This window comes from Nonomuraea sp. NPDC049750 (assembly GCF_040659625.1).
Classification (GTDB): Bacteria; Actinomycetota; Actinomycetes; order Streptosporangiales; family Streptosporangiaceae; genus Nonomuraea.
Map to the genome: position 1 here is coordinate 113,789 of NZ_JBFANB010000006.1, position 226,583 is coordinate 340,371.

The 226,583-nt window shown below is 70.5% G+C and carries 210 protein-coding genes and 3 pseudogenes (2 of these 213 running past the window's edge); 116 read left to right on the plus strand and 97 right to left on the minus strand.

Annotation, left to right across the window (positions count from 1 at the left end):
* From AB0J16_RS18565 to AB0J16_RS18585, 5 genes are all read left to right on the plus strand, one after another.
* Window positions 1-1,860, plus strand: the 3' portion of a protein-coding gene (locus tag AB0J16_RS18565) for a Tat pathway signal sequence domain protein (protein ID WP_358540579.1). Its footprint begins 804 nt before the window's first position; 1,860 of the gene's 2,664 nt are visible here — the last part of the coding sequence; the start codon falls outside the window, past its left edge; its stop codon occupies window positions 1,858-1,860.
* Between the two features lie 117 nt (window positions 1,861-1,977).
* Window positions 1,978-3,576, plus strand: coding sequence for an ABC-F family ATP-binding cassette domain-containing protein (locus tag AB0J16_RS18570; protein WP_358540582.1), 1,599 nt, complete (start codon window positions 1,978-1,980; stop codon window positions 3,574-3,576).
* Window positions 3,577-3,689: 113 nt separating this feature from the next.
* On the plus strand, window positions 3,690-3,905 hold the full coding sequence (locus tag AB0J16_RS18575) for a helix-turn-helix domain-containing protein (protein ID WP_020547488.1): 216 nt from the start codon (window positions 3,690-3,692) through the stop codon (window positions 3,903-3,905).
* Between the two features lie 121 nt (window positions 3,906-4,026).
* The gene (locus AB0J16_RS18580) at window positions 4,027-4,854 is read left to right on the plus strand and encodes an enoyl-CoA hydratase/isomerase family protein (RefSeq protein WP_358540585.1); all 828 of its coding nucleotides are present in this window, start codon (window positions 4,027-4,029) and stop codon (window positions 4,852-4,854) included.
* A gap of 169 nt (window positions 4,855-5,023) precedes the next feature.
* Window positions 5,024-6,910, plus strand: a complete 1,887-nt coding sequence (locus AB0J16_RS18585) for an ABC transporter ATP-binding protein (protein ID WP_358540588.1) — start codon at window positions 5,024-5,026, stop codon at window positions 6,908-6,910.
* Here AB0J16_RS18585 and AB0J16_RS18590 read toward each other — a convergent pair.
* Window positions 6,882-7,766 carry a sulfotransferase gene (locus tag AB0J16_RS18590; protein WP_358540591.1) on the minus strand — a complete coding sequence of 295 codons (885 nt, stop codon included), beginning with the start codon at window positions 7,764-7,766 and terminating at the stop codon, window positions 6,882-6,884. The genes AB0J16_RS18585 and AB0J16_RS18590 overlap by 29 nt on opposite strands.
* Before the next feature lie 76 nt (window positions 7,767-7,842).
* Here AB0J16_RS18590 and AB0J16_RS18595 point away from each other — a divergent pair, with 76 nt between their 5' ends.
* Window positions 7,843-8,736 carry an LD-carboxypeptidase gene (locus AB0J16_RS18595; protein ID WP_358540593.1) on the plus strand — a complete coding sequence of 298 codons (894 nt, stop codon included), beginning with the start codon at window positions 7,843-7,845 and terminating at the stop codon, window positions 8,734-8,736.
* A gap of 43 nt (window positions 8,737-8,779) precedes the next feature.
* Complete coding sequence (locus AB0J16_RS18600; protein WP_357958521.1) at window positions 8,780-9,649, plus strand: hypothetical protein; 870 nt, start codon at window positions 8,780-8,782, stop codon at window positions 9,647-9,649.
* Here AB0J16_RS18600 and AB0J16_RS18605 read toward each other — a convergent pair.
* Both AB0J16_RS18605 and AB0J16_RS18610 read right to left on the minus strand, forming a co-directional pair.
* A complete protein-coding gene (locus AB0J16_RS18605) occupies window positions 9,646-11,409 on the minus strand; it encodes a glycoside hydrolase family 15 protein (protein ID WP_358540596.1) in 1,764 nt (587 codons plus the stop codon). The two genes, AB0J16_RS18600 and AB0J16_RS18605, sit on opposite strands and share 4 nt — an antisense overlap.
* A gap of 114 nt (window positions 11,410-11,523) precedes the next feature.
* Window positions 11,524-12,126, minus strand: a complete 603-nt coding sequence (locus AB0J16_RS18610) for a hypothetical protein (protein ID WP_358540598.1) — start codon at window positions 12,124-12,126, stop codon at window positions 11,524-11,526.
* Between the two features lie 64 nt (window positions 12,127-12,190).
* Here AB0J16_RS18610 and AB0J16_RS18615 point away from each other — a divergent pair, with 64 nt between their 5' ends.
* Complete coding sequence (locus AB0J16_RS18615) at window positions 12,191-13,624, plus strand: PLP-dependent aminotransferase family protein (RefSeq protein ID WP_358540601.1); 1,434 nt, start codon at window positions 12,191-12,193, stop codon at window positions 13,622-13,624.
* Window positions 13,625-13,634: 10 nt separating this feature from the next.
* On the opposite strand, the gene AB0J16_RS18620 is transcribed toward AB0J16_RS18615, so the two are convergent.
* Entirely contained in the window at window positions 13,635-14,249 is a 615-nt protein-coding gene (locus tag AB0J16_RS18620; protein WP_358540604.1) for a trimeric intracellular cation channel family protein, read from the minus strand.
* Window positions 14,250-14,260: 11 nt separating this feature from the next.
* The gene (locus tag AB0J16_RS18625; protein ID WP_358540607.1) at window positions 14,261-15,739 is read right to left on the minus strand and encodes an oligopeptide:H+ symporter; all 1,479 of its coding nucleotides are present in this window, start codon (window positions 15,737-15,739) and stop codon (window positions 14,261-14,263) included.
* 129 nt (window positions 15,740-15,868) lie between these two features.
* Here AB0J16_RS18625 and AB0J16_RS18630 point away from each other — a divergent pair, with 129 nt between their 5' ends.
* The 3 genes from AB0J16_RS18630 (at window position 15,869) to AB0J16_RS18640 (ending at window position 19,417) form a co-directional block, all read left to right on the plus strand.
* Window positions 15,869-17,704, plus strand: a complete 1,836-nt coding sequence (locus AB0J16_RS18630) for an AMP-dependent synthetase/ligase (RefSeq protein WP_358540609.1) — start codon at window positions 15,869-15,871, stop codon at window positions 17,702-17,704.
* A 66-nt stretch (window positions 17,705-17,770) separates the two neighbouring features.
* Complete coding sequence (locus AB0J16_RS18635; RefSeq protein WP_358540612.1) at window positions 17,771-18,790, plus strand: hypothetical protein; 1,020 nt, start codon at window positions 17,771-17,773, stop codon at window positions 18,788-18,790.
* Between the two features lie 147 nt (window positions 18,791-18,937).
* Window positions 18,938-19,417 carry a hypothetical protein gene (locus AB0J16_RS18640; RefSeq protein WP_358540614.1) on the plus strand — a complete coding sequence of 160 codons (480 nt, stop codon included), beginning with the start codon at window positions 18,938-18,940 and terminating at the stop codon, window positions 19,415-19,417.
* A gap of 55 nt (window positions 19,418-19,472) precedes the next feature.
* Here the strand turns inward: AB0J16_RS18640 and AB0J16_RS18645 are convergent, their stop codons facing one another.
* Window positions 19,473-19,724, minus strand: coding sequence for an Atu4866 domain-containing protein (locus tag AB0J16_RS18645; RefSeq protein WP_358540617.1), 252 nt, complete (start codon window positions 19,722-19,724; stop codon window positions 19,473-19,475).
* 138 nt (window positions 19,725-19,862) lie between these two features.
* Here AB0J16_RS18645 and AB0J16_RS18650 point away from each other — a divergent pair, with 138 nt between their 5' ends.
* The 3 genes from AB0J16_RS18650 (at window position 19,863) to AB0J16_RS18660 (ending at window position 22,627) form a co-directional block, all read left to right on the plus strand.
* Window positions 19,863-20,630 carry a phosphotransferase gene (locus AB0J16_RS18650; RefSeq protein WP_358540619.1) on the plus strand — a complete coding sequence of 256 codons (768 nt, stop codon included), beginning with the start codon at window positions 19,863-19,865 and terminating at the stop codon, window positions 20,628-20,630.
* Between the two features lie 108 nt (window positions 20,631-20,738).
* Window positions 20,739-21,728, plus strand: coding sequence for a GTP 3',8-cyclase MoaA (gene moaA, locus AB0J16_RS18655; protein ID WP_358540622.1), 990 nt, complete (start codon window positions 20,739-20,741; stop codon window positions 21,726-21,728).
* A gap of 92 nt (window positions 21,729-21,820) precedes the next feature.
* The gene (locus tag AB0J16_RS18660) at window positions 21,821-22,627 is read left to right on the plus strand and encodes an NTP transferase domain-containing protein (protein WP_358540625.1); all 807 of its coding nucleotides are present in this window, start codon (window positions 21,821-21,823) and stop codon (window positions 22,625-22,627) included.
* A 314-nt stretch (window positions 22,628-22,941) separates the two neighbouring features.
* On the opposite strand, the gene AB0J16_RS18665 is transcribed toward AB0J16_RS18660, so the two are convergent.
* Window positions 22,942-23,256, minus strand: coding sequence for a DUF3099 domain-containing protein (locus tag AB0J16_RS18665; protein WP_358540627.1), 315 nt, complete (start codon window positions 23,254-23,256; stop codon window positions 22,942-22,944).
* Between the two features lie 97 nt (window positions 23,257-23,353).
* Here AB0J16_RS18665 and AB0J16_RS18670 point away from each other — a divergent pair, with 97 nt between their 5' ends.
* The gene (locus tag AB0J16_RS18670; protein ID WP_225291326.1) at window positions 23,354-23,566 is read left to right on the plus strand and encodes a dodecin; all 213 of its coding nucleotides are present in this window, start codon (window positions 23,354-23,356) and stop codon (window positions 23,564-23,566) included.
* Between the two features lie 86 nt (window positions 23,567-23,652).
* Here AB0J16_RS18670 and AB0J16_RS18675 read toward each other — a convergent pair whose 3' ends face one another.
* Window positions 23,653-25,008 carry a metallopeptidase TldD-related protein gene (locus tag AB0J16_RS18675; RefSeq protein ID WP_358541393.1) on the minus strand — a complete coding sequence of 452 codons (1,356 nt, stop codon included), beginning with the start codon at window positions 25,006-25,008 and terminating at the stop codon, window positions 23,653-23,655.
* 59 nt (window positions 25,009-25,067) lie between these two features.
* On the minus strand, window positions 25,068-26,561 hold the full coding sequence (locus AB0J16_RS18680; RefSeq protein ID WP_358540630.1) for a TldD/PmbA family protein: 1,494 nt from the start codon (window positions 26,559-26,561) through the stop codon (window positions 25,068-25,070).
* A gap of 77 nt (window positions 26,562-26,638) precedes the next feature.
* Between AB0J16_RS18680 and fabG the strand changes: the two genes are divergently transcribed.
* The 3 genes from fabG to AB0J16_RS18695 all read left to right on the plus strand — a co-directional run bounded on the left by fabG (window position 26,639) and on the right by AB0J16_RS18695 (window position 31,224).
* Entirely contained in the window at window positions 26,639-27,334 is a 696-nt protein-coding gene (gene fabG / locus AB0J16_RS18685) for a 3-oxoacyl-ACP reductase FabG (RefSeq protein ID WP_358540633.1), read from the plus strand.
* A 1-nt stretch (window position 27,335) separates the two neighbouring features.
* Window positions 27,336-28,100, plus strand: a complete 765-nt coding sequence (fabI, locus tag AB0J16_RS18690; protein WP_358540636.1) for an enoyl-ACP reductase FabI — start codon at window positions 27,336-27,338, stop codon at window positions 28,098-28,100.
* A gap of 169 nt (window positions 28,101-28,269) precedes the next feature.
* Window positions 28,270-31,224 (plus strand): tetratricopeptide repeat protein, encoded by a 2,955-nt coding sequence (locus tag AB0J16_RS18695; protein WP_358540639.1) that lies wholly within the window; start codon window positions 28,270-28,272, stop codon window positions 31,222-31,224.
* Between the two features lie 30 nt (window positions 31,225-31,254).
* On the opposite strand, the gene AB0J16_RS18700 is transcribed toward AB0J16_RS18695, so the two are convergent.
* The 3 genes and pseudogenes from AB0J16_RS18700 to AB0J16_RS18710 form a co-directional block, all read right to left on the minus strand.
* Window positions 31,255-32,430 carry a pyridoxal phosphate-dependent aminotransferase gene (locus AB0J16_RS18700; RefSeq protein WP_358540641.1) on the minus strand — a complete coding sequence of 392 codons (1,176 nt, stop codon included), beginning with the start codon at window positions 32,428-32,430 and terminating at the stop codon, window positions 31,255-31,257.
* A 95-nt stretch (window positions 32,431-32,525) separates the two neighbouring features.
* On the minus strand, window positions 32,526-32,858 hold the full coding sequence (locus AB0J16_RS18705) for an Lrp/AsnC ligand binding domain-containing protein (protein ID WP_358541396.1): 333 nt from the start codon (window positions 32,856-32,858) through the stop codon (window positions 32,526-32,528).
* Window positions 32,859-32,882: 24 nt separating this feature from the next.
* A pseudogene (locus tag AB0J16_RS18710) lies at window positions 32,883-33,065 on the minus strand (hypothetical protein); the annotation flags it as partial.
* Between AB0J16_RS18710 and AB0J16_RS18715 the strand changes: the two are divergent.
* Window positions 33,015-33,326, plus strand: coding sequence for a PaaI family thioesterase (locus tag AB0J16_RS18715; protein ID WP_358541399.1), 312 nt, complete (start codon window positions 33,015-33,017; stop codon window positions 33,324-33,326). The pseudogene AB0J16_RS18710 and the gene AB0J16_RS18715 sit on opposite strands and share 51 nt — an antisense overlap.
* Window positions 33,327-33,419: 93 nt before the next feature.
* On the opposite strand, the gene AB0J16_RS18720 is transcribed toward AB0J16_RS18715, so the two are convergent.
* Both AB0J16_RS18720 and AB0J16_RS18725 read right to left on the minus strand, forming a co-directional pair.
* Window positions 33,420-34,268 carry a hypothetical protein gene (locus tag AB0J16_RS18720; RefSeq protein WP_358540643.1) on the minus strand — a complete coding sequence of 283 codons (849 nt, stop codon included), beginning with the start codon at window positions 34,266-34,268 and terminating at the stop codon, window positions 33,420-33,422.
* Window positions 34,269-34,395: 127 nt separating this feature from the next.
* A complete protein-coding gene (locus AB0J16_RS18725) occupies window positions 34,396-35,343 on the minus strand; it encodes an aldo/keto reductase (RefSeq protein ID WP_358540646.1) in 948 nt (315 codons plus the stop codon).
* 64 nt (window positions 35,344-35,407) lie between these two features.
* On the opposite strand from AB0J16_RS18725, the gene AB0J16_RS18730 reads away from it, so the two are divergent.
* The 5 genes from AB0J16_RS18730 to mshC all read left to right on the plus strand — a co-directional run bounded on the left by AB0J16_RS18730 (window position 35,408) and on the right by mshC (window position 39,366).
* Window positions 35,408-36,094, plus strand: a complete 687-nt coding sequence (locus AB0J16_RS18730; RefSeq protein ID WP_358204684.1) for an MSMEG_4193 family putative phosphomutase — start codon at window positions 35,408-35,410, stop codon at window positions 36,092-36,094.
* Between the two features lie 9 nt (window positions 36,095-36,103).
* A complete protein-coding gene (locus tag AB0J16_RS18735) occupies window positions 36,104-36,652 on the plus strand; it encodes a DUF3090 domain-containing protein (protein WP_219528509.1) in 549 nt (182 codons plus the stop codon).
* Window positions 36,649-37,416, plus strand: a complete 768-nt coding sequence (locus tag AB0J16_RS18740) for an SCO1664 family protein (RefSeq protein ID WP_358540648.1) — start codon at window positions 36,649-36,651, stop codon at window positions 37,414-37,416. The genes AB0J16_RS18735 and AB0J16_RS18740 overlap by 4 nt, the downstream gene beginning before the upstream one ends.
* A gap of 64 nt (window positions 37,417-37,480) precedes the next feature.
* Window positions 37,481-38,146, plus strand: a complete 666-nt coding sequence (locus AB0J16_RS18745) for an NRDE family protein (RefSeq protein WP_358540650.1) — start codon at window positions 37,481-37,483, stop codon at window positions 38,144-38,146.
* Window positions 38,143-39,366, plus strand: coding sequence for a cysteine--1-D-myo-inosityl 2-amino-2-deoxy-alpha-D-glucopyranoside ligase (gene mshC / locus AB0J16_RS18750; RefSeq protein ID WP_358540652.1), 1,224 nt, complete (start codon window positions 38,143-38,145; stop codon window positions 39,364-39,366). Before AB0J16_RS18745 ends, mshC begins: the two co-directional genes overlap by 4 nt.
* Before the next feature lie 105 nt (window positions 39,367-39,471).
* Here the strand turns inward: mshC and AB0J16_RS18755 are convergent, their stop codons facing one another.
* Window positions 39,472-40,671: a glycosyltransferase gene (locus tag AB0J16_RS18755; RefSeq protein WP_358540655.1), complete on the minus strand. Its 1,200-nt coding sequence runs from the start codon at window positions 40,669-40,671 to the stop codon at window positions 39,472-39,474.
* A gap of 12 nt (window positions 40,672-40,683) precedes the next feature.
* Window positions 40,684-41,022 carry a glycosyltransferase family 9 protein gene (locus AB0J16_RS18760; RefSeq protein ID WP_358540658.1) on the minus strand — a complete coding sequence of 113 codons (339 nt, stop codon included), beginning with the start codon at window positions 41,020-41,022 and terminating at the stop codon, window positions 40,684-40,686.
* A gap of 538 nt (window positions 41,023-41,560) precedes the next feature.
* Between AB0J16_RS18760 and AB0J16_RS18765 the strand changes: the two genes are divergently transcribed.
* Window positions 41,561-42,166, plus strand: a complete 606-nt coding sequence (locus AB0J16_RS18765; RefSeq protein WP_358540661.1) for an HAD-IIIA family hydrolase — start codon at window positions 41,561-41,563, stop codon at window positions 42,164-42,166.
* 189 nt (window positions 42,167-42,355) lie between these two features.
* Window positions 42,356-42,634 (plus strand): WhiB family transcriptional regulator, encoded by a 279-nt coding sequence (locus AB0J16_RS18770; RefSeq protein WP_358541402.1) that lies wholly within the window; start codon window positions 42,356-42,358, stop codon window positions 42,632-42,634.
* On the opposite strand, the gene AB0J16_RS18775 is transcribed toward AB0J16_RS18770, so the two are convergent.
* Window positions 42,573-43,055 carry a peptide deformylase gene (locus tag AB0J16_RS18775; protein WP_358540664.1) on the minus strand — a complete coding sequence of 161 codons (483 nt, stop codon included), beginning with the start codon at window positions 43,053-43,055 and terminating at the stop codon, window positions 42,573-42,575. The genes AB0J16_RS18770 and AB0J16_RS18775 overlap by 62 nt on opposite strands.
* A gap of 253 nt (window positions 43,056-43,308) precedes the next feature.
* Between AB0J16_RS18775 and AB0J16_RS18780 the strand changes: the two genes are divergently transcribed.
* Together AB0J16_RS18780 and AB0J16_RS18785 are read left to right on the plus strand one after the other, a co-directional pair.
* A complete protein-coding gene (locus AB0J16_RS18780) occupies window positions 43,309-44,481 on the plus strand; it encodes a uroporphyrinogen-III synthase (protein WP_358540667.1) in 1,173 nt (390 codons plus the stop codon).
* A gap of 116 nt (window positions 44,482-44,597) precedes the next feature.
* Window positions 44,598-45,389, plus strand: coding sequence for a CbiX/SirB N-terminal domain-containing protein (locus AB0J16_RS18785; protein WP_358540670.1), 792 nt, complete (start codon window positions 44,598-44,600; stop codon window positions 45,387-45,389).
* A 545-nt stretch (window positions 45,390-45,934) separates the two neighbouring features.
* Here the strand turns inward: AB0J16_RS18785 and AB0J16_RS18790 are convergent.
* The 3 genes from AB0J16_RS18790 to AB0J16_RS18800 all read right to left on the minus strand — a co-directional run bounded on the left by AB0J16_RS18790 (window position 45,935) and on the right by AB0J16_RS18800 (window position 48,182).
* Window positions 45,935-46,426 carry a hypothetical protein gene (locus AB0J16_RS18790; protein ID WP_358540673.1) on the minus strand — a complete coding sequence of 164 codons (492 nt, stop codon included), beginning with the start codon at window positions 46,424-46,426 and terminating at the stop codon, window positions 45,935-45,937.
* A gap of 239 nt (window positions 46,427-46,665) precedes the next feature.
* Complete coding sequence (locus tag AB0J16_RS18795; protein WP_358540675.1) at window positions 46,666-47,520, minus strand: PAC2 family protein; 855 nt, start codon at window positions 47,518-47,520, stop codon at window positions 46,666-46,668.
* A gap of 200 nt (window positions 47,521-47,720) precedes the next feature.
* The gene (locus tag AB0J16_RS18800; RefSeq protein ID WP_358540678.1) at window positions 47,721-48,182 is read right to left on the minus strand and encodes a universal stress protein; all 462 of its coding nucleotides are present in this window, start codon (window positions 48,180-48,182) and stop codon (window positions 47,721-47,723) included.
* A 92-nt stretch (window positions 48,183-48,274) separates the two neighbouring features.
* On the opposite strand from AB0J16_RS18800, the gene metH reads away from it, so the two are divergent.
* The 8 genes from metH to AB0J16_RS18840 all read left to right on the plus strand — a co-directional run bounded on the left by metH (window position 48,275) and on the right by AB0J16_RS18840 (window position 59,703).
* Entirely contained in the window at window positions 48,275-51,739 is a 3,465-nt protein-coding gene (metH, locus tag AB0J16_RS18805; protein ID WP_358540681.1) for a methionine synthase, read from the plus strand.
* A 194-nt stretch (window positions 51,740-51,933) separates the two neighbouring features.
* On the plus strand, window positions 51,934-52,575 hold the full coding sequence (locus tag AB0J16_RS18810; protein WP_358540684.1) for an HAD family phosphatase: 642 nt from the start codon (window positions 51,934-51,936) through the stop codon (window positions 52,573-52,575).
* Between the two features lie 375 nt (window positions 52,576-52,950).
* Window positions 52,951-53,472: a cellulose synthase gene (locus AB0J16_RS18815; RefSeq protein ID WP_358540687.1), complete on the plus strand. Its 522-nt coding sequence runs from the start codon at window positions 52,951-52,953 to the stop codon at window positions 53,470-53,472.
* Between the two features lie 251 nt (window positions 53,473-53,723).
* Window positions 53,724-54,722, plus strand: coding sequence for an ABC transporter permease (locus tag AB0J16_RS18820; protein ID WP_358540690.1), 999 nt, complete (start codon window positions 53,724-53,726; stop codon window positions 54,720-54,722).
* A gap of 72 nt (window positions 54,723-54,794) precedes the next feature.
* Window positions 54,795-56,543, plus strand: a complete 1,749-nt coding sequence (locus AB0J16_RS18825; protein WP_358540692.1) for an ABC transporter substrate-binding protein — start codon at window positions 54,795-54,797, stop codon at window positions 56,541-56,543.
* A 93-nt stretch (window positions 56,544-56,636) separates the two neighbouring features.
* Window positions 56,637-57,650, plus strand: a complete 1,014-nt coding sequence (locus tag AB0J16_RS18830) for an ABC transporter permease (RefSeq protein WP_358540695.1) — start codon at window positions 56,637-56,639, stop codon at window positions 57,648-57,650.
* Window positions 57,647-58,681: an ABC transporter ATP-binding protein gene (locus AB0J16_RS18835; protein WP_358540699.1), complete on the plus strand. Its 1,035-nt coding sequence runs from the start codon at window positions 57,647-57,649 to the stop codon at window positions 58,679-58,681. The genes AB0J16_RS18830 and AB0J16_RS18835 overlap by 4 nt, the downstream gene beginning before the upstream one ends.
* A complete protein-coding gene (locus AB0J16_RS18840) occupies window positions 58,678-59,703 on the plus strand; it encodes a dipeptide ABC transporter ATP-binding protein (RefSeq protein WP_358540702.1) in 1,026 nt (341 codons plus the stop codon). The genes AB0J16_RS18835 and AB0J16_RS18840 overlap by 4 nt, the downstream gene beginning before the upstream one ends.
* Before the next feature lie 85 nt (window positions 59,704-59,788).
* Here AB0J16_RS18840 and AB0J16_RS18845 read toward each other — a convergent pair whose 3' ends face one another.
* From AB0J16_RS18845 to AB0J16_RS18855, 3 genes are all read right to left on the minus strand, one after another.
* Window positions 59,789-60,472 carry a response regulator transcription factor gene (locus tag AB0J16_RS18845; RefSeq protein WP_225291287.1) on the minus strand — a complete coding sequence of 228 codons (684 nt, stop codon included), beginning with the start codon at window positions 60,470-60,472 and terminating at the stop codon, window positions 59,789-59,791.
* The gene (locus AB0J16_RS18850; RefSeq protein WP_358540705.1) at window positions 60,469-61,647 is read right to left on the minus strand and encodes a sensor histidine kinase; all 1,179 of its coding nucleotides are present in this window, start codon (window positions 61,645-61,647) and stop codon (window positions 60,469-60,471) included. The genes AB0J16_RS18845 and AB0J16_RS18850 overlap by 4 nt, the downstream gene beginning before the upstream one ends.
* A gap of 192 nt (window positions 61,648-61,839) precedes the next feature.
* Window positions 61,840-62,700 (minus strand): RecB family exonuclease, encoded by an 861-nt coding sequence (locus tag AB0J16_RS18855; protein WP_358540708.1) that lies wholly within the window; start codon window positions 62,698-62,700, stop codon window positions 61,840-61,842.
* 114 nt (window positions 62,701-62,814) lie between these two features.
* On the opposite strand from AB0J16_RS18855, the gene AB0J16_RS18860 reads away from it, so the two are divergent.
* Together AB0J16_RS18860 and AB0J16_RS18865 are read left to right on the plus strand one after the other, a co-directional pair.
* On the plus strand, window positions 62,815-63,951 hold the full coding sequence (locus AB0J16_RS18860; RefSeq protein ID WP_358540711.1) for a site-2 protease family protein: 1,137 nt from the start codon (window positions 62,815-62,817) through the stop codon (window positions 63,949-63,951).
* Window positions 63,952-64,281: 330 nt separating this feature from the next.
* Window positions 64,282-65,790, plus strand: a complete 1,509-nt coding sequence (locus tag AB0J16_RS18865; protein ID WP_358540714.1) for an FHA domain-containing protein — start codon at window positions 64,282-64,284, stop codon at window positions 65,788-65,790.
* A gap of 651 nt (window positions 65,791-66,441) precedes the next feature.
* Here the strand turns inward: AB0J16_RS18865 and AB0J16_RS18870 are convergent.
* Window positions 66,442-66,951: a gluconokinase gene (locus AB0J16_RS18870; protein WP_358540717.1), complete on the minus strand. Its 510-nt coding sequence runs from the start codon at window positions 66,949-66,951 to the stop codon at window positions 66,442-66,444.
* A 111-nt stretch (window positions 66,952-67,062) separates the two neighbouring features.
* On the opposite strand from AB0J16_RS18870, the gene AB0J16_RS18875 reads away from it, so the two are divergent.
* Together AB0J16_RS18875 and AB0J16_RS18880 are read left to right on the plus strand one after the other, a co-directional pair.
* Window positions 67,063-67,770, plus strand: a complete 708-nt coding sequence (locus AB0J16_RS18875) for an FCD domain-containing protein (RefSeq protein WP_358540720.1) — start codon at window positions 67,063-67,065, stop codon at window positions 67,768-67,770.
* A 147-nt stretch (window positions 67,771-67,917) separates the two neighbouring features.
* The gene (locus tag AB0J16_RS18880; RefSeq protein WP_358540723.1) at window positions 67,918-68,070 is read left to right on the plus strand and encodes a hypothetical protein; all 153 of its coding nucleotides are present in this window, start codon (window positions 67,918-67,920) and stop codon (window positions 68,068-68,070) included.
* Window positions 68,071-68,292: 222 nt separating this feature from the next.
* Here AB0J16_RS18880 and AB0J16_RS18885 read toward each other — a convergent pair whose 3' ends face one another.
* On the minus strand, window positions 68,293-68,790 hold the full coding sequence (locus tag AB0J16_RS18885; protein WP_358540726.1) for a hypothetical protein: 498 nt from the start codon (window positions 68,788-68,790) through the stop codon (window positions 68,293-68,295).
* 130 nt (window positions 68,791-68,920) lie between these two features.
* Window positions 68,921-69,976, minus strand: a complete 1,056-nt coding sequence (locus tag AB0J16_RS18890; protein ID WP_358540729.1) for a GNAT family N-acetyltransferase — start codon at window positions 69,974-69,976, stop codon at window positions 68,921-68,923.
* A 91-nt stretch (window positions 69,977-70,067) separates the two neighbouring features.
* Between AB0J16_RS18890 and AB0J16_RS18895 the strand changes: the two genes are divergently transcribed.
* The 4 genes from AB0J16_RS18895 (at window position 70,068) to dop (ending at window position 75,750) form a co-directional block, all read left to right on the plus strand.
* Window positions 70,068-70,919 carry a tRNA (adenine-N1)-methyltransferase gene (locus tag AB0J16_RS18895; RefSeq protein ID WP_225291278.1) on the plus strand — a complete coding sequence of 284 codons (852 nt, stop codon included), beginning with the start codon at window positions 70,068-70,070 and terminating at the stop codon, window positions 70,917-70,919.
* Window positions 70,920-71,123: 204 nt separating this feature from the next.
* Window positions 71,124-72,887, plus strand: a complete 1,764-nt coding sequence (gene arc / locus AB0J16_RS18900; RefSeq protein ID WP_225291277.1) for a proteasome ATPase — start codon at window positions 71,124-71,126, stop codon at window positions 72,885-72,887.
* A gap of 137 nt (window positions 72,888-73,024) precedes the next feature.
* Window positions 73,025-74,149, plus strand: coding sequence for an acyltransferase (locus AB0J16_RS18905; RefSeq protein WP_358540732.1), 1,125 nt, complete (start codon window positions 73,025-73,027; stop codon window positions 74,147-74,149).
* An 86-nt stretch (window positions 74,150-74,235) separates the two neighbouring features.
* Complete coding sequence (gene dop, locus AB0J16_RS18910; RefSeq protein WP_358540734.1) at window positions 74,236-75,750, plus strand: depupylase/deamidase Dop; 1,515 nt, start codon at window positions 74,236-74,238, stop codon at window positions 75,748-75,750.
* Between the two features lie 190 nt (window positions 75,751-75,940).
* On the opposite strand, the gene AB0J16_RS18915 is transcribed toward dop, so the two are convergent.
* On the minus strand, window positions 75,941-76,345 hold the full coding sequence (locus AB0J16_RS18915; protein ID WP_358540736.1) for a hypothetical protein: 405 nt from the start codon (window positions 76,343-76,345) through the stop codon (window positions 75,941-75,943).
* 150 nt (window positions 76,346-76,495) lie between these two features.
* Between AB0J16_RS18915 and AB0J16_RS18920 the strand changes: the two genes are divergently transcribed.
* Together AB0J16_RS18920 and AB0J16_RS18925 are read left to right on the plus strand one after the other, a co-directional pair.
* Entirely contained in the window at window positions 76,496-76,705 is a 210-nt protein-coding gene (locus AB0J16_RS18920) for a ubiquitin-like protein Pup (RefSeq protein ID WP_225291274.1), read from the plus strand.
* A gap of 207 nt (window positions 76,706-76,912) precedes the next feature.
* Window positions 76,913-77,731: an endonuclease domain-containing protein gene (locus tag AB0J16_RS18925; protein WP_358540738.1), complete on the plus strand. Its 819-nt coding sequence runs from the start codon at window positions 76,913-76,915 to the stop codon at window positions 77,729-77,731.
* Here AB0J16_RS18925 and AB0J16_RS18930 read toward each other — a convergent pair.
* The 5 genes from AB0J16_RS18930 to AB0J16_RS18950 form a co-directional block, all read right to left on the minus strand.
* Window positions 77,707-78,765, minus strand: coding sequence for a DNA polymerase IV (locus AB0J16_RS18930; RefSeq protein WP_358540740.1), 1,059 nt, complete (start codon window positions 78,763-78,765; stop codon window positions 77,707-77,709). The genes AB0J16_RS18925 and AB0J16_RS18930 overlap by 25 nt on opposite strands.
* A gap of 128 nt (window positions 78,766-78,893) precedes the next feature.
* On the minus strand, window positions 78,894-79,769 hold the full coding sequence (locus AB0J16_RS18935; protein WP_358540742.1) for an ABC transporter ATP-binding protein: 876 nt from the start codon (window positions 79,767-79,769) through the stop codon (window positions 78,894-78,896).
* Complete coding sequence (locus tag AB0J16_RS18940; RefSeq protein WP_358540744.1) at window positions 79,766-80,584, minus strand: carbohydrate ABC transporter permease; 819 nt, start codon at window positions 80,582-80,584, stop codon at window positions 79,766-79,768. Before AB0J16_RS18940 ends, AB0J16_RS18935 begins: the two co-directional genes overlap by 4 nt.
* The gene (locus AB0J16_RS18945; RefSeq protein WP_358540746.1) at window positions 80,581-81,477 is read right to left on the minus strand and encodes a sugar ABC transporter permease; all 897 of its coding nucleotides are present in this window, start codon (window positions 81,475-81,477) and stop codon (window positions 80,581-80,583) included. Before AB0J16_RS18945 ends, AB0J16_RS18940 begins: the two co-directional genes overlap by 4 nt.
* A gap of 122 nt (window positions 81,478-81,599) precedes the next feature.
* Entirely contained in the window at window positions 81,600-82,964 is a 1,365-nt protein-coding gene (locus AB0J16_RS18950; protein ID WP_358540748.1) for an extracellular solute-binding protein, read from the minus strand.
* A 205-nt stretch (window positions 82,965-83,169) separates the two neighbouring features.
* On the opposite strand from AB0J16_RS18950, the gene prcB reads away from it, so the two are divergent.
* From prcB to AB0J16_RS18980, 6 genes are all read left to right on the plus strand, one after another.
* On the plus strand, window positions 83,170-83,985 hold the full coding sequence (gene prcB, locus AB0J16_RS18955; protein ID WP_358541405.1) for a proteasome subunit beta: 816 nt from the start codon (window positions 83,170-83,172) through the stop codon (window positions 83,983-83,985).
* Between the two features lie 20 nt (window positions 83,986-84,005).
* Window positions 84,006-84,821, plus strand: coding sequence for a proteasome subunit alpha (gene prcA, locus AB0J16_RS18960; RefSeq protein WP_358541408.1), 816 nt, complete (start codon window positions 84,006-84,008; stop codon window positions 84,819-84,821).
* A 265-nt stretch (window positions 84,822-85,086) separates the two neighbouring features.
* Window positions 85,087-85,602 carry a hypothetical protein gene (locus tag AB0J16_RS18965; RefSeq protein ID WP_358540750.1) on the plus strand — a complete coding sequence of 172 codons (516 nt, stop codon included), beginning with the start codon at window positions 85,087-85,089 and terminating at the stop codon, window positions 85,600-85,602.
* Window positions 85,603-85,743: 141 nt separating this feature from the next.
* Window positions 85,744-87,102 (plus strand): Pup--protein ligase, encoded by a 1,359-nt coding sequence (pafA, locus tag AB0J16_RS18970; RefSeq protein WP_357649547.1) that lies wholly within the window; start codon window positions 85,744-85,746, stop codon window positions 87,100-87,102.
* Between the two features lie 74 nt (window positions 87,103-87,176).
* Window positions 87,177-88,115, plus strand: coding sequence for an FKBP-type peptidyl-prolyl cis-trans isomerase (locus AB0J16_RS18975; protein WP_358540752.1), 939 nt, complete (start codon window positions 87,177-87,179; stop codon window positions 88,113-88,115).
* A gap of 80 nt (window positions 88,116-88,195) precedes the next feature.
* Window positions 88,196-89,092 (plus strand): FKBP-type peptidyl-prolyl cis-trans isomerase, encoded by an 897-nt coding sequence (locus tag AB0J16_RS18980; RefSeq protein WP_358540754.1) that lies wholly within the window; start codon window positions 88,196-88,198, stop codon window positions 89,090-89,092.
* 105 nt (window positions 89,093-89,197) lie between these two features.
* Here the strand turns inward: AB0J16_RS18980 and AB0J16_RS18985 are convergent, their stop codons facing one another.
* Window positions 89,198-89,980, minus strand: a complete 783-nt coding sequence (locus AB0J16_RS18985) for a GNAT family N-acetyltransferase (RefSeq protein WP_358540757.1) — start codon at window positions 89,978-89,980, stop codon at window positions 89,198-89,200.
* Between the two features lie 107 nt (window positions 89,981-90,087).
* On the opposite strand from AB0J16_RS18985, the gene AB0J16_RS18990 reads away from it, so the two are divergent.
* The gene (locus tag AB0J16_RS18990) at window positions 90,088-90,729 is read left to right on the plus strand and encodes a helix-turn-helix domain-containing protein (protein WP_358540759.1); all 642 of its coding nucleotides are present in this window, start codon (window positions 90,088-90,090) and stop codon (window positions 90,727-90,729) included.
* Between the two features lie 33 nt (window positions 90,730-90,762).
* Window positions 90,763-91,242 (plus strand): DUF3291 domain-containing protein, encoded by a 480-nt coding sequence (locus AB0J16_RS18995; protein ID WP_358540761.1) that lies wholly within the window; start codon window positions 90,763-90,765, stop codon window positions 91,240-91,242.
* Here AB0J16_RS18995 and AB0J16_RS19000 read toward each other — a convergent pair.
* Window positions 91,188-92,285 carry a DUF3866 family protein gene (locus tag AB0J16_RS19000; protein WP_358540763.1) on the minus strand — a complete coding sequence of 366 codons (1,098 nt, stop codon included), beginning with the start codon at window positions 92,283-92,285 and terminating at the stop codon, window positions 91,188-91,190. The genes AB0J16_RS18995 and AB0J16_RS19000 overlap by 55 nt on opposite strands.
* A 39-nt stretch (window positions 92,286-92,324) precedes the next feature.
* On the opposite strand from AB0J16_RS19000, the gene AB0J16_RS19005 reads away from it, so the two are divergent.
* The 6 genes from AB0J16_RS19005 to AB0J16_RS19030 are packed head-to-tail and all read left to right on the plus strand — an operon-like array spanning window position 92,325 to window position 96,575.
* A complete protein-coding gene (locus AB0J16_RS19005) occupies window positions 92,325-93,275 on the plus strand; it encodes a WYL domain-containing protein (RefSeq protein WP_358540766.1) in 951 nt (316 codons plus the stop codon).
* Window positions 93,272-94,237: a WYL domain-containing protein gene (locus AB0J16_RS19010; protein ID WP_358540768.1), complete on the plus strand. Its 966-nt coding sequence runs from the start codon at window positions 93,272-93,274 to the stop codon at window positions 94,235-94,237. The genes AB0J16_RS19005 and AB0J16_RS19010 overlap by 4 nt, the downstream gene beginning before the upstream one ends.
* Window positions 94,234-94,434, plus strand: a complete 201-nt coding sequence (locus AB0J16_RS19015) for a hypothetical protein (RefSeq protein WP_358540770.1) — start codon at window positions 94,234-94,236, stop codon at window positions 94,432-94,434. The genes AB0J16_RS19010 and AB0J16_RS19015 overlap by 4 nt, the downstream gene beginning before the upstream one ends.
* 28 nt (window positions 94,435-94,462) lie before the next feature.
* Complete coding sequence (gene tatA / locus AB0J16_RS19020; protein ID WP_358540772.1) at window positions 94,463-94,783, plus strand: Sec-independent protein translocase subunit TatA; 321 nt, start codon at window positions 94,463-94,465, stop codon at window positions 94,781-94,783.
* Between the two features lie 33 nt (window positions 94,784-94,816).
* Window positions 94,817-95,671 carry a twin-arginine translocase subunit TatC gene (gene tatC, locus AB0J16_RS19025; protein ID WP_358540774.1) on the plus strand — a complete coding sequence of 285 codons (855 nt, stop codon included), beginning with the start codon at window positions 94,817-94,819 and terminating at the stop codon, window positions 95,669-95,671.
* Between the two features lie 16 nt (window positions 95,672-95,687).
* Window positions 95,688-96,575, plus strand: coding sequence for a YegS/Rv2252/BmrU family lipid kinase (locus AB0J16_RS19030; protein WP_358540776.1), 888 nt, complete (start codon window positions 95,688-95,690; stop codon window positions 96,573-96,575).
* A 37-nt stretch (window positions 96,576-96,612) separates the two neighbouring features.
* Here AB0J16_RS19030 and AB0J16_RS19035 read toward each other — a convergent pair whose 3' ends face one another.
* On the minus strand, window positions 96,613-98,091 hold the full coding sequence (locus tag AB0J16_RS19035; RefSeq protein WP_358540778.1) for an MDR family MFS transporter: 1,479 nt from the start codon (window positions 98,089-98,091) through the stop codon (window positions 96,613-96,615).
* Window positions 98,092-98,145: 54 nt separating this feature from the next.
* Here AB0J16_RS19035 and AB0J16_RS19040 point away from each other — a divergent pair, with 54 nt between their 5' ends.
* The 3 genes from AB0J16_RS19040 (at window position 98,146) to AB0J16_RS19050 (ending at window position 102,003) form a co-directional block, all read left to right on the plus strand.
* Complete coding sequence (locus tag AB0J16_RS19040) at window positions 98,146-98,775, plus strand: TetR/AcrR family transcriptional regulator (protein WP_358540780.1); 630 nt, start codon at window positions 98,146-98,148, stop codon at window positions 98,773-98,775.
* A 41-nt stretch (window positions 98,776-98,816) separates the two neighbouring features.
* Window positions 98,817-101,540, plus strand: coding sequence for a DEAD/DEAH box helicase (locus AB0J16_RS19045; protein ID WP_358540782.1), 2,724 nt, complete (start codon window positions 98,817-98,819; stop codon window positions 101,538-101,540).
* Window positions 101,541-101,835: 295 nt separating this feature from the next.
* Window positions 101,836-102,003: a hypothetical protein gene (locus AB0J16_RS19050; RefSeq protein ID WP_358540784.1), complete on the plus strand. Its 168-nt coding sequence runs from the start codon at window positions 101,836-101,838 to the stop codon at window positions 102,001-102,003.
* 47 nt (window positions 102,004-102,050) lie between these two features.
* Here AB0J16_RS19050 and AB0J16_RS19055 read toward each other — a convergent pair whose 3' ends face one another.
* The 3 genes from AB0J16_RS19055 to AB0J16_RS19065 form a co-directional block, all read right to left on the minus strand.
* The gene (locus AB0J16_RS19055; RefSeq protein WP_358540786.1) at window positions 102,051-103,469 is read right to left on the minus strand and encodes an RNB domain-containing ribonuclease; all 1,419 of its coding nucleotides are present in this window, start codon (window positions 103,467-103,469) and stop codon (window positions 102,051-102,053) included.
* A 79-nt stretch (window positions 103,470-103,548) separates the two neighbouring features.
* Window positions 103,549-104,445 (minus strand): 5'-3' exonuclease, encoded by an 897-nt coding sequence (locus tag AB0J16_RS19060; RefSeq protein ID WP_358541411.1) that lies wholly within the window; start codon window positions 104,443-104,445, stop codon window positions 103,549-103,551.
* 68 nt (window positions 104,446-104,513) lie between these two features.
* Entirely contained in the window at window positions 104,514-105,761 is a 1,248-nt protein-coding gene (locus AB0J16_RS19065) for a SpoIIE family protein phosphatase (RefSeq protein ID WP_358540789.1), read from the minus strand.
* 144 nt (window positions 105,762-105,905) lie between these two features.
* Between AB0J16_RS19065 and AB0J16_RS19070 the strand changes: the two genes are divergently transcribed.
* Window positions 105,906-107,015, plus strand: coding sequence for a Xaa-Pro peptidase family protein (locus tag AB0J16_RS19070; protein WP_358540791.1), 1,110 nt, complete (start codon window positions 105,906-105,908; stop codon window positions 107,013-107,015).
* 47 nt (window positions 107,016-107,062) lie between these two features.
* Here the strand turns inward: AB0J16_RS19070 and AB0J16_RS19075 are convergent, their stop codons facing one another.
* The 3 genes from AB0J16_RS19075 to AB0J16_RS19085 form a co-directional block, all read right to left on the minus strand.
* Window positions 107,063-107,866, minus strand: coding sequence for an alpha/beta hydrolase (locus tag AB0J16_RS19075; RefSeq protein ID WP_358540793.1), 804 nt, complete (start codon window positions 107,864-107,866; stop codon window positions 107,063-107,065).
* A gap of 11 nt (window positions 107,867-107,877) precedes the next feature.
* Window positions 107,878-108,270 (minus strand): VOC family protein, encoded by a 393-nt coding sequence (locus AB0J16_RS19080; protein ID WP_358540795.1) that lies wholly within the window; start codon window positions 108,268-108,270, stop codon window positions 107,878-107,880.
* A gap of 112 nt (window positions 108,271-108,382) precedes the next feature.
* Window positions 108,383-109,351 (minus strand): helix-turn-helix domain-containing protein, encoded by a 969-nt coding sequence (locus AB0J16_RS19085; RefSeq protein WP_358540797.1) that lies wholly within the window; start codon window positions 109,349-109,351, stop codon window positions 108,383-108,385.
* Window positions 109,352-109,615: 264 nt separating this feature from the next.
* Here AB0J16_RS19085 and AB0J16_RS19090 point away from each other — a divergent pair, with 264 nt between their 5' ends.
* Window positions 109,616-112,666, plus strand: a complete 3,051-nt coding sequence (locus AB0J16_RS19090) for an AAA family ATPase (protein ID WP_358540799.1) — start codon at window positions 109,616-109,618, stop codon at window positions 112,664-112,666.
* A gap of 217 nt (window positions 112,667-112,883) precedes the next feature.
* Here the strand turns inward: AB0J16_RS19090 and AB0J16_RS19095 are convergent, their stop codons facing one another.
* The 3 genes from AB0J16_RS19095 to AB0J16_RS19105 form a co-directional block, all read right to left on the minus strand.
* Window positions 112,884-113,387 (minus strand): hypothetical protein, encoded by a 504-nt coding sequence (locus AB0J16_RS19095; protein ID WP_358540801.1) that lies wholly within the window; start codon window positions 113,385-113,387, stop codon window positions 112,884-112,886.
* Between the two features lie 5 nt (window positions 113,388-113,392).
* The gene (locus AB0J16_RS19100; protein ID WP_358540804.1) at window positions 113,393-113,974 is read right to left on the minus strand and encodes a sigma-70 family RNA polymerase sigma factor; all 582 of its coding nucleotides are present in this window, start codon (window positions 113,972-113,974) and stop codon (window positions 113,393-113,395) included.
* Between the two features lie 75 nt (window positions 113,975-114,049).
* Window positions 114,050-115,408: a S8/S53 family peptidase gene (locus AB0J16_RS19105; RefSeq protein WP_358540806.1), complete on the minus strand. Its 1,359-nt coding sequence runs from the start codon at window positions 115,406-115,408 to the stop codon at window positions 114,050-114,052.
* A gap of 115 nt (window positions 115,409-115,523) precedes the next feature.
* Between AB0J16_RS19105 and AB0J16_RS19110 the strand changes: the two genes are divergently transcribed.
* The 7 genes from AB0J16_RS19110 (at window position 115,524) to AB0J16_RS19140 (ending at window position 125,347) form a co-directional block, all read left to right on the plus strand.
* Window positions 115,524-118,700 carry a CHAT domain-containing tetratricopeptide repeat protein gene (locus AB0J16_RS19110; RefSeq protein ID WP_358540808.1) on the plus strand — a complete coding sequence of 1,059 codons (3,177 nt, stop codon included), beginning with the start codon at window positions 115,524-115,526 and terminating at the stop codon, window positions 118,698-118,700.
* A gap of 283 nt (window positions 118,701-118,983) precedes the next feature.
* Window positions 118,984-119,820 (plus strand): terpene synthase family protein, encoded by an 837-nt coding sequence (locus tag AB0J16_RS19115; protein ID WP_358540810.1) that lies wholly within the window; start codon window positions 118,984-118,986, stop codon window positions 119,818-119,820.
* 284 nt (window positions 119,821-120,104) lie between these two features.
* Window positions 120,105-120,698: an ATP/GTP-binding protein gene (locus tag AB0J16_RS19120; protein ID WP_358540813.1), complete on the plus strand. Its 594-nt coding sequence runs from the start codon at window positions 120,105-120,107 to the stop codon at window positions 120,696-120,698.
* Window positions 120,699-120,721: 23 nt separating this feature from the next.
* Window positions 120,722-121,204, plus strand: a complete 483-nt coding sequence (locus AB0J16_RS19125; RefSeq protein WP_358540815.1) for an Lrp/AsnC family transcriptional regulator — start codon at window positions 120,722-120,724, stop codon at window positions 121,202-121,204.
* Between the two features lie 140 nt (window positions 121,205-121,344).
* On the plus strand, window positions 121,345-122,229 hold the full coding sequence (locus tag AB0J16_RS19130; RefSeq protein WP_358540817.1) for an IclR family transcriptional regulator: 885 nt from the start codon (window positions 121,345-121,347) through the stop codon (window positions 122,227-122,229).
* Between the two features lie 80 nt (window positions 122,230-122,309).
* The gene (gene glpK, locus AB0J16_RS19135; protein WP_358540820.1) at window positions 122,310-123,785 is read left to right on the plus strand and encodes a glycerol kinase GlpK; all 1,476 of its coding nucleotides are present in this window, start codon (window positions 122,310-122,312) and stop codon (window positions 123,783-123,785) included.
* Complete coding sequence (locus AB0J16_RS19140) at window positions 123,782-125,347, plus strand: glycerol-3-phosphate dehydrogenase/oxidase (RefSeq protein WP_357649596.1); 1,566 nt, start codon at window positions 123,782-123,784, stop codon at window positions 125,345-125,347. The genes glpK and AB0J16_RS19140 overlap by 4 nt, the downstream gene beginning before the upstream one ends.
* 100 nt (window positions 125,348-125,447) lie before the next feature.
* Here AB0J16_RS19140 and AB0J16_RS19145 read toward each other — a convergent pair whose 3' ends face one another.
* The 6 genes from AB0J16_RS19145 to AB0J16_RS19170 form a co-directional block, all read right to left on the minus strand.
* Complete coding sequence (locus AB0J16_RS19145) at window positions 125,448-126,530, minus strand: BadF/BadG/BcrA/BcrD ATPase family protein (protein WP_358540822.1); 1,083 nt, start codon at window positions 126,528-126,530, stop codon at window positions 125,448-125,450.
* Complete coding sequence (locus AB0J16_RS19150) at window positions 126,530-127,801, minus strand: 6-phospho-beta-glucosidase (protein WP_358540824.1); 1,272 nt, start codon at window positions 127,799-127,801, stop codon at window positions 126,530-126,532. Before AB0J16_RS19150 ends, AB0J16_RS19145 begins: the two co-directional genes overlap by 1 nt.
* Complete coding sequence (locus AB0J16_RS19155) at window positions 127,798-128,688, minus strand: carbohydrate ABC transporter permease (protein ID WP_358540826.1); 891 nt, start codon at window positions 128,686-128,688, stop codon at window positions 127,798-127,800. The genes AB0J16_RS19150 and AB0J16_RS19155 overlap by 4 nt, the downstream gene beginning before the upstream one ends.
* Window positions 128,685-129,611, minus strand: coding sequence for a sugar ABC transporter permease (locus AB0J16_RS19160; RefSeq protein ID WP_358540829.1), 927 nt, complete (start codon window positions 129,609-129,611; stop codon window positions 128,685-128,687). Before AB0J16_RS19160 ends, AB0J16_RS19155 begins: the two co-directional genes overlap by 4 nt.
* A gap of 1 nt (window position 129,612) precedes the next feature.
* Complete coding sequence (locus tag AB0J16_RS19165) at window positions 129,613-130,950, minus strand: ABC transporter substrate-binding protein (protein WP_358540831.1); 1,338 nt, start codon at window positions 130,948-130,950, stop codon at window positions 129,613-129,615.
* A gap of 74 nt (window positions 130,951-131,024) precedes the next feature.
* Window positions 131,025-132,230 carry an ROK family transcriptional regulator gene (locus AB0J16_RS19170; protein ID WP_358540834.1) on the minus strand — a complete coding sequence of 402 codons (1,206 nt, stop codon included), beginning with the start codon at window positions 132,228-132,230 and terminating at the stop codon, window positions 131,025-131,027.
* Window positions 132,231-132,524: 294 nt separating this feature from the next.
* Here AB0J16_RS19170 and AB0J16_RS19175 point away from each other — a divergent pair, with 294 nt between their 5' ends.
* From AB0J16_RS19175 to AB0J16_RS19190, 4 genes are all read left to right on the plus strand, one after another.
* The gene (locus AB0J16_RS19175) at window positions 132,525-134,756 is read left to right on the plus strand and encodes an ATP-binding domain-containing protein (protein WP_358540837.1); all 2,232 of its coding nucleotides are present in this window, start codon (window positions 132,525-132,527) and stop codon (window positions 134,754-134,756) included.
* Window positions 134,757-135,390: 634 nt separating this feature from the next.
* Window positions 135,391-137,055 (plus strand): apolipoprotein N-acyltransferase, encoded by a 1,665-nt coding sequence (gene lnt, locus AB0J16_RS19180; RefSeq protein WP_358540840.1) that lies wholly within the window; start codon window positions 135,391-135,393, stop codon window positions 137,053-137,055.
* Between the two features lie 6 nt (window positions 137,056-137,061).
* Window positions 137,062-137,805, plus strand: a complete 744-nt coding sequence (locus AB0J16_RS19185; protein WP_358540843.1) for a polyprenol monophosphomannose synthase — start codon at window positions 137,062-137,064, stop codon at window positions 137,803-137,805.
* Window positions 137,806-137,965: 160 nt separating this feature from the next.
* Window positions 137,966-138,463, plus strand: a complete 498-nt coding sequence (locus tag AB0J16_RS19190) for an FxsA family protein (RefSeq protein ID WP_358540845.1) — start codon at window positions 137,966-137,968, stop codon at window positions 138,461-138,463.
* A gap of 146 nt (window positions 138,464-138,609) precedes the next feature.
* On the opposite strand, the gene AB0J16_RS19195 is transcribed toward AB0J16_RS19190, so the two are convergent.
* The 3 genes from AB0J16_RS19195 to xylB all read right to left on the minus strand — a co-directional run bounded on the left by AB0J16_RS19195 (window position 138,610) and on the right by xylB (window position 141,876).
* On the minus strand, window positions 138,610-138,954 hold the full coding sequence (locus tag AB0J16_RS19195; protein ID WP_103962598.1) for an RNA polymerase-binding protein RbpA: 345 nt from the start codon (window positions 138,952-138,954) through the stop codon (window positions 138,610-138,612).
* A 361-nt stretch (window positions 138,955-139,315) separates the two neighbouring features.
* Window positions 139,316-140,473, minus strand: a complete 1,158-nt coding sequence (xylA, locus tag AB0J16_RS19200) for a xylose isomerase (protein WP_358540847.1) — start codon at window positions 140,471-140,473, stop codon at window positions 139,316-139,318.
* The gene (gene xylB, locus AB0J16_RS19205; RefSeq protein WP_358540850.1) at window positions 140,470-141,876 is read right to left on the minus strand and encodes a xylulokinase; all 1,407 of its coding nucleotides are present in this window, start codon (window positions 141,874-141,876) and stop codon (window positions 140,470-140,472) included. The genes xylA and xylB overlap by 4 nt, the downstream gene beginning before the upstream one ends.
* 83 nt (window positions 141,877-141,959) lie before the next feature.
* On the opposite strand from xylB, the gene AB0J16_RS19210 reads away from it, so the two are divergent.
* The gene (locus AB0J16_RS19210; RefSeq protein ID WP_358540852.1) at window positions 141,960-143,186 is read left to right on the plus strand and encodes an ROK family transcriptional regulator; all 1,227 of its coding nucleotides are present in this window, start codon (window positions 141,960-141,962) and stop codon (window positions 143,184-143,186) included.
* Window positions 143,187-143,241: 55 nt separating this feature from the next.
* On the opposite strand, the gene AB0J16_RS19215 is transcribed toward AB0J16_RS19210, so the two are convergent.
* The gene (locus AB0J16_RS19215) at window positions 143,242-143,886 is read right to left on the minus strand and encodes a hypothetical protein (protein WP_358540855.1); all 645 of its coding nucleotides are present in this window, start codon (window positions 143,884-143,886) and stop codon (window positions 143,242-143,244) included.
* Between the two features lie 67 nt (window positions 143,887-143,953).
* Window positions 143,954-144,466: a nuclear transport factor 2 family protein gene (locus tag AB0J16_RS19220; RefSeq protein ID WP_358540858.1), complete on the minus strand. Its 513-nt coding sequence runs from the start codon at window positions 144,464-144,466 to the stop codon at window positions 143,954-143,956.
* A 33-nt stretch (window positions 144,467-144,499) separates the two neighbouring features.
* Here AB0J16_RS19220 and AB0J16_RS19225 point away from each other — a divergent pair, with 33 nt between their 5' ends.
* On the plus strand, window positions 144,500-145,048 hold the full coding sequence (locus tag AB0J16_RS19225) for a helix-turn-helix domain-containing protein (RefSeq protein WP_358540861.1): 549 nt from the start codon (window positions 144,500-144,502) through the stop codon (window positions 145,046-145,048).
* Window positions 145,049-145,078: 30 nt separating this feature from the next.
* Here AB0J16_RS19225 and AB0J16_RS19230 read toward each other — a convergent pair whose 3' ends face one another.
* The 7 genes from AB0J16_RS19230 to AB0J16_RS19260 form a co-directional block, all read right to left on the minus strand.
* Window positions 145,079-146,521: an MFS transporter gene (locus AB0J16_RS19230; RefSeq protein WP_358540863.1), complete on the minus strand. Its 1,443-nt coding sequence runs from the start codon at window positions 146,519-146,521 to the stop codon at window positions 145,079-145,081.
* A 14-nt stretch (window positions 146,522-146,535) separates the two neighbouring features.
* Complete coding sequence (locus AB0J16_RS19235; RefSeq protein ID WP_358541414.1) at window positions 146,536-147,333, minus strand: glycerophosphodiester phosphodiesterase family protein; 798 nt, start codon at window positions 147,331-147,333, stop codon at window positions 146,536-146,538.
* Between the two features lie 39 nt (window positions 147,334-147,372).
* The gene (locus AB0J16_RS19240) at window positions 147,373-147,912 is read right to left on the minus strand and encodes a TrmH family RNA methyltransferase (protein WP_358186117.1); all 540 of its coding nucleotides are present in this window, start codon (window positions 147,910-147,912) and stop codon (window positions 147,373-147,375) included.
* Entirely contained in the window at window positions 147,909-148,499 is a 591-nt protein-coding gene (locus tag AB0J16_RS19245) for a methyltransferase (RefSeq protein WP_358540866.1), read from the minus strand. Before AB0J16_RS19245 ends, AB0J16_RS19240 begins: the two co-directional genes overlap by 4 nt.
* Before the next feature lie 11 nt (window positions 148,500-148,510).
* Window positions 148,511-149,458, minus strand: coding sequence for a VWA domain-containing protein (locus AB0J16_RS19250; protein WP_358540869.1), 948 nt, complete (start codon window positions 149,456-149,458; stop codon window positions 148,511-148,513).
* A 69-nt stretch (window positions 149,459-149,527) separates the two neighbouring features.
* On the minus strand, window positions 149,528-150,463 hold the full coding sequence (locus AB0J16_RS19255) for a DUF58 domain-containing protein (RefSeq protein ID WP_357951815.1): 936 nt from the start codon (window positions 150,461-150,463) through the stop codon (window positions 149,528-149,530).
* A gap of 43 nt (window positions 150,464-150,506) precedes the next feature.
* Complete coding sequence (locus tag AB0J16_RS19260) at window positions 150,507-151,508, minus strand: MoxR family ATPase (protein ID WP_358540871.1); 1,002 nt, start codon at window positions 151,506-151,508, stop codon at window positions 150,507-150,509.
* 54 nt (window positions 151,509-151,562) lie between these two features.
* Here AB0J16_RS19260 and AB0J16_RS19265 point away from each other — a divergent pair, with 54 nt between their 5' ends.
* The 3 genes from AB0J16_RS19265 (at window position 151,563) to AB0J16_RS19275 (ending at window position 154,348) form a co-directional block, all read left to right on the plus strand.
* Window positions 151,563-152,330 carry a hypothetical protein gene (locus AB0J16_RS19265; protein WP_358540874.1) on the plus strand — a complete coding sequence of 256 codons (768 nt, stop codon included), beginning with the start codon at window positions 151,563-151,565 and terminating at the stop codon, window positions 152,328-152,330.
* 263 nt (window positions 152,331-152,593) lie between these two features.
* Complete coding sequence (locus tag AB0J16_RS19270) at window positions 152,594-153,823, plus strand: transposase (RefSeq protein WP_358540877.1); 1,230 nt, start codon at window positions 152,594-152,596, stop codon at window positions 153,821-153,823.
* A 63-nt stretch (window positions 153,824-153,886) separates the two neighbouring features.
* Window positions 153,887-154,348, plus strand: a complete 462-nt coding sequence (locus tag AB0J16_RS19275; RefSeq protein WP_358541417.1) for a DUF2268 domain-containing putative Zn-dependent protease — start codon at window positions 153,887-153,889, stop codon at window positions 154,346-154,348.
* A gap of 19 nt (window positions 154,349-154,367) precedes the next feature.
* Here AB0J16_RS19275 and AB0J16_RS19280 read toward each other — a convergent pair whose 3' ends face one another.
* The gene (locus tag AB0J16_RS19280) at window positions 154,368-155,018 is read right to left on the minus strand and encodes a response regulator transcription factor (protein WP_358541420.1); all 651 of its coding nucleotides are present in this window, start codon (window positions 155,016-155,018) and stop codon (window positions 154,368-154,370) included.
* Between the two features lie 70 nt (window positions 155,019-155,088).
* Window positions 155,089-156,405, minus strand: a complete 1,317-nt coding sequence (locus AB0J16_RS19285; protein ID WP_358540879.1) for a histidine kinase — start codon at window positions 156,403-156,405, stop codon at window positions 155,089-155,091.
* A 137-nt stretch (window positions 156,406-156,542) separates the two neighbouring features.
* Here AB0J16_RS19285 and AB0J16_RS19290 point away from each other — a divergent pair, with 137 nt between their 5' ends.
* The 3 genes from AB0J16_RS19290 (at window position 156,543) to AB0J16_RS19300 (ending at window position 158,932) form a co-directional block, all read left to right on the plus strand.
* Window positions 156,543-157,106 (plus strand): ATP-dependent Clp protease proteolytic subunit, encoded by a 564-nt coding sequence (locus tag AB0J16_RS19290; protein ID WP_358540882.1) that lies wholly within the window; start codon window positions 156,543-156,545, stop codon window positions 157,104-157,106.
* Between the two features lies 1 nt (window position 157,107).
* Window positions 157,108-157,725, plus strand: coding sequence for an ATP-dependent Clp protease proteolytic subunit (locus AB0J16_RS19295; RefSeq protein WP_358540885.1), 618 nt, complete (start codon window positions 157,108-157,110; stop codon window positions 157,723-157,725).
* Window positions 157,726-158,170: 445 nt separating this feature from the next.
* The gene (locus AB0J16_RS19300; protein ID WP_358540888.1) at window positions 158,171-158,932 is read left to right on the plus strand and encodes a TSUP family transporter; all 762 of its coding nucleotides are present in this window, start codon (window positions 158,171-158,173) and stop codon (window positions 158,930-158,932) included.
* 262 nt (window positions 158,933-159,194) lie between these two features.
* Here AB0J16_RS19300 and AB0J16_RS19305 read toward each other — a convergent pair whose 3' ends face one another.
* Entirely contained in the window at window positions 159,195-160,343 is a 1,149-nt protein-coding gene (locus AB0J16_RS19305) for an MFS transporter (protein WP_358540890.1), read from the minus strand.
* Between the two features lie 85 nt (window positions 160,344-160,428).
* On the minus strand, window positions 160,429-161,235 hold the full coding sequence (locus AB0J16_RS19310; RefSeq protein ID WP_358540893.1) for a DeoR/GlpR family DNA-binding transcription regulator: 807 nt from the start codon (window positions 161,233-161,235) through the stop codon (window positions 160,429-160,431).
* On the opposite strand from AB0J16_RS19310, the gene AB0J16_RS19315 reads away from it, so the two are divergent.
* Genes AB0J16_RS19315 through AB0J16_RS19325 form a run of 3 tightly spaced genes read left to right on the plus strand, consistent with a single transcriptional unit; the run spans window position 161,234 to window position 163,101 of the window.
* Window positions 161,234-162,205 carry a YafY family protein gene (locus AB0J16_RS19315; RefSeq protein WP_358540895.1) on the plus strand — a complete coding sequence of 324 codons (972 nt, stop codon included), beginning with the start codon at window positions 161,234-161,236 and terminating at the stop codon, window positions 162,203-162,205. The genes AB0J16_RS19310 and AB0J16_RS19315 overlap by 2 nt on opposite strands.
* A gap of 29 nt (window positions 162,206-162,234) precedes the next feature.
* Window positions 162,235-162,849 carry a LysE family translocator gene (locus AB0J16_RS19320; RefSeq protein WP_358540898.1) on the plus strand — a complete coding sequence of 205 codons (615 nt, stop codon included), beginning with the start codon at window positions 162,235-162,237 and terminating at the stop codon, window positions 162,847-162,849.
* Between the two features lie 39 nt (window positions 162,850-162,888).
* Complete coding sequence (locus AB0J16_RS19325) at window positions 162,889-163,101, plus strand: hypothetical protein (RefSeq protein WP_358540901.1); 213 nt, start codon at window positions 162,889-162,891, stop codon at window positions 163,099-163,101.
* 11 nt (window positions 163,102-163,112) lie between these two features.
* On the opposite strand, the gene AB0J16_RS19330 is transcribed toward AB0J16_RS19325, so the two are convergent.
* Window positions 163,113-163,571 carry a MarR family transcriptional regulator gene (locus AB0J16_RS19330; protein WP_358540905.1) on the minus strand — a complete coding sequence of 153 codons (459 nt, stop codon included), beginning with the start codon at window positions 163,569-163,571 and terminating at the stop codon, window positions 163,113-163,115.
* 136 nt (window positions 163,572-163,707) lie between these two features.
* Window positions 163,708-164,580, minus strand: a complete 873-nt coding sequence (locus AB0J16_RS19335; RefSeq protein WP_358540908.1) for a hypothetical protein — start codon at window positions 164,578-164,580, stop codon at window positions 163,708-163,710.
* Window positions 164,581-164,676: 96 nt separating this feature from the next.
* On the opposite strand from AB0J16_RS19335, the gene AB0J16_RS19340 reads away from it, so the two are divergent.
* Entirely contained in the window at window positions 164,677-165,201 is a 525-nt protein-coding gene (locus tag AB0J16_RS19340; RefSeq protein WP_358540911.1) for a CGNR zinc finger domain-containing protein, read from the plus strand.
* A 19-nt stretch (window positions 165,202-165,220) separates the two neighbouring features.
* Here the strand turns inward: AB0J16_RS19340 and AB0J16_RS19345 are convergent, their stop codons facing one another.
* Complete coding sequence (locus AB0J16_RS19345) at window positions 165,221-165,799, minus strand: TetR/AcrR family transcriptional regulator (protein ID WP_358540917.1); 579 nt, start codon at window positions 165,797-165,799, stop codon at window positions 165,221-165,223.
* 1,096 nt (window positions 165,800-166,895) lie between these two features.
* Between AB0J16_RS19345 and AB0J16_RS19350 the strand changes: the two genes are divergently transcribed.
* Entirely contained in the window at window positions 166,896-167,315 is a 420-nt protein-coding gene (locus AB0J16_RS19350; protein WP_358540920.1) for a transposase, read from the plus strand.
* Here AB0J16_RS19350 and AB0J16_RS19355 read toward each other — a convergent pair.
* Window positions 167,248-167,517 carry a hypothetical protein gene (locus tag AB0J16_RS19355; RefSeq protein WP_358541427.1) on the minus strand — a complete coding sequence of 90 codons (270 nt, stop codon included), beginning with the start codon at window positions 167,515-167,517 and terminating at the stop codon, window positions 167,248-167,250. The two genes, AB0J16_RS19350 and AB0J16_RS19355, sit on opposite strands and share 68 nt — an antisense overlap.
* Window positions 167,518-167,723: 206 nt before the next feature.
* Here AB0J16_RS19355 and AB0J16_RS19360 point away from each other — a divergent pair, with 206 nt between their 5' ends.
* Genes AB0J16_RS19360 through AB0J16_RS19370 form a run of 3 tightly spaced genes read left to right on the plus strand, consistent with a single transcriptional unit; the run spans window position 167,724 to window position 170,396 of the window.
* Window positions 167,724-168,302: a helix-turn-helix domain-containing protein gene (locus tag AB0J16_RS19360; RefSeq protein WP_358540922.1), complete on the plus strand. Its 579-nt coding sequence runs from the start codon at window positions 167,724-167,726 to the stop codon at window positions 168,300-168,302.
* On the plus strand, window positions 168,299-169,726 hold the full coding sequence (locus tag AB0J16_RS19365; protein ID WP_358540924.1) for an MFS transporter: 1,428 nt from the start codon (window positions 168,299-168,301) through the stop codon (window positions 169,724-169,726). Before AB0J16_RS19360 ends, AB0J16_RS19365 begins: the two co-directional genes overlap by 4 nt.
* A 55-nt stretch (window positions 169,727-169,781) precedes the next feature.
* On the plus strand, window positions 169,782-170,396 hold the full coding sequence (locus AB0J16_RS19370) for a YigZ family protein (protein WP_358540926.1): 615 nt from the start codon (window positions 169,782-169,784) through the stop codon (window positions 170,394-170,396).
* Window positions 170,397-170,425: 29 nt separating this feature from the next.
* On the opposite strand, the gene AB0J16_RS19375 is transcribed toward AB0J16_RS19370, so the two are convergent.
* On the minus strand, window positions 170,426-171,670 hold the full coding sequence (locus AB0J16_RS19375; RefSeq protein WP_358540929.1) for an isochorismate synthase: 1,245 nt from the start codon (window positions 171,668-171,670) through the stop codon (window positions 170,426-170,428).
* A 217-nt stretch (window positions 171,671-171,887) separates the two neighbouring features.
* Between AB0J16_RS19375 and AB0J16_RS19380 the strand changes: the two genes are divergently transcribed.
* A complete protein-coding gene (locus AB0J16_RS19380; protein ID WP_358540932.1) occupies window positions 171,888-172,724 on the plus strand; it encodes a GDSL-type esterase/lipase family protein in 837 nt (278 codons plus the stop codon).
* A 43-nt stretch (window positions 172,725-172,767) separates the two neighbouring features.
* Here the strand turns inward: AB0J16_RS19380 and AB0J16_RS19385 are convergent, their stop codons facing one another.
* Window positions 172,768-173,481, minus strand: a complete 714-nt coding sequence (locus AB0J16_RS19385; RefSeq protein WP_358540935.1) for an HNH endonuclease family protein — start codon at window positions 173,479-173,481, stop codon at window positions 172,768-172,770.
* Between the two features lie 203 nt (window positions 173,482-173,684).
* On the opposite strand from AB0J16_RS19385, the gene AB0J16_RS19390 reads away from it, so the two are divergent.
* A complete protein-coding gene (locus AB0J16_RS19390) occupies window positions 173,685-174,590 on the plus strand; it encodes a trypsin-like peptidase domain-containing protein (RefSeq protein ID WP_358540938.1) in 906 nt (301 codons plus the stop codon).
* 24 nt (window positions 174,591-174,614) lie between these two features.
* Here the strand turns inward: AB0J16_RS19390 and AB0J16_RS19395 are convergent, their stop codons facing one another.
* The 5 genes from AB0J16_RS19395 to AB0J16_RS19415 all read right to left on the minus strand — a co-directional run bounded on the left by AB0J16_RS19395 (window position 174,615) and on the right by AB0J16_RS19415 (window position 182,923).
* Window positions 174,615-176,003, minus strand: coding sequence for a glycosyltransferase family 4 protein (locus tag AB0J16_RS19395; RefSeq protein WP_358540941.1), 1,389 nt, complete (start codon window positions 176,001-176,003; stop codon window positions 174,615-174,617).
* A gap of 156 nt (window positions 176,004-176,159) precedes the next feature.
* A complete protein-coding gene (locus AB0J16_RS19400; protein ID WP_358540944.1) occupies window positions 176,160-179,270 on the minus strand; it encodes a S41 family peptidase in 3,111 nt (1,036 codons plus the stop codon).
* Between the two features lie 60 nt (window positions 179,271-179,330).
* On the minus strand, window positions 179,331-179,459 hold the full coding sequence (locus AB0J16_RS19405; RefSeq protein ID WP_358540947.1) for a hypothetical protein: 129 nt from the start codon (window positions 179,457-179,459) through the stop codon (window positions 179,331-179,333).
* A gap of 113 nt (window positions 179,460-179,572) precedes the next feature.
* Window positions 179,573-181,531 carry a translation factor GTPase family protein gene (locus AB0J16_RS19410; protein WP_358540949.1) on the minus strand — a complete coding sequence of 653 codons (1,959 nt, stop codon included), beginning with the start codon at window positions 181,529-181,531 and terminating at the stop codon, window positions 179,573-179,575.
* A 315-nt stretch (window positions 181,532-181,846) separates the two neighbouring features.
* Window positions 181,847-182,923 (minus strand): Rv2578c family radical SAM protein, encoded by a 1,077-nt coding sequence (locus tag AB0J16_RS19415; protein WP_358540951.1) that lies wholly within the window; start codon window positions 182,921-182,923, stop codon window positions 181,847-181,849.
* A gap of 133 nt (window positions 182,924-183,056) precedes the next feature.
* On the opposite strand from AB0J16_RS19415, the gene AB0J16_RS19420 reads away from it, so the two are divergent.
* Together AB0J16_RS19420 and AB0J16_RS19425 are read left to right on the plus strand one after the other, a co-directional pair.
* Entirely contained in the window at window positions 183,057-183,338 is a 282-nt protein-coding gene (locus AB0J16_RS19420) for a DUF3040 domain-containing protein (protein WP_358540954.1), read from the plus strand.
* A gap of 269 nt (window positions 183,339-183,607) precedes the next feature.
* On the plus strand, window positions 183,608-184,303 hold the full coding sequence (locus AB0J16_RS19425) for a PadR family transcriptional regulator (RefSeq protein ID WP_358540957.1): 696 nt from the start codon (window positions 183,608-183,610) through the stop codon (window positions 184,301-184,303).
* Between the two features lie 111 nt (window positions 184,304-184,414).
* On the opposite strand, the gene AB0J16_RS19430 is transcribed toward AB0J16_RS19425, so the two are convergent.
* From AB0J16_RS19430 to AB0J16_RS19445, 4 genes are all read right to left on the minus strand, one after another.
* Complete coding sequence (locus tag AB0J16_RS19430; RefSeq protein ID WP_358540959.1) at window positions 184,415-185,992, minus strand: penicillin-binding transpeptidase domain-containing protein; 1,578 nt, start codon at window positions 185,990-185,992, stop codon at window positions 184,415-184,417.
* Between the two features lie 73 nt (window positions 185,993-186,065).
* Window positions 186,066-186,725, minus strand: a complete 660-nt coding sequence (locus AB0J16_RS19435; RefSeq protein WP_357951870.1) for a lysophospholipid acyltransferase family protein — start codon at window positions 186,723-186,725, stop codon at window positions 186,066-186,068.
* A gap of 248 nt (window positions 186,726-186,973) precedes the next feature.
* Complete coding sequence (locus AB0J16_RS19440; RefSeq protein WP_358540962.1) at window positions 186,974-187,570, minus strand: CoA pyrophosphatase; 597 nt, start codon at window positions 187,568-187,570, stop codon at window positions 186,974-186,976.
* Window positions 187,571-187,680: 110 nt separating this feature from the next.
* Complete coding sequence (locus AB0J16_RS19445; RefSeq protein ID WP_358540964.1) at window positions 187,681-188,424, minus strand: siderophore-interacting protein; 744 nt, start codon at window positions 188,422-188,424, stop codon at window positions 187,681-187,683.
* Between the two features lie 143 nt (window positions 188,425-188,567).
* Between AB0J16_RS19445 and AB0J16_RS19450 the strand changes: the two genes are divergently transcribed.
* Window positions 188,568-189,812 carry a transposase gene (locus tag AB0J16_RS19450; protein WP_358540967.1) on the plus strand — a complete coding sequence of 415 codons (1,245 nt, stop codon included), beginning with the start codon at window positions 188,568-188,570 and terminating at the stop codon, window positions 189,810-189,812.
* 119 nt (window positions 189,813-189,931) lie between these two features.
* On the opposite strand, the gene AB0J16_RS19455 is transcribed toward AB0J16_RS19450, so the two are convergent.
* From AB0J16_RS19455 to AB0J16_RS19465, 3 genes are all read right to left on the minus strand, one after another.
* A complete protein-coding gene (locus tag AB0J16_RS19455; RefSeq protein WP_358540970.1) occupies window positions 189,932-190,456 on the minus strand; it encodes a PadR family transcriptional regulator in 525 nt (174 codons plus the stop codon).
* 123 nt (window positions 190,457-190,579) lie between these two features.
* The gene (locus AB0J16_RS19460) at window positions 190,580-193,036 is read right to left on the minus strand and encodes a polysaccharide lyase family 8 super-sandwich domain-containing protein (protein ID WP_358540973.1); all 2,457 of its coding nucleotides are present in this window, start codon (window positions 193,034-193,036) and stop codon (window positions 190,580-190,582) included.
* An 8-nt stretch (window positions 193,037-193,044) separates the two neighbouring features.
* Window positions 193,045-193,656, minus strand: coding sequence for a TetR family transcriptional regulator (locus AB0J16_RS19465; protein WP_358540975.1), 612 nt, complete (start codon window positions 193,654-193,656; stop codon window positions 193,045-193,047).
* A 63-nt stretch (window positions 193,657-193,719) separates the two neighbouring features.
* Here AB0J16_RS19465 and AB0J16_RS19470 point away from each other — a divergent pair, with 63 nt between their 5' ends.
* Together AB0J16_RS19470 and AB0J16_RS19475 are read left to right on the plus strand one after the other, a co-directional pair.
* Complete coding sequence (locus tag AB0J16_RS19470; RefSeq protein ID WP_358540977.1) at window positions 193,720-195,696, plus strand: AAA family ATPase; 1,977 nt, start codon at window positions 193,720-193,722, stop codon at window positions 195,694-195,696.
* Between the two features lie 114 nt (window positions 195,697-195,810).
* The gene (locus tag AB0J16_RS19475) at window positions 195,811-196,161 is read left to right on the plus strand and encodes a hypothetical protein (protein WP_358540980.1); all 351 of its coding nucleotides are present in this window, start codon (window positions 195,811-195,813) and stop codon (window positions 196,159-196,161) included.
* A 61-nt stretch (window positions 196,162-196,222) separates the two neighbouring features.
* Here the strand turns inward: AB0J16_RS19475 and AB0J16_RS19480 are convergent, their stop codons facing one another.
* Together AB0J16_RS19480 and AB0J16_RS19485 are read right to left on the minus strand one after the other, a co-directional pair.
* Window positions 196,223-197,194, minus strand: coding sequence for a tyrosine-type recombinase/integrase (locus AB0J16_RS19480; protein WP_357951882.1), 972 nt, complete (start codon window positions 197,192-197,194; stop codon window positions 196,223-196,225).
* 44 nt (window positions 197,195-197,238) lie between these two features.
* Window positions 197,239-198,453 carry a cysteine desulfurase-like protein gene (locus AB0J16_RS19485; RefSeq protein ID WP_358540983.1) on the minus strand — a complete coding sequence of 405 codons (1,215 nt, stop codon included), beginning with the start codon at window positions 198,451-198,453 and terminating at the stop codon, window positions 197,239-197,241.
* 9 nt (window positions 198,454-198,462) lie between these two features.
* Between AB0J16_RS19485 and AB0J16_RS19490 the strand changes: the two genes are divergently transcribed.
* The 3 genes and pseudogenes from AB0J16_RS19490 to AB0J16_RS19500 form a co-directional block, all read left to right on the plus strand.
* Complete coding sequence (locus tag AB0J16_RS19490; protein WP_358540986.1) at window positions 198,463-199,515, plus strand: winged helix DNA-binding domain-containing protein; 1,053 nt, start codon at window positions 198,463-198,465, stop codon at window positions 199,513-199,515.
* A gap of 31 nt (window positions 199,516-199,546) precedes the next feature.
* On the plus strand, window positions 199,547-200,971 hold the full coding sequence (locus AB0J16_RS19495; protein ID WP_358540988.1) for a wax ester/triacylglycerol synthase family O-acyltransferase: 1,425 nt from the start codon (window positions 199,547-199,549) through the stop codon (window positions 200,969-200,971).
* Between the two features lie 461 nt (window positions 200,972-201,432).
* A pseudogene (locus AB0J16_RS19500) lies at window positions 201,433-202,341 on the plus strand (RNA polymerase sigma factor); the annotation flags it as partial.
* A gap of 48 nt (window positions 202,342-202,389) precedes the next feature.
* Here the strand turns inward: AB0J16_RS19500 and AB0J16_RS19505 are convergent.
* Complete coding sequence (locus AB0J16_RS19505; protein ID WP_358540990.1) at window positions 202,390-202,932, minus strand: class I SAM-dependent methyltransferase; 543 nt, start codon at window positions 202,930-202,932, stop codon at window positions 202,390-202,392.
* A 238-nt stretch (window positions 202,933-203,170) separates the two neighbouring features.
* Between AB0J16_RS19505 and AB0J16_RS19510 the strand changes: the two genes are divergently transcribed.
* From AB0J16_RS19510 to AB0J16_RS19520, 3 genes and pseudogenes are all read left to right on the plus strand, one after another.
* Window positions 203,171-203,425, plus strand: coding sequence for an acyl carrier protein (locus AB0J16_RS19510; RefSeq protein WP_358443030.1), 255 nt, complete (start codon window positions 203,171-203,173; stop codon window positions 203,423-203,425).
* A complete protein-coding gene (locus AB0J16_RS19515; protein ID WP_358540993.1) occupies window positions 203,422-204,789 on the plus strand; it encodes an aminotransferase class III-fold pyridoxal phosphate-dependent enzyme in 1,368 nt (455 codons plus the stop codon). The genes AB0J16_RS19510 and AB0J16_RS19515 overlap by 4 nt, the downstream gene beginning before the upstream one ends.
* A gap of 62 nt (window positions 204,790-204,851) precedes the next feature.
* Window positions 204,852-205,052 (plus strand): annotated as a pseudogene (locus AB0J16_RS19520) (hotdog domain-containing protein); the annotation flags it as partial.
* Here AB0J16_RS19520 and AB0J16_RS19525 read toward each other — a convergent pair.
* Both AB0J16_RS19525 and AB0J16_RS19530 read right to left on the minus strand, forming a co-directional pair.
* Window positions 204,972-206,315, minus strand: coding sequence for a condensation domain-containing protein (locus tag AB0J16_RS19525; RefSeq protein ID WP_358540995.1), 1,344 nt, complete (start codon window positions 206,313-206,315; stop codon window positions 204,972-204,974). The pseudogene AB0J16_RS19520 and the gene AB0J16_RS19525 overlap by 81 nt on opposite strands.
* A gap of 82 nt (window positions 206,316-206,397) precedes the next feature.
* Complete coding sequence (locus AB0J16_RS19530) at window positions 206,398-207,000, minus strand: TetR/AcrR family transcriptional regulator (RefSeq protein WP_358540998.1); 603 nt, start codon at window positions 206,998-207,000, stop codon at window positions 206,398-206,400.
* Between the two features lie 79 nt (window positions 207,001-207,079).
* Here AB0J16_RS19530 and add point away from each other — a divergent pair, with 79 nt between their 5' ends.
* On the plus strand, window positions 207,080-208,081 hold the full coding sequence (add, locus tag AB0J16_RS19535) for an adenosine deaminase (protein WP_358541001.1): 1,002 nt from the start codon (window positions 207,080-207,082) through the stop codon (window positions 208,079-208,081).
* Window positions 208,082-208,154: 73 nt separating this feature from the next.
* On the opposite strand, the gene AB0J16_RS19540 is transcribed toward add, so the two are convergent.
* Window positions 208,155-208,763, minus strand: coding sequence for a PepSY domain-containing protein (locus AB0J16_RS19540; protein WP_358541004.1), 609 nt, complete (start codon window positions 208,761-208,763; stop codon window positions 208,155-208,157).
* A 104-nt stretch (window positions 208,764-208,867) separates the two neighbouring features.
* On the opposite strand from AB0J16_RS19540, the gene AB0J16_RS19545 reads away from it, so the two are divergent.
* A complete protein-coding gene (locus AB0J16_RS19545) occupies window positions 208,868-209,575 on the plus strand; it encodes a hypothetical protein (RefSeq protein WP_358541007.1) in 708 nt (235 codons plus the stop codon).
* 96 nt (window positions 209,576-209,671) lie between these two features.
* Window positions 209,672-210,130 carry a DUF5335 family protein gene (locus AB0J16_RS19550; protein WP_358541009.1) on the plus strand — a complete coding sequence of 153 codons (459 nt, stop codon included), beginning with the start codon at window positions 209,672-209,674 and terminating at the stop codon, window positions 210,128-210,130.
* A 9-nt stretch (window positions 210,131-210,139) separates the two neighbouring features.
* Here AB0J16_RS19550 and AB0J16_RS19555 read toward each other — a convergent pair whose 3' ends face one another.
* The 4 genes from AB0J16_RS19555 to AB0J16_RS19570 all read right to left on the minus strand — a co-directional run bounded on the left by AB0J16_RS19555 (window position 210,140) and on the right by AB0J16_RS19570 (window position 215,048).
* On the minus strand, window positions 210,140-212,083 hold the full coding sequence (locus AB0J16_RS19555; RefSeq protein WP_358541012.1) for an alpha/beta fold hydrolase: 1,944 nt from the start codon (window positions 212,081-212,083) through the stop codon (window positions 210,140-210,142).
* Between the two features lie 71 nt (window positions 212,084-212,154).
* Window positions 212,155-212,730 (minus strand): TetR/AcrR family transcriptional regulator, encoded by a 576-nt coding sequence (locus AB0J16_RS19560; protein WP_358541015.1) that lies wholly within the window; start codon window positions 212,728-212,730, stop codon window positions 212,155-212,157.
* Window positions 212,731-212,766: 36 nt separating this feature from the next.
* Window positions 212,767-213,843 (minus strand): alcohol dehydrogenase catalytic domain-containing protein, encoded by a 1,077-nt coding sequence (locus AB0J16_RS19565; RefSeq protein WP_358541018.1) that lies wholly within the window; start codon window positions 213,841-213,843, stop codon window positions 212,767-212,769.
* The gene (locus AB0J16_RS19570; protein WP_358541021.1) at window positions 213,840-215,048 is read right to left on the minus strand and encodes a mandelate racemase/muconate lactonizing enzyme family protein; all 1,209 of its coding nucleotides are present in this window, start codon (window positions 215,046-215,048) and stop codon (window positions 213,840-213,842) included. Before AB0J16_RS19570 ends, AB0J16_RS19565 begins: the two co-directional genes overlap by 4 nt.
* Before the next feature lie 132 nt (window positions 215,049-215,180).
* Between AB0J16_RS19570 and AB0J16_RS19575 the strand changes: the two genes are divergently transcribed.
* The 6 genes from AB0J16_RS19575 (at window position 215,181) to AB0J16_RS19600 (ending at window position 221,326) form a co-directional block, all read left to right on the plus strand.
* Window positions 215,181-216,293: a cellulase-like family protein gene (locus AB0J16_RS19575; RefSeq protein WP_358541023.1), complete on the plus strand. Its 1,113-nt coding sequence runs from the start codon at window positions 215,181-215,183 to the stop codon at window positions 216,291-216,293.
* Window positions 216,294-216,386: 93 nt separating this feature from the next.
* Window positions 216,387-217,691, plus strand: coding sequence for an extracellular solute-binding protein (locus tag AB0J16_RS19580; protein WP_358541026.1), 1,305 nt, complete (start codon window positions 216,387-216,389; stop codon window positions 217,689-217,691).
* Entirely contained in the window at window positions 217,688-218,587 is a 900-nt protein-coding gene (locus AB0J16_RS19585) for a sugar ABC transporter permease (RefSeq protein ID WP_358541029.1), read from the plus strand. The genes AB0J16_RS19580 and AB0J16_RS19585 overlap by 4 nt, the downstream gene beginning before the upstream one ends.
* Window positions 218,588-218,595: 8 nt before the next feature.
* Window positions 218,596-219,405 (plus strand): carbohydrate ABC transporter permease, encoded by an 810-nt coding sequence (locus AB0J16_RS19590; RefSeq protein WP_358541031.1) that lies wholly within the window; start codon window positions 218,596-218,598, stop codon window positions 219,403-219,405.
* Window positions 219,402-220,538: an ABC transporter ATP-binding protein gene (locus tag AB0J16_RS19595; RefSeq protein WP_358541034.1), complete on the plus strand. Its 1,137-nt coding sequence runs from the start codon at window positions 219,402-219,404 to the stop codon at window positions 220,536-220,538. The genes AB0J16_RS19590 and AB0J16_RS19595 overlap by 4 nt, the downstream gene beginning before the upstream one ends.
* Window positions 220,535-221,326: a FadR/GntR family transcriptional regulator gene (locus AB0J16_RS19600; RefSeq protein WP_358541037.1), complete on the plus strand. Its 792-nt coding sequence runs from the start codon at window positions 220,535-220,537 to the stop codon at window positions 221,324-221,326. The genes AB0J16_RS19595 and AB0J16_RS19600 overlap by 4 nt, the downstream gene beginning before the upstream one ends.
* A 59-nt stretch (window positions 221,327-221,385) precedes the next feature.
* Here AB0J16_RS19600 and AB0J16_RS19605 read toward each other — a convergent pair whose 3' ends face one another.
* From AB0J16_RS19605 to AB0J16_RS19615, 3 genes are all read right to left on the minus strand, one after another.
* Window positions 221,386-222,528 (minus strand): winged helix DNA-binding domain-containing protein, encoded by a 1,143-nt coding sequence (locus tag AB0J16_RS19605; protein ID WP_358541039.1) that lies wholly within the window; start codon window positions 222,526-222,528, stop codon window positions 221,386-221,388.
* A 151-nt stretch (window positions 222,529-222,679) separates the two neighbouring features.
* The gene (locus AB0J16_RS19610; RefSeq protein WP_358541041.1) at window positions 222,680-223,234 is read right to left on the minus strand and encodes a hypothetical protein; all 555 of its coding nucleotides are present in this window, start codon (window positions 223,232-223,234) and stop codon (window positions 222,680-222,682) included.
* On the minus strand, window positions 223,195-223,569 hold the full coding sequence (locus AB0J16_RS19615; protein ID WP_358541044.1) for an MFS transporter: 375 nt from the start codon (window positions 223,567-223,569) through the stop codon (window positions 223,195-223,197). The genes AB0J16_RS19610 and AB0J16_RS19615 overlap by 40 nt, the downstream gene beginning before the upstream one ends.
* Before the next feature lie 302 nt (window positions 223,570-223,871).
* Between AB0J16_RS19615 and wecB the strand changes: the two genes are divergently transcribed.
* Both wecB and AB0J16_RS19625 read left to right on the plus strand, forming a co-directional pair.
* Window positions 223,872-225,134 (plus strand): UDP-N-acetylglucosamine 2-epimerase (non-hydrolyzing), encoded by a 1,263-nt coding sequence (gene wecB, locus AB0J16_RS19620; RefSeq protein ID WP_358541047.1) that lies wholly within the window; start codon window positions 223,872-223,874, stop codon window positions 225,132-225,134.
* Window positions 225,131-226,583, plus strand: partial view of a DUF2334 domain-containing protein gene (locus AB0J16_RS19625; RefSeq protein ID WP_358541050.1) — the 5' portion only. Its footprint extends 380 nt past the window's final position; the window shows 1,453 of its 1,833 coding nt (coding positions 1-1,453); it begins with the start codon at window positions 225,131-225,133; the stop codon falls past the right edge of the window. The genes wecB and AB0J16_RS19625 overlap by 4 nt, the downstream gene beginning before the upstream one ends.

A 226,583-nucleotide genomic window follows, 5' to 3' on the forward strand; every position in this document is an offset into this window, starting at 1 on the left:
CTCACCGAGGCGGTACGCGGCCTGACCGGGCTGCGCCGCGACCCGGGGGAAGCTGTACGGCGGGCCCAGGTCGAGGGCAGGCCGTGCGGCCCGATCGGCAACCCCGAGGTGGCGAACCGCCTGCACCTCATCCCCGCCTGGAACGACTACACCCTCGACCAAGCCTCGGCCGACGGCTTCACCCTGCGCAAACGCACCGCCGACGGCCACGCCTGGGTGACCGTTCCGTCGGGCACCCGCTCGGCCGGGTACGGCTACCTCGGCGGCGCGAGCGGCGGCCTCGGCTTCGGCCTGCGTGACTTCTGGCGGCTGCACCCGACCCGGCTCGACGTCAGAGGCGCCGCCACGGACCTGGCCACCGCGACAGTCTGGCTCTGGTCGCCCTCCGCTCCCGCCATGGACCTGCGCTTCTACCACGACGGCATGGGCCAGGACACCTTCGCCGAGCAGCTGGAGGGCCTGGAGATCACCTACGAGGACTACGAGCCGGGCTTCGGCCACGCCCAGGGCATCGCGCGTACCCATGAGCTCACGCTGCGCGTCCACGACGCCACGCCGTCATCAGAGGGCCTGGCCGGGCACGCGGACGCGATGAACGAGCCCGCGCTGCTGGCCGCCGCCCCGCAACGCGTCCGCGAGGCGGGCGTGTTCGGTGACTGGGCGCTGCCCGACCGCGCCACGCCCGCCCATGCCGCGATCGAGGACCGGCTGGACCTGCTGTTCGACTTCTACCGCCGCGAGCGGGAGCAGCGCAGGTGGTACGGGTTCTGGGACTACGGCGACGTCATGCACACCTATGACGCCGACCGGCACACCTGGCGCTACGACGTCGGCGGCTACGCCTGGGACAACTCCGAGCTCTCGCCCGACCTGTGGCTCTGGTACCAGTATCTGCGTACAGGACGGGCCGACGTCTTCCGCTTCGCCGAGGCCATGACCCGCCACACCGGCGAGGTCGACGTCTATCACCTCGGCCGCTGGAAGGGCCTGGGCACCAGGCACAACGTGCAGCACTGGGGATGCAGCGCCAAGCAGCTGCGCATCTCCAACGCCGCCTACCGGCGCGTGTTCTACTACCTGACCGCCGACGAGCGCACCGGCGACCTGCTCGACGAGCTGGCCGGGCCGGAGAAGACGTTCCTCGTGATCGACCCCACGCGCAAGGTGCGCGAGGACGTCTACACCCCCGACCCGGCCGCCCTGGCGGTCGGGCTCGGCACCGACTGGGGCGCGCTCGCGGCGGCCTGGCTCACCCGGTGGGAGCGGTACGGCGACGAGCACGCCAAGGACAGACTGCTGGGCACGATGGCCGGCATCGGGGCGCTGCCGCGCGGCTTCCTGACCGGCGAGGCCCGCCTCGACCTGGCCACGGGCCGCTTCGACACCTCGCGGGACCAGATCTCCGTCTCCCACCTGTCGTCGGTCTTCGGGCTGCCCGAGATGTGCTCCGAGCTCATCGCGCTCGACCTGGACGTCCCCGGGTTCGAGCAGGCGTGGCTGGACTACTGCCGGCTCTACCTGGCCTCGGCCGAGCGGCAGGCCGCCGAGGTGGGTCACCCGCTGAGCGGCATCTCGCTGGTGCAGGCGCACAGCCGCCTGGCCGCGTACGCCGCGGCCCGCTCGGGCGACGCCGAGCTGGCGGACCTGGCCTGGCGCAAGTTCTTCCTCGACGAGGGCGACCAGCTCAATCGCAACCCTCTGCAGCGCGAGCCGGACTGGCGCCTGAGTCGGGTCGAGGGGCCGAACGTCCTGGCGTACGTGCTGGAGGCGCCCTTCATCTCCACCAACGACGCCGCCCAGTACGGCCTGGCCGCGATCCAGAACCTCGCGCTGATCGGAGAGCACCTGCCGGCCGATTAAGCAGAGGTGGGGCTCCCGGCGAGGGCCCTACACTGATCTGTATGCACACTCCCGATTGACCGGCGTCCCCCCACGCCCACCTCTTCTTACCCCTAGCTCGGGAGTGTTCCGTCAATCATGATCATCGCCAGTGACATCGAGCTGCGCGCGGGCGCGCGGCTACTCATAGAGAACGCCTCGTTCCGGGTCAATCCCGGCGACAAGATCGGGCTCGTCGGCCGCAACGGCGCGGGCAAGACCACGCTGACCAAGGTGCTGGCCGGCGAGGGCATGCCCGCCGCCGGCAGCGTCACCACCAGCGGCGCCGTGGGCTACCTGCCGCAGGACCCGCGTACCGGTGACCTGCAGGTCCTTGCCCGCGACCGCATCCTGTCGGCCAGAGGGCTCGACGAGGTGCTGCGCAAGCTGCGCGAGGCCGAGCTCGGCATGTCCTCCGCCGACGTGCGCACCCGCGACAAGGCCGTCAAGCAGTACGGCCGGCTCGAGGACCAGATGCACGTGCTCGGCGGCTACGCGGCCGAGTCCGAGGCCGCCTCCATCGCCTCCAGTCTGGGCCTGCCCGACCGGGTCCTCGGGCAGCCACTGGAAACGCTTTCCGGCGGCCAGCGAAGGCGCGTGGAATTGGCACGCATTCTTTTCAGCGGAGCGGAAACTCTCCTTCTCGACGAGCCGACAAACCACCTAGATGCGGACTCAATCGGGTGGCTTCGTGATTTTTTGCGATCGCATCAGGGCGGCTTGGTGATCATCAGTCACGACGTGGGCCTTCTTGAAGCGACGGTCAACAAGGTGCTGCACCTCGACGCCAACCGCAGTGTGATCGACCACTACAACGTCGGCTGGAAGGCCTATCTGGCGCAGCGCGAGACCGACGAGAAGCGCAGGAAGCGCGAGCGGGCCAACGCCGAGAAGCAGGCGGGCGCGCTGCTGTCGCAGGCCGACAAGATGCGGGCCAAGGCCACCAAGGCCAAGGCCGCTCAAGACATGATGCGCCGCGCGCACCGGCTGCTGGCCGGCACGGAGGAGGAGCGCCAGAGCGACAAGGTCGCCAAGCTGCGCTTTCCCGACCCCCTGCCCTGCGGGCGCACCCCGCTCACCGGCGCGGGCCTGTCCAAGTCCTACGGCTCGCTGGAGGTCTTCACCGACGTCGACGTGGCCATCGACCGAGGTCACCGGGTCGTGATCCTCGGCCTCAACGGCGCGGGCAAGACCACCCTGCTGAGGCTGCTGGGCGGGGTCGAAAAGCCCGACAGCGGCGAGATCAGGCCCGGCCACGGCCTCAAGATCGGCTATTACGCCCAGGAACACGAGACGCTCGACGGCGAGCGCACCCTGCTGGAGAACATGCGCTCGGCCGGCGACAAGTTCACCGACACCGAGTTGCGCAAGGTCCTCGGCTCCTTCCTGTTCTCCGGCGACGACTCCGACAAGCCGGCGGGCGTGCTGTCCGGCGGCGAGAAGACCCGGCTGGCGCTGGCCATGCTGGTGCTGTCTAGTGCGAACGTACTTCTGCTCGATGAGCCCACGAACAACCTAGATCCGGTCAGCCGCGAGCAAGTTCTGAACGCTCTGAGGTCATATTCAGGAGCGATCGTGCTCGTTACCCATGACGAGGGTGCCGTTGACGCCTTGTCACCGGATAGGGTGATCTTGCTACCAGACGGAACTGAAGACGCGTGGAGCGAGGAATTTTCCGATCTTGTGGCACTTGCCTGATCTTAATTTGGGTGGGTACGGATCTTTTCCCGTGGAGTAGGTAGCCGATCCCGCTGAAATGACTGATCATGGCGGAGTAACGCTGCGGAAGTCCGGCACTACAGGAGGTACTCGTGGCCGAGACACTGAAGAAGGGCACCCGGGTAACCGGGGCCGATCGTGAAAAACTGGCCGGCGATCTCAAGAAGCGCTACGCCGCGGGCGAGAGCATCCGCGCCCTGGCCGCTTCGACCGGTCGGTCTTACGGGTTCATCCACCGCATCCTGAGCGAGTCCGGTGTGACTCTGCGCGGGCGCGGAGGGGCGACCCGAGGCAAGTCCAAGCGCTGACGGCCGCCTCGGAACGTGCGACCGCAGCCGCTCGTCCCAAGTCAGCCGCCGTCGCGCCCGAGTCCCAGAATGACATTCTGTAGGCTCGGGCGCGACGGCTAAGGCAATGAGGGAGCGGGCGATGGCGGAAGCGCAGGCGCCACAGCGTGGGGGGTACACGGAGGACGTCTCTGCCGAAAGGCTGGCGGAGATCGGACTTCGCTTCGAGGTGGACGGTGAGATCGCGACGATCGCGCTGGATCGGCCCAGTAAGCGAAACGCACAGACGTTCGCGACCTGGGCGGCACTGGCTGACATCGGGGGCAACCTGCCTGAGCAGGTGCGCATCGTCGTCGTGAAAGGCGAGGGACCGTCCTTCTCGGCAGGCATCGACCTGCGAATGTTCACGCCTGAGGGAGTGCCCGGACAGGGCTCGTTCAGCTCGGCGGCACAACTCGACACCACAGCGTTCGAGCAGCAGATCAGGAAGGCCCAACAAGGGTTCCTGTGGTTCCGCCGACCGGAGATCGTCTCGATAGCGGCCGTGCAGGGGCACGCGATCGGCGCGGGGTTCCAGCTCGCGCTCGCCTGTGACCTGCGCATCGTGGCCGACGACGTCAAATTCTGCATGAAGGAGCCCGCACTGGGGCTGGTGCCCGATCTGACCGGCACCAAGCCACTGGTCGAGCTGGTGGGGCTGGCCAAGGCGATCGACATCTGCCTGACTTCTAGGACGATCGGGGCGGAGGAGGCCCTGCGGATCGGCCTCGCCGAACGCGTGGTCGCGGCGGATGACCTGGCGCGAGCCGTACAAGACAAGATCGCGGAGCTGCTGTCGACCAACCGGGACGCGGCGGCGGCGACCAAGCGACTCCTCCAGGGAGCGCGGGCGCGCACCCTGGAGGAGCAGAGCGTGGCGGAGGGTGTCGAGCAGGCACGCCGCCTCAAGGCGCTCTTCGGCGGAGCCTGAGCGGCGCGTCGAGCCGACCCGGGAGCCGCCGGGAATCGCGCTGAGCTGACCCGGGAGCCGCTGGGGTGCCCGCGTTGGGCCGGCCCGGCTGCGCCCGCGTTTCGCGCTGAGCTGACCCGGGAATCCCACGGGGCTCCCGGGTGCTGAGCCGGGGGAGGAGGACCCCCGAATGGCGATGATGGGAGGGGGCTTCGGCCCCCAGGTATGGGCGTCCCTGCGGCGCGACGGCTCCGTGACCAAGCAGCGGCTCACTCCGGGCACGGTCCGGCGCATCGCGCGCTACGCCAAGCCCTATACCGGGCAGATGACCGCGTTCCTACTGCTGGTGATGGCGGGCGCGGTGATCGTGATCGCCAACCCGCTGCTGATGAAGGCGATCATCGACGACGGCATCCTGCCCAGGCGCAGCGGCGTCGTGGTCGGCCTGGCCCTGGCGATCGGCGCGCTCGCGCTGGTCGACGCGGCTCTCACGCTCGTGCAGCGCTGGTTCTCCGCGCGCATCGGCGAAGGGCTGATCTACGACCTGCGCACCGAGGTGTTCGACCACGTGCAGCGCATGCCGGTGGCGTTCTTCATGCGCGCGCAGACCGGCGCGCTGGTCAGCCGGCTCAACAGCGACGTGATCGGCGCCCAGCGCGCCGTGACCAGCACACTGTCCTCGGTCGTCAGCAACGTGATCAGCCTGGTCCTGGTGTTGGGCGCGATGCTGGCGCTGTCGTGGCAGGTGACGGTGGTCGCGATGGTGCTGCTGCCGATCTTCATTGTGCCGGCCAAGTGGGTCGGGCGGCGCATGTCCGCGCTGACCCGCGAGCAGATGCAGCTCGACGCCGAGATGAGCTCGGTCACGACCGAGCGGTTCAACGTGGCGGGCGCGATGGTGGCCAAGCTCTACGGCCGCCCCGAGGACGACACCGCCGTCTACAGCTCCCGCGCCGCCAGGGTGCGCGACGTGGGCGTGACGGTCGGCATGTACGGCACCGTCTTCCGGGTCGCGCTCGGCCTGGTCGCGGCGCTGGCCACCGCGCTGGTGTACGGCATCGGCGGCGTGCTGGCCGTCGGCGGCGCCTTCGAGCTGGGCACGCTGGTGGCCCTGGCCGCCCTGCTGATGCGGCTGTACGGGCCGCTCACCTCGCTGTCGAACGTCCAGGTGGACGTGATGACGGCGCTCGTCAGCTTCGACCGGGTCTTCGAGATCCTCGACCTCAAGCCCATGGTGTCGGAGAAGCCGGGCGCGCGGCCGCTGCCGGACGGGCCGGTGACGATCGAGTTCGACGGCGTCGAGTTCCGCTACCCGGCGGCCGAGGAGGTGTCGCTGGCCTCCCTGGAGTCGGTGGCCAGGCAGGACACGGGCCCCTCCCAGCAGGTGCTGCGCGGCGTGTCGTTCACGGCCGGGCCCGGCCGGCTCGTCGCCCTGGTCGGTCCCTCGGGGGCGGGCAAGACCACGATCACCTCGCTGGTCTCCCGGCTCTACGACGTCAACGAGGGCGGGGTGCGGATCAACGGGCTCGACGTGCGCGAGGCCACGCTCGCCTCGCTGCGCGACACCGTGGGCGTGGTCATGCAGGACGCTCATCTCTTCCATGACACGATCGGGGCCAACCTCCGTTACGCCAGGCCAGGGGCGAGCGATGAGGAGATCTGGGACGCTCTCAGGGCCGCGCAGATAGGTGACCTCATCGAGGCGCTCCCCGACGGGCTGGACACGGTCGTGGGCGACCGCGGCTACCGGCTGTCCGGCGGCGAGAAGCAGCGGCTGGCGCTGGCCAGGCTGCTGCTGAAGGCGCCGCGCGTGGTGGTGCTCGACGAGGCCACCGCGCACCTCGACTCGGAGTCGGAGGCGGCCGTGCAGCAGGCGCTGAAGACCGCGCTGGCCGGTCGCACCTCGCTGGTGATCGCGCACCGGCTCTCGACGATCAGGGAGGCCGACGAGATCCTCGTCGTGCAGGACGGCCGCATCGCCGAGCGGGGCCGCCACGAGGAGCTGCTGGCGCGCGGCGGGCTCTACGCCGAGCTCTACCGCACCCAGTTCAGCGCTTCAGATAGCCCAGTCGGGTGAGCTCCTGCCTGGTGACCTTCTCCACCAGGGTGAGGTCGCCGGGCCGCAGGCGAGTGCGCCAGGAGCCGACCTCGGAGACGCGCGGGGCGTACAAACCGATCTTGGAGACGCGCGTCTCCAGGAACTCGGTGAGCGCCGCCACCGGCTCCGCGGGCCGCTGCACGAGATCCTCGTAGCGCAGCGTGAGGAGCTGGCCGGGCGGCAGCTCCTTGCGCAGCGTGGCGCTGAGCCGTACGGCGCTGCGCCAGCGCAGGGCGCTCTTGCCCGCGGCAGGCATGCCCTTCCAGCGGTCGCGGTGCTCGTCGCGGTTGACGCCGAGGAACGGGTTGGGGAACTCGGTCTCCTCCGACAGCATCACCGGCTTGAACCAGGCCAGGCAGTCGGGGTCGTCGAGCATGTCGGCGACCACGTCGCGGCCGTCGCGGATGAGCTGCACGAACCGGGCGTCGGGGAAGGCCCGGAGCAGTACCGGCGCGCTGTAGAGCAGGTCGGGGCTGCCGTCGCCGAACCTGGTCACCTCGCTCGTGGCCACGCACGGGCCCAAGCTCATCACGCCGCCCGCCTCCCGGCACGCCGCGGCGCACTGGCCGCACGAGCGGGGCAGCACCTGCCACGACTCGGCCAGCGCGTCGCGCAGCACCCGCACGGCACCCGACGTCTGGCCGATCGACGGCTTGCGGGCGAAGGCGTACACCACGTGGGAGACGGACGAGCGGCCCATCGTGACGTGGAAGCCGGGGGACCGTTTCAGGGCGCGGGCGAGCAGGTCCGCGCCGGAGTGCGGAGCACCGAGCAGGAAGACCGGCCTGCGGACCTTGATGCCGTTGACCACGAGGATGTGGGGCGGAAGTCGCATACGAGAGGTAAGTGTGACACCGTTTGGCGAGTGAAAAAGCCAACGTCGGCGTCGCCGCCCGTCCGGGAGTTGATCAATGCGGCAGGGTGACACCGTCGCCGTCGTCTCGCCCTCGGGGCCACCGAACGCCATCCTGCTCAGGCGGGGGGTCGAGCGCCTGGAGGGGCTCGGGCTGAAGGTCGTGGTCGGCGAGCACGTTCTCGGCAGCCAGGAGCTTCCCTACCTCGCCGGAGCCGACGCGGCCCGCGCCGCCGACCTGCAGGCCGCCTGGTGCGACCCGGCCGTCTCCGTGGTGTTCTGCGCCAGGGGCGGTTACGGCGCGGCCAGGCTGCTCGGCCTGCTCGACTGGGGCCTCATGCGCGCGGCGGGGCCCAAGACGCTGATCGGGTCGAGTGACATCACGGCGCTGCACCACGCGTTCGCGGCGGAGCTGGGCGTGCCCACGCTGCACGGCCCGATGCCGGCCTGCGACCTGATCGCCAACGAGAAGCGGGCCGAGCCGCGCACCTGGGAGCACCTGCGGGCCGCCCTGGCCCGCCAGGCGCCGCCCGTCGTCGGCGACCAGGTGCTGGCTCCCGGCCGGGCCGAGGGCATACTCGCGGGCGGTAACCTGTCGCTGCTCGCCTCCATGTGCGGCACCCGCTACCACCCGTCGTTCGCCGGGAAGATCGCGCTGCTGGAGGACATCGGCGAGGAGCCCTACCGCATCGACCGGATGCTCACCCAGCTCTTGCAGGCGGGTGCCTTCGACGGTGTGCGCGGGATCGCCCTGGGTTCGTGGGTGGACTGCGGGGATCCCTATCCCGTGCTTAAAGACCGGCTGCTGCCGCTCGGAGTGCCTGTCCTGGCGGGCTTGCCGGTGGGTCACGGCACACCACAGATGAGTGTGTGGCTTGGGGCTCTTGGGGCTATCGATACCGAATCGTGCTCGCTGGCTGGTCTGTTCCGCGACGAGGAGCAGGCAAGGTAGGAATACACGCATACCGACAAAACGGACAGAGGGGACACGGCGCGTGAACTTGTTCAGGCGTGACCGGGAGCCCTCGCGACGCTCGATCGAGGACACCGATCTCGACTCCCTGCTCGGGCTCGTCGCCGATTCCCTCGGCTTCACCTGCGTCTTCGCCGCCGACGGCGCCTCGCTGACGCTGAGCGGCGGGAGGGAGATCCTGGTCAGGCTCACCGGGCTGCGCCGCGAGGCGGGCCGCAGGCCCAGGGACGACTGGCCGATGCTGGTCTCCGAGCACCTCGCCAACGCGGTCGCGGCGGCCGACGAGCGGCTCGACGTGTGCGATCTCGACCAGGTCAAGCCGCTGCTGCGGACCCGTGTCGAGGCGGTCGACGAGGTCGCCGACCTGACCAGGGTCGTCGGCCGCCACCTCAACGGCGACCTGGTCGAGCTGCTCACGGTGGGCTCCAGGCCGGTACGCCCCGAGGAGGCCGGCTGCTGGCCCGTCCCGTCGGGCAGGGCGCTGGAGCTGGCCGTCACGAACGTCGGCCGGGACGAGCGGCTGGAGATCGAGTCCATCGAGTTGTCGGGCACGCCGGTGTGGCGCCTGACCAGCCGTACTCCGGCCGCGGCCACCCATCTGCGCTGGCTCGGCGACTATCTGCCGTTGCCCGCCGACGGGGTGCTGGTGGTGCTGCCGGATCCGTACACGCTGATCGTGCACCCGGTCGACGGGATCGGCGTGGTGCGGGCCCTGGAGCGGCTGCGCGTGCACGCCGTACGCACCGACGGGCTCAGCCCGCAGGTCTACTGGTGGCACGAGGGGCGGCTGACCCTCATCAGGGCGGACATCGTCCTGCAAGATGGCCTGGCCCGCCTCGTGGTGGCGCCGCCGCCGGAGTTCGCCAAGGTGCTGGCCCGGCTCGCCGCCTAACCCAGCCGGGAGAGCGCGCGGGCGGCGTGCACCAGGGGGACGTGGCTGAACGCTTGGGGGAAGTTTCCCACCATACGGTCGTATCGCGGGTCGTACTCTTCGGCGAGCAGCCCCACGTCGTTGCGCAGCGCGAGCAGCCGCTCGAACAGCTGCGTCGCCTCCTCCTTGCGTCCCTGCATGGCCATCACCTCGACCAGCCAGAAGCTGCACGCCAGGAACGCGCCCTCGCCGCCGGTCAGGCCGTCGACGTCGTTGTCCTCGGCCACCGGGTAGCGCAGCACGAAACCGTCGGACATCAGCTCCTTCTCGATGGCCGCCACCGTGCCGGCCACGCGCGGGTCGTCGGCCGGCAGGAAGCCCACCATGGGCATGAGCAGCAGCGAGGCGTCGAGGGCCGTCGAGCCGTAGTACTGGGTGAAGGTGTTGCGCGTGGGGTCGTAGGCCCGGTCGCAGATCTCGGCGTGGACGACGTCGCGCAGCTCCCGCCACCGGTCGACGGGGCCGGTCCTGCCGAACTTCTCCACGTACTTCACGGCCCGGTCGAGCGCCACCCAGCACATCATCTTGGAGTGGGTGAAGTGCCTGCGCGGGCCGCGTACCTCCCACAGCCCCTCGTCGGGCTCGTCCCAGTGCTCGGCCACGTAGTCGAGCAGCTGGCGCTGGATCGCCCAGGCGCGGTCGTCGGCGGCCAGGCCGGAGGTCCTGGAGAAGAACAGGCAGCTCATCACCTCGCCGTAGACGTCCAGCTGGAGCTGCATGACGGCGTCGTTGCCGATCCTGACCGGGCGGGAGCCCTCGTAGCCGTCGAGCCAGGCGAGCTGCATCTCCGGCAGCCGCCGCTCGCCCGCGACGCCGTACATGATCTGCAGGTCCTGCGGGCGGCCCGCGATGGCGCGCAGCAGCCAGGCCCGCCAGGCGGCGGCCTCGTCCAGATAGCCGGAGTTGATCAGGGCGTCGAGCGTCATCGTCGCGTCGCGCAGCCAGCAGTAGCGGTAGTCCCAGTTGCGCACTCCGCCCAGGTCTTCGGGGATGGAGGTGGTGGGCGCGGCCACGATGGCGCCGGTGGGGTCGTAGATGAGGCCCTTGAGGGTGATCAGCGAGCGGACGACGGCCTCGCGGTAGGGGCCTTCATAGGTGCATTTGGCCACCCACTCCTTCCACAGCGCCTCGGTCTCGGTGAGCTGGGTCTCGGCGTGGATCTGCGAGGGCATCGGCTGATGTGAGGGGTGCCAGGTGAACACGAACGGCAGCCGCTCGCCCTCCTTGATGGTGAAGGTGGCGCGGTGCGCGTAGTCGCCGCCCTTGAGCGGGACGGGGGAGTGCAGCCAGATGGAGTCGGGGCCGCCGACCGCCTGCAGGTGGCCGTTGGTACGGCGAACCCACGGCACGATCCTGCCGTAGTCGAAGCGGACCCTGAGCTGCGTGGACATCTCGACCGTGCCCGAGACGCCCTCGACGATGCGGACCACGTCGGGGTTGCGGTCACGTGGCGGCATGAAGTCGATGACGCGGACCGTGCCCGAAGGGGTGTCCCACTCGCTCTCCAGGATGAGCGTGTCGGGCCGGTAGCGCCGCCGCGTGGCGGGCCGCCTGCCGGTGGGGCCGAGCCACCAGTGGCCGTTGCGCTCGCTGCCGAGCATGGCCGCGAAACAGGAGGGGGAGTCGAATCTGGGCAGGCAGAGCCAGTCGATGGAGCCGTCTCTGCCGACCAGGGCCGCCGACTGCATGTCCCCGATGAGCGCATAGTCCTCGATCCGCATGTATTGACGCTACCGGCGGAAGGGCGATCTCGCGGCCGCTCCGCGCACGTCGCGTCGTGAGCGGGCACGGCCGCGAGATCACGTCATGGGGAACCGGCGGGCGAGCGGCTGGGATCACGCCATGGGGAACCAGCGGGTGAGCAGCTGGGTCAGCGGTCCGATGGCCAGCGCGAAGATCAGGGTCCCGACGCCGACCGTGCCGCCGAGCAGCCAGCCCGCCGCCAGCACCATGATCTCGATGAGGAAGCGGGCGAGCCGGAGCGACAGGCCCAGCCGGGTCAGGCCGGTCATGATGCCGTCACGCGGTCCCGCGCCCATCCCCGCGCCGATGTACAGGACAGTGGCCAGGGCGATCGACAGCACGCCGAGCACCAGGTAGAGCCAGCTCGCCGCCCAGTGCGTGGCGGTGGGCAGCACCGAGAAGGCGGCGTCGGCGAACAGGCCGACGAACAGGACATTGCTGATCGTGCCGAGGCCGGGCTTCTCCTTCAGCGGGATCCACAGCAGCATCACCAGCACGCCGACCGCGAGGATGATCGTCCCGACCGACAGGCCCGTCCGCATGGCCAGGCCCTGGTGGAGGGTGTTCCACGGGGCGTTGCCCAGCCCGGACACGAGCTGGAAGGCGATGCCCAGCCCGTACAGCGCCAGACCGCCGTAGAGACGCAGGAGGCGGACAGGGAGGGTGTTCGGGCGTGGGACGGTCGCTTCGCTCATAGTGGTCCCAGAGTGGCAGGGACCCGGCTTGCCAAAACAGGGCCAATCACGGAAAGTGGCCTTTATGAGGCATTTGTCGGCGACTCAGGTGGCCAGGCTGGTGGACGTCCCGGAGGGCGCCCGGCCCTATTACCGCGCGCTCGCCGACTCCGTGCGCGCGCTCATCATGGACGGGCAACTGCCGGTGCGGGTGCGCATGCCCGCCGAACGCGACCTGGCCAAGACCCTGGAGGTCAGCCGCACCACTGTAACGGCGGCCTACGACCTGCTACGCGAGCGGGGCTACCTGGACAGCAGGCAGGGCTCGGGCAGCTGGACCGCGCTGCCGGACCCGGCCATGTCGGCGGACAACCCATGGCTGTCCGTCGACGGCGACGGGCTCATCCCGCTGCACTGCGCCGCCCCGCCCGCGCCGTCGGCGCTGGCCGAGGCCATGACCGAGGCCGTGGCGGACCTGCCCAGGTACGGCATGGGCCACGGCTACGACCCGATGGGCCTGCCCGCGCTCAGGGAGCGGATCGCCGCCCACTACACCGGCCGCGGACTGGCCACCAGGCCGGAGCAGATCCTCGTCACCACCGGCTCCCAGCACGCGATCCAGCTCGTGCTGGGCCTGCTGGTCGGCGCGGGCGACCCGGTGCTCGTCGAGTCGCCCACCTACCCGCACGCCATCGACGTGGCTCGCCAGCGCGGCGCCAGGATCGTGCCCGTCGGCATCTCGCACGAGGGCTGGCAGGCCGACCTGGTCTCCTGCGCCATGCGCCAGTCCGCGGCCCGGCTGGCCTATCTGATGCCCGACTTCCAGAACCCGACCGGCGCGCTCATGGACGACGCCACCAGGGCCGCGATCGCCGGGGCCGCCAGGCGTACCGACACCGTGCTCGTGGTCGACGAGACCTGGTCGGAGCTGGCCCTGGACGAGGTGCCGCGCACGGCGCCCATGGCCGCCTTCGACACCGACAGCCGGATGATCAGCATCGGCTCGGCCTCCAAGCTGTGGTGGGGCGGGCTGCGCATCGGCTGGGTGCGCACCACGGCCGCGCTGGCCCGCCGCCTGGCCGTCCACCGCGGGGCCGTGGACATCGCCAGCCCGGTGCTGGAGCAGCTCGTGGTGGCGCGGCTGTTCGACCGGATCGAGCAGACCAGGGCCGAGCGCCGCCGCACGCTGCGGGCCTCCCGCGACGCGCTCGTCGCCGGGCTCCGTGAACGGCTGCCCGGGTGGAGCTTCACCGTGCCGAAAGGCGGCGGCACGTTGTGGGTACGGCTGGACGGGGGCTCCTCGGTCGCCCTGGCCGACGCGGCGGCCCATCATGGGGTACGGCTCGCTCCGGGGCCCTGGTTCGGGCTGGAAGGCACGCTGGAGGGCTACCTGCGCCTGCCGTACACGCACTCGCCCCAGGTGCTCGCCGAGGCCGTCAGCCGGATCGCGGCGGCCCACGAACGCGGAGCCGCCGGGACCAGGCCGCGGCTGCCCGACTCGCTCATGCCGATGGTCTGAGGCGCCTGGCCTATTCGGGGGGTTTGACACCCCTGGCCAGCGGGGCGCGCCAGTTGTAGCGCATCGCGGCGATGCGCAGGCCGAAGGCCAGCACGGCGGCGGCCAGCGTGGCGGGCCAGCCGTGCAGATCGTGGGTGTAGAGCGCGGCCATCACCGCCGAGCCGAGCGTCGCGGGCACCGCGTAGAGCTGGCGGTCGTACAGCAGCGTCGGGATCTCACCGGCCAGCACGTCGCGCAGCATGCCGCCGCCGACCGCCGTCGTGACGCCGAGCAGGGCCGCGTGCAGGGGGCCGAGCCCGTAGTCGAGCGCCTTCTCGGTGCCCACCGCGCAGAACAGCCCGAGGCCCGCCGCGTCGAGCACCAGGATGGCGGGCATCACCTTGGCCACGTGCGGATGCCAGAAGAACACGATGGCCGTGGCCGCGAGCGGCACGAGCACGTACCCGGAGCTCTGGAAGGCGGTGGGCCGGACGTTGAGGATCAGGTCGCGCACGACACCGCCGCCCAGCGCGGTCATCTCGGCGATCACCGCCATGCCCACCACGTCGAGCCGTTTGCGTACGCCCATCAGCGCGCCCGACAGGGCGAAGACGAAGATGCCTACGAGATCGAGAATTTCCGACACGAGAGAGATTTCTACCGGAGCGGCTTGGTGTGGTGCTCCGCCATCAGTACCCGCAGCCGCCGGGTGAACACCAGCAGCACCACTCCCGCCACGACCGCCGTCGAGGCCAGGAGCAGATAGTAGGCGGGCTCGGACAGCACGTTGCCGAGCCGCCCGGTCTGCCCGCCGACCGCGTCGCCCACCGACACCGCGATGAACCAGATGCCGAGCATCTGGCCCTTGAACGCCCGCGGCGCCAGCTTGCTGGTGACCGAGAGCCCGACCGGGCTCAGCGACAGCTCGCCGAACACCTGGATCAGATAGACCAGCACCAGCCACCAGACCGAGATCTTGCCCGTCTCGGCCAGTTTGGCGGCCAGCGCCATGACCACGAAGCTGAGGCCCGCCATGAACAGCGCGAACGCGAACTTCTGCGGCGTGCTCACCCGGGTCCCCAGCTTGGTCCACAGCGCCGCGAACACCGGCACCAGGAGCAGGATGAACAGCGAGTTGAACGACTGCGTCGTCGCCGCCTCGATGGGGATGCCGAACAACGACAGAACGGTGTTGTGCTGGGCGAAGAACAGCAGTTTGCTCGGCGCCAGGTCGAAGATCATCCAGAAGATCGCGGCCGCCACGAAGAGCCAGATGTAGGCCTTCATCCGCAGCCGTTCGTCCTCGGTCAGGTCGTGGCTGCCGAGCATGATGTAGCCGAAGTAGAGCACCGGCACCGCCAGCACCACGACCGTCACCACGACCGTGAGCCTGGACAGCGTGAACGTCCCCGTCGCCACCCAGATCGCCATGGCCACCACGGTCACGGCCACCGCGAACGAGACGAGCTTGACCGCGTTGGCCCGTTCGGACGGCGTCAGCGGCAGGCCCGGCTCGTCGCCGACGCCCCTGAGGCTCTTCCTGCCCAGCGTGTACTGCAGCAGGCCGAGCGCCATGCCGACCGCCGCCGCGCTGAAGCCCAGATGCCAGCGGCCACCCTTGGCCAGCTCGCCCACCACGATCGGCGCGAGGAAGGCGCCGATGTTGATGCCCAGGTAGAACAGCGAGAACCCGGCGTCCCTGCGCCCGTCGTCCTCGTCGCGGTAGAGCCGGCCGACCATGACCGAGATGTTCGGCTTGAGCAGGCCGGTGCCCGCGATGATCAGCAGCAGCCCGAGCCAGACGAAGAACGACCCGCCGACCGGGAGGGCCATGCTGATGTGGCCGCACATGATGATGAAGCCGCCCAGGAAGACCGATCTGCGCGGGCCCAGCACCCGGTCGGCGATCCAGCCGCCGGGCAGCGCCACCAGGTAGATCAGCGCGCCGTAGACGCCGACCACCGCCTGCGCGGTCTGCTCGGTCATGCCGAGGCCGTGCTGGGCGGGCGAGGCCGCCATGAAGGTGGCCAGGATGGCGCGCAGGCCGTACCAGCTGAACCGCTCCCACATCTCGGTGCCGAACAGCGTCGCAAGGCCCCACGGATGCCCGAAGAACGTCCTTTCGCCCTTGGTCATGCGACCTCCCGCTTTTGTGCGCGATCCATCACTCTACGTGACGACGATGGCGAGGTCTTGCCGCTACCCCGGCGGTGTGGTGCGATGCATCCCAGCTGAGCAAGTGATTACTGACTGGAGGCGGGTGCCATGGCAGATGTCCTCGAAGTCCGGGCGGAGATCAACCGTTTAATCGCCGGCCGTACCGTATGCGGGCAGCTCAGCGAGCTGGCCGAGCGTTACCCTGACGCGCCCGCCTACTCCGACCCCGTCGACGGCGGCTGGAACACGCTGAGTTACGGCCAGGCCAGGCAGCGGGTGCTCGAGATAGCGGCCGGATACGCCGCGCTCGGTCTCGAACCCGGCGAATCCGTCGCGCTGATGATGGTCAACAGGAGTGAGCACGTGCTCGCCGACCTCGGCGCGGTGCACGCGGGCGGCGTCGGCTGCACCGTCTACTCGACGTTCGCGCCCGACCAGATCGCGTTCGTCGCCGCCGACGTGAGCGCCCGGATCGCGGTGCTCGGCGGCCCCGCCGAGCTGGCCCGCTGGCAGCCGGTGCTCGACCGGCTGACGGGACTCCGCAAGATCATCATGCTGGAGGGCGCGCCCGACGACGACCGGTTCCTGTCCTGGACGGACTTCCTGGAGCTGGGCCGCGCCGCGCTGGCCGCGCGCCCGGAAGAGATCGAGGCCCGCTGGCGCGCCGTGACGGCGGACGACGTGGTCACGGTCCTGTACACCTCGGGCACCACCGGCCGGCCCAAGGGCGTCCCCCTCACCCACGCGAACGTCTTCTACGAGGTCGAGTCGACCGACCGCATCACCTCCCTGCCCATCCAGGGCACGCAGATCTCCTACCTCACCTACGCGCACATCGCCGAGCGGGTGCTCAGCCTCTACCTGCCCCTGGTGAAGGTCTCCCACGTGCACTTCTGCACCGACCTGGCCAACCTCGGAGCCACGCTCGGGCAGGTCAAGCCGATGATGTTCTTCGGCGTGCCGCGCGTGTGGGAGAAGATGATGGCCCGCCTGCTGGCGGTCCTCGCCACCCAGACCGACGAGCAGCAGGACGCCGTACGACGGGCCATGGCCGCCGGCGTCGCCTACGTCGAGGCAGGCCAGTACGGCGGCACGCTCACCCCCGAGATCGCCGCCGCCTACGAGCAGGCCGACTCCTCACTGCTGTCCATCATCCGCGGCATGATCGGCTTCGACCGTGCCGAGTGGACCGCCACGGGCGCCGCGCCGCTCCCCGCCGAGGTGCAGCGCTTCTACGCCGGTCTCGGGCTCAAGGTCATCGACGTGTACGGCATGACCGAGACGACCGGTGCATTCACCGGCAACAGCCCCTCCTGCTACCGCCTGGGCACCGTCGGCCGGGCGGAGCCGGGCGTCGAGGTCCGCATCGCCGAGGACGGCGAGATCCTCACCCGAAGCCCCCTCAACACCCGCGGCTACCACAACCGTCCCGAGGACACCGCCCAGCTGATCGACGAGGACGGCTGGCTGCACACCGGCGACATCGGCTCGGTCGACGGCGACGGCTTCTACCGGGTCGTCGACCGCAAGAAGGAGCTGATCATCACCGCCGGCGGCGAGAACATCTCCCCGGCCGAGATCGAGAACCACCTCAAGGAGCACCCCCTCATCGGCCAGGCCCTCGCCTACGGCGACAACCGGGCCTACCCGGTGGCCGTGCTGACGCTCGACGCCGAGGTGGCGCCCGGCTGGGCCCAGTCGCGCGGCATCACCTTCGGCTCGCTCGCCGAACTGGCCGAGCACTCCGCCGTGCTCAAGGAGGTGGAGGCCGCCGTCGTGGCGGCCAACGCCAAGCTGGCCAGGGTGCAGCAGGTCAAGCGGTGGGCGCTGCTCGGCACCGAGTGGACGGCCGAGACCGAGGAGCTGACGCCCAGCCTGAAGCTCAAGAGACGGGTCATCCACGCCAAGTACGCCGACGTCATCGAGGGCCTGTACTCCGGCTGATCCTTTGCCGTTCGGGGCGCGCGTCGTGGTCCTGGTCATTACCGGGTGCTTCCTAGCGTCTCGATCATGACCAGAAGTCTTCTTCTCGTCTCGCTCGCGGCGGGGGCCCTGGCGGTGCCCATACCGGCGTCCTCCGCAGCGACCGAGCTCGCCATTCGTGAGATCAACATCAGGCCCGCCAGCCCCGTCGTCGGAGCCGGGAACACCGTCCGCCTGGTGATCGACGTGGTCGCCAAGGGGGTGAAGGGCAGGGACGGGGTGAGCATCAAGGTGGAGCCCGGCTCCACACCCGGCGCCACGGGCCAGACGCCCATCACCGGCGGATCGCCCGTCGGCGCCGTACCGCCGCTCCCCGGTACGCCTCCCGCCTCCGCCACGGGCACCGGGGTGCTCGCGCCCGGTCGCCGAAGCGCCTTGCGCGTCACCGCTCCGGGCGGAGAGGCCGTCGTGGATCCCGCCCAGACCGTGGACGCCGGGACGCGGCCGGTCGGGGAGGGGTGGCCGGCCTGGTTCGGCCCGGACATCTGGGCGTCGGCCAGGCGGCCGCAGCCGCGGCCCATCACCGTGGAGCCCGCGCTGCCGTTCATGCCGGAGTGGCGGACGGTGCCGGTCGGGATGCGAATGCTGGACGGCTGGCAGACCTGGCGGTTCCTGCCCGACAAGGTCCTCACCCGCTTCTACCCGTCGGGCACCTGGACGATCACCGCCACCGCGACGGGCGAGGACGGGCAGAGCGTGACGCGCGACCAGACGTTCCAGCTCAAGCGGGAGACCAAGATGTCGTCCGTACGGGCGGAGAAGGTGAACGGAGCCGACTCCGTACGGCTGCGCGGCTCCCTGACCAGGGTGGACCCGCGCGGCTACGAGGACTACGCACCGTTCGCCGACCAGCAGGTGGAGATCCTGTGGCGCGCGGAGGCCGAGGACACGTGGGAGCGGGTGGCGATCGCGACCACCGGCGAGACGGGCGACTTCGGCAGGACGGTACGGGGCCGCAACGGCGGCTACTGGCGAGCCCGCTACCTGGGAACCGACCATTATGCCTCAAAGGTCTCGAAAATCCACGAAAGCAGGATAAACACCTAAAAACGGTGTCATAAAGCCCGCCGGGTGAATTGTCGTTGCACGATGGTTATCGGGGCTTTCGCAACTTTTCCTTTCCCAACCGCGTCAATGGTGTTGACGTGCCCTGTCCTTGGGGCGCGTTCTCCACACGGGGAAGGAAGTTCATTCATGATGCGACGTCTCGCCGCCGGACTGGCCGCGGCTGCTCTGGGCGCCACGGTCGTGGCGACCGCCGCCACTCCGGCGCTGGCGGAACCCGAGCCCGACGGTGGTCACACCGCCCTGCAGTTCGACGCCAACCCCGAACCGGCCTGGCGCGGCAAGCCCCTCAACCTCGAGGGGAAGCTGTCGGTTCAGTGCGAAGAGGACTACATCAGCGGCTTCGTGTCCGTCCACCACGCCGACTACTGCAAGGAGTCGGAGTCCTGGCACCGCCTCGGCTGGAAGCGGATCTCGATCCTCTTCAAGGCCGACGGCAGCGGCCGGTGGGAGTACGTGGAGTCGGTCCGGACCAACCGTGACGGCTACTTCTCCACCCGCGTCCCGGCCTACACCTCGGGCACCTGGAAGGCGGTCTTCGAGGGCGCCGAATGGCTCGACGGCTCGCAGGCCACCGACTGGGTGAAGGTCGTCGGCCGCCGCCACTGACATGCGGCTCGAGAAATGCCCGGTCCCCATTGCGGGGGCCGGGCATTTCTGGTTTTCAGGCTTTACCTGGCTCCTCCCGGTAGAGCACCAGGTGCTCGTGGTAGAGGACGCCGTCACAGATGTCGCCCGTCGCGGTGAACCCGGTGTCGTCCACATAGTCCAGATGGGCGCCCGTCACGGTGTAGCGGCCGGTGTAGGCACTGCGCCGGTCGCCGCGGGCCTCGTCGTAGCGCCCGTCCGGCAGAAGCTCCTGCCGGATGTGGCCGTCGGCCGTCACCCACATGCCGACCACGTTCACGTCGGACATCGGATCCCCCCTCGTCGGTTCTCTGTTCCTTCGTCAGTCTCCCGCCCGCCTCTGTCCGCTGACAGGCAGCGCTGTTCCCAGGTGCGCGCCACCCAGGCAGGCGCATGGCTCAACCGGTGATGGCGTAGAGTTCCGCGGATGATCGAAGAGCCGTTGGCGGGCGGCGGGGTCAACGAGGTCGTCCGGGTCGGGAACACCGTCCGGCGGCCGACCGGTCCCTGGACGCCGGCCGTACACCGTCTGCTGGATCACCTCGCCGCGGCCGGGTTCGACGGGGCGCCCCGCGCGTACGGGCTGGACGAGGCCGGCCGGGAGATCCTCGACTTCGTCCCGGGCGACGTGGCGCACTACCCGGTGCCCGCCTACGCCTGGAGCGACGCCGCGCTGGAGGCGCTGGCCGTACTCATGCGGGCCTATCACGACGCCACCACCGATTTCGCGGCACTGGACGCCGAGTGGTACTTCCCGGCGCGCGAGCCGGCCGAGGTCGTCTGCCACAGCGACATCGCGCCCTACAACTGCGTCTACCGCGACGGCCTGCCGGTGGCCCTCATCGACTTCGACACCGCCCATCCCGGGCCGCGCCTGTGGGACGTCGCCTACGCCGCCTACCGGTTCGTCCCGCTGACGGCCGTCGGCAACGGCGAGGCCGTGACGCCGGTGACCGAGCAGGCCAGGCGGCTCCGGCTGCTCGCCGAAGCCTATGGTCTTTCCGGCGCCGAGCGTACGGCGCTGCCCGAGGTGGCGGCCGAACGGCTGCGGGCGATGGTGGATCACATGCGGCGGCAGGCGGCGGCCGGGAACGAGGCGTTCGCCGCCCACCTGGCAGGCGGGCACGCCGACCTGTACCTGACGGACATCGAACACATCACCCGCCACGCCACGGAGTTCCGGAACGCCCAGTGAGGAATCACCTGATCGCGAACCGCGTTGTCGTCCGGTGAGTTGTCGGGTTTGGGAGCGGCTGGAAGACCAGCATAGGCTGGGCTCTGGCGACGGATTGGAGGTGACGCCATGTTGCGAGACTCGTTCGGACGGGTGGCGACGGATCTGCGGGTGTCCCTCACGGACAAGTGCAACCTGCGCTGCACCTACTGCATGCCGCCCGAAGGGCTCGACTGGCTGCCCAACGCCCAGCTCCTCACGGCTGAGGAGATCGTCAGGCTGGTCACGATCGGCGTCGAGCGGCTGGGGATCACCGAGGTCCGCTACACCGGCGGCGAGCCGCTGCTGCGCCGCGAGCTGCCCGACATCGTCGGCCGCACCGTGGCGCTCGACCCCAGGCCGCAGGTGTCGCTGACGACCAACGGCATCGGCCTGGCCCGGCTGGCCGGGGTGCTCGTCGAAGCGGGCCTCGACCGGGTGAACGTCTCCCTCGACACCCTCGATCGCGACACCTTCAAGCGGCTCGCGCACCGCGACAGGTTCGACGACGTCATCGCCGGGCTCAGCGCCGCCCACGAGGCGGGCCTGCGCCCCGTCAAGGTCAACACGGTCCTGATGCGCGACATCAACGACCACGAGGCCGTGCCGCTGCTGCGCTACTGCCTGGAGCAGGGTTACGAACTGCGCTTCATCGAGCAGATGCCGCTCGACGCCCAGCACGGCTGGAGCCGCGAGAACATGGTGACCGCCGACGAGATCCTCGCGATGCTGTCGGACTCGTTCGACCTCACGGCCGACGATCTGGAGGATCGCGGCAGCGCCCCCGCCGAGCGCTTCCTGGTGGACGGCGGCCCCGCCCGGGTGGGCGTGATCGGGTCGGTGACGCGCCCGTTCTGCGGCGCCTGCGACCGCGTACGGCTGACCGCCGACGGCCAGATCCGCAACTGCCTGTTCGCCACCGAGGAGTCCGACCTGAAGACGCCCCTGCGGGCCGGCGCCTCCGACGAGGAACTCGCCGCTCGCTGGATCGCCGCCGTCTCGCGCAAGCGCGCCGGGCACGGCATCGACGACCCGTCCTTCCTCCAGCCGTCCCGCCCGATGTCGGCGATCGGCGGCTAGCCCGCTCAGTCGTACATTTGCCCGTATTCGTACGCGGTGCGGGCGCCGCCCCGCCGATCGAGAGCCGTGGCTGGGGTGCGTACCGTGGGGGCGTGACGATCGGCGGAGAGTACGACGCGGTCATCCTGGCCGGGGGACAGGCGCGGCGGCTGGGCGGCGTGGACAAGCCCGGCCTGAGTGTCGGGGCGCGGGCGATGATCGAGGGCGTCGTCCTGGCGGCCTCCGGAGCCCGCAGGGTGATCGTGGTCGGCCCCGAACGCCCGCTGCCAGGGGTGTTCTTCGCGCGGGAGGATCCGCCGGGCGGCGGGCCGGTTCCGGCGCTCCGGGCCGGGCTGCGCGAGGTCACGGCGCCACGGGTGGTGCTGCTCGCCGGAGATCTCCCGTACCTCAGAGCCGGACACGTCGCCGAACTGCTCCACGCCTCGGATACGGGTGGTGGCGGGGTGGTGGCGGTGGACGATAGTGGGCGGGAGCAGTGGTTGCTGAGCCTGTGGCCTGCCGAAACGCTGCGCCGAGCGCTGGACGGCTACACCGGGCGCTCACTGAAAGGGCTGCTCGGCCCGCTCGTCCACGCGCGCGTCGCGCTGTCCGGCCGGCCGTGGTTCGACTGCGACACAATGGACGATCTAGAGGAGGCTCGCATGAACGTGCTGAACGAGTGGACCGCCCTGGCCTGCCGGGAGCTGGGCATCGACCCGGCCCGTGTCGACCGGGACCTGATCCTGGACCTGACCAAGGAGGTGGCGCACGGCGTCGCCAGGCCCGCCGCGCCGCTGACCGCCTATCTGCTGGGGCTCGCCGAGGGCGCCGGCACCGCGCCCGAGGACGCCGTCGCCCGGATTACCGCGCTCGCCAAGAACTGGAGCGCGGCCACGACCGAGACGCTGACCGAGAGTTGACACGCCAACGAACTGTTGGTGTCAAGCCATGCTCAAAGTTGCCAAATTTCTGCGCATAATGAGCTGCAGAGAGCGTAAACGATTTGGGGAAAGCGGCCCTACCCAACAGGGTCCCGGGGCGTTGGACTGATCGTCCGAGTGAGAGTTTCCCCAGGAAAAGGGCGACGCCGGGTGGTTACGGGGGCAAACCACCCGGCGTCGCTTCATCGGCGTTCCGACGGGGGCCCGGAACGCCGGCACCAGCACTCCGACGGGGGACCGGAGCGCTTGCCTAAAGCGTACACCTACAACCCATGGGATGCGTCAAGACTTAGTCACGACCCGATCTCGCGTCGATGCCTTGGTATCTCGCTTTGGTTAGCTTCCGGTGTGTGAAAGGTAGGGGGAGGGGCATCCCTGCCCCTCTCATTGGCCCCGATTACGGCTATGTATGGCAAAAAGACGGCCGCGGCGATGAACAGCAGCCGGTACGGCACGGGCACCGGGACGACCACGGCCAGGATCAGGCACAGCGTGCGGATCCCCATCTTGATGAGGTAGCTGATCTCGCGCCGGTGGATGTCCGAGCTCAGCGACGGTTGCGCGTCGGTGACCTGGTGGACGTCCTGCTTCTTGCGCCACCCCTTCATGACATCCACGGTAGACCCCGGGTGCGCCGCACGCGACAGCGACCAGGGGCGGCGGCAGCGGTCATGCGATCATGGCCTTGGAGTAAGGAGTGTGGAGATGACGGATCGTACGTACCGGGTGACCGAGATCGTCGGCACGTCGGGTGAGAGCATCGACCAGGCCATCCGCAACGGGATCAGACGCGCGTCGGAGACGCTGCGGCACCTCGACTGGTTCGAGGTGACGGAGGTGCGCGGGCACATCGACGCGGGCGAGGTGGCGCACTTCCAGGTCGGCATGAAGGTGGGCTTCCGCCTCGAGGACGCCTGACGGCCCCGAGCAGAGCGCTGAAACGGCCATGAGCGCGCCCAGGTGAGTCCCGGACGCGCTCATGAGCCAGTGCTACGGCGAAAGGGTCAGCTCGCCTGGCTGACCGTGGACATGTTGAAGTCCGGCACCCTGATGGCGGGCATCACGGTACGGCTGAAGTAGTCGCCCCACTCGCGCGGCAGCGTCTGCTCGCTGGAACCCACCTCCGAGACCCGCCCCAGCAGGTCGACCGGACTCTCGTTGAAGCGGAAGTTGTTCACCTCGCCCACGACCTCGCCGTGCTCGACCAGGTAGACCCCGTCACGGGTGAGCCCGGTCACCAGCAGCGTCTGCGGATCGACCTCGCGGATGTACCACAGGCACGTTAGCAGCAGGCCGCGCTCGGTGTCGGCGATCATCTCCGTCAGCGAGCGCCCGTCGCCGGGGGCCCGCACGATCAGGTTGTCGATCGAGGGCGTGACCGGCAGCCCGCTGAGCTCGGCCGAGTACTGCGTCTGCCGCAGTGCCGTGAGCTGCCCGTCCCGCACCCACTCGGTCGCCGACAGCGGCAGGCCGTTGTCGAAGATCGAGCTCTCGCGGCTGGAGGCGTGGGCGACCACGAACGGCGCGCACTCGATGCCCGGGGCGGCCGGATCGCTGACGAGCGTCACCGGCAGCGTGGCCAGTTGCTCGCCGACCCGGGTGCCGCCGCCCGGCTTGGCGAACACCGAGCGGCCGTCCAGCGCGTCCCTGGCGCCCGCGGACCAGTAGGCGTAGATCATCAGGTCGGCCACCGCGCTCGGCGGCAGCAGAGCCTCGTAGCGCCCCGCGGGCAGGTCCACCCGGGTCTTGGCCCACTCCAGCCGCTGGGCCAGCGACGCGTCGAGCGCCGCCACGTCCACGTCGGAGAAGTCGCGGGTGCCCACGCCCGTCCAGGCTGAGCGCTTCAGATCGGCCGACTTGGCGTTGAGCTCCAGCCGGCCGGACGGCTGGTCGTGGCGCAGCCGCAGCCCGCTGGAGGTGCCGAGGAACGTCGAGGTCAGCGAGTGCTCCGCGAAGCCGTACAGCCTCCTGCCGCCCGCCTCCGCGGCGGCGAACGCCTCGCCGAGCGCGGGCGCGAACCGTTCGAACACCCCGATGTCGGTCGGGGTCACCGGCTCGGCCCACGAGGCGCTCGCCGGCCGGCCCTCGACCAGTGGCCGCGCGTCCTCGGCCGGCTGCGCCTCGCGCGCCGCCCGGTCGGCCGCGGCCACCACGTCGGCGAGCTGATCCGGTCGTACGGCGGCGCGGGAGACCACGCCCACACCCTGGCCGGCGATCGAGATCACGGTCAGCCGGGCGGAGCGGGCCACGCCGTTGGTCGTGAGCGTGTTGCCCGCGAACCGCAGGTTGGCCGTGGACCCCTCGTCCACGAGCACGACGCAGCCATCGGTGGTGGACAGCTCCAGAGCCTTCTCCACCATGTCCTGCGGAGAGATCTGAACAGGCAGACCGGTATGGCCCGCCGCTGATCGCTGCTCGCTCACTTTCCACCCTCCTGCACGGTGTTGAGGATCCGTACGCCCCTGAACAGGCCGGACGGGCAGCCGTGGCTGACCGGCGCGACCTGGCCCGGCTGGCCCTTGCCGCAGTTGAAGGCGCCGCCCAGCACGTACGTCTGCGGCCCGCCGACGGCCTCCATCGACTGCCAGAAGTCCGTCGTGGTCGCCTGGTAGGCGAAGTCGCGCACCTGCCCGGCCAACCGGCCGTGCGAGATCCGGTAGGCCCGCTGCCCGGTGAACTGGAAGTTGTAGCGCTGCATGTCGATCGACCAGCTCTTGTCGCCGACGATGTAGAGGCCCCGCTCGACCCGCGAGATGAGCTCCTCGGTCGACGGCCCGCCGGGCGCGGCGGCCAGCGAGACGTTGGCCATCCGCTGGATGGGCATGTGCCCCGGCGAGTCGGCGAACGCGCACCCGTTGGACCGCCCGAACCCCTTCATCAGCGCCATCCGCCGGTCGAGCTGGTAACCGACCAGGACGCCGTCCCTGACGATGTCGAAGCTCTGCCCCTGCACGCCCTCGTCGTCGAAGCCGATCGTGGCCAGGCCGTGCGTGACGGTCCTGTCGCCGGTCACGTTCATCACCGGGGAGCCGTAGACGAGCTCGTTGAGCTGGTCGAAGGTGGCGAAGCTGGTGCCCGCGTAGGCGGCCTCGTAGCCGAGTGCCCGGTCGAGCTCGGTGGCGTGCCCGATCGACTCGTGGATGGTCAGCCACAGATTGGACGGGTCGATCACCAGGTCGTGGTCGCCCGCCTCCACCGAGGGCGCGGCCAGCTTCTCGGCCAGCAGCCCGGGCAGCTGGGCCAGCTCATCGGCCCAGTTCCAGCCGGTGCCCGTCAGGTATTCGTAGCCGCGGCCGACCGGAGGCGCGATCGTCGACATGTCGTCGAATCCGCCGTTGGCCGCCTTCATCGCGTTGAGCTTGGGATGCACGCGTACGCGCTGCTGCGTGGTGACCGTGCCCGCCGTGTCGGCGTAGAACTTCTGCTCCTTGACCTGCAGCAGCCGGGCCGAGACGTGGTCGGCGCCCTTGAGCAGCCCGGCCGACCAGTCGGCCAGCAGCGCCACCTTCTCCGCCGACGGCACCTCGAACGGGTCGACGTCGTAGGCGGAGACCCACACCACCTCGGAGTGGACCGGCTCGGGGGCCAGCTCGATGGGCTCCCGGTTGATCGGGGCGCTCACCTCGGCCACCCGGATGGCCTGCTCGGCCACCTTCGCGGCCGCCTCGGGCGTGAGATGGATGCCTGCGGCGAAACCCCAGGTGCCGCCCTTGACGACGCGGACCGCGTAGCCGAGGTCGTCGGCGTCCATGGCTCCTTCGAGCCGGGCGTCGTAGAGGCTGAGCGACTCGGCTCTCACGCGTTCCAACCGGAAGTCGGCATGCTCGGCGCCCAGGTCACGAGCGCGTTGCAGGGCGGCGTCCGCCAGCTGCCGCATCGGCAGCTCCAGGAAATCGGAATCGATCTGGCGCATGTCCACGATCCTAACCCTGCGATCTTGTATCCCCCGGACAAGTGGATACCCGCCGGTAGGAGATAGCGTCAGGTGTCATGGCACGCTCTGTACTCGTCACCGGAGGCAATCGCGGCATCGGCCTCGCGATCGCCCGTGAACTAGCCGCGACCGGCGACGCCGTCGCGGTCACCTATCGATCGGGAGAGCCGCCGGAGGGGCTGTTCGGCGTCAAGTGCGACGTGACCAGCATGTCCGACGTCGAAGCCGCCTTCGACAAGGTCGAGGCCGAGCAGGGCCCGGTCGAGGTGCTGGTCGCCAACGCCGGCGTCACCAAGGACACGCTGCTGGCGATGATGAAGGAAGAGACCTTCACCGACGTCATCGACGCCAACCTGACCGGCGCCTACCGCGTGGCCAAGCGGGCCATCAGGCCCATGATGAAGCTCAAGCGCGGCCGCGTCATCCTCGTCTCCTCCGTCGTCGCCCTGTCCGGCTCGGCGGGCCAGACCAACTACGCCGCCTCCAAGGCGGGCCTCATCGGCTTCGGCCGGTCCATGGCGCGCGAGTACGGCTCGCGCGGCATCACCGTCAACGTGGTCTCGCCCGGCTTCGTCGCCACCGACATGACGGCCGACCTCGACGTCGAGGCCATCACCAAGAACATCCCGCTCGGGCGCCAGGCGTCGCCGAGCGAGGTCGCGCGCGTCGTCCGCTTCCTGGCCAGTGACGACGCCTCTTACATCACCGGGGCCGTGATCCCGGTCGACGGCGGACTCGGAATGGGGCACTGACGTGGGAATTCTCCAAGGCAAGCGGATCCTGGTGACCGGCGTGCTCACCGACGCGTCGATCGCGTTCTCGGTGGCCAAGCTGGCCCAGGAGGAGGGCGCCACTGTGGTGCTCACCGGGTTCGGCCGGTTGAGCCTGGTCGAGCGCATCGCCAAGCGGCTGCCCGAGACGCCGCCGGTGATCGAGCTCGACGTCCAGAGCACCGAGCACCTCGACACGCTGGCCGACCGGGTCGGCGAGCACGTCGACGGTCTCGACGGCGTCGTCCACTCCATCGGCTTCGCCCCGCAGAGCGCGCTGGGCGGCAACTTCCTCAACACCACCTGGGAGGACGTCGCCACGGCCCTGCACATCTCGACCTACTCCTACAAGTCGCTGGCCGTGGCCTGCCTGCCGCTGATGAAGGAGGGCGGCGCGGTCGTCGGCCTCGACTTCGACGCGAGCAAGGCGTGGCCGGTCTACGACTGGATGGGCGTCGCCAAGGCGGGCCTGGAGTCGTGCAACCGCTATCTCGCCCGCGACCTGGCCAAGCAGAACATCCGCGTCAACCTCGTCGCCGCCGGGCCGCTGCGCACGATGGCGGCCAAGTCGATCCCGGGCTTCAAGGAGTTCGAGGACAGCTGGCCGGAGCGCGCCCCGCTGGGCTGGGACCTGTCCGACACGGTCCCCGCCGCCAAGGCGTGCGTGGCGCTGATGTCCGACTGGTTCCCCGCCACCACGGGCGAGATCGTCCACGTGGACGGCGGCGCCCACGCGATCGGCGCCTGACCTGTCCTGATGGCCTGAACGGGCTCATACGTGTTGGGCGGCGCCGCACAAGCGTCGCCCTCTTGTCGTGATCCGTACCCATGACCGATCGCCGGGACCTGGTAACCGGATGCCATCAATTACCGGTTCTCCCGCTGATTCGGCGTGCTCTGGCGGCGATGCTGGTGTGATGGGGCGCTGGCTCAAGAACCCGGCACGGCTGAAGACGCTCAGCAGGCTGAAGAATCCGTGGGTGCTGGTCGCGATGGCCAGTATCGGTGCCGGGGTACCGTCCGTGGTGGTGCCGGGGGAGTGGCCGGTGTGGGGCCGGGCGCTGATCGCGGTCGTGGTGGCCGGGTTGTCCGGCGCCAGCGGCACGTACTTCGGTGTGGCGTTGACCCGAGCCGAGAACGCCGCCGCGGCAATCGAGGCGCTGCACTCGGCTCTGGACCCGCTGATCCACCACCCGCAGGGCCTGGCCGGCGGAGAGCGCAGCGTGTTCGAGCTGCTGCTGCCACAGTCGTGCCCCACCCCCTTCTGGGGGCGGCGTGGCGAGCGGGACTGGTTGTGGGCCTGGTGCCAGGAGGAGGCGGCGCCGGGCCTGCTGGTGGTGGACGGGCCGGGCGGGTGCGGCAAGACCCGGCTGGCGTTACGGGCCGCCCAGGAGGCCGCCGCGGACGGGTGGGTGGCCGGCTGGCTGCGCGAGGGCAAGGCCGCCGACCTGGTCGACGCGGCCGCGGCGGTGGCCGACTCCCGGGTACTGGTCCTGGTCGACAACGCCGACACTCGAACCGACCTGGCGAGCCTGCTGGGCGCACTGGCGCGCTACGAGGGGCGGGCCCGGCTGCGAGTGGTGTTGATCACCCGGCACGGCGTCGAACTCGGCCAGGCACTGCAATCTCACCTCCCCGAACAACACGCCCTGCTGGTGAAGAGCGCCCCGGTGATTTCGCTGCTGCCGCTGGGGGAGACCTCTGACCTGATCCGCTGGTACGGCGAGGCCGTCCGCGCGTTCGCGGCCACGCGGGCGACCCAGGTGCCCCCGGTCTCGGACACGATCGCGCCGGTCCGGGAGGGCCAGACCATGGTCGAGGTGCTGACCCAGGCGATGGTGACGGTGTTACGCCAAGCCGCGCCGACCGGCTCACCCGCGCCCCTGGACGAGGTCGCCGGGGTGCTGTTCGAGCACGAGGCACGCTGGTGGCGCGGCACCGCCGCATTGGACCGGTGGGCGGTCGGCCCGGTCACCGACGTGCTGCTGGCCCGGATCATCGCGGCCCTGGCCCTGTTCGCCCCCGCCGACGAGCCGGAGGCCATCGGAGTGCTGAGGCGCGTCCCTGAATTGGCCGACGCCTCCGCCGAACGGGTCACCAACCTGGCCCGCTGGGCTCACTCCCTCTACCCGCCCGCCGCGGGGGCGGGAGTACGTCTCGGCCCGAACCTGCTGGCCGACTGGTTCATCACCACCAGCCTGACCCGTACGGAGGGCGACCGCCATTTCGCCCGCCACCTGCTGAACGACCCGACCGAGGAGCAGGCCGCCCGGATCCTGACCCTGCTGGCCCGCGCGGGCGAACATCACCCACCCGCCCGGTCGCTGTTCGAGCAACTGCTGGGCGGCGACCCGGTACGGCTGGCCCGCCACGCCATCTACGCCGCCCTCACCACCGCCACGAACCGTCGCGAGCTGGACCACACCACCGCCACCGCTCTCGCCGCCGCCGACCTCGACCCCGACACCACCACCCGGCTCCTGGAGCTCACCCCCGCCTATGCCTTGCCCCGCTGCGCCCTCACGCTGACCCGCCACCGCCTGCATGGCGCCCGCGCCACCGGCACCCCACCCGAACTCGCCGACGCCCTGACCGACCTCGCGGCCGCGCTGGAGCGGGTGGGTGAGCACCGGGAGCAGGTGCTGGTGACCCGGGAAGCGGTCGGCCTGCGACGTGGGCTGGCGGATGGCACCCCCGCCCGCCGATTCGACCTCGCCGAGGCCCTTGGCAACCTGTCGGTCGCGCTGAACGGGGCAGGTGAGCATCGCGAGCAGCTGCTGGCGGCGCAGGAAGCGATCGATCTGTGCCGTGAGCTGGTGGACGGCGACCCGGCGTATCGGCACGCCCTCGGCCGAGCCCTGGGCAACCTGTCGGTCGCGCTGCACCACGCGGGTGACCCTCGCGAGCAGCTACAGGTGGCACGGGAAGAGGTCGACCTGCGGCGCGGGCCGGCGGACGACAACCTCACCTACCGACCCGGTTTCGGCCGATCACTGATCCGGCTCGCGGTCGCGCTGCACTGGGCGGGTGAGCATCGCGAGCAGGTGCTGGTGGCTCGGGAGGCGGTCGGCGTGTGCCGTGAGCTGGCGGACGGCGATCCCGTCCACCTGCCCACCCTCGCCCACGCCCTGACCCATCTCGCGGCCGCGCTGAGCCGGGTGGGTGAGCACGGTGAGCAGCTGCTGGTGGCTCGGGAAGCGGTCGACGTATGCCGTGAGCTGGCGGACGGCAACCCCGCTCACCGATTCGACCTAGCCGAGGCCCTGATCGAATTCACGGCCGCGCTGTACCGGGTGGGTGAGCACGGTGAGCAGCTGCTGGTGGCACGGGAGACGGTCCGCCTGTGCCGTGAACTGGTGGACGGCAACTCCGCTCATCGGTCCGTTCTCCGCCGAGCCCTGGGCAACCTGTCGGTCGCGCTGCACCAGGTGGGCGAACATCGGGAGCAGGTGCTGGTGGCTCGGGAGGCGGTCGGCCTGTGCCGTCAGCTGCTGGACGGCAACCCCCTTCATCGATTCGACCTCGCAGAGTCCCTGGGCAACCTGTCGCCCGCGCTGGACCGGGTGGGCGAGCATCGGGAGCAGGTGCTGGTGGCTCGGGACGCGGTCGGCCTGTGCCGTGAGCTGGCGGACGGCAACCCCGCCCACCGTCGTGTCCTCGGTCAAGCCCTGGGCAACCTGTCGGCCGCGCTGGACCGGGTGGGTGAGCATGACGAGCAACTGCGGGTGGTACAGGAAACGGTCGACCTGTACCGGGAACTCGCCGCCCACGACCCCGAACTGTTCCACCAGGCGTACGTCGACAACCGCGCCACCCTACGGCGGCTACGGCCTCAACAAGGCGACCAAGACGACATCACCTTCAACCTGTGAGGCGTTGCTCGCCGGTCGGGGCCGCGCGGCTCACTGAAGGGTGGACACGAACTTCCCGAGCCGCGTGAGCCCTTCGCGAAGATCGTCCGCCGGCGCCGCGTACGAGAGCCGGACGTGTGTCTCCGCCGTGTGCACGCCGAAGTCCCTCCCCGGAGTGAGGGCGACGTGCGCCTCCCGCAGCGCGCGCTCGCAGAACTGCCAGGAGGTGAGCCCGGTGTGGCCGACGCCGAAGTACACGTAGAACGCGCCGTCGGGCGGGACGGGAACCGGCAGCCCGATCCGCGCCAGCCCGTCGAGGACGAGCGCGCGCCGCTCGGCGAACTCGAAGCGGCGTGCCTCACAGACCGCCAGGGACTCGGGGGTGAAGCAGGCCAGAGCGGCGTGCTGGGCGGGCGCGGAGGCGCACAGGAAGTAGTTCTGGGCCAGGCGTTCCATCGCCGGCACGAGGATCTCCGGGACGACGCACCAGCCGAGTCGCCAGCCGGTCATGCCGAAGTACTTCGAGAAGCTGTTGATGACGATGGCGCCGGGATCGAACGACAGCACGCTCCGCGGTGGCCGGCCCCGCTCGTCGTGGTCGCTCAGGTTGAGGTAGATCTCGTCGACCAGGCGCCACGCGTCACGCTCGCGGGCGAGTTCGCAGATCGCGGCCAGTTCGCCGGCTGGAGCCGAGGTGCCCGTCGGGTTCGACGGGGTGGCGATCATGATCCCTCGGGTCCGGTCCGTCCAGTTCTCCTTCACCGATGCCGCGTCCAGTTGGAAGCGGGTCTCGGCGGTGGCGGGGATGAGCGTGACACGGGCGCCGAAGCTTTCGACGATCTGCCGGTTGCAGGGGTACGACGGGTCCGCGATCAGCACCTCGTCGCCCGTGTCGACGAGTGCCGCCGTGGCCAGCACCAAGGCGGCCGAGGCTCCCGCGGTCACGACGACCCGGGAAGGGTCGACCTCGACGCCGTGCTCGTTCCGGTAGAACCGGGCGATCGCCTGCCTCAGCTCGGGCAGCCCGAGTGCCGCCGTGTAGGGCATCGGCCTGCCGTCCATGGCCTCACGCATCGCGTCGAGTACGGCCGGGGGCGCGCCGAAGTCCGGTTCGCCGATGCTGAGCTTGATGACGTGATGCCCCTGGGACTCCAGCGCGGCGGCGTGCTTGCCGAACTCCATCGCGAAGAACGGCGCGACAGCCTGTGCGCGTCGCGAGATTCTCACCCCACGATCTACAGCGCCGGTCACGCGGTTTCGCCCTTTACTGCACTCAGAGTCATGAAAGAGAAGCTTATGCGTAGTTTGCCCGGCCGGGCGGCTCACAGAGGCAGGGGCCGGTTCTCCACGACGCTCTTCATGACGAGGGTGGAGCTGAGGCGCTGGACGCCGGGGAGGGTGGCCAGCCGGTCGTCGTAGAGCCGCTGGAAGGCGGGCAGGTCGTGGGTGATGACCCGCAGCAGATAGTTGGGGTCGCCGAAGAGCCGTTGCGCCTGCAGGACGTGCGGGACGGCGGCGACGGCCGCTTCGAAGGCGTCGACGGTGTCGCGGTCCGCGGCGCGCATGGTGACGAAGACGAGGGCCTCGAACGTCAAGCCCAGGGCGTGGGCGTCGAGATGGGCCCGGTAGCCGCTGATCGCTCCGCTGTGCTCCAAGGCGCGCAGGCGACGGTGGCAGGGCGAGACGCTGAGGCGGACGCGCTCGGCGAGCTCGGTGATGGTGAGCCGAGGCCCGCATCCGGGCCAGCTTCGAACTCCAGGGGCTGATGCGCCGGTGCCCGACTGTCGCGGATCAGTCCGAGACAGGTTCGGATCGTTCTCCCCAGCAGGCCGGAGATCACCCAGCAGCACGGGTACATCCACGCGGGCGCCACCAGTGCCATCGCCGACAGCGCGGGCGGCTACGCGGCGCTCACCCTCTTCCCGGAGACGGCGGACGTGCTGACCGTGGAGTACAAGATCAACCTTCTCGCGCCCGCCACGGGTGATCACCTCGAGGCCGAAGGGACGGTCGTCAAGGCGGGGCGGACGCTCACGGTGTGCCGGCTTGAGGTCTTCGGCGTCACCGGAGCCCAGCGGGAGCTCATCGCGACCGGCCAGCAGACGCTGATCTGCCCGCGCTGACGATCCGCCCAAGCCGGCCGAGGACCCGCCCAAGTAGGCCGAGGATCCGCCCAAGCTGTACGCGCGGACGCGGCGGACCTGTTGACCAGAGCGCTAAGCCAGGCGGTGGCGGCGGCCGTTGTTCGCTCTGGCCGGTTCGAAGGGGATCGAGTCCGGCTGCTCCGTGCGCTGGCGGCGCTGCTGGACGATGCGGGTCGCCAGGATCGCCGAGGTCAGCAGGGCGATCGTCAAGGAGGTGCCCAGGACGTCCGAGGTGGGCTTCGACGGGCGGATGATCGGCTGGTCGCGCAGGGGAGCCGTGAGGTCCTGGGCGAAGGGGTTGGGCCACAGGAGGTCGATACGCGGCTCGTCGGTGTCAGCCGTCTGGATCTTGATCGGGTTCGCGGTCGTGTCCGGCTCGCGGGGATCGGTCTCGGGCGGTGTCGGGCCGTCCGTCGGAAGAGTGGTCGTCGTCGAGTCCTTCTTCTCCCGCTTGTTCGGCTTCGCCGTGGGAGTGGGCTTGGCGGAGTCCTGGGGGGACGGGGTCTCCAGGACGTGTTCGGGGTCCTTGTGCTGCTGGGCGTCCTTATGCTCGCAGGCCAGCACCGGGAGGCAGACCTCGCTGAGAGTGTTGGGCAGCAGGTCCTGGTCCGACGGAGTCGGCTGGGGCTGCCCCGACCTGGTGGGGATCGTTGTCGGGACCGCGTCGCCCACCGTGCCGAGGAGGTCGTCGGCGGTGCCGCCGACCTTCTTCGTCACGGGTTTGAGCGTGTCGCCCGTGAGGCTGTCGACCGTGCCGGTGACCGCCTCCACGACGTCGCACAGGCCGTTCGTCACCCCGGACAGCAGCCCGTCGCCGCGTTTGCAGTCGACCGCCTCGGCCAGCGCGGGCGAGGAGACGACCGGGATCGCGGCCAGCGCCAGCGCGAGAGCTCCAGCCGAGATCGCGGTCCTGCTGCCCATCCGTCCCCTCCTGCGTCGCTTACGGGGGAAATCTTTATGGACATCGGCGGTGTGTCGCAGGCGTTTTCCGGCTAAAGTTGCGATTCGGTATCGACGCGTGACACGCGAGCATGACTCTCGTTCGCTCTCAGTCGAGCGACGACACGTCATCCAGGGCCTCACGTATCTCTCGCGGCAACACCACGTCCTCGGCGGTCAATGCGCCGGCGAGCTGAGCGTGCGTACGGGCACCGACGATAGCGGAGGACACGCCCGGCTGGTCGCGAACCCATGAGAGCGCCACCGCCAACGGCGAGACCCCGAGCCCGTCGGCCGCGGTCATCACGGATTCGACCACACGACGGCTGCGTTCGTCGAGATAAGGGCGGACAAAATCGGCGAAATGTGGCGTAGCGGCCCGCGAATCGGCCGGGATGCCCGTTCGGTACTTCCCCGTCAGAACCCCCCTGCCGAGCGGCGACCAGGCCATCACGCCCGCGCCCACGTGCTCGGCGGCGGGCAGCAGCTCGCGCTCGGGCTCGCGGGCCAGCAGGGAGTATTCGGCCTGGGCGGAGGTGATCGGGATGCGGCCCGGGATCGCCCGCTGCATGACCGCGGCGGCGGCCAGCTGCCAGCCGGCGTAGTCGCAGACGCCCGCGTAGACGGCCCGGCCCGAGGAGACGATCGCGTCGAGCGCCGCCATCGTCTCCTCCAGCGGCACCTCGGTGTCGTAGGTGTGCAGCTGCCAGAGGTCGATGTAGTCGAGTCCCAGGCGGTTGAGTGAGTCGTCGACCGCGGCGATCAGATGGCGCCTGGAGGCGTCACGCGGCCGGCGGCCCGACGGCGTCACCACCGCCTTGGTCGAGATCACCAGCTCCGAGCGCGGCACCGAGTCGCGCAGCAGCCGGCCGAGCAGCCGCTCGGCGTCGCCGCCGGTGTAGACGTCGGCCGTGTCGACCAGGGTGCCGCCCGCGCTCATGAAGGTGCGCAGCTGCGCCGCCGCGTCGTCGGCGCTGGTGTCACGCCCCCAGGTCATCGTGCCGAGCCCCAGGCGGGACACCGACAGGCCGCTCCGGCCGACATAGCGCTGCTCCATGATCCCGCCAGGTTACCGCCCGGGTGCGTCAAACGCCGTGATCCACGCCTGCGACACTTGGTCGGTGACCACCCTCCTTCTCGCCCGCCACGGGCTCACCGCACTCACCGGGCCGGTGCTGGCCGGCCGCACTCCCGGAGTGCACCTGAGCGAGGCGGGCCGGGCGCAGGCCGCGGCGCTGGCCGGGCGCATCGCGGGCGTCCGGCTCGACGCCATCGTCTCCAGCCCGCTCGAACGCTGCCAGGAGACGGCCCAGGCCGTCGCCGAGGGGCGCGGCATGGCCGTACAGACCGATGAGCGGTTCGTGGAGTGCGGTTACGGAGCGTGGACCGGGCGGCCGCTCAAGGAGCTGGCGAAGGAGCCGTTGTGGCAGGTGGTGCAGGCCCACCCCAGTGCGGTGACATTTCCGGAAGGGGAAGCCTTGACGGAAATGCAACACCGGGCCGTGGCCGCCGTACGGGAGTGGAATCAACGCCTGGGGGAGAAGGGAGTCTACCTGGCGTGCAGTCACGGAGACGTGATCAAGGCCATCGTCGCCGACGCGCTGGGGCTCCACCTGGATCACTTTCAGCGGATAACTGCAGATCCCGGAGCTCTCACCGTCATTCGCTATGCCCCCTTGCGCCCCTTTGTTCTCAGGCTTAACGATATGGGGGAATTGCAGCTTCCCGAGGATTCGGAGGAGAAAGACGGGGGAGAAAAACTCTCCGGGAGCGATGCCGCCGTCGGCGGTGGACCCGGAACCACGTAAGGTCAGGCTATGCCGGTCTTCGACTACGACCCACCAGAGAGGTTCGTGGCCGGTGCCTTGGGGCAACCGGGCGCGCGAGCCTTCTTTCTGCAGGCCAGAGCCGAGGGCAGACTGACCACGGTAGCGCTGGAGAAGCTGCAGGTGGCGGCGCTCGCGGGCAGGCTGGACGAGCTGCTCGACGAGGTGCTGCGCCGCAGCGGGGGCACCGCGCACGTGCCCGCCATGGCGCCCGCCGACCTGACGGACGACAAGCCCCTAGAGGTGCCTGTCACGGAGGACTTCAGGGTCGGCACCATGGCACTGGCCTGGGATCCCGATACTTCACAGGTGGTGATCGAAGCGCAGGAGATCATCGACGAGGAAGCCGTCGAAGCACCCGAGCCCGCCATGCTGCGGGTGCGGATCAGCGCCGGGGTCGCCCGTGCGTTCACCCAGCGGGCGCTCCAGCTCGTCGCTGCGGGCCGACCGGCCTGTCCCCTTTGCGGGCAGCCACTCGACCCCGAGGGACACGTCTGCGTCCGCCTCAACGGCTATCGCGGGGGTGAGGCGACATCATGAGCGCTCCGGAGAGCGAACCGGCTACCAGGCCGCCGTCGCACCCGTCGCCCATGGAGGACGAGGGGGCGCTCAAGCTGCTCCGCGACGGCCGCCTGGAAGTGGCGGGCCGCCTCGTCGAGGCGACCAACATGACGCTCTACTGCTCGATCACGCTCGGTGAGCGCACCGCCGCCTGCGTCTACAAGCCCGTACGCGGCGAGCGCCCGCTCTGGGACTTCCCCGACGGCACGCTGGCCGCCCGCGAGGTCGCGGCGTTCGAGGTCTCCCAGGCGACCGGCTGGCAGATCGTGCCGCCGACCGTCCTGCGGGAGGGCCCGTTCGGTCCCGGCATGTGCCAGCTGTGGATCGACACCGAGCGTGAGGTCGACCTCATGCGCCTCGTACGCAGCCGCAACCCGGTGGTGCGCCGGATGGCGGTGTTCGACGCGGTGGTCAACAACGCCGACCGCAAGGGCGGCCACCTGCTGCCACTGCCCACCGGCCACGTCTACGGGGTCGACCACGGCGTCTGCTTCTCCGCCGAGGACAAACTCCGTACCGTGCTCTGGCAGTGGCGGGGCAAGCCGCTGGCCCGCGACGCCGTGACCACGCTGACCAAGCTGGAGCGCGACATCGAGTCGGGTCAGCTCGGCCGCAGGCTGCGCGAGTTGCTCACGCTCGCCGAGGTCGAGGCGACCTGGAACCGGATCAGGAAGCTGCTCGAAACCGGCCTGCACCCCTACCCCTCCCGCGACTGGCCGGCCATCCCGTGGCCGCCCATGTAGACCGACGCGTCAACTGGCCATCCCCTGGCCGCTCATGGAAAAACCGTTTACTACGCTTTGCCCTATGTGCACGGTGATCGTGAAGACGGGTCAGCCGCTGACGCTGATGGGCGTGCGAGACGAGTTCGCCGACCGGCCCTGGGAAGGGCCGGGAGAGCACTGGCCCGAACACCCCGGCGTGGTGGGCGGGCGCGACCTCAAGGCGGGCGGCACCTGGCTGGCCGTCGACCCGGCCCGGCGCCGCGCCGCCGCCCTCCTCAACGGGCACGGCCGGCCCGCGGCCGAGGCCACCAAGATCTCCCGCGGCGACCTGCCGCTCCGCGCCCTCGCGGCCAATGACCTGCCCGATGTCGACCTGACCTACTACGACCCCTTTCACCTGCTGCTCGCCGACCTGACGCGGGTGCGGCTGTTCAGCTGGGACGGGGAACGGCTCAGCGCCTCCGAGGTGCCCGACGGCACCAGCATGATCGTCAACACCGGTCTCAACCCGGAACACGAACGGGTGGCCGCCTTCCGGCCGCGCTTCGAGAGCACCGCCGACTGGCGAGAGCTCATCGCCGCCGCCCCCTCGTCCGACCCGGCGGCTCTGATCATCCGGCACGAGCTGCCCGACGGCCGCGTCTTCGCCTCGCTGTCGGTGACCCTGCTCACACTGGCGGCGGAGGGCGTGACGTACGAGTTCACGGACCTGACCGCTGATTCTGGACGGATAGGCTCAAAGGCATGAGATCGTGGTCTGCCCCCGCCATTCCCGCGCTTCCCGGTGAGAGCGTCCCACTGCGGCTCTACGACACGGCGGCCGGGCAGGTCCGGCGGAGCGACCCGGGTCCGACCGCCCGCATGTACGTCTGCGGCATCACCCCCTACGACGCCACCCACCTGGGCCACGCCAACACCTACCTGGCCTTCGACATGGTCGGCAGGGTGTGGCGCGACATGGGCCACGAGGTCCACTACACCCAGAACGCCACCGACGTCGACGACCCGCTCCTGGAGCGGGCCGAGCAGACCGGTGTCAGCTGGCAGGACCTGGCCGAGCGGGAGATCGAGCTGTTCCGCACCGACATGGAGGCGCTGCGCATCGTGCCGCCGCGCGAGTACGTCGGCGTGACCGAGGTCGTCGGCCGGGTGGCCGAGCTCATCGCCAAGCTGGCGGCCAAGGGCGTCACCTACGACCTCGACGGCGACGTCTACTTCAGCGTGGCGGACGCGCCCAAGTTCGGGCAGGTGTCCGGCTACAGCGAGGAGCTCATGGTCGAGCTGTTCGGCGAGCGCGGCGGCGACCCCGACCGGCCCGGCAAGCGCCACCCGCTCGACTGGCTGTTGTGGCGGGCCGAGCGGCCCGGCGAGCCGTCGTGGGAGACGACGCTCGGCCGCGGCCGGCCCGGCTGGCATATCGAGTGCACCGCGATCGCCCTCGACAACCTGGGCGCCGGCTACGACGTCGCGGGCGGCGGCAGCGACCTGATCTTCCCCCACCACGAGTGCGGCGCCTCCGAGGGACACGCGGCCACCGGGGAGTGGCCGTTCGCCAAGTTCTACACGCACGCCGGGATGGTGGCGCTCGACGGCGAGAAGATGTCGAAGTCCAAGGGCAACCTGGTCTTCGTCTCCAAGCTGCGGGGTCGGCACGACCCGATGGCGATCCGGCTCGTGCTGCTCGCCCACCACTACCGCGAGGACTGGGAGTACGTCCCGGCCCAGCTCGCCGCGGCCGAGGCCCGCCTCGCCAAGTGGCGCTCGGCGGCCGGGCTCGCCACCGCGCCCGATGCGGGCCGGTTGCTGGCCGAGGTACGCGAACGGCTCGCCGACGACCTCGACACCCCGGGCGCGCTGGCCGCCGTCGACGCCTGGGTCGAGCGGGCCCTGTCCGAGGGCGGCTCGGACCCGGCGGCGGCGGCCCTGGTCCGCGACCTGACCGACGCCCTGCTGGGCGTCGCACTCTAGACGATCTCTACTGGGCGACGACCTCTGCTGGGCGTCGCACGCTAGACGGACGACAGACGGACCCCGCGGGGCGTCGCATTTCAGACGCCCCGCAGGCTGCGCACCCTAGACGGACGACGCGGCGAGGCGGCCTACCTTGCCGTCGATCACCTGCGTGTACACGGCCTCGGTCTGCTGCGCGACGCGGGCCCAGCCGTACCTCTCCTGGGCGCGGCGGGCCCCGGCCGCGCCCAGTGCCCGGCGTCGGTCCTCGTCGGCGAGCACCTCGCGCAGGGCCCTGGCCAGCGCGCGCGGGCGGCGGGGCGGCACCAGCACGCCGCAGCCCGCGACCGTGTCGAGGTGGCCGCCGACGGCGGAGGCGACGACCGGCGCGCCGCACGCCATCGCCTCGACCGCCACCATGCCGAACGGCTCGTACCAGGGCACGCAGACCACCACGTCCGCCGAGCGCATGAGCGCCGGGACCCGCTCGCGGGGCACGCTGCCGATCACGTGCACCCGGTCCCCGACCCCGAACCCGGCCGCCAGTTCACGCAGCCGCGCAGCCTCCTCGCCGTCCCGCTGCCCGCCGGCGATCACCAGGTCGGCCCCGGGGAGCCCGCGCATGGCCTGGATCACGGTGTCGACGCCCTTGCGCGGCACCTGGCGGCCGATGCTGAGCACCATCGGGCGCCGGGCGCCGACGGCCACGCGCGGCGCGACCGGGCCACGGGGGCAGAACTCGGTCAGGTCGACGCCGCACGGCACGACCGCGATGCGCCGCTCGGGCACACCCATCGAGAGCAGCTCGCTCACCTCGTCGCCGCAGGTGGCCAGCACTCTGTCGGCGCGGGCGCCGATCTCACGCTCCGTCGCGAGGCGGTGCGCCGGACTGGTGTCCGCGGGGCCCTGCCAGCGCCGCTTGACCGTGCCCAGCGCGTGGAAGGTCTGCACCACCGGTACGTCCTCGGTCGCCTGCAGGGCCGCCTGGCCGCTCATCCAGAAGTGCGCGTGCGCGATGTCGGGCCGGCGCACCGACCAGCGGTCGGCGAGACGATCGGTGAACTCCGGCATGTACAGCGGGAGCTCGTCCTTCGGGATCGGAACCGGGGGCCCGGCCGTGACGTACTCGACCGTGACGCCGGGCGCCAGGGGCACCGAGTCCGGCTGGACCGGATCGGAGCGGCGGGTGTGGACGACGACCGTGTGCCCGCGCTCTCCCAGCGCGACGGCCAGCGCGGCGACGTAGACGTTCTGGCCACCTGAGTCGACGCTGCCGATCGCGGCCAGGGGGTCCGCGTGTTCAGAGATCAGATCGACATTCACTGGTCAGCTCCCTCACTGCCTTGACCACCACTGCTTGACCACCACTGCTTGACCACCTGCTCGCTTGTCACCTGTGACAGAGCTGAGTCCCCTGGTGTCCCGGCCAGAGCTCGCTGGACACCGAGGGCACTCCGTAGGGGCACACCGGGCGGACAGGACGAGCGGGGTGAACAGGCTCACGGCAGGCGTACCGACCACGGCTGCCGGGTGCGCGGGCCGGGTGTTTCCCGCCACGAGCACGCCGGCCCGCTCGATGAGGGCTGCCAGCTGTGAAAGCGTCGTTCTTCCGCCGAGGCCGACCGCGACATTGTGGGCGACACAGGCGGTGAGCTCGTGCTCCTTGCCTGTCACGACGACCCGGTGCCCGTCTTCGGCCAGCTCCCGGACCGCTTGCCGAGCCGTTCGGCAGGCCAGGTCCTGGCGGGTGCTGACGTCCCCGTGTGCACCACTACATACGCGCCTTCGCCGGCGCCTGTGCCGGTATCTATAAGGTGCCCGATAACGTGCCCGATATCCGGGAGGGGGCGCCGGACAGCGAGTTTTCCCTGATCATCGGGCGATAATTCGTACCCGGCCGCTCGCGCGGGCGCGAACATCCGCCCGCACCGCCCCACGTACCGCCCCAGAGCCGGCACCTCGACCGGCGAGGGATCGTCCGCCATCGGCCCTCATCTCGTTCCTACACCTGGACATAGAGAGGACGGCTACCGAGAGAAGCGGCCCTCAAACCTGATTCAGCCCTCTGTACTGCGGAAACAGGTTGAATGTCTGGTGGTTTGTCACGCTATGTAGTTGTTTGTGGAGGGGGTCCTCGGGTAGCTGAGGGACAGCGCGACGGAGCTTTTGCGACGGAGCTTTGCGACGGAGAGCTGTGCTACGGAGGTGAAGGGTGTTCGAACCACGACGTCCCGGAGCCGTGCTCTTCGACCGGGACGGGACCCTGATCAAGGACGTCCCCTACAACGGCGACCCCGCCAGGGTCGAGCCGATGCCGGGCGCGCTGGAGGCGCTGGCGCGGCTGCGCCGGGCCGACGTGCCGGTGGCGGTCGTCACCAACCAGTCGGGCGTGGCCAAGGGGTTGCTCACGCCGGACGAGATGGATCAGGTGAACGCCAGGGTCGAGGAGCTCCTCGGCCCGTTCGACGCGTGGGCCATCTGCGTACACGACGACTCCGACGGCTGCACCTGCCGCAAGCCCGCGCCGGGCCTGGTGATCAGGGCGGCGGCCGTCCTCGACGTCAGCCCGCGCGACTGCGTCGTGGTGGGTGACATCGGCAGGGTCATGGAGGCGGCCAGGGCGGCGGGGGCCAGGGGCATCCTGGTGCCGACCGGCGAGACCCGCAGGGAGGAGATCCAGCAGGCCGCCGAGGTGGCCGAGGACCTGTCCGACGTGGCGGACCGGGTGCTGAGCGCTGTCGCCCAGGCCGGCCAGGCGGCTCGCGTGAGCACGAGTGCGGCGGTCTGGTCACCGCTGGTGGGCTGGAGCCGTTGGTGAGGATCCCGCACCGGTACGTGCACGGCCCCTTCACATGCGCACGGCCCCTTCACATGCGCACGGCCCCTTCATATGTGACGAGCACGACTATGTGCTTCCGCTCGTTCCCGGCCCAGGTTCCTGGTCGGCTTGGATCGCTTTCTTGAGGATGTATGACCGAGAAAGTGATGGGTAGGGCCATTTGGCATGATGCCAATAGATTGGTCGCACAAGGCCGCCTGCCTGGTCGAAGACCCGGAATTGTTCTTCCCGATCTCGCCCGAGGGGCTGGGTCACGCGGAAGCCGAACGCGCGAAAGTCATCTGCCGCGACTGCCCGGTACGTGAGCCCTGTCTCGACTACGCGCTCAGCACCGGACAGGCCTACGGCGTCTGGGGCGGCACCGACCCGTCGCAACGACGGGAGATCATCCTGGCATCACCTCGGCGAGAAAGCGTTGGCGCTCGCCGTCCTCGAGGTGGTCGCTGAACAGCACGCCGTCGAGGTGGTCGACCTCGTGCTGCAGCACTCTGGCCAGCACACCCAGCGCCCGCACGGTCACACCCTTGCCGAAGGCGTCGCGGCCCCGAGCCGTCACCATGTACGAACGTTCCAGTGGCCACCACAGGCCCGGCGCCGACAGGCACGCCTCGTCGGCCGTGACACGCCGCTCCGACAGCTCCAGTCGCGGATTGACCAGGCATCCCGACTTGCCGTCGTAGGAGTAGACGACCACGCGTAGCGGCACCCCGATCTGGGGCGCGGCCAGCCCGGCGCGGCCGGCTCCCGCGCGCATCGTCGCGGTCAGGGACTTCACCAGCCCCCGGAGTTCGCGGTCGAAGTCGTGAACCGGCGCCGCCACCGAGCGGAGCACCGGATCGCTGAACATGCGAATAGGGCGGACTGTCACCGCAACTCCCCGATAGGCCGCGTGGTCTGGGGTGGTGCTTCCCACGCGCCTTCGGGATCAACCGCCAGGGTTCTGGGTTGTAGCACCGCGGTAACGCTCTTGGGTTGTAGCACAGCGGTAACAAAGGAGACCCAGCGGCGAAACCGCCCGAAAGCACTATCTAATCTGTGATCTCACTTCCGGCTCATGGACCTGTGATGCTTGGCCGGGCGCTCGGGGCCCGGCCAAGCCCATCACCACGGGGGGTGTTCGCGTGAACGCGCTTCCCCTCGACGACCCGGCGCGTGAGCTGGAGACGGCGCCGGACGCGCTGTCCGGCTTCACTGTCGGTGTGACCGCCACCCGGCGGCGCGAAGAGTTCGGCGCGCTGCTCGAACGGCGCGGCGCACGGGTGGTCAGCGCGCCCGCCATCAGGCTGGTGCCGCTCTCCGAGGACTCCGACCTGCTGGCCGCCACCCGGCTCAGCCTGGCCGGCCCGGTGGACGACGTGGTGATCACCACCGGCGTCGGCTTCCGCGGCTGGATGGCGGCGGCCGAAGGCTGGGGCCTTTCGGCCGACCTGGCCGACCACCTGACCAGGGCCCGCCTGCTCACCCGCGGCCCCAAAGCCAGGGGAGCGGTGCGCGCCGCCGGGCTGAACGACCACTGGACCCCCGCCACCGAGTCCTGCGAGGAGGTCAAGCAGTACCTCCTGGCCCAGGATCTGCACGGCCGCCGCATCGCGGTGCAGCAGCACGGCGAGCCGCTGACGGAGTTCGTCGAGGCGCTGCGGGAGGCCGGGGCCGAGGTGATCGAGATCCCGGTCTACCGGTGGCTGCCGTACCGCGATCCCTCGCCGCTGCGCCGCCTCATCACCCAGACGCTCTCCGGCGCCGTGGACGCCGTGGCCTTCACCAGCGCGCCCGCCGTACACGCCATGCTGGGCGCTGCCCGCGCCGAGGGGCTGGAGGAGCAGTTGCTGGCGGCGTTCGGCGACCGCGTCGTGGCGGCCTGCGTCGGGCCGGTCACCGCCGGGCCGCTGGTCAAGCGCGGCGTACCTACCCTGCAGCCCGAAAGATCCCGCCTCGGCGCCCTGGCCAGGGCACTGGCCAGGCACCTGCCCGAACACGGCGTCACCCGGCTGGTGGCGGGCGGGCACCGGCTGGAGATCCGCGGGCACGCGGTGGTCGTCGACGGTGAGCTCAGGCCGCTGCCGCCCGCGCCGATGGCCGTGCTCAAGCGCCTGGCCGACAAGCCCGGCAATGTGGTCTCCCGCACCGACCTGCGTACCGTGCTGCCTGGCAGCCTGTCGCGCGACTCGGCGGAGCACGCGGTCGAGATGGCGATCACGCGGCTGCGGCGCGCCCTGGGGCCCGCCGGGATCGTCGAGACGGTGGTCAAACGGGGCTACCGGCTCGCCTGCAGCCACGAGACGGCGCCCCTGTGACGTCGTCCGCGCCCCAGGGGGCCACTCCCGTTTCTGGCGCGCCGATTCCGGGCGCGGCCGCACAGGTCGGTTCGAGCGCGTCGGTGTCGGCTGCGTCTGTGCGGGCCGGTTCGGCCGTGCCCACGTTGGTTCTGGCCGCGCACGGGACGCGGAGCGCGGCGGGGGAGCGGTCGCTGGCCGCCCTGGCGGCGGCGGTCAGACGGGCGCGGCCCCGGCAGCGCGTCGAGCTGAGCTACCTGGAGATCAGCTCGCCCCTGCTGGCCGACGTGCTGCCCACCGTCCCCGGGCCCGTGGTCGTGGTGCCGCTGCTGCTCGCCGGCGGCTACCACGTGCACATCGACCTGCCGAACGTCGTCGCCGAGCACCGCCCCGACGCGCTCGTCGCGCCGCCGCTCGGCCCGCACCGGCTGCTCACCGCCGCGCTCGCCCGCAAGCTGGCCCGCGCGGGACTGGGGCCCGCCGACACGGTCATCCTGGGTGCGGCGGGCTCCTCGGATCCGGCCGGGCTCGCCGACGTCCGTGCCGCCGCCCACCTGCTGGCGGTACGGCTGGGCCGCCCGGTCACGGCCGCGTTCACCTCGGCGGGCAGCCCTTCGCTCGGCGAGGCCGTGGAACGTCTCAGGTCGGGTCCGTTGTCAGGCGAGGGTGCGGATCGTCTCAGGTCGGGTCCGTTGTCAGGCGAGGCTGTGGAACGTCTCGGATCGGGCCCGGCGTCGCGCCTGGCGGTCGCCTCGTACCTGCTGGCGCCCGGCTTCTTTCACGACCGCCTGGCGGAGGCGGGCGCGGACCTGGTCAGCGAGCCTCTGGGAGCCGACCCGGCCGTGGTGGAGTTGATCTGGCACCGCTTCGACCAGACGAGGACCCGGACGGCCGTACCGAACACCTGGAGCGCCGTACAGACCGCTTAGCTCGGCTCCAACCGCCGCCGACGGCGTCCCTGGCCACGACACTTCAGGGCCGCACACTCAGGGCCGCAGCACTCACGGCCGCGACGCCCGCAGTCCCGGCGCTCGCGATCCCGAGGGACGCGATTTGGACGGACGCGATTCGGACGCTCGCGATTCGGACGCTCGCGATCCCGAGGGACGCGATTTGGACGGACGCGATTCGGACGCTCGCGATCCCGAGGGACGCGATTTGGACGGACGCGATTCGGACGCTCGCGATCCCGAGGGACGCGATCCCGACGGACGCGATCCGGCGCCCCCGATCCCGACGGACGCGATCCGGCGCCCCCGATTCCGGCGCCCGCGATCCCCGACGCCCGCACCTCCGGCGCCTGATATCCCGATGGACATCGCGGTCGACGGAGGTCGTGGTCGACGGACGCCGCGGTCGAGGGACGCCGCAGTCGGCGGGCGTCGTCGCTGGCGGAGGCTGTGGTCGGTGGTCGGTGGTCGGTGGTCGGTGGTCGGTGGTCGGTGGTGAGGGTGGGCGGTGCAGTTGGGGAGTGTCAGGCGGGGGCGGGTTCGAGGCGGAGTTCGCGGACGATCTCCTGGGCGCCGGCGTCCCGGGACGGTCCCGCGTCGGCGCCCACGAACATCTCGATGTAGGCGTGGTGGAAGCACCCCGCCAGCAGCAGCCGGGCGGTGCCCTCCGGGTCGACGCCGGCGGCCACCCGGCCCAGACGCTGCTCGCCCTCCAGATAGGCGGCCAGCGGGAGGATCTCCGTCATCGGCCCGAGCCCGTGATCGCGTACGGCCTGCCGGAAGCGGACGGTGACGGACGGCGAGGTGACCGCGGGCAGCGCCACGGCCTGCACATCCGTGTAGTAGTCGATGCCCGCCCGCACGATGGGCAGCAGGTTGTCGGTGACGCTGCCCCTGCCGACGCGGTGGGACAGTCCGTGCAGGATGCTGAGCCAGAGCGGGAGCCGGTCCTGCAGCAGGGCGAGGAAATGGTCCACGGAGCCGCCGGGGCGATCATCCCTGAGAGAGAGCGCCATCTCCAGGATGCGTCGCCGGGTGTCCTGACTCCTCTGGTGCGGGTCTACGTGGGAAGTCGCCATGGTTGGCCTAACGTGCGCAGTCACATGGATAGGTTCACGTGGGTAGGTGCAACGTGGCATTCGCGGCCGGGGTCCTGGTGACGAGCCGGTCCTGGGGATCCAACTTGGTGCAAAGTTGTATGGCTACCGATTATTACCTGAAACTTCCAGAAAGTTCGGTAAACAAAGGCTGCGAGTCAGCTGTCAGTGTCGCGGTCCCGGCGCCGCAGGTAGCGCTCGAACTCGGCGGCGATCGCGTCGCCGCTGGCCTCGGGCAGCTCAGCGGCGTCCTTGCGCTCCTCGAGCTCCTTGACGTATTCGGCCACCTCACTGTCCTGGGAGGCGAGCTCGTCCACGCCGTTCTCCCAGGCGCGGGCCTCCTCGTCGAGATCGCCGAGCGGCATCGGGATCTCCAGCAGGTCTTCGAGGCGGCGCAGCAGCGCCAGCGTGGCCTTGGGGTTGGGCGGCTGGGCCACGTAGTGCGGCACCGACGCCCACAGCGAGACGGCGTCGAGGCCGGCGTCGCCGAACGACTGCTGGAGGACGCCCACGATGCCCGTGGGGCCCTCGTAGCGGCTCAGCTCCAGGTTGGTCGAGCGGGCCAGGTTTTCGTCCGTGGCGCCGCCCAGGATCGGCACGGGGCGGGTGTGCGGTGAGTCGTTGAGCAGCGCGCCGAGCATCACGGCCAGCTCGACGCCGAGCTCGCGGCAGACCTCGACGATGTCGGCGCAGAACGACCGCCACCGCATGTTGGGCTCGATGCCGCGCAGCAGCACCACGTCACGCTCGACGCCCGGCGGCCGGGCGCGCAGCAGCCGCGTCGTCGGCCAGATGATGGAGCGGGTCAGGCCGTCGCCCATCTCCACGACGGGCCGGGTGACCTGGAAGTCGTAGTAGTCGTCGGGATCCAGCTCGACCAGCGGCTCCGCCTTCCAGGCGGACTCGAGGTGGGCGATCACACCACTGGATGCCTCGCCGGCGTCGTTCCACCCTTCGAACGCGGCTATGAGCACCGGGTCGACGAGCTCGGGGAGCCTTTCGAACTCGATCACGTGTCGCCTCCTCTCTCCGCTGTCCAGCTAAGCCTATGCGGTGAGGAGGCGGTCATGTCACGGAGTAACGATGATCAGTCATCGTCGCGGAGCGACCGGTCAGACGCCGCCACGTGGCGCCGGCCCGGGCGCCCTCAGGTCAGGCGCTCGCACTCGGCGCGGGGTGAGAGTAAGGCGCGGCCGCCGGCACGGAGTGATGGTCAGGCGCGGCCGCCGGAGGTGCTGTGGACGATCAGCACGTCGCAGGAGGCGCGGTGGGCCACGTGCGAGGGCACCGAGCCGAGCAGCCGCCCCGCCAGGCTGTTGAGCCCGCGGTTGCCGACGACCAGCAGATCCGCCTGGTGCGCGGCGGCCAGCGTGATGAGTACGTCGACCGCGTCGCCCTCCTCCGCCGCCAGGACGACCTCGGTCGCGCCGGCGGCGACGGCGTGCTCGCGGGCGGCTCTCAGGGCGTCGTCTGCGGGGGTGGAGCCGCTCACCTTGTAGGCCAGGTCGCCGAGCCGGTCCGCGGCGGCGGCCCGCTCGCTCGCCCGCATGGGCAGGTACGCGCACGCCAGGACGAGCGTGGCGCCGGTCGCGCCGGCCAGGGACGCCGCCGCGGAGACGGCGCGGAAGGAGGAGGCGGAGCCGTCGGTGCCGGCCAGCACGGTGCGGTAGGCCATCGGGAACCCCTATTAGACATTTGGTCAAATTGTCTTCTTGGCAGAATAGCCGTCCGCTCAAGCCTTTCTGCACAGCCGATAAGCTCTAGCCCATGAGCAGCTCCCCGTCCTTCCGTGAAGTGTTGTCCCAGCGAGTGATCGTCGCCGACGGGGCGATGGGGACGATGTTGCAGGCCCAGGACCCCACCCTCGACGACTTCGAGGGTCACGAGGGCTGCAACGAGGTGCTGAACGTCACCCGTCCCGACATCGTGAGCGGCGTCCACGACGCCTACTTCGCCGTGGGCGTCGACTGCGTGGAGACCAACACCTTCGGCGCCAACCTGGCGGCCCTGGGCGAGTACGACATCCCCGAGCGGGTCTTCGAATACTCCGAGGCGGGCGCCAGGATCGCGCGCGAGCGGGCCGACCACTGGTCCACGCCCGAGCAGCCGCGCTTCGTGCTCGGCTCGATGGGCCCCGGCACCAAGCTGCCGACCCTGGGGCACCTGCCCTACCAGAAGCTGCGCGAGTCCTATCGCGACAACGCGGCGGGCCTGATCGCGGGCGGCGCCGACGCGTTGATCATCGAGACCTGCCAGGACCTGCTCCAGGTCAAGGCCGCCGTCATCGGCGCCAAGCGGGCCGCCGAGGAGTCCGGGCGCGACGTGCCGATCATCGCCCAGGTGACGATCGAGACCAACGGCGCCATGCTGCTGGGCTCCGAGATCGGCGCCGCGCTGACCGCGATCGAGCCGCTGGGCGTCGACCTGATCGGCCTCAACTGCGCCACCGGCCCGGCCGAGATGAGCGAGCACCTGCGCTACCTGGCCAGGCACTCCCGGCTGAAGCTCTCGTGCATGCCCAACGCCGGTCTGCCGGTGCTGACCTCCGACGGCGCCTATTATCCGCTCGGCGCCGACGAGCTCGCCGACGCGCACGAGACCTTCACCCGCGACTACGGCCTGTCGCTGGTCGGCGGCTGCTGCGGCACCACCCCCGAGCACCTGCGCAAGGTCGTCGACCGCGTGCGCGGCAGGCAGACGGCCGCGCGCCGCCCGCACCCCGAGCCGGGCGCCTCCTCGCTCTACCAGACCGTGCCGTTCCGCCAGGACACCTCCTACCTGGCCATCGGCGAGCGGTGCAACACCAACGGCTCCAAGGCCTTCCGCGAGGCCATGCTCGAAGGCCGCTGGGACGACTGCGTGGAGATGGCCCGCGAGCAGGCCCGCGGCGGCGCCCACCTGCTCGACCTGTGCGTCGACTACGTGGGCCGCGACGGCGTGGCCGACATGAAGGAGCTGGCCTTCCGGCTGGCCACCGCCTCCACGCTGCCGATCATGCTCGACTCGACCGAGTCGGAGGTGCTGCGGGCCGGGCTGGAGATGCTCGGCGGGCGTGCGGTGGTCAACTCGGTCAACTACGAGGACGGCCGCGGCCCCGACTCACGCTTCCACAAGACGATGACGGCCGTACGCGAGCACGGCGCCGCCGTCGTGGTCATGTGCATCGACGAGAACGGCCAGGCCCGCACGGCCGCCGAGAAGGTACGCATCGCGAGCGAGACCATCGACGACCTGGTCGCCAACTGGGGCATGCAGGTGTCCGACATCATCGTCGACTGCCTCACCTTCACCATCGCCACCGGCATGGAGGAGAGCCGCCGCGACGGCCTGGAGACCATCGAGGGCATCCGCGAGCTCAAGCGCCGCTACCCCGACGTGCAGACCACGCTGGGCCTGTCCAACATCTCCTTCGGCATCAACCCGGCCTCGCGCATGGTGCTCAACTCGGTGTTCCTCAACGAGTGCGTCAACGCCGGGCTCGACTCGGCCATCGTCCACGCCTCCAAGATCCTGCCGATGTCGCGCATCCCCGACGATCAGCGCCAGGTCGCGCTCGACATGGTCTATGACCGCCGCCGCGAGGGCTACGACCCGCTGCAGCGCTTCATCGACATGTTCGAGGGCGTCGACGCCTCGGCCATGCGGGAGGGCAGGGCCGAGGAGCTGGCCGCGCTGCCGCTGTGGGAGCGGCTCAAGCGGCGCATCATCGACGGCGAGAAGAAGGGGCTGGAGGCCGACCTCGACGCCGCCCTGGAGCAGCGGCCCGCCCTGGAGATCATCAACAACGTGCTGCTCGACGGCATGAAGACGGTCGGCGAGCTGTTCGGCTCCGGGCAGATGCAGCTGCCGTTCGTGCTGCAGTCGGCCGAGGTGATGAAGACCGCCGTCGCCTACCTCGAACCGCACATGGACCGCGTCGAGGGCGAGACGAAGGGCCGCATCGTGCTGGCCACGGTCAAGGGCGACGTGCACGACATCGGCAAGAACCTGGTCGACATCATCCTGTCCAACAACGGCTACCAGGTGGTCAACCTCGGCATCAAGCAGCCGGTCTCCGCGATCCTGGAGGCGGCCGACGAGCAGAAGGCCGACGTCATCGGCATGTCCGGACTTCTGGTGAAGTCGACGGTCATCATGAAGGAGAACCTGGAGGAGATGAACTCCAGGGGCATCTCCGACCGCTACCCGGTGCTGCTCGGCGGCGCCGCCCTCACCCGCGCCTACGTCGAGCAGGACCTGGCCGAGCTGTTCGCCGGCGAGGTCCGCTACGCCCGCGACGCCTTCGAGGGGCTGCGGCTCATGGACTCCTTCATGGCCGTCAAGCGCGGCGTCGCCGGCGCCACGCTGCCGCCGCTGCGCGAGCGCCGGGTCAAGACCGGCGCCGTCCTGACCCGCACGCCGGAGGAGGAGCTGCCCGCCCGCTCCGACGTGGCCGCCGACAACCGGGTGCCGGTGCCGCCCTTCCAGGGCGACCGCATCGTCAAGGGCATCTCGCTGAGCGACTACTCCGCCTTCCTCGACGAGCGGGCGCTCTTCCTCGGGCAGTGGGGCCTCAAGCCCACGCGCGGCGGCGACGGCCCCGGCTACGACGAACTCGTCGAGACCGAGGGACGGCCGCGGCTGCGCATGTGGCTCGACCGCATCCAGACCGAGGGGCTGCTGGAGGCGGCCGTCGTCTACGGCTACTTCCCGTGCGTCAGCGAGGGCGACTCGCTGATCATCCTCGACGAGGCCGGAAACGAGCGCACCCGCTTCGCCTTCCCGCGCCAGCGCCGTGACCGGCACCTGTGCCTGTCCGACTTCTTCCGCTCGCGCGAGTCGGGCGAGGTGGACGTGGTCGGCTTCCAGGTCGCCACGATGGGCGGCAAGATCTCCGAGGCGACGGCCGAGCTGTTCGCCAAGGACGCCTACCGTGACTACCTGGAGCTGCACGGGCTGTCGGTGCAGCTCACCGAGGCGCTGGCCGAATACTGGCACGCCCGGGTCCGCGCCGAGTGGGGGATCGGCGGCGAGGAGTCGCTGGACGACATGCTCAAGGTGAACATCCAGGGCTGCCGCTACTCCTTCGGCTACCCGGCCTGCCCCAACCTCGAGGACCAGGTGCAGCTGTTCCAGCTCCTGGACCCGGAGCGGATCGGGGTCACGCTGTCGGAGGAGTTCCAGCTCCACCCGGAGCAGGCCACGTCCGCCCTGGTCGCCCACCACCCTGAGGCGAAATACTTCAACGTCTGAATACTTTCAACGTCTGACCCGGCCCGAGCGCCGCTCATCCGGGCGGCCTCCGGGCGTTGTGGGGCGCTCGTCCGGCCTCGCTCTCGGTCACCCCCCGTGGGTGAGGCCCCGGCGCTCGCGATCTTCTCGTCGGCGGTGAGAATGGCGGGACGGGGTGCCGTCGCGGCGCCGTACACGAACCGATCGGGGGATGCATGGAAGCCGTCTTCTTCGACATGGACGGGTTGCTGGTCGACAGCGAGAAGGTGTGGCTGGAGATCGAGACCGAGGTGATGGCGCGACTCGGCGGCGAGTGGACGCTCGACCACCAGGCGCACCTCGTCGGCGGCTCCATGGAACGCACCGTCGCCTACATGCTCGCCGTCTCCGGCTCGTCGGTCTCCCCGGAGGACCTGCGCGAGTGGATGATCGACGGCATGGTGGCCCGCCTGGCGGACGGCGTGGCGCTCATGCCCGGAGCCTCCGAACTGCTCGACGCCGTACGCGAGGAGGGCATCCCGGTCGCGCTGGTGACCTCGTCGCTCAGGGAGATCGCCGACGCGGTGCTCAAGGGCGTCGGCCGTGACCGCTTCGACGCCATCGTGACGGCCGACGACGTGACTCGCACCAAGCCCGACCCCGAGCCCTACCTGACGGCGGCCGACCTGCTGGGCGTCGACCCGGTGCGCTGTGTCGTCCTGGAGGACTCGCCCAACGGCGTGGCCGCCGCCACAGCCGCGGGCTGCGCGGTCGTAGGGGTCCCCAGCCTCCTGCCCATCGACCCGGCTCCCGGCCGCCTCGTGGTCGCGTCTCTGACGGACGTCACGATCCCCACCCTCCGCGCGTTGATCCCCTGACCCAGCCGATTCCCCTGAACGGGCCGATTCCCCTGAACGGGCCGATTTCCCTGAACGGGGCGGCTCTCCGAGCGGGCCGATTCCCTGGTCGCGCCTCCGGCTGACGATCCGTCGAAACCGAGGAGCGCGCGTAACGGCGGCCGGCCACCATCCGGTCAGAGACCGTATTCCTGGAAGCCCTCCGCCCCGTGCGGCGGGTGGCGGGTTCCCCATGCTTGCCGTACAAAAAAGTAAAGCTTTCACCCCGGCAAGAGGGCGAACCCCAACCGCACGCAAGCCGATCCCCTAAGGGAGGGCCGGTACCTGGGGAGGAGGGACGGCGGGAGGGAGCGTGCCAGGATGGGGAGCACAGCCACATAACAGAGGGGCGGCGGAATGACTTTCGAGCAGATCTACTGGTTGCCGCTGTGCGCCGGGGTGACCATCGCGGGGCTGGTGCTCAGTTTCCTGGCCTTCCGGCGCAGAGGCGCGGCGGCCGGCATGAGGATGGCCGCGTGGGCGCTGCTCCCGCTGGCCGCCTACCTGACCAACGCGTTGCAGTCGTTGTGGACCATCGGCGCCACCATCGTGAGTTTCGTGACGAGCCTGATCTTCAACCCCCTTGTCTGGGCGGGTGTCGCCGTGACCGGGCTGTCCGTGGTGCTGTTCGTGGCCTCGGGGTTCATGCGCGGCCGGAAGCTGAAACTGGCGCGCGACGGCAAGCCGGGCAAGGCCGCGGAGGCCCCGGCGGCGCCGCAGCAACGCGCTGTCGGCCAGAGGGCGGGGCAGCCGGCCGGACAGGCAGCGGGACCGGCGGGCCAGCCTGCAGGAAAGCCTGCCGCGGCGCCGGCGAAGAAGAACAACGACGATGACTTCTCCGACATCGAGGATATTCTCAAGCGCAGGGGCATCAGCTGATCCGAGGTGTGTCACAGTTCCGAGACGCAACCGGGACGGGGCGTAGACAAACTTCCCAAGATCGATACGAATGAGTTTCGCGTCAATCACAGTTGAGCCACATCCCGCCCTGAGGGGCTGGTCACACCAGCTCAGGCCATAGATTCTGCCTCCTGAGGACGCGACTAGCGACTTCACCAGCGCGGCGCATAACCTGATCGGGACCGCCGCCCATTCGGACGACGTCGTCTGGCATCCAGGGGGCTATTGGCATGACCGCACCGCTCGATGTTCCGGGCTCGGCTATCGAAGCCGGACCGGAAACCGTTCTGGAGGGCGCGGACTCCTCAGTCATCCGAGGGCGTTCCCTTGGCCAGATCGCATGGATGCGGCTGAAGCGCGACAAGATCGCGATGATCGGCGGCATCGTCATCGTCGTGCTGATCCTCGTCGCCATCTTCGCGCCGCTGCTGGTGTCGTGGCTCGGTCACCCGCCGGCGGAATGGCACCGGGAGAAGATCGACCCGGCCATCCAGGCGCCGATCGGCACGTTCGGCGGCATGAGCTGGGACTTCCTGTTCGGGGTCGAGCCCACCACGGGCCGTGACCTGTTCAGCCGGGTCCTCTACGGCGCGCGCGTCTCGCTGCTCATCGCCTTCTTCGCGACGCTGCTCTGCGTCTTGCTCGGCACCGTGTTCGGGATGATCGCCGGTTTCTTCGGCGGCTGGATCGACACGGTCATCAGCCGGCTCATGGACATCTTCCTCGCCTTCCCGCTGCTGGTGTTCGCGCTGGCGCTCGGCGGGGTGATCCCCGACAAGGCGTTCGGGATGTCCGGTGACACGCTGAGGATCAGCCTGCTCGTGTTCATCATCGGCTTCTTCAACTGGCCCTATATCGGGCGTATTATCCGAGGTCAGACGCTGTCTCTGCGTGAACGGGAGTTCGTCGACGCCTCCAGGAGCCTGGGCGCGCGCAACCACATCATCCTGTTCAAGGAGATCCTGCCGAACCTGCTGGCCCCGATCCTGGTCTACTCGACGCTGCTGATCCCGTCGAACATCCTGTTCGAGGCCGCGCTCTCCTTCCTCGGCGTGGGCGTACGGCCGCCGACCCCGACGTGGGGAGGCATGTTGGCTGACGCGGTCCACAACTACGAAGTGGCGCCCAACTACATGGTCTTCCCCGGTCTCGCGATCTTCGTCACCGTGCTGGCGTTCAACCTGCTCGGCGACGGCCTGAGGGACGCCTTCGATCCCAAGGCTCGATGACCTCGTGAGTTATCCCGCAAATTTTGGACTCCTAGTTACAAGGGGTGTGTCAGGTCGATGAAGATAAAATCCATGGCGTCGGCGGTCGCGATCACCGCCGCTCTCGCCCTGGCCGTCTCCGCGTGTGGTGGCGGCGGCTCTGCCAAGAAGACCGGCGGTGCCACCGCTGAGGCGCCCGCCAGCCAGTACAACGCCGGAGTGACGCAGGTCGTCAACCCGTCCGACAAGACGGGCGGCACGCTCCACATGGGCATGCCGGGCGACTTCGACTCGGTTGACCCCGGCGACCAGTACTACGGCTACGCCTGGAACTTCTCCCGCCTTTACACGCGCGCGCTGACCATGTTCAAGCCGGTGCCGGGCAAGGAGGGCCTCGAGCTCGTCGGTGACCTGGCCGAGGGCCTCGGCAAGGCCAGCGACGGCGGCAAGACCTGGACGTACACGCTGCGCAAGGGCATCAAGTTCGAGGACGGCACCCCGATCACGTCCAAGGACGTGAAGTACGCGGTGGCCCGCTCGCTGGACAAGGAGATCCTGCCCAGCGGCCCGACCTACTTCAACGACTGGCTCGACAACGGCGACTACACCGGCCCGTACAAGATGAAGGACAAGCTCGACTCCTGGAAGGGCATCGACACGCCCGATGACCAGACGGTCGTCTTCCATCTGAAGAAGGCCTACGGCGGCTTCGACTACTTCGCCATGCTCCCGTCGACGGCCCCGGTGCCGGCGGCCAAGGACACCGGCACCAAGTACAAGGAGCACCCGGTCGCGACCGGCCCGTACATGTTCAAGGCCCACGAGCTCGGCAAGCGCATCGAGCTGGTCAAGAACCCCAACTGGGACGCGGCGACCGACCCCAACCGCAAGCAGCTCAACGACTCGATCGAGGTGCTGCTCGGCCAGAACGAGGACGACCTCGACCAGCGCCTGCTCTCGGGCAAGATCGACGTCAAGATCAACAGCACCGGCGTGGGGGCCAACGCCCGCAAGACCGTCCTGACCGACGACAAGGTCAAGCAGTACGCCGACTCCGCGCCGCTCGACCGTACCTGGTTCACCAACCTCAACGCCGACGTGCCGCCGCTGGACAACATCCACTGCCGCAAGGCCGTGCTGTACGCCGCTGACCGCTCCGCGATCCAGGGCGCCTACGGTGGTCCCGATGCCGGTGGCGAGGTCGCCCTCAGCCTCATGCCGTCGAAAATGACCGGTTACGAGAAGAACGACCTCTACGGCGTCGAGGCCAACCCCGGCGGCGACGTGAACAAGGCGAAGGAAGAGCTGAAGGCCTGCGGCCAGCCCAACGGCTTCAGCACCACCATCTCCTTCCGCGTCGAGCGCGCGGCGGAGAAGCAGACCGCCGAGTCGCTGCAGCAGTCGCTCGGCCGCGTGGGCATCAAGCTGGAGGTCAAGGGCTTCCCGCAGGGTGACTACTTCAAGCTGTACGCCGGCAAGCCCGACTTCGCCAAGAAGAACGGCCTGGGCCTCATGGTCTACGGCTGGGGCGCCGACTACCCCGAGGGCTTCGGCTTCTTCCAGCAGATCGTCGACAGCCGCGTCATCCGCGCCGCCGGTAACACCAACCTCGGCGTGAAGGACCCGGAGATCGACAAGCTGATCGACCAGGCCGCGGCGGAGCAGGACGCCACCAAGCGCAACGCGGTCTGGGCCTCGGTCGACAAGAAGGTCATGGACGACGCGTTCATCCTGCCCTACGTCTGGGCGCACGGCCTGTTCTACCGGCCGCCGACGCTGAAGAACGCGTTCGTCAGCCAGAACTTCGGGATGTACGAGTTCCTGACGCTGAGCACCCAGTAACCCGGTCCGGGAAAACCTCCGGAACGTTCGTCGAAAGCAGGTGAAGGCTTCGGCGGCCGGGCCCACAAGGCCCGGCCGCCATAGCCGAGATCAGTGGCCACATACATCATCAGACGGTTGATAGCGGCCGTCATGCTGCTCTTCGTGGTGAGCATCGCGACGTTCGCCATCTTCTTTCTCGTCCCGCGGCTCGCCGGGATGTCCGCTGACGACCTCGCTTCCCGCTACGTGGGCAAGGCCGCCAACGACCAGATGATCCACGAGGCCGCCGTCAGGCTGGGCTTCAACGACCCGCTGGTCGTGCAGTACGGGCGGTTCGTGAAGGGCATCTTCGTCGGCGTCGACCGCAACTACGGTCCCGGCGTCGAGCACTGCCCCGCCCCGTGCTTCGGCTACTCCTACGTCACCCAGAACCCGGTGATGCCCGACCTGCTCGACCGGCTGCCGATCACCCTGTCACTGGCGCTCGGCGCCGCCGTGGTGTGGGTGGTGTTCGGCGTCTCGACCGGCGTGCTGTCGGCGCTGCGGCGCGGCAGCTTCTTCGACCGCCTCTCGATGGGTGTGGCCCTGGCGGGCGTGTCGCTGCCCATCTTCTTCACCGGCATCGTGTCGCTGGCCATCTTCCGCGACCAGCTCGGCCTGGTCGGCGACGTCGCCGACTGGGTGCCGTTCTCGGAAGACCCGCTCACCTGGGCGAACAACCTCATCCTGCCCTGGGTGACGCTGGCCTTCCTGTACGCGGCCGGTTACGCCCGGCTCACCAGAGCGGGCATGCTGGAGACCATGTCGGAGGACTACATCCGCACGGCGCGGGCCAAGGGCCTGCCCGAACGCATGGTGGTGGTCAAACACGGCCTGCGTGCCACGCTCACGCCCGTGATGACCATGTTCGGCCTCGACCTGGGCCTGCTGCTCGGCGGCGCGGTGCTGACCGAGAGCACGTTCTCGCTGCCCGGCATCGGCAAGTACGCGGTCGACGCCATCAACAACAACGACCTCCCCCAGGTGATGGGCGTCACGCTGACCGCGGCGGTCTTCATCATCCTGGCCAACCTGATCGTCGACCTGCTCTACGCGGTGGTTGACCCGAGAGTGAGGCTGACGTGAGCGAGAGCCCCTTTCTCGACGTCAAGGACCTGAAGATCCACTTCTCGACCGACGACGGTGTGGTCAAGTCCGTCGACGGGCTGTCCTTCAGCCTCGAACGCGGCAAGACCCTGGGCATCGTCGGCGAGTCCGGATCGGGCAAGTCGGTCACCAGCCTCGGCATCCTCGGCCTGCACCGCGGCAAGAACGCCCACGTCTCCGGCGAGATCTGGCTCGATGGCGAAGACCTCGTCACCGCCTCGCAGGAGCACGTACGCCGGCTGCGCGGCCGCAAGATGGCGATGATCTTCCAGGACCCGCTGTCGTCGATGCACCCCTTCTACTCGGTGGGCGACCAGATCATTGAGGCGTACCGCATCCACCACAAGGTCTCCAAGAGCGTGGCCCGCAAGCACGCCATCGACATGCTGGGCCGGGTCGGCATCCCCGAGCCCAAGCGCCGGGTCGACTCCTACCCGCACGAGTTCTCCGGCGGCATGCGCCAGCGGGCCATGATCGCGATGGCGCTGTCGTGCGACCCCGAGCTGCTCATCGCCGACGAGCCGACCACCGCGCTCGACGTGACCGTGCAGGCGCAGATCCTCGACCTGATGCGTGACCTGCAGCGTGAGTTCAACTCGGCGCTGATCATCATCACCCACGACCTGGGCGTGGTGGCCGAGCTGTCCAACGACATCCTGGTCATGTACGCGGGCAAGTGCATCGAGTACGGCTCGGCCGAGGACATCTTCTACCGGCCCGAGCACCCCTACACGTGGGGACTGCTGGGCTCGATGCCCCGGCTCGACCGGGAGCCCACCGAACGGCTCCTGCCCGTCAAGGGCACCCCGCCGTCGCTGATCAACGTGCCGTCGGGCTGCGCCTTCCACCCCCGCTGCCCCTACTCCGACCAGACCGACGGTCAGTCCAAGGCCGAGATCCCCGCCTTGATCAACACCGACCCCGGCCACCTGGTGCGCTGCCACCTGAGCAGGACGCAGCGGCGGACGCTGTGGGAGAACGAAGTCAAGCCAGTGCTGGAGACGCAGTGACCACCTCGAACGAGCCGCTTCTTTCCGTCCAGGGCCTGGAGAAGCACTTCCCGGTGACCAAGGGCCTGCTCAAGCGGCAGGTCGGGGCCGTCAAGGCGGTCGACGGGATCAGCTTCGAGGTGTTCAAGGGTGAGACGCTCGGCCTGGTGGGGGAGTCGGGCTGCGGCAAGTCCACCACCGGCCGGCTGGTGACCAGGCTGCTGGAGCCGACCGGGGGCAAGGTCGTCTTCGAGGGCCGCGACATCACCCACATGAGTCAGGGCAAGCTCCGGCCGCTCCGCCGCGACATGCAGATGATCTTCCAGGACCCGTTCTCGTCGCTCAACCCCCGCCACACGGTCGGCACCATCGTCGGCGCCCCGTTCCGCATCCAGGGCGTGCAGACCGAGCACGGGATCAAGAAGGCCGTCCAGGACATCCTCCAGCTGGTCGGGCTCAACCCGGAGCACTACAACCGCTACCCCCACGAGTTCTCGGGCGGCCAGCGCCAGCGCATCGGCATCGCCCGCACGCTCGCGCTGAAGCCCAAGCTGATCATCGCCGATGAGCCGGTCTCGGCGCTGGACGTCTCGATCCAGGCCCAGGTGGTCAACCTCCTGGAGGACCTGCAGAACGAGCTGGACCTCACCTACGTGGTCATCGCCCACGACCTGTCGGTGGTCCGCCACATCAGCGACCGGGTCGCGGTGATGTACCTCGGCAAGATCGTGGAGATCGCCGACCGCAAGAGCTTGTACAGCGTCCCCATGCACCCTTACACCAACGCGCTGCTGTCGGCGGTCCCGATCCCGGATCCCAAGGCCCGCGCGGACGGCGACCGCATCAGGCTGACGGGCGACGTCCCGAGCCCGCTCAACCCGCCGCCCGCCTGCCGCTTCCACACCCGGTGCTGGAAGGCCCAGGACATCTGCAAGACGGTGGAGCCGCCCCTGGAGGAGCTGGCCAGCGGCCACCGCGTGGCCTGCCACTTCCCGGAGAACGCCCCCGCCCAGGCGCCGGAGACGGCCGCCACGACCTCCTGACGCCGGTCGGCGGATGGGGGCTCCCCACCGCCGACCGTTCAGATCGTCCTCGCCGCCACGGTTGTTCTCGCCGCCACGCTGAAGATCAGGAAGCGGCGCCCGGCGTCGCGAGGCCGGTCTCATAGGCGAGGACGACCGCCTGAACGCGGTCGCGCAGGCCCAGCTTGGTGAGCACGTTGCCGACGTGCGTCTTGACCGTCGTCTCGCTGACCACCAGCTTCCGGGCGATCTCCGCGTTGGACATCCCCTTGGCGATCAGCCGCAGCACCTCCAGCTCCCGCTCGGTCAGCCGGTCGAGCCGCGCCGGGGTCGCCTGCTCATACGCCGACGGCAGCCGCTTGGAGAAGCGGTCCAGCAGCCGGCGGGTCACGCTCGGCGCCACGATCGCGTCGCCCGCCGCCACCACCCGGATCGCCTGCACCAGCTCGTCCGGCGGCACGTCCTTCAGCAGGAACCCGGAGGCGCCCGCCCGCAGCGCCTCCACGATGTACTCGTCCAGGTCGAACGTCGTCAGCACCAGCACCTTCGGCACGTGCGCCGTCGGCGCCGCCTCCCGCACGATCCTGCGCGTCGCCTCGATGCCGTCGACCCCGGGCATCCGGATGTCCATCAGCACGACGTCGGGCAGCAACGCCCGCGTCTGCTCCTGCGCGTCCTTGCCGTCACCGGCCTGCCCCACCACCGTGATGTCGGGCTCGGCCTCGAGTATCAGCCGGAAACCGGTGCGCAGCAGCGGCTGGTCGTCCACCAGCAGCACCCTGATCGTCATGGTGAGTCCTTCAACGGGAACCTCGCGCGCACCTCGAAACCGCCCCCCGGTCGCGGACCGATGCTGAGGATTCCACCATAGAGGGCAACTCGCTCGCGAATGCCCACCAAACCATGCCCTGGCGGCCCGGAGAGGCTCGCCGGCCCCCGCCCGTCGTCCTCCACCCGCACGTCCAGCTCACGCGGACCATGGCGTACGGTCACCACCGCCTTGGCGCCCGCCCCCGCGTGCCGCAGGCTGTTGGTCAGACCCTCCTGGATCAGCCGGTAGGCGGCCAGATCGACCCCGGCGGGGATCGGCCGGGCATCGCCCTCGACCGACAGCCGCGTGGCCAGCCCCGCCTCCCGCATCTGCTCCACCAGCGCCGGCAGATCGTCCATCCCCGGCTGCGGCCCCAGCTCGGCCCGGGCGTCGGTACGCAGCACGCCCACGATGTTGCGCATCTCGCTCATCGCCATCCGGCCCGTGTGCTCGATGGCCGACAGCGCCTCACGCGCCATGTCGGGATCGGCGGCCAGCACCCGGCGCGCGGCCGCCGCCTGCACCGTCATCACGCTCACGTGATGGGCCACGACGTCGTGCAGCTCGCGGGCTATCCTCGAGCGCTCCTCGGCCCGCGCGGCCCGCGTATCGGCCGCGTAGGCGCGCTCCAGCCGGGCCGCGCGGTCCTTCAGCTCCTCCAGGTACGCGCGGCGCAGCCGCAGGCTCCGCCCGGCCCCCCAGACCGCGAGAAGCACGATGAACGCCACCAGATGCTCACTCCAGTTGCCGCCGGTGACCGGGCTCAGCGCCCCGGCGAACGCGTAGGCCAGGAACGACAGCAGCAGCGCGCACAGCGCCACGGCCAGCCCCCGGAGAGAGGCCACCGAGTAGAGCAGCACCAGCACCGGCGCCGCCGCCGCGCCGGAGCCGTAACCCAGCCCGGTCAGCAGCGTCTCGGGCAGCAGCCCCGCGCACAGCGTCGCCAGCGGCCAGCGCCTGCGCACGGCGACCGGCGCGCACGCCAGCAGCACCAGCACGGCGCCGAACGAGTCGGCGCTGCGCATCTCGTCGACCGCCTGGCCGCCGCCCGGCTCCAGCAACGCCGAATCGGCGGACAGGAAGAGCCAGACCGAGACCGCGGCCAGCGCCACGGCGAACAGGGAGTCGTGGAACCTGGCCCGATCGATGCGCACCGCTTCACTGTAGGTCCAGGTGAAAGCCCGGAACCTCCTCCCTTGGGAGGAGAGCCGGACTCCTACAGGCTGTCCATGGCCGCCCGCCGGCCGCTCCGGACCGCGCCGCGTGTGGCCGTCCGGCGGTCGCTCCGGAGCGGGTGGCCTACGGCTCGTCCGTGGCCGCCGACCGGTTGCTCCGGAGCGGGCGGCCTACAGCTCGTCCGTGGCCGCCCGGCGGTTGCTCCGTACGGTGTCGCCCGGCTGCCGGTCGGGCACCGGCGGCGGAGTGCCGCCGAACTCCGGGCAGATCGCCTGATGGTCGCACCAGTCGCACAGGCGGCTGCGCCGCGCCCGCCACTCGCCCGTCTCCAGCGACCGCTCGATCGCCGTCCACAGCGCCCGCACCTTGCGCTCGGTGGCCAGCAGATCGGCCTCATCCGGCGCGTAACGCAGCACCTCGCCGCCGCCGCCCAGGTAGACCAGCTGCAGCAGCCTGGGCACCTGGCCGCGCAGCCGCCACAGCACCAGCGCGTAGAACTTCATCTGGAACAGCGCCTTGGCCTCGAAGTCGGGGCCCGGCGCGCTGCCGGTCTTGTAGTCGACGACCCGCACCTCCCCGGTCGGCGCCACGTCGAGCCGGTCGACGTAGCCGCGCAGCATGAGGCCGCCGTCGAGGACCGCCTCCACATAGAGCTCCCGCTCGGCGGGCTCCAACCGCGTCGGGTCCTCCAGCGTGAAATAGCGCTCCAGCATCGCCCGCGCCTGCGCCAGCCACGTCGCCTGCTCCTCGTCATCGGCGAACATCTCGGCGTAGTGCGGATCATCGGACAGCAGCCGCTCCCACTGCGGCCCCAGCAGCTCCAGCGCCGCCTCCACCGAACGACGCGGCGCGGGCAGGTCGTACAGGCGCTCCAGGACCGCGTGGATCACCGTGCCGCGCACGGCGGCCGCCGAGGGCTTCTCCGGCAACTGGTCGATCACGCGGAAGCGATAGAGCAACGGACAGGTCATGAAGTCGCCCGCCCGGGAGGGGGAGAGGGCTCCGATGATCACCGGTTCGGTCAACGTCATGCACCGCACTCTAGGTCAAGAGCCCGACAGAATAGGGCCCGCGAAGCCGGGAGCACCTCGTCCGGCGCGTAGCATCAAGGCAGCGGAAGCACGTAATGAACGGCAAGGAGCGCGGTGAGCGAGCAGAGCCCGCAGCAGGAATTTTCCGGTCTTCGGATGGGAAAGCCGTTCGGCATCCCGGTCTACGTGTCGTGGACATGGTTCATCGTCGCGGCCTTCATCACCTGGATGTTCGGTGACCAGGTGCGGGCCATGCTGCCCGAACTCGACGCCACAGCCGCCTACGCCGTCGCCTTCGTCTTCGCCGTCCTCCTCTATGTCTCGGTCCTGCTGCACGAGCTGGCCCACAGCGTGCTGGCCAAGTTCTACGGCCTGCCGGTCCGCCGGATCACCCTCTACCTGCTCGGCGGCGTGTCGGAGATCGAGAAGGAGCCGCCGACGCCCGGCAAGGAGTTCATGGTCGCCGCCGCCGGCCCGGCCCTGTCGCTCGGCCTGGCCGGGATCGGCCTGGCCGCCGACGTCTTCCTGATCAACGGCGGTGGCATCCCTGAGGTACTGATCTGGCAGCTCTGGCTGGCCAACCTCATCGTCGGCGTGTTCAACCTGCTGCCCGGCCTGCCGCTCGACGGCGGCCGGATGCTGCGCGCCGGCGTCTGGAAGCTGACCAGCAACGCCGGCTCCGGCACCATCGCCGCCGCCTGGGGCGGCAGGGTGCTGGCCGTGCTGCTGGTGGTCCTGCCGATCGCCGCGCCGCTGATGAGCGGGCAGGAAGTGGACCTTCGCGACGTGCTGTGGCCGCTGGTGCTGGCCTCCTTCATCTGGCTCGGCGCCACCCAGTCGCTGCGCGTGGCCCGCATCCGCGCCAGGATCCCGCAGGTCAACGCCCGTACCCTGGCCCGCAGGGCGATCCCCGTCGTCGCCGAGACCCCGCTGTCGGAGGCGCTGCGCCAGGCCACCGAGAAGCGGGCGGGCGCCCTCGTCGTCGTCGATCATGAGGGCCGCCCCGTCGCGATCGTGCACGAGGCGTCCGTACAGGCCACTCCCGAGCACCGCCGCCCCTGGGTGAACGCCGGCTCCATGGCCAAGTCGCTGGAGCCGTCCATGGTGCTGGCCGCCGACCTGACGGGGGAGGCGCTCATCGACGCCATGCGCGAGGCCCCGGCCGGCGAATACCTGCTCGTGGAGCGCGGCGGCGAGATCTACGGAGTGCTCGCCACGGCCGACGTCAACCGCGTCTTCAGCGGCGTCTGATATGTCCCACTCGTATAACCGGCAGCCCCCGGCTAGTGTCGTGTCCAGTGATCAGGTGATTCCGGATCGCACCCGGCGGTTCGAGGATGAGACGGCTGGCCGATAGTGTTCTGTTCGGCCAGGTTTATTGCGGTCCACCGGTCCACCGGTTCACCGAATCGAGACGGGGGCGGCCGCGACGCCGCCTCGCCGTATGGGTATGCGTATGGCTGGTGGCCGGCACGGCAGTGCGGGTGCCGTGATCACGCCGGCTTCCGGGGAGGAGAATTGAGTGACCGAGCGCAGCGAGGGCACCGATGAGCGCAGCGCGGTCGTCATGAAGGAGGAGTCATGACGGGCCAGGGCTTCGGGGCGGTACGTCCGCTTCCCGGAGATGGGCTGGTCGCCTATCTGGGCGGGCTGTTGCTGGTGTGCGACGCGGCCGAGGCCGCGGCCGATGAACTGCTCAAGGCACTACGCGAGACGGCCGCCGCCGGGGGCGACGGCAGAGCGCTCGCCAGGCGCGCCGCCCAGGTGCTCGCGGCCAACATGACCGGCGACCCCGCCACCTGCGCGGTCGCGGGGCCGGTCGACGGCGGCGTGGCCGTCCTGGTCAGCGGCTCCGCGTCGGCCACGGTCACCACGGCCTCCGGCGAGACCCGGCTGGCCGGCAGCGACTCGCTGACCTGGGCCGACCGGCTCATCAACGGGCCGGTCCAACGCGTCTCGCTGAGCCTGCCCGGCGGGGGCGAGCCGCATCCCGCGGTCAGCTTCGACGGCGGCGTGGTGCACGGCGGCGGTCTGATGGGCGACTTCGGTGACGTCGCCGAGCGGCCCGCTGCGCAGTCCAGGCCGTTGACCAGCGAGCTGCCCAACACCGCCCTGCACTTCGAGCCCGACCTGGTCGTGCCGCCTCCGGTGCAGATGGCCCCCTATCCGCTGTCGGGCAACGACCAGCCCGCCACCCCTTCGGCCGCCGGCCCCTCGGGCCCGCAGCCGTTCTCGGGTCCTCAGCCTTTGTCAGGCCCGCAGCCGTTGTCGGGTCCCCAGTCCGCCTCAGGGCCGCAGCCGCCGCCTCCCGCGCTGGAGCAGCAGCCGCCGTTCCTGTCAGCGGTCCCGGACCCGCCGCCCCCGGCCGAGCAGCCGAGCGGGTTCCCCACCTACGACGAGCCCGCACCCGCGCACTCCGGCAACGGCACGATGCCCGAGTACGAGCAGCCCTCTTCCCCCTACGACCAGCCGCGTGAGCAGTACGACCAGCCACGCGAACATTTCGAGCAGCCCGCCTCCCCCTACGACCAGCCGCGGGAGCACTTCGAACAGCCCCGCGAGTTGTTCGAGCAGCCGCCGCCTCCGCCTCCGCCCGCCCAGGAGGAGCACGGCGACCGGCAGCTCGTCTACGGCGTCGACTGCAAGAACGACCACTTCAACGACCCACGCGTGCCCTACTGCGCGGTCTGCGGCATCGCGCTCGTCCAGCGCACCCTCGTGCCGTACAAGGGGCCGCGGCCCCCGCTGGGCGTCCTCATCCTCGACGACGGCACCGCGCTGCCGCTGGAGAGCGACTACCTGCTGGGACGCGACCCCGAGCGCGCGCCGGAGGTGGCGGGTGGCACGGCCAGGCCCGCCAAGGTGACCAGCCCCGACGGGTCGGTCTCCCGCAGGCATCTGCGGGTGGCGCTCGACGGCTGGGACGTCAACCTGGTCGACCTGGGGTCGGTCAACGGCACCCAGATCCAGCCGCCCGGCGACCCCAACTTCTACGACATCCCACCCAACGAGCCCGTCACCATCGTCCCGGGCACCACGGTCCGCGTCGGCGTCTCCCGCACGATGCGCTTCGAAGCCCACCGGGGATGAGCCCTTCGTCCTGAACCTTCCCGAATCTTACTGAACGCCCGTGCTCCTGGTGGGAGTGCGGGCGTTCCGCTTCGGCCCGTGTTCCGCTTGGGGGTGCGGGGGTCCTGCTGTGACCCGCCACCGTGCACCGCCCGCCACCGTGCACCGCCCGCCGACGCGCCAGCCGCCGCCGTGCATCATCCGCCACCGGCCGCCGACGGAGCGGCCGCCGTGCGCCAATGGGCCCCGTGCGCCAGGCCCCGCGTGCGCCAGGCCCCCCGTGCGCCATCCGCTGGTCGCCCAGGGCTGAGGGCCTTCAGGAACGCCAGGGCTGAAGGCCTTCAGGAGGGCCTTCAGGAACGACGTCGGTCCTCTCGCCTTGGGGCTTCTCGCTCCTGAGCCCTCGCGTCTCTGGGCTTCTCGTCCCTGGGCCCTCGTGTCCTCAGCCCTATCCGCTTCGGCCGTGCCGTCTCGCTTTCGGTCGCGGATCTGGCGCATTTCCGGGCGGCCGACGCCGGTCGGCCAGGAGCGCGCTGGACGTCGCGCAGGGTGCGGTCAGGAGGTCGTCCGGGCGAGGCACGCGCTCAGGAGGTCGTACGGCTGAGGTGCGCGTTCAGGAGGTCGTACGGCTGAGGCACGCGCTCGGGAGGCCGTCCGGCCGAGAGTGGGCGGTCACGAGGTCGTACGGGCGAGATAGGCGTTCACGACGTCGTCGACCGGCAGCGACAGGTCGAGTGCGACGCCGCGTTCGTCGGGGCCGAGGGGTTCGAGGGCCGCGAACTGCGAGGCCACCAGTGACTCGGGCATGAAGTGCCCGGGCCGGTGCGCCACCCGTTTCCTGATCATGTCGACGTCGCCGTCCAGGTGCAGGAAGCTCACCTCGGGGGCGGCCTCCCGCAGCAGGTCGCGGTAGCGGCGCTTCAGCGCCGAGCACGCCATCACGGCCCCGGTGCCGGCGTGCTCGGCGAGCCAGGCGCCCACCGCGCGCAGCCACGGCAGCCGGTCGGTGTCGTCGAGCGGCATTCCGGCGGACATCTTGGCGACGTTCGCGGGGCTGTGGAAGTCGTCGGCGTCGGCGAACGGCACCCCGAGGCGTTCGGCGAGCGCGGCGCCGACGGTGGACTTGCCGCATCCCGTCACCCCCATCACGACGATGAGCTGCGGGCGGGGTGAGTCGTCCATGCGGGGCAACCTCTCGGGCTCGGATGCGCGTCAGACTAGACAGCTTGCGTCATATCAATCAAGCTGAGAAGTCGAATAAATCATACTTTTGAATCGAAGTATGTGAGGCATGTGAGCAGGGGCGTCACAGACGAGAGTCTGCACGGCAGCGTGCTCGACGAGCTGGGCGCCCTCGTGGTCGCGGGCGGCTACGCCGCCGGCCAGGTGCTCAGGATCGAGCAGCTGGAGGCCAGGTTCGGGGTGTCCCGTACGGTGGTGCGCGAGGCCGTACGAGTCCTGGAGTCCATGGGCCTGGTCAGCAGCCGCCGGCGCGTCGGCATCACGGTCTCGCCCCGGACCTCCTGGAACCTGTTCGACCCCCGCGTCATCCGCTGGCGGCTGGACAGCGGCGAACGCGCCTCGCTGCTCCGCTCCCTCGGCGAGCTCCGCCGCGGCGTCGAACCCGTCGCCGCCGCGCTCGCCGCCACCCACGCCACTCCCGAGCAGTGCGGCCGGTTGACGGAGGCGGTCATGCGGATGGCCGTCCACGGCAGGTCCGGCGACCTGGAGTCCTACCTGGCCGCCGACATCCTGTTCCACCGGACCCTGCTGGAAGCCTCGGGCAACGAGATGCTCGGCGCGCTCACCACGGTGGTCACGGAGGTGCTGGCGGCTCGTACGCACCACCACCTGATGCCGGCCTTCCCGGAGCCGGCGGTGATCCGCCGGCACGCGGAGGTGGCCCAGGCGATCCAGGCCGGAGACTCCCCGGAGGCGCAACGCGCGATGGGCGACATCGTCGACGAGGCGACAAGCGCCATGCTCGGGCAAGACGTCTGACGCGCGGAGCGACATCTCACACGCATCGGTCCCGAGCGACAGCTGACGCGAGGTTGGCGGAGCGGTTCCGCTGATGCGTGATCGTGCAGGCGATGCGCCATTGGTGCTGGCCCACTCGTCGTTCCCTAGGGCGGCAAGATGCGAAATATGCCGACGATTACCGCGGTGCCCGGCGGTCCCAGCGGGGTGTACGAACTAGGCGGTCCGCAAAGCCGCTTCCGTGGCGAGCGGGCCGGCTATTCGCCAGGCCACGCGCCGATCCTGGCCGCCGAGCCGCCGATGGCCGGGAAGAGCCCCTGAGCAGCGGGGCCGTGCGAGCCGCGACCCCGCCGCGGGCGTCCGGAAGGCCGCCTTCACCCATTCTGTGGAAATACTGCAATTTCCAAGTTTGGGTATAGAAAAGCGGTGAAGAATCTCCTGGAACCGCAGCACGGAAACGGCCGCCGCACCTATCGGACCCACCCGTAGGTCATCCGTATTCTCGCGATCCGGCCCGTACCGAATCCGGCCCGGCGACGCCCGTCACCCGCAGGGGAACGCCTGCACGCCGCGTAACAGCCGGGTGGCCGCCTCCAGCGCGCTGGCGGCCTCCAGGGCCCGGCCCGCGGCGGTGGCGAAGCGGCTCAGCAGGTGCTCCTCCGGCTCCCCGAACCGGCGCCCCGCCACCCACAGGAACACGTGCTCCCTGGTGGCGAGCGGCACCGGCATGGCCAGGAACCCGGGCTCGCCCATCGACGCGTCCGGCACGATCAGCAGCCGGACGGATCGCGTGGCGAGCGTCTTGAGCACCCCGGACTCCTCCAGCCACGGGCGTACCCGCAGCGGATCGACCGGGGGCGCGTGCACATTGACGGACTGGGCGACCTCCCGTAGCGCGTCCACCCGTACGAAACCCGCGTAGGCCGTTCCGGTGACCGCCGCGGCGGTCCCGCTCAGCCTGTCGATCAATCGCGCGGGGTCCAGGCAGGAGAACGAGGCGATGAGTTCGCGCATGGCGACGTCGACACGGTTGTAAGTCATCGCTGTATCCCTCGGAGGAGGGGAAGTGAGATCGCGCAGTATGATCACGCGTATCTCAGGGGCGGTGACCCCGAGTCTCGCCGTCGCCGTGTCACTTGACCAGCCCCCAACTGGAAATCGGGATTTCCGGTCAGCGGGGGCGCAGGCGGAGCCACTCCAGCTCGTCCGACCGGGTCCCGTCCTCCCTGGGGAACAGCTCGCGTTGCGTCGACTCCTGGACGAAGCCAGACCGCTCCAGCACCCGCTGCGAAGCCTTGTTGCCCACCTCGGTCCCGGCCACGATCCGGTGCAGCTGGGTGTTGGCGAAGGCCCAGTCCACCAGCAGCCGCACGGCCCGCGTCATGAACCCTCTGCCCCGGAACTCCGACCGCAGCGAATATCCGATCATGCCCTGCCCGATCATCGGCGCCACCTGCACCAGTTGCACGTGCCCCGCGAACCTCCCGGAGACGGCATCCTTGATCGCCAGCTCGATCCGCTGCCCGGACACCCACCAGTAGCCGGTGTAGCGGCAGCGCCGCTCGTTGTCCTCCAGCGTGGCACGCGGCCCGACCGCGTAGGCGGCCACACTCGGCTCCCGCATCATCGCGTGGAACTCGGGGGCGTCGGCCACCTCCATCGGTGTCAGTCGTACCACCCCATCGCTCAGCTCGCCGCCGTCGAAGAACGGCAGGTAGGACTCGGCTGCCAGGCCGGAGTCGCGCCGGATCCGGGCGAACGTGATGATGTCGGTGCGGCGCCCGTCACGCCCGACCTTGGCGTCGCGTCTGCGCCCCTCTTCCTGGAAACCGGCCTTGTAGGCGACTCGCAGGCTGGCGATGTTCTCCACGGCGGCGTGCAACTCCACGCGCTCGACACCATGGTCGAACAGCCACTCGGTCACCGCCCGCGTCGCCCGGCTCACCACGCCCTTGCCACGCGCCCACGGCGCGGCCAGGTAGCCGATCGCCGCCACGCCCCACGGATCGGGCGGCTGGACACCGATGGCACCGACGTAGTGGCCGTTCTCGGTGATCGTGAACTCGGCGCCGCCGTCCGCCCACTTCGCCTCCGCCGCCCGCAGGTAGGCGCGCGCGTCCTGCAACGTGTACGGCGACGGCAGGGTGTACAGAAACCGGGCCGTCACCGGGTCGTCACACGCGCGTACGATCGCCTCGGCGTCCGAATCGGAGGGACGTCGCAACACCAGGGGACCGGTAGAGATCACTTCACGGGGGAACATCCCTCATAGATATCGCGCGTCAAGGCGTGCTCGAAAGCCCTATAACCTTGCCGACATGGGTTTCCGCAGGCATGGGCCGTTCCAGGCGGGGGATCAGGTGCAGCTCACCGACCCCAAGAACAAGCGCCACACGATCACGCTCAAAGAGGACGGCGTCTTCCACACGCACAAGGGCGCCATCCCCCACAGCGACCTGATCGGGCAACCCGAAGGCTCCGTGGTGCGCTCCTCCGGCGGCACCCAATACCTCGCCTTCCGCCACCTGCTGCAGGACTACACTCTGGCCATGCCGCGCGGCGCCGCGGTGATCTACCCCAAGGACGCCGCGCAGATCGTCGGCATGGCCGACGTCTTCCCCGGCGCCCGGGTGATCGAGGCGGGAGTCGGCTCCGGCGCGCTGACCTGTTTCCTGCTGCGCGCAGTGGGCCCCGAGGGTCACGTCACCTCCTACGAGCGGCGCGAGGAGTTCGCCGACGTCGCGCGCAAGAACGTGGAGAAGTTCTACGGCGGTCCCATGGACGACACCTGGCGGCTCGTCGTCGGCGACCTGGTCGCCTCGATCGACGAGGTGGACGTCGACCGCGTCATCCTCGACATGCTCGCCCCCTGGGAGTGCGTCGACGCCGCCGCCAAGGCCCTCACACCGGGCGGCGTCATCTGCTGCTACGTGGCCACGACGACCCAGATGTCCAAGACCGTCGAGGCCATTCGCGATCACGGGAGTTTCACCGAGCCTCATGCGTGGGAGACCCTGGTTCGCGACTGGCATGTCGAAGGGCTCGCGGTGAGACCGGATCATCGGATGATCGGCCACACCGGATTCCTCGTCAGCGCCCGTCGCATGGCGGACGGTGTGGCACCGCCACCACGCCGCCGACGACCGAAGGGGACCACTGAGGAACTATGACAATTTGGCCACGAGGGTGCGTTGGTGCGTGACACGGGAACAGATCGCCGTGTTCCTATGCTGCCAGTATTAAACGCACTATTAGGGATTATTCGCCGAACACTGAATGTCACACGACGAACACTGCCCGGCCAGGTTACGGAGGGGCCCGAGATAGGTAAGGTCCTTAGTAGTCGCCCTCGACTGGGAAGGAGGTGACGGGGCGTGGCAGCTCGCGATGATGCTGAGGCTCGAGCCGCGCAGCGCGAACGGGAGGTCGCTGATCTTTCAACACAGGTCTCCTTCCTCCAAGAGGAGATCACCGCGCTGAGGCGGAAGCTGGCCGAGTCACCCCGTCAGGCCAGAGTCCTTGAAGAGCGTCTCCACGAGGCGCAGGCGAACCTCGCGGCCGTCACCGGCCAGAACGAGCGCCTGGTCGCCACACTCAAGGAGGCCAGGGATCAGATCGTTGCCCTCAAGGAAGAAGTCGACCGGCTGGCACAGCCGCCATCCGGGTTCGGCACCTTCCTGGAGGCCAGAGAAGACGGCACGATCGAGGTGTTCACCGGCGGCCGCAAGCTGCGGGTGAACGTCAGCCCCGCCGTCGACGTCGACTCGCTCCGGCGTGGCCAGGAGGTCATGCTGAACGAGGCGCTCAACGTGGTCGAAGCCCTCGGCTACGAAGAGGTCGGCGAGATCGTGATGCTCAAAGAGCTCCTCGACCAGGGGCAGCGCGCACTGGTCATCTCGCACGCGGACGAGGAGCGCGTGGTGCGGCTCGCCGAGTCACTGGTCGGGCAGCCGATCAGGGCGGGCGACTCACTGTTGCTCGAACCCCGCTCGGGCTACGTCTACGAGCGGATTCCCAAGTCCGAAGTCGAAGAACTCGTGCTCGAAGAGGTCCCCGACATCTCCTACGAGGAGATCGGTGGCCTGATGAGGCAGATCGAGCAGATCAGGGACGCCATCGAGCTGCCCTACCTGCACGCCGACCTGTTCCGCGAGCACAAGCTGCGCCCGCCCAAGGGCGTTCTGCTCTACGGCCCGCCCGGCTGCGGCAAGACGCTCATCGCCAAGGCCGTCGCCAACTCCCTGGCCAAGCAGGTCGCGGAGCGCACCGGCCAGGAAGGCAAGAGCTTCTTCCTCAACATCAAGGGCCCCGAACTACTCAACAAGTACGTCGGCGAGACCGAGCGGCATATCCGCCTGGTCTTCCAGCGGGCTCGAGAGAAGGCCTCAGAGGGCACCCCGGTGATCGTGTTCTTCGACGAGATGGACTCGATCTTCCGCACCCGAGGCTCCGGCGTCTCCTCGGACGTCGAGAACACCATCGTTCCCCAGCTCCTTTCGGAGATCGACGGTGTCGAGGGCCTGGAAAACGTCATCGTCATCGGCGCCTCCAACCGCGAGGACATGATCGACCCGGCGATCCTGCGGCCCGGCCGCCTGGACGTCAAGATCAAGATCGAGCGGCCCGACGCCGAAGCGGCGAAGGACATCTTCTCCAAGTACCTCATCTCCGAACTGCCGCTGCACCCCGACGACCTCGCGGAGCACAGCGGTTCCCGCGAGGGCACCATTCACGGCATGATCCAGAGCGTCGTGGAGCGCATGTACACCGAGAGCGAAGAGAACCGCTTCCTCGAGGTGACCTACGCCAACGGCGACAAGGAAGTCCTCTACTTCAAGGACTTCAACTCCGGCGCGATGATCCAGAACATCGTCGACCGGGGCAAGAAGATGGCCATCAAGCAGTTCCTCGAGAGCGGCCAGAAGGGCCTGCGGGTCCAGCACCTGCTCACGGCCTGCGTGGACGAGTTCTCCGAGAACGAGGACCTGCCCAACACCACCAACCCGGACGACTGGGCCCGCATCTCCGGCAAGAAGGGCGAGCGGATCGTCTACATCCGTACGCTCGTGTCGGGCAAGCAGGGCGCGGAGGCGGGTCGCTCCATCGACACCGTCGCCAACACCGGCCAATACCTGTAAGAGGCTGCTGAGAAGGGCCGCGCGGATCCCCGCGCGGCCCCTTCTCATGCCGCCCCATCTTCTCCGCGTCGCCGAGGGACCCATGTGAAAATTGGGACCAACGGAACCAAAGTGATCGTTGTGCCGTCCAACAGGGCGTGCAACCACCCAACCGGCCGAGGCGCTCTCCCGGAGAAGGCCGGCTGGCCGAACTCGATCTGCTCAGGTTCGTCGCCGCCCTCGCGGTGCTGGCCTTCCACTACCTGATCGCGTTCGCCTCCGTCTGGGGAGACAGGCCCGCCGAGCTCTTCCCCGCCGTCGCCCCGTTCGCCGGGCTCGGCATCCTGGGCGTGGAGTTATTCTTCGTCATCAGCGGCTTCGTCATCCTCATGAGCGCGTGGGGGAGGGGGCTCGGAGCGTTCGCCCGGAGCAGGTTCGTCCGCCTCTACCCGGCCTACTGGCTCAGCCTCGCCGCCGTCGCCGCTCTCTACGGCCTCACCGGCACCAAGGTGCTCGACCCCAAGCTTTCGCCTGGGGAGTATCTGGTGAACGCCAGTATGTTCCAGCGGCTGTTCAAGGTCCTGGACGCCAGCGGCGTCTACTGGTCGCTCTGGGCCGAACTCCGCTTCTATCTCCTCATGGCCATCCTCGTGATCATCGGTGTCACCTACGGCCGCGTCCTGATCTTCGCCGGTGTCTGGCTGGCCGCCGCGCTCGGCGCAGAACTGCTCGGCAACGAGGTACTCAACGAGATCATCATGCCCCGCTACGCGCCCTACTTCGCCGCCGGCATGGCCCTCTATCTCATCCACAAGCACCGCAACGCCGTGCTGCCCTGGCTCTACGTCGCCTGCGGCTACGTCCTGGCGGTGCACTCCGCGCTCGAACGCGTCCACGGCCGGATCAAGGTCGCCGGATTCAAGAGCATGCCCGTCAGCGACCTCAGCGTGATCATCACCATCACGGTCATCTTCGCCGCGATGTCGTTCGTCGCCCTCGGCGTGTTCCGGCTGCGGCCGTCCAGAACGCTCACTGCGCTCGGCGCGACGACCTACCCGCTCTACCTCTTCCACTCGGTCGTCGCCGTGGCTCTGATCCCCATCCTGGCCACCAGAATGGCCCCCTGGGCCACCGCCCTCACCACCACGCTCGCGGCCGTGCTCCTGTCCTACCTTGTCTACTCCCTCGCCGAACGCCCCATCCAGCGTCTGCTTAAGCCCCGGGCACGTCCACAAACCCCCCCAGTTCCCGCCGTAAAGGTGGAAAAGACTGCGGTGCCATAACTCTGTGACCCTGGGGCACTGTGAAGGGCATAGGCTCGGGCATATAAACGGCGGATAGGCAGATCCGGACGAACAGAGGGTGTTGCATGACGGTGCGTCGGGTGATGGGCATCGAGACCGAGTACGGCATCTCCGTACCAGGTCAGCCAGGCGCCAACGCGATGGTCACCTCCTCGCAGGTGGTGAACGCCTACCTGGCGGCCTCCGCCGCCAGGGCGCGCAGGGCGAGGTGGGACTTCGAAGAGGAGAACCCGCTGCGCGACGCTCGCGGCTTCGACCTGGCCAGAGAGGTAGCCGACCCCAGCCAGCTCACCGACGAGGACCTCGGCCTCGCCAACGTCATTCTCACCAATGGCGCCAGGCTCTACGTCGACCACGCCCACCCCGAATACTCCACTCCCGAGTGCACCAACCCGCGCGCCGCCGTCATCTGGGACAAGGCCGGCGAACGCGTCATGTACGACGCCGCCCAGCGGGCCTCCGCGATCCCGTCCAACGCCCCGATCCAGCTCTACAAGAACAACACCGACGCCAAGGGCGCCAGCTACGGCTGCCACGAGAACTACCTCATGCGGCGCGCCACCCCCTTCGCCGACATCGTCCGCCACCTCACCCCGTTCTTCGTCTCCCGCCAGGTCGTCGTGGGCGCGGGCAAGGTCGGCATCGGACAGGACTCGCGCGGCGAGGGCTTCCAGATCAGCCAGCGGGCCGACTTCTTCGAGGTCGAGGTGGGCCTGGAGACCACGCTCAAGCGGCCGATCATCAACACCAGGGACGAGCCGCACGCCGATCCGGAGAAGTACCGGCGGCTGCACGTGATCATCGGCGACGCCAACATGTCGGAAATTTCGACATACCTGAAGTTGGGCTCCACGGCCCTCGTCCTAGCCATGATCGAAGACGGCTTCCTCAGCCGCGACCTCGCCGTCGAGAACCCCGTACAAGCCCTGCGCGCGGTCTCCCACGACCCCACCTGCCGCTACGAGATCCCCCTGCGCGACGGCCGCAAGCTCACCGCCATCCAACTTCAGATGGAATATCTCGAGCAGGCCCGCAAGTACGTCGAGGAACGCGGCACCGCCCAGGAAGAGATGAACAAGGACGTCCTCGACCGCTGGGAATCCGTCCTCACCCGCCTGGCCGAAGACCCCATGCAGCTCTCCCGCGAACTCGACTGGGTCGCCAAACTCGAACTACTCGAGGGTTACCGCACCCGCGACTCGCTCACCTGGTCCCACCCCCGGCTGCAACTCGTCGACCTGCAATACTCCGACATCCGCCCCGACCGCGGCCTCTACAACCGCCTCGTCGCCCGCGGACGCATGCAGCGCCTGGTCACCGAGGACGACGTCCAGCGCGCCGTCGAGAACCCACCCACCGACACCCGCGCCTACTTCCGCGGCCGCTGCCTACGCCAATACAGCGAGTCCGTCGCGGCCGCCTCATGGGACTCGGTCATCTTCGACATCCCGGGCCGCGAATCCCTCCAGCGCGTGCCTACCCTCGAACCACTGCGCGGCACGAAGGCCCACGTGGGCGAACTCTTCGACCGCTGCCGCACCGCCGCCGACCTGGTCGCGGCCCTCACCGGCGGAGACTAGCCGCCATACGCCTCTATCGGGGGCTGCCGCTTTACAAGCCGATTTTTTACGGCAGAGCACGGTAAGGCGCCAACGCGCGCACGTGGCCGGGCCCCGTCCAGGGGAACGCTTCTCCGGCGATACGTGGCCGGGCGCCATCACGTCGCGCTCCCGGCCATGGGCGTTCCCTCCCGCGCTCGGAGGCGTCCCGTCAGAGCAGGCCGATGCCCAGCGTCAGCGTGCCCACCGCCAGCGCCGCGCCGCCCACCACCGTCAGCCCGATGAGCTTGCTCGGCTTGGTGTCACTGGGACGGACCACCGACAGGAAGAAGCCGAGCGGCATGAGGATCGGGGCGGTCACGATGAGGATGCGGACCAGGCTCTTCAGGCCGTCCGAAAGATCCGCCTGATCCACGTAGAGCATCGCCACGAGGCCGAACAGCACCAGCACGCCCGCGTGAGCGTGGCCCGCCCGCCAGAGGCTGCGGCGCACCGGGTTGTCGTTGTAGCCGGGCACGTTCCGCATGAGGAACGTCAGCAGCGAGACGCCGCCGAACGCCACCGCCGGGACTGTGATGAGAAGCACACCTGCCGTGCTCAGAGACGAGGGGGACATCGAAACCTCCTGTGGGACAGGGGCCTCATTATTGGATAGGGGAACTATCTAGTCAAGTCGGCAAGATCGCGGGGCCTTGGGCGCGAAATGTCGCCCGGTTCGGGGAAGATATGCCTAGAGAGCAGTCCCCCAAGCGGAGGTAGGTAGGACATGGCAAGCAAGGACACGGGTGGCCAGAAGCAGGCCGGTCGGCGCGAGAGCGAGGTCGAGGAGACCGAGGCTTCGGCGGCGCCGGATGTGCAGGAGCGTCAGGAGAAGCTCACTGACGATGTCGACGCGATTCTGGACGAAATCGACGAAGTTCTCGAAGAGAACGCAGAGGAGTTCGTGCGCAGCTACGTCCAAAAGGGCGGAGAGTAGGGCAAAACGGACATCGAAATCGGGGGGAATGGGGTGGAAACGCCTGAGGGAGTGAAGTGGTGTCCGGACTGTAAGGAGGTGAAGGGGGTCTCTGAGTTTGGGCTGAACAAGCGGATGAGCGATGGGCTTGCGCGCTACTGCAAGAGTTGCTTCCGGGTGCGGTCCACTCAGAGTTATCGCAAGCGTCGTGGCGAGCAGGGTAAGACTGTGCGCGAGGTGGTCGACGTGCCTCCAGAGCACAGATACTGTCCTCGCTGTCAGGAAGTGAAGACTGTTGCGGAGTTCGGGCGCAACCGTGCGGAGAAGTCTGGGCTTACTCGCTACTGCAAACCGTGCCACAGCGCGGCCATGCGGGAAAACAAGATCAAGAATCACGGGAGCGAGCGGAATTACCTGCTCAAACACCGCTACGGCATAACCGAGGACGACTTCGAGCGGATGCTTGCCCAGCAGAATGGGCTATGTGCCATCTGTCAGGTGGTCCCCGGCACGTTCGTCGACCACTGTCACCAGAGTGGCCTGGTGCGGGGTGTTCTCTGTTTCAACTGCAACAACGGGCTGGGGCACTTCGGTGACAAGACCGTGTTGCTCGAACTCGCCGCCCTCTATCTGGACGGGGAGATTCTCTGGCCCGAGTTCGTGGTCCCGCCGCAGCGGCGTCCGGAGTCGGTGGCGCCGACGAGGACTTACCACCTGACCCAGCGTTACGGCATGCGGCATGAGGATGTCGAGCGCATGGTGGTCGATCAGTACGGGTTGTGCGTGGTCTGCTGGGACCGTTCGCCCGAGCATGTCGATCACTGTCACCGTACGGGTGATGTGCGCTACGCGCTCTGCTTGCCGTGCAACACAGGTATCGGCCAGTTCAGGGACGATCCGGGTGTGGCGTGGCGGGCGTTGGCCTACATCGAGGCGACGGTCGAGTGGCAGGACATCGAGGATGTGTCTGAGGAGGAGATCCAGGAGTTCATCCGCGTCGACGAGGCGATGCGGTCCGAGTTCTATGAGCGAGCGGTTCGGGTCTGATCCGGTGGGGCGTATTCGACGGCCACGCCGAGGAGGCGGACCGGCCGGTTGAGGTCGAAGCGGTCGAGCACGGTGAGGGCGGCGCGGGACAGCTCGGCCGCGTCCGTGGTGGGTGAGGGGAGCTTCGACTGGCGGGTGCGGGTGAGGAAGGGCGCGAATCGCACCTTTACCGAGACGCGGACGATCACTCGTCCCGCGGCGGTCGCGTCTGAGGCGACCTGTCGGGCCAGTGTGGCTATGTGGGTGGATATTTCGGTTCTGTCGGTGAGGTCGTGCGGGAAGGTGATCTCGCGGCTGTGGCCTCGGGCGACCCAGGGAGTGGTGACGACCTCGGCTTCGCCCTTGCCGAGGGCGAGATAGCGGTACCAGGGGCCGTTGGTGGGGCCGAAGCGGCGGGCCAGGTCGGCGGGGTCGGCGGCGGCGAGTTGGGCGACCGTGTCGAGTCCCAGGTCGGCCAGCTTTTTGGCGATCTTGGCGCCGATGCCCCAGAGCGCGTCGGTGGGCCGGTCGTTCATGACCTCGGCCCAGTTGTCGCCGGTGAGACGGTAGATCCCAGCGGGTTTGGCGAACGCGGAGGCGAGTTTGGCCTGATGCTTGTTGTCGCCGATGCCGACGGAGCAGGACAGGGCGGTTTCGGCCAGGACGGCCTGCTGGAGGGCGGTGGCCAGCGCCTCGGGGTCGTCGGTCCGGGCTCCGATGAAAGCCTCGTCCCAGCCCCAGATCTCCAGCAGAACGGGAAACCCGCGCAGCGTGGCCATGACGCGCTCGGACGCGGCCTCGTAGGCGGGCGGGTCGCTGGGCAGGAAGACGGCGTCGGGGCAGCGTTTGAGCGCGGTGCGGAGCGGCATGCCGGAGTGGACGCCGTGTTCGCGGGCTTCGTAGGTGGCGGTGGCGGCGACGGTGCGCGGCTGGGTGGGGTCGCCGGAGCCGCCGACCACGACGGGTCTGCCGCGGAGGTCGGGGTGACGCAGGATCTCGACGGCGGCGATGAACTGGTCGAGGTCGACGTGCAGGACCCAGTCCCTGGTGGACATGTCTCTCAGAGTAGGACGTGCAGCACTCAGTCCCTGGTGGACGCGTCTCTCAGACGGGGCCCCGTGCCTGGTCGACGCGTCTCTCGGAGTTAGGACGTGCGGGACTCAGACCCCGGTGGACGCCTCTCTCAGAGTAGGCGGCCGTCGCGGTAGAGGAGGGAGCGGCGAGGGAGTGCCCAGGCGGGGGTGCCGATGGGAGGTTCGTCACCTTCGGGGACGACGGCCTGGATGAGGGTGTCGTCCGTCTCGAAGGTGACCAGGGTGCTGGTGCCGAGGTTCTCCAGGACGGAGACGGTGCCGGGGAAGGCGTCGGGGCGGGCTTGGAGCAGGAGTTCCAGATATTCGGGCCGCGCTCCATACACGAGATCTCCGTCGGCGATGCCCGCAGGGGCGGGGAGGGTGGCGCCGGCGACGTGGAGGGTGCCGGAGGTGATCTGGCCGGGCAGCAGGTTCATGGGGGTGGAGCCGATGAAGGCGGCCACGAAGGGGGTGGCGGGGCGCTGGAACACCTCGGCGGGGGTGCCGACCTGGATCATCCGGCCGTGGGACATGACGGCGATGCGGTCGGCCAGGGCGAGGGCCTCGGCCTGGTCGTGGGTGACGAAGACGGTGGTGACGGCGAGTTCGCGTTGCAGGCGCTTGAGGAAGGTGCGGGCTTCGAGGCGGAGCCGGGCGTCGAGGTTGGACAGTGGCTCGTCGAAGAGGAACGCGGTGGGGCGGCAGGCGATGGCGCGGGCGAGCGCGACGCGTTGCTGCTGGCCGCCGGACAGCTGGGCGGGGCGGCGGTGCAGGAGGTCGGGCAGGCTGAGGCGCCGGGCGACCTCGGCGGCTCTGGCGGCGCGTTCCGGGCGGGGGACCTTCTTGATGCGCAGGAGGGTGGTCTTGCCGCAGCCCGACGGGCCGAGCAGGGCGAAGAACTCGCCGTCGGCGATGGTGAGGTCGAGGCCGTCGAGGGCGCGTACTCCGCCGGGGAACACCTTGGTGAGGCCGTGCAGTGAGATCACCGTTTGATCCCTCCGTGGAAGCGGAAGCCGTACCGCTGGGAGACGAACAGGTACATCGCCACCACCGGGAGCGAGTAGAGCAGCGAGAAGGTGGAGATGAGCTCGAGTCTGGGTGAGCCGCCCTCGGTGTAGAGGGTGTAGAGGATGACCGAGCCGGGGGCCTTGTCGGGGTCGCGCAGCAGGATGAACTGGAACAGGAATCCGCCCCACACGCTGGCCAGCGCCCAGACGGCGATGGTGGCCAGGCCGGGCCGTACGAGGGGGATCACGATGTGCCGCAGGATCTGCAGGGATGAGGCGCCGAAGACGCGTGCCGACTCCTCGTAGGTGGTCGGCGTCTCGTCCATGAAGTCCTTGAGGATGAAGATGGCGGCGGGCAGCAGGCCGCCGGAGACGACGAGGATGACGCCGAGGTGGGTGTCGATGAGGTCGAGCCTGGTGGCGAGTTCGAAGATGGGCACCATGGCGGCGGTGCCGGTGACGACGGACGACAACAGCAGGAGCAGATAGAGCAGCACGTCGCGGCCGGGGACGCGGACCCTGGACAGGGCGTAGGCGGCGAGTGCGGCCAGGACGACGACGAGCGCGGCGGCGCCGCCGCCCTGGATGAGGGAGTTGCGGATGGAGCCGAGCGCGTAGGGGTTGTCCAGGATGGCGGCGAAGTTGCGCAGGGTGAAGTCCGGGATGGAGGTGGTGATCGCCGGGCTGGCGTCGAAGGGGGCGCTGGCCAGCCAGAGCATGGGCAGCGCGAAGAAGGCCAGGACGACGGCGATGAACACGGTGGCGGCGAGCCGTCCGATGGTGTGGCGGATCATGCCGGTGGCCTTCCCGCCGCGCGGCGCCGGCCGCGCAGCAGCCGCAGGTACGCCAGGGCGAAGAGGAGGTTGATGAGCAGGATGAGGAAGGACACGGCGGCGCCCACGCCGAGTTCGCCGCCTTTGAGGGCGATGTTGTAGACGTAGACGGGCAGGATCTCCGAGCGTCCTTCCGGCCCGCCGCCGGTCAGGACGAACGGGGTGAAGTCGTTGAAGGTCCAGAGGCTGATCAGCAGCAGGTTCGTCAGCACGTGCCGGCGGATGAGCGGGAAGACCACGTCGCGCAGTTGCTGCGGCACGGAGGCGCCGGCCAGGCGGGCGGTCTCCAGCTGCGAGGGTGGCACGTTCTCCAGCGCGGCGGCGTACAGCATCATCGAGAAGGCGGTGCCGCGCCAGACGTTGAAGACGATGATGGACGGCAGCGGGTAGTCCAGCAGCCAGCCCAGGCCGGGCGTGCGCAGGAGCGCGTTGAGTGTGCCGTCGTCGCGGTCCAGCAGGGCGAACCAGAGGAAGCCGACGACCGTGCTGGGCAGGATCCACGACAGCAGCACGACGCCTTCGACGGCCCGTCGTAGCGGCCCGCGGCGGGTGCGCAGCAGCCAGGCGAGGGTGAAGCCGAGCCCGGCCTGGCCGAGGACGGCCGAGCCGCCGACGTAGACGACGGTGAGCCACAGCGAGCTGAGGAAGCGCGGGTCGGTCAGCGTGGTGGTGTAGTTGTCCAGGCCGACGACCTGGGGGTCGGCGGCGGCCAGGCCGGTGAGGCGATAGTCGGTGAGCCCGAGGTAGATCGTCCAGAGGGCGGGGAATACGAGGAAGACGCCGATGAGGACGAGAGCGGGCAGGACGAACCCGGCCGCTCCGGCCTTTCCCAGCCCCGCCGCGTCAGTATTCATGGCGATCCTTCGGATCGCGGTTCGGTCGCTGGGATCCTGTGCCTTCCCTCGTCTCTCCGGTCGCTTCGCTCCCTGCGTTCCTCGGTCCAGGCGCAGGCGCTCCCTCACGGTTCATGGCGCCCTCACCCGGCGACGTGGTCGGCGCCGCCTACCAGTCCTTCCAGCTTGGCCTGGTAGGTGGCCGCCGCCTCGTCGGCGGTCTTGCCGCTGACGATCGCCGCGGTGGCCTCCTGGAGGGCGACGGAGACCTGGGGGTAGACGGCGAGGCCGGGGCGGTAGGCGGTGATGGGCAGCACCTTGTCGGCGATGTACTTCAGCATCGGGTCGGCAGTGAGGACCTCGCTGTTGACGTCGCCGCGGGAGCTGATCCGGGCCTGTCCGGCCAGCTGCGACTTGGTGGCCGCCGCGGAGTGCATGAAGGCGAGCAGTTCCCAGGCCAGCTTGGGGTTCTTGGAGAAGGGGTTCAGCACGCGTACGGCGCCGCCCGACATGCTGGCGAAGTCCTGGCCGCGGATGGCGCCGCCGGGGTTCTTGGCGGGGATCTCGGCGTAGCCGACGGCCGAGTCGCGGTCGGCCATGGGGGCCACCCCGGCCTTCGGCTCGATGACGGAGCGCCAGAAGTAGTCGCTCTCGACCAGGATGCCGATCTTGCCGGCGGCGAACTGGGCGAAGGACTTGTCGCGGCCCTTGGCCTCCTGCTGCAGCTTGGGGTCGCTGAGCCCGGAGGCGTAGAGCCGCTGGTAGAAGCCGAGGACGTCCTTCATGGCCCGGCTGGCGCCGGTCCACTTGCCGTCGGCGTAGATCTCGGACCCGGCGGCGGCGAGGAGGGGGAGCACGCCCTGCATGGTGGTGGCCTCGCCCATCGCGGTGCCGGCGTTGATCTGGATGGGGGTGGGCACGCCCGCGGCCTTCAGCCTGCCGCCGGTCGTCAGGATGTCCTCCCAGTTCGCCGGCTGCCATGGGTCGGGCAGTCCGGCCTTCTTGAACAGGGTCTTGTTGTAGAACAGGACGCGGCCGTCGGTGCCCTGGGGCAGGCCGTACTTCTTGCCGTCGAAGACGCCGAGCCCCTGTACGGCCTGCGGGATCTGTGACCAGCCCTCCCAGGAGTCGACGGCGGGCCCGCCCACCTCGGTGAGCGGCTTGATGTAGCCGGCCTGGGCGAACTCGCCGACCCAGATGCCGTCGAGGTCGATGACGTCGGCTCCGGCCTTGGACTTGAGGTCGAGCGCGATCTTGGTCTTGTACTGCTCGTCGTCGACGCCGCTGGGCTGGAAGAGCACCTTGACGTTGTGGTGGGTCTGCTCGAATCCGGGGATCACCCATCGCTTGATCCAGTCGGCGGACTCGGAGTTCTTGCCGCCGGAGATGGAGTTGGCGGTGATGACGAGGGTGATGCCCTCCCCTGCGGCGGGCGCGCCGGTCCCGCAGGAGCTGAGGGCCACGATGGCGAGAGCCGCGATCACCGCAGGTCGGCTGGGGAGTAGCATGTCGGCCTCCTGTTCAGGACGTGCAGACATACCGACAATCGCATGGCCTCTACTGGGCGTAAAGAAACGATCTGGTGACCGGTTCGCCGTGGGCTGATCGTGGGAAGTGCAGACAGCGACGCAACATGAGTAGGGTCCCCTCTAGGGACAGTGACGTTTGGGAGGGAGTCGCGTGGCATCGCACAGGGATCTGCCCGTCGGCTTGATGGACCAGCTTTTCCACAACACCGGAAGTTCCTCGTTCACCGAGTTCGTCGGTTCGCGCGCGCCAGGGCTGCTTCCGGTGCGTGGTGAGATTCTGGCCACGCCGATCGGCGACCAGGTTCCGCACGCGACCACGATCGTCGCCGCCACGTTCGCGGGTGGCGTGGTCATGGCGGGCGACCGGCGGGCGACGTCGGGCAACATCATTTCTCAGCGTGACGTGGAGAAGGTGTTCAGGACCGACGATTATTCGTGCATGGGCATCGCCGGCACGGCCAGCACGGGCATCGAGATGGCCAGGCTCTACCGGGTCGAGCTGGAGCACTACGAGAAGCTGGAGGGCCGCACGCTATCGGTCAACGGCAAGGCCAACCGGCTGGCCGCGATGATTCGCGGCAATCTCGGTATGGCGATGCAGGGGCTGGTGGTGGTGCCGTTGTTCGCCGCCTATGACGCGGAGCGGGACGGCGGGCGGATCTTCAGCTACGACGTGGCGGGCGGCCCCTACGAGCGTGACCGGTTCGACGCGATCGGTTCCGGTTCGATCTTCGCGCGGGGGGCGTTGAAGAAGCTCTACCGCGATGGGATGTCGGCGGACGACACGGTGATGGCGTTGATCCAGGCGCTGTACGACGCGGCGGACGACGATTCGGCCACCGGCGGGCCCGATGTGACGCGGAAGATCTGGCCGATCGTCTCGGTGATCGACGCCGACGGCTTCCGCCGGTTGTCGGACGACGAGGTGGCCGGCTACGTCGAGCAGATGCTCGAACTGCGCCTCATCTCCCCTGACGGCCCCATCGCCCCGCTGCGCTAGAAAGGACCCCTTCCGTGTCCATGCCTTTTGGATATGCGTCCCCTGAGCAGATCATGCGGGACAAGGCCGACTACGCGCGCAAAGGCATCGCGCGGGGCCGCAGCGTCGTCGTGCTGCAGTACGAGGACGGCATCCTGTTCGTCGCGCCCAACCCGTCGCGGGCGCTGCACAAGGTCAGTGAGATCTACGACCGCATCGGGTTCGCGGCGGTGGGTCGTTACAACGAGTTCGAGGAGCTCCGGCTGGGCGGCATCCGCTACGCCGACATCAACGGCTACACCTATGACCGCTCCGATGTGACGGGTCGTGGGCTGGCCAACCTCTACGCGTCCAACCTGGGCCGCATCTTCACCGAGTCGATCAAGTCGCTCGAGGTGGAGGTCGTGGTGGCCGAGGTGGGTGACGCGCCGGAGGGTGACGCGATCTACCGGCTGACCTTCGACGGGTCGGTCTTCGACGAGCACGGCTTCGCGGCGATGGGCGGTCAGGCGGAGGCGGTGGCGACGCGGCTGAAGGAGGGCTACCGGGAGGGCATGCCGCTGGCCGCCGCGCTGGAGGTGGCGCTGACGGCGCTCACGGAGCCCGGTGGGGAGCGTCCGCCGGTGGGGCAGCTGGAGGTGGCGGTGCTGGACCGCAACCGTGAGCACCGCAAGTTCCAGCGGCTCGCGGGGCCGCGCCTGGAGCGTCTCCTCGCCGCCGCTCCGCCCGCTGCCACTCCGCCCGCTGCCACTCCGCCCGCCGCCGGCGGCTCTCCGCTCGAATCCGACGCCGGCCCCGACACCCCGCCTCCGACCGGTCCCGAGGGCGACGTCGACGACGGCTCGCCGCCGCTCTAGGCGCTGCCTCCGAGCCTGCGTGGCCGGGCATGGCCACCGCTCCGGGTGTGCGCGGCTCGGGTGTTCTGATCTCGTCCTGCTCGGACGGGCGATCTTCGCCCGTCCGAGCTTTTTGTCGTACAGGGCCGGCGTCCGCCTGGCTGGACAGGGGCTCGGGCGCCGTCACGAGACGGCCTGCGAGCCCTGGGGGAGTGTGACCTGGTTCACACGTATTTGGGCGAACCGCCGAGCGGGGACGAGGATCTCAGAAGGCGTGAAGAACCCAATGCGTATCCTCCTCGCCGGCGCCGCCGCCGCGACCGTCGTCCTTACGGCCGCCACCGCCGCGAACGCCGCCACCACGGGCCTGCCCAAGTTCAAGGCGCCCAAGACCTTCGGCACGACCTTCCAGGCCGACCCGAAGCACGACTTCACCAAGCACATCTCCTCCCGCCACGACGGCATCCTGCGTGGCCAGATCACGCACCTCAGCGGTGACACCGCCGAGTACACGCCGGTCAAGTGGAAGAAGGGCACCATGACGGAGGGGCAGTTCGTCACCCCGCCCGAGGGTGAGTCGATGGCCTACTCCTCGCGGATCGCCAAGAACGTGGTGTTCCTGTCGGCGTTCGGCTGCAAGGTGGCCGAGGGCGACCTCACGGTCGGCAAGAAGGACGCTCTCGGCAGCAAGCGCTGCTCGCGGTCGGTCCTGATCAAGCGGCACAAGAGCAACGCCCACCCGTCGCTGATCACGGTCTACAAGGGCGAGATCGTCCAGGTCCAGGAGATCTACACCCCCTGATGCCCCAAGCGGCCGTACAAGCGGAGAATGACGCCGCTATGACCATCCGGCGGGGCCGCCTCGCGAGACGGACGCAAGCGCGTGAGGGAAACACGGGGAAGATCTCTCCCGCTTGACGATCCGTGGGCATAGTGTGAGGTGATGGATCGTCGCATCTTCGGGCTGGAGAACGAGTACGGCGTGACCTGCACGTTCAGGGGACAGCGCAGGCTGTCCCCCGACGAGGTCGCGCGCTACCTGTTCCGGCGGGTCGTGTCCTGGGGCCGATCGAGCAACGTCTTCCTCCGCAACGGCGCACGTCTGTACCTCGACGTGGGCAGCCATCCTGAATACGCAACACCCGAGTGTGACAACGTCATCGAACTCGTCACCCACGACAAGGCCGGCGAACGCATCCTCGAGGGACTCCTCGTCGACGCCGAGAAGCGGCTGCGCGAAGAGGGCATCGCCGGTGACATCTACCTCTTCAAGAACAACACCGACTCCGCGGGAAACTCCTACGGCTGTCACGAGAACTACCTGGTCGGCAGGCACGGCGAGTTCGGCCGGCTGGCCGATGTGCTGATCCCGTTCCTGGTCACCCGGCAGATCATCTGCGGCGCGGGCAAGGTGCTGCAGACGCCGCGCGGCGCGGTCTACTGCGTGTCGCAGCGCGCCGAGCACATCTGGGAGGGTGTCTCCTCGGCGACGACCCGGTCCAGGCCGATCATCAACACGCGCGACGAGCCGCACGCCGACGCCGAGCGGTTCCGCCGCCTGCACGTCATCGTCGGCGACTCGAACATGAGCGAGGCCACCATGCTGCTCAAGGTCGGCGCCACCGACCTGGTGCTGCGCATGATCGAGGCGGGCACGGTGATGCGCGACCTGTCGCTGGAGAACCCGATCAGGGCCATCCGCGAGGTGTCGCACGACATGACCGGGCGGCGGCGGGTGCGGCTGGCCAACGGCCGTGAGGCGTCGAGCCTGGAGATCCAGCAGGAATACCTGTCCAAGGCCAAGGACTTCGTCGACCGGCGGGGCGGTGACCCGATCGCGCGCCGGGTGCTGGAGCTGTGGGAGCGGACCCTGCACGCGGTCGAGACCGGCAACCTCGACCTGGTGGCGCGCGAGATCGACTGGGTGACGAAATACCAGCTCATCGAGCGTTACCGCAAGAAGTACGACCTGCCGCTGTCGTCGCCGAGGGTGGCGCAGCTCGACCTGGCCTACCACGACGTGCACCGCAAGCGCGGCCTGTTCTACTTGCTGCAGAAGCGCGGCTCGGTGGAGCGGGTGGCGTCCGACCTGAAGATCTTCGAGGCCAAGTCGGTGCCGCCGCAGACGACCAGGGCGCGGTTGCGGGGTGAGTTCATCCGGAAGGCGCAGGAGAAGCGGCGCGACTTCACCGTCGACTGGGTGCACCTGAAGCTGAACGACCAGGCGCAGCGCACGGTGCTGTGCAAGGACCCGTTCCGCAGCGTCGACGAGCGGGTGGACAAGCTCATCGCCGGAATGTAGCGACTGGTTTACCCCGGCCCTACTTCGATGTCGGATAGGGTGACGCGAATCTGACGTCTTTCCGAGGGAAATCCATGCGCCGCGCTCTGGCCGCTCTGGCCGCCGTGCCTTTGATCTTCTTCGCCGCCGCGTGCGGCGGCTCCGACTCGGGTGCCAACGGGGCCGCCGCCACCGCGAGCAGCGCTCCGGGCAAGGTGCAGGTCACCGGCAATGTGGGTGCCAAGCCCACGGTGACCTTCCCCGCCGGCTCGCCCGCCACCAAGTCCTCCTACGAGGTGCTGACCCCTGGCACGGGCCCGCAGGTGAAGAGCGGCGACAAGATCATCATCAACCTGACCGTCTACAACTGGGACGGCAAGCAGAACGCCTTCCAAGGCTCCTCCTACGACTCCAAGGCGCCGGAGACCATCGCGGTCGACCAGCAGCTGCCGCAGGTGCTGCAGGACGGCTTCTCCAAGGTCAAGCACGGCGGCCGGGTGCTGGCCGTGCTGGCCGCCGACGCCGCTCAGCAGCAGCAGGGCCAGCAGCCGCAGCCGACGAAGGTGTTCGTCGTGGACGTGGTCGGGGCGCCGCCCGCGGCGCTGAAGGCGGCCACCGGCAAGGAGGTCGGCGAGAGCATCAAGGGCGTCAAGGTCGTCAACCCGGGCGGTGACAAGGCGCCCGAGCTGACCACCAAGACCAAGGACAAGCCGTCCAAGGACCTCGTGGTCAAGACCGTGATCCAGGGCACCGGCGCGAAGGTCAAGGAAGGCCAGACCGTGGTCGCCCACTACACGGGCAAGATCTGGGGCACCGACAAGGTGTTCGACTCCAGCTGGACCAAGGGTGAGCCGGCCTCGTTCCCGCTCGCGAACGTGATCAAGGGCTGGCAGCAGGGCCTGGCCGGGGTTCCGGTCGGCAGCCGGGTCGTGATGAGCATCCCGCCGGACCTCGGTTACGGCAAGCAGGAGCAGAACGGCATCCCGGCCAACAGCACGCTGGTGTTCGTGGTGGACGTACTGTCGGCTTACTGACGGGTGATCTGACAACGCGGTAGCATCTCCGGGCCCGGCGACGACACCGTCGCCGGGCCCGCCCGCTCGGGAGGGGTCCGATGCGCCGCCGTACCGCCGTGCTGCTGTTACCGCTGGCCCTGCTGACGGCCTGCACCGGCACCGAGGCGGGCGATCCCGAGCTGAAGGTGGGCGGCCGGTTCGGCGCCAAGCCCACGATCGTCTTCCCGGCCGGCAAGCCGGCGGCGGGGCTGCAGGTGGACCAGCTCGCCGAGGGCAAGGGCGCGCCACTGGGCAAGGACGACGTGGCGATCGTCCAGTACACCGCGCACGTCTGGGACGGCGGGGAGAACCGGCTCGTCGACTCCAGCTTCAACCGAGGCGCCCCCGCCGCCTTCCCGGTCGGCCGGCTGATGCCCGGCCTGGACCTGGCGTTGCGGGGCCGCAAGGTGGGCAGCAGGGTGATCGCCGCCATCCCGCCGGCCGACGGCTTCGGCGCGAACCCGCCGCAGGGGGTCGGCTCGGGCGACGACCTGTTCTACGTGATCGACATCCTCGGCGCGCACCCGAAGAACGCCTCGGTCAAGGGGCGGGCCGGGTCGATGGCGGGCGTGCGGGTGACCGGCGGCGCCCGGCCGGGGCTCTCGGTGCCCGCGACCGCGCCGCCCCGCCGGTTCGCCGCCAAGGTGCTGGCCAAGGGGACGGGCCGCCGGACGCGGGCGGGGCAACTGCTGGTCACCCAGTACGAGGGGGCCATCTGGGGGCAGCGGCGGATCTTCGACGCCACCTGGAGCACCGGGCAGCCGAAGGCGTTCACGATCGGCGACGGCAGTGTGATCAAGGGCTGGGACCGGGCGTTGGTGGGCGTCCCGGTCGGCAGCCGCGTGCTGATGATCGTCCCGCCCGCCTACGGCTATGGGCCCACGGGGCAGCCCGCCTTCGGCATCCGCGCCGCAGACACGCTGGTCTTCGTGGTGGACGTCCTGGCCGCCTACTGAGACGTCTTGGCGGTCCGCTGAGACGTCCTCGCGGTCTGCCGAGACGTCCTGGCGGCTTGCTGTGACGGTCCTTGTCGTGTGCTGGAGCGAGCGAGCGGGACGGGGTCAGGGCGTCCAGACGTACGGCGTGGTCGTGGTCACCGTGTGGAAGCCCAGGCGTCCCAGGATCGGCCGGCTGTCGTCCGAGGCGTCCACCTGGAGATGGTCCACCCCGGCCGCCACGGCGAGCTGGGCGCGCCGGGCGACCAGCGCGCGGTAGATGCCGCGGCCCCGCCACTCCGGCAGCGTGGAGCCGCCCCAGAGCCCGGCGAAGCCGGTGCCGGGCATGTGCACCAGCCAGGCGGCCGAGACGACCCGGCCGTCCGCCTCGGCCACCAGTACGGCGATGCCGCCGGGATCGGCCTTGACCCGCTGGATCAGGTCCTCGCCCAGCCAGCTCCAGTCCTCGCCCCAGACGACCGACTCCATGGCGGCGATGGCCCGCAGGTCGGCGTCGGCGGTCACCTGCCGGATGGTCACGCCGGCGGCCAGGGGCGGTGCGTCCAGCATCTCCTTGGCGACGCCGACCAGCACCGTCTCCCGCTCCTCCGGCGCGAAGCCCGCGCGGACGAGCCGGTCCGGCAGGTCGGCGGGCAGGTCGTGGGCGCGGGTCTTCCACTCCACGGCCTCACCGCGGGCCGCGAAGTGGTCGCGCTGGCGGGCGATCAGCGCGTCCAGCCGGTCGCCTTCGACACCGAGCACGGGCGGGCCCTCGACGAAGCCGCGGAACCTGCCGGTGACGCGCAGCAGCGGGCCGTCCATCTCGTACACGAGCCCGTCGGCGGGGTGCTCGGGGACACGCAGCCTGGTGCGGTCGTAGGCGGCGAGAAGGGGGGAGGGTTCGCTCACGGGGAGAAGCCTAGGGGGTGCGGCCCGCGCCGGGAGATGGCGGTACGGCCGCCGGCGGGAGATGGCGGGTGCGGTCCGCGGTGGAGAGGGGCGCCTAGACTCCCGCTGTGAGCGATGACGACCTCGAGGCCCTGGCGCTGCTGCACGATCCGGTGCGGCGCAGCCTGTACGAGGCCGTGGCGGGCAGCGGCGGCGACCTGGGCCGGGGAGAGGCGGCCGAGCTCACCGGGGTGTCCAGGACGCTGGCCGGGCACCACCTGGACAAGCTCGTCGACGCCGGGCTGCTGGAGAGCGCCTTCAGGCAGCAGGAGAAGAAGGGGCCCGGCAGCGGGCGGCCCGCGAAGGTCTACCGCAGGGCCGGGGGAGAGCGGTCGGTGAGTCTGCCGCCGCGTGACTACGTGGCGCTGGCCTCGGTGCTGGCCGAGGTCGTCGACTCCCTCGGCGCCGAGGAGGCGGCCGAGAAGGCGGCGCGCGCGGCGGGGGAGCGGCTGGGCCGGGGGCGGAGTGAGCCCGTCGAGGCGGTGCTGCGCGAGCGGGGTTACGAGCCCTACGCCGAAGGCGGCACGCTGCGGATGCGCAACTGCCCTTTCCACGTGCTGAGCCACGAGCAGCCGCTGCTCGTGTGCTCCATGAACCTGGCTCTGTGCCAGGGGGTGCTCGAAGGGCTCGGCGACGATCCAGGGCGGGCCCGGCTGGATCCGCGGCCCGGCGAGTGCTGCGTGGCTCTTTCTAAAACAAAAGAAGATTGACATAGAAGAGCGAAGGGTGGTGTGCTGAGCGTCATGCATCTAGCCGAGCTGAACATCGCCCACATGCGCGCCCCGATCGACAGCCCCGAGCTGGCCGAGTTCGTCGCCGCGCTGGAGCCCATCAACACCCTCGCCGACGGCTATCCCGGATTCGTGTGGCGGATGAAGGAGAGCGACGAGGATCCGACCGCGACCCTCACCCACGAGTACGGCGACCACCTGCTGCTCAACTTCTCGGTGTGGGAGTCGCTCGACTCACTGTGGAACTACGTCTACCGCAGCGCCCATCTGGACGTGCTGCGCCGCCGCAGGGAGTGGTTCCTGCGGATGGCCGAGCCGTACATGGTGATGTGGTGGATCCCCGAGGGTCACATCCCGACCCTCGCCGAGGGCATGGCGCGCCTGGAACGCCTCAAGGCCGAGGGACCCAGCCCCGAGGCGTTCACCTACAAGGACTCCTACGACAGCAGCGAGGCCGCGCACCTGCCCGCCGCGGCCGAGGCCAGGAAGTAGGCCAGGTCCTCTTCCAGGGACCGGCCCATCGTCGAGAGCCTGACCGGCGAGTCGCGCAGCGCCTCGTGCAGGCCGCCGACCGGCACGGGCACCAGTTCGTGCCGGACGGCCAGCAGCTCGGACTGGTCCCTGACCCGCTCCCCGAACTCACCGGGCAGCAGCGGCACCGCCACCCGCGCCGGAGCCAGCGCCACGCGGCCGTAGGCGGTCAGCGAGTGGTGCGAGACGCCGAGGTGGCGCTCGCGCAGGTCGCCCTCGCTCACCCGCAGCGCCGCCACCGGCTGGCCGCGCAGCACCGCGGCGGCGTTGACCGCCTCGCCCGCCGAGACGCCCGAGAAGCCCCACCGCGTGCCCGTGCCGAGGTTGCCGGGTCCCTGCGTGACGATCGCCACGTCGGCCTCCAGCACGTGCCTGGCGGCCAGCAGGCCGGTATGGACGGTCACCGCCTCGACGTCGCCGCCGAACGCCTGTCCCACCGTCACCACCCCGGCCAGCCAGTCGATCTCCCGCAACTTCGCGCAGGCCATCGAGAACCAGGCGGGCAGCGCGCCGCCGTCCTGCATCACGTAGGCGACGCGTACGCCCGGGCGCGCCTCGTACAGGCCGCACAGGATCGGCGCCAGGGCCGAGTGCAGGTCGGCGACCACCACCGGCATGCCGTCGACCGAGTCGGCCTCGCGCAGGACCTCGTGGAAGGGCGAGTCCTGCTCGTCGGCGCCGAGCACGGTGGCCTGCAACGGGGTGTAGCGGGCCTTCACCAGGTGCCCGGGTCCCTGCGGATCTTCCGGTAAACGGTTCGGGACTGCCACCACCATGGCGTAACCTCCCGTACCGAGACCCATCGCGAGTGCCGTCGTGTTGAGCAGGACCTCGTCGCCGGGTTCCGGACGGCCCACCAGGAGCGGATAGGCCAGTGCCCGGTATGTCCCGCCGGGTTCGAGGCCCGGCTGGTGGTCCCCTCCGGAGACGGCGACGTCCAGTTCCATGGCTCCCGGCCACTCGCGCCGGATCCGCACGACCTCGCCCTTGCGCCATCTGATCACTCGGGCAGGGTAGCGTCGTTGAAGGAGGAGTGAGGCAGGATGTCGCGCCGCAAGACCGAGCGATTGCTGAACCTGGTGATCTGCCTGCTCGCCACCCGCCGCCCTTTGTCGGCCGAGCAGATCCGCCAGGCCGTTCCCGGTTATGACCGGGATGGCGACGAGGCGTTCCAGCGGATGTTCGAGCGCGACAAGAACGAGCTGCGCGAGATCGGCATCCCCATCGACGTGGTGCGCGACCCGTGGGAGGACGAGCCCGGCTACCGCATCGAGCGCCAGTCCTACGAGCTGCCGGAGATCACCCTGGAGGCCGACGAGGCCGCCGTGCTCGGCCTGGCCGCGCAGGTGTGGCAGCGCGCCAGCCTCGCCGAGGCCGCCTCCGGGGCGCTGCTCAAGCTGCGCGCGGGCGGCGTGGCCACCGACGAGACCATCGGGGCAGGGGCGCTGGAGCTGCGCCTGGACACCCGCGACCCGGCCTTCCCCGCGCTGTGGGACGCCGTACGCGACCGGCGCCTGGTGCGCTTCGACTACCGCAGCGCCGGCAGCGAGAGCGTGCGCAGCCGCACCGTCGAGCCCTGGGGCGTGGTCAGCCGCCGGGGCCGCTGGTACCTCGCCGGGTTCGACCGCGGCCGCGACGCGCCGCGCGCCTTTCGGCTCAGCCGCATCACCGGGCAGGTCGCCACTGTCGGCCGGCCTGGCTCGGTCGAGGTGCCGCCCGGCGTCGACCTGCGGGCCATGGTCGGCTTCCCCGAGGAGCCGGTCGAAGGGCGCACGGCCGTCATCCGCGTACGAGAGGGCGCCTGCGAGGGGCTGCGGCAGCTGTCCACGGCCGTGCGGGCGGGTGCCGACGGGTGGGACGAGGTCGAGCTGGGCTTCACCGATCCCGAACGGCTGGCCGGCTGGATGGCCAGCCTGGGCGCCGACGTCGAGGTGGTCGGGCCGCCCGACGCCCGCGAGGCCGTCATCCGCCGACTGAAGGGAGCGCTGGCGTGAGTGGATCCGCCGACCGGCTGCCGAGGCTGCTCGCGCTGGTGCCGTACCTGATGTCGCACCCGGGCGCGCAGCTCGGCGAGGTGGCCGGGGTGTTCGGGCTGAGCGAGAAGCAGCTCATCGACGACCTGCAACTGGTGTGGATGTGCGGGCTGCCCGGGCACACGCCCGGCGACCTGATCGACGTGTCGTGGGACGGCGGCGAGATCCTCATCGACAACGCCGACACCATCGCCCGGCCGCTGCGGCTGGGCATCGACGAGGCCAGCGCGCTGCTGGTCGCGCTGCGCATGCTCGCCGCCATGCCGGAACTGGCCGAGGTGCCCGGCGACGCGCTGCCCCGGGTGGTCGCCAAGCTGGAGCGGGCCGCCGGGGAGGGCGCGGCGGCCGTCAGCAGCCAGGTCGCGGTCGACGTCGACGCCACCCCCGACGCGCTGCTGCGCGTGCGCGAGGGGCTGACCAGGCGGCGCCGCCTGTCGCTGCGCTACTACGTGCCGGGCCGCGACGAGGTGACGCCGCGCGAGGTCGACCCCATGCGGCTGGTCGTCGTCGACGGCCGCACCTACCTGGAGTGCTGGTGCTACCGGGCCGAGGCGATGCGGCTGTTCCGGCTGGACCGGATGCTCGGCGTCGAGGTGCTCGAGGTGGCCGCCGACCCGCCCGCCGAGGCCGAGCCGATCGACGTGGCGCAGGGCGTGTTCCGGCCCTCGCCCACCGACGAGCTGGTCGAGCTTGAGGTGAGCGCCGCCGGGCGCTGGGTGGCCGAGTACTACCCGTGCGAGGAGGTCACCGAGCTGGGCGAGGGGCGGCTGCGGGTGGCGCTGCGGGCCCGCGACGAGGACTGGCTGCTCAAGCTGGCGCTGCGCCTGGGCGACACCGGCAGGGTGCTCTCGCCGCCCGCGATGGCCGAGCGGGTGCGGCAGGAGGCCGAGCGGGCCCTGAGCCGCTACGCTCACCGGACATGACCTGGATCTTCGTGGCGGCCGGGCTCGGCGTCGCCGGGCTGGCCGCGCTTGGGGTCGTGGGTGTACGACTCCTGTCCGCCGCGCGTAGTCTGAGCAGTGAAGTAGCCGAGGCGCGGGCCCAGCTCGAGCCGCGGCAGGCCAGATTGAGGCACCGGGGGGATGAGACCAACCCTCCGGCAGCGTACGATCGTGGCTGAAACAGCACTCGCTCAAAAAGGACGTTTCATGGGAAACCTCGGACCCACTGAGCTTCTGATCATTGCCGGCGTGCTCGTCCTGCTGTTCGGTGCTAAGAAGCTGCCGGAGATGGCCAGGGGCCTCGGCAGGTCGATGCGCATCTTCAAGTCGGAGACGGCCAAGCTGCGCGAAGACGACTACGACGACCGGCCGGCCACGGTCGAGACGGCGACGCAGACGCCCGCCCAGCCGCAGCCCGCGCCTCCGCAGCCCATCCACGCGGCGCCCGCGCTGTCGGTGGAGGAGCAGGCTCGCCAACTGGAGGAGCAGGCCGCCAAGCTGCGCGCCAGCGCCGACAAGAAAGCCTGACCCTGCCCCTCCTCGCACTCCTGGGACTGCTAGATGGCGCTGCTCAAGAAGTCGAGCGGAGAAGGTTCGGCCCGCGATCCCGAGGGCCGCATGCCGCTCATGGATCACCTGCGGGAGCTGCGTAACCGGCTGCTCATCGCGACGATCGCGGTGGTCGTCGGCATCGTCATCGGCTGGATCTTCTTCGACCCCGTGTGGGCGATCCTCAAGGCCCCCTACTGCGACACCATCCAGTCGCAGCAACTCGTCAAGGGCCACTGCAGCCTGACCTACAGCGGCATCTTCCAGTCGTTCTTCATCACGCTGAAGGTGTCGGCGATGGTCGGCCTGGTGCTGGCCTCGCCGGTCTGGCTCCACCAGATCTGGGCGTTCGTCACGCCCGCGCTCTATCGCGCCGAGAAGCGCTACACGGTCGTGTTCCTGCTCCTGGCGATCCCGCTGTTCGCCCTGGGCGCGGTGCTGGCCTACATCATCATGCACACCAGCCTGGGCTTCCTGCTGGGCTTCTCGCTCGACGACACGGTCGCCACCATCGGGATCGACGACTATCTCGACTACGTCCTGATCATGATCGCCATCTTCGGGATATCGTTCGAGCTGCCGCTCTTCCTGGTGTTCCTCAATGTCATCGGGGCGTTGTCGCACGCGACGGTGGCCAAGCACCGGCGCATGGTCATCTTCATCATGTTCGTGTTCGGCGCGGTGATCACGCCGGGTGGCGATCCCTTCGCGATGATGGCCCTGGCCGCACCCATGATCGTGCTGTTCGCGGCGGCCGAGTTGTTCATGTACCTGCGCGAGCGGCGACTGCCCGCCGGCGAGAACTTCTCCCACCTGTCCGACGACGAGGCATCACCCCTGGAACAGGATTCCGATGCGGACCGATAGGCGATAAGTTCCGGGCGTGGCCCCTCAACTCGTCCTGCTCGTCAACCCCGCCGCCCGAGGCGGCCGGACGGTGCGCCTGCTCGGACCCGTGGCCCGGCGCCTGCGCGCGGGCGGCGCCGAGGTGTCGGTGATCGTCGGTGACAGCGCGGCCGACGCGCTGGAGCGCGCCTGCGCCGCCGTGGCCGAGCGCCCCGACGCCCTGGTGGCCTTCGGCGGCGACGGCCTGGTCCACCTGGCCGTGCAGGCCGTCGCCGGGACGGACGTGCCGCTCGGCATCATCCCCGCGGGCACCGGCAACGACATCGCCACCGCCCTGGGCGTGCCGCGCAAGGATCCGATCGCGGCGGCCCGTACGGTGCTGCGCGGCCGCTCCCGCCTGGTCGACGCCGCCCGCGTCCGCGCGGGCCGGGCCGATGAGCTGTTCGCCGGGGTGGTGTGCTGCGGGTTCGACTCCCGGGTGAACGAGCGGGCCAACGGGCTCACCTGGCCGCCGGGGATGGCCAGATACCTGCTGGCCACCGTCCAGGAGTTGCGGCGCTTCCGGCCCATACCCTTCCGCGTCACCTTCGACGACGGTGAACCGATCGAGCGGGAGGCCATGCTGGTCGCGGTGGGCAACACCTCCTCCTACGGCGCCGGGATGCGGGTCTGCCCCGACGCCCGGCCCGACGACGGGCTGCTCGACGTGGTGATCCTGGAGGCGGTGTCCACGGCCGAGTTCGTCAGGGTGTTCCCGAGCGTCTACCGGGGCTCGCACGTCTCTCACCCGGCTGTGTCCGTCAGGCGGGTGCGCAGCGTCCGGCTGGAGGCGCCCGACGTGGTGGCCTATGCCGACGGGGAGCGGATCGGGCCGACCCCCGTCACGTGCGAGATCCAGCCGGGAGCGCTGCGGGTCATCACCTGAGATCTACAATGTAAAGGCGCGTGGGCCGTACCGGAGATCAGACCCCGACCCGTTGCGGGGCGGGCGGGTCGGCGGGCAGCGCGGGGCTGGTCCTGAGGAAGGCGGCGAGCAGTACGGCGAGGGCCATCACGCCCGCCGCCGACAGGAACACCACGTGCACACCCGACAGCAGCGCGTCCACCACCCGCTCACGAGCCTCCGGCGGCATCGCCCTCGCCAGGCTCCCGGCCCGGGTTCCGGGCGGCAGGTGCGACTCGGTGGCCCGGTTCAGCACGATGCCGAAGATGGCCGTGCCCAGCGCCGAGCCGAGCACCTGGACGAAGCGGATCGACGTGGTGGCCACGCCGAGCTGGGAGCGCGGTGCCGAGTTCTGCACGAGCATGACGACGATGCCCAGCACCATGCCGAACCCGACGCCCATCACGAACAGGTCCAAGCGCAGCGTCCAGGCGGACGTGTCCGTCTCCAGGCGGCTCAGCAGCACCATCGCGCCCGTCACGCAGGCCATGCCCGCGATCAGGAACGGCTTGGTGTCGCGACCGCGCCCGATGAGCAGGCCGGAGATCGTGCCCGACACGACCATGCCGATCGCCATCGGGATGAGGTACAGCCCCGAATCGGTGGCTTTGACGCCGGCCACCGCCTGCAGGTAGATGACCGTGTAGAAGATGCCGCCCGCCATGCCGAGGCCGGTCAGGAGCTGCAGCGGCAGGGCGATCCTGAGCGTCGGGTGGCGGAACATGGAGAAGGGCAGGATCGGCTCCGCCGCGGTGAGCTGGCGCCAGGCGAAAGCGGCGAACAGCACCACGTCCAGGCCGGTGAGCGACAGCATCGTGGCCGAGTCCCAGGCGTAGGTCTTGCCGCCCCACTCGACGACCAGCAGCAGCAGGCAGGCCGCCGCCGCGATCAGCGCCGCTCCCGGATAGTCGATGCGGTGGCGCAGCCCGCCGTCGCCGAGCCTGATGGCGATGGCGGCCGACACCAGGACGAACAGGCCGATCGGCAGGTTGAGGTAGAAGATCCAGCGCCAGGTGGCGTGGTCGGTGAACACACCACCCAGCAGCGGGCCCGCCACCAGGCCGAGTCCGGCGATGAGGCCGCCCGCGCCGCCCGCCGAGGCCCGCTGCTGGGGCGGGGTGAGGTGAGCGGCGACGATCATGGTGACGCTCATCAGGCCGCCGCCGCCGAGTCCCTGCACCGCGCGGAAGGCGATCAGCTGCCCCATGTCCTGAGCCAGCGCGCACAGCGCGGACCCGGCCAGGAACAGGCCCACAGCGCCCAGATAGACGTGCTTGGCGCCGTAGACGTCGCACAACTTGCCGTACAGGGGCAGGGCGGCGGTGGCGGCCAGGGAGTAGGCGGTCACCAGCCAGGGCAGCCGCTCCAGACCGTGGACGGGGTCGAGCTCGCGGACGATCGACCAGGACGCGGTCGCGACGATGTTCTGGTCCAGTACGGCCAGGATGAGCGTGAGGAGGACGCCGACCATGGCGATCCGTTTCTGCGCTTCGGTCATATTCTTAGACTGGGTCAAAATTTAGACCTAGTCAACTCCGTTAGGATGGGCGCTGTGGAAGAGGGGTTGCGCGAGCGCAAGAAACGGGAGACCCGGCAGAAGATCCACAACACGGCGATGGAGCTGTTCACCCAGCGTGGATTCGCCGAGGTGTCGGTTCTGGAGATCGCCGAGCGCGCGGGGGTCTCCAAGATGACCGTCTTCAACTACTTCCCCACGAAAGAGGACATCGTCCTCGACGTGATGGGGGAGGGCTTCAACGACATCGCCCAGATGGTGAGCGGCCGGCGGCCGGGTGAGTCACTGGTCGAGGGGGCACGCCGCGAGTTCCTGGAGCGGCTGGCCCGCCACGCCCCCGAGACCGGGCTCGACGACGCTCCGGCATACACGGCGCAGCTGCAGTTGTTCAGGAAGACGCCCTCGCTGGCGGCCAGGTTGCTGATGTTCCACATCGCGGCCGAGAGGGCGATGACCGAGGCCATCGAGCGGGAGCGGCCCGGCGACCCGCGCGCGCCGTTCGCCGCCGGGCAGCTCTACGCGCTGCTGCGCACCCTGCAGGTGCAGAACAGCCGGCGCATCTACCTCGGGCAGAGCGCCGAGGAGGCATACCCCGACGCGGTCGCCGCGGCCAACGCCGGTTTCGACCTGCTGCGTGGGGGCCTGGGCGACTATCTGGCGGGCTAGCCGGGACGGACCGGAATAGCGATTTCGGTAGGGTGACGGGTATGACGAGTCCAGCGGAGCGGTACGCGGCCTTCCGCGAGAAATACGGGGACGACGGAGCCGCTCTCGGATCGTTCCGGGGCCTCTACGACTTCGAGCTCGACGACTTCCAGGTCGACGGCTGCCGCGCTCTGGAAGCGGGCGACGGGGTGCTGGTGGCCGCCCCCACCGGCTCCGGCAAGACGGTGGTCGGCGAGTTCGCCGTCCACCTGGCCCTGGAGCAGGGGCGCAAGTGCTTCTACACCACTCCGATCAAGGCGCTGTCCAACCAGAAGTACAACGACCTGGTCAAGCGCTACGGCACGGCCAAGGTCGGGCTGCTGACCGGCGACAACAGCGTCAACGGTGAGGCCCCGATCGTCGTCATGACGACCGAGGTGCTGCGCAACATGCTCTACGCCGGCTCGGCCACGCTGGGCGGGCTGGGCTACGTGGTCATGGACGAGGTCCACTACCTGGCCGACCGCTTCCGCGGCGCCGTCTGGGAAGAGGTCATCATCCACCTGCCCGAGTCGGTCCGGCTGGCGGCGCTGTCGGCGACGGTCAGCAACGCCGAGGAGTTCGGCGAGTGGCTGGGCGAGGTGCGCGGCGACACCACGGTCATCGTCGACGAGCACCGGCCGGTGCCGCTGTGGCAGCACATGATGATCGGCAACCGCATCTACGACCTGTTCATGGCCGACGACCTGACGCCGCGCATCAACCCCACGCTCATGCGGGTGACGCGCGACACCGAGCGGCTGACCGCCGGGCGCGGCCGGCGCGGCTACGGCCGGCCGCAGCGTTCGCGCCCGCCGGACCGCGCCCAGGTGATCGAGAAGCTCGACTCCGAGGCGCTGCTGCCCGCGATCACCTTCATCTTCTCCCGCGCCGGCTGTGACGCGGCCGTCCTGCAGTGCCTGCACGCCGGCATCCGGCTCACCGACGAGCGGGAGCGGCACGAGATCCGGCAGCTCGTCGACGAGCGCACCGCGCACCTGCCCGACGAGGACCTGTCCGTGCTCGGCTACCTGGAGTGGCGCGACTGCCTGGAGCGCGGCCTGGCCGCCCACCACGCGGGCATGCTGCCGGCCTTCAAGGAGGTCGTCGAGGAGCTGTTCACCCGCGGCCTGGTCAAGGCGGTCTTCGCCACCGAGACGCTGGCGCTCGGCATCAACATGCCCGCCCGCAGCGTGGTCATCGAGAAGCTCGACAAGTGGAACGGCGAGACGCACGCCGACCTCACCCCCGGCGAATACACCCAGCTCACCGGCCGGGCCGGGCGGCGGGGCATCGACGTCGAAGGCCACGCCGTGGTGCTCTGGCAGCCCGGCATGGATCCGTTGTCGGTCGCCGGGCTCGCGGGGACCCGCACCTATCCGCTGCGCTCCAGCTTCCAGCCTTCGTACAACATGGCCGTCAACCTGGTCGGCCAGTTCGGCCGCGAGCGCGCCCGCACGCTGCTGGAGGAGTCCTTCGCCCAGTTCCAGGCCGACCGGGCGGTCGTCGGGCTGGCCAAGCAGCTGCGCAAGCACGAGGAGGCGCTGGAGGGCTACCAGGAGGCGATGACCTGCCACCTGGGTGACTTCCCCGAATACGCGGCGCTGCGCCGCCGCCTGACCGACCGCGAGGCCGAGCTGTCCAAGCAGCGCGGCGCCGCGCGCCGGGCCGCGGCCGTCAAGTCGCTGGAGGCGCTACAGCCCGGCGACGTCATCCGCGTGCCGGGCGGGCGCCGGGCCGGGCTGGCGATCGTGCTCGACCCGGGGCGCAACCCACGCGGCACCGGCCCCAGCCCGCTGGTCCTGACGATCGGCAAGCAGGTCAAGAAGCTCGACCCGGCCGACTTCCCCGTCCCGGTCGAGCCGATCGAGAAGCTGCGCATCCCGAAGAACTTCAACGGCCGCTCGCCGAAGGAGCGCGCCAACCTCGTCTCCACCCTGCTGGCCAAGATCGGCGACCGCGACCTGGGCAAGCCGACCAGGGCCCGCGACCACGCCGTCGAGGACGAGGAGATCAACGAGCTGCGCCGGCGGATCCGCCGGCACCCGTGCCACGGCTGCGACGAGCGGGAGGACCACGCCCGCTGGGCCGAGCGCTACCACAAGCTGCAGCGCGAGACCGAAGGGCTGCGGCGGCGCGTCGAGGGCCGCTCGCACGTCATCTCCCGCACCTTCGACCGGATCTGCTCGGTGCTGGAGCAGCTCGGCTACCTGCACGACGAGGCCGTCACCGACGAGGGCCGCCGCCTGGGCCGCCTCTACACCGAGCTCGACCTGCTCACCGCCGAGTGCCTGCGCAGCGGGCTGTGGGAGCAGCTGGAGCCGGCGGAGCTGGCGGCGTGCGTGTCGGCGCTCGTCTTCGAGTCGCGCAACGCCGACGACGCCCGCCGCCCCAAGATCCCCGCCGGGCGGGCGCAGGACGCGCTGACGGCCATGATGCGGCTCTGGGGCGAGCTGGAGGGCATCGAGTCCGACCACGGGCTGTCCACGATCCGCGAGCCCGACCTGGGGTTCGCGTGGGCGGCGTTCCGCTGGACCAAGGGGCACAGCCTCGACGCGGTGCTCATGGACGGCATCAACGGCAACGAGCTGGCGGCCGGTGACTTCGTGCGCTGGGTGAAGCAGCTGATGGACTTGCTCGGCCAGTTGGGGCACGCCGCTCCGCAGGGGAGCAAGATCAAGCAGACCGCCGCCAAAGCCATGGACGCCATGCGCCGGGGGGTGGTGGCGTATTCGTCGCTGTCCTGATCTGATGCGGTTGCTTCTGCGGGCGTAAAGGCTCTTTTTTCCTGCTTTACGGCAGAGCGCGGTGGGCCCCACCCGCCATACGGGGCCGGCCCCCGTCCAGGGGCACGCTCCTGCGGTTTACGGGGCTGGGCGCCGTTACGTGCGCCCTGTTGACCAGGGCCTTCCTGTCCGACTGACCGTCCGGTCAAGGTGATGTAGTGGGCTGTATACGCAACGTCACCATGAGGTCAGTTTCCGGGCGATTCGGTATGGAAATGCCCAGGTCGAAGCGGGTTTCGACAAGCCGGAGGTCGCCATGTTCGCTCTCATCGCCGCGGTGCTGTTCCTGCTCGCGCTGATCTTCGAGATCGCCAACGTGGCCGTGGGCGGCGTGCTCACGGCCACCACCCTCAGCACCGCCGGGCTGCTCTGCGTCGCGCTACACCTCATGGGGGTGGGGGCGGCCTGGAAGCCTTTCAAGTAGTCCGGAACTCATGGAGCCGCGTGCGGGGTCTCCCGTGCGCGGCTCAGTCACGCGAGGGCGAAGCGGACCTCGCGGGTGGCCGGGTCGGCCTGGGTCAGGCGTACCGAGACCTGCTCGCCCAGGGGGAGCGGGCCGTCGCAGCGGGCGATAACCGCCGGGTCGGCGATCTGGACCTGGCCGCTCTCGCGGCGTTCGTCGACGTCGATCACCATCGCGTCGAACGCCTGGCCCACGCGGTCGCGCAGCAGGAACGCCTCCACCAGGTCCACGCAGGCGCGCTCCACCGCGCCCGCGCGGCGGCCGGTCCCGGACATGATCTCCGGCAGGCCCGTCAGCGCCTCCGTCACGTCCTGCGGCACCGGCTCGCCCGCGGCGATCGCCAGGCAGACCTCCGTCGCGTAGCGGTCGACCAGGCGCCGCAGCGGCGCCGTGACGTGCGCGTACGGCGCGGCCACCGCGGCGTGCTCGGCCAGCTTCGGCGGCTCGCCGTTGAAGGCCACGTAGCCGGCGCCGCGCAGCAGCACCCTCGACTCGTGCAGGAACGCCGCCTGCTGCGGGTTCTTCGGATCCAGGTCGTGGACCACGTCGCCGTAGGAGGCGCCGCCGGGCCACGGGACGCCCAGCGCGTCGGCCACCCGGCGTACCTTGTCCAGGTCGCCGGAGCGCGGCGCCGGTAGCACGCGCAGCACGCCGATCTCCGCGTCGAGCATCATCGAGGCCGCCGCCATGCCGGTGAGCAGGGAGATCTGCGCGTTCCACGCCTCGGCGGGCAGCGGCAGCCGGTATTCGAGGCGGTAGCCGTCGCTGTCGGGCACCACCTCCTGCTCCGGGGTGGGCAGGGTGACGCCGCCGCGCTCGCGTTCGAGCTCCAGCCGCAGCCTGCCGATCTCGGCCAGCAGACCGAGCGCGCCGCCCGCGGTGTCGGTGTCGATGGCCGCCTGCACGTAGGCGTAGTCGAGCCGCTCGCGGCTGCGTACCAGGGCTCGTTGTACGTCGGCGCCGACCGTGCGGCCCTCCGCGTCCAGGTCGATCCGCCACACCGCGGCCGGGCGGGTCACGCCGGGCAGCAGGCTGGCCGCGTCCTCCGACAGCACCTTCGGGTGCAGCGGCACCTTGCTCGTGGGCAGGTAGACGGTCTCGCCCCGGGTGCGCGCCTCGGCGTCGATCGCGCCGCCCGGCCGTACGAACGCGCCGACGTCGGCGATCGCGTACCAGACGCGGTAGCCGCCGCGCAGCCGCTCCAGGTGGACGGCCTGGTCGAGGTCCATCGAGCCGAGCGGGTCGATGGTGACGAACGGCAGCTCCGTCATGTCCTTGCCGCCGAACCTGGGCACCGACGCCACCCAGTCGGCCTCGTCCAGCACGGCTCTCGGGAACTCGCCGGGCAGCCGCTGCTCCCGCCGGATCCGCTCGAACCCGTCGTCTAGGCGGGCGGGGACGTCGCTGGGTACCCGGATGTTCGTCACAAGAGCAACCTATCGTCACAAGCTCCTCGGCCTGCTCCGCAGGAACTCCTCGGCGTGGCCGTGGTGGCCTGACGCGCGGTCATGCCTGGCCGAGTGTCTCCAGCAGGCGGTTGAGCGGGCTGTCGAGGCCGTACTGGTCGGCCAGCCGTACGAGGGAGTCGGGGTCGCGGGGCTTCTGCGGGAGCGTCAGGTCGGCCTCGGGCAGTGGCGCGTCCGAGGCGACCGCCACCACGGCGGGGGCGACCCGCAGGTAGTCGCGGGCGGCGGCCAGCTTGGTGCGGCTGCCCGCCGGGAAGCCGTCCGTGGCGCCCGCGTCGAGGGCATCGAGCAGCGCGCCGAGCGAGCCGAACCGGGTGATGAGCGCGGCCGCCGTCTTCTCGCCGACGCCCGCCACGCCCGGCAGGCCATCGCTCGGGTCGCCGCGCAGGGTCGCGAAGTCGGCATAGGTACGGCCGGGAATGCCGTACTTGTCCGTCACAAATGCCTCGTCGACCGTCTGCAGGTTGCGGATGCCCCGCACGGTGTAGAGGACGCGCACCGGTCGGGCGTCGTCGACCAGCTGGAACAGGTCGCGGTCGCCCGTCACGATGTCGACCGCCCCGCCGGCGCGGTGGGTCAGCGTGCCGATCACGTCGTCGGCCTCGTAGCCGGGCGCCTCCAGCCGGGCGATGCCGAGCGCGTCGAGCACCTGCTCGATGACCGCGATCTGCGGCACCAGCGCGTCAGGCACCTCCTCGACGTCGCCGTGGGCGACCCGGTGCGCCTTGTACGTCGGGATGGCGGCCACCCGGAAGGCGGGGCGCCAGTCGGCGTCCATCGTGGCGACCAGCTCGGTGGGGGAGTGGTGGCGCACCAGGGTGGCGATCATGTCGATGAGGCCGCGCACCGCGTTCACCGGTGAGCCGTCGGGCGCGGTGATCGACTCCGGGATGCCGTAGAAGGCGCGGAAGTACAGCGACGGGGTGTCGAGAAGCATCAGCACCCGCCTATGGTCGCACCTCCGCAGGTCGGCCGCCCACTCTCAGCCCGGACTCCCGGCTCCGCTCAGCTCTCGCCCAGCCCTCCGCCCAGCCCCACCGCGAGGAGGCAGGCGTCGTCCTCCGGGTTCGGGCCGCCGATGCCGGCCAGTAGCCGGTCCAGCCCGGCGTCCAGGTCGCGGCCCGGCAGCTCGCAGGCGGCCGCCGTGGCCAGCGCCAGGCCCTCGTCGATGTCGCGGGTGCGCCGCTCCACCAGCCCGTCCGTGAACAGCAGCAGTACGTCGCCGTCGCGCAGCCGCGTGGTGGCCAGGCCGTACGGCTGGTCGGTGGCGCCGAGCAGGACGCCCTTCGGCTGGCCCAGCGGGCCCGCCACGCCGTCGCGGACCAGGATCGGCGCCAGGTTGCCCGCCTGGCTCCAGGTGAAGACCCGGCTCGCGGTGTCGAGGTGGCCGATCACCGCGGTCGCCGTGGTCTCGTGCAGCCGGTGCATGACCAGCTCGTTCAGCCAGGCCAGCAGCCGGTTCGGTGGCTCGCCGGTCATCGTCAGGCCGATGAGGGCGTGGCGGAGCTGCGCCATGTGCGCGATGGCGGGCAGGCCGTGGCCCGAGACGTCGCCGATCGCCAGCAGCACCCGGCCGTCGGGCAGCGCGGCGGCCTCGAACCAGTCGCCGCCCAGGTTCGAGGTCTTCTCGGCCGGTACGTAACGGACCGCGATCCGGGTGCACAGCAGATCGAGGCAGCCGACCGGCTCGGGCAGGATCGCCTCGCGCAGCGCCAGCATCACGTGGCGCTCCTCGGCCGCCTTCTCGCGGGCCTCCAGCAACTGGCGGCGCGACTCCGACATGATGCGCTCGGCGCGGCGGCGGCCGGTGATGTCCTGGACCACGCCGTGCACGCCCTCAGGCCCGCCGGGCGCCATCAGCGGCTCCAGCACGACGCGTATGTTGCGCAGCTCGCCGCCCCGCCGGATGCGGAACTCCGCCTGCACCGGCTCCACGCCCTGCACGACGCTCCACAGGAGCTGGTCGAGCGCGCCCAGGTCGCCGGGCTCGACGTGCGCCGCCAGGTCGGGCAGGCGGATCGGACCGTCCTCCCGGTCCCGCCCGAAGATCAGGTAGACGTGGTCGGACCAGGTGGCCGTCCCGGTGTGGAGGTTCCATTCGGCCCAGCCCATGTTGCCGAGGCGTTCGGCGTGCGCCAGGCGTACGGCGAGTATCTCGGCGTCGCGCTCGGCCGCGGGCGGCTCCGCGAGCTGCCGGACCACGTCGGCCGCACTCATCGGGCGGCGCTGGTGGCTACCCCAGACGTCGACCATGAGCCTCTCTCTCGGAACGCGGGTGGAAGGGGACAATTGACACCACATTACGTGACCGTTCGTGGGCGGAGTGTAGCCATGGCTTCCCGCGTTGTGAGAGCTTTTCGCGGATTTTAGGAGGAGCGGTCCGAGTAGATTGTGCCTGTGACGTCCTCAGACTTGTATCCCGTGTCCCGGCTGGCCGCCGTCCAGGAGGCCACCGCGAAGTCCGGCCTCGACGCCGTTTTGCTCACCCCGGGCCCCGACCTGCGCTACGTGAGCGGCTACGACGCCAAGTCGACCGAACGGCTGACCTGCCTGGTGGTTCCCGCCGCCGGCGAGCCCTACATGATGGTGCCCCGGCTCGAACTGCCCGCCGCGCAGGCCTCGCCCGCCTCCCGGCTCGGCCTGGACTTCGTGGCGTGGGACGAGACCGACGACCCCTACCGCGTCGCCGCCGCGCGGCTCGGCCGGGTGGCCAAGGTGGGGCTGGCCGACCGGATGTGGGCGATGGCGTCGCTGCGCTTCCGCGAGGTCATGCCGGAGGCCGAGCAGGTGCTGGCCGGGAGCGTGCTGCGCGAGCTGCGGATGCGCAAGTCCCCGGCCGAGGTGGCGGCGCTGCGCGAGGCGGGGGAGGCGATCGACTCGGTGCACCGGCGGGTGCCGGAGTTCCTGCGGGCCGGGCGCACCGAGCGTGAGGTCGGCCGGGACATCGCCGAGGCGATCTTGGCCGCCGGGCACGAGACGGTCGACTTCGTCATCGTCGCCTCGGGCCCCAACGGCGCCAGCCCGCACCACGAGGTGTCGGACCGGGTCATCCAGACGGGCGAGCCGGTCGTGGTGGACATCGGCGGGCAGTTCCACAGCGGCTACTGCTCCGACTCCACCCGCACGTACTCCGTCGGCGCCCCGCCGGCCGAGTTCGCCGAGTACTACGAGGTGCTGCGCCGCGCCCAGGACGCCGCCTGCGCCGCCGTACGGCCGGGAGTGCCGTGCGAGTCGATCGACGCGGCGGCCCGCGACCTGATCGCCGAGGCGGGCTACGGCGACTACTTCATCCACCGCACCGGGCACGGGATCGGCGTGGAGACGCACGAGGAGCCGTACATCGTGTCCGGCAACGCCGAGCCGATGGAGCCGGGCTTCGCCTTCTCCGTCGAGCCGGGCATCTACCTGCCCGGCCGGCATGGGGCGCGCATCGAGGACATCGTGGTGTGCACCGAGACCGGGGGAGAGCGGCTGAACGTCACCTCCCGCGAACTGGTGATCGTCTGACGGTCCCGTGACGTCCGCTCACCGGCCCGGTGAGCGGACGTCACTTTTCAGGCGATGGTGAAGAATTCCAGCAGTTCCGGGGCGAGAGACTCAGGGGCCACGTTGTGGGTCTGGCCCTCGAGGATTCTGTGGACCGTACGGGGTACGGTCTCGGCGACCGCTCTTCCCGCCTCGGCCATCCACCGAGGGCTGTCCCCACCCGTCAGTACGAGCACCGGTTGCGCGATCGAGGCCAGAACCTCGGCGGGCAGGGCGTTCCCCGGCCCCAGGACGGCGGCCTCGTACGCCAAGGTGTGGGCGATCTCCTCCAGCCGCGGCCAGGAGGGCTGGACACGCATCGCGGCCACCGCCTCGACGGGGACCTCGGCGGCCACGACCATGAACAGCTCGATCGCCTCCGCGCGCCGACCCCGCTTGACCAGGTCTTCCAGCTGAGACGCGAAGTCGTACGGCAGGCTCGGCGCGCTGTCGTCGACGTGGTACGGCGGCTCCCACACGGCGAGTTTCGCGATGGCCAGCTTCGGAGCGGCGGCCAGCGCCAGAGCGGCACCCGAGGAGCCGCCGAACACCATGGCCGGCCCGCCCGCCGTCTCGATGAGGGCGGCCAGGTCCTCGATCTCACGCTCGACGGCATAGGGCTGGGTGTCGCCGCTTTCGCCACGTCCGCGACGGTCGTAGTTGAACACGGTGAACCACGACCCCAGCGCCTCGGCCACACCGCGCAGAGTGGGGTGAGTCCGATCGGTGAACGCGCCGTGGACCAGGATGACGGCCGGTCCGGTCCCGGACCGGCCGAAGACGATCGGCGTGCCGTCGGCCGAGGTGACCTTGCCGGTCACGGGATGGCTCATGGCAGGGCCCCTCAGCCCTCAGGGGTCGCCAGGCACAGAGCAGCCCAGTGGTGACCGTCGAGGTCGGCGAAGCCCCGCTGGTAGCGGCCCGCGACGTTCAGCGGCTCACCGACGGCGGTCGCACCCGCCGCCAGCGCCTTGTCGACCATCTCGTCGACCTGCGCGGGGTTGTCGAGGCCCAGAACCATGATCACCTGTGTGCTCTTGGTCGGGTCGGCGACCTCCGTCCTGGCGTAGGAGGCGAACGTCGGCTCCGTCAGGAGCATGACCTGGGTCTGCTCACTGATCACCACGGACGCCATGTCATCGGTCGCCCCGAAGAAGGGGAAGCCGAGCTCGCCGAAGAACGTCTTCGACCGGTCCAGGTCCTTGACCGGCAGATTGACGAACAGAGTGGTGGACATCGCTGGGTCCTTTCCTCAGCACCGCGTCTTGCGAACAACTTCAGTCTGCTGATCAGGAGCCCGCGCCGCTTGCACCCTGGCGCCGTCCGATTGACTTTCCGTGCCAGGGCTTTCAGCCACCCTGTGTGAGGCACGTGCGGCGATACTCGGCGGGCGGCAGCCCGTACGTGTGCCGGAACAAGCGGCTGAAGTGGGCCGAGTCAGGCAGCCCCCATCTGGCCGCGATCACGCTCACCGAGGTGTCCCGGAGGGCGGTGTCGGCCAGGTCCTTGCGGCACCGCTCAAGCCGCCGATGCCTGATCCAGGCGGCCACCGTGGTGTCCCGCGTCTCGAACAGCCGGTGCAGCTGCCGCACGGACACATGGTGCGCGGCCGCGATGGTGGCGGGGTCGAGGTCGGGCTCGCCCAGGTGCTGTTCGATGAAGGTGTGGACGCGTAGCAGCAGCGTTCGTGATCGCGACTCCACCGGCAGCGTGTCGTTCTGGTCGGCGCGTTCGGCGACGGCCGTGGTGACCAAATCCGTCACCACGGTGGACAGCCGCGCCGCGCTGGCCGGCTGATAGGTCTCCAGTTCAAGCGCCACCCTGCGCAGCAGCGGTGCGGCGAGGGCACCCGTTCCGCCGTCCGTGGTGATCGGAACGGCCGTGAGCCTCGCGATGGAATCGACGGGCAGCGCCAGCATGTCCCGGGAGAAACTGAACACCGCCAGATGCACCGCCGAGTCATAGGCCAGCTCGTACGGCCGCGCGAAGTCGTAGATCGCGAACTCGCCCCGCTGGAGCTGCGCCTCCCGGCCGTCCTGCGCCAGAAGCGGCCGGCCCGACATGGCCAGCACCACCCGATAGAGCTCGGGGCTGTCGCGGCGGATCATGCCAGGCGTCCGGTGAACGCTGTGCGGCGTCGAGGTCTGGACGACGCCGACACCCACCGGACCGAGCTGACCCGCGTCGATCGCGCCGCGCAGCGGCACGTCCGGATCCATCCGCATGTCGAGGGGGCCGAGCGTGTCACAGACGATGCTCCGCCACTCCTCGTATCTGCGCGCGGCCGGCACGTCACGGGTACGAATCAGGACAGCCATCCCCACCGCCCTCTCCGTCGGCCAAACCCCGCCAATGCTAATGATGCCTTTCGGCGGCGGACAAAGCTGACTGGTGCGCACATCGGGCGACCGGAAAGCGGTTACCGCCACTTCGCTGCGGGTTTGCGATGAAAAGAGGTGTATCAGAAGTCTCCGCGCGTGCTCTGGGAAGTCGAGGGGCGACGGAGGGGAGAGGGGATGTTCGTCGGGAGAGCATTCGTGGGGAGAGCTTTCGCGGGAAGAGCTTTCGTGGGGAGAGCTTTCGTGGGGAGAGCAACGGAGCTCGCCCTGGTGCGCGGGGAATTGCGTGCCGCGAGCAAGGGCGCCGTGCGGCGGATGGTCATAGAGGGGCCCGAGGGTATCGGGAAGACGGCGCTGCTCCGCCAGGTACTCGGTGGAGAGGCGAACGTGCGGGTGCTGGCGGCGAGCGGGGACGAGGCAGAGCGGCACCTGCGGTACGGGATCGTCCGCCAGCTCGCCGACCAGCCGTGGTCCGTCCTGGACGGCACCGGGCCGGCGAGCACAGGAGCCGGTGGGTCCGGACCGGGCGGGACCGGCCTGGCGAGCACAGGATCGACAGAGACCGGACCAAGGGGGGCCGGATCGAGGGGGATCGGGCTGGGGAAGGCCGGACTGCGGGAGAGCGGATTACGGGAGGCCGGACTGCGGGAGAGCGGATTACGGGAGGCCGGACTGCGGGGGATCGGGCTACCGGGGACCGGGCTGAGGAGCGCCAGGCTGAGGCGGAGCGGCTTGGCGGGTGCGGCGACCAGGAGTGGGGCGACCAGGAGTGCGGCGACCAGGAGTGCGGCGGCGCGGGACCTGTGGTCCGTGGGGGAGGCGCTGTACGAGCTGGTCGGGCGTCTGCAGGCCGACGGGCCCGTAGTCGTGCTCGTGGACGACGCCCAGTGGGCCGACAGGGCGTCACTGCGGGCGCTCGGCTACCTGCTGCGCCGCCTGCGCACCGGCCGCGTCCTCGTGGTCGTCAGCTGTCGCGGCACCGCCGCCGCATGGCTGCCGGACGGATTGCGGCGGCTGCTGACCGGGGAGGGCGGGCTCCGTCTCGTCCTCGACGGCCTGTCCGCCGCCGACCTGGCCGGGCTGACCCCGGACCCGCTGACCGAGCGCACCGCCCGGCGGCTGCGTGAGCACACCTCGGGCAACCCGCTGTACGCCCGCGAGCTGCTCGCCACCGTCGCGCCGACGACGCTGGCCGACCCGGGCGCCCGGCTGCCCGCTCCCGACGCCTACGCCCGGCCGTTCACCCGCCGCCTGCGCGCGTGCGGTGCCGAGACGCGCGCGCTCGTCGCCGCCTGCGCCGTGCTCGGCGAGCCTCATCCCCTGCACGTGGTCGCCTCCGTGGCCGGGATCGTCGGCGACCCGCTGGCCGCGCTCGAGGAGGCGGTCGACGCCGGGCTGCTCGACGAGCGCCCAGGACGCTTCGTCGCCTTCCCCGACCCGCTCGCCGGGGCCACCGTCTACGGCTCGCTCGGCGCGGGCACCCGCGCACGTCTGCACCTGGCCGCCGCCCGGCTCGTCGAGCACACCGGTACGGCCCTGCGCCACCGCGCCGCCGCGGCCGGTGGACCGGACGAGCAACTTGCCGAGGAGCTGGCCAGGTACGCCGCCAAGGAGGCCCAGCACGGCCTCTGGCTCGACGCCGCCACCCATCTGGAGCTGGCCGCCGGGCTCTGCGAGTCCGCGGCCCGGCGCGACGAGCTGCGTACCGCGGCGCTGAGGCACCTGCTGCTGGGCGGCGACGCCGTCCGCGCCGCCGAGCTGGCCGCCGTGCCCAACGCCGATCCGCGGCCCGTGCGCCGCTACATCCTGGGCCGGCTCGCACTGGCCGCCGGCCGGCTCGACGAGGCCGCCGACCTGCTCGCCGCCGCGTGGCGGAACCGCTCACCCCGCTTGGCCGCCGACACGGCCGAGCAGCTGGCCTGGCTGCACCTGGTCAGGGGGAATCGCGCCGCCGCGGCGACCTGGGCCCGCCTGGCGGCCGAACAGCCGATCCAGAGCACGACCGGCCGGCCGTACGACGTGCTGGCTCTCAGTACGACGGGTCGGCCGTTCGACGCGCTGGCTCCGGGCATGAGCGGCCGACCGTATGACGTGCCAGCTGAGAGCACGAGCCATCGGCCGCACGGCGTCCTGGCCCCGAGCACGGCCGGCCAGTTCGACGTACCGGCCCTGGGCGCGGCCGGCCAGCCATTCGACGTACCGGTGTCGAGCACGGGTGCCCTCGGTGGCGGACCTGCGGCAGAGGGCATCCCGGCGGCCGTCGGGTTCCTGCGGGAGGGCGAGGCGGGCGCGGCGGTCAGCGTGCTGGTCAGGGCCGTCGCGGCGCGGGATGAGGTGGGGCTGCCGCACCACCGCCTGGTCGGCGGCGCGTTGCTGGCCGTGGCCGAGCACTGTGAGGGGCGCTGGGCGGACGCGGTGACCAGGGCGGAGCGGGCGCTGGCCGAGGCGGAGGGGCTCGGCCAGCGCTGGCTGCTGCCCACCCTGCACGTCGTCTGCGTCGCCCCGCTGGCCGCGCTCGGGGAGCACGAACGGGCCCTCGCCCACGCAACCGCCGCCAGGGCCATCGCGCGCTGCCAGCGCAACGTGATGGGCGAGAGCCAGGCGGACCTGGCGCTGGGCCTGCTCGGCGCCGGCGCCGGCGCCGACGCCGGTGCGGGAGCCGGAGCCACGCCGGCGGGCGCCGACGACCCGTTCGTCCCCGACCATCGGCCGCAGCTGATCGAGACCCTGGTCGCGGAGGGACGCTTGGACGAGGCCGAGGCCGAGCTCGCCACCCTGCCCGGCGACGGCGCGCGGGCGCGGGCGCGGCGGGCTCGGCTCTCCGGGCTGCTCTTGGCGGCCAGGAACGTTCCAACAGAGGCCGAGGAGAGCTTCACCGCCGCCCTGAGCTTGCTGGAGGGCACCGGCTGCCCGCTGGAGGAGGCCCGCGTCCTGCTGGACCTGGGCCGGTTATTGCGGCGTACCGGAAGGCGCAGGGCGGCCGCCGCCCGCCTGCGAGCCGCCGAGGCCGTCTTCACCCGGCTGGGAGCCCGCCCACTCGTGGCCGGCTGCGCCCAGGAGCTGGAGGCGTGCGGCCTGGAACAGCAGGGCACCGTACGGCTGGGACTGACGCCTCAGGAGTACAGCACGGCCAGGCTCGTCTCCGACGGCCTGACCAACCGGCAGATCGCCCGGGAACTGCTGATCAGCGTCAAGACCGTCGAATATCACCTGGGCAAGATCTACACCAAGCTCGGCATCGGCTCCCGGGTCGCGCTCGCCGCCAAGCTGGCCACCCTGGAGGAGAGCGCCTGATGCCCCGGGCTGAGGGGATCACGACGCCGGAGGGAATCACGACGCCGGAGGGAATCACGACGCTTGACGGGATCACGACGCCAGAGGATCACGACGCCTGGGGAGGCCACGACGCCTGAGGGGATCGCGACGCCAGAGGATCGCGACGCCAGAGGAGGCCAAGACGCCGCGCCGGAGGAGGGGACCGGCGCGGCGTCGTACATCCGGTGATATGCGTTTATATGCGCGTCCATGAGGTGACGATCGGCGCGCCTCCGTCGGGCGTGACGCGAAGGCGGAGCGGGCCGCGGACCAGACCGTCGGCGGTGAAGCGGCCCAGCTCGTCGGAGCGTACGAGAAGCACCTCGTCGGGCCGCTGGAGGCCGATCTCCGCGGGCCCCTCCGGCGACAGCCGCCCCACCAGGCGGGCCGCGGAGACCTCCAGCTCCACCGCCACCCCGCCCGCCTCGAACGTGAGCAGCCGCGACTGCCCCGCGCCCCTGACGACCCTGGCCGAGGGCTCCTCGTCCCAGGAGTCGAAGGTGAGCGCGGCCAGCTCGGCGTCGAGCGTCCGCAGCGTGAACGCCTGCATGGCGTCCTCCAGCAACGCGGGAGGCACGGGGTCGAGCAGCTCGGCGATCTCCCGAAGCTCGCCCTCCAGCTCGCCTTCCGGATCGCCTTCCAGGTCGGCTTCCAGGTCGGCTTCCAGCTGGTCTTCCAGGTCGAAGCTCTCATCGTTCATTCAGCTCACCTGCGTATTCCGGTCACTCCGCGCTCCGCCACCAGCGTGCGGAGCCGCTGGAGGCAGCGGGCCCTGATCGGGCCGATGCTGCCCACCGCGATGCCCAATCCTGACGCGATCTCCTGATAGGTGGGGCGCGGAGAGGCGATCAGCAGCCGCAGCAGGCGGCGGCAGCGATCCGGCATCTCCTCGAAGGCGGCCCACACCACCAGCGCGCGCTCGGCCTCGGCGACGGCCTCCTCCGCCTCCAGCATCAAATGCTCGGGGGAGCGCTCGTCGATGTCCGCCCCCAGCAGCCCCATGTCGCTGATCGGCGTGGCCCGCCCGCTCGCGCGGATCACCCGCAGCGCCTCGTGCCGGGCCGTACTGGCCAGCCAGGCACCCACCTTGTCCGGGTCCCTGAGCCTGGTCAGGTTCTCCGCCAGCCGGAACCACGTCGTCTGGCAGACGTCCTGCGCGTCGGACGCGTTGACGAGATAGGCGCGCGCCACCGCCCACACCAGGCCGTTGTGGCGCTGGTAGAGCTCCTTCCAGGCACCGGAGTCCCCTTCCGCGGCTGCTCTGACGAGGGCTGCGGTCTCGTCCACGGCGGTCCTTCCCTGTCCTGGAACATCCTGGAGCATGATATTTCGTGAGACGCTCCAGAACAGGGAGTGGTTGAGTCATCGCAGAAAACCACTGAGATCGGGTATCGCCAGCTGTCCCGCGATGAGCTGCCCGGCCGCCTGCCGCGACGTCACCCCGGCCTCCGACATGCGCGCCGCGATGAGCCCGGCGATGAACGGCGTGGCGAACGACGTGCCGCTCCATTGCGCGATCCCGCTGAACTTGACCACGTCCCCCTCCGACAGCGGCGCGACGCAGGTGCAGCCCGGATACAGCGGGACGACCGGGTGGAAGCGGCAGGTGGTGTTGTGCGGGTAGTCGTACTCGTAGTCGCCCGAGGTGTAGGCGTTGATCAGGCGCTCGCCCGGCGCGTACACCGTCACCCAGTCGCCGTGATTGCTGAAGCACGCCCGGCCGAGCCCGTCCTCGCGCAGCGCGCCCACCGAAAGGATCACGTCGCCGGTGGCGTTCACCGCCTCCGCGGCGAACGCGGCCGGCCAGAACGGCACGGTGTCGCCGTCATTGCCGGCCGCGGCCACCAGCAGTGTCTCGGGGTGCGTGGCCAGCTCGTCGATGAAGTCGGTCAGGCCGAGCAGCGCCTGGGCGTCGTTCGTCCTGGTGCCCGCCGACAGTGACAGCACGTCGGGCCAGCCGTGGGTGTCGAGCGTCTGCAGCAGGAGCAGGCCCAGCTGGTCTTCCTCGACCGCGCCGCCGTACGGGAAGCCGTTGAGGACGCGTACGTCCGTACTGGGCGCCACGCAGCGCAGCACGCCCGCGATGAAGGTGCCATGGCCGACGTACGGCTTGATGAAACCGTCGGTGTCCACCTCTTCGGCCAGGGTGGTGACGTCGCCGTCGACCATCGGGATGTTCGGCTGGCCGGAACTCTGCGCCAACCACTGGTGGTCGAGATAGTCGTGCACCAGCCCGGTGTCGATCACCGTGACGTGCGCGTTCTCACCCCTGTCGCGGCCCGCGATCGGCGGCTTGAGCGGCTCGCCGCTGGGCACCGGCTCGTCGCCCGGGCACAGGTTGACGCCCGAGACCGTGACGAAGTGGACCAGGGTGCCGGGGATCTTGGCCTGCCTGAGTACGGCGAGGACGCGGAAGACGTCCCGCGTTCCGATGGACAGCCGGCGTACCGTCACCCGCCGCGCGTCCTGGTCCGGCGGCCAGACCACGCGGACCGGCTCCGCCGACGGGAGACTCGCCTGAATGCCCTGGATGGCACGTTCCACGTCAGGCGCGCGTACCAGGACATGCTCGGCGAGATAGGCGAACTCCGGCAGAACATCGGAGTCCGGGGTCGCGCCCTGCGGCCCGGCCACCGCCACCCTGCCCGCCGGCAGCGAGTCGTTGAGGATCTCGAGCTGTTCCCAGAAACGCATGTCGCGTCCGTTGCGTGGTGTGCTCATCTTTCGGGACCTCCTCGATGGGTGACTGCGGGCCTGCCATGTATGAGTGGCGCACCCCCTTCCTGATACACGTGCCGCGTGGACGCTCGGATGACCCGCATCTACCATCGACTCCGTGTCTGGGGAAACGGCGAGGGATTCCCGGATTCCGGATGATCCGCACGATGTGCTGGCCATGGTGTTCGCGCGTCCGCGACAGGCCATGACGGCCGCCACCGCCATGCTCGCCGACGGCCGCGGGCCGTACGAGAGCTCGATAGCGCGTCAGGCGATCGGCATCCTGCGCCGCGAGTTCGGCGACCTCGACGCGGCGATCCGCGAGCTGCGGCAGGCGGTACGGCTGGCACGGCGCTCCGGCTCGGCCGACCGCGAGGCCGACGTACTGGCCACGCTCGGCATCGCGCTCCTCCAGCACGGCCGCACCAGGCCCGGCCTGTCCGCACTCGACACGGCCGCCGCCCTCTCCCACGGCACCACCCGGGCGCGGGTACTGTTCCGGCGGGCCGGCGCCCGCTGGATCCTCGGCCGGCACGGTGAGGCGCTCGACGACCTCGAGATCGCCGCCCCGGCGCTGCTCGGCGCGGGCGACACCGTCTGGGCGGCCCGCGCGCTCACCCTGCGCGGGCACGTCCGGCTCGCGCGCGGCTCGGTAGCCCTGGCGGAGGAGGACTTCCGGGTCGCGCAGCGGATGTTCGCGACCACCAGCCAGGAACACGACTCGGTCGTCGCCGTCCAGAACCGCGGCGTCGTCGCCTTCCGCGCGGGTGACCTGCCGCTCGCGCTGGACCTCCTCGACGAGGCCGACCGGGGCTTCCGGGCGCTCGGCACGCCCATGTTCGACCTGGCCGCCGACCGGTGCGCGGTGCTGCTGGCCGCCGGGCTCGCGCGCGACGCCCTGGCGCAGGCCGACGCGGCGCTGCGGCACCTGGCCCGGCTGCGCGGGCAGGCGACCATGCGGGCCGAACTGCTGCTCCTGGCCGCCAGGGCGGCGCTGCTGTCCGGCGATCCGGGTACGGCCCGCGCGCGGGCGGGGGAGGCGCGCACCCTGTTCGCCGGGCAGCGGCGCGCCTGGTGGGCCGCGCACGCCCGGCTCATCCTGGTCCAGGCGGCCCTCGCGGAAGACACGGCCTTGGCCGGGGCCGAGACGCCTTCCGGCCCTGCGGCCGGGGGCGCGGTGCCTTCGGGGCCTGTAGTCGAGCGGGCGGTGTCTTCTGGTCCTGCGGTGGGTGGTGCGGTGCCCGCCAGGCCGCTGGCGGAGGCCAGGCGGGTGGCGGAGAGGAGACGGTTGGCGGAGGCGCGGCGGCTGGCCGTCAAGCTGGCGGAGCTCGGGTCGCCGGAGGTGTGGCAGGCGCACCTGCTCGCGGGCCGTACGGCGCTGGCGCTCGGCAGACGGCGGGCGGCCGATCAGCACCTGACGCAGGCGGCGCGGGCCCGCCACCGCGGCTCCGCGACGGCCAGGGCGGGCGGCTGGCTGGCCGAGGCGCTGCGCGCGGAGGCGGCCGACCGGCCCCGGCGGCTGCTGCACGCCTGCCGGGCCGGGCTGGCGCTGATCGAGGAGCACCGCCTCGCGTTCGGTTCGCCGGAGCTGCGGGCCCTGGCGACCGCCCACGGCGCCGAGCTGGTCACGCTCGCCCAGCGGCACTGGCTGCGCGCGGGGCGGCCCCGGCGGTTGCTCGACTGGACCGAACGATGGCGGGCGACCTCGCTGGCCGTGCCACCCGTACGGCCGCCCGACGACCACTGGCTGCTCGCCCAGCTCGCCGCGCTGCGCGAGACCGACCACCTGCTCGGCCGGGCACGGTCCGAGGGCGACTCGTCGGCGGCCACCCTGGAACGCGACCGGGACCGGCTGGAGGCGCGGGTACGCGCCGCGACCCTGCGCGTGCGCGGCGCCGACGGCCGGGCTGACGGCCGGGCTGACGGCCGCGCTGACGGCCGCGCTGACGGCCGCGCTGACGGCCGTGACGACGGTTGCGCTGACGGCCGTGACGATGGCCCGGCCCCAGGCGGCGGGCGGCTCCTGATGGCGGTCGGCGGTGGAGAGCTGCTGGCGGCGATCGGTGGCGGCCGGTTGGTCGAGCTGGTGATCGTAGACGGTGTGTTGCACGCGCTGCTGTGCGGCGACGGGCGGGTACGCCGGTTCACGGTGGGATCGGCCGCGACGGCCGTCACGGAGATCGAGTTCGCCCGCTCGAGACTGCGACGGCTCGCCTACCAGAGCCGCACCAACCCACGCGAACTCGCCCGCCTCGGCGACCGCCTGGAACGCGCCCTCCTGGGCCCGGTAGCGGCCCGCCTGAGCGACGGACGCTCCGGCGGCGAACTGTCAGCCCTCGGGCGGTCGGATGGTCGGTCATCGGTCCTGGGGTGGCCGGATGGCGAACGGTCAGTCCTGGGGCGGTCTGATACTGAACGGTCAGTCCTTGGGCGGTCAGGCGGCAGACGGTCAGTCTTGGGACGGCCAGATGGCCAGTCGTCAGATCATGCGCGGTTGTCAGGCCATGGGCGGCCCGGTGGTGGATCGGCCTCTGCCGGGCCGCGAGCCTGTGAGCCGCTGGTCGTGGTGCCGCCGGCGACGTTGCACGGGGCGCCGTGGGGGTTGCTGCCCGCGTTGCGGCGTCGGGCCTTCAGCGTGGCGCCGTCGGCGGCGGCCTGGTTGCGCGCCAGGTCGGTCGTCCCGCCCGCTGACGGGGGCGTGGTGCTCGTACGCGGCCCCGGCGTGGCGAACGCCGACGGCGAGGTGCGCTCCATCGCCGAGCTGTACGCCGAAGCCGCTGACCCAGCCACCGGACCGGCCGCCGGGTCTGCCACTGTGTCCGCCGTCGGCTCCTCCACCGGGTCCGCCGGGCCGGTCACTGTGCTGGCCGATGGTTCGGCGACGGCTCATGGGGTGCTGGGGGCCATCGATGGGTGTCATCTCGCGCATCTGGCGGCGCACGGGACGTTCCGGGCCGACAGCCCCTCCTTCTCCTCGCTGCTGCTGGACGACGGCCCCCTCACCGTGTCCGACCTCGAACGGCTTCGCCGCGCCCCCTACCGGCTCGTGCTGTCGAGCTGCGACTCCGGGCAGGTGGCCGCGGTGGGGGCCGACGAGGTGCTCGGGCCGGCCACCGCGCTGCTCCACCTCGGTACGGCCGGCATCGTCGCGAGTGTCGTCCCGGTGAACGACGCGGCGGCCGTGCCCGTCATGGTGGCTCTGCACGACGGTCTACGGCGCGGGCTCGGCCTGGCGGAGGCGCTCAGCGAGGCCCGCGGCGACGACGTCTCGTTCATCGCGATCGGGGCGGGTTGAGGCCCGGACTGAGGGACGGGTCGAGGGGGACCGAGGAGCGGGCCCACAAGTGGCGGAAAGGATGGCTGACAGAGCGGCCCGAACGGTGGATGCTGAACACGGTGGATGACATGGGGGTGACAGTGCGCGGTGACTGTGGGGGGTGATGCGGCCGTGTCCCTGCCTTGATCAAATGTGGGTGATCATGTGAAAATTCGCCAGTAGCGGCAGAAATGCCGGTTTGGGGGGTCGTCGCCCATGATCCGCATGCCGATCGAGCGGCTCTAGGATGCCGGACGACGAGTTGAACGAAGCGTACGAGCTGGGCATGGCGTGCGCGCTCGCCGCGGAGTGCGGCCGGGATCTACGTCGTTGCGCCCAGATGTACGGTGGGCTGTTCCCACGGGCGGCCTTCGACGCCGACTTCTACACCGCGCTGGCGCTGACCGGCGCCTTCAGCGCCCCCTGGGCCACGTCCGAAGCGCTCAAGATCGTCAACCGGACGTCGCTCTGGGTGTCAGCCGTCGACCGCCTGGTGGACCACACGACGACGACGCGGTCCCAGGTGGAGGCCCTGATTCGCGACTGTCTGGCCGTGGCCGACGGCGCGGCGCCACGGGCCGCGGTCACCCGCTTCCTGGCCGACCTGCGCGACGAGCTGGCGACGGTCAAGGACTTCGAGGACCTGCACCCGCTCTGGCGCGACCAGCTGGCCGGCATGTTCGACGCGATGGCCAGGGCGTGGGTGTGGCGCGACACCCGGGCCGTCCCCACCTTCGCCCGCTACCTGGACAACGCCGACAGCCGGGGGTCCTGCTTCGTGGACCTGTCGCACTGGATCTACGCCGGCGACGAGTGGGCCAGGCGTCATCTGGAGGAACTGCGGGCCGTCAGCGCGCACGTGCAGCGCTATCTGCACCTGCTGGGCGACCTCGCCTCCTATCGCAAGGACGTCAGCTGGGGCGGCCTGAACGTGCTGATGCTCGGCGTCAGCCGTACCGAGGTCACGGACGCGATGGGGGAGCTGGCGCGCGAGGCGCTGGAATTGCTCAAGCCGGTACGCGAACGCAGTCCGCGCACGGCCGCCTACCTGCGGCGACAGATCGGATTCAACGCCGGTTTGTACAGTATTTCCGGCTAGGCCCTCTGAAGCCGTTACGGTCCCGCAACCTCCCATGACAGGGGCCTTTACCCTTGGGTGAACGGGGTGCGAATAACTGGTCTAGACACGACAAACCGTGACATATTGATTCCTGAGGATGATTGTGGCTTGAGTGGAATATGTGGCGTTGCTAGGGTGTCTCGATGCCAGGCACGTGGCTCGACCTTTTCTCTGCGCCTTGACAGGTTCCACTGACCACGGCTCCTCAGGGCGGATTTGTGCATGCGCGGCACGGCCGCGGAGGGATGTACAGGCGGTGCTGGATGGACTTCGGTCGCTCTGATCGATGGCGGTTGCCGACCGCGATCAAGATTCTGATCGCGGGCGGGTTCGGCGTGGGCAAGACCACCATGGTGGGCGCGGTCTCCGAGACCCGTCCCCTGCGTACGGAAGAAGCGCTCACGCATATCGGCGTGGACATCGACGACCTGTCGGGCGTCGAGGCCAAGCCGACCACCACCGTGGCGATGGACTTCGGCCGGATCACGATCCGCGACGACTACATGCTGTACCTGTTCGGCACGCCCGGCCAGGAACGCTTCTGGTTCGTCTGGGACGAACTGGCGATGGGCGCGCTCGGGGCGGTGGTGCTGGCCGACACGCGCCGGCTGGCCGACTCCTTCCCGGCCATCGACTACTTCGAGCGGCGCGGGCAGCCGTTCGTGGTGGCGCTCAACTGCTTCGACGGCGCGCGACCCTTTACGGTCGGCGAGGTGCGGTCGGCGCTCGGCCTCGAACCGGAGATCCCCATCGTGCTCTGCGACGCCCGCAGGAAGGACTCCGGCCGGGAAGTGCTCATCACGCTGGTCGAGCACGCCATGCGCCAGGGAGCCACCCCGGTCGGGACCATGTCGTGACCATCACCGGCTACCTTTGACCGATGGAGGAGATCGACCGCCAGATCGTCACGCTGCTCGCCAGGGACGGCCGGATGAGCTTCACCGATCTGGCCAGGGAGACCGGGCTCTCGGTCTCGGCGGTGCACCAGCGGGTGCGCCGGCTGGAGAAGCGCGGAGTCGTGCGCGGCTATGCCGCGATCATCGACTATGACGCGATCGGGCTGCCGATGACCGCGTTCGTGTCCATCAAGCCGATCGACCCCGCCGCCCCCGACGACGCGCCCGAGCGGCTGGCCCACCTGGCCGAGATCGAGGCGTGCCACAGCGTGGCGGGCGACGAGAGCTACATCCTCAAGGTGCGCGTCGCCACGCCGCTGGCGCTGGAGGAGCTGTTGCAGCACATCCGCGCGTCGGCGAACGTCTCCACGCGCACCACCGTCGTGCTGAGCACCCCCTACGAGCACCGGCCGCCCGAAGTGGCGGGCGACGGCGCCGATGGGCCGACGCCCGCTCCCTCTGCCTGACGACGGGCCGGCGCCGACTCCAGCTCCCCCTGCCTGACGACGGCCCCGCCCCGGATGTGCTCGCCCTGTCCGGCGACGGGCCACCGCCGTAGCGTGGCGAGATCTGTTCGGCATTACCGAACTGCGCTACGGTGTGGGGCGTGGGAGAGACCATCCAGTCCGTCGAACGGGCCGCCGGCATTCTGAGGCTGCTCGCCTCCGGCCCGCGCGAGCTGGGCGTGGCCGAGCTGGCCCGCGCGATGGGCCTGCCCAAAGGCACTCTGCACGGCATCCTGCGCACGCTCGTCCATGTCGGCTTCGTCGAGCAGGACGAAGCAACGGGCCGTTACCGGCTCGGCGGCACGCTGCTGCACCTGGGCAGCAGCTACCTCGACGTCAACGTGCTGCGCACCCGCTCGCTCAACTGGGCCGACGCGCTGGCCGGGCGCAGCAGGGAGAGCGTGTGGATCGGCACCGCGCACGAGGGCGGCGTCCTGGTGGTCCACCATGTGTTCAGGCCCGACGACAGCATGCAGGTCCTGCAGGTCGGCACGCTGCTGCCCGCGCACGCGACCGCGCTGGGCAAGGTCCTCCTGGCGTACGACCCGTACGGCGACGCGGACGCGGCATTCCACGCGCCGTCGGCCCCAGAACCGGAGGCATCGCCCGCTACGGCGTCCACCACAGCGCCGCCCGGCACAACGCTTGGCACGTCGTCAGCCACAGCGCCCGGCGCGGCGGCAGGCGGCGAGCCCGTCGTCGAGGGGTTGGCCGCCTTCACGCCCAGGACCCTCACCCGCGCCGACGACCTGGCCAAGGAGCTGGAGCTGGTGCGCGGCCGTGGATGGGCCTGCGACGTGGAGGAGCTGGTCGAGGGCGAGGTCTCCATAGCCGCTCCCATCCGGGACGCGCGCGGCGTCACCGTCGGTGCCATCGGCGTCAGAGGCGCGGTCGAGCGGCTGGCCGAAGGCGGCGAGCCGAGCATCACGATCGTCTCCTACGTCCGCGACGCCGCCCGCGCCATCACCCGCGACCTGAGCCGGTGACGTGTTGACACGCCCGCCCAGACCGCAGCTAGGATTTGGCAACCGTTCGGTAATGCCGAACACGTCGAAGTGAGGAAGCCGTGCCTGGACCGCATTACGTCGCCGCCATCGACCAGGGCACCACGTCGAGCAGGTGCATGGTGTTCGACCAGGCCGGCCGGATCGTCTCGGTGGCGCAGCGGGAGCACCGGCAGATCTTCCCCCGGCCCGGCTGGGTCGAGCACGACGCCGCCGAGATCTGGGAGGCCGTCCAGGGCGTGGTGGCCGAGGCCGTCACCGGCAGCGGCATCGACTTCGGCCAGCTCGTGGCCCTCGGCATCACCAACCAGCGCGAGACCACCGTCCTGTGGGACCGCGACACCGGGCGGCCCGTGGCCAACGCGATCGTCTGGCAGGACACCCGTACCGACGCCCTGGTCCGGTCCCTGTCCGAGCACGAGCAGCTCTTTCGCGAGCGGGCCGGGCTGCCGCTGGCCACCTACTTCGCCGGGCCGAAGATCCGGTGGCTGCTCGACGAGACCCCCGGGCTGCGGGAGCGGGCCGAGCGCGGCGACGTGCTGTTCGGCACCGTCGACAGCTGGCTGATCTGGCGGCTCACCGGTCGCCACGTCACCGACGTCACCAACGCCAGCCGTACGATGCTGATGAACCTCCGCACCCTCAGCTGGGACGACGAGCTGCTCGCCGCGCTCGGCGTGCCGCGCGCGATGCTGCCGGAGATCCGCCCCTCCGCCGAGGTCTACGGCACCACCGGCGACGGCGTGCCGGTGGCGGCGGCGCTGGGGGACCAGCAGGCGGCGCTGTTCGGCCAGACGTGCTTCGGGCCGGGCGAGACCAAGAGCACCTACGGCTCCGGCAGCTTCCTGCTGATGAACACCGGCACCGAGCCCGTCGCCTCCAAGCACGGGCTGCTCACCACCGTCGGCTACCAGATCGGCGACGCCCCCGCAACGTACGCGCTGGAGGGCTCGATCGCCGTCACCGGCTCGCTCGTGCAGTGGCTGCGCGACAACCTCGGCCTGATCTCCAGCGCCGCCGAGATCGAGACCCTCGCGGGCACCGTCGAGGACAACGGCGGCTGCTACTTCGTCCCGGCGTTCTCCGGCCTGTTCGCCCCGCACTGGCGCTCCGACGCGCGCGGGGTCATCGCCGGGCTGACCGGGTTCGTCACCAAGGGGCACATCGCGCGGGCCGTGCTGGAGGCGACCGCCTGGCAGACGCGCGAAGTGGTCGACGCGATGAACGCCGACGCCGGGCTCGCGCTCACCTCACTGCGCGCCGACGGCGGCATGACCGCCAACAACCTGCTCATGCAGATCCTGGCCGATGTGCTCGCGGTGCCGGTCGTACGCCCGATGGTGTCGGAGACCACCTGCCTGGGCGCCGCCTACGCGGCCGGGCTGGCCACCGGCTACTGGCCCGATACCGACAGCCTGCGGGCCAACTGGCACAAGGCGGCCGAATGGCGGCCGAAGATCGGCCAGGACGTCCGCGACCGCGAATACCGCAACTGGCGCAAGGCCATCGACCGAAGCCTCGACTGGAGCACGCCATGACCACGACCGCCTCCCGCGCCGAGACCCGCGAGGAGCTGTCCAGGGGCACCTACGACCTGCTGGTCATCGGCGGCGGCATCCTCGGGACCTCCGTCACCTGGATGGCCGCCCAGGCGGGCCTGCGGGTCGCCATGGTCGACGGCGGCGACTTCGCCGGGGCCACCTCCAGCGCCTCCTCCAAACTCGTCCACGGCGGCCTGCGCTACCTGCAGACGGGCAACGTCAAACTGGTCGCCGAGAACCACCGCGAACGCCGGGCGCTGGCCGGCGACATCGCCCCCCACCTGGTCAAGCCGCTCTCCTTCGTGGTGCCGGTCTACCGGGGCGGCCCGCACGGCGCCGCCAAGCTGGGCGCGGGGGTGTTCCTCTACTCGGCGCTGTCGGTGTTCGGCGACGGGCTCGGCCGGGTCATCACCCCGCACCAGGCGCTGGCCAGGGTGCCCGCGCTCCGCTCCGAAGGGCTGCGCGCCGCCGCCGTCTACGGCGACCATCAGATGAACGACAGCCGCGTCGCGGTGATGACCGTGCGCGCGGCCGTCGACGCGGGCGCGGTCGTGCTCAACCACGCCGAGGTCGTCGGCCTGCGCGAGAGCGGCGGCACGGTCTCGGGGGCGGAGCTGCGCGACCGGCTCGACGGTACGGAGTTCGGCGTCGGGGCGGGCCTCGTACTGAACGCCACCGGCCCGTGGGTGGACCACCTGCGGCGCATGGAGGACCCCGGCGCCGCGCCGAGCATCCGCCTGTCGAAGGGCGCCCACCTGGTCATGCGCCGCCACGAGCCGTGGAAGGCGGCCCTGACCACCCCGATCGACAAATACCGGGTGTCCTTCGCCATCCCGTGGGAGGACCACCTGCTGCTCGGCACCACCGACGAGGCCTACGAGGGCGACCCGGCCGACGTGCGCGCCACCGACGCCGACGTGGCCCAGATCCTCGACGAGGCCGGGCACGCCGTACGCGAGTCGCAACTGCGGCGCGAGGACATCACCTACGCCTTCGCCGGGCTGCGGGTGCTGCCGGGCGGCCCCGGCGGCGTGTCGTCGGCCAAGCGGGAGACGGTGCTCAGCCGGGGCAAGGGCGGCATGCTGTCGGTGGCGGGCGGCAAGTGGACCACCTACCGGCACATCGGCAAGCTCGTCCTCGACATGCTCGCCCACCTGCCGGGTCACCCGCTCGGCGACGACCTCGCGGCCATCCTGCCCGCCATGCCGCTGCCCGGCCTGGCCAGCCCGGACGCGGTCGCGATGCGCCTGTGGACCGACCGCGAGCCGGGCACCCGGATGGACCCGCTGGTGGCCCGCCACCTCGCCTCCCACTACGGCTCGATCGCCTTCGACCTGGCCAGGCTCATCCGCGACACGCCCGCGCTGGGCGAGCGGATCCATCCGGACGGGCCGGACATCTGGGCGCAGGCTGTCTACGCGCGCGACCACGAGTGGGCGGCGACGGTCGACGACGTCGTACGGCGCCGCACCACCCTCACGGTCCGCGGCCTCGACACCCCGGAGGTCCGCACCCGTGTCGAGACGCTCCTCACGGGCGGCCCGGTTCCCGCGTCCTGACCATCGCCAGGGTCCGTCACCGCGAGGGTCCGTCACCCCCAAGGCCCGCACCCAAGGGCCGGACCCAAAGCCCGCCCCCCAGGCGCCCACCGAAGGCCCGTCAGGTCTGTTCGTAGCGGGCGCGCAGGCGGGTCTTGGCCAGGTCCGTCGCGCCCAGGTGCTCCAGGCCGTCGAGAGCGGCCCCGACGATCGGCGGGACGTCGGCGACCACCAGCTTGGCCCGCGGCGCCCTGGCGGCGAAGGAGGCGTCCAGGAGGGCCGTGAGGAGCGGGTCGCGGGCCCGGAGGATGCCGCCGCCCAGCACCACCTCCGTGGGCGTCTCCAGCAGGTCCAGGCGGCGCAGGCAGACCTCGGCCAGCACGGTGATCTCCTCCGCCTGGCGTTCCACCAGCGATCTGGCGATCGGGTCGCCCGCCGCGGCCGTGGCGAAGACGCCCGGCGTGAGCTCGTGCAGGCGGCCTTCGTCCAGACGGCCGAAGTGGAGCTCCAGGATCAGCTCCTCGACCGTGCGTACGCCGAAGTGCCGCGCGCACAGCTCCGCCAGCGCGGTAGCCGGACCGCGACCGTCTTCGGCGCGGGCGGCGTGCCACAGTGCCTCCTCGGCGACGCCCTGGCCGCCGCCCCAGTCGCCGCTGAGGCGCCCGAGGGCGGGGAAGCGGGCCACCTGGCCGGTGGGGGAGACGCCGACCGCGTTGATGCCCGCACCGCACACCACGGCCACGCCCCAGGAGTTCGAGGCGCCCGCCCGGAGTAGGGCGAAGGTGTCGTTGCGGACGGAGATGTCCGGGCCGAAGCCCCGGCGGGCGAACTCGCGCGCCAGTGCCTCCTCCTCGACCGGCAGATCGGCCCCCGCCAGATAGGCCGCCACATGATCGAACCGGCCCACGATCACGGGCCGGTCGGGGGAGGGGTCCGGCGAGCGCTCAGAGGAACGGTCCGGGGAGCGGCCAGAGGAGCGGTCCGGCGTGCCGTCCGGGCCGGGGGCGCCGTCCGGTGGCAGTTGCGCGAGCGCCTGCCGTACCGCCTCCTCCACCGCGTCCAGCGCGGCCGGAACCCCGTCGCTCTGCGGCGCGAACGGCCCCGCGCGGCCGGTGGCGAGCACGTCGCCGTCCTCCGTGACCAGCGCCACGTCGGTCTTGCTGTTGCCGCCGTCGACCGCGAGGACGAGCCTGCGGTGCTCCACTACCTCACCTGGCCATAGCGAGTCGTCCATGGCAGGTAGGCGTGGTTGGCCTCCAGCAGCAGGCCGGTCAGCTCCTCGGCGGTCGCGTCCTGCCCGATCAAGGGATGGGCCAGCAGGGCATTGCGTACGCGGTCCGCGCCGCCATGCAGGGCCGCCTCGAGGGCGAGCGTCTCATAGGCGGACACGTGCGCGATCAGCCCCGCGTACAGCGGCTCGACCGGCGGCACCGGCAGCGGCGCGGCCCCGTCGGCGGTGACGTGCGCGGGCACCTCGATCACCGTCTCGTCGGCCAGGAAGGGCAGGGTGCCGTGGTTGCGGACGTTCACCACATGGGTGCCGGGGCGGTCGCCGAGCAGCGAGGCGATCAGCGCGACCGCCGCCTCGGAGTAGTAGGCGCCGCCGCGCTCGCCCAGCAGCGCCGGCTTCTCGACGACCGACGGGTCGGTGTACATCTCCAGCAGCTTCGTCTCCATCGCCGCGACCTCGGCCGCGCGCGACGGCTTGGCCCGCTGTTCCTCCACCACCGCGTCATGATCGTAGAAATAGCGTAGATAGTACGACGGCACCACGCCGAGTCGGCGGAGCAGTTCGGGGCGCCCCAGGCCGTCGGCCAGCGACTCCGCGTGCTCGGCGAGCAGCGACGGCAGCACGTCCTCGCCGTCCAGGTACACGGCCCGTTCCCAGGTCAGGTGGTTGAGCCCCACGTGGCCGAGCGAGATCCGCGACGGCGGCACGCCCAGCAGGTCGGCGACGTGACGCTGGAAGCCGATCGCCACGTTGCACAGCCCGATCGCCCGGTGCCCGGCGTCCAGGAGCGCGCGGGTGACGATGCCGACCGGGTTGGTGAAGTCGACGATCCACGCATCCGGCGCGTGCGTACGCACCTTCTCGGCGATCTCCAGCACGACCGGCACCGTGCGCAGCGCCTTGGCCAGCCCGCCCGCGCCGGTCGTCTCCTGCCCCACGCAGCCGCAGCGCAGCGGCAGCGTCTCGTCCACGTCGCGCGCCGCCTGCCCGCCCACGCGCAGCTGGAACAGGACGACCTGGGCCCCCGAGACCCCCTCCTCGACGGACGAGGTGGCCAGCACCCGGGCCGGATGCCCGGCATGTGCCAGCATGCGGCGCGCCATCCCAGAAACCACCTCAAGTCGCGATAAATCGGGATCTATGAGTGCGATTTCCGAGACCGGTAGCTCGTCGCGGAGCCGCGCGAACCCGTCGATCAGCTCGGGCGTGTACGTCGAGCCGCCCCCCACCACGGCCAGTTTCAACCCTTCACTCCCGTCAATGTCACGCCCTCGATGAAGACCTTCTGGGCGAAGAAGAACACGATGATCACCGGTGCCATGACGAGCAGCGTCGCCGCCATGGTCAGATTCCACTGCACGCTGTGCAGCGCCTTGAAGGAGGCCAGCCCCACCGACAGGGTCCAGCTGTCGAGGTTGGTGGAGGCGTACAGCAGCGGCCCGTAGTAATCGTTCCAGCAATAGAAGAACTGGAACAGCGCCACCGCCGCGATGCCCGGCCGGGCCATCGGCAGGATCACCCGGATGAGCGTCCTGAAGTCGGTGCAGCCGTCCACCCGCGCCGCGTCGGTGTACTCGCGCGGGATGGAGAGCAGGAACTGCCGCAGCAGGAAGATCGAGAACGCGTCGCCGAGCAGCATCGGCAGGATCAGCGGCAGCAGCGTCCCGGTCAGGTCCAGCCGGGCCCAGATCAGGTAGATCGGCACCGCGACCACCTGGGGCGGCAGCATCATCATGGTGATGACCAGCAGGAACGCCAGCCTGCGCCCGGGAAAGCGGAACCGGGCCAGCGCGTAGGCCACCGGGATCGACGACACCAGCGTGAACAGCGTGCCGGTCACCGCGTAGATCATCGTGTTGCGCAGCCACAGCAGGATCGGCGACCTGGCGAACACCTCGCCGAAGTTGCCCCAGTTCCAGCTGTGCGGCCACAGCTCGTCGGTGAGCGTCTGGTTGTCGCTCATCACCGCCGTCAGCAGGACGAAGACCAGCGGCCCGATGAACGCGATCCCCAGCGCGAGGGCCGTCGCGTGCGTGGCGATCCAGTACAGCGCCCTCCTGCCACGGCCACGCCGGGCCCGGGCGCGCCGCCCGGCGGCCCGCGTGGGGGGCGCCACCAGCGTGGCGGTCATTCGGCCACCTCCTCGAACCCGCGGAACTGGCGCAGCAGGATCAGCGTGAACACCATCGACGCCGCGAACAGCACCAGCGCCAGCACGCAGGCGTAGCCCATCGCGTAGTCGCGGAAGCCCGTCTGGAACAGCCACTGCGGCAGCGTCAGCGTCGACATCTCCGGATAGCCGGGCACGAACGAGGTGCCCGGCGCGTCGGTGACACCCGCCGCGACCCGGGAGGCGATCATCGCCTGGGTGAAGTACTGCAGCGTGTAGATGACGCCGGTCACCGCCGAGAACATCAGCACGGGCCGGATCGTCGGCAGCGTGATGCTGCGGAACTGCCGCCACGCCCCGGCCCCGTCGATGGCCGCCGCCTCGTACAGGTGCTTGGGCACGTCCAGCAGCGCCGCCAGGAAGATCACCATGACGTTGCCGACGCCCCACATGGCCAGCAATGTCAGCCCCGGCTTCGACCAGTCCTTGTCGCCGAACCAGTCGGGCCCGGAGATCCCCACCAGCGCGAGGATCCGGTTGACCGGCCCGGTGGCCGGATTCAGCAGGAAGACGAACGCCACCGTCCCCGCCGTCACCGGCACCAGCGACGGCAGGTAGAACAGCGTGCGGAAGAACCCCACGCCCGACTTCAGCTTGGTGACCAGCTGCGCCACGCCCAGCGCGAACAGCACCTGGGCGGGCACCATGACGACCACCAGCCAGGCCGTGTTCCCGATCGAGATCCAGGCCCGCTCGTCCTGCAGGAAGTAGCGGTAGTTGGCCAGGCCGTTGAACTTCAGCGAGAACAGGTCGTAGTTGAAGAAGGAGAAGTAGACGGTCGCCAGCAGCGGATAGGCGAAGAACACCCCGAAGCCCACCAGCCACGGCGACAGCCACAGCAGGGCACGGAACCCCTCCCGGCGCCTGAGCGGTACGCCCGCCACCTCAGCCGCCCGACAGCTTGAACTTGGCGTCGATGGTCTTGTCCACGCCCTTCAGCCCCGCGTCCAGATCCTTGACCGAACCCTTCTCCCACGAGGTGACGAACCCCTGCAGCGCCTCCTGGTTGAACACGCTGTTGACGTGCGCCGGGATCGTGCTCGTCTTCGGGTTGGCGAAGATGTCGAGGAAGGTCTGGAAGTGCTCATCCTTCTTCAGCGCGGGCGACTCCAGCGCGGCCTTGGTGGTCGGCACGTTGCGGATCGCGTTGGCCAGCGTGACCAGCGCGTCGGTGTCGGTGGTCAGGTACTTCACCAGCGCCCAGGCGGCCTCGGGGTTCTTGGCGCCCTTCGGCACGCCGATCACGGTGCCCGCGGTGAAGCCGCTGCCGTACAGGTCGGGCTTGGCGTCGTCGACCGGCATGGGGGCGGTGCCGTAGTCGAGCTTCGGCGCCTCGTTGGCGATCATGGCCACCCGCCACTCGCCGTCGATGCCCATGGCGACCTTGCCCTGGTAGAAGGGGTGCTTGCCGGAGAACTCGTCGCCCAGGCTCTTGCGGAACTTGTCCAGGTTGGCGTAGCCGTACCAGTCGACGAGCTCCTTCTGCCAGTTCAGCAGTGTCTTCCAGGCGGGGTCGGAGCCGATCGCCGAGGTGCCGTCGGGATTGGTCCACTTGGCGCCGACCATGGCGCTCCAGTGACCCGCGGTGTTCTCGTAGTACTGCCCGCTCGGGATGAACCCGGCGACCTTGATGGTGCCGTCGGGATTCCGGACCGTGAGCTCCTTGGCCAGCTTGGTCAGCTCCGACAGCGTCTTGGGCGGCTGGTTGCCCTTCATCAGGGCCTTGTTGTAGTAGAGGCCGTACGCGTCGGTCAGCAGCGGCATCACGCACCGCTTGCCCTCGTACTGGGTGTAGTCGTTCACGACCGGCGGCAGGCCCGACAGGTCGACGCCGTCCTGCTTGATCACCGGGTTGAGGTCCTGGAAGACGCCGCTCTTGCACCAGGTCGCCACCGAGTCGGTGGTGAAGGACGAGGCCACGTCCGGCGGGCGGCCACCGCGTACGGCCTGGGTGATCTGCTCGTCCTGTACGCCCTTGACCAGCTTGACCTTGATCTGCGGATACTTCTTGTTGAACCCGGCGATGGCGTCGGTGAACGCCTTCACCTCCGAGTCCGCCGAGAACCCGTGCCACAGCTCGATGGAGGCGGCCGGCAGCGCGGTCGGCGCGGTGCCGCTGGGCTTGGACTGGGAGCCGAGAGCGGGACCGCCCTCTTTGCCCGCGGTACACGCGGCCAGAGTCAGGACGGCGAGCCCTGCGGCCGCCAAGGGGACGAAGCGCACGGGGGGTGCCTCCTCATGGCGTTACTCATGTCGTTGAACACTCATGTCGTTGAACACTCATGTGGTTGTGGAGCTCAGGGAGTCGGGACCGTGGAGCCGAAGACCTCGTCGCGGACGAGGTCGAGGGCGAGGTCGAGCGCGCCGGCGAGGACGGGGTTGCCTTCGACGGACGACAGGCGCAGCCGGGGCCGCGGGATGGTCAGCGCGTGCAGCTCGTGCTCGACCAGCTCGCGCAGGGGTTCGCCGCCCGACAGCACCACGCCGCCGGTCAGCACGATGAGCCCGGGATCGATGACGGAGGTGATGGCGGCCAGGCCCACCGCCAGCCGCGCGGCGATGTCGCGCAGCCCCGCCCTCGCGTCGTCGGCCTTTTGGCCCGTCTGGTGCTCGTCCGCCGCGCGCACCGCGTTCACGATGGCCTGGCGGAAGTCCGTGCCGCGCACGCCGTACGAGCGCAGCAGCTTCAGCACGGCCGGGCCGCCGGTGAGCGCCTGGTAGCCGTGGTTGGCGTAGCGTCCCGCCTCGCGGGCCGTCGGCGCGCCCGGGGTCGGCATGTAGCCGACCTCGCCCGCGCCGCCGGTGGCGCCCCTGTGCATCCGCCCGCCCAGCACGATGGCAGAGCCGATGCCTTCGTCGGCCCACAGCAGCACGAAGTCGGAGTCGCCGCGGGCGGCCCCGTGCGCCATCTCGGCCAGCGCGACCAGGTTGACGTTGTTCTCCACCGACACCGGCACGCCGAGCCCCTTGGCGAGCGTCGGCACCAGGTCGCCGATCTGCCAGCCCGGCATGTCCTTGGCGGTGGCGTAGCCGAGCCGGCCGGTGGACGGGTCGATCGCCGCCTGCACGCCGATCACCACCCGGCGCAGCGGGCCGGGGGAGCCCGCGCCGTCGAGCGCCGCGCGCAGCCTGGCGACCAGCTCGCCGCCCGGCCGGCGCGGGGTGGGCAGCGTGTACGAGCCCACGGTCGTGCCGGTGATGTCGGCGACCCTGGCCTCGATCCGGGCGGGGGTGACGTCCAGCGCGCCCACGTAGGCCGCCGCCGGGTTGATCCGGTAGACCTCCGCGGTACGGCCGGGCAGCCCCTCCCTGATGCCGTCCAGCACCACCAGACCCGCCTCCTGGAGGCGGGACAGCAGCTGCGAGGCCGTCGGCTTCGACAGGCCGGTCAGGGTGCCGATCTCGGGGCGGGTCAGCGGGCCGCGCTCCAGGAGGGCCTGCAACGCCGCGCGATCATTGATGGCGCGGAGCAGACTGGGAGTACCTGGTACCGGACCGCTCAACTTCCACCCCTTGACCCGAAGTTAGGAAACTTTCCTAACTTGATGCGAACCTAAGAGGCCCGGAGGGTTTCGGTCAAGGGGTGAAACCAAGCCGTGACCGGATGCGGGCCGGGATGTCACGCGGGAAGATGGGAGTGCCTCAACAGGCATGCTAATGTCGTCGTTTGTTGTAACAACAAGCAGAATGGCCCGGAGTGTCCCATTAACAACAATAATGGTCAGGCGGCAACTCGTCAAACAGAGCTCGCAAGGGAGCAGGAGTACGTCGCCCGCCTCTATGCCCGCCTCGACGCGTTGCGTGAACGCACCCAGAGCCAGCTGAAGGAGGTGCTCGGCACCGGCGCCGTCGGAACGCTGCAGAACAGGTCGGAGCGCGACACGTTCGCTGGCATGTACGCCTCCAGGCTGGCCCGGCTCTGGGCGGTGGAGCGCGGGCTGGTGTTCGGCCGGCTCGATCACGTCGACGAGGGCAGGCTCTACATCGGCAAGCTCGGCATCACCGACGACGAGCAGGAGCGGCTGCTCATCGACTGGCGCGCGCCCGTGGCCCAGCCGTTCTACCGCGCCACCCCGGCCGCGCCCATGGGCCTCACCAGGAGGCGGCACCTGCAGACCAAGGGCCGCGCGGTCATCGGCGTCGACGACGACCTGCTCGACTTCGACTCGCTGACCGACGAGGACCGTGCCACGCTCAACGGCGAGGCCGCGCTGCTGGCCGCACTCGACGAGCGGCGTACCGGCCGGATGCGCGACATCGTCGCCACCATCCAGGCCGAGCAGGACCGCGTCATCCGCGCCGACCTCAACGGCGTGCTGGTCGTCCAGGGCGGTCCCGGCACCGGTAAGACCGTCGTGGCCCTGCACCGCGCCGCGTACCTCCTCTACACCCACAGGGAGCGCCTTGAGCGTCGCGGGGTGCTGATCCTCGGTCCCAATCTCACCTTCCTGCGCTATATCGAGCAGGTGCTGCCCTCGCTCGGTGAGACCGACGTGCTGCTGTCGACGGTCGGCGAGCTCTACCCGGGCCTGACGGCCACCGCCAGGGACCGGCCGGAGGTGGCCGCGATCAAGGGCGACCTGCGCATGGCCGAGGTGATCGAGCGGGCCGTACGCGACCGGCAGCGGGTGCCCCGCAAGCCCATCGAGCTGAACCTGGGCCGCTACACCCTCACCATCGACCGCAACATGCTCGAATCGGCCAAGAACAAGGCCACCCGCTCGCGCCGGGCGCACAACCAGGCGCGCGCGGTGTTCGTCAGGTCGCTGCTCAACGCCCTGGCCAGGCAAGCGGCCAAGAAGCTCGGCAAGGGCCTCATCGACGACGACGAGCTGGCCGACCTGCGTGAGGAGCTGCGCACCGAGCAGCCGGTCAAGACCGCCCTGAACAGGCTGTGGCCGTACCTGACCCCGCAGCGCCTGCTCCTCGGCCTGTACGGCGCGCCGGAGCGGCTCGACTACGCCGCCGCGGACCTGACGCCGCAGGAGCGCGTGCTGCTGCGGCGTGAGGGAGGGGAGTGGACCGAGTCCGACGTGCCGCTGCTCGACGAGGCGGCCGAACTGCTCGGCGAGATCGACGAGCAGGTGCTGCGCGCCAGCGCCCTGCAGGCCGAGGAGGAGCTCGCCGCGGCCCGGCAGGCGGCCGAGCACGAGCGCGAGGCCGAGCTCGCCTACGCCCGCGAGGTGCTCGAACTGACGGGCCTGTCCGACGTCATGGAGGCCGAGCGCCTGGCCGAACGCCAGCGCGGCGAGGGTCCCTACCTCACCACCGCCGAGCGGGCCGCCGCCGACCGCGCCTGGGCCTACGGTCACGTGATCGTGGACGAGGCGCAGGAACTGTCGTCCATGGCCTGGCGGGTGATCATGCGTCGGGTGCCCACCCGGTCGATGACGATCGTCGGCGACATCGCGCAGACCGGCTCGATGGCCGGGGCCCGCTCGTGGAACCGGGTGCTCGACCCCTACGTGGCGGGGCGCTGGCGCCAGGAGCGGCTCACCGTCAACTACCGCACGCCGGTGGAGCTCATGGAGGTGGCCGCCCGCGTGCTGGCCACCATCGACCCGGCGCTCGAGGCGCCCGCCTCGGTCCGCGACACCGGTGCCGAGCCCTGGTCGGCGCCGCTGTCGCAGTTGCCGGAGCTGGTCAAGGCCGAGGTCGGCGAGGGTGGCAAGGTCGCCGTGGTGGTCCCCGACGCGCTGCTCGGCCAGCTCGGCAAGGTGATCTCCGACACGGTGGAGGGGGCCGCCGTGGTCTCCTCACGCGCCACCCGGGGCACCGCGGCGCTCGACGCCCCCGTGGCCGTGCTCGGGGTGACCGATGCGAAGGGGCTGGAGTTCGATTCGGTCATCGTGGCCGAGCCGGACCTGATAGCCTCGCAGTCGCCGCGCGGCCTGAGTGACCTATATGTCGCTCTCACCCGGGCCACTCAGCGGCTCGGCGTCGTCCACGAGCGGCCGCTGTCAGCCCTCCTTTCGGGGGCGCTGGGCGGCTTGCCAAGCCGCGCGTCCGGGCCGACAAATGGGCATTAGATCGCTTTAATGCGACAACGCAAGCATGTCCTACCTGCGGAAACTTGATGTTTCTGCTGATCGGGACACGGTTGACATCTGAGGTGGAGTCGGTAGTTTGCTGCGCAGTCCAGCACGGGACTTGGCCGGTTGGCCGTCTCTGACATCGTCGGATCCTGCGTCCGTGACGGAGCGTGACTTCGTCCACACAGCCAGGTGCAGGGCCGTCGGTCCGTCGAGTCGGGGCACCCCAACCGGGCGGGGGGTTGGACCCGGGACGGGCCCGGGAGCCCAGTAGACAACGGAATTCCGCGCTCGCCGCCGACGAGACGGGTCCGGTCCGAAGGGTTTCCGGGCCCTCTTCCCTCTCGTGCGCAGGATCGCCATCAGCGCCGGGTGGTCCCGTCAGGTCACGGGATCACCCTGCCGCTCTTTTCGCCGCCGCTCTTTTCGCCGCGGCTCCTTTCACCGCGGCTCCTTTCACCGCCGCTCTTTTCGCCGCCGCTCCTCGCCCGTTCTCGCCGACCCCTATCCTGGGTCGTCCAGCGCCTGGGACCCCTATTTGCGGATCACCGGGTGCCGCGAGGGCCGAATCGCCGCCCGGGGGCGGTAGCGTTTTCGCAAGCAGGCGTGCGAACGGCGAGGAGAAACCCGCGTGGTGCAGGACAAGACGGGCCCATCGCCCACTGGCGGCGGAACCCCGCACACCCCTGACCCGCCCACGCCCGAATCCCGCCCGCCCCTTCCGCCCGCGCCTCCGTCCGGTGCCTCCGCTTCCGGCGGGCCCGCTCTCGTGGGACGGGAGTCCGGGCGGGTGCTGCTGGCCCGGGTGGCTGCCGCCGTGGCCGGTGGGGGACTGCTGTTTCTCGCTTTCCCGCCCATCGACTGGTGGCCGGCCGCGCCGCTCGGCGTCGCGTTGATCGTCGCCGCCCTCTACGGCACGCGCCCCCGGCGCGCCGCCTGGCTCGGCTACCTGGCCGCCGCCGTGTTCCTGTTCCCGACCCTGGCCTGGGTGCGCACGATCGGCGACGACGTCTGGGTGATGCTGGTCGGCGTCGAGAGCCTGTTCTACGCCGTGATGGCCGCCCTGGCCGCGCTGGTGTTCCGCCTGCGGCTGTGGCCGCTGTGGTTCGGCGGGCTCTGGGTGGCCATGGAGTGGGCGCGCGGACTGTTCCCCATCGGCGGCTTCCCCTGGGCGCGGCTGGCGTTCAGCCAGGGCGAGTCGCTGTTCACCGAGTACGCCGCGCTGGGCGGGGCGCCACTCGTGTCGTTCGCCGTCGCGCTGTGCGGGGCCCTGCTCGCCTGCACGCTGCTGCGGCGGCCTCCGGCCGCCCGGCGCGTCACCGGGCGGCTCGTCCCGCTCGCGCTCGCTCTGGTCGTGCCCCTGCTGACCCTGGCCGTGCCGAGGCCGGGCGACGAGGGGCGCACGGTCAACATCGGCATCGTGCAGGGCAATGTGCCGGGCCGCGGCATGTACGTCCTGGGCGACGAGCCCGCCGTTGTCCTGAAAAATCATGCAAACGAGACCAAAAAGCTGGCGCAGGCCGTACGAGACGGGAAACTCGCCAAGCCCGACATCGTGATCCTCCCCGAGAACTCCACCGACATCGACCCCTACCGGGACGCGACCGCCCGCCAGATCATCGACGACTCCGTGAAGGACGTCGGGGTGCCCACGCTGGTCGGCGCGGTCGTGGCGATCGGTGAGGAGAACCGCGCGACCCGCAGCCTGGTCTGGGACCCGGTGACCGGGCCCGGCGCCTACTACGACAAGCAGCAGCTGGTGCCGTTCGGCGAGTACACACCCTTCAAGGAGCTCGTGCTGGCCCTGTGGGAGCGGGCCGGTCTGGTGGGCAGGCAGTCGGTCCCGGGCACCAAGCCGGGCGACCTGAAGATGGGCCCGGTGACGATCGGCGCGGTCAACTGCTACGAGGTGGCCTACGACGGCACCGTGCGCGGGACCGTCAAGACCGGGGCCACGCCGCTGGTGGTGCAGACCAACAACGCCACCTACGCCGAGTCCAACCTGCCGCCGCAGCAGCTGGCCATGTCGAAGCTGCGGGCCGTCGAGCACAACAGGGCGGTCGTGACGGCGGCCACCACCGGCATCTCGGCGTACGTCACACCTGACGGTAAGGTCTCCTGGCAGACCCGCGAGCTCGTGGCGGACATGAACGTGGTGAAGGTGCCCGTGCGCACCCAGGCGACGGTCGCGACCCAGATCGGCGCGTTGCCAGAGTGGGCGCTGGCGTTGATGGGAGTGGCGGCCGCCGGGGTCGCCGCGTGGCGTGTCAGGCGCAAGGCGACCGGTGAGGAATGACTGATCATGGAGACTCTTGGCCGGATACTCATCGTCATACCGACCTACAACGAGCGCGACAACCTGCCGCTGATCACCGAGCGGGTGCGCACCGCCCTGCCGGACGCCCACGTGCTGGTGGTCGACGACAACAGCCCCGACGGCACCGGTGAGATCGCCGACAAGCTGGCCGACAAGGACGACCACGTCCACGTCCTGCACCGGGCGGGCAAGGAAGGGCTGGGCGCCGCCTACATCGCCGCGTTCCGCTGGGGCCTGGACGAGGGCTACAACGTGCTGGTGGAGATGGACGCCGACGGCTCGCACCAGCCCGAGGAGCTGCACAAGCTGCTGGAGGCGGTCTCCGACGGCGCCGACCTGTCGATCGGGTCGCGCTGGGTGCCCGGCGGCAAGGTGGTCAACTGGCCCGTCTCCCGCGAGCTCCTGTCCAGGGGTGCCAACATCTACACGCGGCTCATGCTCGGCATGTCCGTGCGCGACGCGACCGCCGGGTTCCGCGTCTATCGCGCCGCGACGCTGGAGAAGATCGGGCTGGCCGACGTCGAGTCGCAGGGCTACTGCTTCCAGGTCGACCTGACCCTGCGGACGACCAGGCACGGCCTGCGGGTGGTCGAGGTGCCGATCACGTTCGTGGAGCGGACCGTCGGCACGAGCAAGATGAGCAGCCGCGTCATGGCCGAGTCGTTCTGGCGCATCGCCGTCTGGGGGCTGTCCGGCCTGCCCGCCCGGCTGCGCGGCAAGCGCGGCTGAGAACCTGTGGCCACCCTCAGGTAGTGGCGGAACGGTTCGGGCCCGCCGGGCGTTGTCGTTGTGTACGCGGTCCTTTAAGTACGTCGTGTGCGCGGTCCTTTGGGTACGCCTTCAGATACGTCGCGTAGAGATACCTCGCGGGTGCGGATTGGGGAAGACGATGCGGCTCCTGCTTTTCCTGGCCTTCCTGATCGTCCCGGTGCTGGAGATCTGGCTGCTGATCCAGGTCGGCTCGGTGATCGGTGGCTGGACGACCGTGGCCCTGCTCATCGCCGACAGCCTCCTGGGCGCGTGGCTGGTACGGCGTGAGGGGCGCAGGGCCTGGCGGGCGCTGCAGGACGCGCTGCAGTCCGGCCGGATGCCCGACAAAGAGCTCGCCGACGGCGGCCTGATCCTGGTGGGCGGCGCGCTGCTGCTGACGCCCGGGCTCCTGAGCGACATCCTCGGGTTCCTGTGCGTGCTGCCGGTCACGCGGCCGGCGATGCGGCGCCTGGTGTCCTGGTTCTTCGACCGCCGGGTCAAGAGGATGGCGGCGGCCTCGCCGTACGCGCACCTCTTCTCGGCGCCGGGCGGCGGGCCCGTCGACGGACACGTCAACGGGCGCGGCGCCGGTGTGGTGCACGGCGAAGTGATCAGAGAAGACCGCGAGCCGTCCTGACCGCGAGCCGCCCTACGGCGGCCGGTGAGGCTCGCTGACCGGCGAGCCCTACTGGCCGCGAGACGGGCCCTGAGCGAACGAGACGGGCCCTGAGCAATGCGAAGCCCCCGGACAAGGTGTCCGGGGGCTTTCACCGTGAGAAGGTGTCAGGCGCTCTTTCGACGCTGGGCCCGCAGGACCGCCAGCCTCTCGTTGAGCACCTCTTCCAGGTCCTCGATGGACCGTCGCTCCAGGAGCATGTCCCAGTGCGTCCGCGGGGGCTTCGTCTTCTTCGACTCCGGCTGCTCGCCGTCGACCCGAACCGCGGTAGCGCCGCACATGCGGCACTCCCAGGTCGCGGGAATCTCGGCCTCGGCGGCAAGCGGAACCTCGAAGCGATGGCCCTTGGGACAGGTGTAGGACACGTCCTGGCGCGGGGCCAGATCCGTGTTACGGTCGTTCTCGTAGCTGGTTGCCCCGAGCCGGGTGCCACGAAGCGCGCGCTCGCCCATGTTTAAATGCCTCCTACAGGGCCCCCATCGTGAGGGGTCTGTCTCCCACGGTGTGTAACGCTTGGTACCGTGATGGGATTCCCCCCTGCGGGGTGATCCAATCGCTCTCTTCCCGAGGAGTTGCCCGCAACCGGGCTTCCGTCGGCGTTTTGGAGCTCCGGGCCACGTGAGGGCCATGGTGGTTCCTGAGACAGTTCGCGAATCGGTCTGACCGCAAGGCGGCCTTTGCTCGCTCCCTGTCATCCGGGACGGGAGCGCCGGACGGTGGTAGCGGGACGGTAGCGCCTGACGATGGCCAAGGGACGCGGCCGACAAGACCACCCCGCCGGGGACGAGCGCCCACCGGCGGGGGACAGCGGGTCTAGCGCACGCCGTACAAGTGCTCGATGGCGAGCTGGTCCAGGTGCTCGAACGCGGCGCCGCGGGCGGCCAGCGCGTCGATGTCGGGGGTGAAGGAGCGCACGTCGCGCCAGCTCTCCCCGTCGGCGAGCGTCGGCACGGCCAGCTCGTCGAGCCGGGCCGCCGCCAGCGCCTGCCGCACCTCGGGGTCGGCGCGGAAGGCCCGCACCTTCTCCCGCAGAATCAGGTAGTTGCGCATGCACGCCGCCGCCGACACCCACACGCCCTCGTCGTCCTCGGTGCGAGGCGGCTTGAAGTCGAAGTGGATGGGACCGGAGAAGCCGTTGGACTCCAGGACGTCGACGGTCCAGAAGGCGCCCCGGGCGTTGCCGGCGCCGAAACGGAAGTCCTGGTCGTAGCGCGGGCCGTTCTGCCCGTTCAGGTCGATGTGGAACAGCTTGCCGTGCCACAGCGCCTGCGCGATGCCGTGCGCGTAGTTGAGCCCGGCCATCTCCTCGTGGCCCACCTCGGGGTTGAGCCCGACCAGCTCCGGGTGCTCCAGCTCGTTGATGAACGCCAGCGCGTGGCCGATGGTGGGCAGCAGGATGTCGCCCCTCGGCTCGTTGGGCTTGGGCTCGATCGCGAACTTGAGGTCGTAGTTGTGGTCCAGCACGTACGAGCCGAGCACGTCGAAGGCTTCCTTGTAGCGGTCGAGCGCCGCCTGGACGTCCTTGGCCGCGCCGCTCTCCGCGCCTTCCCTGCCTCCCCAGCACACGTACACCTGCGCGCCCAGCTCGGCGGCCAGGTCGATGTTGTCCATCACCTTGCGCAGCGCGAAGCGGCGCACGTCGCGGTCGTTGGAGGTGAAGGCGCCGTCCTTGAAGATCGGGTGCGAGAACAGGTTGGTGGTCGCCGTGGTGACCACTAGTCCGGTCTCCTCCAGCGCCTTGCGGAACGCGCCGACCCGCTCGTCGCGGTCATGGCCGTCGAAGTCGAACACGTCGTTGTCGTGGAAGTTCACTCCGTACGCGCCGATCTCGGCGAGCTTGCGCACGGCCCGGTCGGCGGGCATGGGCGCCCTGGTCGCCGGTCCGAACACATCGACTCCCGCCCAGCCGACGGTCCAGATGCCGAAGGAGAAACGGTCCTCGGGGGTGGGCGTGTAGGGGTCTACGCTCATGATCGATCCTCTCGGTGGTGCTGCCAGCCGGCCGTACGGTCGCGCAGCTCGGCGTACTGGTCACGGACATGGGGAGTGGGCGGCCCGTCGTACTCCTGGACCGGCTGGGCCGTCCAGACGGGCGGTTCGGGGGTGCCGGCCAGCGCCCAGGCGGCTTGGCGGGCCGCGCCGAGTGCCACGTATTCGGCCGGTTCGGGGACGGCGACGGGCTTGCCGAAGATCTGGGGGGCGATGCGGCGCACCGCCTCGGACTTCGCGCCGCCGCCGATCAGCAGCACGCGGCGCGGTCGTACGCCCTGCGCGGTCAGGTGGTCGATGGCGTCGGCGAGGGAGGACAGCAGTCCCTCGACCGCCGCCCGCGCCAGGTTCTCGCGCGTGGCGTTGCGCGTGGTCAGGCCGGTGAGCGTGCCCGAGGCGTCCGGCCGGTTCGGGGTGCGCTCGCCGTCGAGGTAGGGCAGCAGCGTCAGGCCGCCGGCGCCCGGCGGGGCGGCCAGCGCGAGCTCCGACAGCTCCGCCAGCGAGCAGCCGATCATCGAGGCCGCCGAGGAGAGGATCCTGGCCGCGTTGAGCGTGGCCAGCAGCGGCATGAAGCGCCCGGTCGCGTCCGCGAACCCGGCGACCATCCCCGACTCGTCGGCGGCGGGTACCTCGCTCACCGCGAAGACCGTGCCCGAGGTCCCGATGGACACCGCGACGTCGCCGGGCCGCAGCCCGAGCCCGAGCGCCGCGCCCATGTTGTCGCCGGTGCCGGGCCCGATCGCGGCGCCGCTCGGCAGGTGCCCGACGACCTCGTTCGGCGCGGCCACGCGGGGCAGCTCGACCTCGTGCCCGATCGCGGCCGAGACGAACTCGGGCAGATACTCGCCCGTCGCCGGGGACCAGTATCCGGTGCCCGAGGCGTCGCCCCGGTCGGTCGTGAAGGCGCGGCGCTGGCCCAGCCGCCAGGTCAGCCAGTCATGGGGCAGCAGTACGGCCGCGGTGCGGGCGGCCGGCTCCGGCTCGTGCTCGGCCAGCCAGCGGAGCTTGGTGACCGTGAACGAGGCCACGGGCACGCTGCCGGTCAGCTCGGCCCACCGGGCCGGTCCGCCCAGTTCGGCGGTCAGCCGGGTGGCCTGCGGCGCCGACCGCGTGTCGTTCCACAGCAGGGCGGGCCGCACCACCTCGCCGGAACCGTCGAGCGCGACCATGCCGTGCTGCTGGGCCGCCACCGCGACGGCCGCGGCCCGCTCCAGCAGGTGCCGCCCCTTGTCGAGCGCGCTCTCCCAATGATGGGGATGGCACTCCGTGCCGTCGGGATGCGGGGCCGCGAACTCGTCGACCACTGTGCCGTCACCGGCCCGGCACAGCACGATCTTCGTCGACTGAGTCGAGGAGTCGACCCCGGCCACCAGTGCCTCTGTCACCAGGACTCCATATTAGTCAACAGTATGGATTAAATAGCGTAACAGACCAGCGAATCGCCAGGAAGACCCATTAGTCTTAGATTGTGACAAAACCCAGGGAAGGGCCGCTCAGGCACGCCACCATGCGCGAACGCAATCTCGCCGTGGTGCTGGAGCAGGTCGTACGCTGCCAGCCGGTCACCCGTGCCCGGCTCGCCGAGCAGACCGGGTTCACCAAGACCACCGTCTCCAACCTGCTGGCGGTGCTCGAAGGCGCCGGGCTGGTCCAGGACGGCGCGCTGGTCCAGGGCGGCGAGCGCGGCCGGCCCGGAATCGCCGTCTCGGTCAACGGCGACGGCGCCGCCGCGCTCGGGCTGGAGATCAACGTCGACTACCTCGCCGCGTGCGTACTGGACCTGGGCCGGCGCACCCGCTATCACCAGCTCGTGACCTTCGACAACCGGGGGCGTGCGCCCGAGGCGGTGATCTCCTCGCTGGGCCGGCTGGCCGCCGAAGCCGTCGCCGCGGCCGCCGGGCAGGGCCTGGCGGTGGCGGGCGCGACAGTCGCCGTCCCCGGCCTGCTCGACCGGGAGAACGGCCTGGTCCGCCGCGCCCCGAACCTCGGCTGGACCGACGTCCCGGTCAGCGCCCTGCTCCGCGACGCGCTGCCCGACCTGCCGATCCCCGCCGCCCACGACAATGAGGCCAACCTGGCGGCGCTGGCGGAGCTGTGGTTCGGCGACGGCGCGCGGCACGGCGGCTTCATCCACGTCTCGGGCGAGATCGGGATCGGCGCCGGCATCGTCATGGACGGTCAGGTGCTGCGCGGCACGCACGGGTTCGCCGGCGAGCTCGGCCACCTCGTCGTGGAGCCGGGCGGCACGCCGTGCACCTGCGGCGGGCGCGGCTGCCTGGAGCAGATCGCCGGCCAGGACGCCATCCTGCGCGCCGCCGGGCTGCCCGCCGTCACGGCCACCACGGCGGCCAAGCCGGACGGCCCGATCAGGGAGCTCATCGACCTGCTGGAACGCTCGGACCAGCGGGCGCTGGCCGCGCTCGACGGGGCAGGCCGGGCACTCGGCGCCACCCTGGCCTCGGCCGTCAACCTGGTCGACCCCGGCGCGATCGTCCTCGGCGGCATCTTCTCGCCGCTGGCCTCATGGATCGGCCCGGCGGTGGAGGCCGCGCTGGAGGAGGGGAGCGGCTCGCTGCGTACCGCCGTACCGCCGGTGGTCGCCTCGGAGCTGGCGGGGAACGCCGCGGTGCTCGGCGCGGCCGGCGTGGTGATCGAACGCGTCATCGGCCACCCGGCGCTCCTGCTGTCCTCCTAACCCCTTCACCGGCGTAGCGCCCTTCGCCGAGGAGCGCTCACGCCGATGTCGCGCTCTATCGCCGATGGGCGGCCGCAGGTGTGCGGGCAGGGGAGCTCGGCGACGTGGATCGTGCGCGCCACAGCGCGACGGCCAGCCAGAGGCCGCCGACGGCGAGCAGCGCGCCGTGCGCGATCCGCAGCGAGTACGGCCCGAAGAACTGCGGGATGAACAGCGCGAACCCCACCGCGAACGGCACCCCGCTCCACCTGGCCAGTGTCCCGGACCGCCACACGGCCACCGCCGCCATGACCGCCCCCACGCCCAGCAGCGCGAGCCCGGCGGCGAACATGGTCACCGCCACCGGCCCGAACCGGAACTCCGCGGCCAGCTCCATCAGCGCCGGAGCCTGGTCGCGCAGCGACCGGCGGGCGATGGCGTTCAGCCCGAAGTCCTCGGCGCCGTAGTAGGGCAGGGTGAGGCCCGCGCCGATCCACGTCACCGCCGCCGCCCGCAGCGACAGCCGGTCGCCCAGCACCTGGTGCAGTCCCAGGACGGCCAGCCCGGTGAGGATGAAGCCGATCATGGCCGCCAGGTGACCGTACACCCACGCGTTCGACGCCATCGCAGCCGCGTCGTCGCCGGACGGCCGCACAGCCGGGTAGATGAAAAACAGCACACCGCCGGCGGCGATAGCCGCAGAGGTCAGCCGGGCTTTCATGGTCACTCCAAAGGGGAAGAGCATTGCTCTCTTGTGTGAGCAATGCTCTCTCTTTGGAGCGTTGATGTCAAGAGCGGTGCTCTCGCTTGGCGAGCAGGGGTACGAGGGTGCGGTCGCCGAGGCGGGTCATCGCGGCCAGCGGCTTCGTGGCCGCGCCGACCAGCAGCGGCAGGCCCGGCTTGCCCGTCGCCCTGGCCAGGGCGGGGCCGAGGGCGGCCATCATGGCCGTCAGGCCCGGCAGCGGCCTGATCCACATGGTGATCTCCTTGATCAGGCCCTGGTCGTCGAGGTGCAGCAGGGCCGACTCCTCGATCTCCTGGCGGCCCAGGCGGGCGGTGGCGGCGAGCACGCGGGTTCGCTCGTCGCCCACGTCCGTGTGGTAGCGCAGGTCGGACAGGGCGCCCATCGCCGCGGTGAACAGCTCGCGTACCTGCTCCTGGCCGCGGAAGGTCGCCGTGGCGCTGAGGGGGGAGTGGAAGACCACGTCCGGCGCCAGGGTGGACATGATCGCGTTGACGTTCTTCGCCTCACCGGCTTCGCGGTAGGCGCGGGCTGGTGAGTCCTGAATGTGAACTGTCATGAGTTCACTTTATCAACCCACTATGCTGGGGTCGTGAACAGGTTCGGGGAGATGCACTGCTCCATCGCTCAGGCCGTCGGCGTGGTCGCCGAGCCGTGGACGCCGTTGATCCTTCGGGATCTGTTCCTGGGGGTGTGCCGGTTCGACGACCTCGCGGAGGATCTGGGCATCTCGCGCAACCTGCTGACGCGGAGGCTGGAGCGCCTGGTGGAGGCGGGGGTGGTGGAGCGGCGGCCCTATCAGGAACGGCCGGTGCGCTTCACGTACACGCTGACCGAGGCGGGCCGTGACATCGTGCCCGCGCTGTTCACGCTGATGGCGTGGGGGGACCGCTGGGCGACCCCGCCCGGCGGGCCGCCCGCGCTGCTGGTGCACTCCTGCGGCGAGCAGTTCACGCCGGTCGTGACGTGCCCGCACTGCGGAGGGCGGGCCGACGCGGACACGGTGCGGGCCGTAGGCGGCCCCGGCGCCGCTCAGGGACCCGGCACGATGGTCCTCGCCGCCCCCGGCAGACGCGACGAGGCCGTCCCCGGCAGACGCGACGAGCTCGCCCCTGACAGACACGACGAGGCCGCCCCGTAAAGACGACGAGGCGGCCCCGAAAGACAGGCGTCAGATTCGCGCCGGCACCTCGTTGCCCGCGTCGCGGATGGCCTTCGGCAGGTTGACCATGGCCAGCAGGACGAAGCCGATCACGAAGAAAATGATCATCGAGATGATGGCGATCCGGTAGCTGTTGGTGAGCTGGATCGCGATCGTCACCGTCAGGGAGCCGATGAACGCCGACCCCTTGTCGCTGATCTGCAGCAGGCTGAAGTATTCGGCCTCCCGCCCCTTCGGGATCACCAGCGAGAACAGCGAGCGCGACAGCGCCTGGGTGCCGCCCAGCACGATCGAGATGGCGAACGCGAGCAGGTAGAACTGCAGGGCGGCCTTCTCCTGCAGGAAGTACGCGGCCAGGACGATCACCGTCCACACCACCAGGCTGCCCAGCACCGTGTGCTTGGTGCCGAACCGGCGGGCCAGCCAGCCCATCAGCAGCGCGCCGAAGAACGCCACGAACTGCACCATGAGGATCGCGCTGATCTGCGTCTCCTTGCTCAGCTTGAGCGCCTCGGAGGCGAAGGCCGAGCTGTTGCCGATGACGGTCTGCACGCCATCGTTGTAGACGAGGTAGGCCACCAGGAACAGCATCGTCAGCGGATATTGGCGCAGCTCGCTCAGCGTACGGCCGAGCTGCTTGAAGCTACCGCCGACAGAGCGCAACGCCGTGCTCTCGTGGGCCGCGACCGGCCGGTTGCGCAGCCTCAGCAGGGGGACGACCGTGAAGATCGCCCACCACAGGCCCGCCGACATCATGCTGATCCGCACTGACATGCCCTCGTTCAGCCCGAAGCTCTCGTGCTTGAGGTAGAGGACCAGGTTGAGCGCGAGCAGCACGCCGCCGCCCAGGTAGCCGATCGCCCAGCCGCGCGAGGAGACGCGGTCGCGTTCCTCGGCGGTGGAGATCTGCGGCAGGAAGGAGTCGTAGACCACCACGGACGAGCCGTAGGCCAGGTTGGCCAGGATGAACAGCACCCCGCCCAGCATGTAGCGGTCGCCCTCGAGGAAGTACAGGCCCACGGTGGCCAGCGCGCCCACGTAGGCGAAGCCGCCGAGCATCTCCTTCTTGCGGCCGGTGTGGTCGGCCAGCGCGCCCACGACCGGCAGGCAGAGGATCTGCAGCAGCACGGCCACGGTCAGCGTCAGCCCGAAGAACGCGGCCGGTCTGATGTCGGCGCCCAGCACGTCCACGTAGCCCAGGCCCGGGTTGGCCTCGGCCAGCTTGTCGAAGTCGGTCGAGCAGGTGGCGGCCGCGACCGAGGGGAAGTCCTTGGCGCAGGCCGCGGTCCTGGCGACCGAGATGAGGTACGGGCTGAGGAAGACCGAGATGATCGTGGTGTAGAAGGCGGAGTTGGCCCAGTCGTAGACGTACCAGCCGCGTTGTTCGCGCCTGCGTGCCGACGGGGAGTCGGCGGTGTCGTCGGGAGCCGCGGGGGGTGCGGGTACGGGCATGTGTCGTGTCGCTCCTATGCGGCCATGCGGCCCGGATGCCACAGGCCGCGACGCTCCAGCACGTCACGCAGGCCGGTGACGTTGTCGGTCATGACACCGTCGACGCCGAGGTCGAGCAGGTGCTCCATGCGGGCGGGCTCGTTGATCGTCCATACGTGCACCTGCATGCCGATGGCGTGCGCCGTACGGATGAGACGGCCGGTGGTGACGCGCAGGCCACGGAAGCCCACCGGCACCTGCGCGCAGGGCACGCCCGCGCGCTTGAGCCGGGTCAGCAGCCGGCCGTAGCCGGAGGTGGACGCGGCGGCGCGCAGCGCGGCGACGCCGCGCGGGCCGAGCGCCGAGCAGACCTCCCGGCCGAGCGCGGCCCTGGCCAGCACCAGGCGCTCGTCGGAGAAGGAGGTCAGGCAGATCCGGTCGTAGGCCCCGGTGCGCCGGACCGCCTCGGCGAGCGGCGCGATCGCGGCGGCCTCCTTCACGTCGATGTTGAAGCGGATCTCCGGCCAGCCGCCGAGCAGATCCTCCAGCAGCGGGATCTCGTGCACACCCCCGATGCGCGCCTGCCTGACCGTGCTGTAGGGCAGCTCCGAGATGCGGCCGCGCCGGTCGGTGACCCGGTCGAGGGTGTGGTCGTGGAAGGCGAGCAGCACGCCGTCGGCCGTGGCGTGCGCGTCGGTCTCCAGATAGCGATAGCCCAGCCGGACGGCCTGCTCGAAGGCCGCGACGGAGTTCTCGGCGCCCTCGGCGGCGCCCCCGCGATGCGCGAAGGCCAGCGGGCCCGGATGATCGAGAAACGCGAAGCGGCGGCTCAGCACGTCCTGAAGTATGCCTTCCGTGGGTGAAAAATAAGGTTACGAATCAGGGAGATTCTGCCATTCCTGGCGCCGGGCCTCGGCCAGCGCGATGGCGGCGGCCACCGAGACGTTGAACGAGCCGACCCGCCCGACCTGCGGGATGTAGCAGACCCCGTCGACGGCGTCGAGCAGGGCCGGTGAGCAGCCGTGGTCCTCACTGCCGACCACCAGGCACACGTCGCGGCCCAGGTCGGCCTGGTGCAGCGGCACGGCCTCGGCGGTCAGCTCGATGGCCAGCACGGAGTAGCCGTCCTCGCGGGCGGCCTTCACCGCGTCGACGGCGGGGACCGGCTCGTGCCAGGTGACCAGCCGCTCGGTGCCGAGTGCCGTCTTGCCCGCCTTCGGGTTGGTCGGCGGGGTGGCGTTGCCCGCGAGCCAGATCTGGTCGACGCCGAACGCGGCGGCGCTGCGGAAGATCGAGCCGACGTTGAACGGGCCGGTGACCGACTCGAGGATCAGCGACAGCCGGTTCGAGGTGTTTCTGCGCCAGGTGCGGTTGAGCCGCTTGACGTCGGTGGGGCGCAGCTGCCTTCTCATCGGGTTACCTTCAGGATTCGGTAGGCGGCGCGGGAGGCCGCGCGGTCGGCCTGCCAGCCCTGCTCGCCGAGCCAGCGCTGCAGCGAGTCGGAGCCGAGGTGCTTCTGTACGACCAGGTAGGCGACGCCGTCGGGTGTCAGCCGGGTGAGCCAGCGGGTGAGCATCTCGTGCAGGGCGGGCTTGCCAATACGGATAGCGGGATTAGACCAGATAGCCCGAAATTTCACGTCATCGGGTACCTCGTCGATATGCACAGACCTTACTTTGTCAAGGCGCGCGGCCTGGGCGTTGCGCGCCGTGAGCTCCACGCTGCGCCGGTTCACGTCGACGGCCCAGACGCTCGCGTCGGGCGCCCGCGAGGCCATGGTCAGCGCGATCGGGCCGTAGCCGCAGCCCAGGTCGAGCAGGTCGCCCTCCTGTGGCGGCGGCGGCACGCTCTCCAGCAGCACGCGGGTGCCGAGATCGACCCGCTCGGGCGAGAACACCCCCCGGTCGGTCTCCAATCGCAGGTGCAGGTCGGGCAGCACCAGGTCGACGGAGCCCGGCCGGCTCGCGGTCCGCGGCTGTTCGGAGAAGTAGTGGGCCACGTGCCAAAACGTTACGGGATCCGGGCACCGAACAGGACCGCGGCACCCGCCACCAGCAGCCCGGCCACCATGGCGGCCACGATGAACCACTGGGTGACCTCCTGGTCCACCAGCTTGAAGCCGAGAGAGGTGCCGATCTGCTCGTAGACGTCACGCAGCTCGCTGCCGGACTCCGCGGCGTAGGCCCGGCCGCTGGTGCCGTCGGACAGTGACTGCAGGGTCTGCTTGTTGACCGGCACGTTCACCGGCCGGCCGTCGATGGAGACGGTGCCCTCCTGCGTGCCGTACGCGATCGTGGAGACCGGCACCCGTGCCTGCTGGGCGGCGTCGATGGCCTCGTTGACGCCCCGGCCCGAGGTGTTGTCGCCGTCGGACAGCAGCACGATCGCGGCCGGTGGCGGGTCGGTGGCGGCCTGCTGGTCGAAGGATCGTACGGAGTCGAGCGAGTTGAACACCGCCTCGCCGATCGCGGTGCCCGGCCGGGTGGTCAGGTTGCCGATCGCGGTCACGACGGCCTGGTGGTCGGTGGTGGGGGCGATGACCACGTTGGCCGAGCGGGCGAAGGAGACCACGCCCACGTTGAAGCGGTCGGGCAGCTCCCTGGCGAAGGCCTGGGCGGCGGCCTTGGCGGCGCTGATCCGGTTGGGCTGGACGTCGTCGGCGTCCATCGACAGCGACACGTCCAGCGCGATCATGATGGTGGCCCGGTCGCGCGGCACCTTCACCTGGTCGGCCGGCTTGGCCGCGCCGATGACCAGGAGCGACATCATGGCCAGGAACAGCAGCGGCGCCACGTGCCGCCGCCAGCCGGGGCCCGCGGGCGCGACCAGGTCGAGCAGCGCGAGGTTGGTGAAGCGCACGGTGTAGCGGCGCCTGGCGAACTGCGCCACGACGTATCCGACCACGAGCAGTGCCACCACCGCGAACAGCCACAACCACGCCGGCGACAGAAAGGTCACCCTGCCTCCTTCTTTCGGCCTGCCTCCTTCGGCATAGGCCCATTGTCGCGCTGTTCGATGGCGGTCCCGCTACGCACGTGCCCTCCGATGGGCGAGATGGGTCATGCGCCGCTGGCGGAGGACGAACTGCGCGATGTCGAACACCCAGTCCCTGTCGGTCCGCAGCACCAGGTGCGCCACACCGGCGCGGCGCAGTGCGGCCTTGGTGCCTTCGCGTTGCAGTGCTGCCGCTTCGGCATAGTCTCGGCGTACTTTAGGGGAAAGGTGCACTTCGCGTACGTGCCCGCTCTCGGGGTCGGCGAACGCGACCCGGCCCACATCGGGGAGTTCGAGCTCGCGCGGATCGATGATCTCCACGGCCAGCACCTGGTGGCGGGCCGACAATCGCTTGATCGGCCGCTCCCAGGGCCGCTCGGCGCCGGGGTCGAGCTCGGGCTTGGCGTCGAGGAAATCCGACACGATCAGCCGCATGCCGCGCCGCCTGCGGGTGGCGGCCAGCACGTCGATGCCCTCCGCCAGGTCGGGCGCGTCGGGTACGGCCTGCCCGCGCGGCGCGTCCATCAGCGAGTGCAGCAGCCCGTACAGGGCGGGCCGCCCGGTGCGCGCCGGCATCCGGTGCACGAACTCGTCGTGCAGCACCAGCGCCCCGAACCGGTCGCCCATCCGGCTGGACAGGAACCCGATCGCGCCCACCGCGGCCACCACCAGGTCGCGCTTGTCGCTCTCGGCGGTGCCGAAGTCCATGCTGGGCGACAGATCGGCCAGCGCCCAGGTCTCCAGCTCGCGGTCGGCGATCAGGTCGCGGACGTGCGGCACGGTCGTGCGGGCGGTGACCGCCCAGTCCATCCGGCGCACGTCGTCCTCGCCGGGCACGTAGACGCGGCTGTCGCCCGCCTCGCTGCCCGTCCCCGGCAGCAGCCCCAGGTGAGCGCCGTGCAGCAGCCCGTCGAGCCGCCGGGTCACCGTCAGCTCCAGCCGCCGCAGCGCCTGCTCGGCCGTCCTCATCAGCCGCGCTCCGTCCGCGTCATCGGTGCTGCTTCCGTTCCCGTCATCGGTTCTGGTTCCACACGACGAGGGGCGGCGGTACGGCGTGCAGGATCTGCCGGACGACCTGTTCGGGATCGACGCCGTCGGCCAGCGCGTCGAAGGTGAGCATCAGCCGGTGCGACATCACGTCGACGGCCACGTCCCGTACATCGTCGGGCAGCAGGTAGTCACGGCCCCGCAGCAGGGCCAGCGCGCGCCCGGCGGAGACCAGGCCGAGCGTGGCGCGCGGGCTGACGCCGATCTCGATGGTCTCGGCCAGCTGGCCCAGCCCGTACTCGGCGGGCGAGCGGGTGGACATGACCAGCCGTACGACATAGTCGGCGACGAGCTGGTGGACCGAGATCTGCTCGGCCGCCTCCTGCAGCGCCATCAGCCGCGCGGGGTCCAGCACGCGCTCGGGCGTCGGCGGGGTGACGCTCATGCGGTGCAGGATCTCCAGCTCCTCGTGCGCGCTCGGGTGCGGCACCCGTACGCGGAACAGGAACCGGTCGCGCTGCACCTCGGGCAGCGGGTAGACGCCTTCGGACTCGATCGGATTCTGTGTGGCCAGCACGATGAACGGCTTGGGCAGCTGGTGCGTGACCCCGGCCAGCGTGACCTGGCGCTCGGCCATCACCTCCAGCAGCGCCGACTGAACCTTGGCGGGCGCCCGGTTGATCTCGTCGGCGAGCAGGAAGTTGACGAACACCGGACCCAGTTCGACGTCGAACTTCTCGTTGGAGGGATGGAACACGCGGGTGCCGACGATGTCGCTCGGCACCAGGTCCGGAGTGAACTGGATCCGGGCGAACGTGCCGCCCACCACCGTGGCCAAGGTGGCGGCGGCGAGGGTCTTGGCGACGCCTGGCACGCCTTCCAGCAGGCAGTGACCGCGGGCCAGCAACGCGACGACCAGCCTCTCGACCATGTGGTCCTGGCCGACGATCACCCGCCGGACCTCGTCAAGGGTCTGACGCAGCACGGCCGCATCGGTTTCGTCTGGCAAATCTTCGGCGACGCTCATGACGCCATTCCACCAAACGTCCCGCAAACGTGCACGGCGCCGGTCTGTGCTTTCATGGCAAACGTGGCCAGTCCGCTGCAGTACGGAGATCCGCCCCGGCTCGGGCCGTTCGTGGTGCAGGCCCGCCTGCACTCGGCGCCGGCCGGTTTCGTCTACCTCGGGCAGGGGGCGGACGGGCGCGCCGTCTCCCTGGCCGTGCTGACCCGGGGCGCCGCCTTCGACGCCGCCGCGCGCGAACGGTTCGTGACCGTGATGCGCGAGGCCGCGCCCGCCGGCATGCGCGGCTGGCTCGGCCGGGCCACCAAGACGCGCGCCGCGGTGCTGGAGGGCGCGCCGGAGGTGCTGGCGATGGAGACCGGTACGGCGCCCTGGGTAGCGGTGCCGTACACGCCGGGCCGGCCGGGGGCCGAGTGGTTCCTGGAGCCGGTGATGGTCGGCGGCACCCTCATCGGCCAGGCGCACGGCCCGGACTTCGTGCCGTACTGGCTGACCGACCGCGCCCCCGCCCTGCCCGGCCAACCGCGCGGCCGCCGCCCGCTCACCGAGACGCGCCGGCGGGTGCTAATGGCCGCGCTGGCGCTGGCCGTGCTGTTGCTGCTCGGTACGGTGATCGCGTTGCTGCTGATCATGGGCAGGGAGGACACCGAGCCGCTGCCCAGGCCCCTGCCGCCGACGAACTTCCAACCGACGGCGCCCCCGACGCCGGCCACGCCGGAGCCGCAGCAGCCGACGCCCAGCCAGACGCCGGGGCCGAGCAAGAGCGGCCAGGGCACGCCGGGGCCGTCGCCCGGCGAGGACACGGGAGACGGCTCGCCGCTCTGATCTCCCGGCCCGTCGTCATGGTGCCTTCCGGGAACTGCTTTGCGGCGCGCGGGCTCGCGGGTCGCGGGTTTTCGGTTTGAGTCTCACGATGCGTGAGGTTCTAGCGTCCGTGGACATGGAGTTCATCTAAATGGTGGCGCGGAGACCCGGTCCGTCAGGGCCGGGAGGAAGCGCCACCTCTCCTTTCGAAAACAGTATGGAAAGACTCGGTCACGTTCGGTAATGTGTGCGGTGGGTGAGGACGCTGTGACAGGAGGTGCGCGATGGCGATCCGCCGCTCCGCCACCAAACGCCACGGCCTGCCCTCGATCGTGCAGCTCCGGCTCACGCCCGCCCCGGCCCAGGCCGACGCCCTGGCCGCGGCGGTGCTGTTGTGCAATCAGGCGGCCACCGTCATCTCCCGGCTGGCCTTCCAGCATCGCGTCTTCACCGTGCTGGAGTTGCATCGGCTGGCCTACTACGAGGTGCGCGGGCAGGTGGCCGGGCTGGGCGCGCAAGCGGCCGTGCGGGCGATCGCCAGGGTCGCCGGCGCCTACGCCAACCGGCGCGCCAGCAAGAAACGCGCCCACATCTTCCGCCCGCACGGTGCTATCCCCTATGACGCCCGGCTGATGAGCTTCAACCGTGATGCCCGGACGGTGTCGCTGTGGACTCCCACCGGCCGCGTCACCGTCGCCTACACCGGCCGGCCGGAAGACCTCAAAGCCATCGAGGCACTGCCGCTCGGTGAGGCCGATCTGATCTGCCGGCGCGGCGTGTGGCTGTTGCAGGTCGCGCTCACCCTGCCTGCACCGGTGGTGCGTGAGCCGGTTCACGGATTTGTGGGGGTGGATCAAGGGGTGGCGAACCTGGCGGTCACCTCCGACGGCGCGGTGCTGCCCGGCCCCGCACTGCCCGGGCCGGTCGGCGGCAACGGCCACGTCCGCACCCTGCGACAGCGGCGGCACCGGCAACGCCGACGGCTGCAGAAGAAGGGCACTGCTTCGGCGCGGCGGGTGCTGCGCCGCCTGTCCGGTCGTGAGCACCTAATGATGACGGACCTCAACCACCAAATCTCGACGTTTGTGGTGCGTGAAGCCGAACGCACCGGCCGTGGTGTCGCCTTGGAGGATCTGCAGGGCATTCGCGGGCGGGTAAGGGCTCATCGGTTCCAGCGGCGCACCCTGCACAACTGGACGTTCGCCCAGCAGATCACCTTCACCCGCTACAAGACCGCCCGCGCCGGGATCGCCTTCCTACTGGTCGACCCCGCCTACACCTCGCAGACGTGTCCCGAATGCGGGTACGTGTCCAGGGCGAACCGGCCGGCGCGGGGCCGGTTCGTCTGCCAAAGGTGTGGCCTCGCTGGGCACGCCGACCACATCGCGGCCCGCAACATCGCCACACGCGGCATAGCGGGCTGGGCTGCCATCAACCAGCCACACGCTACCGGCCTCCCTTCCGCCAGACGGGACCGCGAGAGCAAACCACCGGATTCACCCGGTGGTAGTTGATCGTTCAAGACACGCACGCGCCCATGGCCGAGTTGCAGGAGTAGCCGCAGCTCTCCTAGCCTGCTGTACCTGCTCGGCTGGCCGTCGGAGGAGATCATCGGCAGGATCGCGCACTGCGCCGTCCACGAGCTCCACCACCAGGCGCGCTACACCAACGTGCCGTGGCATCCGACGGTGGGGGAGCACGTGATCTCCGAAGGGCTGGCGGAGGCGTTCGTACGGGAGCTGTCGGGGGCCGAGGCCATGGGGCCGTGGTCGTCAATGGTCAGCGGCGAGGAGCTGGAGCGGGCCTACGAGAAGATCATGGCCGACTTCGATCTGGAGGGGATGCACCTCACGTCCGCGTACGTGCTGGGGGACACCACCGTGGCGCGATTCGGGCAGGAGCCTCGCGGCATTCCCGACATGGCCGGATATGCGGTTGGGTTGCGGCTGGTGGACGCGCACCTGGCCGTCACCGGGATGACGGTCGCGGAGAGCACGGCACTGCCGCTGTCGCAGCTCGTACGGCGGGGCGAGGCTTGATCGAGCTGAGGCTTTGGTCTCAGCGGGGTGAGACGAAGCCCGACTCGTAAGCGGCGATCACGGCCTGGGTGCGGTCTCGCGCGCCCAGCTTCGTGAGCACGTTGCCGACATGCGTCTTGACGGTCTCCTGGCTGACGACCAGCTCGGCGGCGATCTCGCCGTTGGACAGCCCCCTGGTCATCAGCCGCAGCACGTCACCCTCGCGGCCCGTCAGCCGCCCGATGCCAGGCACCGAGGCGGGCCGGGCGGCGGGGGACTGACGGCCGGCCAGCGTCCGGATCGCCGCCGGGAACAGCAGCGACTCCCCGGCCGCCACCAGCTTGATCGCGTGGACCAGCTCGTCGGGCCTGGTCCGCTTGAGCAGGAACCCGCTGGCGCCCGCCCGCAACGCCTCGTAGACGTAGTCGTCGTTCTCGAACGTGGTGACCACCAGCACCTTGGGCGCCTCGTCCATGGCCATCAGGCGCCGGGTGGCCTGGATGCCGTCGACGGCGGGCATGCGTACGTCCATCAGGACCACGTCGGGCCGCTCGCGGCGCACCACGGGCACCACCGCGGCACCGTCACCGGCCTCGCCGACCACACTCAGCCCCGGCTCGGCGTCGATGATGACGCGCAGACCGGCCCGGATGAGGTCCTCGTCGTCGGCGATCACGACCTTGAGCGTCATGAACTCGACCGCCTGGGCGTCGACCGTAGCGGTGCCGACCATGGGGGTGTCGCGGAACCGACCGTGGATGTCATGAAGCCGACCGTAGCGGCAGCCGGACGGACACGCGCCAGCCGCCCTCCACCGGTCCCGCCTCCAGGTCGCCGCGCAGCAGGCGGACACGCTCCCCCATACCGGTCACACCGCGACCACCCGACCGGCCGCCGGGTTCTGCGTCGGGCCCGGTGGCTGTCCGGCCGTCCGGTTCGACGCCTGGCCGCTTGGGCTGCGCGCTTGACTGGTGGGTCTGTTTGGTCTGTGCGTCTGGCCGGCCACCCGACCGGGCGCCGTTCGCGGCGGTCCTGTTGGTGATCTCCAGTCTCAGGTCGTCGTCCTGTACGGCGACGGCCAGGCGTACCGGCCCCTGACCGTGTTTGATGGCGTTGGTCAGCGCCTCCTGGACGATCCGGTAGGCCTCCCTGGAGACCACGGCGGGCACGCCGGTCAGGTCGCCCACCTCGGGGCGCACGTCGGCGCCGGTGGCGGTGGCGAGGTCGCCGAGATCGGCCAGCGTCGCCTGCGGCGGCCCGGCCTCCGGGGGCGGGGAGCCCTCGCGCAGGACGCCGAGGACGTGGTCGAGGTCGTCCAGGGCGGCGCGGGCCGACTGCTCGATGGCCGCCAGGGCCGTCCTGGCCGTCTCCGGGTCGCGGTCGAGCACCCGCCCGGCCGCGGCGGCCTGGAGGGTGACGACGCTCAGGGCGTGGCCGACGGAGTCGTGCAGTTCGCGCGCCAGGCGGTTGCGCTCGGCCAGCGTACGGGCCTGACGCTCGGCCGCGGCCAGTCGTTCGCCCGGGGTGGGGCCGAGCAGCGCGGGGGCCAGCCGGGCCAGCAGAGCGCCCCCACCGGCCGCCACCAGCACCACCGCGCCCAGCACGGCCAGCCCGAGCAGGGGCCAGCCCAGTGCTGCCCAGCCCGGCTCGACGTCGAACCCCAGCAGGCGCGCGGGCCCGCCGGCGAACGGCACCGCGAAGGTGAAGACCGTGAACGGAATCCCGGCCAGCGTGAACCCGCTCGCCACGCCGCCGACTCCCAGATGAAGGGTGTACCAGGCGGTCGTGCGCCACCGTTCCTCCCACGAGCGGCGCGCCTGCCTGGGCGGCGTCTCCACGCCGACGCCGAGCAGCCCTTGAGCGGCGCTCACCTCCAGCGCCCGTACCGGCAGGAACAGCCCGGTCAGCGCCACCACCGGCAGCACCGCCACGAACACCCCGAGCTGGGCGGGCAGGTAAATATTGGCCGACTGGCCCTGGAGCAGGCCCGACGTCAGGACCCCGGCCATCATGTACGGCATCAGCAGCGCGCCGCCGAGGATCAGGCACGCCCATCGCCGGGGCAGGTTCCATCTCACACTCGCGATTGTATGTCGATGGTTATTCGCTCTCGGTGGAATGCGCCTTTAGAGAAATGCGCCCCCAGCGAAAAGGAGCTGGAATTCCGGCGGTCCGGGTCTAGCGTCGTTGAATAGTTCGAGAGAAAGGCGATTCCATGACGGAGACCCAGCGCGCGGCCTGGCCTGACCAGGTGAGCCAGCGCCTGCTGAAGGAGCGCATACTTGTTCTCGGCCAGGAGGTCGACGACGAGATATGCAATCGGCTGTGCGGCGAGCTTCTTTTGCTGGCGGCTGAGGACCCGAATCGGGACATAACGCTTTACATCAATTCGCCCGGCGGATCGGTGACCGCGGGTATGGCTCTTTACGACATGATGCAGTTCGTCCCGTGCGACGTCGCGACGGTCGCGATGGGCTTCGCCGCCTCCATGGGGCAGCTGCTGCTGTGCGCCGGCGCCCCCGGCAAGCGCTACGCGCTGCCCAACGCGCGGATCGTCATGCACCAGCCGCTCGGCGGCATCGGCGGCTCGGCCGCCGACATCCAGATCCAGGCGGAGAGCCTGCTCTACACCAAGCGCAGGCTGGCCGAGATCATCGCCCAGCACACCGGCCGGCCGCTGGAGCAGATCCAGGCCGACTCCGACCGCGACCGCTGGTTCACCGCGCAGGAGGCGCTCGAATACGGATTCGTCGACCACCTGGCCGAGGGGATGAACTGACATGAGCGGACGTTACGTGCTGCCCTCGTTCACCGAGCGCACCTCTTACGGCATGAAGGAGATGAACCCGTACAACAAGCTGTTCGAGGATCGGGTCATCTTCGTGGGCACGCCGATCGACGACACCAGCGCCAACGACGTGATGGCGCAATTGCTGACGCTGGAGTCGCTCGACCCCGACCAGGACATCAACATGTACATCAACTCGCCGGGCGGCTCTTTCACCGCCATGACGGCGATCTACGACACGATGCAGTTCGTCCGGCCGGAGATCCACACCGTCTGCATCGGCGAGGCCTCCTCGGCCGCCGCGGTCCTGCTGGCGGCGGGCACGCCCGGCAAGCGCGCCGCCCTGCCGCACGCCCGCATCCTGCTGCACCAGCCCGCCACCGAGGGCGGCCGGGGTCAGTCGAGCGACATGGAGATCCACGCCAGGGAGATCCTGCGCATGCGCGACCAGCAGGAGGCCATGCTGGCCCGGCACACGGGCAGGACGGAGCTGGAGATCAGGAAGGACATCGAGCGCGACCGGATCTTCACGGCCGAGCAGGCACGCTCCTATCAATTGATCGACGACATCTACGCCTCCCGGAAACGGACGCTGACCACCACCCGCTGAAGGGTGCAACCGGACGCTGGCAGCCACGCTCGCTGAAGCACGAAAGTGGCCGCCGGCCGCTGGCGGTTGCCTGCTGAAGTGCGGATGCGTGAAGTGCGGACGCGGCCACCGACGGTCTCTGGCTGAAGGGCGGAGGTGGCCGCTGTCAGCCGCGCCAGCTGTCAGCCGCGCCCGCTGAAGCGCGGACGCGGACGCTGAAGCGCGGACGCGGCCACCGACAAGCCGCTCGCCGGGCGCCCGGCGAGGGTGAGGGCGCCGGGTGAGGGCGCCGGGCGAGAGTGAGGGCGCCGGGTGAGGGCGAGGATATGCGGGGCGGCCTGCTTTGAGCCTGGTGTGTAGCGGCCGCCCCGAGCCCTTCGGGACCAAAGGGGCATCCCACCTGACTGACTGCGAAAGCAGGACATATACGCTTCTGGCGGTTCTCGGGGGAAATCGGGGGAGTGGCGTGCCGCTGGAGCATGTGGTGTTGGTGTTGGCGGCTGCCCTGTGCGCGGGCTGGGTCGACGCCGTCGTGGGCGGTGGCGGGCTGGTGCAGCTGCCCGCGGTGATGGTGACGGGTATACCGCCCGTACAAGCGATGGCCACCAACAAGCTCTCCTCCGTCTTCGGCACCGCCTCGGCCGCCGTGACCTACGCGCGCACCACGAAGCTGGATCGGGCGGTCGCGCTGCCCGGCGTGGGGCTGGCCGTGGTCAGCGCCGGGCTGGGCGCCATGGCCGCGGCCGCGATCTCGGCGGAGGTGCTGCGCCCCGCCGTGATGGTGGTGCTGATCGGCGTGGCCGCCTTCGTGACGCTGCGTCCGGCGATGGGCTCGGTGCCGCAGCCCCATTTGCGGACGAACGGCCGTGTCGTGGCGGCCGTGGTGATCGCGGGCGTGGGCATCGCCTTCTACGACGGCATCATGGGGCCGGGTACGGGGACGTTCCTGATCATCGCGTTCACCACGATCCTCGGCCTCGACTTCGTGTCGGCCTCCGCCTCGGCGAAGATCATCAATACCGGGACCAACCTGGGCGCGCTGTTCGTGTTCGGCTGGCAGGGGCACCTGCTGTGGGGGCTGGGCCTGGGGATGGCCGTCTGCAACGTGGCGGGCGCGCAGTTGGGCGCCCGCATGGCGCTCAAGCGCGGCACGGGCTTCGTCCGCGTCGTGCTCCTGTGCGTGGTGGTGGCCATGGTGATCAGGCTGGGCTGGCAGCAGTTCGGCTAGCCCCCGACCGGTCCCGGACCTCACGACCTCCGGGACCTCACGACCTCCGGGACCCCGGGACCTCACGACCTCCGGGACCCCGGGACCTCGGGGCCGCGAGACCTCCGATGCTCAGGAACCTCGGGGCCGCGAGACCTCCGAGACCTCCGGGCCTCCGGGACCTCCGGACCCCCCGGGAGTCCCGAGCGGTCCCGATCCGACCGGGCCCGGACCCCGGTTCCGACTCGACCCGGCCGGTTAGGACCTGTTAGAGCGTGTCCGGCTAGGACCCGACCGGCTCGGTCGTACGAGTGCGTAGCGCGGTCGCGGCCAGCGCCACGAACGCGGCCAGTAGCGCCGGCACGGCCAGCGCCCGCGGCAGCCCGGAGAGTTCGGCGATGCCCCCGATGAGCACCGGCCCGGACAGGAACCCCAGATAGCCGATGCTCGCCACCCTCGCCAGCGCTCGCCCCGCGAACGCCGGGTCACGATGCCCGGCGGCGGAGAACACCTGCGGCACGATGCACGACAATCCCGCCCCGAAGCACCCGAACCCGGCCACCGCCGCCACCGGATGCCCGATCGTCAGGGCCAGTCCTAGCCCGGCGGCGGCCAGCAGCCCGCACCCGCGCACCAGCGCCACCGGCCCGAAGCGGGCGGCCAGCCGGTCCCCGGCCAGGCGCCCGGCCGTCATCATGATGGAGAACGCCGCATATCCCGCCGCCGCGAACCCCGCGGACGCGGCCAGGTCCTCCCGCAGGTAGACCGAGCTCCAGTCGGCCGCCGCGCCCTCGCCCACCAGGCAGCAGAACGCCAGTACGCCGAGGAAGAGGATGCCCTTGGGCAGCCCCGGGCGTACCCCGTCGGCCGAGATCACCGGAGCGGGGCGGGAGCGTAGCGCCCAGGCCGCCGCCCACGCGGCCAGCAGCGCGATCACCGCCCCGACGGACAGGAACGTGACGGTGGGGGAGAGCGCCAGGTGCGCGAACAGCCCGCCGGCCGCGGCGCCGGCGAACCCGCCGATGCTGAACACCGCGTGGAAGGACGACATGATCGGCCGTCCCCAGGCGCGTTCCACCTCCACCGCGTTGGCGTTCATCGAGACGTCCAGCACCCCGTGCACCACGCCGAACCCGAACAGCGCCGCGGCCAGCGTGCCCAGGTTCGCGGCGTAGGCGGGCAGGACGAGCACGACTCCCTGGAGCAGCGCCGCCGGGATCATGACGCGGCTGCTGCCGTAGCGGTCGACGAGGCGGCCGACCGCCTGCATGCCCACCACCGCTCCGGCGGCGATGGCCAGCAGCGCCAGGCTCAGCCGCCCGTCGCTCAGCCCGAGGTTCTCCTTGATGGCCGGAATCCGGGCCGTCCAGGTGCCCACGGCGGCCCCGGCGAGAAAGAACAGCAAATAAACGGCGACCCGCGCGCGGCTCACGGCGACTCCTGAGCGAGACGGACGGTGACTCGGGCGCGGTTCAACGGCGACTCCTGAGCGAGACGAACGGCGACCCGGGAACGCTTCACTGGGACTCCTGGACGAGACGGACGGCGACCCCGGCGGCCGTCAGGGCGTCGTGCTGCTCGCGCGGAATGCCGTCGTCGGTCACCACCACGTCGAGCCGCGAGATAGGGCAGACCGCGCCGAACGCCGTCCTGGCGAACTTGCCCGAGTCGCACGCCACGATCACCCGTCTGGCGGCGGCGATGGCGGCCTGCTTGACGGCCACCTCGGGCAGGTCGTGGGCGGTCAGCCCGTGCTCGGCGGACAGGCCGCAGCAGCCGATCACCGCCGTGTCGAAGCGCAGGGCCTTGATGGAGGTCTCGGTCAGGGGGCCCATGAAGTTCAGCTCGCCCTGCCGTACCTCTCCGCCGGGCAGCACCAGACGTACGCGCGGCGCCGCGGCCAGCAGTGACACCGACTGGAGCGCCAGCGGCAGCACGGTGAGCCGGCGGTCCAGCAGCGCGCGCGCCACTTCCAGCGCGGTCGTGCCGCCATCGAGCAGCACCGCCTCGCCGTCGGCGATCAGCCCGGCCACCTCGGCGCCGATCCGCTGCTTGGTCTCGACCGCCTCGCGCTCCCGCACGCCGAACGGCGGCTCCTCGCCGCGCAGCAGCAGCGACAGAGCGCCGCCTCTGACTCGGCGGAGTACGCCCTGCTGGGCCAGCTCGTCCAGATCGCGGCGGATCGTCATCTCCGACACGCCGTGCTCGGCGGCCAGTTCGGCGACCGAGACGCTGTCGTGGGTGCGGAGAGCGTTCATGATGGACATCACACGTTCCATGTGTTCATACAAACACGAATAATGTGCGCAATACAATGGGGTCATGCGCGCCAGCCGTCTGCTCTCCCTCCTGCTGCTCTTGCAGGCGCGTGGCCGGATGACCGCCACCGACCTGGCCGCGGAGCTGGAGGTGTCGGTCAGGACCGTCTATCGCGACGTCGAGGCGCTGTCGGCCGCCGGGGTTCCGGTCTACGCCGATCGCGGCCCGGCGGGCGGCTACCAACTGCTCGACGGCTACCGCACCCGGCTGACCGGGCTGACGGCAGAGGAGGCGTCGTCGCTGTTCCTGGCCGGTCTTCCCGGGCCCGCGGCCGAGCTGGGGCTGTCGGAGGTGGTGGCGAGCGCGGAGCTGAAACTGCTGGCCGCGCTGCCGCCCGAGCCGCGCTCGCACGCCTCCCGGATGCGCGAGCGCTTCCTGATGGACGTACCCGGCTGGTACCGCGACGCCGACGACGTGCCGCACCTCAGCGAGGTGGCCGCGGCGGTCTGGGAGCAGCGGCGGCTGCGGATGACCTACCGGCGCTGGGGCCAACAGGACGTCGAGCGGGAGGTGAACCCCTATGGGCTCGTGCTCAAGGGCGGCTCCTGGTACCTGATCGCCGCCCCCGACGGGCAGACGCCGCGCACCTATCGGGTGGCGCGCATCCTGACGCTGGAGACCCTGCCCGGCGGGTTCGACCGGCACGAGGGCTTCGACCTAGGTGATTTCTGGCAGGACTATTCGCGCGAGTTCCGTGAGCGCATGTACACCGCCGAGGCCGTCATCAAGGTCGCTCCCGGCACAGACAGCCTGCTCGCGTACACGATGGGCAACGACGTCGTCACCGCCGCCTTGGCCGAGGGCGGCGAGCCCGACGCGGAGGGCTGGCGCACGCTCACCGTACCGATCGAGTCGCTCACGCACGCCCGCTGGCTGCTGCTGCGGCTCGGGGCGAGCGTCGAGGTGCTGGGACCCCCCGAACTGCGCGCGCTGATGGCCGAGGCGATCGCGGAGCTCGGAAAAATCTACGGCTGAATCCTGGCGATTCTGCCACGATGCCCCACATGTATCTCATCGCATTCGTTGGCGCGTGCATCTTGGTGGCGATGGTTCCCGGGGTCAGCACCGCGATCATTCTCAGACAGACCCTGCGGGCCGGGCGCGGCTCCGGCCTGGCCGCCACTCTCGGCAACGAGGCCGGCATCCTGATCTGGGGGCTGGCCGCCGCGTTCGGCCTGTCGGCGCTGGTGCTGGCCTCGCAGGTGGCCTACGACGTGATGCGCGTCGCGGGCGCGGTCCTGCTGGTCGTGATGGGCGCGCAGTCGCTCTGGCAGGCCCGCCGCAAGGACGCGCCGCCGGTCGAGGTGGACGCGGTCAGCGGGCGGCGCAGGTCGTTCCTGGCCGGATTCGGGACCTGTCTGGCCAATCCGAAGGCGGCGGTGTTCGCGATGTCGTTCCTGCCGCAGTTCGTGCCGCGCGGGCAGAACGTCCCGCTCACCCTGGTCACGCTCGCCGTCGTCTGGGTGCTCGTAGACCTGCTCTGGTACGGCCTGCTCATCTGGACCGTCGCCAAGGCCAAGGCGTTTCTGGGCCGCCCGGCGGTCAGGCGGCGGCTGGAGCAGATCTCCGGCGTCGTCCTCATCGGCCTCGGCCTGAGGCTCGTCCTGGATTCGCGATGACGGGCCGCAGGACGACGTTAAGGGGATTACGTTAAGGGAATGACGAACGACCTGGCGACGCTGATGCGACAGGCGCAGGACGAGGACCCACTGCTGGCACTGCAGGCCACCACCGCGTTGCGGCACGAACTCGAGCGCATGGAGGCGGTTCAGGTGCGCCGGGCCAGGGTGGCCGGGCTGCCATGGGCGCAGATCGCCAACGCGATCGGGGTGAGCAAGCAGGCCGTGCACAAGAAGTACGGCAGGGGCTAGCGTTCGGCTCTTCAGCGTGCGCGCCATTTGTCGAGGAGCTGGGGCAACTCCCGCTCCACGAACTCGAAGTAGTCGCGCATTCTGGCCAGGTTCGCGCCGGCCGCGGTGTCGTCGCCGCCGACCGCCTCGACCGCGGCCGACACCTCGCCGGTGATCTGCCGGAAGATCGGCATCTTGGTCAGCGTGAGCTCGTACCAGGCGTCGTCGGGCAGGCGGTAGACGTCGCGGCGGGATCCGGGCACCGGCTCGCGCACGACCAGGTGCATCTGCGTGAGCAGACGCACCGCGCCGGAGATGGCGGCCGGGCTGACGCCGAGCCGCTCGCCGAGCTCGGCGGCCGTCAGCGTCCGCTCCTCGGCCGCCATCATCGTGAACAGCACCCGCGCGGCCATGGGCGGCAAGCCCCAGTCGGAGAAGATCCGCGCCATCCGCTCGACCGTGTGGCGCACGGCCTCCTCGTCACGACTCACAGGCGGATTCTACGGGCTTCACAAACGGGCGAAGCTTCCGGCGAGGCGCGCGAGCGATCTGACGAGGTCGGGGACAGCGCTGTCGGCGTCAGGGCCGCACGATCGTCACCGCGGCCCGCGCGGGAGGGCACGGCGCTCAGTCGGGGACCTTCACGGTGGCGATGCCGAGCGTGCTGGTCATCGGGAGGATGCCCGCCTCGAAGACGGCTCCCAGAACCGGCTGGATGAGCTGAGCCAGCCGATCGGCGCGCTGCTCGCCCAGTTGCCGCCACGGGTCGGCGGCCAGGTCGTCGGTCATCCGCTCGACCTGGTCGCGCAGCGCCCGCCCCTGGTCGGTGGCCTGGCCCTCGGTGTCCACCAGGCCGCGCCCGGCCAGCCGGTCCTGGGCTGAGGCCCACTCGCTCTCGCTCCAGCCGCGCCCGGCGAAGTTGGCCACCGGGGCGCCGCCGATCGCGGCCAAGGTGACCAGCGACTCGCACGGGTCCAGCTCCGCCGCCTGCAGCGCCACCAGGTGGCCGTCGCCGCGGTGCTCGCGCAGCACGGTGGCGGCGTGCCAGAGCGCCAGGTGCGGCTCATCGGGCCAGGGCAGGTCCAGGTTGGCGGCGGCGAACGGCCGTCCGCCCACCGTCACGCTCTCAGCCACCCGCCGGGCCAGCTCGGCGGCCTCGCCGAGCGCCCCGATCCCGTCGCCGAGCAGGGTCCGATAGGTACGGTCCACGGCCCGATGGCGGGCGCGCAGCACCTCTGCGGGACCCGCGGTGTCCCAGACGGCCGGAACGTGTTCGGCGATCGTCCGCGGGCTGAAGCTGTAATAGGTGGCGAAGGCCAGGTTCGTGCCCGCGCGGCCCAACGGCGCGGTGCGGAAGGCGAAGTAGCTCGGCCAGCGCGACTCCACGTCGTAGCCGATCGCCGCCGCCTCCTCGAAGGCCTGGGGGGAGAAGTACAGCGCCGCGTGGATCGGCTCCAACTGGTGCCACATGCGCCGAGCGAGTCTGCCATCGATGGACATGCCGATTCCTCACTGCCTAGGTACGCTATGACAGTGACGATAGACTCCTGGCGCATCACTGGTCAATCGCAAATAGACAGTTATGTTGGCCGGTGGGTGGAGCTCGCCGTCCTCCTGGTGAACGTCCTGGCCGTGGGTGAGGCGCATGGGCGCGATCTTGAGCCGCCGGCCGGCGGAGCCGCGCGCCGTGCCGCCGTACTCGATGCCATGGCCCGCCTCGAACGGCCGCCCGCCGGGGCGCCGACCGCCGCCGACGCCGACCACCTGGCGGCGGTGGCCGCCGAGCTGCGGCCCGTCTTCGGCGGCGGTCCCGATTCCGTCGCGTCGCTCAACGCGCTGCTGGTACGGCACGCGGCCATCGCCCACCTGGGCGGAGAGCCGCCCATACTGGCCTTCCACCAGCCGGGGGCCTCACTGGTCGACGCCTGGGCCGCCGACATCGGCACCGCGCTAGCCATGGTGATCGGGGTGGGGCAGGGGGTGCGGCTCCGGTCGTGCGAGGCGGAGGGGTGCTCGCTGGTCTTCTTCGACGTGACGCGTAACGCCTCGCGGCGGTTCTGCGGGCTGTCGTGCCAGAACCGCGCCAAGGCCAGCGCGTATCGGGCCCGGCGGCGGGCCTAGCGAGGGCTGATCAGAGACGCTATCGGCGGTTGAGTGCGAGGGGTAGCACGACGTGGTCCACGAGTCGCCGGGCCAGCTCGCTGTCGACCGGCTCGCCGCTCACCAATGCCCGGAAGAACAGGACCGCCGGGCCCACCTGCCACAGCAGGTCGGTGTCGGCGCTGCGGGACAGCTCGCCCCTGGCCCAGGCCCGCTCGAACACCTCCAGCGTCAACCGGCGGCGCGTCGCGACGTAGTTCTGCTGCACCGCGCGGGCCAGGTCGGCGTTATGCAGGATCTCCCCGATCAGCCCGGCGACGATGTCGCCCAGCCGGGCCAGCTCGCCCACCAGCGACTCCATCAGCCCGAGCAGATCGGCCCGCAGCTCACCCGTGTCGGGCGCCACCGGCGTGGTGGAGACGGCGTTGACGAATGCCGCGACCACCAATTCCGCTTTGGACGGCCAGCGCCGGTAGACGGTGTGCTTGCCCGCCTTCGCGCGTGCGGCCACGGCGTCGATGGTCAGCCGGTCGTAGCCGGTTTCGCGCAGCACATCGAGCACGACGCCGAGTAACTCGGCCTCGCGCGCCGGCCCGCCCCGCAAGGGCGTCACGGACATGACTTCAAGAGTAGGCGTCAGCGCTGCCAGACTGTCAGGTCCATAGTGATGTAGTTGCTGTCACCCTCGCTGACCTTCGTCACCTTGACGAGACCGATCGTGCTCTGGCCGAAGACGCACACCAGTCTGCCTTTGGCCTGGTCGTCTTCATCTGAACGGTGGCGCGGAGACCTGGTCCTTCAGGGCCGGGAGGAAGCGCCACCCCTCCTTTCGAAAACAGTATGGAAAGACTCCGTTACGTTCGGCAATATGTGCGGTGGGTGAGGAAGCTGTGACAGGAGGTGCGCGATGGCGATCCGCCGCTCCACCACCAAACGCCACGGCCTGCCCACGACCGTGCAGCTCCGGCTCACACCCACCCCGGCCCAGGTCGACGCCTTGGCGGCGGCGGTGCTGTTGTGTAATCAGGCGGCCACCGTTGTCTCGCGGCTGGCCTGGCAGCACCGCACTTTCGCTGTGGTGGAGTTGCATCGGCTGGCCTACTACGAGGTGCGCGGGCAGGTGGCCGGGCTGGGCGCGCAAGCGGCCGTGCGGGCCATCGCCCGGGTCGCCGGCGCCTACGCCAACCGGCGCGCCAGCAAGAAACGCGCCCACATCTTCCGCCCGCACGGCGCCGTCCCTTACGACGTCCGGTTGATGAGCTTCAACCGGGACGCCCGGACGGTGTCGCTGTGGACTCCCACCGGCCGCGTCACCGTCCCCTACACCGGTCGGCCAGAAGACCTCAAAGCCGTGGACAGGCTGCTGCTCGGGGAGGCCGACCTGATCTGCCGGCGCGGGGTGTGGTTGCTGCAGGTCGCCCTGACTCTGCCCCAGCAGGTGGTGCGTGAGCCGGTCGGCGGCTTCGTGGGGGTGGATCAAGGGGTGGCGAACCTGGCGGTCACCTGCGACGGCGCGGTGCTGCCCGGCCCCGCCCTGCCGGGATCGGTCGGCGGCAACGGCCACGTCCGCACGCTGCGGGAACGGCGCCATCGCCAGCGCCGACGGCTGCAGAAGAAGGGCACTGCTTCGGCGCGGCGGGTGCTGCGCCGTCTGTCCGGGCGTGAGCACCGGATGATGACCGACCTCAACCACCAAATCAGCACATTCGTGGTGCGTGAAGCCGAACGCACCGGCCGCGGATGCCCTGGAAGACCTTCAGGGCATCCGCGGGCGGGTAAGGGCTCACCGGCTCCAGCGGCGCACCCTGCACAACTGGGCGTTCGCCCAGCAGATCACCTTCACCCGCTACAAAGCCGCCCGAGCCGGGATCGCCTTCGTCCTGATCGACCCCGCCTACACCTCCCAGACCTGCCCGGACTGCGGGCACGTCAGCCGGGCGAACCGGCCGGCACGGGGCCGGTTCGTCTGCAAAAGGTGTGGCCTCGCTGGGCACGCCGACCACATCGCGGCCCGCAACATCGCCACACGCGGCATAGCGGGCTGGGCTGCCATCAACCAGCCACACGCTACCGGCCTCCCCTCAGCCAGACGGGACCGTGAGAGCAAACCCCCGGCTTCAGCCGGTGGTAGTTGATGTACTTGGTGTTGTCGACGCACGCTTGGTAGATGCCGTTCTGTCCGGAGTCGAGCATCACCTTGACGGCCAGGCGCCTGCCGCTCTGGGTGCTGGCGAGGAAGACCTGCCCCATGCCACCGGCTCCCAGCCGCGCCACCAGGCGATAACCGCCGATCTCGGGAGGGTCTTCAGGGGCGAGGGGTGTGAAGGGGGGATTCACAATCCCACTTTACCGCGCCAGTAAATCTACAATGTAAAGGCCAGCGCCGTTCGCCGATGCCGCGCGAAAGACGGCCAGCGTGACCTGGCGCTCGGCCACGCGCCGGCCGCACTCGCGAGCGGCGTCGACGATGGAGCGCAGTGATTGCCAACATCTCTTCGCGAAGAACTCTTTGCGAAGAGATGTTGGCAATCTAGGGTGGGGGCATGACCTCAGTCGTAGTTCTCGATGCCAAGGGTCTGCGGGCCCTCGCTCATCCGGTGCGGGTGGAGTTGGTCCAGTTGCTGCGCAAGTACGGTCCTTCGACGGCCACCCGGCTGGCCGAGCGCCTCGGCGTCAACTCCGGTACGGCCAGCTACCACCTGCGCAGGCTGGCGGCAGCGGGCTTCGTCGAGGAGGACACCGAACGCGGGAACGCGCGGGAGCGGTGGTGGCGCGCGGTGCACGAGGTGACCCGGCTGACCTCCAGCGACGTGGCCAGGCAGGAGCCCGAGGCGCTGATGGCGTACCTGCGCTCCGTGGCCGCCGCGCACAGCCTGCTGACCCAGCGTGCGCTGAACGAACTGCAGACCATGCCCCGCCCCTGGTTCGACGCCTTCGACATCAGCCACTGGGCGCTCCGCCTCACGCCGGACGAGGCGGGGCGGATGCGCGAGGAGCTGCTGTCCGTGATCGACCGCTACCGGCGCGACGCGTCAGAGGAGATGGGCGAGGGTGCCGAACGCGTGTCCCTCGTCATGCACCTGCTACCGGAGCCGGACGGATCGGAGCCGGATCCGGCATGACTCCTCCTGCGACCGGACGGTCCTTACGCCCGCTGGCCGGTGTCCTGGCCGCCATGGCGATGTCGCTGACCGGAACCCGGGTCTCGGCCATCGCGCTGCCGTGGTTCGTGCTCGTCACGACCGGCAGCGCCGCCATGACCGGGCTCGTGGCCTTCTGCGAGATGGCGCCGTACGTCCTGGTCAAGCTGCTCGCGGGGCCGCTGGTCGATCACCTGGGCCCGCGCCGGGTCTCGTGGGTCGGCGACGTGGTGAGCGCCGCCGGAGCCGGGGCCGTGGCTCTGCTGCACGCGCTCGATCTGCTGGCCTTCCCGGCGTTGCTCGGGCTGGTGGCGCTGATCGGCGCGGCTCGCGGGCCCGGCGACCTGGCCAAGGAGGTCATGGTGCCGGAGGCGGCCGAACGTGGCCGGATACCGCTGGAGCGGGCCGCCGCACTGTCGGGTGTGACCGAACGGCTGGCCGCCACCTTGGGTCCGGCGATGGGCGGGGCACTGGTGGCGCTGGCCGGACCGCTGGTGGGGCTGGCGCTCAGCGGGGCCTGCTTCGCGCTCGGGTTCGTCGTCATCGTGTGGACGCTGCCACGCGCCCAGCCATCGGAGGCGGTCGCCCAGCCGGAAGACGATCAGGGCGGCTCGCTCTACGCCCAGACGAAAGACAATCAGGGCGCCGCTCCAGTGCCGGAGGCCGGCGGGCCGATCCCCGCACGGGAGCCTGGCGAGGGCCCGGTCCGTGATTCGGCGGCCGGTGAGGGGGAGCGGGCGACGGGCTACTGGCGGCGGTTCGCCGAGGGGGTCGCCTTTCTTCGCGCCGAGCCGATACTGCTGGCCCTCACCCTCATGGTCGCCGTGACGAATCTGCTGGACGCCGCGTTCGCCCAGGTACTCGTGCCGGTGTGGGCCCGGGAGTCCGGCCACGGCCCCGCCGTGATCGGGCTGAACAGCGGCGTCATGGGGTTGGCGGCGGTCGGCGGGAGTCTGGTGGCCGCCGCGGTGGCACACCGGATGCGGCGCCGGGTGGTGTTCTTCGTGGCCTTCCTGGTGGCGGGGCCGCCGAGGTACCTGGTCCTGGCGATGGACGCGCCGGTGTGGGTGATGCTGGTCGTGTTCGCGGTGAGTGGGCTCGGCGGAGGGCTCATCAACCCGATCCTGGGCGCGATCTTGTTCGAGCGGGTGCCGCGCCGGCTGCTGGGGCGGGTCAACGCGCTGGGAGACTCGCTGGCCTGGGCCGGGATTCCGCTGGGCGGGCTCATGGCCGGCGCGGCGGTGGCCGCCGCCGGACTGTCGCCGGTGCTGGTCGTGTGCGGGGCGGCCTACTTCCTCACCATCGGGCTGACCGGGTTGCGCCGTGAATGGCGGCAGATGGACCACTCTCGTGGCGTGGGCTCGCCCTCGGGACCAGCATCAGTGGAGAGCAGCCGCAGCCCATGACCATGCGGGGGATGCCAGCCCCGACGGCCTGCCCGGCGAGCACTAATCTGTGGACGTGTCCTCCTACCTCACTCTCAGCGCCGCCATCGAGCACGAGACGGAGGCCCGCCGCTCCCGCTTCGTCTGCGCGGTCGCCCCGGCGAGGACACTCGCGGAAGCCTCGGCCTTCATCGCCGAACGCCGCCACCTGCACCCGAGCGCCTCCCACAACTGCACGGCCTACGTGATCGGCGACGACCGGAAGGGCGACGACGACGGCGAACCAGGCGGCACTGCGGGCACCCCCATGCTCCAGGCCCTGACCGGCCGGGGCTTCAACGACGTGGTGGCGGTGGTGACCCGCTACTTCGGCGGCACCCTCCTGGGCGCCGGCGGCCTGGTCCGCGCCTACAGCTCCGCGGTGACGGAGACCCTGGACCAGGCGGTACCGATCCGCATGATCCCGGCGACGCTCATCGAGGTGACGGTGGCCCACGACCAGGCGGGCCGCATAGAGAACGACCTACGGGCGTCGAGACACCCCATCAGGGAGGTGTCCTACGGCAGCAAGGTCGTCTTCACGGTGGCGGTGGCGGACGACGAGACAGCCGCCTTCACGGACTGGCTGGCCACCCTGACAGCGGGCAGGGCTCAGGTGACACCGGGCAACAGAATCCACGTAGCCGGCTAAGAACGACGCCGTAACAGCAACCAGGAACGTCATCCCTCGAGGGCGTACTGCATGACGCGGAACTTCGCCTGCGCCTCGGCGAGTTCGGAGCTCGGGTCGGAGTCGCCCATGATGCCGGCGCCCGCGAACAGGCGCGCCCGGCGCCCCCGGACGATCCCCGAGCGCAGCGCGATCCCCCACTCCCCGTCCCCGTGCGCGTCGATCCATCCGACCGGACCCGCGTAGCCCGCGCGATCCATCCCCTCCAGCTCCCGGATCACCTTGATGGCGGTGTCGGTGGGCGTGCCGCCCACGGCCGCGGTCGGGTGCATGGCGGCGACCACGTCGAGCACCGACGCGCCGTCGGCCAGGCGCCCGGTGACGTGGCTGGCCAGGTGCTGGACGTTGGGCAGCATGAGCAGTTCAGGCTCGTCGGGCGTCTGCAGCGACGAGCACAGCGGGGCGAGCGTCTCGCGTACGGACGCGATCGCGCACTCGTGCTCGTGCCGGTCCTTGGCCGAGGCGAACAGCGCCGCGCCGCGCGACAGGTCGTCGGCCGGACCGGTGCCGCGCGGCGTGGTGCCGGCCAGGACCAGCGACTCGATCTCCTTGCCGGTGCGCCGGATCAGCAGCTCGGGGGTGGCGCCGACCAGGCCGGCGACGGAGAAGGTGTAGCAGTCGGGATAGCGCTGCGCGAGGCGGTCGAGCAGAAGGCGTACGTCGATCGGCCGCTCGGCCGTGGCGATCAGGTCGCGGGCCAGGACGACCTTCTCCAGCTCGCCCTCGCGGATGCGCCGGGTGGCCTGGGCGACGACATGCTCCCATTCGGGGGCGGACAGGCTGCCGTCGCCGTAGCTGATGCGGCCCGGATCGCCTACGGGCGTGAGGGGTTCGAGGCGCGCGTCGCCGATGGTGGTGAGCCAGGCGCGGCCGCCGCGCCGGGCGAGCACCGCCTGCGGCACGACGAGGACGGAGCCGGCGGCGTTCTCGTCGAAGGTGAATGAGCCGAAGGCGACGGGCCCGACGCCGGGCATCCCGCCGGGACCGTCGAAATAGCCGTCCATGTGGACGTCGCCGAACAGATCGGCGAGCCACCGGCTCGCCCAGGCGAACCGGTCGGGACCTGCGGGAACGGCCACCCGCGCGGCCTCACCCCAGCCGACGAGTCCTTCGCCGTGCCGGATCCAGGCATAGGGGGCGGCGGTCCGGGGCAGGGAGGCCAGCAGGTCACCGGGGTCACCTATGGGGGCGGTGCGAACCGGTAGCGGGCGGGTGGTTCCGAGCGCGACACTCACCCAGACACTCTATGCGGGAACTGAACACGTTCGACTGGGACCCCCGTGAATGACCGGTTACGGTCAATGAACCCAGATAAAGGGGGAACCCGCATGATATTCGGAGCATCCCCATCGGATCAGGACTGTCAAGCAGCGATATGAACACGGTCCCGAGATGGCAGATGTTGCCTTGACGACATAGTCGGCCTCCGCGCCCATCCCTACTTTGGGCCGCATGATCACTCGTCTCGCACCCCTCTTCGCCGCTGCCCTCGTTCTTCTCGGTTCCGGTACGGCACACGCGTCGTCCTCGGCGGAGCCCGTCCCGGAGGTCATGGCGGCGTTGGGAGACTCGGTCTCGGCGGGGTTCAACGCGTGCGGCTGGTACGTCTCGTGCACCTCCCGCTCCTGGTCGGCGGGGGACAACGCCGAGGTGACCAGCCATTACCTGCGGCTGGCCGGGCTGAGCCGGACGATCATGGGGCACAACCGCAACTTCGCGGTGCCCGGGTCGACGAGCGCGGACCTGATGGGTCAGGTGAAGCAGGCGATCACCGCCAAGGCGACATACGTCACAATCCTCATCGGCGCCCAGGACGCCTGCAAGCCGGCGGAGAAGGACATGACGCCCGTGCGGGTCTACCGGCAGCGGCTCGACGCGGCTCTGGCGGAGTTGCGGGCCGGGGTGCCGGGGGTCAGGGTGTTCTTCGCCAGCATTCCCGACCTGCGCCGGTTGTGGCAGGTCGGCAAGAGCAACGCGCTGGCGCGCACGTTCTGGACGCTCGGCCGGATCTGCCCCACGATGCTGGCCTCCCCTTCGTCGGCCAAGCCCGCGGACGTGGCGCGGCGGGCCAGGGTGCGGGCGCGCGTGATGGCCTACAACCACGAGGCCGCCGAGGCGTGCGCGACGCTGGGAACCGCGTGCCGTACGGACGGGGGCGCGGTGTTCGCCTATCCGTTCACGCTCGACCACATCAGCAAGTGGGACTACTTCCACCCCAACGCCCAGGGGCAGCGGGCCCTGGCCCAGCTGACGTTCAAGAACGGCTTCGAGTGGATCGACGTGCTCTGAGGGGCGCTGGTCATCTGAGCGGTGCTGGTCTTCTGAGTGGCGGTCAGCGGCACTGGGCGAGCATGGCGTTCTTGTCCGCGCGGGTGACGGGCAGGTCGTACTTGAGCGCGACCTGGGCGAAGCGGGTGACATAGGCGCAGCGGATACGGTGTTGCGGCGGCAGCCAGCCCGCCGGCCCCGAGGCGTCCTTCTGCTCGTTGGCGGCGCCGTAGACGGGCAGCAGGTTGAGCGGGTCGTTGGCGAAGTCCACGCGCTTGGACATCGACCAGCGCGGCGTGCCCATCCGCCAGCCATAGGCGAGCGGGATGACGTGGTCGACCTGGATCTCGTCGGCGTGGGCCTTGCGCCAGTCGATGGTCCGGCCGGTGTAGGGGTCGGTCAGGACGAGGGAGACGACCTCGCAGCGGGAGCCCTGGCGATATTTGACGTCATGGCCGTCGCGGGCGAGCAGGTCGTCGCGGGTACGGCAGCCGTTGCGGGCGTACGGGACGCCGGTGGCGGTGTCGGCCCAGTTGTCGCCGTACCTGGTCCGCTCGTAGCCGGTCTTGGGGCCGCGGCCCTTGACCCGGAGCCGCTTGATGAGGGAGCGGGCGCTGGCCCGGTCGGCGTCGGTGGCGATGGGGGCGAGTCCTGGGCGGGTTCCGCTGGTGTTGGTGAGGGGGCTGGCCGCGGTGGCCGGGCTGGTCTTGGTGCTGCCGACGAGGGAGACGACCAGGACGCCCCCCGCCAGAAGGGCGACCGTTTCCTTTGTGCTCAAGTACGCCTCCGGGGATTCTTGGGCACAGGTTCTCTAGAGATCAATTCCCGACATTGTGGTGTTTGACACAGTGAGAGGTTTGAGGCGGCAGAGAGAGGGGTGTGTGGCGCGCGGTCCTGTTGATCCGGATGTGGATCTTCATGGGTGGTGGCCGTTCTCTCAGTTGCAGAGTAATGATGTAAGCAACTGAGAAGGGTGTCGTCATGGATGATTACTCCCGCGTCGTCTCCTCGGTGGCGGCCGAGCTGCTGCCGAGGGTGGCCAGTGTTCGGGCGGACCGGGGCAGCGGGTCGGCGGTGGTCTTCACGGCCGACGGGTTCCTGCTGACGAACGCGCACGTGGTGGGCTCGTCGAGGGCGGGCACGGTGGCGTTCGCCGACGGGTCGTCGGGTGAGTTCCTGGTGGTGGGACGCGACCCGCTGTCGGATCTGGCGGTGATCAGGGCGCAGCAGCCCACGCCCGAGCCCGCCGTCCTGGGCGACAGCGACGAGCTGGTGGTGGGACAGCTCGTGGTGGCGGTGGGCAGCCCGCTGGGGCTGGCCGGTTCGGTGACGGCCGGCGTGGTGTCGGGACTGGGACGGTCGTTACCGGCCCGGAGCGGTCAGGCCGTACGCCTCATCGAGGATGTGATCCAGACCGACGCGGCCCTGAACCCCGGCAACTCGGGAGGAGCGCTGGCCGACTCGCGGGCGCGGGTGGTCGGCGTCAACACGGCCGTGGCCGGCGTCGGGGTGGGGCTGGCCGTGCCGGTCAACAGCACGACGCGGGCGATCATCGCCACGCTGATCAAGGACGGCCGGGTACGACGGGCCTACCTCGGGCTGGTGACCTCGCCGGCGCCGCTGAGCGAGCCGCTGCGGCGGCGGACCGGCCAGGACAGCGCGCTGCGGGTGGTGGAGGTGATGCCCGGATCGCCCGCAGACCGGGCCGGCCTGCGGGCGGGGGATCTGGTGCTGAGCGCGGACCGCCATCCGGTGGGCGACGCGCAGAGTTTGCAGCGGCTGATGTTCGCCGAGGCGATCGGGCGGCCCCTGCCGATCACGGTCCACCGCAACGGGGCGCTGGTGGACGTCATCGCGGAGCCGGTCGAGCTGACGAGCCGCGCTTAGTCGGCCGTCAGACTTAGTCGGCCGTCAGGAGGACCACGGAGTCTGCGCGGGCTCGGTCGGCGCCGGTGCGGATTCCGTGGGTGCCGGTGCCGGTGCCGGTGCCGGTGCCGGTTCGGCTGACGGCGATGCTGACGCCGGTTCCGCGGGCGGTGTCGGCTTGACGTAGGTGCCGTTGCGGCGGGCCAGGAGCTCCTCGAACAGGGCGTCCCACTGGGCGCCGATGACGTCCACGTCGTACGAGCGCGCCGTTTCCAGCGCCCCGGCCGCCAGGCGGCGGCGCAGCTCCTCGTCCTCGATGACGCGCAGGAGCGAGGTGGCGAGGTTGGCGTTGGTACGCGGCTTGACCAGCAGCCCGTCGACCTCGTCGGTGATCATTTCCTTCGGCCCGTGCGGGCTGTTGAAGCTGACGATGGCCAGCCCCTTGGCCATGGCCTCCAGGATGGTCATCGGGAAGCCCTCGTGGCGTGAGCTGAGCACGAAGACGGACGCCTTCTCCAGCTCGGCGCCGACGTCGGAGGTGGCGCCGGGCAGCTCGATCTGGCCTTCGAGACCCGCGTCGATCACCTGCTGGCGCAGGTTGTCCTCCTGGGGGCCAGCGCCGTAGATGCGCAGCTTCCAGTCGGGGTGGGTCTTGGCGACCTCCTCCCAGGCGACGATGAGCCGGTGGAAGCCCTTGAGGCGGGTCAGCCGGCCGACGGCGATGACGACCTTGGAGTCGAGCTTGGCCACGTCGCCGGTCATCGGCGGCACGGCGTTGGGGATGCGGATCAGCCGCTTCGGCTTCTTGGGCAGGGCGGCGCGGTAGTCGCGCAGGTCGGCCTTGGTGAGGGTGGCCAGCGCGTCGAAGCGGCGGTAGCGCCACTTGATCAGCTCCTGCACCGCCTCCGGCTGGGTGCGCAGCGCGACGTGCTCCTGGCCGATGGTGATGACGCTCGGCAGCGCTAACTGGGCCATCGCCAGGTTGAGGCCGGGCCTGGTGGAGATGAGGATCCCGGTGTCGAGCGAGCGGATGTAGCGGGCCAGCTTCAGGTCGGTCCACAGGTTGAAGCGGTGGAACGCCGACTCCTCCGGTGGGATGAGCTTGCTCGGCCGCTTCGACAGCATCGCGCGTACCGGATCCGGGCCGGGGTTCAGCCGGTCGTCCAGGAAGCGGAACTTGACCCGCGGGTCGATCGGGAAGAAGGGCTCCTCGGCCTCCTTCAGGATGCTGACGATCTCCACGTCGTGGTTCTCGGCCAGATAACTGGCGAGGTTGAAGACGGTCCTGATCGTGCCGCCCATGCCGTACGCGTGCAGGATCAGGATTCTGACCTTGTCCGTGGACGGCGGCGGCGCCTTGCGCACCTTGCGGCGGTTGTAGCCCTTGTACAGCCGGACCATCGCCGACTTGCCCTTGCGTGCCAGTGCGCGCACCTGAGAAGTCCCCCTTGAACCGAGAGTGTCACTACACAAGTGGCCAGTGGCGATCTGTGCGAATTCGCCACCGGCTTATTGTCCCGCTTCGGTGGAGTGTCCTGTCCATCCCCGAGGACTAACCCCACGCATGATCTATAGACGTTGCAAATCCTCTTAAGGTTGCATCCGTGGCCGATGTGTTGGATCCGGGGTGTGCGGGGGGTGTTCGGCCAGCAGCCCGAGTATCACGTCGATGGCCTTCTCGAGCTGGGTGTCCGTGCCCGCCGCGTAGTCCTGCGGGGTGATGTCGAGCTCGATGTCCGGGTCGGTGCCGTAGTTCTCGACCTGCCAGCCGACGTCGTCGAAGGCGAAGGAGAACTCTGGCTGTGTGGTGACAGTGCCGTCGGCCAGCCGGTGCCGCGGCCAGATGCCGATGACCCCGCCCCAGGTTCGCTTGCCGACGAGCGGGCCGAGGCCCCGCAGTTTGAAGGTGTGGCTGAAGATGTCGCCGTCGGAGCCGGCCCATTCGTTGGTGATGGCGACCAGCGGGCCGCGCGTCGACTCCGGCGGGTAGGGCTCGGGATCGCCCCAGCGGGGATAGTCGTAGCCGAGACGGCGACGGGCCAGCTTCTCCAGCAGCAGCGCCGAGACGTTGCCGCCGCCGTTGAAGCGGACGTCGACGATGAGGGCCTCACGGTCGTGCTCGGCCAGGAAGCCGCGGTGGAACTCGGCGAACCCGTCGGTGCCCATATCGGGAATGTGTAGGTATCCGACGCGGCCGTCCGAGCGCTGATGACAGCGGGCGCGGTTGAGGTTGACCCAGTCGCGGTAGCGGGCGGGCCCCTCGTCGGCGATGGCGCGGACGACGGCGGTGAAGACGCGCTCGTCGCGGCGCAGGGTGAGTTCGACCTCCTCGTCGGCCTGGTTGACCAGGCGTTCGTTGGGGGTGGCGGTCTCGCCGATGGGGGCGCCGTTGATGGCCAGGACCGCGTCGCCCGGCCGTATGTCCAGGCCGATCCGGTTGAGCGGCGAGGTGGCCTCGGGGTTCCACGCGTCGCCGGTGACGATGGCGCCGATGTGGTAAACGCCGTCGCGATAGTCCCAGTCGACGCCGAGTTTGCCCTGCGTGTAGTCCGGGCCTGGCCGGTACTCGCCGCCGCTCTCGTAGGCGTGGCTGGTGGCCAGCTCCCCGTGGAGCTCCCACAGCAGGTCGGAGAACTCGCCGCGGGTGCTGACGCGTTCGACGAGCGGCAGGTAGCGCTCGTAGACGGCGTGCCAGTCGACGCCGGCCATGTCCTCGGTCCAGAAGTTCTCGAGCTGCAGCCGCCACGCCTCACGGAACATCTGCCGCCATTCCGCCGCCGGGCAGACCGACACCTTGATCCGGGACAGGTCGATCCACCCGCTCTCGCGGCCCGGGGTGTCGCCGTCGTCGTCGGGCGTCTCGGTGGCCTTCAGCACGCGCAGCCGGTCGCCCGCCCGGTACAGGAGTGTTTTGTGATCGCGGCCCAGCTCGAAGTCGCTGACGCCGTGGGCGAAGGTCTCGCGCTCACCCTTGGTGAAGTCGTACAGGTCCAGGATGCTCTCACCCTGCAGCGGGCTGCTGAGAATGAGCGCCTTGCCCGGCAGCCCGGCGACGCGCTCGTAGCGGCCTTCCGGCAGGGGGAACGGGGTGACGCGGCGGGCCAGGCCGTCGAGGTCGACGCGCAGCGGCTCAGGCTCGCCCTCCTCCTCTTCCTCCTCATCGTCCTTCGCTCCCAGAGGGCGGGGGGTCGGGACGAACGGGTCGGGGACGTCCCGTCGCAGCGCGATGGCGTAGGGGCGGGTGCCGAGGGGGAAGCCGAGGTCGAACTGGAGCTGGTCGTAGACGGGGGAGAAGACCCGCTGGCCGATGAAGTAGAGATAGCGGCCGCGCGGGTCGAAGGCGGGGCGGGAGTCTTCGAGCAGGGGCTCGGTGGCGGCGACGGTCTGGCCGGTCGCTGGGTGGTGCAGCATGATCGCGGCGGTGTGGGCGTTCAGCGGGGTGGCGTACGCGAGCCAATGGCCGTCGTGCGACCAGGCGGGGTCCGCCGGCGGGCCGTGCGGGTTGGCCTCGACGAGTACGGCCCGCCCGGTGGCCAGATCGACGAGGTGCAGCTCGTGGCGGTGATTGGTCACGGCGACGCGGTCGTGGGCGGGATCGGGCACCAGCGCGGTGATCCGCCCGAGCCGGGCGATCTCCGGGGCCGCCGGGTCGCCGAGGATGACCAGCCGTTCCTCGTCACCGTCGTCGCTGGCGGCGGCGATGAGGCGGCGGCCGTCGTTGAGGAAGGTCAGGAAGCGGTAGCGGACGCCGTCGGGCTCGCCGTGCTGCCGGACCGGCCCTTCCCAACCGGCCATGGTGTACGCCTTGCCGCGCGCGGTGACGGCCAGGGCGCTGCCGTCGGGAGTGAGCGTGGCGCTTTCGAGGTAGTCGTCGGCCTCCACGAACCGGCGGTTGCGCTGGGTCCTGGAGCTGGCCAGCCGTACGTCGATCCGCTGGGGCGCGTCCTCGGGATCGAGCAGGTAGAGGTCGGCGCCCGCGTGGTAGACGAGGCGGTGGCCGTCCCCGGACAGATTGCGCGCGTAGTAGTCGTCGTGGTGGGTGTGCTTGCGCAGGTCGTCGCCGTCCGGAGTGCAGGAGTAGACGTTGCCGACGCCCTCGTGGTCGGACAGGAAGCAGACGCGGTCACCGCTCCAGCAGGGCGAGGCCAGATTGCCGGGCAGGCGGATGAGCCGGCGGAAGCGGCCTTCGCCGTCGGGGTCGATCCACAGGTCGCCGACGGTGCCGCCGCGGTACCTCTTCCAGCGCGCGGGATCGGCGGTGTTGCGGCCCAGGACGATCATGCCGCGGGGGCCGTGGGCGATGGAGTTCGCCGGCCCGTACGGCAGGCGGTGCGGCACGCCGCCCGGCGCGACCCGGTGCAGCCACTTGCGGCCCTCGAACGGCTGGCACTCGTCGCTGGCGTACAGGATGCGGCCCTCGGGGTCCCAGCCGGTCACGGTGCAGCGGGCTCCGTGATAGGTGACCCGCCGGGCCGCGCCCCCGTCGGCCGGCATGACGTACACCTCTTCCGGGCCCTCCTCTCGCCCGACGAAGGCGAGCTGGTCGCCGCGCGGCGAGATGCGCGGGTAACCGGCTTCGGCGAGCCCGGCGGTCAGACGGAAGGCGCGCCCCCCGAGGGCGGAGACCATCCACAGGTCGTCCTCGGCCGCGAAAACGACCACATCCTGGAAGATAGCGGGGAAGCGCAGGTAGGCGGACATGTGTGCTCCGTGATCAGGCAGCCGGGACTCCGGCCGCGGCTGCCTGATCCTTTCACCGCGTCAAGCCACGTCCGGCTTCCTGGGCTCCTTCTTGGCGTCCTTGACGTCCTTGTCCTGGCGGGCGGGCTTGATCGTCTGTTTCTTGGTCTTGCCGGACTTGGCGGCCGGCTTCTTGTTCGTCTGAGCCATTGGTTCCCCCTGAACGGATGATGTGGGATAAGTACATCAACCGCCTTAGTACCCATTTCCGGCAGAAAACCGACATGTGAAGTAACTGTCGGCGGACGAATGGTGACATATCGTTACCTACGGGCGGGACGATCACCGAAGGGCCGCGACCACCACACGCCCTCGCCATGCGACAGGCCGGGCAGCGCCAGCTCGAACTCACGCACCGCCACGGCCGGGATATCACCGCTGACCAGCCACACCGCCTCCCGCCGCACGGCATCGGCCACCACGGCGCCCAGCGCCGCCAGCCGTACGGTCGCCGCGCTCAGCGACTCCGGCGGCACCTCCAGCTCGAAGCGGTGGCACGGCTCGTACACCCGGGTGCCCGCCTGACGCAGCGCCCGCCGCAGCACGTTCGTCGTCCGCCCCCGGAAGTCGGCCGCCGTGGTGATCGGGCTGTCATAACCGGTTCTGGTCAGCGTGACCAGGAGGTCGGTGACCGGCCAGCCGTGCGGGCCCTCGGACAGCGTGTCGCGTACGGTGTCCTCGATCGCCCGGTGGAAGGCCAGCGGCAGCGACCCCAGATCCACACCCAGCCGATATCCGACACCGGACCCGATGGCGGCCGGCTCCACCCGCAGGCCGACGGTGGCGACGAAGTCGTTGCGGCCGTGGCGGGCGATCTCCTCGACGACCTCCGCCCGGCGCGCGGGCCGTTCGAGATAGACGGGCCGGGTCGGCTCGAACACCGCCTCCACCCCGAACTCCCCGGCCAGCGTCTCGGCGATGACCTCCTTCTGCACCTCCCCGTAGAGCAGTACCGACGTCTGGCCGCCGGGCAGGGCGCGGGTGCCGATCAGCGGGTCCTGCTCGGCCAGGGCGGCGAGCGCGGCATGCAGCCGGCCCTCCTGTCCGGGAACCCGCGGCCTGACCACCGTCTCCAGACTGGGCGCCGGGAAGTGCCCGCCCTTGGGCGCGTCCTCTGGTGTGGTGCCGAGGTGGTCGCCGACCCGGACCTCGGGCACGCCCCACACCTTCGCGATGTCCCCGGCCACCGCCTGCGACTCCGCCGACCCGGCCACACGCACCGCGGTCGGCCGCCCACCGTACTCCTCCACCGTCCCGTCACGGCGGAGGCGATGGAAGGGCACCCGCTGCCGCGCCCGCAACACGCCGGACCGCATCCGCAGATAGGCGACCTTCTGTCCGGCGGCGCCCCGCTCGATCGCGAACACGGTCGCGTTGAGCGCCACACCCGACCCGGCCATGCCCGCTACGGCTGTGCTCGATCCGGGCGTGTCCGGCATGGCTGTGGCGGGTAGCAGCCGGAACCCGTCGAGCAGATCGCCGACACCCCGCCCGGTCATCGCCGACCCGAACAGCACCGGATGCAGCACCCCCTCGGCGCACTGCCGGGCCATCGCCGCCCACACCTGCCGGCCGTTCGGCACCCGTCCCTCGACGAGCGACTCCAGGATGCCGTCGTCATGCTCGGCCAGCATCTCGGCCACCTCACCGCCGACCGCCTCACCGCCAAGGAGGGAATCGCCGGAACCATCCGCCTCGTCCGGGCCGATGACGCGGCGCGTGCGGGCATCCCGACCGCCGATCTTCTCGACAGTGTTCAAGGCGACGGTGTACGGCGAGAGCCACCGCCGGATGTCGTCCAGCAGCTCCCGCTCCCGGGCCCCGGCCCGGTCGATCTTGTTGACGAAGATCAGCGTAGGCACCCGCAGCCTGCGCAGCGTCTTCATCAGCAGCCGCGAGTGCGGCTGAACCCCTTCGACGGCCGACAGCACCAGCACGGCGCCGTCGAGCACGCCGAGCGCGCGCTCGACCTCGGCCACGAAGTCGGCGTGGCCGGGTGTGTCGATGAGGTTGACCCGTATATCGCCCACGGTGAAGGAGGCGACGGCGGTGCGGATGGTGATGCCGCGGCGCCGCTCGATGGCCCCGCTGTCGGTCTGTGTGCTGCCGTCGTCGACGCTGCCCAGCCGGTCGATCGCGCCGGTCTGGAACAGCAGCCGCTCGGTCAGGCTGGTCTTACCCGCGTCTACATGCGCGAGGATGCCGATGTTGAGGATGTACATGCGTGGTCGAAGCCTCGAGAACTCTCGTGCCAATGGGGCGCTGGGAGACTCGAAGGCACCGCATTACATCTCCTGCTGGTCGGCGTCAGAAACGGCCTCATGATCTCACCCGCGTTGGCCGCGCTGCCAGCGATTTATTCGCGGCTCACTCGTCCGCCGGCCCGGACAGGCCGGAGAGGCCGCGCCGTCACGGGCCGGAGAGCCTGAGTTGGTCGCGCCTCACGGGCCGGAGAGATTGAGCCGGCCCGCCGCCGCAGGCCGGAGCGGCTGGCCCGCCGCGCCGTCACAGGCCATGGAGGGCGACCTGCCGCACCGTCACAGGCCGGGGAGGCTGAGTTGCCGCGCCGTCGGGGCGGGCCGGGCCTGTGGAGCGGGCTCGGGGTGGGCCGATGGCGCGAGCTCGGCGCGTGGCGGGAGGCGGCGAGCTGAAGCCGCGGTCGCTCGGCCGACACCGTGGCGTCGGGCCAGCTCCTTGACCTGGTCGGTGATCCGCTGCTGATAGGCCTGCGGAGCGTAGGCGCCCCGTCCGTACAGCTCCAGATAGCGCGGCACGAGCCGAGGATGCTCGCGCGACAGCCACCCCAGCCACCACTCGCGCGCCCCGGGCCGCAGGTGCAGGACGATGGGCGCGAGGTGCGTGGCGCCCGCCTGGGCGATCTCCTTGACCGTGCGTTCGAGCTGGTCGGGGGAGTCGGTGAGGTACGGCAGGATCGGCGCCATCAGCACACCGCAGGGGATGCCGTGGTCGTTGAGCGTGGCGCAGACCTCCAGCCGTCGGTGGGGGGCGGGGGTGCCTGGCTCGACGGAGCGCCACAGATCGGGGTCGACGAAGCCGACCGACACGCTGGCGCTCACCTGAGTGACCTCGGCGGCCTCAGTCAGCAGGTCGAGATCGCGCAGAATGAGCGTGCCCTTGGTGAGGATCGAGAACGGATTCGCGGCGTCGCGCAGGGCGGCCAGGACGCCCCTCATCAGCCGGTAACGGCCCTCGGCCCTCTGGTAACAGTCGACGTTCGTGCCCATGGCGATGGGGCCGCCGTGCCAGCGCGGCGCCGCCAGCTCCTTGCGGGCCAGCTCGGCGGCGTTGACCTTGACCACGATCTTCGAGTCGAAATCGGCGCCGGCGTCGAGGTCGAGATATTGGTGGGTCTTGCGCGCGAAGCAGTAGACGCAGCGGTGGCCGCAGCCCCGATAGGGATTGATGGTGTGCTCGAACGGGACCCGGCTGGCCGCCGGCACCCGGTTGATGATCGAGCGGGCTTGGATCTCGTAGAAGGTCATCCCCTTGAACTCGGGAGTGTCGAACGTGCGGGTGACCGCGCCGCGGGCGAACAGCGGCACGGCCGGATCGTCCCGGCCGGAGTCGGCCAGGCGCAGGTTGTCCCAGCGCATCCCATGATTAGAACAAAGGTTCGACGAAGATCGCAAATGAAAAGAGGTGGCAATTACCTGCTTGGGCGGGGGCTAATGATCTTCATGGTTGGGCAGAAACCCGGCACAGAGCTTGCGTTCCGGAGGTGCACCCATGGCCTGGTCGCAGGACGAGGAGCGGATGCTGGCGCAGATCGAGCAGCACCTCGTCGACGACGATCCGCGACTCGTGGCGAGGTTGGAGTCGTTCAACGAGCGGGCTCGTCGCAGCGAGGAGAAGGCCGACGGGCAGTCCGGCCGCCGGCGCAGGCCGCGCCGCTCGACGGTCATCATCCTGATCAGCTGGCTGCTGATCGCCACTCTGGTCGCCACGCTGCTGATCATGGTCCTGCAGCACGAGGCCGCGACGGCCCTGGCGCTGGCCGCCTCGCTCTAACGCATCTCCCGAAATATCCGGCGTTTTGTGACGCCCGTGCGCCGTGCGCCAGATGCCTCAGGCTGCGCGTCGTGCGCCGCGTCGTGCGCCGCGCGTGAGACGCCGTGCCCGAGACGCCAGACGCCTGACGCAGTGCGTCGAATGCCAGACACGGAGTGCCGTACCCGCAGGCCGTGATCTCGGCCCACTGGAGACACAAGCCCTATTGCTCCAGGAATACTCGCATGCGTATAGTCGCCCACGAATATTCGTCTACGAGGATGGTGTGGGTGGCGCAACGACGCCGGGTGGCCAATCTGCTGGCCCTCGCCGTGCTCACGGTGGTCGCGGAACGGCCGATGCATCCGTACGAGATGGCATCCGTCCTGCGGGCCCGTGGTAAAGACCGCGAGACGCCCATCAAGTGGGGCTCCTTCTACACAGTGGTACGCAATCTGGAGAAGCATGGTTTGATCAAGGCCACCCAGAGCGCCCGGCAAGGGGGCCGGCCCGAGCGGACCGTCTACCGCATCACCGCCGACGGTCGCGAGGAGGCCGAGGACTGGACGCGCGAGCTCCTGGGGACTCCTGAGCGGGAGCCGACGGGGTTCGAGGCCGGGCTGTCGGTGATGGGCGGGCTCGACCCCGACGAGGTCACCGCACTGCTCCGGCGACGGCTCGCGTTGCTCCGCGACCGGATCGCCGTCCAGCGCGAGACCCTGGAGGTCGAGCGCGGCGAGATCCCGCGGCTGTTCCTCATCGAGTCCGAATACGCCCTGGCCATGAGCATGGCCGAGGAGGCGTGGACCGGGGCGCTGCTGGCGGAGCTGACGATCGGCACGTTCCCCGGCATCGACCAGTGGCGGGTCTACCACGAGAACACCCGTCCCGTGCCGGTCACGACGGGCCTCGCGACAAGGGGTCACGCGGACGAGACCGGCACCGCGGAAAGAGCCCGCCTGGACAGAGGCGGCCTGGCGGGCTGATCGGGTCAGAGGAATGTGACCCGATGCCCAGGAGGTCACAGAGGAACGTGATCCGATGCCCAAGCGGTCACAGAGGAATGTGACCGCCCGGGCAGAGGCGTGCTGATCGGGTCACAGATGGCGCAGGAAGGTGGCCGCCACCGGAGCCGCCACCTTGCCCCCGGTGCCGCCGCCCTCCACCACCACGGCGAAGGCCACGTCACCCTTGAACCCCATGAACCAGGCATGAGTCTGGAGCTTGTCGCCGGTGCCGTACTCCGCCGTGCCCGTCTTGCCGTTCGTGCCCGAGGGCAGCCCGGACGCCTTGGCGGTGCCCTTGGAGACGACGGCGGCCATCATGGCGTGCAGGTTCGTCTTGACGCCCTCGGGCAGCGGCTGTTCGGCCGCCTTCTGCTTCAGGTCGGGCACCAGTGTGGGCGGCCGCCAGGTGCCGTCGGCGATGGCCGCCGCGACCGAGGCCATCGACAGCGGGCTGGCCGTGATCCTGGCCTGCCCGAACGATTCGGCGGCCAGCTCGGCGTCCGACTCCGGCTTGGGGAAGCTCGCCTTGGTGGCCGACACCCCGATGTTCAGCGGCTGGTTGAATCCGACGTCCTCGGCCGCCTTGAGCAGCTTGTCGGCGCCCAGGCGCGTCTCGGCGAGCGGCGCGAACGTGGTGTTGCACGAGTGCGCGAAGGAATCGAGGAACGACAGCGACCCGAACTCCTCCTTCTCCGAGTTGCGGATCTTCAACCCGCCCACCGTCGCGTACATCGGGCAGGTCACCTTGTCCTCCGGCGACATCCCGGCCGCCAGCAGCCCGATCGCGGTGACGGCCTTGAACGTCGAGCCCGGCGGGTAGCGGCCGTCGAGCGCCCGGTTGAAGCCGCCCTGGTTGTTGACCACGGCCAGGATCTCGCCGGTGCTCGGCTTGATCGCGACCATCGAGGTGGGCTTCTTGACGTCCTTGACGGCGGCGACGGCGGCGGCCTGCGCGCGCGGGTCGAGTGTCGTCTTCACGTCCTCGCCGTCGCTGCCCTCGATCGTCTGCAGCGTCTTGTCGCCGACCTTGATCTCGGTCGCCGGGGTGCCGGCCAGCTGCTTCTGGAACGTCTCCTGCAGCCCGCCCCGGCCGACGGCCTGCCCGACCTGGTAGGCGGAGCCGAGCTTGGCCACGTCCTTCTTGGTCGCCTTGTCGAGGTAGCCGACGAGCTGCTGCACCGACCCGCCGGCCGACCCGTCGTCGATACGGCCGTCGTCGGCGTCGGTGATCTTCGCCCGGTCGGGCCAGCGCGTCTTGAGCGCGAACGCGGCGCCGGCGGTCAGCGACGGATGCAGGGTCTTGGGCGTCCAGTCGACCTTCCAGGCGCGATCGGCCACCTTCAGGTCGATCTGTCCCTCGTAGGTCCAGTCGCCGATGTTCTTCAGCTTCAAGGTCGTGGTGTACGGCACGCGGGCCCGGTCGTCGCCGGACTTGGTGACGGTGCCGAGCTTGACCGAGGTCGACTCGACCGCCAGGCCGGTGCGCATCTGGTCGTACGCCGTCAGTTGCTGCGGCGCGGCCAGTGTGGCGCTCATGGCCGCCTTGTCGCCCGACTGCCAGGCGGCGGCGAAGAGCCGCGCCGTCTCGGCGGGTGTGCCTCTCGTATGAAGCACGTAGTACGCGCCACCGGCAGCGGCCCCCGCCGCCAGCACGGTGACACAGGACACGATCGCGATGGTGCGGCCACGCGCCACTGGTCAGCCCCCAGGTCATCGACAGGTTGCAGAGCTTAGCGACAAATTAGGACATATTGCTGGCAGCTTTGAAGCTCGACGCATAGGTCGGCACGTATTCCTGGCCGGACAGCTCCCGGATCGCGGCCATGATCTCGTCGGTCACCCGGCGGCGGTCGCGGGCCTTGCTGTGGTCGCCCTCGAACCGCATCGGCGCGCCGATCGTGATGCCGATCCTGGCCGGGCGCGGCACCTTGGCGCCGACGGGCAGCACGCGTTCGGTGCCGCTGAGGGCCACCGGCAGCACGGGCGCACCCGTCTTGAGCGCCAGCCAGGCCACGCCGATCTTGCCGCGGTAGAGGCGGCCGTCGGGGGAGCGGGTGCCCTCGGGGTGGATTCCGAACAGCTCGCCGCGGTCCAGCAGGTCAGCGGCGGCGTCGAGCATCTCCTGCGCGGCGTGCGCGCTGTCGCGGTCGGTGGGCAGGCTGCCGCCCAGGCGCATGAACCAGCCGGAGACCGGGTTGCCGGAGAAGTATTCCTTCTTGGCGGCGAACGTCACGTGCCGCGGCAGCAGCGCGGGCAGCAGGTAGGAGTCGAGCACCGACAAGTGGTTGGCGGCGAGAATCGCCGGTCCCGTCCTCGGCACGTGCGCCGCGCCGGAGATGTGCGGGCGGCACATCGCATGGGCGATCGGCGTAGCGGCGAACTTGACCACTTCATATAGCAACGGGCTCTCCTGGATGATCGGCGGTCCGGCCACCCACCCTAGAGCAGGCGCCCCGGCCGGAACCGGGGCGCCTGAAAAGCCTAAGGCCGATGTGGCGGTCGCCTCCTCGGCGAGATGCACAACACGGCTCCAGCCGAACGGTATTCCGTGAAGGCGGTAATTTGCGGCCCGGGGGACACAGACCACATCGGCCATTCGATGCTAACGGACATCCGGCGGCACGTATTCCACCGGGCCAAAAGAAACGGTCAGGTTCTGGTCCAGTGTGGCTGTGCGACGTCGAAGACCCGCAGCTCACGGCCACGCAGAGCGACCTCCGCGAACTGCCACAAAATCGCCCCCGTCGGCGCGTGGACGACGATAGAGGGCCCCAGCGGCATCTGCAGCAGCCCGCCGCGCCAGCGCGGCACCCCCGGCGCCAGGAACCGCTCCAGCGGCACCGCGTGCACCGAGGCCACCTCGTGCGCGTCGGCGACCGGCCGCTGCTCCCCGCCGAAGGCCACCACCGGAGTGATGACGAACCCCGAATCGGTGACGAAGTCGTCGAGCAGCCCCGCCACCTCGACACCGGTGACGGCCGTCTCCTCGGCCAGTTCCCGCAGCGCCGCCTCGACCGGCTGCTCGCCGTCGTCGAGCCGCCCGCCCGGCAGCGCCCACTGCCCGGGATTGCGCCCGCGCGGCGCCCGCCTGATGAGGATCGTGTACGGCAGGTCGGCCGGGTCCCTGAGCACGCACACCGTCACGGCGGCCCGGCGTACCCCCTCGGCCGGCGGCACCTCCCGGCGGTCGAAGGCGGTCAGGCGGGTGGTGACCAGCTCACGCAACTCGTCGATCGGAGGAAGCACCAGCACAGGATCTCACGCCCGCCATATACATCTATGTCGGTCGAGCCTGCGCTTGCCGGGCGTACAGAAGGTGTCAGTCGAGCCTGCGCTTGCCGGGCGTACAGAAGGTGTCAGTCGAGACCGCGCTTGCCTGGGGTCCAGAAGGGCTTCGTCCGGACGTCCCCGCGCTGCCAGCCCCGTTCGCGTACGAGATGCGCGCGGACGGCCTGGATCGTCCGGGCCTCCCCGGCGAGGTAGGCCACTCCGGGCTCGTCCGGCAGGTCGAGTTTCCTGACGGCCTCCACCAGCAACTCGGAGCTCGCGGCGGACGCTCCGTCGCGGCAGACCCGGGTGAGCTCGCGCGGCAGGTCCAGATGGTCGCCGGGCCCATCGGCCTCCACGGCCCCGAACACCGTCTCACCCAGCGGCAACGCGCGCAGCATCGCGCCGAACGCGACCGACGCCGTCTCCTCCCCGGCGAACAGATGGTAGGGCGCGGGGCGTACCACGAGGCTGCCCTCCGGCTTGGTGAAGGCGATCTCCTGGCCGGGCCGGGCATTCCTGATCCAGGTCGTGCCCGGTCCGTCGCCGCCGTGGTCGAAGCCGATCAGCTCGATGGTCTGCCAGCTGGGGTCGTGGTGCCAGATCGAGTACGTCCGCAGCGCGTCGGTGATCTCGCCCCGTAACCACGTACGGGCCGCGAAGATGTCGTTGACCGCCAGCCGGACGTGCTGTCCCGGGATCCACTTCAGCCCGCTCAGGGCCTCGCCGCCGATCCTGACCTTCCGCATGCGCGGCGTCACCTGCTCGGTCTCCAGCACCTCCCCGACGACGAACAGCCGGTCGCGCAGAGCGCGGGTGATGGTCGTCTTCATTTTCATCTGAATGGTGGCGCGGAGACCCGGTCCTTCAGGGCCGGGAGGAAGCGCCACCCCTCCTTTCGAAAACAGTATGGAAAGAATCGGTCACGTTCGGTAATGTGTGCGGTGAGTGAGGCCGCTGTGACAGGAGGTGCACGATGGCGATCCGCCGCTCCACCACCAAACGACACGGCCTGCCCACGATCGTGCAATTGCGGCTCACACCCACCCCGGCCCAGACCGACGCCCTGGCGGTAGCGGTGCAGGTGTGCAACCAGGCGGCCACCCTCGTCTCCCGGCTGGCCTGGCAGCACCGCGTCTTCGCCTTGGTGGAGCTGCGCCGGCTGGCCTACTACGAGGTGCGCGGGCAGGTGGCCGGGCTGGGCGCGCAGGCGGCGGTGCGGGCCATCGCCCGGGTCGCCGGCGCCTACGCCAACCGGCGCGCCAGCAAGAAACGCGCCCACATCTTCCGCCCGCACGGTGCTATCCCCTATGACGTCCGGTTGATGAGCTTCAACCGGGACGCCCGGACGGTGTCGCTGTGGACTCCCACCGGCCGCGTCACCATCCCCTACACCGGCCGACCAGAAGACCTCAAAGCCATCGACACGCTGCCGCTCGGCGAGGCAGACCTGATCTACCGGCGCGGCGTGTGGCTGCTGCAGGTCGCCGTCACCCTGCCCAAGCCGGTGGTGCGTGAGCCGGTTCACGGCTTTGTGGGGGTTGATCAAGGGGTGGCGAACCTGGCGGTCACCTCCGACTGGGTGGTGTTGCCCGGCCCGGCGCTGCCCGGCCCGGCGCTGCCGGGGCCGGTCGGTGGCAACGGCCACGTCCGCACCCTGCGGGAGCGGCGCCATCGCCAACGCCGACGGTTGCAGGCGAAGGGCACGTCGGCGGCGCGGCGGGTGCTGCGCCGTCTGTCGGGGCGTGAGCATCGGATGATGACCGATCTCAACCACCAGATCTCGACGTTTGTGGTGCGTGAAGCCGAACGCACCGGCCGCGGGGTCGCCCTGGAGGATCTGCAGGGCATCCGCGGGCGGGTAAGGGCTCATCGGTTCCAGCGGCGCACCCTGCACGGCTGGGCGTTCGCCCAGCAGATCGCCTTCACCCGCTACAAGGCCGCCCGGGCCGGGATCGCCTTCGTCCTGGTCGACCCCGCCTACACCTCGCAGGCGTGTCCGGAGTGCGGGTGTGTGTCCAGGGCGAATCGGCCGGCGCGGGGCCGGTTCGTCTGCAAACGGTGTGGCCTCGCTGGGCACGCCGACCACATCGCGGCCCGCAACATCGCCACACGCGGCGCTGCGGGCTGGGCTGTCATCAACCAGCCACACGCTACCGGCCTCCCTTCTGCCAGACGGGACCGTGAGAGCAAACCTCCGGCTTCAGCTGGTGGTAGTTGATCTCCTTGCTGAGTGCGTACGGGCTGTGTGCGGGCGGGCTGAGCGAGAACATGCGGACGGGCTTGTGTGCGGACCCATGTATGGGTTGAGCGCGGACCTGTGGAGCTGAGCACGGATGGTCAGCGGCGACGGGGGTCCAGCTGCTCGATCCGGTGGCGGGCCTCGATGAAGATCGTCTGGATCTCGTCGACCACCCGGGGGTCGCCGTGCGTGTGGGCGAGCGTCTTGACCGCGGCCTTCACCAGACGCAGGGCCGGGCCGATGATCTCGGCCGCCTCCGGCTCGCGGAACATCCCCCACTCGCCCCGGCTGGCCGCCCGCGCCCAGAGCCGGTCGATCTCCTCGGCCTGCTCGCCGACCACGCTCTGGCCCGCCTCGGTGATGTGGTGCACCTTGCGGCCCTCGGCCGCCTCGACCCGGACGAGACCCTCGTCCTCCAGCATCTGCAGCGTCGGGTAGATGGAGCCCGCGCTGGGCTCGTACGTCCCGTTGAACCGGTCGGCGAGGCGGTTCATCACCTGATAGCCGTGGCCGGGCTGCTCGGCGACCAGGGCCAGGATCGCCAGGCGCAGCTCACCGGGCCCGAAGAAGCGCCCCGTCGGCCCGAGACCGCCTCCGCCGGGCGCGCGGCGTGCGTTCATCATGGATCGGATGCTATATCGAACGATATAACGAAGTAAACCTCAGCTCCGCGCGAAGTCCGGCCCGATGCGTCGTGGCGGGCGGTGAGGGTCACGCCGCTGTGGTCGCAGGGGACCGCGTAGACCTCAGCTCCGGGTGAAGGTCAGCTCTCGCGTGTCGTGGTGGGCGGTGAGGGTCACGTCGCTGTGGTCGCAGCGGACCGACTGCCGCAGGGGAGTGTTGGAAAGGACAGTGACACCGGGGTCCGCGCAGCGCGCGGCCGTGGCCGCCGCGTCCGCGCCGGGCAGGACCAGGCACGCGTACGTGGCGCCGGACGGCCGCGGGCCGTGGTCGAAGCCGACGGTGAACACCTCGGCGGTCAGCGTCGCGGTGGAGCCGGTCGCGGTGATGTCCGCCCAACTGCCGCTCCGGCGCTCCACCCGCGCCAACAGCGACTCCCGGTCGGACAGCGGCAGGTAACCGATCTGCCCCTGATGCACGAAGGAACCGGTCGTCCCCCGCCCGGTAGTCAGCGGCCCGGTCGTCCTCGGCCTGGTGGTCAATGGCATGGTGATCGGCGGGCCGGTCGTCAGCGGGCCGGTGGACCACGGCTCGGTCGTCCCCGGCCCGGTGGCCAACGGGCCAGTCGTCCCCGGCCCGGTGGCCAACGGGCCAGTCGTCAACGGTCCGGTCGCCAGGCGCTGGTCGATCGTCGTCACCACCGGGTGCACGGCCGACGGCGCGGTGATCCCGGCGCCGAGCGCGACGTAGACGTCGTCGAAGCAGAACCACGCCTTCCAGCCGTCCGCGATCCGGTCGGTCCCCGCCAGGCGCATCACGGCCATGCCGTGGCGGCCGTCCGTCCAGCCGCCGACGTCCGGCGACGCGCCGTGCCGGTCGTTGGGGCGCGGGAAGAGCGCCGCCGGGTCCGGGGGTTGCTCGGCGGTCACACCGGGCAGCCGCGCCCAGTCCCAGAGCGGGATGACGGCGCGGTAGCCGTCCTCCGGCCCGTCGCCGACCCGGATGGAGGCGACGCCGTCGCCGAGGTGGCGGCCACGCAGGTTCTCGCCGTTCATGCTCTCGGTGGGCGCGGTACGGGTGGATGACATACGCACCGACATCGACCAGCCGGGCCGCCGGTGCGCGAGGTAGTCGGAACGTGGGTAATAACGACACCCGACGGGCCCGTCAGCGGGTCGTGCGGCCTCGGTCCTGGTAGCGGGCTGTACGCCTTCGGTCCCGGTAGGGAGCCGTGATGCGTTGGACCCGGCACTGATCCAGGGAGCGGGTCCTGCAGTGGCCCTGGGATTGGCCCCGGGAGCGGTCCCGGCAGAGGACCCCGCAGCGGCCCCAGGAGTGGAGCTGGGGGCGGGGCCTGTGGCGGACCCAAGAGCGGTCTCGGGAGTGGAGCCGGAAGAGGGCCCTGTGGCGGCCCCGAGAGCGGCCTCGGAAGCAGGCCCGGCGGCGGACCTGGCAGCGGTCCCAACGGCGAGTCCCGCAGCGGTCCCGGCAGTGCGGTCCGCGGTCGGCTGTTCGGCCTCGGACAGGCGTTGTTCGAACGCCGCCAGCTCGGCCTGCCGGGGCGCGCCGGACGCGCGCAGGCGGCGGATCGCGGTTCGCAGGTCGGGGGTGGGTCGGTGGGCGTCCGCTCGGGTGATGTTGCGGCCCATGGTGGTGAAGTCGAAGGCGCCCCCGTGTATCGCCCACTGCAGGCCCTCCAGCAGGAAGTCGGTGAAGAAGCCCACCTCGGCGCCGCCGAACGCCCACGGCGTGCCGTACACCACATAGATCCACAAACCTAGGTCGGCGGCCAGCGCGAAGCCGTAGCCGCCGGAGTAGAGCTGCGCGCCGTGCTGATGGAAGCTGAAGTCGTCCTGGATCCCCTCGCCGCAGGTCGGTCGTAGGGTCGTCGCCATCCGTGCGACCGCCGAGGAGACCAGGTCGGCGTCGTTCACCAGCAGGCCGTGGCGCAGGACGACCGCCTGGGTCCAGACGAGGTTCTGGCCGGTCATCTCCCCAGAGCCCGCGCAGCCCGCGAGCCAGGCGCCCCAGGCCGTGCGCTCGGCCGGGTCGAGCCGGTCGGTGAGCAGCAGGAGGGCGTCTCCGGCCAGTTGGGGTGCGGCGATCTCGTTGTACCACCAGTTGGCGCTGCGCGGTTTGCGGCGGCGCCAGGCGTCCAGGGCGGTGAGCGCGCTGGGGCGGTGTTGTGGGGAGAGCGCCAGGGAGAGGGTCCTGGACAGGTGTTCCAGCGGTGCCCAGTTCCGGCCATCGCCATGGTCGGCGTAGTCGAGGTCCGGCCAAGTGCCATCAGCGCCGAGCCGGTCCACCAGAGGATTGGGCCCGTCGGCGCCGGGACCGGTCGGCGGGCCGGGGACAGGGCCGGTCGGGAGGTCGGGGACAGGGCCGGGCGGCGGGTCGGAGATGGGGCCGGTCGGGAGGTCGGGGACAGAGCCGGGCAGCGGGCCGGGGACAGGGCCGGTCAGAAGGCCCGGGTCGGCCAGGCCGGTGGCCGCGCCGACGGCGGTGGTGCCGGAGGCGGTGTCCAGCAGTTCGTGCCGCAGCCGGCGCCTGGCCGTTTCGAGGGCCGTTTCGAGGTCTGGCATGTCGCTCCTCAATCGTGACGCAGCAGGGCGAAGGCGCGGTCGGCGCGGCGTACGGCCTCCGGCTCGACCTCCGCCAGCGCGCTCCCGTCGGCCAGGGCCTGCCAGTTGTACTTGGCCAGCACCCGATGCGCGGCCAGCACCTGCGCCGCCAGCAGCGAGGCGGTGAGGGCGTCGGGGATCTCCGGGGCCTCCGCGAGCGCGGCGGTCAGGGCGTCCTCATCCATCGACATGTAGTGCAGCAGGCGGACGGCGAGGCTGGGCGTGCCGAACACCATGCGGCGAAAGGCGATCACCTCCGGCTGGTCGTTCAGCCCGGTGACCGGGTCGTGCCGGGCCAGGGCGTCGAGGAAGTGCCGGTGCAGCGCCGTCAGCGGATGCTCACCGGCTGTGCGCTGCCGCACCACCCGCGCGAACTCGCCCTGGTGGTCGCTGATGCGGTGCAGGACGAGGTCCTCCTTGGCCGGGAAGTACTTGAACAGCGTCGGCTTCGACACCCGCGCGGCGGCGGCGATCTCGGTGACGGGGACCTCGTCGAAACCACGCGCCAGGAAGAGCGAGATGGCCGCCGTGGAGATGGCCTCGCGCACGTGTTCCCGCTGCAACTGCCGAAGTCCTGTCATGAGGCCACTCTACCAAAGTGTTAACCTGGTAAAAGTATTAACCGAGTTAACAACGGAGGTAGGATGGCCACGCTCGACGAGGAGAGGCGATACGTCGAACAGTGCGGAGCCGGGCTGCGCAGGATGCTCGACGCGGCACGGGACAACGTGATCGTCGGCGAGAGCGTGGCGGGCGACCGCTACAGCGCCGAACGGCTCGGCCGCCACCTCAAGAGCCTGGCCAAGGAGCTGAGCGAGGAGCCCGAGGGTCCGCCGTTCTTCGGACGGCTCGACTTCGGCGGCGATTCCGCCGAGCACCGGGGGCGCAGCTACCACATCGGCCGGCGGCACATCACCGGCGAGCACGGTGGCCCGCCGGTGGTCATCGACTGGCGGGCGCCCGTCTCGCGGGCGTTCTACCGGGCCAGCGCCCGCGATCCGCTGGGCGTCGAGGTGCGCCGCCGATTCGGCTGGGCCGGCACCACATTGACGTCCTTCGAGGACGAACGGCTCGCCCAGGGCCAGGAGACCGACAGCCGGATCCTGGCCGACGAGATCGAACGGCCCCGCGTCGGCCCGATGCGCGACATCGTCGCCACCATCCAGCCCGAGCAGGACGACCTGGTCCGTGCCGGGCTGCAGGAGTCGATCTGCGTGCAGGGCGCTCCCGGCACCGGCAAGACGGCCGTCGGGCTGCACCGGGCGGCGTTCCTGCTGTACGCGCACCGGCAGCGGCTGGAGCGCTCGGGGGTGCTGGTGCTGGGCCCCAACCGGGCCTTTCTCGGATATATCTCGGCGGTGCTGCCCGCGCTGGGCGAGGTCGACGTCGAGCAGACCACGCTGGAGCGGCTGCTGGGCACGGTCGCGGTCACGGCCACCGACAGCCCGGCCGCCGCGCTGGTCAAGCACGACGCGCGGATGGCCGAGGTCCTGCGCAAGGCCCTGTACGGGCGTATCGGCAAGCCGGTCGAGCCCGTCTCCGTCGCCGACGGCTCCTACCGGTGGCGGGTCGGCGAGGACGAGCTGCGCCGCATCGTCGACGACACGCGGCGCGAGGCCATGCCGTACGCGATCGGGCGTGAACGGGTGCGCGCCCGGATCATCGAGCTGATGCGGCGCCAGGCCGAGCTGCGTGGTCACACGGGCAACGCCGTCTGGACGCGCAAGATCGGCAAGGCGCTCACGCTGTTCCTGGACGAGATCTGGCCGGCCGTACGCCCTGAGGAGCTGCTGTGCACGCTGCTGAGCGACCCGGAACCGGCCGCCCCGATCCTGACGGCCGATGAGCGGGCGGCCATCACCTGGGCCCGGCCGCCGCGCGGCTACAAGAGCGCCAAGTGGTCCGAGGCCGACCTGGTGCTGCTCGACGAGATCGCCGGGCTGCTGGAACGGCCGCGCGGCTACGGCCACGTCATCGTGGACGAGGCACAGGACCTGTCGCCGATGCAGTGCAGGGCGGTGGCCAGGCGCAGCGAGCACGGCTCGATCACCGTGCTCGGCGACCTGGCTCAGGGCACCACGCCATGGGCGGCCGCGTCCTGGCCGCGGCACCTGGAACTGCTCGGCAAGCCGGAGGCCGGGATCGTCGCGCTGACGACGGGGTTCCGGGTGCCCGCGGTGGTGGTCGGCCCGGCCAACCGGCTGCTGGCGGCGCTCGACGTGGACGTGCCCGCCACCACGTCGTACCGCACCGACGGCAGGCTGCTCGTCACCGAGGTGACCGAGTTGGAGAAAGGGGTCGTCACGGCCGCGCGTGAGGCGCTGGTCTTCGAGGGGTCGATCGGCGTGATCGCGGCCGACGCCGACGCCGGCCCGCTCACCGACGCCCTGTGGAACGGCGGCCTCGACATCGGTGAGCGGCTGAGCGTGGTGCCCGCCTCGATGGCCAAGGGCATGGAGTACGACCATGTGGTGCTGGCCGAGCCCGCGGCCATCGTCGAGGCTGAGGCACGCGGCCTCAACCGCCTGTACGTCGCGCTCACCCGCGCGGTCTCCCGGCTGGATGTGGTGCACTCCCGGCCGCTACCTCTCGATGTCTTTACAGCCGCCGAAATCGCCTGAGTCACCAGATGTCGTAGCCTGATCCGCTCGACAGGACGACCGACACGGTGTGTGATGGCCTCACGTCAGGAACGGGCCGCCGACTTGGTTGTGTTCTCGAGAGGAGCCCAGATCGTGACCTCCCCCCAGGATCCGCCCCCGGGCGACGATCCATCCCGCAGTGAGGCCCAGTGGGCGCAGCAGCCGCCCCCCGGGCCGCCGCCTCCGCCCCCCTATGAGCAGGCGCCGTACGCGCAGCCCGGCCAGAAGTCGGCAGGGCAGTTGCTGTCGATCATCGCGTTCGTCTGCGCGGCGATATCCCTGCTGTTCATACCTATTCTGTTCGGCCTGGCCGGGATCGGGCTGGGCATCGCGGGCCACACGCGCGGCGAGACGCTGGGCAAGTGGGCCGCGGTCACTTCGGGTGTGGCGATGATCCTCGGCATGGTCTTCGGCTACATCGTGGTGTCCAACATGAACACCTGATCGCGCCGTCCCCTGCCTGCCGCCCGGCCAGGACGGTGGGCAGGGACAGCACCCGGAAGGTTCAGCGGAGCGGCCGTGCGGCGGGCAGGCGGAGCCGGTCGACGGCCTCGCGGCGGGTCTTCTCCGGGCGGCGGTCGTAGCGGGCCGTGGTGGCCGGTGACGAGTGGCCGACCAGCGCCTGGGCGGTGGCCAGGTCGACGCCCGCGTCCAGCAACTCGCCGATGAAGGTGCGCCGGAAGTCGTGCGCCGTACGCCGGGACGCCCCCGCCTCGCCCAGCCGCCTGGCCAGGATGTCGGCGATGCCCTGCCCGGTCAGCCCGACGGGGCGGCCCTCGCGCATCCGCACGCGGCCCATCCTGCTGATCGGGCTGAACAACGCGCCCGCCTCATCGCCCCGCACCGCCAGCCACCGCTCGACCAGCCCGATCGCGTCGGTCGTCAGGTAGACCATCCGCTCCTTGTCGCGCTTGCCGCGGACCCGGAGCGAGCGGGCGCCCGGGTCGTAGTCGGACAGCGACAGCCCGCCGATCTCGGCGCGGCGGCAGCCGGTGGAGTAGAGCACCGCGATCAGCGCCGCGTCGCGGATCCCGGCGGGCGAGTCGTCGCACGCCGACAGGGCCGCCCCCACGACCTCCGGCGGCACGTGGTGACCGGTGGGCAGGCGGCTCTGGCGCACCGGAGCCAGGTCGGAGGCGCGCGCGTAGTCCTCCGCGCTGCTCTGCCCGAGCCGCCACGCCTCCTTCAGCACCCGGCGCAGCGCCACCAGGTGCTTGTTGACGTAGGCCGCCGACCATCCCTGATCGGTCAGCAGGGTGCGAATGCGTACCGTGTGCTCGTAACGCAGCAGATGCCACGGCTGGCCCGCGCCGCTGGCCGCCTCGTCGCCGGTGAGCAGGCGGGCCAGCCGGTCGAGGCAGCCGCGCATCGTGCGGCGCGACTCGGGGCTGGTCAGCGAGTCGAGATAGACGTGATAGGGGTCGCGGGCCGGCTCGACGAGCGTGGTCGGCAGGCCCGGTACGGCGGGCAGGCTCACCCGGCGATCTTAGCCCCGCTCACTCCTGGAGGCGGGTCACGTGCTCACTCCTCCAGGCGGGTCACGGCCTTCAGCAGGCGGTCGACGTCCGAATGGTCGTTGTAGTGCACCAGCCCGACCCGCACCGCGCCGCCGGAGTCGCGGATGCCCAGCGCGCCGGTCAGCTCCCAGGCGTAGTTGTGCCCGTTCCACACGTTCACCCGGCGCGCGGCCAGCGCCTCCGCGACCTCGCGAGGGGTGCGCCCGGCGACGGTGAAGTAGGCGGTCGCCGAACGCCTGGCGGGCTTGCCGTACAACGTGACGTGCGGCATCGCCTCCAGGCCCGCGATCAGCACGGCGAACAGCTCCTGCTCGTACGCCTCGGCCGCGGACAGCGAGGTGAGCAGCCGCTCCCTGCGCGTCCCGGTGCCGGGGACCATGGTGGCCAGGTGGTTCACCGCGGCCGTCACACCGGCCAGGTCGGCGAAGGGGGACGTGCCCCACTCGAAGCGATCCGGCACCGTGTCGGGGGAGGAGGCCAGCTTGTCCGGTCTGATCGTCTCCAGCAGTGCCGGATCGGCGATGACCGCGCCGATGTGCGGGCCCGACCACTTGTAGGCGCTGGTGGCGTAGAAGTCGGCGCCCAGCTCCGCGATGTCCACCGCGCCGTGCGCGGTGGCGTGCACGCCGTCCACATAGGTCAGCGCCCCCGCCGCGTGCGCCAGCGCGGTGATCGCGGCCACGTCCGGGCGGGTGCCCAGCACGTTGCTCGCGGCGGTCACCGCCACCAGCCTGGTGCGCTCGCCGATCAGGTTCGCGTACTGCTCCACCGGCAGCTCCCCGGTCGCCGGGTCCACCTCGGCCCACCGGATCGTCGCCCCGGCGCGCGTGGCGAGCTGTATCCAGGGCCGGACGTTGGCGTCGTGGTCGAGCCGCGAGACCACCACCTCGTCGCCGGGGCCCCAGCCCAGGGCCAGCGCGCCGGCCAGGCGATAGGTCAGCGTCGTCATGTTCGGTCCGAGGATCACCCCGTCCGGCAGGCCGCCGACCAGGTCGGCCACGGCCGCGCGGCAGGCCGCCACGATCTCGTCGGCGCGGTGACTGGCCTCGAAGGCGCCGCCCGCGTTGCCGATGCCCGTACGGTAGGCGCTCACGATGGCGTCGATCACCGACTGCGGGACCTGAGTGCCCGCCGCGCCGTCGAGATAGGCGTGGCCGTCGTCCAGCGCGGGATAGGTAGCGCGCACCGATTGAACTGGGAATTTAGTGACAAAGGGCATGATGTGTTCATGCTCACCCTGAGAGAGCTCAACCGGGCCACCTTGGCGCGGCAGCATCTTCTTCGCCGCCACCAGGGCGGCGTGGCCGCCGTCGTGCACCGCCTGGCCGGGCTGCAGGCGCAGGAGCCGCGCCCACCGTACCTGGGACTGTGGACCCGGCTCGACGGGTTCGCCCGCGCCGACCTGCACGCGGCGCTGCGCGCGCGGACGCTCGTGCGCGCCACGATGATGCGCGCCACCCTGCACCTGGTGACCGCGGCGGACTTCGCCGAGTTCCGGCCCCTGTTACAGCCGCTGCTCGCCGCCGCGGCGCGCCGTTTCCCGGAGGTCGACTTCGCCGCCGTCGCGGGAGCCGCGGAGCGGTTGCTGGCTGAGGGGCCGCACACCTTCAACGAGCTGCGGCCGAGGCTGGAGCGGGAGTTCCCGGGCGCCTACGACCGGGCGCTCGGCTACGCGGTGCGCATGATGGTCCCGTTGATCATGGTGCCGACCGAGGATCGGTGGAGCTTCCCGCGCGATTCCGCCTTCGCCCTGCCGGGCATCGAGCTCGCCGCGGAGCCGGACATCGAGACGCTCGTCGAGCGGTACCTGGCCGCGTTCGGGCCGGCCACCGCCGCCGACATGCAGACGTGGTCAGGGCTGAGCGGGCTCAAGGCCGTGCTGAACGGCATGCGCGACCGGCTGGAGGTGCTGGTGGACGAGCGCGGCCGGGAGCTGTTCGACCTGCCCGAGGCGCCCAGGCCGGAGGGGGACGTGCCGACGCCGGTCAGGTTCCTGCCCGACTTCGACAACCTGCTGCTCGGCCACGCCGACCGTACCCGCGTGCTGGCCGAGGAGCATCGCGGCGAGGTCGTCACCAAGAACCTGCGCGTCCGCGCCACCTACCTGGTCGACGGCTTCGTGGCCGGGACCTGGCAGATCAGGCGTACGGGTAAGAAGGCCAAGCTGCTCCTCACGCCCTTCACCCCGGTGGCGACCGAGGCGCTGGAGGAGGAGGCGATGGCCCTGCTGGCCTTCGCCGAGCCGGACGCGGCTGCCCGCTCACTTGAAGTAATAGGCTGAGTCTGATTTGTTCGGGGCGGAGGTGTGAGCCATGCCGCAGCTGACCGCCCTGGATGCCCAGTTTCTCCATTTCGAGACGGCGACGAACATCGCCAACATCGCCGGTCTGGCCATCCTGGACGGCGATCTCCACCGCGCCGACCTCCAGGCTCTGCTGGAACGGCGCCTGCCGTACGTGCCCGCGTTGCGGCGCAAGCTCGCGTTCGTGCCCCTCGGCCTCGACCACCCCTACTGGGTGCAGGAGGACGATCTCGACCTCGACTATCACGTACGGGAGATCGGCCTGCCGCCACCCGGTGACGACCGGCAACTGGCCGACCAGGTGTCCCGGCTGCACGCCCGCCGCCTGGACCGCCGCCGGCCGCTGTGGGAGATCTACCTGATCCACGGCCTGTCCGGCGGCCGCATGGGGCTCTACACCAAGATCCATCACGCGGCCGTGGACGGCATCGGCGGCGCCGACGTACTGGCCGCGCTCCTCGACGTGGGCCCCATACCCGCGCCGGCGCCCGCGGTCGCGCCCGAGCGTGACTCGGAGCCGCCGGGAGCGGCCGAGATGGTCCTGCGCGGGCTCGCCAGGCTGGCCGGCAATCCGGCGCAGGCGGTGCGGTTCGCCGCCCGGGCGATGCCGCACCTGGACGAGATCCCCGTGGTGTCGTCGCTGCCGGGCAGCCGGATGGTGTCGGGGCTGGCCCGCCGGGTCGCCGGCGCCGGGCAGGCCCCGGAGCTGCCGTCGCTGCCCGCGCCCAAGACGCCGTTCAGCGGGCCGGTCTCCGAGCACCGGCGCTTCGCGTTCGTCTCGCTGCCGCTGGAGGAGATCAAGCAGGTGCGCAAGGCGTTCGGGGTGACGGTGAACGACGTGGTGATGGCCGTGTGCGCGGGCGCGCTGCGCCAGTGGCTGGCCGCGCACGGCGGCGTCCCGCACCAGCCGCTGATCGCCGGGGTGCCGTTCTCGCTGCGGGAGGCGGGGACGGGCGGCAACCAGGTGACGTTCATGACCGCGCCGCTGGCCGTCCACCTCGAGGATCCCGTGGCGCGGCTGCAGCAGGTGCGGCTCGCCATGCAGCGGATCAAGGACAGGTTCTCGCTGGCGCCCGCGCGGTGGCTGCGCGAGCTGAGCGAGTCGATGCCCGCCGCCCTCATGGGGCTGGCGTCCAGATCGGCGTTCGGCCTGCTCGGGCAGACCGCGCCGCCCATCAACGTGGCCATCTCGAACGTACCTGGGCCGCAGTTCCCCCTGTACGTGTGCGGCGCCCGGTTGCTCACCCACTACCCGGTCTCGGTGATCACCGACGTGAGCGGCGGGGTGAACATCACCGCCTTCTCCTACGACGGCTCCCTGGACATCGGCGTGGTCACCGACCGGGAGATGGTGCCCGACGCGTGGGAGCTCGCCGACGATCTGCGCGGGGCGCTGGACGAACTCCTCAACGCGGAACGGAACCTGCCGCAATAGCGCACGCTGCCCCGTTTTCCACCGGCGGCTTTCACCGGTCGCCGGGCAGGCGCCGAGCATGGCCGGGCAGCGGGTAGCGTGGAAGACGATGGTGGGACTGAGGCCGGACACGCGTCTCGTCGCCTTAACGAGTATGGCGGCGAGTTCACTCTCGCCCTGCCCCGCGCGGCCACGGCGAACCTCATACGACGGACAGGTGCCGAACCACCCGCGCGCGGGAAGTAACCGATGATGGCCATCTTCGCCCCCCGGGCCGCGGTCGTCCAGCCGGACCCGCGCATCAGGAGCAGCCGGACAGCGTGGTCGGCGACCCGCCCCGTCTCCCGCTTCCTCGCCCCCGAGGGACTTCTTGGTCCGAGATCGATATTCGCCAGTCGAACGACCCGAGCGAGGAGAGTGTCTTGTCCCAAGCAGCAGAGGTTCTCGAGCTAGACGAAAACATCGCCGACGGCGCACCCGTCGCCGGCGCTGACTCGGTCAAGGCGTACCTGAAGGAGATCGGGCGGGTGCCGCTGCTCAACGCCGAGCAGGAGATCGACCTCGCCAAGCGGATCGAGGCCGGACTGTTCGCCGCCGAGCGCCTCAGCACGGAGCCCGATCTGCCCGGTCAGCTCCGCGCCGACCTCGAATGGATCGCCTGCGACGGCCTGCGGGCCAAGGAACGCATGCTGGAGGCCAACCTGCGCCTGGTGGTGTCGATCGCCAAGCGCTACACCGGCCGCGGCATGCTCTTCCTCGACCTGATCCAGGAGGGCAACCTCGGGCTGATCCGTACGATCGAGAAGTTCGACTACCGGCTCGGGTTCAAGTTCTCCACCTACGCCACGTGGTGGATCAAGCAGGCCATCACCCGCGCGATGGCCGACCAGGCACGGACGATCCGCATCCCGGTCCACATGGTCGAGATGATCAACAAGGTGGCGCGGGCGCAGCGGCGGCTGTCGGGCGAGCTCGGCCGCGAGCCCACGCCCGAGGAGATCGCCGTCGAGACCGAGCTGCCCATCGACCGGGTCGCCGAGGTGCAGGGCTACGGCCGCGAGCCGATCTCCCTGCACACGCCGCTGGGCGAGGAGGGCGACAGCGAGTTCGGCGACCTCATCGAGGACACCGAGGCCGTCTCCCCGGCCGACGCGGTCTCGTTCACCCTGCTCCAGCAGCAACTGCGGGCCCTGCTCGACGAGCTGTCCGAGCGTGAGGCGGGCGTCATCTCCATGCGGTACGGCCTGAACGACGGCAAGCCGATGACCCTCGACGAGATCGGCAGGATCTACGGCGTGACCCGTGAGCGGATCCGGCAGATCGAGGCCAAGACCATGTCCAAGCTCCGCCACCCGTCGAGGGCTCTGGCGCTGCGCGAATACCTCAGCTAGGGCGGGCATACCACAGCCAGGACGGGGGCTCAGCTGGGGGCGGGCGGCTCAGCTGGGGCGGGCGGTCAGCCATGTCCGGTCGGGGGTCAGGAAGCGGTCCACGACCAGCCCGGACTCGGCCAGAGCCGTGGTGAGCTGGTCGTCGCTGAGCGGCCGTTCGACGATCGACTGGGTCCAGAGGCGGCCGTCGGTCTCGTACCTCAGGGTGAGATTCACCAGATCCCGCCCTGACGGGGCGAACTCCGTGATCGTGGTGGTGAACCCGGACCGCCCGAAGGTCGTCCCCACTGACCAGGTGGCCCGTACGTCCAGCGGAATCCACTGGATCACCACCACGCCGTCGTCACGCACGTGGCGGCGGCAGCAGTCGAGGAAGCGCCGCCTGGTCGAGACCAGCGGCACATGAATGAGCAGCGAGGCCAGCAGCACGGCGTCGAAGCGGCGCTCGAGCGCGCCCAGCTCGAGGATCGACCCGCCTGCGGGCACACCCCGCTGAATGATCTCCGGTTCGCCCGCGGCGTCGATCGCGGCATAGAACTCCACCGGTGAGCCGTCGGAGGTGAACACCCCCGGTCCAGTGCCCGTGTTCATATGCGCACTGTAGATCGGAAAGGCGGCCCGCTGGGGTAATTCCCATTTCCGCTTCATCCTGTGGAATTCCTGTGAACTCCGTGACGCCGGATGCAATTGACGAAAAACATCGGTTGGTTCATGCTGGGCGGTGTTGGCGGCCAACGGCCCCGGGATTCCGCGGCCGACCTGCTATTCAGTGACGAAGCTGCCACGTCCTGTGCTGTTCTCTTTACCATGCGCTTTGTCCGGAGGTGTAATGGAAATCGAGGGCACCATAAAGAAGATTCTGGCGACCGAATTGTTCGTCGAGACGCCGGCCGAGGAAATCAGCGACCACGAGAGCCTGCGCGACATCTACGGGCTCGATTCTCTGGGATTCACCGAACTCCGCGTGCAATGTGAGGACATCTTCGATGTCCGCGTCTCCGACGAGGACTTCGTACCCGAGAACTTCCGTACCATCGCCGCCCTCGCCGCGCTCATCCGGCGGCTGCAGGGCGGCGGGACGTGAGCCACGCGGGCCTGACCGCCGCGTCGCCGTCCCACAGCCTGCACCTGGATCACTACGGTGGCGGCCGGCTTCCGTTCGTCTCGGTCGGTGGCCGGGGCGTGCGGCTGCGGCTGGCCGAGCGCGGCGGCACCGGGGAACCGTTCGAGGTCATCGACGCCTCCGGCGGGTACGCCAGCGCCTGCCTCGGGGCCGGGCACCCGGCCGTGCTGCGCGCGTTGACGCGCGGGGCCACGGATCTCGGGTACGCGACGGACGAGATCGAGGTCGCCGAACGCACCCGCCTCCTCACCGCGACGCTCGGCCCCGGCGGGCTGTGGTGCGACCACTTCCCACCGGGCGAATACCACGCATCCGGCCGCAACTCCGGCTCCGAGGGCATGGAACTGGCCCTGCGGCTGGTCCTGGAGTCGAGATACGACCACCGGCGGACGCGGCCCGACCCGGAGCGGGGCGGCCGCGATCTCGTGCTCGCCTTCCAGGGCGCGTGGCACGGATGGACGGGCGCGCTCACGCCGCTGCTCAACCGGCGCCACTTCCGCGTCGGGCTCCCGGGGATGGCCGCCGACGGCCCGTACGGGCTGACGGCGGAGCACCTTCCGTTCGGTGTCCCGGAGCCGTTGCGCGAGTTCTTCGCCCGCCACGGAGAGCGGCTGCTGGCCGTCGTCGTCGAGCCGGTCCAGGGTGACGCGGGCCTGCTGGTCCCCCCGCCCGGCTACCTGCGGACCCTGGCCGCGCTCGCCGTCGAGCACGGGGCGTTGCTGGTGGCCGACGAGGTGCTCACCTTCGCCAAGACCGGCCGGTTCTTCGCCATGGCGGACGAGGACGGCCCGATCCCCACCGATATCACCGTCATCGGCAAAAGCCTCGGCATGGGCGTGCTGTCCACCTCGATGGTGATCGCCAGGCGGTCGCTGTCCGTACGGCCGTCCGGCGCCGTGGCCACCTCAGACCTGCGCCCGCTGACCTGCGCGGTGATCCACGACGGCCTGCGGCTGATCGAGGATGACAAGCTGCTCGAACGCTCGGCCGAGCTCGGCGCGCGGCTGACCGCGCTCCTCGGCCGGGAGGTGCTCGACCGCTTCCCCGAGACCTATCGCGGGCTGCGGGGTACGGGGCTGCTGCAAGGGCTGGAGCTCACGGAGGACGCCGCGGACCGGCTGCGCGAGCTGCGGGCGCACATCATCAGGGCGGGCTGCTACATCGAGTTCATGGCCGGGGCGGGGCGCCGCTCCCACGGCCTGCCGTACGTCTTCCCCACCATGCGCGTGGCGCCGCCCCTGGTCACCAGCCCAGCCGAGGTGGAGGAGCTGGTCGCCGCGATTCGGCGGGGAACGGCGACGTTCCTCGGTACGGCGGCTCAGTGAGCGGGCCGACGAGTCGGCCGCTTCGCCGTCGGGTCGAGCACGTGGACACCGACGCCGCGGGGGTGGTCCACTTCACCCGCTACGCCTCGCTCATCGAGACCGCGCTGCTGGAGGACCTGGAGGCGATGGGCGTCGGCACCCGCCTGATGAGCGAGCACCAGCTGCAGCCGGCCGTGACCGAACTACGCATGCGCTACGGAGCCGCCGCCCGTTTCCCCGACCGGATCGAGGTACGCGCCGACGTCGACCATGTGGGCGGGGCCTCCTGGCGGGTCTCCGGCACGGTACGCCGCCTGCCCGATCTCCATGACCATGTCGTCGTCGGCCTGGTCCAGCAGGTGGACCTCCAGGTCGAAGCGGGTGGCGGGCTGCGAGACGTCCCGGCCCCAGAGCCGGGAGCCGAGGTCGCCCCAGCGCGTCTCGGTGCCGTAGGCCGGAGTGACCAGCATCTGGAAGATCACCTGGACCAGCGGGATGTACGAGGGGTCGCGCCGCAGGGACAGCCGGTCGACCAGGACGTCGAAGGGCAGCAGGTCGTTGTCGTAGGCGTCGAACAGCGCCTCGCGGGCCGCGGCGAGTACCGCGAGGAAGCTCGGATCCCCGGACAGATCCATCCGTACCGGCAGCGTGCCCACGAAGAAGCCCACCGTCCCGGCGAACTCCGGCCGCGAACGCCCGGCCACGACCACGCCGATCACCAGGTCGCGAGCGCGGGCGTAGCGGGCGAGCAGGACGGCGAAGGCGGCGTAGGCGACGGTGTACGGCGTGACCCGGTGCGCCACGGCGAAAGATCGCAGCGTGGCGGTCACGTCCACCGGCACGGGCGTGACGAGCAGGCCGCCGCGGAAGTCCTGGATCCTCGGCCGCGGCCGGTCGGCGGGCAGTGTGACGAGTTCGGGCGCGCCCGCCAGCCGCCGCCGCCAGTACGCGAGCACCCGCTCGGCCGCGGGGGAACCGGCCAGTTCCTGCTGCCGGCGGGCGTACTCGAGGTAGCCGGCCGGCGGCGGGCCGAGGGGCCGGTTCGCGTACAGCAGCCCGAGCTCCTCGTCGATGATCGGCACCGACCAGCCGTCGATCACGATGTGATGGACGCACAGCAGGAGCACGTGGAGATCGGGCGTGACGCGCAGGAGGTGGGCCCGGATCAGGTCGTCCCGCGCGAGGTCGAACGGCCGCGCCGTCCACAGCCGGGCGAACTCCGTCGCCGCCGCGTCCCAACCAGGCTCTCCCGCGAGATCAGTGGCCGTCGGCTCCGAGCCGAGATCGGTGCTGGGCAGCTCGACGTCGAAGGGGGTGCCGCTCACCACCACGCGGGCCACCCCGCCGTCGGCGGGGAACCTCATGCGTAACGCGACGTGCCGGTCGGCCAGCGCACCGAGGGCCCGGCGCAACGCCGCCACGTCCAGCGGCCCGCGCAGCTCGTAGCCCCGGAAGACGTTGTACTGCGGCGAATCGGGCGCGAGCTGCTGGAGAAACCACAGCCGTTGCTGTGCGGGCGACGGCATCGGCTCGTGTTCTTCCGGCATCGTCTCCTCACCTGTGAGAGAGGCGAAGTGGCTGGTGTACCGGAGATCTCTGCAAGGAGGCTCTATCAGCGCTCCGGGCTTGTCAAGCGGCCGGTCGGCGCAGCCCCTCCAGGCAGATCTGGATGATCGGCTCGGCCAGCTCCGCCGCCGGCAGCCGGGGATCCACCAGGCACTGCAGCAGGCAGCCCTCGATGGTCCCCACGATGACGGTCGCGTGGCGCTCGTCCAGGCCCTCACGCAGCACGCCTTCCTTCGCGGCCTGGCGCAGGAGCTCGGTGATCACGGCCCGCGCGTCGCCGTAGACGGCCGCCATGTCCACCAGCGAGCCCTCCGAGTCACGGGAGGCCGCCCACAGGTCGACCATGATCCGGGCGGGCTCGCGCCGCGCGGTCAGCACGCCGAGCACCTCGCGTACCATCTCGGCCAGCCGCTCCAGCGCGGGCCCGCGCCCGTTGATCGCCCGGTCGAAGATGGCGGCCGACATGGTCCGGTAGCCTTCGAAGGCGGCTTCCAGCAGCGCGTCCCTGCTGTCGTAGTAGAGATAGACGCTGCCCTTGGCGATGCCCGCCTCGGCGGCGATGTCGTCGATGCGGGTGGCGGCGAAGCCCTTGCGGGCGAACACCCGCACCGCCGCGGTGAGGATCTCTTTGCGTCGCGCGGCCTTGTCGACCGTCCTGGGGGACATATGATCATTATGACTGACCGGTCAGTCAATATCCAAATCGAGATGCGGTCTGTCCGTTTCCCTGGCTAGGGTGCTGACAGTGAGAGATGTACGGCTGCTGCCCAAAGCCCACCTGCACGTTCACCTGGAGAGCACGGTACGCCCCGAGACCTCGCGCGAGTTCGGCGGGCCGTCCGGGCGGGGCGGGCCGTTCGCCACGTTCCGGGAGTTCGCCGACCATCGGGCGCTGGTGCGCGGGCGGCTGCTCACAGCCGAGCACTTCCGGCGGGTGGCGCTGGAGTTCTGCGAGGACGAGGCGGCCCAGGGCACCCGCTACGCGGAGGTGTCCTTCACCGCGGCCTCGCACGGCGAGCGGCTAGGCGCGCCGGAGATGCCGCTGGAGGCGGTGCTGGACGGGCTGGCCGAGGGGTCGCGCCGCTACGGGATCGAGTGCCGGGTACTGCTCGACCACTCCCGGCGGCGCTCCGTCGAACGGCTCTGGGAGACATTGCGGCTGGCCACCCGTTACGAGGCGGTCGTCGGCATCGGGCTGGCGGGCGACGAGAGCCACCCGGTGGCGCCGTTCGCGGAGGTGCTCGACGCGGCCCGCGACGCCGGAGTGCGCCTGGTGCACCACGCGGGGGAGTTCGGCGGGCCGGACAGCATCCGCGAGGCGCTCGCCATCGGGCACGCCGAGCGGATCGGGCACGGCGTACGCGTCCTGGAGGACGAGGCGGTGGTCGCCGAGGTGCGGGAGCGGGGGGTGCCGCTGGAGGTCTGTCCCACGTCGAACGTCCTGCTCGGCGTCGTGCCCAGCCTGGCCGAGCACCCGCTGCGGCGGCTGAGCGCGGCGGGGCTGGCGGTCACGCTCAACACCGACGGCGAAACCGACCTGGCCGGCGAGTACGCGCTGGCGCGGGAGGTCTTCGGGTACGACGACGCGGAGCTGGCCGGGTTCGCCCGGGCCTCGATCGACGCCTCGTTCGCCGAGGAGGAGCTCAAGGCGGGGTTGCGGGCGGGGGTGGACGCCTGGCTGGCGGACTCGGGCTCGGCTTCGGCGTCGGCCTCGGGCTCTGGATCGGCCTCGGACTCGGGTCGATGACCCGCCGCGCTCGCTGACGCTGAGGAGGGGCGCGCTGACCGTCGGGGGCGCGGTCAGCGCTCGGCGTCCCCGATCAGTCCGAGTGGCTGTCCTTGGTCACCGCGCCGTCGGTCGCGTCCACCGTCATGTCCTGCTTGGACCCGTTCGGCGGAACCACGTCCACCTCCCAGACGATCTTGTCCCGGTGGCTGTCCAGGTTGATCTCGGTGATGCGGCCCCCCGGCACGGCCGCCAGGACCTTGGCCGCCGCCTGCGCGTAGTCGAGCTTGGCGGCCTTGACGCGGTCGAGGTATCGGGCCTTGTCGCCGGCGTTCTCGTCGTCCTCCGCCCGTGGGCCGCTGACGACCTTGGTGGTGCCGGATTCGACGTCCATCTGGTGTTCGACGCCCTTGTCGTCGACGACCTGTACCTCCCAGAGGCCGCCGTTCTCCTCGGTCTCCATCGAGACGAGCGTCGAGCCGGGCACGGCCTTCATCGCGGCCTGCCCCACCTCCTCCAGCTTCTTCATTGAGCGCTTCTGCGAATCGGCTTGTGCGCCGTACTTGGGCGTCTCGGTGGCGGCGATGTACGGCGTGGGAGGAGCGCCGAACGGCTCGGTCATTTGACGGGCGTCGCCCCCGCAGGCGGTCGCCGTAAGCAGCGCCGCGCCGGCCAGAGCGCCCCCGATGATCGTTTTAGTCATATGGCGACACTTATCATTTCCGCAGGTCGAACGGTGTGAACGACATGACCGACGCCGCGCCGCGGACTTGGCTGTTTGGTCCGCAGTATCCGATAGTGGACGCCATGGCTCCTTCCTTGATCGTCGCCGTCGTGGGCGACTTCGACCCGACATTCCCTACGCACGCGGCCACGAACGACGCGCTACGTCACGCCGCGGCCGAGCTGGGGATCGAGATCGAGATCCAGTGGCAGGCGACCGAGCCGCTGGAACGGGATCTGTCGGCCGTACGCGCCGCCGACGCCTTGCTGTGCGCGCCCGGCAGCCCGTACCGCAGCCTGACCGGGGCCGTGGCCGCCCTGCGTCACGGCCGCGAGCGGGGCGTCTCGACGCTGGGCACCTGCGGCGGCTTCCAGCACATGGTGATCGAGTACGCCCGCCACGTGCTCGGGTTCGAGGACGCCCAGCACGGCGAGTACGACCCGTACGCCTCGGAGCTGTTCGTCTCCGCGCTGACCTGCTCGCTCGCCGGCAAGACCATGCCCGTCAGCCTCGTGGCGGGCTCACAAGCGGCCGAGTTGTACGGCCTCACGGAGGTCGAGGAGCAGTACTACTGCAACTTCGGCCTGGAGCCCGGCCATCGGCGAACCCTGCACGACGGAGGGTTCCGGGTGACGGGCGTCGATGGGGAGCAGGAGGCGCGGGTGCTGGAGCTCCCGGGACATCCCTTCTACGTGGCGACCCTGTTCGTGCCCCAGGCCCGATCGACGCCGGAGCAGCCGCATCCGCTGCTCAGCGGGCTGCTGCGGGCGGCTCTTCGGAACAGGGGCTGAGGCAGGACCTACCCGACCGTGTGATGTGCGAGCGCGTGCGGTCCGACCAGCATGGAGGAGATCGCGGGCCCGTACCCGGAGGGAAGGAACCGTCAGATGACCGAGGAGCGACCCGAGCTGCCGCGCGAGGAATGGCGCCAGTTCTTCGACAACCTGTCAAGGCAGTACGAGGGCTCGGACGTGACCGTCGAGGTGCTGAGCCGGACGTTCGGCGATCTCATGCAGGCCGAGAAGCTCCCGCTCGCCTATCTCGAGTACGACGACAAGGACGACATCTTCACCGTGGCGATAGGCGGGCGGGACGGGCGGTATCCGGTGGTGCTCGCTCACCTCATCCAGCGGCCGCAGACGATATTCGCCGATACCGTATTCGCCGATACCGGCGCGCCCGACATGCCCCGGGCCTTCGACATCGTGGACGCGGAAGGCACGCAGACGATCATCATGCTCCACGATCCCGCGGTGTGGAGCGGCGCGCCGACCCTGCGACCTCAGACCCGTCGCCCCGCCGACCCTGTGACCTCAGACCCGGCGCGCCCGGCGGGTCCACCCTGACCGCCCTGGTCAGCGGCCTGATGCCGACGTCCGGCGGGTCGCTTCGGCGGCGACGCGCCGCATGATTGCGGCGATGGCGGCGGGGTGCGTGAGGTGCGGGTGGTGGCCGGCGCCGGGGATGGTCGTGACGGTGGCCGGTCCTGGGTCGGCGATCAGCGGATCCAGCTGCCCGGCAGCGAGGCGGACCGGGACCGAGACCGTCTCGCTGAGCAGGGCTTGGAGAGCGGCGCGTTCGGCGGGCTGGTTCGCGTCCCTGAGCAGGCGGGCCGTACGGCGGGCGACGCCGGGCCGGTGCAACTGGGCGGCGGCGCTCGCCACGGCCCGGCGGGCTTCGTCCGAGGAAGTGCCGTCGCCGAGGAGCGAGGTCGCGAGACGGTCGGCGGAGATTCTCTTGAGGAGCTGCGTGGCGAGCGCCGGTGTGCGGAGCGGTCTCGGGGCCGCCTCCTGGAGGAAATAGGGGGAGACGAGGACCAGGGCGCTGAGGCGATCGGGATGGGCGGCGGCGTAGCGGAGCGCCGGGGCGGCCGCCGCGGAGTGGGCGACGATCACGGGCCGGGTTCGTACGGGCGCCAGCAGATCGGTGAGCCAGGCCGGCGGGGTGGCCGAGGTGGGGGCCGAGCGGCCGAGTCCCGGCAGGTCGGCGACGAGGGCGGCTGCTCCGTCGAGTTCACCGAGCACGCCCTGCCAGGACTCGCCGTCGAGGGGGAGTCCGTGCAGGAGTACGAAGCCGGGCGAGGTCCTGTCCCCGGCGACATAGGTACGGGATCCGCCGACGTCATGGAAGCCGCCGGGAAGCACGGCCGGAGCCGTCCCGAACCGGTCCGCCACCAGCCGATCGGCCCAGCGGCGCAGCGCGGTCTCGACGGGCGGCTGCCGGAGCCCGGCGGCCGCGGCGACCCGCTCGGCTGAGGCGGTGTCGTAACGGTCCTCGGTGAGGAAGGCCAGGGTCTCGGGGTTGGCTCCGGTCAGCGCGGCCGGGAGGCGGCGGATCAGGGACACGGGCACGAGTGTTCTCGGCGCGCGTACGCCCAGGTGGGCCGCGAGCAGGCGCACCAGTTCGGGCAGGCTCGGGGTGTTCTCGTCGAGCACCCAGTGCAGGCCGCCGGGCTTCGGGTCGTGCTCGGGGATCGCGGCCATGAACGACGTGAAATGATCCACGGTCTCCACGGGTACGAACGTACGGGCGGTTCCCGGCAGCGCCGGAAGGCGGCCGTTCCACAGGTCGCGGACGACTTCGGCCAGGCCGATGTACTGCCCGGCCTCGCCCGTGGTCGAGTGGCCGATCACGGTGCTCGGGTTCACCACGGTCAGCGGGACCCCCAACTGCTCCGCGACGACCCGTACGGCGGCGTCCGCCTCGGTCTTGGAGCCCTCATAGGCCCCTTGGCCTCGGTACAGCTCCGTCAGCTCGGCCTCCGAGAGGGGATACCGCTCTCGCGGGCCCAGCCCGACCCGGTAGCCCGACACGTGGATCAGCCTGCGCAGGCCGGGCCGCGTCGCCGCCCAGCGCAGCACGTTGAGGGCGCCCTCGACGTTGACCGTCCTGGCCTCCTCGCGCCCCAGCCCGAACCGGTAGATGGCGGCGGCGTTGACGACATCCCGTACTCCGGCCAGCCGCTCGTCGTCCGCCGCACTCAGCCCCAGACCCGGACCGCCCGTGAGATCACCGGCCACGACCGTGAACCGCTCAGCGTCCGCGCCATGACCCTGCAGCCAGGCCCGCAGCTCGCCCCCGCCACCCGCGCCCGTGCGGTCCCGAGCCGCTGGAGCGTCCGCGTTCGTGCGACCCTGAGCCGCTGGGGCGTCCGCACCCGTACGGCCCTGAGTCGGGTTGCGGATGACGGCCGCGACCGTGCGGCCCTGTTCCAGCAGCCGCAGCACCATCCACCTGCCGATGAAGCCGGTCGCCCCGAACACCACGACGTCCGGCGCGCTCCGCGAAGTCTCGTCCATCTGATTCGCCTCTCTAGACCGATCTACATATTCCGGGGACAACAAAAACGCCCGACCCCCAGCGAAAAGGATCAGGCGGTGCCGAGCAGCTTGGCGATGCGTCGGCTGGTCTGCTCGATGGGAGTCCGGCTACGACCGGCACGGGCCAGCACGAGCGCGCCCTCGATCAGGGCGAGCACCGTCGCCGCGAGCTCATCCGCCTCGGCCGCGTCATGACCGTCGGCCCGGAGGGCATCGGCCAGCGCCCGCTGCCAGCCCGCGTAGATGTCCCCGCAGATCGGCTGCAGGACGTCGTTGGTCGCGGCGACCTCCAGGGCCACGGTCGCCACCGGGCATCCCTTGGCGTAGTCGGCGGCCACCATCCTGTCGGCCAGCGCCGCCATCAGCGCCCTGACAAGATCGCGGGAAGTGGGCGCCGTCGAGGCCAGCTCGACCACGATGCCGTCGACCTCGCGCCCGGCGGCGACGAGGGCCTCGCTGACCAGCTGGTCCTTGCCGCCGGGGAAGTGGTGATAGAGCGACCCCCGAGGTGCTCCCGCCACCGCGAGCACCTCGTTGAGCCCGGTGCCGTGGTAGCCCTTCGCCTCCACCAGCGTCCGAGCCGCCTCGATCAGCCGCGCCCGCGTCTCATCACCCTTGACCGCCACGCCCCCGAGAATAGACCGATCTGCATAATTCGCAAATCATCCCCTGCCGACAATGGTCTTCACGATGTCGCGCGGCGGGTCGGCCAGCCCACGTGCCACGGCCTGGGACAGCGGTACGGTCTGCGTGGGCAGCCGATCGACCCGGATCTGCCCGCCGTGCAGCAGGGCGACCGCGGCCAGTAGATCGGTGTCCCACCGGTGGGAGGCCGACCCCACGATCCGCTTCTCGCCCAGCACCACGTCCAGGGTGGGAAAGGCGGCCGGCTCCGGCGACACGCCGAGCAGGACCACGCTCCCGCCGCGCCGGCACAGCGACAGCGCGCTCTCCACCGCGGCCGCCGGCCCCGCGCTCTCCACCACCGCGTCGGCGCCGCGCCCATCGGTCAGCTCGCGTACGGCTTCGAGGGCGGCGTCCGGCGCCACGCCGACCAGTCCGAACGACCGGGCCAGCGCGCGGCGGCCCGGATCCGGGTCGACCGCGACGACCGTCGCCGCGCCCCGGCACCTGGCCACCTCGGCGACCAGCAGGCCGACGGCCCCGGCGCCGACGATCGCGACCACGGCCCCGGACACGTCGCCGGCCTTGTCCAGTGCGCGGACGGCGACCGCCGCCGGCTCGGCGAAGACGGCGACGGCGGCGGGCAGGCCATCGGGCAGCGGGACACAGCGCGCGGCCGGTGCCACCAGGTATTCGGCCAGGCCGCCGTCGTCCTGCAACCCGAGCGCCGCGCCACGCTCGCACAGCGGGTAGTCGCCGCGGGCGCACCACCAGCAGTGGCCGCAGCCCAGCACGACGTCCGGCACGACCGCGGTGCCGGGGGCGAGGCGCACGCCGGGGCCGGCCTCCGCCACCACGCCGACGACCTCGTGCCCCAGGGTGAGCGGCGCGGTCCGGCCGGTCAGCGGGTGCGGTTCGACCGGCACCACGACCGGCCCGAACCGGTACTCCTCGATGTCGCTGCCGCACAGGCCGCACAGCGTGACCGCGATCAGGACCTGGCCGGGACCCGGCGCGGGTACCTCGGTCTCGACCAGCCGCACGTCGCCGCGCCCGTACCAGCGCAGCGCCGCCATCCGGCCCCTGCTCACGGCCGGATCCCCGACCACGCTCACGGCCGGGTCCCGGACAGGCGGGTGGTGACGTCGGCGCGTTCGGTGAGGCCGGGGACGAGCTCCACCCCCAGCCCCGGTCGTCCCTCCAGGCTCACCCAGCCATCCTCCACCAGCGGCAGGCCGGTCGCCAGCTCCTGGTACCAGGTGTGCTGGAAGGCCCGCACGCTCTCCTGGATCAGCGTGTTGGGCTGGCTCAGGGCGAGGTGGACGCACGCCGCGAAGGAGATCGGGCCGGTGCAGTCGTGCGGCGCGAAGGGGATGTCGTACGAGTCGGCCAGCGCGGCGATCTTGCGAGCCTCCGTGAGCCCGCCCGACCAGCCCATGTCGATGATCGCGACCCGGATCGCCGACCGCTCCAGCAGCGCGCGGAAGGACCGCTGCCCGGTCAGCGTCTCGCCGGTGGCCAGCGGCGCGGACGTCGACGCCTGCAGCGTCGCGTAGGAGCCGTGGCTGTCGGACCGCAACGGATCCTCCACCCACAACGGGGCGAACCGCTCCAGCTCGCGCACCAGCCCGACGGCCGCGTACAGGCTCCACAGCCCGTGCAACTCGACCATGACCTCCATCTCGGGCACGGCGTTCTTGATCTCGTCGAGCACCCGCAGGCCGGCGCGCAGGTCCGCCCGGTCCAGCCGCATGCCGCCGGTACGCTCGGCCGCCTGGTCGAAGGGCCACACCTTCATGGCGCGGAAACCCTCCTCCCACAGGGACTTGGCCAGCTCAGCCGGCCGCTCCAGGAAGCCCCGCAGATCGTCGTACGCCGACGCCGCCGCCAGCCCCCAGTTGGACACGGCTTGGCGTGGCTCGTTCTTGATGTAAGAGGAGCCGGCGCAGGTGTTGTAGACCGGGAGGCGGTCGTGGAAAGGCCCGCCGAGCAGGGTGGACACCGGCTGCCCCGTGGTCTTGCCCAGCAGGTCCCACACGGCGAGGTCGACCGCGCCGTTGCCGCGCGTCTCCACGCCGCTGCCCTGGAAGCCGACATGGCCGGTGAGCAGCCGGCGCAGCCGCTCCGGGCCGGGCACCGGCGCGCCGACGAGGAGCGGTGCGACGGTCTCGTGCAGGTAGGCCTCGACCGACTCGGCCCCGAAGAACGACTCGCCGAGGCCGGCGTGCCCGTCGTCGGTGTGCAGCCGCACCAGCAGCACGTTGGGCTGAATCGAACAGCGGATGGTCTCCAGTCCGCTCACGACGGCTCGGGTACTCATGATTCCAGGACCGTATCTGGTAAGACCAGTAATTCGCAAGAAACACATCACCCTTGACAGTGGCGCCACTGCCAGCAAAGCTCTAGCAATCTGGTAAGACCACAGTCCGGACGGATGTTGAGAACTATGACGTTGACCGGCAGACCTCTGGCGATCACCATGTGGGACTTCTCCTGGCTCGAACGGCGCTGGGACGGCGCCGGGTATGAAGACTGGGACCGCGCGCTGGACGAGCTCGTCGAGCGCGGCTACGACGCGGTGCGCATCGACGCCTTCCCTCACCTGGTGGCGGCCGATCCGGGGCGGACCTGGCGCCTGCTGCCCGTCTGGCACTTCGAGCAGTGGGGCGCGAGCGAGCCGGTGTCCGTACGAGTGCTGCCCGAGCTGCTGGAGTTCATCCAGGCGTGCGCGAGCAGGGGCCTGCGGGTGGCGCTGTCCTCCTGGTTCCGCCGGGACGAGCTCGACACCCGATCCCGGATCCGGACCGCCGCCGACCTGGCCGCCGTCTGGGACGTCACGCTGACGGCCATCGAGGAAGCCGGTCTCGCGGACGCGATCTACTTCGTCGACCTGGTGAACGAGTGGCCGCTGGCGATGTGGGCGCCGTTCCTGTACGGCAACGACGCGGACGCCGCCGCGCTGTCCCGAGCGGACGAGCGAGTACGAAGCTGGACGCGCGAGGCGATCGCCACCCTGCGCGCCAAGCATCCGCGCCACCGCTACACGCTGTCCATCGCCACCGAGACCACCGGCGCCGACGGTGAGGACCTCACCGAGCTGGACCTGCTCGAACCACACGTGTGGATGACGCCGCAGGCCACCGGCTTCTACGACGAGATCGGCTACGACCTGGAGCACTCTCAGTTCGACCCGCGCGCCTACGAGCCGCTGTCCGGCCCGGCCGAACGCCTGTACCGGGCCGAGCCGGAGCGGTGGGCCGGCGGCCTCACCGATCACATCCAGCGCGTCGCCGAGTGGTCGCGGTCGGCCGGCAAGCCGCTGGTGACGACCGAGTGCTGGGCCATCGTCAATTACAAGGACGGGCCGGGCCGGGACTGGGGCTGGATCAAGGAGCTGTGCGAGGTCGGGGTACGCGCCGCGCTGGCCACCGGCCGCTGGGAAGCACTGTCGACCAGCAACTTCTGCGGGCCGCAGTTCGCCGGTATGTGGCGTGACGTGGCCTGGCACCGCGGCATGACCGACGCCATACACGCGGGGGCAACCGAATTCACCGCCGTTCCCTGAGCGGCCTTCTCCCTGAGTGGCCTTCTCCCTGAGCGGCCCCTTCCCTGAGCGGCCTCACCCCCCAACGGCTCGTGTCCTGAGAGGAACGAACACATGAGTGCCATCCCCCGTCGAGACCTCCTGCGCGGCGCCGCCCTGCTCACGCTCGGTGGCGCGGCCAGCCAGCTCACCCTGACCGGGTGCGGGTCGTCCGAGCCGCAGGCCGGCTCCAGCAAGACCGGGCCACAGGGCCAGGTCGTCGTCTGGATGCACGAGGAGCCCGCCAACACCAAGTACTTCAACGCCAAGATCGCCGAGTACCAGAAGCAGTTCCCGAAGGTGTCGATCAAGCCGCTGTACGTCCCGATCGCCAACCTCGACACCAAGCTCTCCACGGCGTTCACCACGGGCGCGCCGCCCGACCTGATCAAGGTCGGCGCCTGGACCCTCGCCGAGCGGGCCTCGAAGCAGCAGCTCGCGCCGTTGCCGTCGGCGGAGTTCGGCGCCGCGTCCATCGACGCGCTCAAGGGCAGGTTCGAGACCAACGCCTTCGCCGCGCTGACCTACGAGCAGCAGGTCTACGGCACGCCGATCGACTTCAACTCGGTCCACCTGTGGTACCGGCGCGACCGCTTCGAGAAGGCCGGGCTCGACCCCGACAAGCCCCCCACCACCTGGGAGGAGGTCGCCGAGTTCAGTAAGAAGCTCACCAACGCCGACGCCTCCCAGGTCGGGCTCCAGTGGCAGCTCGCCGACAACATCTGGGCGATGCTGAACTTCATCCCGCTGATCCGCGGACTGGGCGGGCAGATCATCGACGAGAGTTCCCGGCGCGGCATGCTGAGCACGCCGGAGGGCATCAAGGCGCTCGAATACTACGGCAGCCTCGGCAACCCGAAGCTGAGCGACCCGGTCGGCGCGTTCGGTCTGTTCGCCAAGGGCACCTCGGCCATGCTGATGTCCGGCCGGTTCACCTCGAGCCTCATCCCGGCCATCAACCCCAACGCCAAGCTCGGCCAGACCTTCGACAGCGCCCTCGTGCCCAGCTGGGAGGGGAAGGAGAAGGTGGCCGCCGGCTACTCGTGGGGATGGTTTGTCGCCAAAAAGGCGAAAAATCCGTACACAGCGTGGCATTTCATTAACTGGTTGCTCAACGGGGACAACGTCAACCAGCAGCTGGCCGCCACCGGCCTGGTCACGCCGACGGCCGGCTGGCAGAAGCTGCCCGCCGCGAGTGACAAGGCCAGCCAGCAGCTGGAGCAGCAGATCCCGTACACCGACTTCGGCCCGGTGCTCCCGCAGTGGACCGAGACGATCAAGGCGCTGCTCGACGCGCTCGAATCGGTGATCCACAAGCAGGCGCCCGCCCAGCAGGCCGCGACCGCCTTCGACACCGCGGTGGGACGGATCCTCAAGTGACAGATCCTCAAGTGATCGGCAGCAAGGCCCGCACCATGGGCGCGGTCGAGGCCCGCGCCGGCGCGGGCCTCGCCGCCCCGGCGATCGTGTACTTCGTGCTGTTCTGGGCGCTGCCCGCGCTCGCCGCCCTGTACCTGAGCTTCACCTCGTACGACCTCTCCGGCACCCCGCAGTGGGTCGGGCTCGACAACTACCGCGAGATGGTGACGAGCGACGAGTTCTGGAGCAGCGTGTGGGTGACGCTGCTGTACACGGTCTTCGCGGTCGGCCCGACGATCGTGATCGCGCTGGTCGTGGCCGTGCCGCTGGCCAAACCCGGCAGGTTCCGGGCCTGGCTGCGCGGGCTGGTCTTCATCCCGGCGGTGATGCCGCTGGTCGGCGCCACCGTACTGTGGCAGGTGATCTACTCGACCGGCGGCCTGGCCGACGCGCTCGCCGGCGCGGCCGGGGTCGGCCCCCGTCCCTGGCTCACCGACTCCGACTACGCCATCTGGGCGCTGCTCGTGATGGTCATCTGGAAGTACGTGGGCCTGTACGTGATCATCTTCGTGGCCGGGCTGCAGGCCCTGCCGGTCAACGTCTTCGAGGCAGCGGCCATCGACGGCGCCCGCACGCTGCGTACCTTCTTCCTGGTCACCGTGCCGCTGCTGCGCCGGACCTTCACCTTCGTGATCGTCGTGGCGGTCACCGGGGCCATGCAGTCCTTCGTGCCCGCCTACCTGCTCACCAAGGGCGGCCCGGTCAACGCCACCCAGGTGCTGCCCCTGTACCTCTACAACAACGCGTTCTCCTTCTCCCGCTTCGGCTACGCCTCCGCGATCGCGATCGTCCTGCTGGTCGTGCTGCTGGTGTTCGCGTTCACCCAGTTCACGTTGGTCAGGAGTGACGAGGAATGAGCGGACGAATGAGAATCGGCCGGTCGCTCACCGTGGTGGCCCTGATCGGCTTCGTGGCGCTGATGCTGCTCCCGCTCTACTCCATGATCGTGCTCGCGTCAGCGCCGGACGACACCGACCTGTCCGGGCTGCGGTTCACCGGTTTCGCGCTGTTCGACAACATCGGCGAGATCATGTCCGACGGCCGGTTCCCGCGCTACCTGATGAACAGCGTCCTGATCGCGTCGGCCGTCTCCGTGCTCGACGTGGCGATCTCGGCCGCCGCCGGGTACGCGCTGGCCCGGCTGCGCTTCCCCGGCCGGGCCGCCCTGCTCAACCTGGTGGTCGTCGCGCTGTCCCTGACCCCGGCGGTCGTCATGATCCCGGTGTTCGTCATGCTCAGCGAGATCGGCTGGCTCAACAGCTACCAGGGGCTGATCGCGCCGTTCGCCGCCAGCGCGCTGGGCGTCTTCCTGGTGCGGCAGTTCGCGCTGGGCATCCCCGTGCAGATGCTGCACGCCGCGCGGGTGGACGGCGCCAGTGAGCTGCGCATCTTCCTCCGCATCGCGGTACCGCTGCTGCGGCCGGCGCTGCTCACCGTGCTGCTGCTGCAGTTCCTCGCCCAGTGGGACAACCTGATCTGGCCCTTGATCGCGGCCAGCGAGCAGGACCTGTGGACGCTGCCGCTGGCGTTGTCGTCCTTCGAGGGGGAACACGGGATCGTCTACCACCTCCAGACCGCGGCGGCGCTCATCTCGATCCTGCCCCCGCTCGTCCTGTTCTCCTTCCTGCAGCGTTACTACGTCTCAGGTCTCACCCTCGGAGGGGTCAAACGATGACCGACGGCATCCGCGTCGAGCGGGTCACCAAGCGCTACGGCAACCAGGTGCTGTTCGCCGACATCGACCTGCACGTACGGGACGGGGAGTTCCTGGTGATCGTCGGCCCGTCCGGCTGCGGGAAGTCCACGCTCATGCGCATCGTCGCCGGCATCGAGCCGGTCAGCGCCGGCCGGGTCACGGTGGGCGGGCGGGATGTCACCCACGCCCACCCCGGCGACCGCGGGATCGGCATGGTCTTCCAGGACTACGCCCTCTACCCGCATCTGAGCGTCGAAGGCAACCTGGCGTTCGGGCTGCGCGCCCACCACGTGCCGAAGGAGGTCATCCGCCAGCGGGTGGCCGACACCGGCCAGGCCCTCGGGCTCACCGACCAGCTCAAGAAGAAGCCCGGACAGCTCTCCGGCGGCCAGCGGCAGCGGGTCGCGCTCGGCCGCGCCATGATCAGGGAACCGGCCGCCTACCTGATGGACGAGCCGCTGTCCAACCTGGACGCCGCGTTGCGGGTGCAGATGCGGGCCGAGCTGATCGAGTTCCACCGCCGCACCCGGGGCACTGTCCTGTACGTGACGCACGACCAGGTCGAGGCCATGACCATGGGAGATCGGGTCGCGGTACTCAACGAGGGCGAGTTCGCGCAGATCGGCACCCCGGCCGAGATCTACGAGAAGCCGGCCAGCGTGTTCGTCGCCACGTTCCTCGGCAGCCCCCGGATGAACCTGCTCGACGCCACCGTACGGGCGGCCGACACGCACGTGGAGCTGACCAGCGGTGAGCTGAGCTGGCGGCTGCCGCGCGAGGCGTTGCCCGCGGACCTGCCCGAGTCGGTGCAGATCGGTTTCCGGCCGGAGTCGGTCCGGTTGCCCGTCGACACCGGTACTCCCGCCTATGAGCTGGCGGCGACCGTGTCGTACCGGGAGAACCTCGGCAACGAGAGCATCTTCCACCTGCGCGACAGCACCGGACGGACCATCATCGCCCGGCTGCCGCCCCGCAGCGGGCCGCGCGACGGCGAACACGCGACCTTCCAGGTGCCGCTCGCCGATCTTCATCTCTTCGGCCCTGATGGGCGGGCGTGCTGGCACGGCACCGAACTCGCCGACGACGGCCAGCCGCTACCGTGGTCGGCATGACCGCTGGGCGGGGGAAAAAACCGTCGACGACGAACCTCGGCACACTCATCGCCGTACTCGAGAACCGGATCCTGACCGGACAATGGGCACCCGGTGCCCGGCTGCCGTCCGAACGCGATCTGGCGACCGAGTTCACCGTCAGCCGCCCCGTCATCCGGGAGACGCTGAAGGCCCTGCAGGAGCGCGGGCTGGTGGAGGTCTCGCCGCAGCGCGGCAGCTTCGTCCGCCAGTACACGGCCGAGAACCTGATGCGGCCGATGAACCTCGCGGCCCGCGCGGCGGGCGTCACAGCCCGGCAGCTCATGCGGGCCCGCGTCATGCTGGAGACCGAGGCCGCCGGCCTGGCCGCGACCAACGCCACCAAGCAGGACCGGACCGACCTGCTGCGCATCCACCAGCTGTTCGCCCAGCCGGGCAACGTACACGCCAGGGCACGCGTCGACCTCACCTTCCACGAGACCATCGCGCGGGCCTCCGGCAACCCGGTGATCCACATGATGTTCACCGCGATCCAGGACCTCACCTACGGCCTGATGCTGCGCAGCCTCAGCGACCGCGAGGTACGCGCCGCCGGCGAGCCGCTGCACACCGTGATCCTGGAGCACATCCTCGACCGCGATCCGGACGGGGCGCGCGAGGCGATGCGACGGCACCTCGACATCGCCGGGGACCTCTATGGGCCGGACATGGACACCAGCCTGGCCGAGGTCATCGAACACCAACTCGCGACACCCTCGGCCGAGCTTCTGGCCGACGACAACGTGCCGGCGGACTCCACACCTGCCTAGCGCGTCACCGTGGCATCCCACGGGCCAAGACGTGGAGGATCAAGACGTGGAGGATGCGGTCAGGCGTGGCCGCCCACGGTGATCGGGCCGAGCGTCAGCTGCGGTTCGCCCTCCAGGATCTGTCCGGTGAGCGCCACCTGCTCGTCGAGTTCGCGCAGCTGGGCGGGGGTGAGTTCACGCAGCGACTCCACCGTGACGGCCAACCGGCGGCCGGAGCGCCGCTGGTGCCACACCCCCGCCACCTGCCCGTCCACGAGCAGCACCGGGAAGTTGCCCGCCTGGCCGCCGTTCAGCGCCCGCCCGGCGGCCGGGCCCGGGTACAACACCTCGCGCGGCCTCCCGGCCACGACATAGGCATCGAAGTACGGCAGCAGCCGTACACCCCTCGGCGGCTCGTCCGGCACCGCGGTGTCACCGGCCGCCACCCAGGCCGGGACGCCCTCGAACAGCACCTGCTCCGGCTCGGCCGCCGCGAAGCCCCCGGCCGCCCACTTCACCGGCGCCCCGATCCACTTGGCGAACTGCTCGGGCGTGGCGGGACCGTACGCCCTCAGATAAGCGTTGACCAGCTCAACCAGACAGTCGTCGACCGGCTTGGCCGGGTGGCGATCCGCGGGCGGGGCGCTATAGGTGACCTTGCGCCCCCTCGCCGGGCCGAACACGAACGCCCCCCGGTGCGCCGCCGTCGCCATGGCCTGCCGCCAGCGCGGCCACATGGTCTGGAAGGCCGGCATGACGAGGTCTCCGGCCCACGGCCCCGTGGTGGCCACGACCGCGTCGCTCAACTCGTCGATCGTCAGGGCCGCTCCGGTCCCCAGCACATCGCGGATCGCCTCCACGACCTGATCGGTCTGCGCGGACGTCATGCGTACGTCCTGGGCGAAAACCGAGTGCGCGACCGGCAGCGTCGACAGGGCTCCCACCCACATCGGCAGGTCGCGGGCGGGCAGCAGGTGTACGGTGCCGCGCGGGCCGTGCGTCTTGACCAGGGTGCGCTCGCCCCACAGCGCCTCGCGCACCCCGGTGCGGGTGACGCCGTCGAGACGGAGGCCGATCGACAACTCGGCCGCCGACATCACCTGGGCATGGGCGCCGCACATGGCGGCGACCACGTCTGCCGGAGTGGCGTCCTTCGCGGGGGCGGCCAGGTCGTGCCGCGCCAAACGCCTGGCGCTGACCTGGGACCACGACATCTTCATCATGAAACTGACCCTAGGGAGCAATGCGGCAAAATTCGTTCCGCGTTTCGGGCGGTGTCGCAGGGGGGAGCCGAACCAATTGCACACCGCTTCACCCTCACCACCAAGATGACGCTGCGTGCCCGGCGAACAAGATCGCCCAGCCCGGAGCTGGCTACAATTCGCCGGATCGTCGGGAGTACGACATGAGCTGCTCGGCCGTGATGCGTTCGAGTTGCTTGTGCCGAGTCTCCGGGCCGAAGGCGATGAGGGCGATCATGGCCAGGGCCATCGGGATGACGCCGACAGCGGCGGTCACTCGTACGGAAGGGATCGCGACGGCGGTGACCACCAGGGCCAGGATCAGCACGCCACCGGCCTTGGTCGCTCCAGCGGACAGACCGCTGGTGCGGGCGCGGATCACGGTCGGATAGATCTCCGCGGTGTAGGCGGCGAGCACGGCGTTAAGGATGCTGATTCCCCATACCGGCACAACGAGCAGGACGTACAGCAGAGTGCGGTTGGCGGCCACCTGATCGCCCAGCAACGCGAAGGTGGCGAGGGAGCCGCCCATCACCGCGGTCACGAGGATGATGGTCTTCTTGCTGCTCCAGAATCCGTACAGCAGCGCGATCGGCAGGCTGAACGGGAACCCGATGATCGCGGCGTTACGGAGGATCTCGCTCGCGTTCACCTCGGAGAAGCCGAGCCGCTGGAGGTTGGACGGCATTCACTGCTGGAACCGTACTGGGTGGTGCCGATGCTCAGGGCCAGCAGGACGACGACGACGGTCAGGCCGAGGAACGGCTTGCTGAACGCCAGCCGGGAGCCGCGTCCCAGGTTCTGTTCGACGGCGAGCTCGGACGGCGTCTCGACGATGGTGGCGCCGTATTTGCGCATGACGGTCTGGGCCTCCTCATCGCGGCCCTGCTTGATCAGGAAGCGCGGCGACTCCGGGATCCAGCGGTTCAGCAGCAGGATGAGACCGGTGGGAAGGCCGATCAGCCACAGCAGGCGCCAGCCGAGCTGGTCCGGCGCGGCCCAGGTGGAGGCCAGCCAGCTCACGATGAACTATTCGGGTGGGTGGACGAGGAGTCTCCGGAGCAAGGCGTGCGTTGAAGGGTGCGGGGCTCGAGGGGCTCCTGGGGGGCGGTCCTCTGATGGGGCGCAGGTGTTCGGGCGGGTCTGCTGGGTGGGCGTTTGCGAGGAGTCGTCGCCAGAAGGGGTGGGCGAGGAGTTTCCAGGTCAACCCGGACGATCCCCAACCCCTGGCATCGCGGACGAATTGAGGTAGTGCTGAGGCAGTCTTGAGGATTGCTGAATGTTTTAGTGCGAATTGTCGTTTTATGTGCTCTTCAACGAGGCTCGTGGGCACCTGGCGTGCGGGGTCGGGCGTACGTCGCGTCATGGTGGTGTACGGCACGCGGCCCGAGGCGATCAAGTTGGCTCCCCTGGTCATTGGCCTGACCGAGGCGGCGCTCTTCGAGCCGGTGGTGGTCGTGACAGGGCAGCATCGGGAAATGCTCGACCAGGTCCATGAGACGTTCGGCATCGAACCGGACGTCGATCTCGGGATCATGCGGCCGGGACAGACCCTCGCCGAGCTGACGAGCCGGGCGGTCTGCGGGCTGGATGGTCTCGTGGCCGCGTACCGTCCCGACGCGGTGGTCGTGCAGGGGGACACGACGACCACGCTGGCCGGAGCGCTAGCGGCCTTCTACCACCGGGTGCCGGTCGTGCATCTGGAGGCCGGGTTGCGCAGCGGCGACCTGTACTCGCCGTTCCCGGAGGAGGCGAACCGCAGCCTGACGAGCCGGATCGCCACCCTCCACCTGGCGCCGACCTCGGGCAGCGCGGACAACCTCCTTCGTGAGGGCGTGTCCGCCGAGTCGATCGTCGTCACCGGAAACACGGTGATCGACGCGCTCCTGCAGAGCACCTGTACGGGTCACGGGTACAGGGAACCGAGGCTGGCCGCGCTGGAGCAGGACGGCCGGCGCGTCATCGTGGTCACCGCGCATCGCCGGGAGTCCTGGGGGGACCGGATGGAGGGCATCGCCCGGGCCCTGTCCCGGCTGGCGGCGGCCGGTGAAAGGGACGTGCACCTCGTCTTCCCCATGCATCCGAACCCGGAGGTGAGGCGCGCCCTGCTCCCGCGTCTCGACCGGCATCCGAACATCACGGTCACCGAGCCGCTCCACTACGGCGACTTCGCCCGCCTGCTGCGCCGCTCGTACCTCGTGCTCACCGACAGCGGCGGGATCCAGGAGGAGGCGCCGAGCCTGAACAAGCCGGTGCTCGTGATGCGCGACACCACGGAACGGCCCGAGGCGCTCCGCACCGGGGCGGCACGGCTGGTGGGGACCGAGGAGGACGGCATCGTGGCCGGTGTCAGCGGCCTGCTCCACTCGCCCGAGGACTACCGGCGCATGGCGCGGGCGCGCAATCCCTACGGCGACGGGCGGGCCACTGAGCGGGTGCTGGCGGCGCTGGCCCACCTGTTCGGCCTCGGTCCGCGCCCCGTCCCGTTCGGAGCGCTGCCCGAACAGGACGTGCCCCAACAGGGCTACCGGGTCGTGGTCGAGGTCGAGGCGGCGAGCCATGGCGTGAGGCCGGTGATCGTGCGATGAGCGACGGCGAGCGCGCGGGCGGGCTCCGGCGGCACGCCGGGCTCAGGTGGCTGGCGGCTCTGCTGCTGAGCGCTCTCGTCGTGTCGGGCGCCAGCCTGGGGATCTTCTCCAGGAAGGAGCCGGTGACCTTGCCCGCGCCCCGTACGTGGCCGGCGTGCAGCACGAACGGCCCGGACGCGCCGGACGGACGGTCCGCGAACCCGGCGGCAGCACGCGCGGGCATGGACCAGAACGGCACGCACCATAACGGCAGGGACCAGAAGAGCACGCCTCAAAACGGCACGGACAAAGGCGGCACGAACGCGAACGCGACGCTGATCGCCGTCGACGACGCCGACGGGCCGGCCGCGTTCCAGGTGTACGCGGCCCGCGCCGCCAACCTGGTCTCGCACTTCGGGCCGGTACGGGTGATCCGGACGAGCGCCTACCGGGCCGGCATGCTGGCCGGCCACCGGGCCCTGGTGTACGTGGGCATGTCGAGCGCCCAGCGGCTTCCGGCGGCCCTGCGCGGCGACGTGCTCGCCGGCCGGCGCCCCGTTCTCTGGCTGGGCGGCAACATCGGCACGCTCACCACGGCGGACGACTTCGCGCGGCGCTACGGCTGGCGATGGGGCGGCGAGGGCCTGGCGCCCCGCCGGCCTCCGCGCCAGGGACCCGACGCCCAGCCGCCGATCCCGCAGTCCGGGCAGGTCGTCCAGCGCGGCGCGGGCCTGGAGCGCGTCACTGGCGTCCAGTACAAGGGGGTGCTGCTGAGCCGCGATCCCGCCCAGGGACCGATCAGCACGTTCGCCGCTCTCGACCCCAGCAGAGCCCGGGTGCTGGCCACGGCGGTCACGACGGATCGCCGGACGGGTCCCTGGGCCGTCAGGTCCGGGAACCTCACCTACGTCGCCGAGGTCGCGTTGAACATCGACGAGGACGACGACCGCTTCCTGGCCGTGTCCGACCTGCTGTTCGACCTGCTCGCTCCCGGAACGCCTGCCCGCCACCGCGCCCTGGTCCGCCTGGAGGACCTCGGACCGCAGGCCGATCCCGAGGCCATCCGCGCGGCGGGGGAGACGCTGTCCCGGCTCGGCGTCCCGTTCAGCTTCGGCGTCATCCCGGTCTACCGCGGCCCGCTGGAGGAGGGTCAGGAGCGGGCGACCATCCGCCTGCGGGACCGGCCGGAGCTGGTGCGGGCCCTGGTCTACCTTCTGGAGCACGGCGGCACGATGGTCCTGCACGGCTACACCCACCAGTCGGACGGCCCGCCCAATCCCACGAATGGGGAGAGCGGGCAGGACTTCGAGTTCTTCCGCACCCACTTCGACGCTCAGCGGCGGCTCATCTACGACGGAGCGATCCACGGCGACTCGGCCACCTGGATGGAACACCGTCTCGACCAGGCGGTGGCCGAGGTCCGCGCGGCCGGCCTGCCCGAGCCGCACGTCTTCGAGGTGCCGCACTACG

Coding starts and splice junctions, on each gene's coding strand:
- AB0J16_RS18570 (WP_358540582.1), top strand. CDS start 1,978: ATGATCATCGCCAGTGACATCGAGCTGCGCGCGGGCGCGCGGCTACTC.
- AB0J16_RS18580 (WP_358540585.1), top strand. CDS start 4,027: ATGGCGGAAGCGCAGGCGCCACAGCGTGGGGGGTACACGGAGGACGTC.
- AB0J16_RS18585 (WP_358540588.1), top strand. CDS start 5,024: ATGGCGATGATGGGAGGGGGCTTCGGCCCCCAGGTATGGGCGTCCCTG.
- AB0J16_RS18590 (WP_358540591.1), bottom strand. CDS start 7,766: ATGCGACTTCCGCCCCACATCCTCGTGGTCAACGGCATCAAGGTCCGC.
- AB0J16_RS18595 (WP_358540593.1), top strand. CDS start 7,843: ATGCGGCAGGGTGACACCGTCGCCGTCGTCTCGCCCTCGGGGCCACCG.
- AB0J16_RS18605 (WP_358540596.1), bottom strand. CDS start 11,409: ATGCGGATCGAGGACTATGCGCTCATCGGGGACATGCAGTCGGCGGCC.
- AB0J16_RS18610 (WP_358540598.1), bottom strand. CDS start 12,126: ATGAGCGAAGCGACCGTCCCACGCCCGAACACCCTCCCTGTCCGCCTC.
- AB0J16_RS18615 (WP_358540601.1), top strand. CDS start 12,191: ATGAGGCATTTGTCGGCGACTCAGGTGGCCAGGCTGGTGGACGTCCCG.
- AB0J16_RS18625 (WP_358540607.1), bottom strand. CDS start 15,739: ATGACCAAGGGCGAAAGGACGTTCTTCGGGCATCCGTGGGGCCTTGCG.
- AB0J16_RS18630 (WP_358540609.1), top strand. CDS start 15,869: ATGGCAGATGTCCTCGAAGTCCGGGCGGAGATCAACCGTTTAATCGCC.
- AB0J16_RS18635 (WP_358540612.1), top strand. CDS start 17,771: ATGACCAGAAGTCTTCTTCTCGTCTCGCTCGCGGCGGGGGCCCTGGCG.
- AB0J16_RS18640 (WP_358540614.1), top strand. CDS start 18,938: ATGATGCGACGTCTCGCCGCCGGACTGGCCGCGGCTGCTCTGGGCGCC.
- AB0J16_RS18645 (WP_358540617.1), bottom strand. CDS start 19,724: ATGTCCGACGTGAACGTGGTCGGCATGTGGGTGACGGCCGACGGCCAC.
- AB0J16_RS18650 (WP_358540619.1), top strand. CDS start 19,863: ATGATCGAAGAGCCGTTGGCGGGCGGCGGGGTCAACGAGGTCGTCCGG.
- moaA (WP_358540622.1), top strand. CDS start 20,739: ATGTTGCGAGACTCGTTCGGACGGGTGGCGACGGATCTGCGGGTGTCC.
- AB0J16_RS18665 (WP_358540627.1), bottom strand. CDS start 23,256: ATGAAGGGGTGGCGCAAGAAGCAGGACGTCCACCAGGTCACCGACGCG.
- AB0J16_RS18670 (WP_225291326.1), top strand. CDS start 23,354: ATGACGGATCGTACGTACCGGGTGACCGAGATCGTCGGCACGTCGGGT.
- AB0J16_RS18675 (WP_358541393.1), bottom strand. CDS start 25,008: ATGGTGGAGAAGGCTCTGGAGCTGTCCACCACCGATGGCTGCGTCGTG.
- AB0J16_RS18680 (WP_358540630.1), bottom strand. CDS start 26,561: ATGCGCCAGATCGATTCCGATTTCCTGGAGCTGCCGATGCGGCAGCTG.
- fabG (WP_358540633.1), top strand. CDS start 26,639: ATGGCACGCTCTGTACTCGTCACCGGAGGCAATCGCGGCATCGGCCTC.
- AB0J16_RS18695 (WP_358540639.1), top strand. CDS start 28,270: ATGGGGCGCTGGCTCAAGAACCCGGCACGGCTGAAGACGCTCAGCAGG.
- AB0J16_RS18720 (WP_358540643.1), bottom strand. CDS start 34,268: ATGGGCAGCAGGACCGCGATCTCGGCTGGAGCTCTCGCGCTGGCGCTG.
- AB0J16_RS18725 (WP_358540646.1), bottom strand. CDS start 35,343: ATGGAGCAGCGCTATGTCGGCCGGAGCGGCCTGTCGGTGTCCCGCCTG.
- AB0J16_RS18735 (WP_219528509.1), top strand. CDS start 36,104: ATGCCGGTCTTCGACTACGACCCACCAGAGAGGTTCGTGGCCGGTGCC.
- AB0J16_RS18740 (WP_358540648.1), top strand. CDS start 36,649: ATGAGCGCTCCGGAGAGCGAACCGGCTACCAGGCCGCCGTCGCACCCG.
- AB0J16_RS18745 (WP_358540650.1), top strand. CDS start 37,481: ATGTGCACGGTGATCGTGAAGACGGGTCAGCCGCTGACGCTGATGGGC.
- mshC (WP_358540652.1), top strand. CDS start 38,143: ATGAGATCGTGGTCTGCCCCCGCCATTCCCGCGCTTCCCGGTGAGAGC.
- AB0J16_RS18770 (WP_358541402.1), top strand. CDS start 42,356: ATGCCAATAGATTGGTCGCACAAGGCCGCCTGCCTGGTCGAAGACCCG.
- AB0J16_RS18790 (WP_358540673.1), bottom strand. CDS start 46,426: ATGGCGCTCTCTCTCAGGGATGATCGCCCCGGCGGCTCCGTGGACCAT.
- AB0J16_RS18800 (WP_358540678.1), bottom strand. CDS start 48,182: ATGGCCTACCGCACCGTGCTGGCCGGCACCGACGGCTCCGCCTCCTCC.
- metH (WP_358540681.1), top strand. CDS start 48,275: ATGAGCAGCTCCCCGTCCTTCCGTGAAGTGTTGTCCCAGCGAGTGATC.
- AB0J16_RS18810 (WP_358540684.1), top strand. CDS start 51,934: ATGGAAGCCGTCTTCTTCGACATGGACGGGTTGCTGGTCGACAGCGAG.
- AB0J16_RS18815 (WP_358540687.1), top strand. CDS start 52,951: ATGACTTTCGAGCAGATCTACTGGTTGCCGCTGTGCGCCGGGGTGACC.
- AB0J16_RS18820 (WP_358540690.1), top strand. CDS start 53,724: ATGACCGCACCGCTCGATGTTCCGGGCTCGGCTATCGAAGCCGGACCG.
- AB0J16_RS18825 (WP_358540692.1), top strand. CDS start 54,795: ATGGCGTCGGCGGTCGCGATCACCGCCGCTCTCGCCCTGGCCGTCTCC.
- AB0J16_RS18845 (WP_225291287.1), bottom strand. CDS start 60,472: ATGACGATCAGGGTGCTGCTGGTGGACGACCAGCCGCTGCTGCGCACC.
- AB0J16_RS18855 (WP_358540708.1), bottom strand. CDS start 62,700: ATGACGTTGACCGAACCGGTGATCATCGGAGCCCTCTCCCCCTCCCGG.
- AB0J16_RS18865 (WP_358540714.1), top strand. CDS start 64,282: ATGACGGGCCAGGGCTTCGGGGCGGTACGTCCGCTTCCCGGAGATGGG.
- AB0J16_RS18870 (WP_358540717.1), bottom strand. CDS start 66,951: ATGGACGACTCACCCCGCCCGCAGCTCATCGTCGTGATGGGGGTGACG.
- AB0J16_RS18880 (WP_358540723.1), top strand. CDS start 67,918: ATGCCGACGATTACCGCGGTGCCCGGCGGTCCCAGCGGGGTGTACGAA.
- AB0J16_RS18885 (WP_358540726.1), bottom strand. CDS start 68,790: ATGACTTACAACCGTGTCGACGTCGCCATGCGCGAACTCATCGCCTCG.
- AB0J16_RS18895 (WP_225291278.1), top strand. CDS start 70,068: ATGGGTTTCCGCAGGCATGGGCCGTTCCAGGCGGGGGATCAGGTGCAG.
- dop (WP_358540734.1), top strand. CDS start 74,236: ATGACGGTGCGTCGGGTGATGGGCATCGAGACCGAGTACGGCATCTCC.
- AB0J16_RS18915 (WP_358540736.1), bottom strand. CDS start 76,345: ATGTCCCCCTCGTCTCTGAGCACGGCAGGTGTGCTTCTCATCACAGTC.
- AB0J16_RS18920 (WP_225291274.1), top strand. CDS start 76,496: ATGGCAAGCAAGGACACGGGTGGCCAGAAGCAGGCCGGTCGGCGCGAG.
- AB0J16_RS18930 (WP_358540740.1), bottom strand. CDS start 78,765: ATGTCCACCAGGGACTGGGTCCTGCACGTCGACCTCGACCAGTTCATC.
- AB0J16_RS18940 (WP_358540744.1), bottom strand. CDS start 80,584: ATGATCCGCCACACCATCGGACGGCTCGCCGCCACCGTGTTCATCGCC.
- AB0J16_RS18945 (WP_358540746.1), bottom strand. CDS start 81,477: ATGAATACTGACGCGGCGGGGCTGGGAAAGGCCGGAGCGGCCGGGTTC.
- AB0J16_RS18950 (WP_358540748.1), bottom strand. CDS start 82,964: ATGCTACTCCCCAGCCGACCTGCGGTGATCGCGGCTCTCGCCATCGTG.
- prcB (WP_358541405.1), top strand. CDS start 83,170: ATGGACCAGCTTTTCCACAACACCGGAAGTTCCTCGTTCACCGAGTTC.
- prcA (WP_358541408.1), top strand. CDS start 84,006: ATGCCTTTTGGATATGCGTCCCCTGAGCAGATCATGCGGGACAAGGCC.
- AB0J16_RS18965 (WP_358540750.1), top strand. CDS start 85,087: ATGCGTATCCTCCTCGCCGGCGCCGCCGCCGCGACCGTCGTCCTTACG.
- pafA (WP_357649547.1), top strand. CDS start 85,744: ATGGATCGTCGCATCTTCGGGCTGGAGAACGAGTACGGCGTGACCTGC.
- AB0J16_RS18975 (WP_358540752.1), top strand. CDS start 87,177: ATGCGCCGCGCTCTGGCCGCTCTGGCCGCCGTGCCTTTGATCTTCTTC.
- AB0J16_RS18980 (WP_358540754.1), top strand. CDS start 88,196: ATGCGCCGCCGTACCGCCGTGCTGCTGTTACCGCTGGCCCTGCTGACG.
- AB0J16_RS18995 (WP_358540761.1), top strand. CDS start 90,763: ATGCATCTAGCCGAGCTGAACATCGCCCACATGCGCGCCCCGATCGAC.
- AB0J16_RS19005 (WP_358540766.1), top strand. CDS start 92,325: ATGTCGCGCCGCAAGACCGAGCGATTGCTGAACCTGGTGATCTGCCTG.
- AB0J16_RS19015 (WP_358540770.1), top strand. CDS start 94,234: ATGACCTGGATCTTCGTGGCGGCCGGGCTCGGCGTCGCCGGGCTGGCC.
- tatA (WP_358540772.1), top strand. CDS start 94,463: ATGGGAAACCTCGGACCCACTGAGCTTCTGATCATTGCCGGCGTGCTC.
- tatC (WP_358540774.1), top strand. CDS start 94,817: ATGGCGCTGCTCAAGAAGTCGAGCGGAGAAGGTTCGGCCCGCGATCCC.
- AB0J16_RS19035 (WP_358540778.1), bottom strand. CDS start 98,091: ATGACCGAAGCGCAGAAACGGATCGCCATGGTCGGCGTCCTCCTCACG.
- AB0J16_RS19045 (WP_358540782.1), top strand. CDS start 98,817: ATGACGAGTCCAGCGGAGCGGTACGCGGCCTTCCGCGAGAAATACGGG.
- AB0J16_RS19050 (WP_358540784.1), top strand. CDS start 101,836: ATGTTCGCTCTCATCGCCGCGGTGCTGTTCCTGCTCGCGCTGATCTTC.
- AB0J16_RS19060 (WP_358541411.1), bottom strand. CDS start 104,445: ATGCTTCTCGACACCCCGTCGCTGTACTTCCGCGCCTTCTACGGCATC.
- AB0J16_RS19065 (WP_358540789.1), bottom strand. CDS start 105,761: ATGGTCGACGTCTGGGGTAGCCACCAGCGCCGCCCGATGAGTGCGGCC.
- AB0J16_RS19075 (WP_358540793.1), bottom strand. CDS start 107,866: ATGAGCCATCCCGTGACCGGCAAGGTCACCTCGGCCGACGGCACGCCG.
- AB0J16_RS19080 (WP_358540795.1), bottom strand. CDS start 108,270: ATGTCCACCACTCTGTTCGTCAATCTGCCGGTCAAGGACCTGGACCGG.
- AB0J16_RS19085 (WP_358540797.1), bottom strand. CDS start 109,351: ATGGCTGTCCTGATTCGTACCCGTGACGTGCCGGCCGCGCGCAGATAC.
- AB0J16_RS19095 (WP_358540801.1), bottom strand. CDS start 113,387: ATGAACGATGAGAGCTTCGACCTGGAAGACCAGCTGGAAGCCGACCTG.
- AB0J16_RS19105 (WP_358540806.1), bottom strand. CDS start 115,408: ATGAGCACACCACGCAACGGACGCGACATGCGTTTCTGGGAACAGCTC.
- AB0J16_RS19120 (WP_358540813.1), top strand. CDS start 120,105: ATGGACTTCGGTCGCTCTGATCGATGGCGGTTGCCGACCGCGATCAAG.
- AB0J16_RS19125 (WP_358540815.1), top strand. CDS start 120,722: ATGGAGGAGATCGACCGCCAGATCGTCACGCTGCTCGCCAGGGACGGC.
- AB0J16_RS19140 (WP_357649596.1), top strand. CDS start 123,782: ATGACCACGACCGCCTCCCGCGCCGAGACCCGCGAGGAGCTGTCCAGG.
- AB0J16_RS19155 (WP_358540826.1), bottom strand. CDS start 128,688: ATGACCGCCACGCTGGTGGCGCCCCCCACGCGGGCCGCCGGGCGGCGC.
- AB0J16_RS19185 (WP_358540843.1), top strand. CDS start 137,062: ATGGAGACTCTTGGCCGGATACTCATCGTCATACCGACCTACAACGAG.
- AB0J16_RS19190 (WP_358540845.1), top strand. CDS start 137,966: ATGCGGCTCCTGCTTTTCCTGGCCTTCCTGATCGTCCCGGTGCTGGAG.
- AB0J16_RS19195 (WP_103962598.1), bottom strand. CDS start 138,954: ATGGGCGAGCGCGCGCTTCGTGGCACCCGGCTCGGGGCAACCAGCTAC.
- xylA (WP_358540847.1), bottom strand. CDS start 140,473: ATGAGCGTAGACCCCTACACGCCCACCCCCGAGGACCGTTTCTCCTTC.
- AB0J16_RS19215 (WP_358540855.1), bottom strand. CDS start 143,886: ATGAAAGCCCGGCTGACCTCTGCGGCTATCGCCGCCGGCGGTGTGCTG.
- AB0J16_RS19220 (WP_358540858.1), bottom strand. CDS start 144,466: ATGACAGTTCACATTCAGGACTCACCAGCCCGCGCCTACCGCGAAGCC.
- AB0J16_RS19230 (WP_358540863.1), bottom strand. CDS start 146,521: ATGCCCGTACCCGCACCCCCCGCGGCTCCCGACGACACCGCCGACTCC.
- AB0J16_RS19240 (WP_358186117.1), bottom strand. CDS start 147,912: ATGAGAAGGCAGCTGCGCCCCACCGACGTCAAGCGGCTCAACCGCACC.
- AB0J16_RS19255 (WP_357951815.1), bottom strand. CDS start 150,463: ATGAGGACGGCCGAGCAGGCGCTGCGGCGGCTGGAGCTGACGGTGACC.
- AB0J16_RS19260 (WP_358540871.1), bottom strand. CDS start 151,508: ATGAGCGTCGCCGAAGATTTGCCAGACGAAACCGATGCGGCCGTGCTG.
- AB0J16_RS19265 (WP_358540874.1), top strand. CDS start 151,563: ATGGCAAACGTGGCCAGTCCGCTGCAGTACGGAGATCCGCCCCGGCTC.
- AB0J16_RS19270 (WP_358540877.1), top strand. CDS start 152,594: ATGGCGATCCGCCGCTCCGCCACCAAACGCCACGGCCTGCCCTCGATC.
- AB0J16_RS19280 (WP_358541420.1), bottom strand. CDS start 155,018: ATGACGCTCAAGGTCGTGATCGCCGACGACGAGGACCTCATCCGGGCC.
- AB0J16_RS19290 (WP_358540882.1), top strand. CDS start 156,543: ATGACGGAGACCCAGCGCGCGGCCTGGCCTGACCAGGTGAGCCAGCGC.
- AB0J16_RS19295 (WP_358540885.1), top strand. CDS start 157,108: ATGAGCGGACGTTACGTGCTGCCCTCGTTCACCGAGCGCACCTCTTAC.
- AB0J16_RS19315 (WP_358540895.1), top strand. CDS start 161,234: ATGCGCGCCAGCCGTCTGCTCTCCCTCCTGCTGCTCTTGCAGGCGCGT.
- AB0J16_RS19310 (WP_358540893.1), bottom strand. CDS start 161,235: ATGACCCCATTGTATTGCGCACATTATTCGTGTTTGTATGAACACATG.
- AB0J16_RS19320 (WP_358540898.1), top strand. CDS start 162,235: ATGTATCTCATCGCATTCGTTGGCGCGTGCATCTTGGTGGCGATGGTT.
- AB0J16_RS19325 (WP_358540901.1), top strand. CDS start 162,889: ATGACGAACGACCTGGCGACGCTGATGCGACAGGCGCAGGACGAGGAC.
- AB0J16_RS19335 (WP_358540908.1), bottom strand. CDS start 164,580: ATGTCCATCGATGGCAGACTCGCTCGGCGCATGTGGCACCAGTTGGAG.
- AB0J16_RS19345 (WP_358540917.1), bottom strand. CDS start 165,799: ATGTCCGTGACGCCCTTGCGGGGCGGGCCGGCGCGCGAGGCCGAGTTA.
- AB0J16_RS19360 (WP_358540922.1), top strand. CDS start 167,724: ATGACCTCAGTCGTAGTTCTCGATGCCAAGGGTCTGCGGGCCCTCGCT.
- AB0J16_RS19365 (WP_358540924.1), top strand. CDS start 168,299: ATGACTCCTCCTGCGACCGGACGGTCCTTACGCCCGCTGGCCGGTGTC.
- AB0J16_RS19380 (WP_358540932.1), top strand. CDS start 171,888: ATGATCACTCGTCTCGCACCCCTCTTCGCCGCTGCCCTCGTTCTTCTC.
- AB0J16_RS19390 (WP_358540938.1), top strand. CDS start 173,685: ATGGATGATTACTCCCGCGTCGTCTCCTCGGTGGCGGCCGAGCTGCTG.
- AB0J16_RS19400 (WP_358540944.1), bottom strand. CDS start 179,270: ATGTCCGCCTACCTGCGCTTCCCCGCTATCTTCCAGGATGTGGTCGTT.
- AB0J16_RS19405 (WP_358540947.1), bottom strand. CDS start 179,459: ATGGCTCAGACGAACAAGAAGCCGGCCGCCAAGTCCGGCAAGACCAAG.
- AB0J16_RS19410 (WP_358540949.1), bottom strand. CDS start 181,531: ATGTACATCCTCAACATCGGCATCCTCGCGCATGTAGACGCGGGTAAG.
- AB0J16_RS19415 (WP_358540951.1), bottom strand. CDS start 182,923: ATGCGCTGGGACAACCTGCGCCTGGCCGACTCCGGCCGGGACGATCCG.
- AB0J16_RS19420 (WP_358540954.1), top strand. CDS start 183,057: ATGGCCTGGTCGCAGGACGAGGAGCGGATGCTGGCGCAGATCGAGCAG.
- AB0J16_RS19445 (WP_358540964.1), bottom strand. CDS start 188,424: ATGAAGACGACCATCACCCGCGCTCTGCGCGACCGGCTGTTCGTCGTC.
- AB0J16_RS19450 (WP_358540967.1), top strand. CDS start 188,568: ATGGCGATCCGCCGCTCCACCACCAAACGACACGGCCTGCCCACGATC.
- AB0J16_RS19455 (WP_358540970.1), bottom strand. CDS start 190,456: ATGATGAACGCACGCCGCGCGCCCGGCGGAGGCGGTCTCGGGCCGACG.
- AB0J16_RS19460 (WP_358540973.1), bottom strand. CDS start 193,036: ATGCCAGACCTCGAAACGGCCCTCGAAACGGCCAGGCGCCGGCTGCGG.
- AB0J16_RS19465 (WP_358540975.1), bottom strand. CDS start 193,656: ATGACAGGACTTCGGCAGTTGCAGCGGGAACACGTGCGCGAGGCCATC.
- AB0J16_RS19470 (WP_358540977.1), top strand. CDS start 193,720: ATGGCCACGCTCGACGAGGAGAGGCGATACGTCGAACAGTGCGGAGCC.
- AB0J16_RS19485 (WP_358540983.1), bottom strand. CDS start 198,453: ATGCCCTTTGTCACTAAATTCCCAGTTCAATCGGTGCGCGCTACCTAT.
- AB0J16_RS19490 (WP_358540986.1), top strand. CDS start 198,463: ATGCTCACCCTGAGAGAGCTCAACCGGGCCACCTTGGCGCGGCAGCAT.
- AB0J16_RS19495 (WP_358540988.1), top strand. CDS start 199,547: ATGCCGCAGCTGACCGCCCTGGATGCCCAGTTTCTCCATTTCGAGACG.
- AB0J16_RS19505 (WP_358540990.1), bottom strand. CDS start 202,932: ATGAACACGGGCACTGGACCGGGGGTGTTCACCTCCGACGGCTCACCG.
- AB0J16_RS19510 (WP_358443030.1), top strand. CDS start 203,171: ATGGAAATCGAGGGCACCATAAAGAAGATTCTGGCGACCGAATTGTTC.
- AB0J16_RS19525 (WP_358540995.1), bottom strand. CDS start 206,315: ATGCCGGAAGAACACGAGCCGATGCCGTCGCCCGCACAGCAACGGCTG.
- AB0J16_RS19530 (WP_358540998.1), bottom strand. CDS start 207,000: ATGTCCCCCAGGACGGTCGACAAGGCCGCGCGACGCAAAGAGATCCTC.
- AB0J16_RS19540 (WP_358541004.1), bottom strand. CDS start 208,763: ATGACTAAAACGATCATCGGGGGCGCTCTGGCCGGCGCGGCGCTGCTT.
- AB0J16_RS19545 (WP_358541007.1), top strand. CDS start 208,868: ATGGCTCCTTCCTTGATCGTCGCCGTCGTGGGCGACTTCGACCCGACA.
- AB0J16_RS19550 (WP_358541009.1), top strand. CDS start 209,672: ATGACCGAGGAGCGACCCGAGCTGCCGCGCGAGGAATGGCGCCAGTTC.
- AB0J16_RS19555 (WP_358541012.1), bottom strand. CDS start 212,083: ATGGACGAGACTTCGCGGAGCGCGCCGGACGTCGTGGTGTTCGGGGCG.
- AB0J16_RS19570 (WP_358541021.1), bottom strand. CDS start 215,048: ATGAGTACCCGAGCCGTCGTGAGCGGACTGGAGACCATCCGCTGTTCG.
- AB0J16_RS19580 (WP_358541026.1), top strand. CDS start 216,387: ATGAGTGCCATCCCCCGTCGAGACCTCCTGCGCGGCGCCGCCCTGCTC.
- AB0J16_RS19590 (WP_358541031.1), top strand. CDS start 218,596: ATGAGAATCGGCCGGTCGCTCACCGTGGTGGCCCTGATCGGCTTCGTG.
- AB0J16_RS19595 (WP_358541034.1), top strand. CDS start 219,402: ATGACCGACGGCATCCGCGTCGAGCGGGTCACCAAGCGCTACGGCAAC.
- AB0J16_RS19600 (WP_358541037.1), top strand. CDS start 220,535: ATGACCGCTGGGCGGGGGAAAAAACCGTCGACGACGAACCTCGGCACA.
- AB0J16_RS19605 (WP_358541039.1), bottom strand. CDS start 222,528: ATGATGAAGATGTCGTGGTCCCAGGTCAGCGCCAGGCGTTTGGCGCGG.
- AB0J16_RS19610 (WP_358541041.1), bottom strand. CDS start 223,234: ATGCCGTCCAACCTCCAGCGGCTCGGCTTCTCCGAGGTGAACGCGAGC.